Annotated in this window: 240 protein-coding genes and 3 tRNA genes (2 of these 243 only partly in view); 113 read left to right on the forward strand and 130 right to left on the reverse strand. The window is 61.0% G+C overall.

Features of this window, described 5'->3' with window-relative positions:
* Positions 1–321, forward strand: partial view of a citrate synthase gene (gene gltA, locus V8J81_RS08975; protein WP_368475410.1) — the 3' end only. The gene continues 978 nt to the left of window position 1, outside the view; 321 of the gene's 1,299 nt are visible here — the last part of the coding sequence; its start codon lies off the left edge, out of view; the stop codon is at positions 319–321.
* Between the two features lie 155 nt (positions 322–476).
* On the opposite strand, the gene V8J81_RS08980 is transcribed toward gltA, so the two are convergent.
* Positions 477–887, reverse strand: a complete 411-nt coding sequence (locus tag V8J81_RS08980; RefSeq protein WP_368475411.1) for a SufE family protein — start codon at positions 885–887, stop codon at positions 477–479.
* 142 nt (positions 888–1,029) lie between these two features.
* Here V8J81_RS08980 and V8J81_RS08985 point away from each other — a divergent pair, with 142 nt between their 5' ends.
* A complete protein-coding gene (locus V8J81_RS08985) occupies positions 1,030–1,479 on the forward strand; it encodes a hypothetical protein (protein ID WP_368475412.1) in 450 nt (149 codons plus the stop codon).
* A gap of 39 nt (positions 1,480–1,518) precedes the next feature.
* Here the strand turns inward: V8J81_RS08985 and rnd are convergent, their stop codons facing one another.
* The 3 genes from rnd to purM all read right to left on the reverse strand — a co-directional run bounded on the left by rnd (position 1,519) and on the right by purM (position 4,475).
* Positions 1,519–2,679, reverse strand: a complete 1,161-nt coding sequence (gene rnd, locus V8J81_RS08990; RefSeq protein ID WP_368475413.1) for a ribonuclease D — start codon at positions 2,677–2,679, stop codon at positions 1,519–1,521.
* 156 nt (positions 2,680–2,835) lie between these two features.
* Positions 2,836–3,429: a phosphoribosylglycinamide formyltransferase gene (gene purN / locus V8J81_RS08995; RefSeq protein WP_368475414.1), complete on the reverse strand. Its 594-nt coding sequence runs from the start codon at positions 3,427–3,429 to the stop codon at positions 2,836–2,838.
* Positions 3,426–4,475, reverse strand: coding sequence for a phosphoribosylformylglycinamidine cyclo-ligase (gene purM, locus V8J81_RS09000; protein ID WP_368475415.1), 1,050 nt, complete (start codon positions 4,473–4,475; stop codon positions 3,426–3,428). The genes purN and purM overlap by 4 nt, the downstream gene beginning before the upstream one ends.
* Positions 4,476–4,634: 159 nt before the next feature.
* On the opposite strand from purM, the gene V8J81_RS09005 reads away from it, so the two are divergent.
* From V8J81_RS09005 to V8J81_RS09015, 3 genes are all read left to right on the forward strand, one after another.
* Complete coding sequence (locus V8J81_RS09005; protein WP_368475416.1) at positions 4,635–5,600, forward strand: GT-B fold glycosyltransferase domain-containing protein; 966 nt, start codon at positions 4,635–4,637, stop codon at positions 5,598–5,600.
* Positions 5,601–5,678: 78 nt separating this feature from the next.
* Positions 5,679–5,755: transfer RNA gene (locus tag V8J81_RS09010), tRNA-Ile, on the forward strand.
* A gap of 129 nt (positions 5,756–5,884) precedes the next feature.
* The gene (locus V8J81_RS09015; RefSeq protein ID WP_368475417.1) at positions 5,885–6,055 is read left to right on the forward strand and encodes a hypothetical protein; all 171 of its coding nucleotides are present in this window, start codon (positions 5,885–5,887) and stop codon (positions 6,053–6,055) included.
* Between the two features lie 27 nt (positions 6,056–6,082).
* Here V8J81_RS09015 and V8J81_RS09020 read toward each other — a convergent pair whose 3' ends face one another.
* Positions 6,083–6,556: a hypothetical protein gene (locus V8J81_RS09020; protein WP_368475418.1), complete on the reverse strand. Its 474-nt coding sequence runs from the start codon at positions 6,554–6,556 to the stop codon at positions 6,083–6,085.
* 141 nt (positions 6,557–6,697) lie between these two features.
* Positions 6,698–8,005 carry an ATP-binding protein gene (locus V8J81_RS09025; protein WP_439649882.1) on the reverse strand — a complete coding sequence of 436 codons (1,308 nt, stop codon included), beginning with the start codon at positions 8,003–8,005 and terminating at the stop codon, positions 6,698–6,700.
* A 176-nt stretch (positions 8,006–8,181) separates the two neighbouring features.
* On the opposite strand from V8J81_RS09025, the gene V8J81_RS09030 reads away from it, so the two are divergent.
* A complete protein-coding gene (locus tag V8J81_RS09030; protein ID WP_368477621.1) occupies positions 8,182–9,006 on the forward strand; it encodes an MBL fold metallo-hydrolase in 825 nt (274 codons plus the stop codon).
* Between the two features lie 57 nt (positions 9,007–9,063).
* A tRNA-Asn gene (locus V8J81_RS09035) sits at positions 9,064–9,138 on the forward strand.
* Positions 9,139–9,537: 399 nt separating this feature from the next.
* Here the strand turns inward: V8J81_RS09035 and V8J81_RS09040 are convergent.
* Positions 9,538–9,852: a hypothetical protein gene (locus V8J81_RS09040; RefSeq protein WP_368475419.1), complete on the reverse strand. Its 315-nt coding sequence runs from the start codon at positions 9,850–9,852 to the stop codon at positions 9,538–9,540.
* A gap of 187 nt (positions 9,853–10,039) precedes the next feature.
* Between V8J81_RS09040 and V8J81_RS09045 the strand changes: the two genes are divergently transcribed.
* The gene (locus tag V8J81_RS09045) at positions 10,040–13,990 is read left to right on the forward strand and encodes a tetratricopeptide repeat protein (protein WP_368475420.1); all 3,951 of its coding nucleotides are present in this window, start codon (positions 10,040–10,042) and stop codon (positions 13,988–13,990) included.
* 74 nt (positions 13,991–14,064) lie between these two features.
* On the opposite strand, the gene V8J81_RS09050 is transcribed toward V8J81_RS09045, so the two are convergent.
* The 11 genes from V8J81_RS09050 to V8J81_RS09100 form a co-directional block, all read right to left on the reverse strand.
* Complete coding sequence (locus V8J81_RS09050) at positions 14,065–15,219, reverse strand: hypothetical protein (RefSeq protein WP_368475421.1); 1,155 nt, start codon at positions 15,217–15,219, stop codon at positions 14,065–14,067.
* Between the two features lie 150 nt (positions 15,220–15,369).
* On the reverse strand, positions 15,370–15,603 hold the full coding sequence (locus V8J81_RS09055; RefSeq protein WP_368475422.1) for a helix-turn-helix transcriptional regulator: 234 nt from the start codon (positions 15,601–15,603) through the stop codon (positions 15,370–15,372).
* An 84-nt stretch (positions 15,604–15,687) separates the two neighbouring features.
* Positions 15,688–16,443, reverse strand: a complete 756-nt coding sequence (locus tag V8J81_RS09060; RefSeq protein WP_368475423.1) for a hypothetical protein — start codon at positions 16,441–16,443, stop codon at positions 15,688–15,690.
* Complete coding sequence (locus V8J81_RS09065) at positions 16,440–17,624, reverse strand: site-specific integrase (RefSeq protein WP_368475424.1); 1,185 nt, start codon at positions 17,622–17,624, stop codon at positions 16,440–16,442. Before V8J81_RS09065 ends, V8J81_RS09060 begins: the two co-directional genes overlap by 4 nt.
* Before the next feature lie 331 nt (positions 17,625–17,955).
* Complete coding sequence (gene argE, locus V8J81_RS09070) at positions 17,956–19,083, reverse strand: acetylornithine deacetylase (RefSeq protein ID WP_368475425.1); 1,128 nt, start codon at positions 19,081–19,083, stop codon at positions 17,956–17,958.
* Positions 19,080–19,982: a LysR family transcriptional regulator gene (locus V8J81_RS09075; RefSeq protein WP_368475426.1), complete on the reverse strand. Its 903-nt coding sequence runs from the start codon at positions 19,980–19,982 to the stop codon at positions 19,080–19,082. The genes argE and V8J81_RS09075 overlap by 4 nt, the downstream gene beginning before the upstream one ends.
* 31 nt (positions 19,983–20,013) lie before the next feature.
* Positions 20,014–20,688, reverse strand: coding sequence for a DUF1028 domain-containing protein (locus tag V8J81_RS09080; protein WP_368475427.1), 675 nt, complete (start codon positions 20,686–20,688; stop codon positions 20,014–20,016).
* On the reverse strand, positions 20,685–21,104 hold the full coding sequence (locus V8J81_RS09085) for a RidA family protein (protein ID WP_368475428.1): 420 nt from the start codon (positions 21,102–21,104) through the stop codon (positions 20,685–20,687). The genes V8J81_RS09080 and V8J81_RS09085 overlap by 4 nt, the downstream gene beginning before the upstream one ends.
* Before the next feature lie 8 nt (positions 21,105–21,112).
* The gene (locus V8J81_RS09090) at positions 21,113–22,210 is read right to left on the reverse strand and encodes an aromatic ring-hydroxylating oxygenase subunit alpha (RefSeq protein ID WP_368475429.1); all 1,098 of its coding nucleotides are present in this window, start codon (positions 22,208–22,210) and stop codon (positions 21,113–21,115) included.
* A 2-nt stretch (positions 22,211–22,212) separates the two neighbouring features.
* Complete coding sequence (locus V8J81_RS09095) at positions 22,213–23,379, reverse strand: aromatic ring-hydroxylating oxygenase subunit alpha (protein WP_368475430.1); 1,167 nt, start codon at positions 23,377–23,379, stop codon at positions 22,213–22,215.
* Positions 23,380–23,395: 16 nt separating this feature from the next.
* Positions 23,396–24,652: a flavin-containing monooxygenase gene (locus V8J81_RS09100; RefSeq protein ID WP_368475431.1), complete on the reverse strand. Its 1,257-nt coding sequence runs from the start codon at positions 24,650–24,652 to the stop codon at positions 23,396–23,398.
* Between the two features lie 331 nt (positions 24,653–24,983).
* Here V8J81_RS09100 and V8J81_RS09105 point away from each other — a divergent pair, with 331 nt between their 5' ends.
* From V8J81_RS09105 to V8J81_RS09135, 7 genes are all read left to right on the forward strand, one after another.
* Positions 24,984–26,342, forward strand: a complete 1,359-nt coding sequence (locus V8J81_RS09105; RefSeq protein WP_368475432.1) for a substrate-binding protein — start codon at positions 24,984–24,986, stop codon at positions 26,340–26,342.
* A gap of 107 nt (positions 26,343–26,449) precedes the next feature.
* Complete coding sequence (locus V8J81_RS09110; protein WP_368475433.1) at positions 26,450–27,481, forward strand: branched-chain amino acid ABC transporter permease; 1,032 nt, start codon at positions 26,450–26,452, stop codon at positions 27,479–27,481.
* A gap of 3 nt (positions 27,482–27,484) precedes the next feature.
* Positions 27,485–28,699 carry a branched-chain amino acid ABC transporter permease gene (locus V8J81_RS09115; protein ID WP_368475434.1) on the forward strand — a complete coding sequence of 405 codons (1,215 nt, stop codon included), beginning with the start codon at positions 27,485–27,487 and terminating at the stop codon, positions 28,697–28,699.
* 11 nt (positions 28,700–28,710) lie between these two features.
* Positions 28,711–29,469, forward strand: a complete 759-nt coding sequence (locus V8J81_RS09120) for an ABC transporter ATP-binding protein (RefSeq protein WP_368475435.1) — start codon at positions 28,711–28,713, stop codon at positions 29,467–29,469.
* Positions 29,470–29,484: 15 nt separating this feature from the next.
* A complete protein-coding gene (locus tag V8J81_RS09125; RefSeq protein ID WP_368475436.1) occupies positions 29,485–30,240 on the forward strand; it encodes an ABC transporter ATP-binding protein in 756 nt (251 codons plus the stop codon).
* Between the two features lie 130 nt (positions 30,241–30,370).
* A complete protein-coding gene (locus V8J81_RS09130) occupies positions 30,371–31,255 on the forward strand; it encodes a LysR family transcriptional regulator (RefSeq protein WP_368475437.1) in 885 nt (294 codons plus the stop codon).
* Positions 31,245–31,985 carry a sulfite exporter TauE/SafE family protein gene (locus V8J81_RS09135; RefSeq protein ID WP_368475438.1) on the forward strand — a complete coding sequence of 247 codons (741 nt, stop codon included), beginning with the start codon at positions 31,245–31,247 and terminating at the stop codon, positions 31,983–31,985. The genes V8J81_RS09130 and V8J81_RS09135 overlap by 11 nt, the downstream gene beginning before the upstream one ends.
* Here V8J81_RS09135 and V8J81_RS09140 read toward each other — a convergent pair.
* Genes V8J81_RS09140 through V8J81_RS09165 form a run of 6 tightly spaced genes read right to left on the reverse strand, consistent with a single transcriptional unit; the run spans position 31,982 to position 36,742 of the window.
* A complete protein-coding gene (locus V8J81_RS09140) occupies positions 31,982–32,647 on the reverse strand; it encodes a fumarate hydratase C-terminal domain-containing protein (protein ID WP_368475439.1) in 666 nt (221 codons plus the stop codon). The two genes, V8J81_RS09135 and V8J81_RS09140, sit on opposite strands and share 4 nt — an antisense overlap.
* Entirely contained in the window at positions 32,644–33,600 is a 957-nt protein-coding gene (locus tag V8J81_RS09145; protein WP_368475440.1) for a fumarate hydratase, read from the reverse strand. The genes V8J81_RS09140 and V8J81_RS09145 overlap by 4 nt, the downstream gene beginning before the upstream one ends.
* Positions 33,597–35,348: an L-aspartate oxidase gene (locus V8J81_RS09150; protein ID WP_368475441.1), complete on the reverse strand. Its 1,752-nt coding sequence runs from the start codon at positions 35,346–35,348 to the stop codon at positions 33,597–33,599. Before V8J81_RS09150 ends, V8J81_RS09145 begins: the two co-directional genes overlap by 4 nt.
* 1 nt (position 35,349) lies before the next feature.
* Positions 35,350–35,691 carry a succinate dehydrogenase, cytochrome b556 subunit gene (locus tag V8J81_RS09155; RefSeq protein WP_368475442.1) on the reverse strand — a complete coding sequence of 114 codons (342 nt, stop codon included), beginning with the start codon at positions 35,689–35,691 and terminating at the stop codon, positions 35,350–35,352.
* Positions 35,688–36,032, reverse strand: coding sequence for a succinate dehydrogenase (locus tag V8J81_RS09160; RefSeq protein WP_368475443.1), 345 nt, complete (start codon positions 36,030–36,032; stop codon positions 35,688–35,690). Before V8J81_RS09160 ends, V8J81_RS09155 begins: the two co-directional genes overlap by 4 nt.
* A complete protein-coding gene (locus V8J81_RS09165; protein WP_368475444.1) occupies positions 36,032–36,742 on the reverse strand; it encodes a succinate dehydrogenase/fumarate reductase iron-sulfur subunit in 711 nt (236 codons plus the stop codon). The genes V8J81_RS09160 and V8J81_RS09165 overlap by 1 nt, the downstream gene beginning before the upstream one ends.
* A 72-nt stretch (positions 36,743–36,814) precedes the next feature.
* Between V8J81_RS09165 and V8J81_RS09170 the strand changes: the two genes are divergently transcribed.
* A complete protein-coding gene (locus V8J81_RS09170) occupies positions 36,815–37,657 on the forward strand; it encodes a nitroreductase family protein (protein WP_368475445.1) in 843 nt (280 codons plus the stop codon).
* On the opposite strand, the gene V8J81_RS09175 is transcribed toward V8J81_RS09170, so the two are convergent.
* The 4 genes from V8J81_RS09175 to V8J81_RS09190 are packed head-to-tail and all read right to left on the reverse strand — an operon-like array spanning position 37,654 to position 41,680.
* A complete protein-coding gene (locus V8J81_RS09175) occupies positions 37,654–38,688 on the reverse strand; it encodes a zinc-binding dehydrogenase (protein ID WP_368475446.1) in 1,035 nt (344 codons plus the stop codon). The two genes, V8J81_RS09170 and V8J81_RS09175, sit on opposite strands and share 4 nt — an antisense overlap.
* A 27-nt stretch (positions 38,689–38,715) precedes the next feature.
* A complete protein-coding gene (locus V8J81_RS09180; RefSeq protein ID WP_368475447.1) occupies positions 38,716–39,501 on the reverse strand; it encodes a maleate cis-trans isomerase family protein in 786 nt (261 codons plus the stop codon).
* Complete coding sequence (locus V8J81_RS09185) at positions 39,498–40,655, reverse strand: M24 family metallopeptidase (protein ID WP_368475448.1); 1,158 nt, start codon at positions 40,653–40,655, stop codon at positions 39,498–39,500. Before V8J81_RS09185 ends, V8J81_RS09180 begins: the two co-directional genes overlap by 4 nt.
* The gene (locus V8J81_RS09190) at positions 40,652–41,680 is read right to left on the reverse strand and encodes a pyridoxal-phosphate dependent enzyme (protein ID WP_368475449.1); all 1,029 of its coding nucleotides are present in this window, start codon (positions 41,678–41,680) and stop codon (positions 40,652–40,654) included. Before V8J81_RS09190 ends, V8J81_RS09185 begins: the two co-directional genes overlap by 4 nt.
* 630 nt (positions 41,681–42,310) lie before the next feature.
* Here V8J81_RS09190 and V8J81_RS09195 point away from each other — a divergent pair.
* Together V8J81_RS09195 and V8J81_RS09200 are read left to right on the forward strand one after the other, a co-directional pair.
* Complete coding sequence (locus V8J81_RS09195) at positions 42,311–42,658, forward strand: TfoX/Sxy family protein (RefSeq protein ID WP_368475450.1); 348 nt, start codon at positions 42,311–42,313, stop codon at positions 42,656–42,658.
* A gap of 311 nt (positions 42,659–42,969) precedes the next feature.
* Complete coding sequence (locus tag V8J81_RS09200; RefSeq protein WP_368475451.1) at positions 42,970–43,290, forward strand: hypothetical protein; 321 nt, start codon at positions 42,970–42,972, stop codon at positions 43,288–43,290.
* Between the two features lie 118 nt (positions 43,291–43,408).
* Here the strand turns inward: V8J81_RS09200 and ndk are convergent, their stop codons facing one another.
* Positions 43,409–43,831 (reverse strand): nucleoside-diphosphate kinase, encoded by a 423-nt coding sequence (gene ndk / locus V8J81_RS09205; RefSeq protein ID WP_368475452.1) that lies wholly within the window; start codon positions 43,829–43,831, stop codon positions 43,409–43,411.
* Between the two features lie 84 nt (positions 43,832–43,915).
* On the reverse strand, positions 43,916–45,094 hold the full coding sequence (locus V8J81_RS09210) for an MFS transporter (RefSeq protein ID WP_368475453.1): 1,179 nt from the start codon (positions 45,092–45,094) through the stop codon (positions 43,916–43,918).
* Positions 45,095–45,175: 81 nt separating this feature from the next.
* Here V8J81_RS09210 and V8J81_RS09215 point away from each other — a divergent pair, with 81 nt between their 5' ends.
* Genes V8J81_RS09215 through V8J81_RS09225 form a run of 3 tightly spaced genes read left to right on the forward strand, consistent with a single transcriptional unit; the run spans position 45,176 to position 48,286 of the window.
* Complete coding sequence (locus V8J81_RS09215; protein ID WP_368475454.1) at positions 45,176–47,014, forward strand: ABC-F family ATP-binding cassette domain-containing protein; 1,839 nt, start codon at positions 45,176–45,178, stop codon at positions 47,012–47,014.
* A 33-nt stretch (positions 47,015–47,047) separates the two neighbouring features.
* Entirely contained in the window at positions 47,048–47,674 is a 627-nt protein-coding gene (locus V8J81_RS09220) for a MarC family protein (protein WP_368475455.1), read from the forward strand.
* A gap of 36 nt (positions 47,675–47,710) precedes the next feature.
* Positions 47,711–48,286, forward strand: a complete 576-nt coding sequence (locus V8J81_RS09225) for a retropepsin-like aspartic protease family protein (RefSeq protein WP_368475456.1) — start codon at positions 47,711–47,713, stop codon at positions 48,284–48,286.
* Positions 48,287–48,338: 52 nt separating this feature from the next.
* Here the strand turns inward: V8J81_RS09225 and V8J81_RS09230 are convergent, their stop codons facing one another.
* Positions 48,339–48,803, reverse strand: a complete 465-nt coding sequence (locus V8J81_RS09230) for a DNA polymerase III subunit chi (protein WP_368475457.1) — start codon at positions 48,801–48,803, stop codon at positions 48,339–48,341.
* 26 nt (positions 48,804–48,829) lie between these two features.
* Positions 48,830–50,299 carry a leucyl aminopeptidase gene (locus V8J81_RS09235; protein WP_368475458.1) on the reverse strand — a complete coding sequence of 490 codons (1,470 nt, stop codon included), beginning with the start codon at positions 50,297–50,299 and terminating at the stop codon, positions 48,830–48,832.
* A 164-nt stretch (positions 50,300–50,463) separates the two neighbouring features.
* Here V8J81_RS09235 and lptF point away from each other — a divergent pair, with 164 nt between their 5' ends.
* From lptF to rsmA, 6 genes are all read left to right on the forward strand, one after another.
* Positions 50,464–51,582: an LPS export ABC transporter permease LptF gene (gene lptF / locus V8J81_RS09240; RefSeq protein WP_368475459.1), complete on the forward strand. Its 1,119-nt coding sequence runs from the start codon at positions 50,464–50,466 to the stop codon at positions 51,580–51,582.
* On the forward strand, positions 51,579–52,673 hold the full coding sequence (lptG, locus tag V8J81_RS09245; RefSeq protein WP_368475460.1) for an LPS export ABC transporter permease LptG: 1,095 nt from the start codon (positions 51,579–51,581) through the stop codon (positions 52,671–52,673). Before lptF ends, lptG begins: the two co-directional genes overlap by 4 nt.
* Before the next feature lie 8 nt (positions 52,674–52,681).
* Entirely contained in the window at positions 52,682–54,826 is a 2,145-nt protein-coding gene (locus V8J81_RS09250; RefSeq protein WP_368475461.1) for an LPS-assembly protein LptD, read from the forward strand.
* Between the two features lie 67 nt (positions 54,827–54,893).
* On the forward strand, positions 54,894–56,144 hold the full coding sequence (locus V8J81_RS09255; protein WP_368475462.1) for a peptidylprolyl isomerase: 1,251 nt from the start codon (positions 54,894–54,896) through the stop codon (positions 56,142–56,144).
* An 11-nt stretch (positions 56,145–56,155) separates the two neighbouring features.
* Positions 56,156–57,142 carry a 4-hydroxythreonine-4-phosphate dehydrogenase PdxA gene (pdxA, locus tag V8J81_RS09260; protein WP_368475463.1) on the forward strand — a complete coding sequence of 329 codons (987 nt, stop codon included), beginning with the start codon at positions 56,156–56,158 and terminating at the stop codon, positions 57,140–57,142.
* A 12-nt stretch (positions 57,143–57,154) separates the two neighbouring features.
* A complete protein-coding gene (gene rsmA / locus V8J81_RS09265) occupies positions 57,155–57,997 on the forward strand; it encodes a 16S rRNA (adenine(1518)-N(6)/adenine(1519)-N(6))-dimethyltransferase RsmA (RefSeq protein ID WP_368475464.1) in 843 nt (280 codons plus the stop codon).
* Positions 57,998–58,024: 27 nt separating this feature from the next.
* Here the strand turns inward: rsmA and V8J81_RS09270 are convergent, their stop codons facing one another.
* From V8J81_RS09270 to V8J81_RS09285, 4 genes are all read right to left on the reverse strand, one after another.
* On the reverse strand, positions 58,025–58,645 hold the full coding sequence (locus tag V8J81_RS09270; RefSeq protein WP_368475465.1) for a DUF4167 domain-containing protein: 621 nt from the start codon (positions 58,643–58,645) through the stop codon (positions 58,025–58,027).
* Between the two features lie 258 nt (positions 58,646–58,903).
* A complete protein-coding gene (prmC, locus tag V8J81_RS09275; RefSeq protein WP_368475466.1) occupies positions 58,904–59,743 on the reverse strand; it encodes a peptide chain release factor N(5)-glutamine methyltransferase in 840 nt (279 codons plus the stop codon).
* Positions 59,740–60,795, reverse strand: a complete 1,056-nt coding sequence (gene prfA / locus V8J81_RS09280; RefSeq protein ID WP_368475467.1) for a peptide chain release factor 1 — start codon at positions 60,793–60,795, stop codon at positions 59,740–59,742. The genes prmC and prfA overlap by 4 nt, the downstream gene beginning before the upstream one ends.
* Positions 60,796–60,842: 47 nt before the next feature.
* A complete protein-coding gene (locus V8J81_RS09285; protein WP_368475468.1) occupies positions 60,843–61,310 on the reverse strand; it encodes a DUF1499 domain-containing protein in 468 nt (155 codons plus the stop codon).
* 105 nt (positions 61,311–61,415) lie between these two features.
* On the opposite strand from V8J81_RS09285, the gene V8J81_RS09290 reads away from it, so the two are divergent.
* From V8J81_RS09290 to V8J81_RS09305, 4 genes are all read left to right on the forward strand, one after another.
* Positions 61,416–62,351 (forward strand): nucleoside hydrolase, encoded by a 936-nt coding sequence (locus V8J81_RS09290; protein WP_368475469.1) that lies wholly within the window; start codon positions 61,416–61,418, stop codon positions 62,349–62,351.
* Positions 62,352–62,377: 26 nt separating this feature from the next.
* The gene (locus V8J81_RS09295; RefSeq protein WP_368475470.1) at positions 62,378–62,686 is read left to right on the forward strand and encodes a hypothetical protein; all 309 of its coding nucleotides are present in this window, start codon (positions 62,378–62,380) and stop codon (positions 62,684–62,686) included.
* Between the two features lie 177 nt (positions 62,687–62,863).
* Positions 62,864–63,115: a hypothetical protein gene (locus V8J81_RS09300; RefSeq protein WP_368475471.1), complete on the forward strand. Its 252-nt coding sequence runs from the start codon at positions 62,864–62,866 to the stop codon at positions 63,113–63,115.
* A 60-nt stretch (positions 63,116–63,175) separates the two neighbouring features.
* Positions 63,176–64,618: a protein adenylyltransferase SelO gene (locus V8J81_RS09305; protein WP_368475472.1), complete on the forward strand. Its 1,443-nt coding sequence runs from the start codon at positions 63,176–63,178 to the stop codon at positions 64,616–64,618.
* A gap of 4 nt (positions 64,619–64,622) precedes the next feature.
* Here V8J81_RS09305 and V8J81_RS09310 read toward each other — a convergent pair whose 3' ends face one another.
* The gene (locus V8J81_RS09310; RefSeq protein ID WP_439649884.1) at positions 64,623–65,549 is read right to left on the reverse strand and encodes a DMT family transporter; all 927 of its coding nucleotides are present in this window, start codon (positions 65,547–65,549) and stop codon (positions 64,623–64,625) included.
* A gap of 79 nt (positions 65,550–65,628) precedes the next feature.
* Between V8J81_RS09310 and V8J81_RS09315 the strand changes: the two genes are divergently transcribed.
* The 6 genes from V8J81_RS09315 (at position 65,629) to V8J81_RS09340 (ending at position 71,693) form a co-directional block, all read left to right on the forward strand.
* On the forward strand, positions 65,629–66,042 hold the full coding sequence (locus V8J81_RS09315) for a Fur family transcriptional regulator (RefSeq protein WP_368475473.1): 414 nt from the start codon (positions 65,629–65,631) through the stop codon (positions 66,040–66,042).
* 256 nt (positions 66,043–66,298) lie between these two features.
* The gene (locus V8J81_RS09320) at positions 66,299–67,159 is read left to right on the forward strand and encodes a DMT family transporter (protein ID WP_368475474.1); all 861 of its coding nucleotides are present in this window, start codon (positions 66,299–66,301) and stop codon (positions 67,157–67,159) included.
* A gap of 90 nt (positions 67,160–67,249) precedes the next feature.
* Positions 67,250–68,527 carry a phosphopyruvate hydratase gene (gene eno, locus V8J81_RS09325; protein ID WP_368475475.1) on the forward strand — a complete coding sequence of 426 codons (1,278 nt, stop codon included), beginning with the start codon at positions 67,250–67,252 and terminating at the stop codon, positions 68,525–68,527.
* 232 nt (positions 68,528–68,759) lie between these two features.
* A complete protein-coding gene (locus V8J81_RS09330; protein WP_368475476.1) occupies positions 68,760–69,491 on the forward strand; it encodes an OB-fold-containig protein in 732 nt (243 codons plus the stop codon).
* A 64-nt stretch (positions 69,492–69,555) separates the two neighbouring features.
* On the forward strand, positions 69,556–71,277 hold the full coding sequence (locus V8J81_RS09335; RefSeq protein ID WP_368475477.1) for a flotillin family protein: 1,722 nt from the start codon (positions 69,556–69,558) through the stop codon (positions 71,275–71,277).
* Positions 71,274–71,693, forward strand: a complete 420-nt coding sequence (locus V8J81_RS09340; RefSeq protein WP_368475478.1) for a cupin domain-containing protein — start codon at positions 71,274–71,276, stop codon at positions 71,691–71,693. Before V8J81_RS09335 ends, V8J81_RS09340 begins: the two co-directional genes overlap by 4 nt.
* A gap of 381 nt (positions 71,694–72,074) precedes the next feature.
* Here V8J81_RS09340 and V8J81_RS09345 read toward each other — a convergent pair whose 3' ends face one another.
* Positions 72,075–73,193 carry an anhydro-N-acetylmuramic acid kinase gene (locus V8J81_RS09345; RefSeq protein WP_368475479.1) on the reverse strand — a complete coding sequence of 373 codons (1,119 nt, stop codon included), beginning with the start codon at positions 73,191–73,193 and terminating at the stop codon, positions 72,075–72,077.
* Positions 73,194–73,247: 54 nt separating this feature from the next.
* Here V8J81_RS09345 and tyrS point away from each other — a divergent pair, with 54 nt between their 5' ends.
* Entirely contained in the window at positions 73,248–74,501 is a 1,254-nt protein-coding gene (gene tyrS, locus V8J81_RS09350) for a tyrosine--tRNA ligase (protein ID WP_368475480.1), read from the forward strand.
* Between the two features lie 49 nt (positions 74,502–74,550).
* Positions 74,551–75,522, forward strand: a complete 972-nt coding sequence (locus V8J81_RS09355; RefSeq protein WP_368475481.1) for a GNAT family N-acetyltransferase — start codon at positions 74,551–74,553, stop codon at positions 75,520–75,522.
* 9 nt (positions 75,523–75,531) lie between these two features.
* On the opposite strand, the gene V8J81_RS09360 is transcribed toward V8J81_RS09355, so the two are convergent.
* On the reverse strand, positions 75,532–76,263 hold the full coding sequence (locus tag V8J81_RS09360; RefSeq protein WP_368475482.1) for a GNAT family N-acetyltransferase: 732 nt from the start codon (positions 76,261–76,263) through the stop codon (positions 75,532–75,534).
* A gap of 101 nt (positions 76,264–76,364) precedes the next feature.
* Positions 76,365–76,826 carry an outer membrane protein assembly factor BamE gene (locus tag V8J81_RS09365; RefSeq protein WP_368475483.1) on the reverse strand — a complete coding sequence of 154 codons (462 nt, stop codon included), beginning with the start codon at positions 76,824–76,826 and terminating at the stop codon, positions 76,365–76,367.
* Between the two features lie 167 nt (positions 76,827–76,993).
* Between V8J81_RS09365 and V8J81_RS09370 the strand changes: the two genes are divergently transcribed.
* The 8 genes from V8J81_RS09370 to V8J81_RS09405 all read left to right on the forward strand — a co-directional run bounded on the left by V8J81_RS09370 (position 76,994) and on the right by V8J81_RS09405 (position 82,584).
* Positions 76,994–77,548, forward strand: coding sequence for a YceD family protein (locus tag V8J81_RS09370; protein WP_368475484.1), 555 nt, complete (start codon positions 76,994–76,996; stop codon positions 77,546–77,548).
* A gap of 205 nt (positions 77,549–77,753) precedes the next feature.
* Positions 77,754–77,960, forward strand: coding sequence for a 50S ribosomal protein L32 (gene rpmF / locus V8J81_RS09375; protein WP_368475485.1), 207 nt, complete (start codon positions 77,754–77,756; stop codon positions 77,958–77,960).
* Between the two features lie 32 nt (positions 77,961–77,992).
* Positions 77,993–79,090, forward strand: coding sequence for a phosphate acyltransferase PlsX (gene plsX / locus V8J81_RS09380; RefSeq protein WP_368475486.1), 1,098 nt, complete (start codon positions 77,993–77,995; stop codon positions 79,088–79,090).
* Positions 79,087–80,067, forward strand: a complete 981-nt coding sequence (locus tag V8J81_RS09385) for a beta-ketoacyl-ACP synthase III (protein ID WP_368475487.1) — start codon at positions 79,087–79,089, stop codon at positions 80,065–80,067. The genes plsX and V8J81_RS09385 overlap by 4 nt, the downstream gene beginning before the upstream one ends.
* A gap of 105 nt (positions 80,068–80,172) precedes the next feature.
* Positions 80,173–80,475, forward strand: coding sequence for an integration host factor subunit alpha (gene ihfA / locus V8J81_RS09390; RefSeq protein WP_368475488.1), 303 nt, complete (start codon positions 80,173–80,175; stop codon positions 80,473–80,475).
* Between the two features lie 79 nt (positions 80,476–80,554).
* On the forward strand, positions 80,555–81,268 hold the full coding sequence (locus V8J81_RS09395) for a MerR family transcriptional regulator (RefSeq protein ID WP_368475489.1): 714 nt from the start codon (positions 80,555–80,557) through the stop codon (positions 81,266–81,268).
* A gap of 60 nt (positions 81,269–81,328) precedes the next feature.
* A tRNA-Pro gene (locus tag V8J81_RS09400) sits at positions 81,329–81,405 on the forward strand.
* 102 nt (positions 81,406–81,507) lie between these two features.
* Positions 81,508–82,584 (forward strand): 2'-deoxycytidine 5'-triphosphate deaminase, encoded by a 1,077-nt coding sequence (locus V8J81_RS09405; protein ID WP_368475490.1) that lies wholly within the window; start codon positions 81,508–81,510, stop codon positions 82,582–82,584.
* Positions 82,585–82,695: 111 nt separating this feature from the next.
* On the opposite strand, the gene V8J81_RS09410 is transcribed toward V8J81_RS09405, so the two are convergent.
* A complete protein-coding gene (locus V8J81_RS09410; protein ID WP_368475491.1) occupies positions 82,696–83,490 on the reverse strand; it encodes a heme-dependent oxidative N-demethylase family protein in 795 nt (264 codons plus the stop codon).
* Between the two features lie 78 nt (positions 83,491–83,568).
* Between V8J81_RS09410 and dddP the strand changes: the two genes are divergently transcribed.
* Complete coding sequence (gene dddP / locus V8J81_RS09415) at positions 83,569–84,900, forward strand: dimethylsulfonioproprionate lyase DddP (protein ID WP_368475492.1); 1,332 nt, start codon at positions 83,569–83,571, stop codon at positions 84,898–84,900.
* Positions 84,901–84,973: 73 nt separating this feature from the next.
* On the opposite strand, the gene V8J81_RS09420 is transcribed toward dddP, so the two are convergent.
* Positions 84,974–85,795 carry an endonuclease/exonuclease/phosphatase family protein gene (locus V8J81_RS09420; protein ID WP_368475493.1) on the reverse strand — a complete coding sequence of 274 codons (822 nt, stop codon included), beginning with the start codon at positions 85,793–85,795 and terminating at the stop codon, positions 84,974–84,976.
* Between the two features lie 183 nt (positions 85,796–85,978).
* On the opposite strand from V8J81_RS09420, the gene V8J81_RS09425 reads away from it, so the two are divergent.
* A complete protein-coding gene (locus V8J81_RS09425; protein ID WP_368475494.1) occupies positions 85,979–87,211 on the forward strand; it encodes a bifunctional alpha/beta hydrolase/OsmC family protein in 1,233 nt (410 codons plus the stop codon).
* On the opposite strand, the gene V8J81_RS09430 is transcribed toward V8J81_RS09425, so the two are convergent.
* Positions 87,168–87,644, reverse strand: a complete 477-nt coding sequence (locus V8J81_RS09430; RefSeq protein ID WP_368475495.1) for an Lrp/AsnC family transcriptional regulator — start codon at positions 87,642–87,644, stop codon at positions 87,168–87,170. The genes V8J81_RS09425 and V8J81_RS09430 overlap by 44 nt on opposite strands.
* A 142-nt stretch (positions 87,645–87,786) precedes the next feature.
* On the opposite strand from V8J81_RS09430, the gene cysG reads away from it, so the two are divergent.
* From cysG to V8J81_RS09460, 6 genes are read left to right on the forward strand one after another with little or no spacing between them, the layout of a single operon-like run.
* Positions 87,787–89,181, forward strand: a complete 1,395-nt coding sequence (cysG, locus tag V8J81_RS09435) for a siroheme synthase CysG (RefSeq protein ID WP_368475496.1) — start codon at positions 87,787–87,789, stop codon at positions 89,179–89,181.
* Complete coding sequence (locus tag V8J81_RS09440; protein WP_368475497.1) at positions 89,181–89,492, forward strand: DUF2849 domain-containing protein; 312 nt, start codon at positions 89,181–89,183, stop codon at positions 89,490–89,492. The genes cysG and V8J81_RS09440 overlap by 1 nt, the downstream gene beginning before the upstream one ends.
* A 58-nt stretch (positions 89,493–89,550) precedes the next feature.
* A complete protein-coding gene (locus tag V8J81_RS09445) occupies positions 89,551–91,215 on the forward strand; it encodes a nitrite/sulfite reductase (protein WP_368475498.1) in 1,665 nt (554 codons plus the stop codon).
* On the forward strand, positions 91,205–91,918 hold the full coding sequence (locus V8J81_RS09450) for a phosphoadenylyl-sulfate reductase (protein ID WP_368475499.1): 714 nt from the start codon (positions 91,205–91,207) through the stop codon (positions 91,916–91,918). The genes V8J81_RS09445 and V8J81_RS09450 overlap by 11 nt, the downstream gene beginning before the upstream one ends.
* Before the next feature lie 15 nt (positions 91,919–91,933).
* Positions 91,934–92,413 carry a DUF934 domain-containing protein gene (locus V8J81_RS09455; protein ID WP_368475500.1) on the forward strand — a complete coding sequence of 160 codons (480 nt, stop codon included), beginning with the start codon at positions 91,934–91,936 and terminating at the stop codon, positions 92,411–92,413.
* Positions 92,414–92,421: 8 nt separating this feature from the next.
* On the forward strand, positions 92,422–93,279 hold the full coding sequence (locus V8J81_RS09460) for a ferredoxin--NADP reductase (RefSeq protein WP_368475501.1): 858 nt from the start codon (positions 92,422–92,424) through the stop codon (positions 93,277–93,279).
* A 97-nt stretch (positions 93,280–93,376) separates the two neighbouring features.
* Here V8J81_RS09460 and V8J81_RS09465 read toward each other — a convergent pair whose 3' ends face one another.
* The gene (locus tag V8J81_RS09465; protein ID WP_368475502.1) at positions 93,377–94,321 is read right to left on the reverse strand and encodes a hypothetical protein; all 945 of its coding nucleotides are present in this window, start codon (positions 94,319–94,321) and stop codon (positions 93,377–93,379) included.
* 190 nt (positions 94,322–94,511) lie between these two features.
* On the opposite strand from V8J81_RS09465, the gene infC reads away from it, so the two are divergent.
* Both infC and V8J81_RS09475 read left to right on the forward strand, forming a co-directional pair.
* Positions 94,512–95,054: a translation initiation factor IF-3 gene (infC, locus tag V8J81_RS09470; RefSeq protein ID WP_368477623.1), complete on the forward strand. Its 543-nt coding sequence runs from the start codon at positions 94,512–94,514 to the stop codon at positions 95,052–95,054.
* Between the two features lie 105 nt (positions 95,055–95,159).
* Entirely contained in the window at positions 95,160–95,426 is a 267-nt protein-coding gene (locus tag V8J81_RS09475) for a hypothetical protein (RefSeq protein WP_368475503.1), read from the forward strand.
* Here the strand turns inward: V8J81_RS09475 and V8J81_RS09480 are convergent.
* The 5 genes from V8J81_RS09480 to V8J81_RS09500 all read right to left on the reverse strand — a co-directional run bounded on the left by V8J81_RS09480 (position 95,423) and on the right by V8J81_RS09500 (position 99,947).
* Positions 95,423–95,968 (reverse strand): sugar O-acetyltransferase, encoded by a 546-nt coding sequence (locus V8J81_RS09480; RefSeq protein WP_368475504.1) that lies wholly within the window; start codon positions 95,966–95,968, stop codon positions 95,423–95,425. The genes V8J81_RS09475 and V8J81_RS09480 overlap by 4 nt on opposite strands.
* 65 nt (positions 95,969–96,033) lie before the next feature.
* Positions 96,034–96,825 (reverse strand): FAD binding domain-containing protein, encoded by a 792-nt coding sequence (locus tag V8J81_RS09485; RefSeq protein WP_368475505.1) that lies wholly within the window; start codon positions 96,823–96,825, stop codon positions 96,034–96,036.
* 12 nt (positions 96,826–96,837) lie between these two features.
* Positions 96,838–99,204, reverse strand: a complete 2,367-nt coding sequence (locus V8J81_RS09490; RefSeq protein ID WP_368475506.1) for a xanthine dehydrogenase family protein molybdopterin-binding subunit — start codon at positions 99,202–99,204, stop codon at positions 96,838–96,840.
* A 45-nt stretch (positions 99,205–99,249) separates the two neighbouring features.
* Positions 99,250–99,459, reverse strand: a complete 210-nt coding sequence (locus V8J81_RS09495; protein ID WP_368475507.1) for a hypothetical protein — start codon at positions 99,457–99,459, stop codon at positions 99,250–99,252.
* A 2-nt stretch (positions 99,460–99,461) separates the two neighbouring features.
* Complete coding sequence (locus tag V8J81_RS09500) at positions 99,462–99,947, reverse strand: (2Fe-2S)-binding protein (protein ID WP_368475508.1); 486 nt, start codon at positions 99,945–99,947, stop codon at positions 99,462–99,464.
* 166 nt (positions 99,948–100,113) lie between these two features.
* Between V8J81_RS09500 and V8J81_RS09505 the strand changes: the two genes are divergently transcribed.
* The 3 genes from V8J81_RS09505 to V8J81_RS09515 are packed head-to-tail and all read left to right on the forward strand — an operon-like array spanning position 100,114 to position 101,569.
* Positions 100,114–100,455: an ArsR/SmtB family transcription factor gene (locus tag V8J81_RS09505; RefSeq protein WP_368475509.1), complete on the forward strand. Its 342-nt coding sequence runs from the start codon at positions 100,114–100,116 to the stop codon at positions 100,453–100,455.
* Positions 100,452–100,889 (forward strand): SRPBCC family protein, encoded by a 438-nt coding sequence (locus V8J81_RS09510; RefSeq protein ID WP_368475510.1) that lies wholly within the window; start codon positions 100,452–100,454, stop codon positions 100,887–100,889. Before V8J81_RS09505 ends, V8J81_RS09510 begins: the two co-directional genes overlap by 4 nt.
* Complete coding sequence (locus tag V8J81_RS09515) at positions 100,886–101,569, forward strand: DUF899 domain-containing protein (RefSeq protein ID WP_368475511.1); 684 nt, start codon at positions 100,886–100,888, stop codon at positions 101,567–101,569. Before V8J81_RS09510 ends, V8J81_RS09515 begins: the two co-directional genes overlap by 4 nt.
* On the opposite strand, the gene V8J81_RS09520 is transcribed toward V8J81_RS09515, so the two are convergent.
* The 5 genes from V8J81_RS09520 to V8J81_RS09540 form a co-directional block, all read right to left on the reverse strand.
* Positions 101,563–102,570 carry a molybdopterin-binding protein gene (locus V8J81_RS09520; RefSeq protein WP_368475512.1) on the reverse strand — a complete coding sequence of 336 codons (1,008 nt, stop codon included), beginning with the start codon at positions 102,568–102,570 and terminating at the stop codon, positions 101,563–101,565. The genes V8J81_RS09515 and V8J81_RS09520 overlap by 7 nt on opposite strands.
* Positions 102,567–103,526: an XdhC family protein gene (locus tag V8J81_RS09525; protein WP_368475513.1), complete on the reverse strand. Its 960-nt coding sequence runs from the start codon at positions 103,524–103,526 to the stop codon at positions 102,567–102,569. The genes V8J81_RS09520 and V8J81_RS09525 overlap by 4 nt, the downstream gene beginning before the upstream one ends.
* A gap of 165 nt (positions 103,527–103,691) precedes the next feature.
* The gene (locus V8J81_RS09530; RefSeq protein ID WP_368475514.1) at positions 103,692–104,951 is read right to left on the reverse strand and encodes a vWA domain-containing protein; all 1,260 of its coding nucleotides are present in this window, start codon (positions 104,949–104,951) and stop codon (positions 103,692–103,694) included.
* Between the two features lie 69 nt (positions 104,952–105,020).
* Entirely contained in the window at positions 105,021–105,986 is a 966-nt protein-coding gene (locus tag V8J81_RS09535; RefSeq protein ID WP_368475515.1) for a hypothetical protein, read from the reverse strand.
* A gap of 91 nt (positions 105,987–106,077) precedes the next feature.
* Positions 106,078–106,983 carry an AAA family ATPase gene (locus tag V8J81_RS09540; protein ID WP_368475516.1) on the reverse strand — a complete coding sequence of 302 codons (906 nt, stop codon included), beginning with the start codon at positions 106,981–106,983 and terminating at the stop codon, positions 106,078–106,080.
* Positions 106,984–107,210: 227 nt separating this feature from the next.
* On the opposite strand from V8J81_RS09540, the gene V8J81_RS09545 reads away from it, so the two are divergent.
* Complete coding sequence (locus V8J81_RS09545; RefSeq protein WP_368475517.1) at positions 107,211–108,017, forward strand: hypothetical protein; 807 nt, start codon at positions 107,211–107,213, stop codon at positions 108,015–108,017.
* A 10-nt stretch (positions 108,018–108,027) separates the two neighbouring features.
* Here V8J81_RS09545 and V8J81_RS09550 read toward each other — a convergent pair whose 3' ends face one another.
* The 4 genes from V8J81_RS09550 to V8J81_RS09565 all read right to left on the reverse strand — a co-directional run bounded on the left by V8J81_RS09550 (position 108,028) and on the right by V8J81_RS09565 (position 110,573).
* Positions 108,028–108,642 (reverse strand): hypothetical protein, encoded by a 615-nt coding sequence (locus tag V8J81_RS09550; protein ID WP_368475518.1) that lies wholly within the window; start codon positions 108,640–108,642, stop codon positions 108,028–108,030.
* 300 nt (positions 108,643–108,942) lie between these two features.
* Positions 108,943–109,338, reverse strand: a complete 396-nt coding sequence (locus V8J81_RS09555; protein ID WP_368475519.1) for a carboxymuconolactone decarboxylase family protein — start codon at positions 109,336–109,338, stop codon at positions 108,943–108,945.
* Positions 109,339–110,157 carry a cyclase family protein gene (locus tag V8J81_RS09560; RefSeq protein ID WP_368475520.1) on the reverse strand — a complete coding sequence of 273 codons (819 nt, stop codon included), beginning with the start codon at positions 110,155–110,157 and terminating at the stop codon, positions 109,339–109,341.
* Between the two features lie 35 nt (positions 110,158–110,192).
* On the reverse strand, positions 110,193–110,573 hold the full coding sequence (locus V8J81_RS09565) for a lysozyme inhibitor LprI family protein (protein ID WP_368475521.1): 381 nt from the start codon (positions 110,571–110,573) through the stop codon (positions 110,193–110,195).
* A 107-nt stretch (positions 110,574–110,680) separates the two neighbouring features.
* Here V8J81_RS09565 and pyrC point away from each other — a divergent pair, with 107 nt between their 5' ends.
* From pyrC to V8J81_RS09580, 3 genes are all read left to right on the forward strand, one after another.
* A complete protein-coding gene (pyrC, locus tag V8J81_RS09570; RefSeq protein WP_368475522.1) occupies positions 110,681–111,724 on the forward strand; it encodes a dihydroorotase in 1,044 nt (347 codons plus the stop codon).
* Positions 111,725–111,769: 45 nt separating this feature from the next.
* A complete protein-coding gene (locus tag V8J81_RS09575; protein WP_368475523.1) occupies positions 111,770–112,450 on the forward strand; it encodes an orotate phosphoribosyltransferase in 681 nt (226 codons plus the stop codon).
* A 284-nt stretch (positions 112,451–112,734) separates the two neighbouring features.
* Entirely contained in the window at positions 112,735–114,246 is a 1,512-nt protein-coding gene (locus tag V8J81_RS09580; protein WP_368475524.1) for a replicative DNA helicase, read from the forward strand.
* 6 nt (positions 114,247–114,252) lie between these two features.
* Here the strand turns inward: V8J81_RS09580 and V8J81_RS09585 are convergent, their stop codons facing one another.
* From V8J81_RS09585 to V8J81_RS09600, 4 genes are all read right to left on the reverse strand, one after another.
* A complete protein-coding gene (locus V8J81_RS09585; protein WP_368475525.1) occupies positions 114,253–115,143 on the reverse strand; it encodes an alpha/beta fold hydrolase in 891 nt (296 codons plus the stop codon).
* On the reverse strand, positions 115,140–116,216 hold the full coding sequence (locus V8J81_RS09590) for a tartrate dehydrogenase (protein ID WP_368475526.1): 1,077 nt from the start codon (positions 116,214–116,216) through the stop codon (positions 115,140–115,142). Before V8J81_RS09590 ends, V8J81_RS09585 begins: the two co-directional genes overlap by 4 nt.
* A gap of 61 nt (positions 116,217–116,277) precedes the next feature.
* Positions 116,278–117,462 carry an MFS transporter gene (locus tag V8J81_RS09595; protein WP_368475527.1) on the reverse strand — a complete coding sequence of 395 codons (1,185 nt, stop codon included), beginning with the start codon at positions 117,460–117,462 and terminating at the stop codon, positions 116,278–116,280.
* Between the two features lie 68 nt (positions 117,463–117,530).
* Entirely contained in the window at positions 117,531–118,205 is a 675-nt protein-coding gene (locus V8J81_RS09600) for a hypothetical protein (protein WP_368475528.1), read from the reverse strand.
* A 104-nt stretch (positions 118,206–118,309) separates the two neighbouring features.
* Here V8J81_RS09600 and V8J81_RS09605 point away from each other — a divergent pair, with 104 nt between their 5' ends.
* The 7 genes from V8J81_RS09605 to V8J81_RS09635 all read left to right on the forward strand — a co-directional run bounded on the left by V8J81_RS09605 (position 118,310) and on the right by V8J81_RS09635 (position 122,875).
* Positions 118,310–118,714, forward strand: coding sequence for a VOC family protein (locus V8J81_RS09605; RefSeq protein WP_368475529.1), 405 nt, complete (start codon positions 118,310–118,312; stop codon positions 118,712–118,714).
* 140 nt (positions 118,715–118,854) lie between these two features.
* Positions 118,855–119,883 (forward strand): alanine racemase, encoded by a 1,029-nt coding sequence (gene alr / locus V8J81_RS09610; RefSeq protein WP_368475530.1) that lies wholly within the window; start codon positions 118,855–118,857, stop codon positions 119,881–119,883.
* Positions 119,880–120,662 (forward strand): MlaE family ABC transporter permease, encoded by a 783-nt coding sequence (locus V8J81_RS09615; RefSeq protein ID WP_368475531.1) that lies wholly within the window; start codon positions 119,880–119,882, stop codon positions 120,660–120,662. The genes alr and V8J81_RS09615 overlap by 4 nt, the downstream gene beginning before the upstream one ends.
* Positions 120,659–121,408 carry an ABC transporter ATP-binding protein gene (locus tag V8J81_RS09620; RefSeq protein ID WP_368475532.1) on the forward strand — a complete coding sequence of 250 codons (750 nt, stop codon included), beginning with the start codon at positions 120,659–120,661 and terminating at the stop codon, positions 121,406–121,408. The genes V8J81_RS09615 and V8J81_RS09620 overlap by 4 nt, the downstream gene beginning before the upstream one ends.
* Positions 121,409–121,412: 4 nt before the next feature.
* The gene (locus V8J81_RS09625) at positions 121,413–121,844 is read left to right on the forward strand and encodes a hypothetical protein (RefSeq protein ID WP_368475533.1); all 432 of its coding nucleotides are present in this window, start codon (positions 121,413–121,415) and stop codon (positions 121,842–121,844) included.
* Positions 121,841–122,212 carry a hypothetical protein gene (locus V8J81_RS09630; RefSeq protein WP_368475534.1) on the forward strand — a complete coding sequence of 124 codons (372 nt, stop codon included), beginning with the start codon at positions 121,841–121,843 and terminating at the stop codon, positions 122,210–122,212. Before V8J81_RS09625 ends, V8J81_RS09630 begins: the two co-directional genes overlap by 4 nt.
* Before the next feature lie 207 nt (positions 122,213–122,419).
* Positions 122,420–122,875: a paraquat-inducible protein A gene (locus tag V8J81_RS09635; protein WP_368475535.1), complete on the forward strand. Its 456-nt coding sequence runs from the start codon at positions 122,420–122,422 to the stop codon at positions 122,873–122,875.
* 18 nt (positions 122,876–122,893) lie between these two features.
* Here V8J81_RS09635 and V8J81_RS09640 read toward each other — a convergent pair whose 3' ends face one another.
* Complete coding sequence (locus tag V8J81_RS09640; RefSeq protein ID WP_368475536.1) at positions 122,894–123,940, reverse strand: autotransporter outer membrane beta-barrel domain-containing protein; 1,047 nt, start codon at positions 123,938–123,940, stop codon at positions 122,894–122,896.
* A 133-nt stretch (positions 123,941–124,073) separates the two neighbouring features.
* On the opposite strand from V8J81_RS09640, the gene radA reads away from it, so the two are divergent.
* Together radA and V8J81_RS09650 are read left to right on the forward strand one after the other, a co-directional pair.
* The gene (gene radA, locus V8J81_RS09645) at positions 124,074–125,441 is read left to right on the forward strand and encodes a DNA repair protein RadA (protein WP_368475537.1); all 1,368 of its coding nucleotides are present in this window, start codon (positions 124,074–124,076) and stop codon (positions 125,439–125,441) included.
* A 29-nt stretch (positions 125,442–125,470) separates the two neighbouring features.
* Positions 125,471–126,040 (forward strand): CvpA family protein, encoded by a 570-nt coding sequence (locus V8J81_RS09650; protein ID WP_368475538.1) that lies wholly within the window; start codon positions 125,471–125,473, stop codon positions 126,038–126,040.
* An 18-nt stretch (positions 126,041–126,058) separates the two neighbouring features.
* Here V8J81_RS09650 and V8J81_RS09655 read toward each other — a convergent pair whose 3' ends face one another.
* Positions 126,059–126,514, reverse strand: coding sequence for a hypothetical protein (locus tag V8J81_RS09655; protein WP_368475539.1), 456 nt, complete (start codon positions 126,512–126,514; stop codon positions 126,059–126,061).
* A gap of 171 nt (positions 126,515–126,685) precedes the next feature.
* On the opposite strand from V8J81_RS09655, the gene purF reads away from it, so the two are divergent.
* Positions 126,686–128,164: an amidophosphoribosyltransferase gene (purF, locus tag V8J81_RS09660; protein ID WP_368475540.1), complete on the forward strand. Its 1,479-nt coding sequence runs from the start codon at positions 126,686–126,688 to the stop codon at positions 128,162–128,164.
* Positions 128,161–128,775 (forward strand): DUF2199 domain-containing protein, encoded by a 615-nt coding sequence (locus tag V8J81_RS09665; RefSeq protein ID WP_368475541.1) that lies wholly within the window; start codon positions 128,161–128,163, stop codon positions 128,773–128,775. The genes purF and V8J81_RS09665 overlap by 4 nt, the downstream gene beginning before the upstream one ends.
* On the opposite strand, the gene V8J81_RS09670 is transcribed toward V8J81_RS09665, so the two are convergent.
* Together V8J81_RS09670 and V8J81_RS09675 are read right to left on the reverse strand one after the other, a co-directional pair.
* Complete coding sequence (locus V8J81_RS09670; protein ID WP_368475542.1) at positions 128,776–129,252, reverse strand: hypothetical protein; 477 nt, start codon at positions 129,250–129,252, stop codon at positions 128,776–128,778.
* A gap of 188 nt (positions 129,253–129,440) precedes the next feature.
* Positions 129,441–130,043 carry a biotin transporter BioY gene (locus tag V8J81_RS09675; protein WP_368475543.1) on the reverse strand — a complete coding sequence of 201 codons (603 nt, stop codon included), beginning with the start codon at positions 130,041–130,043 and terminating at the stop codon, positions 129,441–129,443.
* Positions 130,044–130,143: 100 nt separating this feature from the next.
* Between V8J81_RS09675 and V8J81_RS09680 the strand changes: the two genes are divergently transcribed.
* Positions 130,144–130,812, forward strand: a complete 669-nt coding sequence (locus tag V8J81_RS09680) for an SDR family NAD(P)-dependent oxidoreductase (RefSeq protein WP_368475544.1) — start codon at positions 130,144–130,146, stop codon at positions 130,810–130,812.
* Here V8J81_RS09680 and V8J81_RS09685 read toward each other — a convergent pair.
* Both V8J81_RS09685 and V8J81_RS09690 read right to left on the reverse strand, forming a co-directional pair.
* Positions 130,809–131,240, reverse strand: a complete 432-nt coding sequence (locus V8J81_RS09685) for a cell division protein ZapA (RefSeq protein WP_368475545.1) — start codon at positions 131,238–131,240, stop codon at positions 130,809–130,811. The two genes, V8J81_RS09680 and V8J81_RS09685, sit on opposite strands and share 4 nt — an antisense overlap.
* Positions 131,233–132,279, reverse strand: a complete 1,047-nt coding sequence (locus tag V8J81_RS09690) for a hypothetical protein (protein WP_368475546.1) — start codon at positions 132,277–132,279, stop codon at positions 131,233–131,235. The genes V8J81_RS09685 and V8J81_RS09690 overlap by 8 nt, the downstream gene beginning before the upstream one ends.
* Before the next feature lie 185 nt (positions 132,280–132,464).
* Here V8J81_RS09690 and tkt point away from each other — a divergent pair, with 185 nt between their 5' ends.
* Positions 132,465–134,480, forward strand: a complete 2,016-nt coding sequence (gene tkt / locus V8J81_RS09695) for a transketolase (protein ID WP_368475547.1) — start codon at positions 132,465–132,467, stop codon at positions 134,478–134,480.
* Here tkt and V8J81_RS09700 read toward each other — a convergent pair.
* Both V8J81_RS09700 and V8J81_RS09705 read right to left on the reverse strand, forming a co-directional pair.
* The gene (locus tag V8J81_RS09700; protein ID WP_368475548.1) at positions 134,477–135,421 is read right to left on the reverse strand and encodes a hypothetical protein; all 945 of its coding nucleotides are present in this window, start codon (positions 135,419–135,421) and stop codon (positions 134,477–134,479) included. The two genes, tkt and V8J81_RS09700, sit on opposite strands and share 4 nt — an antisense overlap.
* Before the next feature lie 76 nt (positions 135,422–135,497).
* On the reverse strand, positions 135,498–136,472 hold the full coding sequence (locus V8J81_RS09705) for a DUF808 domain-containing protein (protein WP_368475549.1): 975 nt from the start codon (positions 136,470–136,472) through the stop codon (positions 135,498–135,500).
* A 207-nt stretch (positions 136,473–136,679) separates the two neighbouring features.
* On the opposite strand from V8J81_RS09705, the gene gap (V8J81_RS09710) reads away from it, so the two are divergent.
* The gene (gene gap, locus V8J81_RS09710; protein WP_368475550.1) at positions 136,680–137,684 is read left to right on the forward strand and encodes a type I glyceraldehyde-3-phosphate dehydrogenase; all 1,005 of its coding nucleotides are present in this window, start codon (positions 136,680–136,682) and stop codon (positions 137,682–137,684) included.
* Here the strand turns inward: gap (V8J81_RS09710) and V8J81_RS09715 are convergent.
* Both V8J81_RS09715 and V8J81_RS09720 read right to left on the reverse strand, forming a co-directional pair.
* Positions 137,681–138,136: a hypothetical protein gene (locus V8J81_RS09715; RefSeq protein ID WP_368475551.1), complete on the reverse strand. Its 456-nt coding sequence runs from the start codon at positions 138,134–138,136 to the stop codon at positions 137,681–137,683. The two genes, gap (V8J81_RS09710) and V8J81_RS09715, sit on opposite strands and share 4 nt — an antisense overlap.
* 33 nt (positions 138,137–138,169) lie before the next feature.
* Positions 138,170–138,949, reverse strand: a complete 780-nt coding sequence (locus V8J81_RS09720) for a HalD/BesD family halogenase (RefSeq protein WP_368475552.1) — start codon at positions 138,947–138,949, stop codon at positions 138,170–138,172.
* Between the two features lie 68 nt (positions 138,950–139,017).
* On the opposite strand from V8J81_RS09720, the gene V8J81_RS09725 reads away from it, so the two are divergent.
* From V8J81_RS09725 to V8J81_RS09750, 6 genes are all read left to right on the forward strand, one after another.
* Complete coding sequence (locus tag V8J81_RS09725) at positions 139,018–139,503, forward strand: cupin domain-containing protein (protein WP_368475553.1); 486 nt, start codon at positions 139,018–139,020, stop codon at positions 139,501–139,503.
* Between the two features lie 39 nt (positions 139,504–139,542).
* Entirely contained in the window at positions 139,543–139,686 is a 144-nt protein-coding gene (locus tag V8J81_RS09730; RefSeq protein WP_368475554.1) for a hypothetical protein, read from the forward strand.
* A 17-nt stretch (positions 139,687–139,703) separates the two neighbouring features.
* Positions 139,704–140,309, forward strand: a complete 606-nt coding sequence (locus V8J81_RS09735) for a hypothetical protein (RefSeq protein WP_368475555.1) — start codon at positions 139,704–139,706, stop codon at positions 140,307–140,309.
* Positions 140,310–140,429: 120 nt separating this feature from the next.
* Positions 140,430–141,431 (forward strand): type I glyceraldehyde-3-phosphate dehydrogenase, encoded by a 1,002-nt coding sequence (gene gap / locus V8J81_RS09740; protein WP_368475556.1) that lies wholly within the window; start codon positions 140,430–140,432, stop codon positions 141,429–141,431.
* A gap of 174 nt (positions 141,432–141,605) precedes the next feature.
* The gene (locus V8J81_RS09745) at positions 141,606–142,784 is read left to right on the forward strand and encodes a phosphoglycerate kinase (RefSeq protein WP_368475557.1); all 1,179 of its coding nucleotides are present in this window, start codon (positions 141,606–141,608) and stop codon (positions 142,782–142,784) included.
* Positions 142,785–142,856: 72 nt separating this feature from the next.
* Complete coding sequence (locus V8J81_RS09750; protein ID WP_368475558.1) at positions 142,857–143,747, forward strand: fructose bisphosphate aldolase; 891 nt, start codon at positions 142,857–142,859, stop codon at positions 143,745–143,747.
* A gap of 4 nt (positions 143,748–143,751) precedes the next feature.
* Here the strand turns inward: V8J81_RS09750 and V8J81_RS09755 are convergent, their stop codons facing one another.
* Entirely contained in the window at positions 143,752–145,350 is a 1,599-nt protein-coding gene (locus tag V8J81_RS09755) for an acyl-CoA dehydrogenase family protein (protein WP_368475559.1), read from the reverse strand.
* Positions 145,351–145,513: 163 nt separating this feature from the next.
* On the opposite strand from V8J81_RS09755, the gene V8J81_RS09760 reads away from it, so the two are divergent.
* From V8J81_RS09760 to V8J81_RS09780, 5 genes are all read left to right on the forward strand, one after another.
* Positions 145,514–145,807, forward strand: coding sequence for an FtsB family cell division protein (locus V8J81_RS09760; protein ID WP_368475560.1), 294 nt, complete (start codon positions 145,514–145,516; stop codon positions 145,805–145,807).
* A 147-nt stretch (positions 145,808–145,954) separates the two neighbouring features.
* Positions 145,955–146,983: a pyruvate dehydrogenase (acetyl-transferring) E1 component subunit alpha gene (gene pdhA / locus V8J81_RS09765; RefSeq protein ID WP_368475561.1), complete on the forward strand. Its 1,029-nt coding sequence runs from the start codon at positions 145,955–145,957 to the stop codon at positions 146,981–146,983.
* Complete coding sequence (locus V8J81_RS09770) at positions 146,984–148,366, forward strand: pyruvate dehydrogenase complex E1 component subunit beta (protein ID WP_368475562.1); 1,383 nt, start codon at positions 146,984–146,986, stop codon at positions 148,364–148,366. It abuts the gene before it with no gap.
* Positions 148,366–148,614, forward strand: coding sequence for a hypothetical protein (locus V8J81_RS09775; protein WP_368475563.1), 249 nt, complete (start codon positions 148,366–148,368; stop codon positions 148,612–148,614). Before V8J81_RS09770 ends, V8J81_RS09775 begins: the two co-directional genes overlap by 1 nt.
* 26 nt (positions 148,615–148,640) lie before the next feature.
* Positions 148,641–149,981 carry a pyruvate dehydrogenase complex dihydrolipoamide acetyltransferase gene (locus V8J81_RS09780; protein ID WP_368475564.1) on the forward strand — a complete coding sequence of 447 codons (1,341 nt, stop codon included), beginning with the start codon at positions 148,641–148,643 and terminating at the stop codon, positions 149,979–149,981.
* 48 nt (positions 149,982–150,029) lie between these two features.
* On the opposite strand, the gene V8J81_RS09785 is transcribed toward V8J81_RS09780, so the two are convergent.
* The 6 genes from V8J81_RS09785 to polA are packed head-to-tail and all read right to left on the reverse strand — an operon-like array spanning position 150,030 to position 155,216.
* Positions 150,030–150,599, reverse strand: coding sequence for a YdeI/OmpD-associated family protein (locus V8J81_RS09785; protein WP_368475565.1), 570 nt, complete (start codon positions 150,597–150,599; stop codon positions 150,030–150,032).
* Positions 150,592–151,131 carry a pseudouridine synthase gene (locus V8J81_RS09790; protein WP_368475566.1) on the reverse strand — a complete coding sequence of 180 codons (540 nt, stop codon included), beginning with the start codon at positions 151,129–151,131 and terminating at the stop codon, positions 150,592–150,594. Before V8J81_RS09790 ends, V8J81_RS09785 begins: the two co-directional genes overlap by 8 nt.
* Positions 151,125–151,553 (reverse strand): hypothetical protein, encoded by a 429-nt coding sequence (locus tag V8J81_RS09795; protein ID WP_368475567.1) that lies wholly within the window; start codon positions 151,551–151,553, stop codon positions 151,125–151,127. The genes V8J81_RS09790 and V8J81_RS09795 overlap by 7 nt, the downstream gene beginning before the upstream one ends.
* A complete protein-coding gene (locus tag V8J81_RS09800; protein ID WP_368475568.1) occupies positions 151,553–151,918 on the reverse strand; it encodes an MmcQ/YjbR family DNA-binding protein in 366 nt (121 codons plus the stop codon). Before V8J81_RS09800 ends, V8J81_RS09795 begins: the two co-directional genes overlap by 1 nt.
* Entirely contained in the window at positions 151,915–152,433 is a 519-nt protein-coding gene (locus tag V8J81_RS09805) for a DUF6985 domain-containing protein (protein WP_368475569.1), read from the reverse strand. The genes V8J81_RS09800 and V8J81_RS09805 overlap by 4 nt, the downstream gene beginning before the upstream one ends.
* Positions 152,433–155,216, reverse strand: coding sequence for a DNA polymerase I (gene polA, locus V8J81_RS09810; protein WP_368475570.1), 2,784 nt, complete (start codon positions 155,214–155,216; stop codon positions 152,433–152,435). The genes V8J81_RS09805 and polA overlap by 1 nt, the downstream gene beginning before the upstream one ends.
* On the opposite strand from polA, the gene V8J81_RS09815 reads away from it, so the two are divergent.
* Positions 155,196–155,696, forward strand: coding sequence for a hypothetical protein (locus V8J81_RS09815; RefSeq protein WP_368475571.1), 501 nt, complete (start codon positions 155,196–155,198; stop codon positions 155,694–155,696). The two genes, polA and V8J81_RS09815, sit on opposite strands and share 21 nt — an antisense overlap.
* Here the strand turns inward: V8J81_RS09815 and V8J81_RS09820 are convergent.
* The 4 genes from V8J81_RS09820 to V8J81_RS09835 all read right to left on the reverse strand — a co-directional run bounded on the left by V8J81_RS09820 (position 155,689) and on the right by V8J81_RS09835 (position 158,609).
* Positions 155,689–156,357 carry a DUF2459 domain-containing protein gene (locus tag V8J81_RS09820; protein ID WP_368475572.1) on the reverse strand — a complete coding sequence of 223 codons (669 nt, stop codon included), beginning with the start codon at positions 156,355–156,357 and terminating at the stop codon, positions 155,689–155,691. The two genes, V8J81_RS09815 and V8J81_RS09820, sit on opposite strands and share 8 nt — an antisense overlap.
* Positions 156,357–156,539, reverse strand: coding sequence for a zinc-finger domain-containing protein (locus tag V8J81_RS09825; RefSeq protein ID WP_368475573.1), 183 nt, complete (start codon positions 156,537–156,539; stop codon positions 156,357–156,359). The genes V8J81_RS09820 and V8J81_RS09825 overlap by 1 nt, the downstream gene beginning before the upstream one ends.
* A gap of 96 nt (positions 156,540–156,635) precedes the next feature.
* Complete coding sequence (locus V8J81_RS09830; RefSeq protein ID WP_368475574.1) at positions 156,636–157,019, reverse strand: histidine triad nucleotide-binding protein; 384 nt, start codon at positions 157,017–157,019, stop codon at positions 156,636–156,638.
* Between the two features lie 12 nt (positions 157,020–157,031).
* Positions 157,032–158,609, reverse strand: a complete 1,578-nt coding sequence (locus V8J81_RS09835) for a DUF5928 domain-containing protein (RefSeq protein ID WP_368475575.1) — start codon at positions 158,607–158,609, stop codon at positions 157,032–157,034.
* A gap of 140 nt (positions 158,610–158,749) precedes the next feature.
* Between V8J81_RS09835 and V8J81_RS09840 the strand changes: the two genes are divergently transcribed.
* The 3 genes from V8J81_RS09840 to V8J81_RS09850 all read left to right on the forward strand — a co-directional run bounded on the left by V8J81_RS09840 (position 158,750) and on the right by V8J81_RS09850 (position 161,771).
* On the forward strand, positions 158,750–159,568 hold the full coding sequence (locus tag V8J81_RS09840; RefSeq protein WP_368475576.1) for a sulfotransferase family protein: 819 nt from the start codon (positions 158,750–158,752) through the stop codon (positions 159,566–159,568).
* Positions 159,569–159,719: 151 nt separating this feature from the next.
* Positions 159,720–160,949: a tetratricopeptide repeat protein gene (locus V8J81_RS09845; protein WP_368475577.1), complete on the forward strand. Its 1,230-nt coding sequence runs from the start codon at positions 159,720–159,722 to the stop codon at positions 160,947–160,949.
* 3 nt (positions 160,950–160,952) lie between these two features.
* Positions 160,953–161,771 carry a FecR family protein gene (locus tag V8J81_RS09850; protein WP_368475578.1) on the forward strand — a complete coding sequence of 273 codons (819 nt, stop codon included), beginning with the start codon at positions 160,953–160,955 and terminating at the stop codon, positions 161,769–161,771.
* Positions 161,772–161,780: 9 nt separating this feature from the next.
* On the opposite strand, the gene V8J81_RS09855 is transcribed toward V8J81_RS09850, so the two are convergent.
* On the reverse strand, positions 161,781–163,976 hold the full coding sequence (locus V8J81_RS09855; RefSeq protein ID WP_368475579.1) for a CHASE2 domain-containing protein: 2,196 nt from the start codon (positions 163,974–163,976) through the stop codon (positions 161,781–161,783).
* Between the two features lie 206 nt (positions 163,977–164,182).
* Between V8J81_RS09855 and V8J81_RS09860 the strand changes: the two genes are divergently transcribed.
* Entirely contained in the window at positions 164,183–164,893 is a 711-nt protein-coding gene (locus V8J81_RS09860) for a cyclic nucleotide-binding domain-containing protein (RefSeq protein WP_368475580.1), read from the forward strand.
* Here V8J81_RS09860 and V8J81_RS09865 read toward each other — a convergent pair.
* From V8J81_RS09865 to nth, 3 genes are all read right to left on the reverse strand, one after another.
* Positions 164,860–165,549 (reverse strand): cyclic nucleotide-binding domain-containing protein, encoded by a 690-nt coding sequence (locus V8J81_RS09865; protein ID WP_368475581.1) that lies wholly within the window; start codon positions 165,547–165,549, stop codon positions 164,860–164,862. The genes V8J81_RS09860 and V8J81_RS09865 overlap by 34 nt on opposite strands.
* Positions 165,550–165,583: 34 nt before the next feature.
* A complete protein-coding gene (locus V8J81_RS09870) occupies positions 165,584–166,576 on the reverse strand; it encodes an adenosine kinase (RefSeq protein WP_368475582.1) in 993 nt (330 codons plus the stop codon).
* A 94-nt stretch (positions 166,577–166,670) separates the two neighbouring features.
* The gene (gene nth, locus V8J81_RS09875; protein ID WP_368475583.1) at positions 166,671–167,333 is read right to left on the reverse strand and encodes an endonuclease III; all 663 of its coding nucleotides are present in this window, start codon (positions 167,331–167,333) and stop codon (positions 166,671–166,673) included.
* Between the two features lie 136 nt (positions 167,334–167,469).
* Between nth and V8J81_RS09880 the strand changes: the two genes are divergently transcribed.
* From V8J81_RS09880 to V8J81_RS09895, 4 genes are all read left to right on the forward strand, one after another.
* Positions 167,470–168,558: a Hint domain-containing protein gene (locus V8J81_RS09880; protein ID WP_368475584.1), complete on the forward strand. Its 1,089-nt coding sequence runs from the start codon at positions 167,470–167,472 to the stop codon at positions 168,556–168,558.
* A 180-nt stretch (positions 168,559–168,738) separates the two neighbouring features.
* Positions 168,739–169,602, forward strand: a complete 864-nt coding sequence (locus V8J81_RS09885; protein WP_368475585.1) for a methylated-DNA--[protein]-cysteine S-methyltransferase — start codon at positions 168,739–168,741, stop codon at positions 169,600–169,602.
* A 123-nt stretch (positions 169,603–169,725) separates the two neighbouring features.
* Complete coding sequence (locus tag V8J81_RS09890; protein WP_368475586.1) at positions 169,726–170,394, forward strand: YiaD family glycine zipper/OmpA-like lipoprotein; 669 nt, start codon at positions 169,726–169,728, stop codon at positions 170,392–170,394.
* A 133-nt stretch (positions 170,395–170,527) separates the two neighbouring features.
* The gene (locus V8J81_RS09895) at positions 170,528–171,295 is read left to right on the forward strand and encodes a FadR/GntR family transcriptional regulator (RefSeq protein ID WP_368475587.1); all 768 of its coding nucleotides are present in this window, start codon (positions 170,528–170,530) and stop codon (positions 171,293–171,295) included.
* Here the strand turns inward: V8J81_RS09895 and V8J81_RS09900 are convergent.
* The gene (locus V8J81_RS09900; protein ID WP_368475588.1) at positions 171,292–172,512 is read right to left on the reverse strand and encodes a mandelate racemase/muconate lactonizing enzyme family protein; all 1,221 of its coding nucleotides are present in this window, start codon (positions 172,510–172,512) and stop codon (positions 171,292–171,294) included. The genes V8J81_RS09895 and V8J81_RS09900 overlap by 4 nt on opposite strands.
* 25 nt (positions 172,513–172,537) lie before the next feature.
* Entirely contained in the window at positions 172,538–173,623 is a 1,086-nt protein-coding gene (locus tag V8J81_RS09905) for a Zn-dependent alcohol dehydrogenase (RefSeq protein WP_368475589.1), read from the reverse strand.
* Positions 173,624–173,770: 147 nt separating this feature from the next.
* Here V8J81_RS09905 and pcaD point away from each other — a divergent pair, with 147 nt between their 5' ends.
* Genes pcaD through V8J81_RS09920 form a run of 3 tightly spaced genes read left to right on the forward strand, consistent with a single transcriptional unit; the run spans position 173,771 to position 177,124 of the window.
* On the forward strand, positions 173,771–174,562 hold the full coding sequence (pcaD, locus tag V8J81_RS09910; RefSeq protein WP_368475590.1) for a 3-oxoadipate enol-lactonase: 792 nt from the start codon (positions 173,771–173,773) through the stop codon (positions 174,560–174,562).
* Positions 174,559–175,869: a lyase family protein gene (locus V8J81_RS09915; RefSeq protein ID WP_368475591.1), complete on the forward strand. Its 1,311-nt coding sequence runs from the start codon at positions 174,559–174,561 to the stop codon at positions 175,867–175,869. Before pcaD ends, V8J81_RS09915 begins: the two co-directional genes overlap by 4 nt.
* A 43-nt stretch (positions 175,870–175,912) precedes the next feature.
* Positions 175,913–177,124 (forward strand): TCR/Tet family MFS transporter, encoded by a 1,212-nt coding sequence (locus V8J81_RS09920; protein ID WP_368475592.1) that lies wholly within the window; start codon positions 175,913–175,915, stop codon positions 177,122–177,124.
* On the opposite strand, the gene V8J81_RS09925 is transcribed toward V8J81_RS09920, so the two are convergent.
* From V8J81_RS09925 to fabA, 7 genes are all read right to left on the reverse strand, one after another.
* On the reverse strand, positions 177,121–178,095 hold the full coding sequence (locus V8J81_RS09925) for a threonine ammonia-lyase (RefSeq protein WP_368475593.1): 975 nt from the start codon (positions 178,093–178,095) through the stop codon (positions 177,121–177,123). The two genes, V8J81_RS09920 and V8J81_RS09925, sit on opposite strands and share 4 nt — an antisense overlap.
* A complete protein-coding gene (locus V8J81_RS09930; protein WP_368475594.1) occupies positions 178,092–178,931 on the reverse strand; it encodes an alpha/beta fold hydrolase in 840 nt (279 codons plus the stop codon). Before V8J81_RS09930 ends, V8J81_RS09925 begins: the two co-directional genes overlap by 4 nt.
* Positions 178,928–179,617, reverse strand: a complete 690-nt coding sequence (locus tag V8J81_RS09935) for a haloacid dehalogenase type II (RefSeq protein ID WP_368475595.1) — start codon at positions 179,615–179,617, stop codon at positions 178,928–178,930. The genes V8J81_RS09930 and V8J81_RS09935 overlap by 4 nt, the downstream gene beginning before the upstream one ends.
* 156 nt (positions 179,618–179,773) lie before the next feature.
* Positions 179,774–180,562, reverse strand: a complete 789-nt coding sequence (locus V8J81_RS09940; protein ID WP_368475596.1) for an enoyl-ACP reductase FabI — start codon at positions 180,560–180,562, stop codon at positions 179,774–179,776.
* A 9-nt stretch (positions 180,563–180,571) separates the two neighbouring features.
* The gene (locus V8J81_RS09945; protein WP_368475597.1) at positions 180,572–181,801 is read right to left on the reverse strand and encodes a beta-ketoacyl-ACP synthase II; all 1,230 of its coding nucleotides are present in this window, start codon (positions 181,799–181,801) and stop codon (positions 180,572–180,574) included.
* 63 nt (positions 181,802–181,864) lie between these two features.
* Positions 181,865–182,542 (reverse strand): M50 family metallopeptidase, encoded by a 678-nt coding sequence (locus tag V8J81_RS09950; protein WP_368475598.1) that lies wholly within the window; start codon positions 182,540–182,542, stop codon positions 181,865–181,867.
* Complete coding sequence (gene fabA, locus V8J81_RS09955; protein WP_368475599.1) at positions 182,542–183,051, reverse strand: bifunctional 3-hydroxydecanoyl-ACP dehydratase/trans-2-decenoyl-ACP isomerase; 510 nt, start codon at positions 183,049–183,051, stop codon at positions 182,542–182,544. Before fabA ends, V8J81_RS09950 begins: the two co-directional genes overlap by 1 nt.
* Positions 183,052–183,238: 187 nt before the next feature.
* Between fabA and irrA the strand changes: the two genes are divergently transcribed.
* From irrA to typA, 4 genes are all read left to right on the forward strand, one after another.
* Positions 183,239–183,661: an iron response transcriptional regulator IrrA gene (gene irrA, locus V8J81_RS09960; protein ID WP_368475600.1), complete on the forward strand. Its 423-nt coding sequence runs from the start codon at positions 183,239–183,241 to the stop codon at positions 183,659–183,661.
* Positions 183,658–183,903 carry a hypothetical protein gene (locus tag V8J81_RS09965; protein WP_368475601.1) on the forward strand — a complete coding sequence of 82 codons (246 nt, stop codon included), beginning with the start codon at positions 183,658–183,660 and terminating at the stop codon, positions 183,901–183,903. The genes irrA and V8J81_RS09965 overlap by 4 nt, the downstream gene beginning before the upstream one ends.
* Positions 183,900–184,139, forward strand: a complete 240-nt coding sequence (locus V8J81_RS09970) for a hypothetical protein (protein WP_368475602.1) — start codon at positions 183,900–183,902, stop codon at positions 184,137–184,139. The genes V8J81_RS09965 and V8J81_RS09970 overlap by 4 nt, the downstream gene beginning before the upstream one ends.
* Positions 184,140–184,253: 114 nt before the next feature.
* Complete coding sequence (typA, locus tag V8J81_RS09975) at positions 184,254–186,071, forward strand: translational GTPase TypA (RefSeq protein WP_368475603.1); 1,818 nt, start codon at positions 184,254–184,256, stop codon at positions 186,069–186,071.
* Positions 186,072–186,142: 71 nt separating this feature from the next.
* Here typA and cysE read toward each other — a convergent pair whose 3' ends face one another.
* From cysE to fabF, 21 genes are all read right to left on the reverse strand, one after another.
* Positions 186,143–186,961: a serine O-acetyltransferase gene (gene cysE, locus V8J81_RS09980; RefSeq protein ID WP_368475604.1), complete on the reverse strand. Its 819-nt coding sequence runs from the start codon at positions 186,959–186,961 to the stop codon at positions 186,143–186,145.
* Positions 186,962–187,059: 98 nt separating this feature from the next.
* A complete protein-coding gene (locus tag V8J81_RS09985; RefSeq protein ID WP_368475605.1) occupies positions 187,060–187,767 on the reverse strand; it encodes a DUF2793 domain-containing protein in 708 nt (235 codons plus the stop codon).
* Positions 187,760–192,109, reverse strand: coding sequence for a baseplate multidomain protein megatron (locus V8J81_RS09990; RefSeq protein ID WP_368475606.1), 4,350 nt, complete (start codon positions 192,107–192,109; stop codon positions 187,760–187,762). The genes V8J81_RS09985 and V8J81_RS09990 overlap by 8 nt, the downstream gene beginning before the upstream one ends.
* 14 nt (positions 192,110–192,123) lie before the next feature.
* Positions 192,124–192,561, reverse strand: coding sequence for a C40 family peptidase (locus V8J81_RS09995; RefSeq protein ID WP_368475607.1), 438 nt, complete (start codon positions 192,559–192,561; stop codon positions 192,124–192,126).
* Positions 192,558–193,436: a phage/gene transfer agent baseplate hub protein gene (locus V8J81_RS10000; RefSeq protein WP_368475608.1), complete on the reverse strand. Its 879-nt coding sequence runs from the start codon at positions 193,434–193,436 to the stop codon at positions 192,558–192,560. Before V8J81_RS10000 ends, V8J81_RS09995 begins: the two co-directional genes overlap by 4 nt.
* A complete protein-coding gene (locus tag V8J81_RS10005; protein ID WP_368475609.1) occupies positions 193,433–194,065 on the reverse strand; it encodes a phage distal tail protein, Rcc01695 family in 633 nt (210 codons plus the stop codon). The genes V8J81_RS10000 and V8J81_RS10005 overlap by 4 nt, the downstream gene beginning before the upstream one ends.
* A gap of 12 nt (positions 194,066–194,077) precedes the next feature.
* Positions 194,078–194,743, reverse strand: a complete 666-nt coding sequence (locus V8J81_RS10010; protein WP_368475610.1) for an RcGTA-type gene transfer agent tail tape measure protein — start codon at positions 194,741–194,743, stop codon at positions 194,078–194,080.
* Positions 194,727–194,948, reverse strand: coding sequence for a rcc01693 family protein (locus V8J81_RS10015; RefSeq protein WP_368475611.1), 222 nt, complete (start codon positions 194,946–194,948; stop codon positions 194,727–194,729). The genes V8J81_RS10010 and V8J81_RS10015 overlap by 17 nt, the downstream gene beginning before the upstream one ends.
* Positions 194,945–195,262 (reverse strand): gene transfer agent family protein, encoded by a 318-nt coding sequence (locus V8J81_RS10020; RefSeq protein ID WP_368475612.1) that lies wholly within the window; start codon positions 195,260–195,262, stop codon positions 194,945–194,947. Before V8J81_RS10020 ends, V8J81_RS10015 begins: the two co-directional genes overlap by 4 nt.
* A 3-nt stretch (positions 195,263–195,265) precedes the next feature.
* Complete coding sequence (locus V8J81_RS10025; RefSeq protein ID WP_368475613.1) at positions 195,266–195,679, reverse strand: phage major tail protein, TP901-1 family; 414 nt, start codon at positions 195,677–195,679, stop codon at positions 195,266–195,268.
* Positions 195,680–195,718: 39 nt separating this feature from the next.
* Positions 195,719–196,129: a DUF3168 domain-containing protein gene (locus tag V8J81_RS10030; protein ID WP_368475614.1), complete on the reverse strand. Its 411-nt coding sequence runs from the start codon at positions 196,127–196,129 to the stop codon at positions 195,719–195,721.
* Positions 196,126–196,452: a phage head closure protein gene (locus V8J81_RS10035; RefSeq protein WP_368475615.1), complete on the reverse strand. Its 327-nt coding sequence runs from the start codon at positions 196,450–196,452 to the stop codon at positions 196,126–196,128. Before V8J81_RS10035 ends, V8J81_RS10030 begins: the two co-directional genes overlap by 4 nt.
* A complete protein-coding gene (locus V8J81_RS10040) occupies positions 196,449–197,099 on the reverse strand; it encodes a head-tail connector protein (protein WP_368475616.1) in 651 nt (216 codons plus the stop codon). Before V8J81_RS10040 ends, V8J81_RS10035 begins: the two co-directional genes overlap by 4 nt.
* 91 nt (positions 197,100–197,190) lie before the next feature.
* Positions 197,191–198,372: a phage major capsid protein gene (locus V8J81_RS10045; protein ID WP_368475617.1), complete on the reverse strand. Its 1,182-nt coding sequence runs from the start codon at positions 198,370–198,372 to the stop codon at positions 197,191–197,193.
* A 45-nt stretch (positions 198,373–198,417) separates the two neighbouring features.
* The gene (locus tag V8J81_RS10050) at positions 198,418–198,969 is read right to left on the reverse strand and encodes an HK97 family phage prohead protease (protein WP_368475618.1); all 552 of its coding nucleotides are present in this window, start codon (positions 198,967–198,969) and stop codon (positions 198,418–198,420) included.
* Between the two features lie 9 nt (positions 198,970–198,978).
* Entirely contained in the window at positions 198,979–199,227 is a 249-nt protein-coding gene (locus tag V8J81_RS10055) for a GTA head formation protein, RCAP_rcc01685 family (protein ID WP_368475619.1), read from the reverse strand.
* Entirely contained in the window at positions 199,224–200,384 is a 1,161-nt protein-coding gene (locus V8J81_RS10060) for a phage portal protein (protein WP_368475620.1), read from the reverse strand. The genes V8J81_RS10055 and V8J81_RS10060 overlap by 4 nt, the downstream gene beginning before the upstream one ends.
* A 66-nt stretch (positions 200,385–200,450) precedes the next feature.
* On the reverse strand, positions 200,451–201,794 hold the full coding sequence (locus V8J81_RS10065) for a DNA-packaging protein (RefSeq protein WP_368477624.1): 1,344 nt from the start codon (positions 201,792–201,794) through the stop codon (positions 200,451–200,453).
* Positions 201,721–202,083, reverse strand: a complete 363-nt coding sequence (locus V8J81_RS10070) for a hypothetical protein (RefSeq protein ID WP_368475621.1) — start codon at positions 202,081–202,083, stop codon at positions 201,721–201,723. The genes V8J81_RS10065 and V8J81_RS10070 overlap by 74 nt, the downstream gene beginning before the upstream one ends.
* 450 nt (positions 202,084–202,533) lie before the next feature.
* Entirely contained in the window at positions 202,534–203,694 is a 1,161-nt protein-coding gene (gene mltG, locus V8J81_RS10075; protein WP_368475622.1) for an endolytic transglycosylase MltG, read from the reverse strand.
* A 7-nt stretch (positions 203,695–203,701) separates the two neighbouring features.
* Positions 203,702–204,961, reverse strand: coding sequence for a beta-ketoacyl-ACP synthase II (gene fabF / locus V8J81_RS10080; RefSeq protein ID WP_368475623.1), 1,260 nt, complete (start codon positions 204,959–204,961; stop codon positions 203,702–203,704).
* Between the two features lie 96 nt (positions 204,962–205,057).
* On the opposite strand from fabF, the gene V8J81_RS10085 reads away from it, so the two are divergent.
* Positions 205,058–206,158, forward strand: coding sequence for a hypothetical protein (locus V8J81_RS10085; RefSeq protein ID WP_368475624.1), 1,101 nt, complete (start codon positions 205,058–205,060; stop codon positions 206,156–206,158).
* Positions 206,159–206,250: 92 nt separating this feature from the next.
* On the opposite strand, the gene V8J81_RS10090 is transcribed toward V8J81_RS10085, so the two are convergent.
* The 4 genes from V8J81_RS10090 to V8J81_RS10105 all read right to left on the reverse strand — a co-directional run bounded on the left by V8J81_RS10090 (position 206,251) and on the right by V8J81_RS10105 (position 209,509).
* Positions 206,251–206,484 (reverse strand): acyl carrier protein, encoded by a 234-nt coding sequence (locus V8J81_RS10090; protein ID WP_368475625.1) that lies wholly within the window; start codon positions 206,482–206,484, stop codon positions 206,251–206,253.
* A gap of 216 nt (positions 206,485–206,700) precedes the next feature.
* Positions 206,701–207,438 carry a 3-oxoacyl-ACP reductase FabG gene (fabG, locus tag V8J81_RS10095; RefSeq protein ID WP_368475626.1) on the reverse strand — a complete coding sequence of 246 codons (738 nt, stop codon included), beginning with the start codon at positions 207,436–207,438 and terminating at the stop codon, positions 206,701–206,703.
* Positions 207,439–207,458: 20 nt separating this feature from the next.
* A complete protein-coding gene (fabD, locus tag V8J81_RS10100) occupies positions 207,459–208,400 on the reverse strand; it encodes an ACP S-malonyltransferase (RefSeq protein WP_368475627.1) in 942 nt (313 codons plus the stop codon).
* 128 nt (positions 208,401–208,528) lie between these two features.
* Positions 208,529–209,509 carry a hypothetical protein gene (locus tag V8J81_RS10105; protein ID WP_368475628.1) on the reverse strand — a complete coding sequence of 327 codons (981 nt, stop codon included), beginning with the start codon at positions 209,507–209,509 and terminating at the stop codon, positions 208,529–208,531.
* A gap of 325 nt (positions 209,510–209,834) precedes the next feature.
* Between V8J81_RS10105 and rpsF the strand changes: the two genes are divergently transcribed.
* The 4 genes from rpsF to V8J81_RS10125 all read left to right on the forward strand — a co-directional run bounded on the left by rpsF (position 209,835) and on the right by V8J81_RS10125 (position 212,444).
* On the forward strand, positions 209,835–210,188 hold the full coding sequence (rpsF, locus tag V8J81_RS10110; protein ID WP_368475629.1) for a 30S ribosomal protein S6: 354 nt from the start codon (positions 209,835–209,837) through the stop codon (positions 210,186–210,188).
* 20 nt (positions 210,189–210,208) lie between these two features.
* Positions 210,209–210,436 (forward strand): 30S ribosomal protein S18, encoded by a 228-nt coding sequence (gene rpsR / locus V8J81_RS10115; protein ID WP_224814358.1) that lies wholly within the window; start codon positions 210,209–210,211, stop codon positions 210,434–210,436.
* 12 nt (positions 210,437–210,448) lie between these two features.
* Positions 210,449–211,093: a 50S ribosomal protein L9 gene (rplI, locus tag V8J81_RS10120; RefSeq protein WP_368475630.1), complete on the forward strand. Its 645-nt coding sequence runs from the start codon at positions 210,449–210,451 to the stop codon at positions 211,091–211,093.
* A gap of 157 nt (positions 211,094–211,250) precedes the next feature.
* Positions 211,251–212,444 (forward strand): PQQ-dependent sugar dehydrogenase, encoded by a 1,194-nt coding sequence (locus tag V8J81_RS10125; RefSeq protein ID WP_368475631.1) that lies wholly within the window; start codon positions 211,251–211,253, stop codon positions 212,442–212,444.
* Between the two features lie 95 nt (positions 212,445–212,539).
* On the opposite strand, the gene V8J81_RS10130 is transcribed toward V8J81_RS10125, so the two are convergent.
* The 3 genes from V8J81_RS10130 to V8J81_RS10140 form a co-directional block, all read right to left on the reverse strand.
* Positions 212,540–213,172, reverse strand: a complete 633-nt coding sequence (locus tag V8J81_RS10130) for a LysE family translocator (protein ID WP_368475632.1) — start codon at positions 213,170–213,172, stop codon at positions 212,540–212,542.
* A 112-nt stretch (positions 213,173–213,284) separates the two neighbouring features.
* A complete protein-coding gene (locus V8J81_RS10135) occupies positions 213,285–213,680 on the reverse strand; it encodes a CopD family protein (protein ID WP_368475633.1) in 396 nt (131 codons plus the stop codon).
* Positions 213,680–213,964 (reverse strand): DUF3817 domain-containing protein, encoded by a 285-nt coding sequence (locus tag V8J81_RS10140; protein WP_368475634.1) that lies wholly within the window; start codon positions 213,962–213,964, stop codon positions 213,680–213,682. The genes V8J81_RS10135 and V8J81_RS10140 overlap by 1 nt, the downstream gene beginning before the upstream one ends.
* Positions 213,965–214,036: 72 nt before the next feature.
* Here V8J81_RS10140 and V8J81_RS10145 point away from each other — a divergent pair, with 72 nt between their 5' ends.
* The gene (locus V8J81_RS10145; RefSeq protein ID WP_368475635.1) at positions 214,037–214,654 is read left to right on the forward strand and encodes a TetR/AcrR family transcriptional regulator; all 618 of its coding nucleotides are present in this window, start codon (positions 214,037–214,039) and stop codon (positions 214,652–214,654) included.
* 65 nt (positions 214,655–214,719) lie between these two features.
* Here the strand turns inward: V8J81_RS10145 and V8J81_RS10150 are convergent, their stop codons facing one another.
* The 6 genes from V8J81_RS10150 to tig form a co-directional block, all read right to left on the reverse strand.
* On the reverse strand, positions 214,720–215,175 hold the full coding sequence (locus tag V8J81_RS10150) for a hypothetical protein (protein ID WP_368475636.1): 456 nt from the start codon (positions 215,173–215,175) through the stop codon (positions 214,720–214,722).
* Positions 215,176–215,340: 165 nt separating this feature from the next.
* Positions 215,341–216,843 carry a hypothetical protein gene (locus V8J81_RS10155; RefSeq protein WP_368475637.1) on the reverse strand — a complete coding sequence of 501 codons (1,503 nt, stop codon included), beginning with the start codon at positions 216,841–216,843 and terminating at the stop codon, positions 215,341–215,343.
* A gap of 231 nt (positions 216,844–217,074) precedes the next feature.
* A complete protein-coding gene (locus V8J81_RS10160) occupies positions 217,075–217,575 on the reverse strand; it encodes a hypothetical protein (protein WP_368475638.1) in 501 nt (166 codons plus the stop codon).
* 78 nt (positions 217,576–217,653) lie between these two features.
* Positions 217,654–218,244 (reverse strand): hypothetical protein, encoded by a 591-nt coding sequence (locus V8J81_RS10165; protein ID WP_368475639.1) that lies wholly within the window; start codon positions 218,242–218,244, stop codon positions 217,654–217,656.
* A gap of 164 nt (positions 218,245–218,408) precedes the next feature.
* Positions 218,409–218,963: a GNAT family N-acetyltransferase gene (locus V8J81_RS10170; protein ID WP_368475640.1), complete on the reverse strand. Its 555-nt coding sequence runs from the start codon at positions 218,961–218,963 to the stop codon at positions 218,409–218,411.
* Positions 218,964–219,062: 99 nt separating this feature from the next.
* The gene (gene tig / locus V8J81_RS10175) at positions 219,063–220,388 is read right to left on the reverse strand and encodes a trigger factor (protein ID WP_368475641.1); all 1,326 of its coding nucleotides are present in this window, start codon (positions 220,386–220,388) and stop codon (positions 219,063–219,065) included.
* 180 nt (positions 220,389–220,568) lie between these two features.
* Here tig and V8J81_RS10180 point away from each other — a divergent pair, with 180 nt between their 5' ends.
* Both V8J81_RS10180 and V8J81_RS10185 read left to right on the forward strand, forming a co-directional pair.
* Entirely contained in the window at positions 220,569–220,778 is a 210-nt protein-coding gene (locus tag V8J81_RS10180) for a hypothetical protein (protein WP_368475642.1), read from the forward strand.
* A 156-nt stretch (positions 220,779–220,934) separates the two neighbouring features.
* A protein-coding gene (locus V8J81_RS10185) for a serine/threonine-protein kinase (RefSeq protein WP_368475643.1) crosses the window boundary here: on the forward strand, positions 220,935–221,265 show its 5' end (the start). Its footprint extends 1,967 nt past the window's final position; the window shows 331 of its 2,298 coding nt (coding positions 1–331); its start codon is at positions 220,935–220,937; the stop codon falls past the right edge of the window.

The raw sequence follows: 221,265 nt of genomic DNA on the forward strand, positions 1-221,265 counted from the left end.
GACGAAGTGCTGGAGCTTCTGGGTGTTCAGAACAACCCGAAGCTGCAAGTGGCCAAAGAGCTTGAGAAGCAGGCGCTGAACGACCCGTATTTCAGCGACAAGAAGCTGTTCCCGAATGTCGACTTCTATTCCGGCATCATCCTCGAGGCGATGGGCTTCCCCACCTCGATGTTCACTCCGATCTTCGCTCTTTCGCGCACCGTTGGCTGGATCTCACAGTGGAAGGAACAACTCGCCGATCCAGCACTCAAGATCGGCCGCCCGCGGCAGCTCTATATGGGTGAGACGATGCGCGACTATGTCCACATCGACAAACGCTAAACACGGGTCAATCGTGATTTTTTGCGGCCGTCCCATGGGGCGGCCGTTTCCTTTATAAGAACAGCCCCAAAGTCTTCCCGTTCGGGAACAGTCTTGGGGCCCGTTGACCAGAAACTCTTCCCGTTCGGGAACAACTCCTCCCAAACGGGAGGGGTTCAGGCCGCCTCGGAGGCCAGCAAACGAATGCGTTCCACCATCGCGCGCACGCCGTTGGAGCGTTGCGACGACAGGTGCTCATCCAGCCCCAACCGCCCTAATTCCTCCGGTGCATCGACGGCGAGCACATCCTTGTGCGACAGACCGCCGTAAAGTGCATGCAGCACGGCAATCAGACCACGTACGATAATGGCGTCACTGTCGCCTTGAAAATCAAAGCGATCCCCATCGATCCGGGGCAGAATCCACACCTGGCTGGCGCACCCATCGACCTTGGTCGCGGGGACTTTCACAGCGTCGTCCAGCGGATCCATGGCTTTGCCAAGCTCGATCACATGGCGGTAGCGCTCTTCCCAATCATCAAGGAATTCAAAGGTTTCCGCGATCTCTTCAAAGGCTTCGCTGGCCATGTTGATGCTCCTGCGGGTTGTTTCATCCGTGACCTAGGGGCTGCACCCATCAAGGTAAAGGCCTCAAGGGTCGTGCGGCGCTTTCCAAGCCGTTCACGATCCGCTAGGCAGAGGCAAGATCGACTGCCCAAAGGGTTCTTTCATGCTATTGCGCGCCGTACTTCTTCTGTCCCTGACCTTGTCCGTTGCGGCTTGCGGCGACAATCGGTTGAACCCGTTCAATTGGTTCGGAAATGACCGCGAGCAACGTGTGCGCGTTGACCCGGACGCAGCCGCCGGAACGCCGTCTGATCCGCGCAGCTTAGTCTCTGAAATTACACAGCTTTCTGTCGAACAAACGACTTCCGGCGCAATCCTGCGCGCCACGGGCGTGACCCCCGTCCAGGGATATTTCGATGCGGAACTGGTACTGGCAGAGATCAACAATGGCGCGATCGTATTCGAGTTCCGCGCCGCGCCTCCGGTCGGTCAACCCACCCCTGGGCTACAGACCATCGTTGCAGGCGTGGACTTGACGAATGGAGAGCTTGCCGGCATCCGCTCCATCACCGTCATTGGTGCAAATAATCGTCGCAGCGTTTCACGTCGCTGACATGAACTTCGCCGCATAAGCAACTGAGATCATTCATCTTCAGACGGCGACGATTTTGACCTTTTGACCTTTGGCGGAGAGCGCAACTTCACCGTTCAGCAGGCGTTCAGCATCTGCCCCGAATACCTCGCGCCGCCATCCCGACGACCAGACGCCATCCGTGTGACCCGAGGCGATATCGTCCAAATCGCTTGAAGATGCGATCAACTTGGGCGCAACGCCAGCCTCTTCGGCCTTCGCCTTCAGCAAGACCCGTAACAGATCCGCAAGCGCCGGGTTCAGGTTCGACCTGTCCTTGCCTTGCACAGGCTTCGGCACATCCGAGTTCGGCACCGCAAGGCCACGCGCAACGGCCTCGATCAGTCCTTCAGCAATCGCGCCTTTGCGGGCGTCCCGCAGGAGCAATCGAGATTTTCCAAGATCTTTCAGGGACTTCGGCTTCGTCCCCGCAATCTCCATCAGGGCGTCGTCCTTTAGAACCCGGTTGCGCGGGATGTTGCGCTCCTGCGCGTAGGTCTCCCGGAACGCCGCCAATTCGCGTGCGATGGCAACCATCCGGCCCGAATTCGAACGCAGCTTTAATCGCCGCCACGCCTCCTCCGGCTTAACCACGTAATTCCCTGCATCGGTCAACTGCGCGAGCTCTTCCTCAAGCCAATGCGTGCGACCAGTCTTTGCCAATTCTGCGGAAAGATGTTCGTAGATTTGCCGAAGATGCGTGACATCCGCGATAGCATAGGTCTTTTGAGCATCGCTCAACGGGCGACGTGACCAGTCGGTAAACCGGCTTGATTTATCGAGAGACGCCTTCGCGATCTTGCGCACAAGTGTCTCGTACCCAACCTGATCCCCAAAGCCGCAAACCATCGCAGCAACCTGAGTGTCAAAAAGGGGCGTTGGCACCACATTGCCTTCTACGTGAAAGATCTCAAGATCCTGCCGCGCGGCGTGGAAGACTTTGACAACATTGGTGTTTTTGAACAGCTCATAAAGTGGTTCAAGCGACATGCCATCGGCCAGCGGATCGATAAGAACCGCGTCGCTTTCATCCTCTCCGGGCAGGGCAACCTGCACCAGACACAGTTGTGCAAAATAGGTGCGTTCCCGCAGGAATTCCGTGTCTACGGTGACGTACGGCACCTCGGCTGCGCGATTGCAAAAGGCTGCAAGTTCATCGGTTGTGGTCAGTGTTGTGGGCACGGGCGTTTTATTTGTTTCTTTGCAAAGGGGAGCCGTTTCGCGGTGATAGAGGAGGATCACAGGGAAGGGAAGAGAGGGGACGCGAAGGCAAGTGAGAGTGTGGCGGTGCGTCCATGACCTTTGCCCGGTTTCGCGAGGCTTTTGCTTGGCTGGTCGTCAGGACAGCAGCATAGGCGTGCGGTCTCCGCTGGCGAACCGGTGCAACACCTCCGGATAAAGCTGGTGTTCCAACGGCAGAATGCGCGCGGCCAAGGTCTCCGGCGTATCACCCGGAATAATCGGCACGCGCGCCTGCCCTAGGATTGGGCCATCGTCGAGTTCTGGCGTGACCTCATGCACCGTACACCCCGCCTCAGCATCGCCCGCCTCGATCGCGCGGGCATGGGTGTTCAGGCCTTTGTAATTCGGCAGCAGTGAGGGGTGGATGTTCAGCATTCGACCCGCCCATTTGCCAACGAAAGCGCCCGTGAGGATGCGCATGAACCCGGCTAGGCAAATGATGTCAGGGGCGTAACCCTCAACTGTTTCGTGCAGTGCCCTTTCAAAGGCCGCGCGATCCGCGCCAAACGGGCGGTGGTCCACGCAAACTGCTGGAATCCCAAGGACTTCCGCCCGCTCCAGACCCTTAACATGTGGGACGTTCGACACCACGACACAGGGCCGTGCCGGGTGATCGCCGGTCATTGATTTGGCCAGCGCCACCATGTTGGAGCCGCCCCCTGAGATCAGGATTGCGACGCGCTTGGTCACGCAAGCTGCCCGGAATAGCGAACGCCATCACCGCCTGTAACGGTTCCAATGCGGTGCACTTGTTCGCCCGCGTCGGCTAATTCCGCAGCTAGTGCATCTGCGCGCGCCGCATCGACGACCAGGACCATTCCGATCCCTGCGTTGAAGGTCTTGAGCAGTTCCGCCTGGTCCAATGCGCCCTCTTGCGCCAGCCAACCGAAGACGGGCGGCAAGGGCCATGCACCCAGATCAATGTCTGCCCCCAGCCCGTCCGGAAGGACGCGCGGCAAGTTTTCCGTCAGACCGCCGCCGGTGATGTGTGCCAAGCCATGCACGCCCCCGCTGCGGATCGCCGCCAGCGCAGGTTTCACATAGAGCCGCGTCGGCGCAAGCAGCGCAGCCCCCAAAGAGGTTTGTGCGAAAGGTGCAGGCGCGTCCCAGCCAAGTCCAGTGCGTTCCACCACGCGGCGGACAAGCGAATAACCGTTGGAATGCACGCCGTCCGACCCAAGCCCCAGCAGAACATCGCCTTCAACCACGCCCGCGGGCAGGTCGGCACCGCGGTTCATGGCCCCCACGGCGAACCCCGCGAGATCGAAATCGCCCGGCGCGTACATGCCCGGCATTTCTGCCGTCTCGCCACCAATCAGTGCGCAACCACTATCCGCGCAGCCCTTGGCAATGCCCTCCACTATCGTGGCCGCTGCTTCGACCTCTAGCTTGCCAGTGGCGAAATAGTCGAGGAAAAACAGAGGCTCCGCCCCTTGGCACACCAGGTCGTTCACGCACATCGCAACCAGATCGACACCGATTGTGTCGAAATGGCCTGTATCAATCGCGATTTTCAGCTTTGTCCCGACACCATCTGTTGCAGCAACGAGAACCGGGTCGTCATACCCCGCTGCCTTGAGGTCAAACAGCGCCCCGAAACCGCCTAAGCCAGCCATCACACCGGGGCGTTTAGTGGCCGCCGCAGCCGGCTTGATCCGGTCGACCAACGCGTTGCCCGCGTCGATATCAACGCCTGCTTGCGCATAGGTCAGCGCGGATTTGCTGTTGTCGGTCATTGCAGTGCACCCCCCGGTAGCGGCTTTCGTGGGTGCGTTAGCAGCACCTCGCGGCAAGGTCCATGCGCCACCCTGACCGGTTTCGCAAAGCGCATCGTAATTTGTACGAAAAAGGTGCATATCAGTGCGGAAACAGAAAAACACGTCCCGAGGCACGAGATGGCGAGCAAGTGCAAAACCGAGGTCTTCTTTATCGTTGATGGTTTGCGACTTGAGGCGCAAGCCTGCCTACTGGCGCCAAGCATGAAGGAGAACCTGACACCGGATCAGACAGGTGTAGCCTATGTGCGCGAGGACTATTGCTCTGAGCTCAACGATATGACCTCGGAGATTCTCGATGAATGTGAGATTGAAGTTCGATGCATCCCTAATACAGATGGTGGTCACGAACCTTGGGGCGCGCCCTACCCCCATGGTAACAAAATACTCGCCGCAGCTGCGCCACGCGATTGCGACGTCTCGGTTTTCATCGATACGGATACGATCCTTGCCGCTCCGGTCGATTTTGAAGGCGAATTGGGGGATGCCCTCATCGCGGCCTGTGTCTCAGACTACGCGGCATCGGCTGGAAGTGATGAGGATTGGGCGGCCTACTACGCAGCTTTCGGTATGGAACCCACGACGGACCGCGTGCAGTACAATGCGGGCCGCAGGATCACTTCTTTCCCGTACTACAATGCCGGTGTGATCCTGTTCCGGGAACGCGACGAAGATGGCAAGCCGACTGGCATAGGCGAGAGCTGGTTAGAAGCGGCCCTACAATTCGAGCGAGAGGTGAAGCGGGATTATTCCAGGCCCAATATCGACCAATTCACCCTGCCTATACTCGGGTATCTGCGCGGTGCCCCGGTCAAGAGCCTGCCACAGCATATGAATTTCAATATCCAAAGCTTTGGCCAGGGCGAGGGCCAGCGACAAAGCATCGTGCACTACCACCGTCTTGGCATTCTATGGGCGCATCAGAGGCACGGGCGACAGGCGCTGGAGCGTTTGATTTCCGTCCGAGGTCCGAACGCACCAGACGAGTTTCTTGAGGTTTTCGGTGCCATCGCAAAGCGGAAGCGGATGAAGCACCATCTTTGGGCGATCCAGGAAGAGGCGGCTTTGAGCGGAGAATCCGCCTGACCGATTTGATGCCCCGTGCAGCGCACACAGCGGCTTCCAACCCGAGAAATGCTCTGCTACCAGTTTCGCCATCTAAGGGGGCCTGTAGCTCAATTGGTTAGAGCAGAGCGCTCATAACGCTTTGGTTGCGGGTTCAAGTCCTGCCGGGCCTACCAAATTCCCCACAATTGTCTGGCTGGAGACTGCTCAGAGTTCTAGCTGTGCGAAAAAACCCTGGACCGGTTGGCACGATTCACTGAAAATTAAGCGCAATGAACGACCCTCATGCGATCAAGAGGGTGACGATGGACCGCCTAAAAATCATTTTGTTCATGCTGAACCATGCATCCGCGCGGGCAATTGACCGCGCCGGTGCGGACTGGATTGGCGGCGAAATCCGCCGGGCGCGGGCCGATGCGCATGAAAGTCTTGCCAATGAAGCGACCCGCGCATTGCTGCGATCGCGCCGGAATTGATACCCTCCAGCGCGACCCTAAGCAGGCTTAGCGATAGCGAATGCGCAGTGTCGTAAGGCAATAGCTGTTGCGGTAGGAGCCGACCCAGATGTTGTACGTGCCATCCCCCATTGCAGGCAGCGGAATGGCTGGGTCGAGGCCACGGCCAATCGTTGAATTGTCATCGTCAAAGGCAATCTGACCCGTCGGAAGCTCAATCAATAAGGTCGGATCACAATCGCTTTCGGCAACAACCTCCAGCCCGCGCGCCGAAGCATTGGTCAGGCGCATGGTGAGCGTCGGGGCCACGTTGACGTAGCCAACCATGTAGAAGGCCTCGCAATCCCACGCGTCGATTTGTGTACCTGCAATTACCTCGGTGCGGATACCGCGGTTCAGCGACGAACCGTCAACCTCAACGACACTGCCTGTCGACCCAAGTGCCGGGCATTGCTGAGCTGAGGCGGCGAGCGTTCCGGCAAGTGTAAGCGCGGAGGCAATAGCAATGGTCTTTAAGTGCATGGAGGTGTCCTTTTTGCAAAGCGTGTGGGCAGGTAACATATTGAAGGATCGAGAATTTTTCGAGCGTTCGTCAAGGGGCCCGACGGATTTAGTTGACGGGAGCCTTGGTTGCTGCACACAAAGCATAGCGAAAAAGACAGGTTAGCGTGGAAGGGTCAATTCAACCCTCAAGCCACCCATTTCCATGCTTTGTCCCAAGGATAGGCTGCCACCATGGCGGCGCGCGATGTCATCGGCAATCGCCAACCCCAAACCGACCCCTGACCCCATGTTCTGATTGCGCGCTTCATCAAGTCGAATGAATGGTCTCAAAGCTTCTGCACGGCGATCCTCTGGAATGCCGGGGCCATCATCTTCGACGGTAAACCGAAGGGCCCGTTCGATCAGGGTCACACTTACCTTGGCTCGGTTTCCGTAACGCAGCGCGTTCGAGACCAAGTTCATCAATGCACGTTGGACCGCCATTGGGCGCATCAGAACAGTCTGCGCGTCACCCGGCACCGTAAGGTCCACCGACTGGCCGCCGCGCCGCGCATTCTCAACCACGCCCGTGGCCAGGGCGACGGGGTCATACGGCTCAGGATCATCCAACGCCTCGCCGCGGACAAAATCGAGAAATGTGTTGAGAAGTGCCTCCATCTCTTCGACGTCGCGGGCCAAATCGTCGCGATCAGGACCATCCTCCATCATACCCAATGCAAGGCGCATACGGGTCAAAGGTGTGCGGAGGTCATGGCTGACACCCGACAGCATCAAGGTGCGTTGTTCCATATGCCCTTCGATACGGGCGCGCATATCAAGGAAGGCACGGCCTGCCGATCGCACCTCGGTCGCACCAGACGGATGATAATCCACCGACCGCCCCTTGCCGAACGCCTCCGCTGCGCCCGAAAGCCGCCGGATCGGGCGCAACTGATTTCGCAAGAAGAGATACGCCACAAGCGTCATGAGGATACCGGTGGCGACCATGATGACCAGAAGTTGGTGCGGCGCGGGTGACGAGGCGCGGCGCCTTGCCGTGGTAAATGCAACCGGTGCCCCTTGCCCGCGGTCAACGACGATTTGCACTTCGCTTTGATTGCTGCGCAAATCGATGCCAGCCAACCCCGGAACTGCCGCGTCGATCACATCGATCACCGTGATCCCCGAAATGTCATAGAAAAACCGTTGGTTGCCGCCCTCGATACGCGGTTGGCCAATCTCTATCTCCAGAACCTCGGCCATCTCGGCTGCAGCTTCGGCCCCTTGCTCGTCCCAAGTCTGCAATATGAGGTTCAGGTCCAAGCTCAGCGCGCGCGACAATTGCTCGGCCACATCTTCGAAATGACGCTGCAAAAAGACGGAACTGACCACGAGCTGAATAGTCACAACCGGAACGATCAGGATCAGAGCGGCGCGACCGTAAAGGCCGCGGGGCAAAAACTGTTTGATCCAACGCTCCACTCGCATGTCGTTTCTATATCTGGTTGGATTGGCGGGAGACAGGTTTGTTCGCCATGTCACGTTTAAAATAGTGTGCCGACGCCAGCGTCCGGTCGATGTGCAAGAGAAAGGGCGCCCTCACCGTGCCACATGACATTCTTCGACCCGGCCTTCGCCGTGTGACGGCCCCTAACCCATCCCCAATGACCTTCAACGGAACGCAAACCTATTTGCTGGGGGAAGGCGATGTGGTGGTCATCGACCCGGGCCCTGCCCTTCCCGGCCATCACGACGCCCTTCTGGAGGCCCTCGCCCCCGGGGAACGCGTGGTGCAGATCCTCGTGACACACTCCCATCTCGACCATTCGCCCTTGGCCGCCCCACTGGCGCAAACCACCGGGGCGCCCGTTCTGGCCGCCGGTCCGTCAGAGTGGGGGCGTCGTCCGGTCATGCAAAGGCTTGCGGAGAGCGGGATGCTTGGAGGGGGCGAAGGCGTGGATACGACGTTCGCGCCGGACGAGCGAATAGCGCAAGGCGAACAGATCACCGGCGCGTGGGGTAGCATCGAGGTTTTGGAAACCCCCGGCCACATGGCAAATCACCTGAGCTTTGCATGGGAGGACGCTCTGTTTTCAGGGGATCTTGTCATGGGTTGGTCAACATCGCTCGTGTCACCACCCGATGGCGATATGACCGCGTTTTTTGCCTCAGTTGAGCACCTGGCGTCCCGCACGGCCGATCGGGTCTACTATCCTGGCCATGGCGACCCAGTCGTGGATCCGGTCGTTCGGTGCCGGGAATTGCTTGAGCATCGGCGTGGACGTGAAGCGCAGATCTTGGACGCGCTTAAGAAAAACGGAGAGGCAGATGCAGCGACCTTGGCAGCACGCATCTATACTGACATCGCGCCAGCCCTTCTACCGGCGGCTGCGCGCAACGTTCTCGCGCATCTTATAGATTTGTCCGACCGGGGAGTGATTGAAGCAGATGGTCCGATCACATCAACCACCCACTTTTTGCTCGAGTGAATTTTTCCGATTCCCCCACTGGACGACCCAAAATCGCCTTGCTATATGCGCCTCAGTTCCGGCGTAGCTCAGCGGTAGAGCAGTTGACTGTTAATCAATTGGTCGTAGGTTCGATCCCTACCGCCGGAGCCAAATTTCCCTAATATAATAAACTCTTAGCCTAAATGTCGGTCCGTGCTTCTTCCGTCTTCGGATACTTCGGAAGCACTGCGGAAGCACTAGCACGAAGATTTTGACCGTGGTTCCTATGCCACAGAGATCGATTTCCTGAAGTCGAGCGTGGCACGCATGCCGGCCGCACCTACCCTCGCTTCGCTCGGCGCGTCTCACGCGCGGGGTGTCGGTCGGCTGGCAATTGGACCGCTAGCTTGGAGCCCGAGGGGACCATTCGCCATGGCCCCCTTCTCGATCCCCCTAGGCACTGCCCGATAGGAGGAAGGGAAGCTAGCGGCCCTAAGCCGACATCGAGCCCTAGTTTAAACTACCGCGTTCGCAGCCCGCATTGCAGACCTTCTTCTGATAGCACTTCAATCATGAAATTGTGGGGTTGCTGGCCCCATACCATGCCCTGATGGTTCTCGTCAGCGTTGACAGCGCAAAACCTCGGCTCATACGCATATCAAGCGAGGCGAAGTGTTCGGCGAACTTCACAGCGTCTTCCCCCAAAGCTGTGAATTCAAAACGACCGCCTAAATACTCATCATCTGGGTCATAGCCAACAACGCGCCAATTGCCGATGATCTCCCCGTCGCGAGTTATGACATCGCCTTGCGACAACTTGGGGTCGTACCCGCTGTTCATCCACTCATCGTGGCCAACAGAATTTATGGGGTAAGTGTATTCCATGGCAGGCAGAATAAGCTGTCCACTTGTTTGCGCAAGCCAATCAAACGCGCGATGGATATGCAGACCCGATGGATGCACTAATCTCGAACCACTGCGCCGTTGCCCGGCGCGCCTTGGCACCATATGTTGTGGCATGTCCCACAGCCGTCGCAGCATGGGGCCCGGCACCCTCTAAGCGAGTACAGTAATGTCCCTATCCAATCGCTCACTGCCGAAGCCCGAAAATTGGCAGGATTTCGAGCACCATGCCTGGTTGTTGTTTAGGTCTGAGCTTAACGATCCAGCCACTGAAAAGAATGGCAGGCAAGGCCAAGCTCAACACGGCGTTGACGTCTACGGCAGAAGAGATTGCAAGCATTGGGTCGGTGTTCAGTGTAAGCAAAAAATGGATGAAGCTGTAACTGAAACTGAACTTCGTGACGAAGTTGAGAAAGCGAAATCGTTCTCACCGAAAATCAAAGAGTACATTCTCGTTACTACAGCTCGTCGCGATGCTGCCATCCAAAAAGCGGCTAGGGAAATCACGGAGGAACTTGCAGGTACAGACCATGGCTTCTCTGTTTCTGTTTGGGGATGGGATCAATTCCAAGAGCACGCTTCTCTACATTCCGATGTTTGGGAGCAGATCGACCCTACATACGATCCGTTTTCAAAGAGGGGCCTTGAACAGGTCGCCGTGAAGATTGATGAGGTGAAAGACCTCGTTACATCTGCTTTGCCGGATGCCCAGAATGATCTTCGTCCGCCTCGCTTCGACGCTCAGGCGGAAAATGAAAGCTCTCCTCGACATACGAAGATCACGATCTTCGTGGAGATGATAGAAAATGGCAATTTAGAAATAGGCCGCACCGGTCTGGCTGATTTGAAAGAAACGGATTGGGAATCTGCTACTTCATCAGAGAAGTATCGAGTTCTGATTGGCCTTGCTTCAGCCGCATTGAAGATGGGGGCCGACAACGAGGCGCACTCACTAATAGAGCGCGCCTACGACATTTGCCCAGAACACAAGTCTGCAAAGAGGAATCTTGCGACGTCAAAGTTGTTGCGGGGCGAGTACGATCAAGCGAGGAAGTTGGCAGGAGAGGCAGTACATGCGCGACCTGATGACCACATCGCTGCAGCCGTGCTCGTTCAAGCTCGAAGCTTCTTTCCAGCCGATGATCTGTTGGAGGGGCTTTCGAAGAATGTGCAAGGCAAGTCGGCTGTAAAGGCGGCTTTGTGTCAGGCCTATCGAAATCGCGATGACGCAGATTGGCTTACGTTGGCAGTCGATGCGTACCAGTCCGACCAATCCGATGACCAGATTCGTTTGAACTGGGCGGAGGCTGTTCTGGAGCTTGAAATCCAGAACAATGCGAAAAGCGCGCTAGGTGGCATCAGTGTATTTCCTAGCTTTCAGGACCTGAATTCCGCTGCCGAAGAACTATACCAGGCGTGTGTTTCGAGACGATCACGATTTTCCTTGGCTACAATCCACAATGCAGGATTGGCCCTGCGCCTTGTTGATCGTAACGACGAGGCCAAACAGGTATTGGAAATGGGGCTCTCCCTTTGCGCTGGGGAGCCTTCGATATCGCTTCAGCTAGCCATAATCGCCCATGAGGATCGAGACTTCGGCAGAATCCTTGAGCTTCTCGACGAGGACAGTGAGCACCCTGAGGTCATTTCGCTAAGAACTGAGGCGATGGCTCACATACTGAGCCCGTCAGACGCGTTAGAAGCAATTGATCGCATTGATACGACGCACTGGTCCGAAGAACACCGTCTGATGCTGCTTTCGTCTGAGCTGACCTCCCTTTCGGAAGTGGGAGATTGGCCCACGGCAATCAAGAGATGTGGGCAGGGCATTGCGGAAAACCCGGACTCACTTCGTTTCAATATAGTATTGGCTAGGGTGCTTCGCATAAGCGGGGACGGTGAAGCGGCGGTTTCTCATCTTGATGAGATTGTAGCCGATCTTTCGCCGGATGCCACGATGGCGGAACGGGTCGAAATCTCCACAGAATACAGACAGCTTGGTAGCCATGACCCAATCGTGTCCTTGCTAGAGGATCAGGTTTCAACACAACACGACAGTGAAGCGCTTCGGTTACTGCTTAGCGCCCTGATTTCCGGTCAAAAGCATCGTGGGGCGTTAAATCTTTTTAATGCCTTCCCGCCAGAACTATCAAATGATGAGTGGTACCTTCGCGCAAGATCAATCCTAGCGATCAATTCTGGCGCTGCGGATATTGAGAACCACCTTAACGCCTACCTTCGGGTCGAACCCAACGACTTAGAAATGCAAATCTCGAGGCTGGGGTTGTGGCAACTGCAAGGTCGCGAAAATGAAATCCGACAGAAACTGCGAACTTTTGAGAAGAAAATTCCTGACGGTAACTCGCTGGAACGTATGCGCCTCTGTCACCTTGCCGTCCAGTACGGCAACAGAAAGTGGGGAGTAGATACAGCCTATCAGGAGTTGATTTCAAACTGGGATGATCCGGCCATACATCTTGCTTATCAAGGCCTTATCCTGATGTATGATCACTTGGAGGACGCAATCCCTAAGTCCACGACGATACAAGAGAATTGCGTTTTCGAGGCAATGTCCAGTGATGGTGTTCGACGCGCTCGTATTGAAGGAACAAACGCTCACAATTTTGAGGCTGAAAGACACGCGCCGACCAGCGAATTCGCGAAGGCCTGCATTGGCAAAACAGTAGGCGAGAAGTTCGTTATCGCCACTCAGTATGAAAGCATCGAGTTCGAGGTCTTGTGGATCAAGCCGCGAGCCCTCGACCTTCTGCACAAGTCACTAGAGGAATTCAACAAGAGGTTCCCGACGAACTCAGGTATGCAGCGAATGACCTTTGACTTCCAAGCCGACAATCCTCTCGCCGACATGGACCGTATCACGAAGGCAGCACATGATCGCGACCAATCCGTTTTGGACAATTACGCTGCAAACGCACTCCCATTCTGTTTTGTTGCTGAAGCGCTTGGGAAGGACGTAATTGACGGTTGGGCGGGCCTTCCTGGAGTAGGTATCCAGCCGCGTGTCTGTATTGGCAGTCGCGATGAGCGCAACAATGCAATCAAGGAAATCCAGTCCAAAGCCGAAAGTGGGTGCGTACTTGACCCGATCACCGCCGCTCTGGCTTCGGACTTTCATCTTTGGGAAATCATTTCGAAAGTCTGCGGCCCAATTCACGTAACTCAATCAACGCTGGAGTTCTTTGCAAAACGGGAAATTGAGTCAAAGAACAACATCGACCGGCGATCCGGAATAACATCTTGGCAAGACGGTCGTTTCACGATGATTGAGGTTACGCCTGAGCACAACCAAATCGACTTCGAAGTCAAGAAACGTCAACGCGAAGACGTTCTAGCTCACTGCAAAATCGCTAGTTCAGTTCCGCAGGCCGATCTAGAAGGCCAAAACCTTGAGATATCTGAGGTTTTAGGCTCGTCGGCGAGAGACAGTGTCTTGGCGGCTGAAGGGAATGGTTTGCTGCTGCTATCAGAGGATCAAGGATTGCGACAATGGGCGGCAGCCGCGCTTGGGGTCGGCTCGAGTTGGCTACAGCCAGTTCTGCTGCTTGCCAAAGATCGAGGCTTAGTTTCGATTGAGGATTACACCAAATTCATCGTTGACTGCCTGGACCGCGACTTCACTTACGTGTCAATGGACTCGCAAACTTTGCTCACCCAAGCCAAAGCGGATGGGTTCAGCGCGCAAAACACCGTGAAGCGGATGTTGGAAGTGGTTGGCGGGAAGAACGCAGACTTGGAAACCAACATTGATGTCGCTGCTCTTTTCCTTGACTTAGTTTTTCATGAAACAAAGCAAGAGCACCTGCGAGACCGGTACGCAAGTCTAGTTCTGGAAGCATTCTGTGCACCACGTAGGGATAATGCGGTCGAGGTCGTAAAGTTGCTGACCGCGCAGGTTTCCATTCGCGTGTTCAATTTGATTGAGCACGCCTTTTGGTGGCTTGTTGGTCGAGAGCTTGGAACGCCGGATTTCCATCAACAAGTTAAAGAAGCTAAGAAATCTCAGCTACAGCGGCCAGTTTCACTTCCTCCTACCATTCGGTTTCTTGTGACGGGGAAGACTAGGCTCCTCGGTTCATGCTTCCCAAACCAAACCTTCTAATGGTGGCGTGAACGTCCGCTTTTCAACCTGCCAATTCGCAGTGCGCGCGTGCAGCGAACTGCCGCTTCGCGCCCCTACGTACTCAGCAACGCGCCATACTTCTTTTTTGCATCCCTAAGGCGATCCGCAATCGACCGCGGGCTTTGTTCGACACAAGCTTGTAGACGCCACGGTAAGTCTTCCAGAAAAGCATCGATGTCCGAAGCTGTAACGCCTTCAAGTGCTGCAAAAGTGATCGCATGCCCAGCAGTTAGTTTCAAAAACTCGTTCTGCTTATACCGTAAATCTTCCGCCGTAAGAGCGACCTCATCAATTTCGACCTCATGCTCGAATAACTCGTTTGACAATACATCGCGTAGAACTTCCCAGTTTGCGTGAACGGTCCAATCCGTGCGGTCGGCTGTTTCTGATGGCACACGCAACTCAATGTCTTGGGTGAGCTTCTGCAACTCACCAGCTAGACTGGAGTAGAGACTAGCCCAACCTTTGATCCTTGCCCGGTCACGCAGGGCGCGTTTAGCCAACCGAAACTCAGTTCTCCAAACCCGGCTTCCTGCAGGATCGGAGTAATCGAACGCCGGTTGTCCCAAGCGTTCCATGGCCTCGTCCCAAATGAAGAACCAATCCAACTTGTTCTTCGCCAACGCTTCCTCGCGCTTATCGTAGACGATGACCTGTCTTCCCGGCATCTTTCCGAAGGTTGCGGACGAGACACGTCCGGATCGACCGTTTACACGCGCATCCGATAATTCGAGGTATGTACTACTCTTAGTTTGCGAGTGCGTTACGAAGTCGTATGGGTCAAGAACGAAGCTAGGGTCATGGAAATCGATGGCATAGTCGACGCGTCGGATACTCACCCCATCGTTTGGAACCGCGCAGCCGAGGGCGTCTAGCATCATGTCGATATCCTCGCGGACGTAGTCGATTCCCTTCATTGCAAGCGGACGCGCACGACTTGAATACGCGAGACCCCAAGGATCCTTCGCGTTTGGTTTCTTTATGGTCCAGATACCTCGGCACCGACCTGCATCGAGCACGAAAGCGTAGCCACCAATACCACCAGAGGGACCAACCTCGAAGCGTGCACCGTTTAGATCAATGCCTACACTTTGCTTGACGGCCTCGGCCTCATTTTTGGCGGACTCAAGTCGCGCAACCAGCTCCGGCGAGATCGCTGATCTGAACGATATATCTAGCCCATCAAAGCCTGAATGAAGAATGATCATTGGGTGATTGTCCTTGCTAGGTTTCTGAGAGGGGGTGTTACATAAACCCCCTTTGGGGCCTTGAGCGCCGCGCTTGGCCGCACACCGCACGCCCCGCCTGACGGCGGCAGCGCGCGGTCGCGCGTCCAATCTGAGCGGGTGTGAGGCAGATCATTGGGAGGTACTGCCCTTCCGACGGGAATCGACCCAAGCAAGGACGTCAGATCGGCGGTACCGCACTGAACGTCCAAGCTTGAAAAACTCCGGTCCCTGTCCAGTTACGCGCCATTTCTGGATTGTGCGAACTGAATGGCAGATAAGATCAGCCACAGCGTGCTCGTCGAGTAGGCCTTGCGGATCAGATCCAGAGGGTGACGCGATGCTTCCATCCATTTGACGCTCCATTGCGATTGCGATGGGGCGAACCTAGTAAGCGCGGTTTTGAAAATCGCTTGAAACCGTACGCGAAATTACTTGGTGCGGAGGAGACTAATTCTGTAAGTTCTTGGCTTTGCGATGGAATTCCAAAAAGCTCCTAAGCTTGTTTATGGTTTCGCGTTCGGTTTGATCGGGATCCAACGGCCTGAACGCGGCCACGCAAAACCGCGCGGCATCAGAAATGGCGCCACCTGCTTTGGCATCGTAGGTGAAATCGCGTCGCAGAGTAGAACACCACATGGATGCGATTGACCGCACCCATTCGTTGAACGCCAGGTCGCGCTTAGGGCCCGGTTTTCCACGAAACTGACCCTCCAGTAGCTCGACGATGTAAGCGCGCTCCGCCAGCGCATCAAGAATCGCAACTATCTCGGAGATAGAAGCTGAGTGAGGCTGGAAACTCGGCCCGGTCTCCACTGAGAGCCTGATCTCATACAGGCTCCAATCGTCGAGTAGCTCTCCGCGTACCTCATATTTGTTTGGGCCTTCGTCAAACCATTGCGGTGCCTCGCCCAGGCTTCTCCACACTTCTTCCGGCAAGGATTTGAGCTTTTCGCTCGTAGCGCTGAGATCCGCGCCGATCCTTGCGAGAGCTTGTCTGATCGATGAGACTTGGCTTTGGTCGCGGGCGCGCCACTCGTGCCATCTTTGACCTGCGATCTGCAACTCGCGCGCGAACTGCTCAGTCAATTCGACCGGAACGTCAAATTCTGTCGTGATGTCTTGAAGCTGCGCCTCCGAGTAGAAGTCTATCAACCTCGCCTCGTCCGCTGCTTCGTATTCGCGATCCCGATACTGCCCAATCATGAAACGACCCTCAGCTGGGGGCCGTTAGATCGACGGCCCATTGCGTTAGCCAGCCTGCCTGCAACCGAACCCGCCGCCCTTTGCACCGCCTCGTCCGCAAAATGGGCATAGCGTAGCGTGGTCTGCAGATTCCGGTGGCCCATGATCTCTTTCAACAAGAACGGATCAATCCCACTCATCACTGCAACGCTGGCGTAGGTATGGCGCAAATCGTGCATCCTTACGTCATCGAGGCCCGCTGCGTGTTTCACTCTTATCCAAGTCTTCTGCAGGTTCACGAGATGTCCGTCGGGCTTTTCACCGAGGATCACGTATGGGTTCCCTTCCATGCGCGGTAAAGATATCAGGATGTCATACGCTTCACGCGGCAGCGGTATGCGCCGCCGCCCAGTCTTGCTGTCCGGCAACTCGAGGTGATGCGGCGTCACGTAATCCCATTGCAGCGTTAGGATTTCACTGAGGCGGCAACCCGTCAGGATCAATAGCGAAATCGCGGCGACCGCGTATTGGGTTTCCTCACCGCTTTCCAAAACGTCGGCCAATACTTGTCCCAGGCGGGCTTGTTCGTCTTCGGACAGATACCGCTTTTTTTCTTCTTCGCGGAACTTGCGGATGCGGCGCGCTGGATTGGAACCATCTCGGCGCAGCCCCCAATCCTCGGCCAGGTTAAACATCTTCGAAAGCATCGCCACACACCGGTTCGCTGTATAGGGACGGTCCCGGAGGTCGTGATGAAACGCCACCACATCGGCCCGCGTAACATCTCCGATCTTGCGGCTGCCGAAGTGCGGTCTGACGCAGTTGTTGACGTAGGCTTTGTAGGCTTTCTGCGTCGTCGGCTTACAGTGATGCGCCACATATTCGGTCAGGAACCGATCACACAGCGACGCCACGGTCGGTTCACGATGTTTCCGCCGCCGATCCTCCGCCGGGTTTTCACCTCGAGCAACGTCTCCCAATAGCTTTCTTGCCTCAGCACGGGCTTGGTCCGCCGTTAGGACGCCGTGGGGGCCAATGGTACGCCGCCGAGACCGCCCGCCTGCCCGGTATTGCACGAGGTAGGATTTTCGGCCCGATGGCATCACGCGAAGACCGAAACCGGACAAGTCTTTGTCCCAGACAAAGTACTCGTTTGCGGTGACTTCCAACTGTTCGACGGATCGCTTTGTGAGCCTCTTCATCGCATCTACCCTCGCTTCTCTACCGTTCATTTCGGAAGCACTACGGAAGCACCAGAACCGAAAAACTAGGGTATTGGGTGGGACAGGATCGCACTGACCGTCAACAGAAAAACGTTTCCTTACATGTATTTACCGCAAAACAGCGCAACCGGGCGAAAGCCGTCGAAATCGACTTCTGGCCTCTGTTAATCAATTGGTCGTAGGTTCGATCCCTACCGCCGGAGCCAATATCCCAACGATCCCAATCGCGATGGCAGTGCCTCTTTCCGATGTAAATGGGCTGTGTTTTCGGTGAAGGAACACCGGAAACTGACGATGCTTTGAGCATTTTTCAGAGCTCTTCCACCAAACGCTCCAGCAGATCATCGCAAGCTGACAGCTGACTTTCCAGAATGAACTCGTCAGCTTTGTGACCCTGCCCCTCCATCAAACCCGGCCCGCACACCAACGTGGGCACGCCCATCCCGCTCAGCAGCCCGGCTTCGGTTCCAAAAGCAACTTTGATAGGAGCACTTTGCGTTTTGAGAACAACATCCTGTACCCAGCTTTGGTTACGGGCAACCTCAAGTCCTGGGTAGGAGTTGGTGATCTCAACCGTCGCGCGCGCAGCATGTGCGCCCTCGTTGAAGCGTTCAGCGAACGCGGCAACCTGTTTATTCAACAGCGTCATATCCTGATCGGCAAGGTTGCGGATTTCGAACCGCATTTCGGCTTCGGCAGGCACAACGTTCAAGGCCATTCCGCCAGACAATTTCCCCACATGCACTGTGCTGTAGGGAATATCATATGCAGCGTCGAACGGCCCGACCTTTGAAAACTCGTCCTGCAACACCCTGAGATCAGACATGAAATCGGCCGCGAGGTGCAAGGCGTTCCGGAATTTGGGGGCCAATGCCGAATGTCCAGCCTCGCCCGTGAAGGTGGCCTTGTACGCGGTCTTGCCCTTATGGCCGGTTGCAACCTGCATTTGCGTCGGTTCCCCCACGATACACAGCGCGGGTGGGCGCAATAGTGGCGCGAGGTCCGGTTGCATTTGCTGCAAACCGACACAGCCAATTTCTTCATCATAGGACAACAGGATCGCTAGCGGGCGGTGAAGCCTTTCAGCATCCACTCGCGCCGCCAAAGCCAAGGCAGAGGCGACAAAACCTTTCATGTCGGTTGTGCCGCGACCAAACAATTTGTCTTTCTCAGTGGTCAGTCGAAATGGGGGCCGTGTCCAGGTTTGGCCTTCCACCGGAACGACATCCGTGTGAGCGGAAAGAAGCAGGCCGCCTTCTCCCTCCGGCCCAATCTCTGCGTATAGGCCCGCTTTCAGCCCGCATGGAGATGGGATCCGTGAAACCCGGAAACCGTTGGATTTCAGAAATGCTTCCACAAATGAAATCAAGGGAAGGTTGCTTTGAGCACTTACGGTCTCAAAAGAGATCAGCCGGTCGAGTAGTTCAAGCGTCTTCACGGCGTCATCACCTCAATGCAGTGCTTCAGGAACTCGGCACAGGTTCGTCGATCCATCACGCCTTTGGCTGACAGCATACCCACCGCGATCGGCGGCACATCACTGTCTAAGGGGACGAAAATCAGTGGCTTTCCGTCTGGCGCGGCTGATCCGATGGGTCGGAAATTGACGATGGAATAGCCGAAGCCGTTTGCCACGAGACTGCGCGCAACAGCCATGTCACGGGTCCGCTCCGCAACGACAGGAGCGACGTTTTCAACATCAAAGAATGTCCGGAAATAGTCCGAACTCAACGGCAGATCGAGCAGCACCATCTCGTGCGGGGCAAGGTCGCGCACCGTCAGGCGCTCACGTCGCGCCAAAGCGTGATCCGGCGCAAGCATGACATAGGGCGGCAGTGTTTTGATCGGATGAAACTGCAGATCATCCGGAACATCGATGGCGTAGCTCAACCCAAGGTCGATATCTCCACGGCGCAGCCCCGCAAAGATGTCGGGCTGGGTAAGTTCCGTTTGGCTGATCGTGACCGACGGAAAGCGATCCTCAAAACTGCGTCGCAGATCTGGCACAACGATTTGCGCAAATGTAACCAGACAACCCAGGCGAAGCGGGCCTTGAACCGCGTCGGAAACTGTGCCGGCAAGCCGCGTAAGTTCAATAGCCTCGGAAAGAACCACTCGAGCCTGCGCGGCCAGCCTGCGTCCTGCTTCCGTCAAGGCCAGCCCTTGAGATGGCTGGCGAATAAACAGCGCGGTTCCTAGTTCATTTTCGAGTTGTGACAGCGCGGTCGAGATAGACGGAGAAGAGACGTTCAAAGCACGGCTTGCAGCGGCGATGCTGCCTGTCTCGGCAGCCGAGGCGAAGTATTCAAGCTGCCGAAGTGTGAACCGTGTTTGCATAGGCAGATCGTGGCTGAGGTGATGATGGCCGTCAATTGTCGCCGGGCACGCCGTAAGATGGCGCTCCGCGGGGATCGATGGCGCGTTGAATGTACGCATCCAACTGGGGTTTGTAGACCTCCCACGCTGTGGCGATTGCCTCTATCGGGCAATCCTCGGTCCAGTCGCAGCGCAAGTCAGCGATGGGCCACGTCACCTTGTCCACAATCTTCATGCCTGCGGAATGGACTGGCCCGGCTTCCCCACCGGCGGCAAGCCCGGCCCTCATGGCAGCGATCAAGCGGTCGCCGAGATGGCCCTGGCTTGCGACGAAGCCTTCGACAATCGCCGATGGCACGTTCTCGTTCGCCAACAGGTTCCCGCCGGACGCGACATCAGGGCCGTCTGCCTGGGTCCAGATGCCGAGCGAATTGGGGCCGGAATGGATCGCGGTTTGCCCATTGGTGTCGATGCACAACACTTGTCGGTATTCGATGAAGCTGCCGCGCGATTGGATCTCAGCAATGGCCTCAGTCGCCGAAAGCCCACGTTCCATTAGGTCCAGTGCCATTGGTCCAAGTCGGGGATCGGTCACGTTCTGGGTCGCCACCGCCCCGACCCCTGCCCTCGCAAAGGAACAGCGCGCAGCAACAGCTGGCGACGACGAAGAGATTGCCAAGCCGAACATCCCTGTATCGGCACAGCGGGCGACCAGCGAGAATGTCATGCGGGGATCACCGCTGTGCCATCAATCTCAACCAGCCATTCCGGCCGCGCGAGGGCCTGAACAACCAACCCTGTCGACACGGGGTGAACGCCTTTGATGTATTCCCCCATTGTCCGGTAAACCGCCTCTCGGTGGCGCACGTCGGTTATGTAGACGACAACTTTCACCAGGTGGCTCATATCGCCGCCAGCTTCTTCGATCAGTTGCTTGATGTTTTGCATGACCTTGTGGGTCTGTTCGACCGGATCATGGCTATCGATATTCACAGCATCGTCCAGGTTTTGCGGGCATTGACCGCGCAGCCAAACGATCTTGCCAGAGGCCTCCGTTACGACTGCCTGACACAGATCGTTGTCCAGGTTTTGTTCCGGATAAGTATCGGATGTGTTGAACTTGCGAATGCGCGTATGGGCCATGCTTTCCCTCAGATACGGTCTTGGGCGGCGAGCCAGAGTTGAAAATCGCGGATAGTGCCTTCGTAATCGTCTTCCGCAAGCGGGCCGGACACGGCGTGTTGTGACCCCAACGCGATCTGCATGCGCTCAAGCTTTTCGCGATCTTCCTGGTTCACCTTTTCCCAAAGCGCGATGCGGGCAACGATCGTGTCGTCGTCCAGATCATCGCCATAAGTCGATAGGGTCCACTTCACTCGAATTTGGCCCGCGCTCAACGGGAAAATACTCAGCGAAACCAGAAGGCTTGCAGCTTGACTGGCGACTTGCGTCGGAAACAGCGCGAAAAGCGTGGAGCGTAGGCGTTCATCGTCTGTCAGATTTGGAGCGCCGAGGCCACGCGGCGGAATGTTCTTGGGATAATTCGCTGCGTAGGACGTAAAGCCATCACCCACCGCAAGCTTTCGCGCCAGGCCCGTTGGCGTGTAATCGTGCAGGGTTTGCGGGTGCACGACGGACAGGTGATAGCCCTCCATGAAATTCTCAACGAGGCATTTCCAATTCGTGTTCCACACCTCTTCGGCAACATGTGCCAGGCGGAAGCTCTCCGTCTCATAATTGGTCAGCAAACCATTGAGTGCCGGCAAATCGAACGGGGCAGCCGCGCTATCCAGATTTACATAGATAAATCCGTTCCAGAGCACCCGATTATGACGGTGCAGGCCGCAGGATTTCGCGTCAAAAGCCGCATTCTTCATGCGCGCGGCCCGCATCAAGCCGCCGTCGAGGTCGTAGGCCCAGGCGTGGTAGGAGCACACAAAACGTTTCGTGTTCCCGCGCCCCTCCGCAAGGGGCATTCCACGGTGACGGCACACATTCGCAAGGACCACGATGTCCCCATCGACCTGTCGTACCACAATCAAGGGCTCATTCAGCAACTGGACCGCGAAGAAATCGCCCGGTGCGGGGATTTCGTCGATGCGGCCAAGGCAATGCCATCCCCGGCGCAGAACGGTGTCAGCCTCGTGGCGAAAGCGGTCTTTCGATGTGTAAAACGCGCCCGGCATCGTCATGGGGCGATCCGGTGGAAGTGCTGCAATGGCCTGCAACTCGGATGAAAGCCACGACATGATTAGGCACCCCCATTCAACGCTGGCCTAAACGACGGGTCCATGCGGCTCATGAGGTACTGGGCGAAATCGAAGTTGGGCCGTTCAAGGTGCGACAGGTGCCCTGGCTCAGCCCCATCCGCTGATAAACCGCGAAAAACCTTCTCGGTGCATCCGCGATCTTCAACATTCACGTCATCCAGCAACGCTTTGAGATCAATAAGATTCTGTTGCGCTTCGGCGTCGTCCTTATAGTCGTCGGACATGCCCCCACCGAACCGGATTTGAACCTGACCCGGGCCATTGGGATGTAGGCTGAGATACCAAAAATAGCCGGGGGTAAGCGTGATCAAAAGGCTCGGGTATATTGCCAGCAGAAACGTCGTCCGCCGCTCATCGCCGTGAAGCCGGTCATTGCTGGGATGCGCCATTGCGATGCGCAACGACTCATCTTTGAGGATGGTATGGTAGTTGAACGCGTTGCGTCCGGGCGGGCAGATCATCTCATCCAGTTTTGAAAGCCCGCCAATCGTACCCGCATGGCAGACGGGCAAATGGTAACTCTCCATGAAATTCTCAGCGAGGACCTTCCAGTTCGTATCCCACAGGTGCTCTTCAAAGAAGGTCTCGGTGTAGTTGGTCATGTCGTAGCCTTTGACCAAATCCTCAACCTCTTGCAGCTCCTCCCGAACCGGGTGCGCACTTGGGTTGAGAGAGATGAAGACCCAACCAAGCCAATCCTCGCAGGCAATGTCAGGCAGGCTATAATCGTCTTTGCAAAACGCCTTATTGCCGTTCATTGCCGGCGCACCACGCAAGCTGCCGTCAAGATTGTAGGTCCAAGCATGATAGGGGCAAACGATGGTCTTGGCGTTGCCCCGACCGTGCAGAAGCGTCGACATGCGGTGTCGGCAAACGTTCGAATAGGCCTTCAGGGCCCCTTCCCTATCGCGCAGCACGATGACGGGCTGCCCCGCCAATTCGCAGGTCACGTAATCGCCCGGGTTCGCCAACGCGCTTGCCCGCCCAACGCAATACCATGAGGTCTTGAAGATGTTTTCCAGCTCCGCGTCCAGAAAGGCATCCGACGTGTAGACCGATGGCGGCATCGCTCGGGCTTGCTCAAACGGGACGGAAACACTGGCCCGCAAAGCGTCGATGGGGTTTGGAACTGGCTTTGCAATGGTCATGGCGACGGCTCCATTCTCAGGCGGATGCAGGACGGTATTCGCGGTAATTGCGTTGGATTTCTATCTGATCTGCGACATAGGCCGCGTCGTGCCAGACACCCCAGATAAAGGTCGATCCGCGGCGCGATTGCCAGGGAAGACCAAGATAATAGAGGCCAGGTTCAGGCGAAACGCCACGCTGGTGCAGCGGCGCGCCAGTGGCATCAAACGCATCAGGAAGATTAATCCAGGAAAAGTCCTGTCGGTAGCCCGTTGCCCAAAGGACCGTTGAAATGCCCGCCTCGGCCAAATCCAGCTCTCGAATGGGATCGGTCACGCAGACAGGATCATCGGGCAAAAGATGCGCCTCGGGCTCTTCCGGCAGGTCGAGGCCAAACTTCGCGATATACGCGTCGGCTTGCGCCAACATATCAAGATAGTTCGCATCACCGGCTGCTAGGTTGTCTCTTAGGTCATCATCCAGCAGCAATCGGCCATCCTGATAACCGGACGCCCGGCCGAGCAAGGTCATGCCTCGATGGGCCAGCCACCGGAAATCCACAGTTTCGCCGCCGCGGGCGCCGCTGACCGATATCGTAACGTGCTCCGTGCCCGGCGCTTTGGCCGGGATGTCCCACAGGCCCAACACGCCGAGCCACCAGCAATAATCCCTGCCCCGATAGGCGCGTGGCGGGCGGTCGTGCGGACCAACACAAAGGTAAACCTTGCGCCCTGCCCGTTGCAGTTCATCGGCGATCTGTCCGCCAGATGACCCCGCACCAACGACAAGCACGGCGCCGTCGGCAAGCTGATCCGGATTGCGGTATGAGGCGGAATGCATCTGCACTACCCCGGCACTCTCAGGGATCAGCGATGGGAAAACAGGATGTTGGAACGCGCCGGTCGCGGAAATGACGTTCTCCGCCTGGAACACGCCCTGCGAGGTTTCAACGACAAAGCCCGAACGCCCTGTCGCACGTTTTAGCAACTTCACATCAACGCCGGTTCTGATTGGCGCACTATGGGTCTGTGCAAAGGTCTCCAACGCTGTGGCAACCTCTTCTTTGTCGGGGAACGCATCGGGACCAGAGGTTGGAAAGCGCATGCCGGGGAAACAATCATGCCAGGCCGGTCCATTTGCGACGAGCGAATCCCAGCGACGCGTGCGCCAGCTTTCCGCCACCCGGTCTTTTTCCAGGACCAAATGCGGGATAGCGTGGCGCGAAAGATGGGCGCTGGCCGCGATCCCGGCCTGGCCTGCGCCAACTACGAGGGTGTCGATGGATTCGCTCATAGGCGCTGCCTCCAAATTTCGGGAGGATTTTGCAGGATCAACATGACTGAGAAAGATGTTTTTATCTGGGGTGCCCTTAGGCCTCACCTAACAACAAGAGAAGGCGGCTTGCCCTGCTCATCCTTGGGGCATCGGCACACCTTTACGCGCACTGGTGAGCGGGGATGCCTGTGGTGCGAATTTACAGCTTTTAGGCTTGCGCTGTAAATTTCCTTACAAAACGATCTTCCGCGGACGCAGTGTCGTGGATTATGAAAGTTTCGTCCGCCATGGTTTGCGGGAGCTTTTTGTGCGGGAGGATGCGCAATAGCTCGAACCATGGGAGGAATACATGAGTTTTTCGAAAGTCTCGCGTCGCGGGGTCATGAAGGCTGGCGCGGCAACTGGTGTTGCTTTGGCCACGCCAACGCTGTTCACCGGTGCAGTTTGGGCCGATGGCCATACCGGTTTCACCAACGCTCCAGGCGAAGGATCGGTCACACTCGGGTTCAACGTGCCCCAGACCGGCGCCTATGCAGATGAGGGTGCGGACGAGCTGCGCGCCTACCAGCTGGCGGTTCAGCATCTGAACGGCGAAGGCGACGGTGGCATGCTGAACACCTTCTCCGAGCGCAACCTCGACGGCACCGGCATTCTTGGCCGCCGCGTTGAGTTCGTGACCGGTGATACCCAAACCAACTCTGACGCCGCACGTGCATCTGCACGTTCGATGATCGAACGCGATGGCGCCATCATGATCACCGGCGGTTCGTCGTCCGGTGTGGCTGTGGCCGTTCAGGGCCTCTGCCAGGATGCGGGCGTGATCTTCATGGCGGGTCTGACCCACGCCAATGACACGACCGGTAAGGACCGCCGCGCAAACGGCTTCCGTCACTTCTTCAACACGGAGATGACGGGTCGCGCCCTCGCGCCGATTCTGGAAGGCCTCTATGGTGCTGACCGTAAAGCCTACCACCTGACCGCCGACTATAACTGGGGCTGGAGCCAGGAGCGGTCGATCCGCGCCTACACCGAAGGCCTCGGCTGGGAGACCGTAAACTCGGTCCTGACGCCTGTGGGCGCGGGCGACTTCTCGTCCTACCTGACACCGGTTGCAAACTCCGGCGCGGACGTGCTGATCCTGAACCACTACGGTGGCGACATGGTGAACTCGCTCACGCAAGCCGTGCAGTTTGGTCTGCGCGACATGCAGGCAAACGGTGTGGACTTTGCCGTTGTGGTTCCGCTGTTCTCGCGCCTGATGGCGCAGGGTGCAGGCTCCGCAATTGCCAACATCCACGGTTCCACCAACTGGCACTGGTCGCTCAGCGACGAAGGCTCGCAGGCTTTCACCCGCTCCTTCGGCACCGAGTACGGCTTCCCGCCGTCGCAGGCCGCACACACGTGCTACGTGCAAACCCTGCTTTATGCAGACGCCGTACAGCGTGCAGGCAGCTTCAACCCCTGTGCGGTTGTCGAAGCCCTCGAAGGGTTCGAGTTCGACGGTCTGGGCAACGGCCCGACCCTCTACCGTGCCGACGACCACCAGTGCTTCAAAGACGTGCTGGTCGTGCGTGGTAAAGAGAACCCCGAGAACGAGTATGACCTTCTGGAAGTTGTGGAAGTCACGCCGCGTGACGCAGTCACCTACGCGGTTGACCACCCTGACTTCGTCGAAGGCCAGCTCGGCTCCTGCAACCCGGGCGCGTAAGCCCAGGGCTATTCACACCATTCGATCCGGGCGCCATGCTGCGCCCGGATCTACCGTGACACTGCGCGCCCCTCGTGCTGCGCAGCTTTTTTGGGGATCCAGGGACAATGGAATCGATCATCCTTCAGTTGCTGAACGGATTGGACAAGGGTTCAGCCTATGCGCTGATCGCACTTGGCCTGACGCTCATCTTCGGCACGCTCGGTGTTGTGAACTTCGCCCACGGCGCGCTGTTCATGATGGGCGCCTTCATCGCAGTGACGCTGAACATGCTGTTTGGCGTCTCGTTTGAAGTCGAAGATCCAACCCGAACGGACTTCCTCGGTAATGTCATGATGGTCGACACGCCATACGTCGTCTATTGGTTCGGAGAGGATTTCGGCAATTGGCTGATTGACTGGTCCGTCCCGATCTCAGTCCTCGTCGCCATCCCTGTCATGGCGTTGATTGGCGTCGCGATGGAACGCGGCCTGATCCGGTTCTTCTATAAACGCCCCCACGCCGACCAGATCCTTGTGACCTTTGGGCTTGCCATCGTTCTGCAGGAGATCATCAAGGCCTTCTACGGCGCCAACCCGATCCCGACCCCTGCCCCCGAAGCCTTCGTTGGTTCGTTCGATGTGGGCCAGCTTCTGGGCTTTGACCCGTTCGCGGTCATGTATCCGTACTGGCGCCTCGTCTACTTCTTCTTTGCCGCGCTGATCATCGGCCTTGTCTTTGCCTTCCTTCAGTTCACGACCTTCGGAATGGTCGTGCGCGCCGGTATGGCAGACCGTGAAACCGTAGGCCTTTTGGGCATCGACATCGACAAACGCTTTGTCACCATGTTCGCCATTGCTGCGATCGTCGCAGGCCTTGCAGGCGTGATGTACACGCCGATCTTGTCGCCCAACTACCATATCGGGATGGACTTCCTTGTCCTCAGCTTCGTGGTGGTCGTGGTCGGCGGCATGGGATCCCTGCCCGGCGCGGTCGCCGCAGGCTTCCTTCTGGGCATCCTTCAAAGCTTTGCCTCCATGTCGTGGATCATCGAGTTGATCCCGGGCATCAACCAGGTGGTCATCTACCTTGTCGCAATCGTCATTTTGCTGACCCGTCCGCGTGGCCTGATGGGCCGCAAGGGCGTGATGGAGGAATAAGAAATGCTGGGTCTCAACGCAAAAGACGCGCGTCTCTACATCATTGTTCTGGTGATGCTGGTCTTCGCCCCGTTCTTCCTCAACCCCTTCCCCGAAGGCTCGGGTCTGGCGCAGTTCAATGCGGGCTATCCCGACATGATGCAACGCCTTGTGATCTTCGGCCTCTTCGCGGTGGGCTTTAACATCCTTTTCGGGCTGACGGGCTACCTGTCGTTCGGCCACGCTGCCTTCTTGGGTGTGGGTTCCTATGCAGGGGTCTGGATGTTCAAACTCCTGACGATGAACGTCATCCCGGCATTGATCGTATCGACCATTGCGGCGGGTCTGTTCTCTTTGCTGATCGGGTACATCTCCCTACGGCGTTCGGGCATCTACTTCTCGATCCTGACGCTCGCTTTCGCGCAAATGTGCTACAGCCTCGCCTATTCGGTTCTGACGCCCATCACGGGCGGTGAGACCGGCTTGCAATTGGCTTTGGATGATCCGCGCATCATCGGCGTGCAGCAAACGGCGGAGGGCAATATCCCGGTGCCACACCTGTTCGGCCTGCAGATGAACGCCAACACCACGTTGGAGCTTGGCGCTTGGTCGTTCACCTTCTCTGTCGGTTACTATTTCGCTGCCGTCATCTTCGCACTGGCCTTCTACTTCACCATCCGCCTCTTCCGGTCGCCCTTTGGCCTGATGCTTCGCGCGGTGAAATCGAACCAGAGCCGGATGAGCTATACCGGTCTCAATGCGCGGCCCTATACGCTGGCGGCTTTCGTGATCTCCGGCATGTTCGCAGGTCTCGCAGGCGGTCTGATGGTCTCCATGGACCCGCTGGCCGGGGCCGAGCGGATGCTTTGGACAGCCTCGGGTGAAGTGGTCCTTATGACGATCCTCGGCGGTGTCGGGACGTTGATCGGCCCCATTCTGGGCGCTGGCGTGATCACCTATCTTGAGGCGATCGTTTCCACAATTAACTCGACCATCCTGCACGAATGGTTCGGCGGTTTGCCGGATGGGTTGGAAAACTTCATGGTGAACATCCTTTACCCCTTCGTAGGCAAAGGCTGGCACCTGACCCTCGGCCTTGTCTTCATGGTCGTGGTGATCTTCCTGCCCGGCGGCATTGTTGAGGGGGGCCGCAAGATCTTCGGCCTGTTCTCCCGCAAACAGAAAGAACCGGGTGACGTGCCCCCCAACGCAGCAGCCCAACCGGGCCCCGGTGAGTAAGGAGAGGACGGATGGGAATTCTTGAAGTCCAGAACATCAACAAACGCTTCGGCGGCCTTCAGGCCCTGGGAGATGTGAACCTGAGCGTGCAGGAAGGAAGCTGCCACGCGATCATCGGGCCGAACGGTGCGGGGAAGTCGACGCTGCTCAACGTGCTGGTCGGCAAACTGATCCCAGATACAGGATCGGTGACGTTTGAGGAGAAGAACGTCCTCGGCCGCAAACCGCACGAGATCAACCAGATGGGCATCAGCCGTGTGTTCCAGACGCCTGAGATCTTTGGGGATCTGACGGTGATGGAGAATATGCTGATCCCATGCCTCGCGCGGCGTGACGGATCCTACAGCCTGAAAGCCTTTATCAGCATACCGTCCGAGAAGGCGCTGAATACCGAAGCCGAAGAGATGTTGGACGAAGTCAATATGCTCGAAAAGCGAGACATGCAGGCCAGCTCACTGTCTCGCGGCGATAAGCGGCGCCTGGAAATGGCCATGTGCTTGGTTCAGCAACCGCGCCTGTTGCTGTTGGATGAGCCGACCGCGGGCATGGCGCGGGCCGATACCAACAACACCATCGAGCTCCTCAAGGAGATCAAGGACAAGCGCAACATCACCATGGCGATCATCGAGCATGACATGCACGTGGTCTTCTCGCTTGCCGACCGGATCACAGTGCTTGCGCAAGGCACACCGCTGGTTGAGGACACGCCCGAAAACATCAAAGGCCATCCCAAGGTACGTGAAGCCTATCTTGGCGAAGCACAGGTCTGAGGAAGGGATACAGACATGAACGAGAAGCCGAAGTTCGACAAGTCGACCAACTTTTCCTCTCACGCCCCGGCCTTTCTTTCGGTCTGGGAAATCGACGCCTATTACGACGAAAGCTACATCGTCCAGCACGTGTCGTTTAACGTGCATGAAGGCGAAATCCTTGCCCTTCTGGGCCGGAATGGCGCCGGCAAAACCTCGACCTTGCGCACCATTGCACGGGTGGATGACCCTGAGTTGAGGCACGGTGAGATCTGGCTGGATCACCAGCCCCTGCACAACATGAAAAGCCATCAGGCCGCAGGCGCAGGCATCGGATTGGTGCCCGAAGACCGCCGCATCATCCCCGGCCTGACGGTCGAGGAAAACTTGAAGCTCGCCCAAATCGCCCCGCCCATCGGCTGGTCGTTTGAGCGCCTGTATGAGCTGTTCCCCCGCCTCGGCGAACGTCGCAAGCAAGAAGGCGTGACGCTGTCGGGAGGTGAGCAACAGATGCTGGCGATTGCGCGCGCTTTGGCCCGGGACGTGAAGGTCCTGCTTCTGGATGAGCCTTATGAGGGCCTCGCCCCCGTCATCGTCCAGGAAATCGCCAAGACGCTGGACGTGATCCGCGAACAGGGCATCACCACGATCATCGTGGAGCAGAATGCCGTGGCGGCCCTGAACCTCGCCGACCGCGCCGTCATCCTCGATACCGGTAGTGTCGTCTTTGACGGATCAGCCAAGGAAGTGCTCGACAACAAGGAATTGCGCGAGGAATACCTCGCGATCTGACCTGCTTCACATCGCGATATCAAACGGCCCGCACTCTCACCTGCGGGTCGTTTTTTGTTGAAGTCCCGCTTACAACCTGCGCGTAGTTTGCCGGCAATTTGTAAGCCCAACTTTCACACGACGCGCAGACATGACCATTCGCCTTCTCAAGACCTTGGTGGCTGTCGCCGATACCAAAACGTTCAGCGCGGCGGCGGAGGCCGTGCATGTCACCCATGCCGCCGTCAGTCAGCAAATGCGGACGCTGGAAGACGATTTGGGCCTGACCTTGTTCGACCGCTCAAAGCGCACCCCGACCCTGACGGCCGCTGGCCAACAGGTGGTCGAACGCGCCCGCCGCCTGATTGCAGATTATGACGGGTTGGTAGACGCGGTGCTGTCAGAGGATGGGCTAAGCGGAACCTTCAAACTTGGCGTTCTGCGCACAACCCTGACCGGTCTGACCCCGAAAGCCATGGCGATCCTGAAAACGCGTTTCCCGGAGGTCGGCCTGCATCTTCGGACCGGCCTGACCAGCGCGCTGCTTGCAGATCTGCAGCGCGGTGATCTGGACGCTGCTATCACCTCAAAACCGCACCTGCTTCCCAAGGGTCTCGCCTTCCATGACCTCGCCCATGAACCGTTGGAGCTTATTGCCTCCCCCGATGAACAACATGACGATCCCCTCACCCTGCTCGCAAATCGCCCCTATATCCGGTTCAACCGGAACGCGGTCGTGGGCACGCTGATCGACAATTGGATCGTGTCGCAAGGCGTGGACGTCCATGAAACAATGGAACTCGACAGTCCGGAGGCCATTACCAGTATGGTGCACGCGAACCTTGGCGTTTCGATCCTGCCACGGCTTGCCGTGCCACCGGCTGAAGCCGCGCCCGTCAAACGGCTCAGGCTTGGTCCGGATGCCCCGGAACGCGTCGTGGGCCTCGCGCACGCGGTCCCGCCGCTCAAAGCGAAGGCCATCCAAGAGGTGTTGAGCGCCCTCACCCATGTTATCGGCACCGCCCATGACGCCTGAAACCATCCTGTTCCTCATCGCTGGCGCATGTGCGGGCGGGTTCATCAACGGGCTGTCAGGTACAGGCACAGCCTTGTTTGCATTGGGCTTCTACCTTGTCGTGCTGGACCCAGTCACTGCCGTGGCCATTGTCGCGCTGATGTCGGTGGTCGCTGGCATCCAGGGCCTTTGGGTCGTGCGCCACGCCATCCTGGATCATCCCAATCGGCTGCTTCGGTTCGCCTTGCCCGGTCTGGTCGGCGTGCCCATTGGCGTTTGGCTACTCAGCGGTCTGGACACCAGCGTTTTGCGCCTCGGGGTGGCTGCGTTCCTGATCCTCTACGGCAGCTATTTCGCCTTTCGTAAAGCCTTGCCCGCCTTCTCGCGCCCTACCCCTGTGCTGGACAGTCTGATCGGTGGCATCGGCGGTCTGCTTGGCGGGGCCGCCGGCATGTCGGGTGCCCTGCCGTCGATGTGGATGTCGCTGCGCCCATGGACGAAGTTCGAAACCCGCGCCGTTTTGCAACCGTTCAACATGGTAATGCTCGTGACAACAGTGGTCTTGCTGTACCTGCGAGGCGGCTATGACAGCGCGCTACCGGCACTGGCAATCACAATCCCAGGCGGGTTGCTTGCGGCGCAAGTTGGCATCTTCGTTTTCAAACGGCTCAGCGACACCGGCTTTCGGCGCATCCTGATCCTGCTTTGCCTTGCCATGGGGATCGGCGTGTTGTTGAGCGAAATCCTCTAGATCACTTCGTCCGTACGATCATCGCTTTCGCCATAGCGCTTCAACACAGCCGGCTTCGTGCCTTCATACACACGCGCGACATTCTCGGCGATCTTCGCGTTTTCACGCTCGAACAGGCAGTTCCCGTTCAGGTCTGACGCCACAATAAACGGCCCCATCCTGTTGCACTTGATCACCCACATCGCCTGCGCGAGGCCCAGTTCCTCATTCCAATGCACCGCTTCGACATTCTCCACCCCGCGCCCCAAAAGCGCGCCGGTGCCGTAGCCCACGGTGCTCAGATAAACCGCCCCATTGGGCACGAAGTATTCCTTGTAATCCTTCGACGACATCCCGCCCTTGCCCACGATCAGCTTCGCGCCGGTCTTCGCCATCCATTCGGGCAGCCATTTGGCAAAGCGGAAGCTGGCCGTTGCGGTCACGGCCCCCATATCGAACGATCCATCCGGATTGATGCGAGCGGCCGGAGAACAGTGGAAGTTCGCCGCCGATTGCGACGGCAATTCCATCGGAATATTCGCCTGCTCCTCCAGCGCGCGCATGTAGACGCCTTCCCGCGCGGTGTACATCAGGCCAGAGAGGTAAACGACGTCGCCAAGGCGAAGCTGTGCGATGTCTTCATCGGTGGGGGTGGTCGAAAGGACAATCTCGCGCGGGCTCATTCTGCAGCCTCCCGCACAGGTTCCCATTCCACGGTTTCGCGGCGCTGGTAGTCAGTGAACCAATCCGGGTCTGTCCGGTGTTCGACTCGCCCATCCGCATGAATGCGTGCAACGGCGCGGCGGGACGATAGGCAGAAGGCATGAACGCTCATCGGCATCCCGCCTGTATGGCAGTAACCCACTTCAATATTGCAGTCTATCACCATGTTTTTGCCTACAAATCCCATGGCGCCCATGCCGATGGAATTTCCGAGTTCCTTGAACTCATCCTCCATCTCGGCAATGCGCGGATCGGAGTTTCGGCTGCCCACGGTGCGCAGGATCGAGGCCCGTTTTCCAAGCACCATGCAGGTATCCTTGGACCCACCCAGACCGATCCCAATGATAGCAGGCTGGCACGCAAGGCCACGCTTACCGAACGCCATAAGGCTGTCGAGGTAGAACCGTTTGATCCCTTGAATGCCATCGGAGGGAAACAGCATCCGGTAGTCGGTGCCAAAAAGCCCACCTTTATGCACGGTGATCAGATCAACCCACTCCCCTTCGGGCTCGAACCCATATTCGATCTCGGGCGCGCCGATGCCGACATTGTTGTCATGGTCCGTGCGCCACAGCGGATGCACACGATTGGGCCGCAGCGGAACACCATTCGTGGCGCTCGCCGTTGCCCGCCGCAACGCCGCCTCAAGTGCCACCATGCCGCCTTCAACGCGCGCCTCATTTCCCATCTTCACAAACCAACGCGGCACGCCGGTATCCCCACACATCGCGCGTCGGTCTTCCTTGGCGGCTTCGTAATTGTCGAGCATCGCTTTCAACACGAACGACGACAGGTCGCCATCTTCGGTCTGAGCCGCCTTCTTCAAGCCGTCGAGGTAATCCTGAGGGATCTCGATTGCCGCCTTGTCCATAAGGGTTTCAGCCGTCTCTTGTATCAGCTTGATCGGTATCATTGTGCTGCCACCAATGTTTCGGGTTCGCCATCGGGCAAGATCGTCTCACCCGGGCGAACGATGGTGAATTGAACGGGCTCACGGGTGACATCGACCGTGCCGCCCTTCATCTGAGCCACCGTGAAATCGCTGTTTTCCAACCCGCCGTCATCCGGGAAATCCTCGCGGAAATGCGCGCCGCGTGAGTTTTCACGAGCAATCCCGGCCTTGGTGATGACCTCGGAGATATCGCAGAGCGAGCGGAGGTTCAGCCAATCGTGCCAGGTCAGGTTGAACGCAAGGTTGCTGTCATCAACGCCGACATCCATCAACGCGTCCGAGACTTTTGCGATCCCGTCGAGGCCACGTTTCATCCCCGCTTCGGTGCGCATCACGCCGACCTCGTCCCACATGACCTCCTGCAACTCCTTTCGCAGGGGCAGGATCAGATCAGGGGTCTTGGACATGGGGTAAACCGCCCGCGCAACCTCGGCCTGAAGCACCTCTTCATCCGGATCACGCAAGGACATGCCGCGAACGTCAGCGCCCATCGTATCACCCGCAATGCCGCCATAAACCGTTGAATTTGCAACACCATTCCCGCCGAGCCTGTTCGAGCCGTGGGCACCGCCAGCATCCTCCCCGGCAACATAAAGCCCCTCCATCTCGGTCCGCGTGTCCACGTCAACGACAACGCCGCCCATGAAGTAATGGGCCGTTGGCACGACCTCCACCTTTCCGCCTGCCAGGTCGAAACCGCTATCCGCACAGCGCTTGACCATACCCTTGAACTTCTTGGCCACCCAATCTGGGCCAAGGTGGGACATCGAAATGAAGACGCCCTCCTGCTCCGGATTGTTGTTCTTGCGCATCTCGGCGTAGATCCCGCGGCTCACCACGTCGCGGGTCGCGCGCTCTCCCTTGCCGTCATAGTCGAACATGAACCGCTGACCCGAGTGGTTGATCAGTTGCCCACCTGCCCCGCGCAGCCCTTCCTCCAAAACGGTGCCAGTCATCCGCGTGTGGTCGCCCGCCAGAAGGCCCGTGGGGTGGAACTGCACCATCTCCATATCGCGCAAGCGCAGGCCCGCGCGCAAAGCCATGGCGAGGCCGTCCATCGTCTTGTCACCTGACGGCGTATGATACTTGTACATCGTCGGGCCACCACCTGTGGCCATCAGCACCGTCTTCGCGCGCACAAAGCGGAAGCCACCCGTCCTCATGTCGATCATCAAGACGCCCGCCAGCGCCGATCCGTCTTTCGTTGGGATCAGTCCAATCGCGCGGTGCTCCTGCAGCTTCTCAACACCACTCGCCAGCACCTTCTCCATCAAGCGGTTGATGATCTCGATGCCAGTCAGGTCGCCCTTATGCACCGTGCGATCCGCCGTTTGCCCCGCAAAGGCCTTTTGATGCAGCGAGCCGTCCGGGTTTCGGTCAAAGAAACAGCCAACCTCGTTCTCCAACTCACGAATGCGCACCACGGCTTGTTCGCACAGCCGCCAAGCCATGTCCTGATTGGGCAGCCACTTGCCGCCGTTGATGGTATCCATGAAGTGCCGCTCGACGGTATCGCCACCACCCAGCGCCACGTTATATCCGCCCTGCACCATCCGTGTGCAGCCGCATTTGCCGATCAACCCTTTGACGGCAATTGTGATTTTCGTGCCCTCAGGCGCGGTCTGTTGTGCGTGGAGCGCCGCGAAAAGACCCGCACCTCCGGTGCCGAGGATCAGGATATCCGTGTCATGCCGTTCAATCGCAACCATCTCACACCGCCTGTAGGAAAAACGCGCCCGCAATCAGGAACGACACAGCCGCCGCCCCAGCTGCCAGCGACTTCTGCGCAGGGCGCCAAGGCAGCCATTCCAGCGCCAGCAAACGCAGCCCGCCGAACATGTGGACCGCTAGAAGGAAGACGAGGCCGAATTCCGCGACCTTTACCGTGGTCGCCTCTGTCATCGCAAGAAATCCGTCAAGGCGCCCCGGCTCAGACACGGCCATGGCCAGCACCCAGAAATGCAGTGGCAAGAATGCCGCCAAAGCCACGCCCGACAGGCGATGCACGATGTAAGCAATCCAAAGCGGATGGGCACGCGCCGGGGCCTTCATGCGCCTACTCCCGCAAATGTCACGGCCCATACTGCCCGTGCGCCAAGCGCAAAGAAGGCAAGGCCCATGCCCCACATCAACACATCCAGCGCCCGGCCCGAAACCTTGCCCCATTCATGGGCAATCACCCGCAAGCCAATCGCGCCGTGGATGGAGACCGCCACCACGAAAAGACCGTAGAATAGGAACCACAGGATCGAGCCTTGGGTGCGCCCGAGGATTTCTGCCGCCGAAAGCCCGCCTTGGATCGCGTAGATCATCACCGCAATATGACCCAACACGAACGGCCCCATAAAAAGCGCCGTGATGCGCTGCGCCATGTATAGCCTCAGCCCTAACATCAGCGCCGCCTCCGAAAGAAATCCTTCGCAGTTTCCCGCTTGAGGCCGGCTATAGCGGACATCGGATCAAGCTCGTTCGGGCAATAGGCCGTGCAGGACCCCATCGAATGGCAGTTATGGCACCCGCCTGTGCCACTGACCGCATCCAGAATGTTCTGCCGTGCCTCATCTTTTGCGTCATTCAGCAAGGTCCAGGCCCGCTGCAACGCCGCAGGCCCCAAATAATCCGCATTCCCGGCAACCGTATCGCACGCCGCATAGCAGACCGAGCAGTTGATGCACTCGATCCCTGCATTCGCCTCAACCCGTGCGGCGCTGTCCGCATCAACAGGGGCAATCGGATCATCCCGCGTCAGCGCGCCATGGTGCACCCCTTCCGCTGCCACCCATTTATCGAAGAACGGGTCCATATCGACCGCTAGATCCTTGATAACAGGCAGATTTCGCAGGGGCGCGATATGGATGCTATCGCCGTCCGTCACCTTTGACACATGCGTACGGCAAGTCCAGCGCGGCACGTCGTTGACCATCATCGCGCAGCTTCCGCACATCCCTACGCGGCAGGCAAAGCGATAACTCAGCGTCGGATCGGTGTTTTGCTGCAACCAACTAACCACATCCAGAACCGTCTGATTGTCGTAAGCCGGAACCTCAAACCGCTCCGCTCCCCCGTCACGGTCAATGGTCACGTTCAAAACGCCCTCAGACATCTTTGCTCCGCTACTTGGCTTGGCTTACCGTGGCTCTACACTGAAAGCGCGTCTTAATGAATGAGAATTATTGTGACAGATAGCGTAAGTAATACTAACGAAAATCCACTTCAGGCCTCGCTGGATGCGCGATTTGAGGACGCACCGCCAACGCAGATGCGGCCAGAATTGGAAACCATGGCGCGTCGCGGCTCCTGCCGTCATTTCACCGATAAGGCCGTTGACCCCGCATTGCTACGCACGCTCAGCGCCATCGCCCTGTCTTCGCCAACCAAAAGCGACCTGCAGCAGCGCGACATCATCCTGCTTGAAGACCCCGACCGGCGCGCACGCCTTGCCGCGCTTGTGGGCGGGCAGGATTGGGTCGCGCAGGCCCCCATGCTCGCGGTGTTCTGCGGCAACAACCGACGTCAGCGCCTGTTGCACGAACAGGCCAACATCCCCTTCGCGAACGATCATTTCGATGCAGTCTTCAACGCTGCCTGTGACGCGGCCATTGCGTTGGGGGCGTTCACGTCTGCCGCAGACGCCATCGGCTTGGGCACCTGCCCGATCAGCGCAGTTCGGAACGAGGCGCGCGCTGTCGCCGACCTTCTCGATTTACCCGACCACGTCTTCCCATTTGCAGGGCTGGCGATCGGTTGGCCGAAGCACCCGCCCCGCATTGCCAAACGCCTGCCCCTATCCGTCACCGTTCACACGGACCGATACCAGGAAACCGACCTTCCAGAGGCCATCGCTCGCTACGACGCCGACCGCGCCGCGGCCCAACCCTACCGGAGCCAACGTTTCGTTGAGACCTTCGGCGAAGCGGACCCTTACACATGGTCCGAAGACAAGATGCGCCAATACAGCCAGCCAGAGCGGGCCGATTTCGGGGCCTATATCCGCTCCATCGGGTTCAAACTCGACTAGGCTGCGAAGTCGGTGATCACGGCCGTACCGGGCGAAGTAGGCCCCCTCATGGCGTGCAATTCCGCACTCGCCCCCGAAAGCGGCACCTCCCGTGCCACCATGGGGGAGATATCGACGGCCCGGCGTTGAATCATCTCAAGCAGGCTGGGATATTTCCACGACGGCATCCCGCGTGTACCAAAGAAAGACAGCTGCTTAGCGTAGATGGCGCGCATGTTCACCTCCATCATGCCGCTGCCCGCCGGCATTCCAACCTGCACGTGTCGGCCCAAAATCCGCAAACACTCCAAAGACGCATTGGTCGTCGGCCCAATCCCCAGTGCCTCGATAGAGACGTGAGCACCACCGCTCGTAATATCGCGGATCGCTTCAGCGGCGTTTCCATTGGCGGCGTTTACCACAGCCTCCGCCCCATGGGCGGTCGCATGTTCCAGCTTTTCGTCCACGACATCGACGGCCACCACGCGTGCGCCCAATGCCCGCGCCAAAAGCAGTGTCGCCAGACCAATCCCTCCGGTTCCGTGGACGGCCACCCACTCCCCCGCCCGCACCTGCGCGCGGTCGGTCAAGGCATGCCAGGCCGTTGTCACGCGGCACCCCAGCCCCGCCGCCAGGGCAGGTGAAATGCTGTCAGGCAACGCCACAAGGTTATGATCGAACGGGACCGACACGAATTGCGCGTAAGCCCCGGGCGTGCCGAACCCAGGCGTAATCTGATTGGCGCACGCGTTTGAAACGCCCGTCGCGCAGGATGGGCAGGTGCCGCAGGCAAGGATAAACGGCGCGATCAGCCGGTCGCCGATCCGATGGCGCGCTTGCGGGCCAGCTTCTACGACCGTTCCGCAGTACTCGTGGCCAAGAATGGAGCCTTTGCCCACCTTAGGATGCTCCCCCACCCAGCCATGGAAATCGGAACGGCAAACGCCACAAGCAGCAACTTCCAGAACGACGCCGTTGTCCGGGCACGCGGGATCGTCGACCGTTTCAATCGACAGGTCCTCACTAAAGTCACGAATGACGGCTGCACGCATAGGACCACTCCCCCTTTTGGCCTTGTCTTAAACCGCAGAACTTAGATCTGAGCTTTGCCCGTTTGTGCGCAAAACGTCGGCATTAAACAACCGACCCGGCGCCTCCGCCCGCGCCGAAAGGCCCGTATGGCGCAGCATGTCCCACGCCAGCACAAGATTGCTCGACAAGACAGGAAGGCCGGTCGCGTCTTCGATGTCTTCAATCAAATCCAGCGTCCGAAGGTTGGTGCAGGACAGAAAGATCGCGTCACACTTCGCTTTCCTTGCGACCGCCATGGCCCCGTCACTCACTGAGTCCGGCGCGATGCGCACCACCTGCGCCTCCAGCTGTTCGTCGAAACTTCCAAAGGCCGGAATGTCCAAACCCCTGCTTTCCAATTCATTCATCAATCGCTCAGACACCGACGCGACATAGGGGCTTACAAACGCCAGCTTGCGCACCTGCAAAGCCTCGCACGCGGCCAAGAGGGCCGAGACGGGCTGCGTCACGACGCGGCTGTTGCACTTCGAACGGACAAGATCAGTGATCCGATCCACACCGATCTGGGCCGTGCCAGACGTGCAGCCATAGCCCACCACCGAAAACGAAGCGGCCCGCGGGAACAGAGATACAGCGCGCGACAGCTCTGGCTCCATCGCTGCGAGCGTTTCCGGCGTGACATCCTCGGCCGACGGGATACGCGTGACCAGCAGTTCCACGCTGTCGGGCAGAAGCTGGCGCATATCCCGTTCGATGGTTTCATCGGATTGCAGCGCCACAAGACCAAGTTGCGGCGGCATCTGGTCGACCAAAGTGTAGGGAAGCGCGCTCATATCACTCTCATCTCGCGGGTCTCACGCTGGCTCAGGCAAACGGGCCCGTTCTCACGGATCACGATGTCTTCTTCGTGGACAAGTATTTTCCCGCCCCCCACCGCCACACTTGGCTCCAGGGTAAGGACCATACCGGGCTCCAGCACCGTCTGGTCCGCCGGTATGATCGACGGACCCTCGGTCAACTGCATCCCCAGTCCATGTCCCAGGCGACCGGCATCTGAAGGCGCTCCACCATCGCTGACAACCGTGTTCATGGCGTGGAAGATATCACAGAAGCGAGCACCGGGCTTCGCCGCATCCAGCCCCGCGTCTATTGCTTCAATCAGCCGCGAATGCCCCATTTTCACCGCCTCCGCTGGCGCGCCGACACTGAAATTTCGGTCGAAATCGCTGAAATACCCGTCGCGGATCACGCCGGTATCCAGCATCAAGACATCGCCCACCCGCAAAGGCGCGTTCGTCGCCGGAGAGATCACATCATTATATCCGCCCTGCCCGGCGGCCCCCGCCAGGTAAGGCACCCAATCCGCCCCCTCGTCCAGACAAAGCATCTGAAAGCGGCGGAACACCTCGGACAGGGCCACGCCTACGCGCGCGATTTCACCCACCCGATTGAACGCCCGATCAGCAACACCGACAGCCGCCGTGATCTTGGCAATCTCGGCTTCCGATTTCACCATACGCAGCCGCCACGTAATTTCGTCATCCGGCACAAGCCGACGCGACCCAAGTGCGGCTTCCAGCGCCTCCATTCCGGCGCGCGGCATACGCACATGGCTTTCCAGATGCGCCGCCAGCCCAATCCGGCCACCTTCCGGAACAAGCTCTCGCAGCGTCTCAACCAGCAACCCAATCCCATCATCGTCATAGTCCGGCGACGCCCAGGTTCGGATGTCATCGACCCAAGTCTGTTGCATCAGATGCGTACCGATGGAGGGGATCACGGCAATTGGCGCACCTGTCGCTGGCAGAACCACAAACCAAGGCCGTGTGGGGCTTTCCCAAAACCGCGTCAGAAAACCAGTATAGTATCGAACCTCAACCTCGGTTGTCAGCAGGAGCGCATCCAGCCCCGTCTCCGCCATCAGCGACTGGGCTTTGGTACAACGGGATCGGAACTCCTCATCCGGAAACCCACGCGGAACTGTCATTCTGGCCCCTCGCTTAGGATCAAAAGGACACGAGACGCAGGTCCAACGCCTGCATCTGCAACCAAAAGCCCTGCCAAACCGGCAGCCCCAGACGGCGTGGAGGGCAAACCAAGCTGCGCCGCCTTGTTCGCGCCCGCCTCACCGTCTGCTTCGCTAATTGTCAGAAAGTCATCGGCATCCCGCGCCAGCCCTTTCAGCGCGATCAGCGACGGCTCCTTACAATCGAGCCGCCCCATGGCGGATGGCGGGCCTTCGGACACGACCGCCTGCCCTGCCTGCATCGAAGCCTGCAACGCCGGGGCGGCCTCCGGCTCTACGACGATGATCCGCGGGGCATCCCCCCAAACCTTGCGCGCATAAGCGGCACAGGCACAGGCCAGCCCACCAACGCCCGCCTGCAAGAAGATATGCGTGGGTGGCTCAGCGAGCTGTTCCGTCACCTCATGCATCAAGACAAGATAGCCCTCCATCAATCGATGCGGGCGCTCCAGATAACCTGGCCAAGACGAGTCCGACAGTAATATGGCGCCGTCCGCTACAGACTCACGCGCTGCGGCCTCCATGCTGTCTTCGTAGATCGCACCCCGCCACCGCACCTCCGCGCCCATGGCTTCCAAACGCTCCGCAAAAGCCACTGGCACAGTTTCCGCAAGGAAAATTACCGCCTGTGCTCCGAACGCTTTCGCCCCAGCAGCAACCGATAGGCCGTGATTTCCCGCACTGGCGGTGTAATACGCTGCGCCCTCTGCGCGACCCTCTTCCGCGTCACAGGCGATCACGTAAGCCGCGCCCAACGCTTTGAAACTGCCCAGATCCATCCGGGCCCTTTCATCCTTGATATGCACAGCAGCCGCGCCAACCTCCCCGGCAAGCTCGGATGCGGGCACCAAAGGCGTGGCTTTCGCGGCGGGGCAACGAAGAAGCAAGTCTGCGGGGCGTTCGGCTGATGTGGACGGAAATGGGATATCGTCCAGACTTGCAAGGACGGTGTCGCGGAGCGCGGGCGTGTTCTGGAGCATTTTCATGAACCACCAATACGGCGAACAGGCAGCGCCTATCCCGCAGAAAACCGACGCCCGGTGCGAAAAGGACGCCGCATCGCGCGCAAGAAGCGACTCATTCGATTAGACAACGTCGTGAGAGCCCTTCTGTCCCAGAGCGACCCACAACAGATTGCTCGTTCGCAATCCAAAACCCACTGCAACGTGCTTCATTATTGGGCGACCGAAAAAACCAAGGGCATCCATCGCGGCTTGCGCTTCCTGCGCAGCCTAATCTGTCGCTAGCTGATGTTGCGCATATGTGTGAGGTCGTCTCCTCCCTTCCTTGACGTCACGCATCCGCACACCTTGGTGCTGGCGGCCTACTCTCTCGTCTCTCTTCCACTTGAGTTGGCCGTCAGCGCACTTCTTTCCCTAATCATTGAGCTTTGGGCAGGTGCGCCACAGTTTCGCCACATTAATGCCCCGGGAAATGACAGATTTGCGGCGGAGGCTTTTGGAATAACCAAAAAAAATTGGAGCAGTTCCATGCCAACGCAAAAGCCAGCGCCGACACCGGCCAAGGGGCAGGCCCCTGCAAAAGAGCGTCCTGTACCGATCCGCTTCTCGGATTGGGCCAGCATCTGATACATGCTGAGGCTGAGGAGGCCTCAGATGACACAGGACAAAGTGGAGGATGATCTCACATCTATCCGCAATATTGGGCCCGCCTTGGCGGAGACCCTCACAAAGGCGGGCATCAAAGACGCCAAGGCCTTGCGCAGCCTCGGCGCACATGAAGCCTACCGCCTCATCCTGCGCACCGGCATCAGAGCGCACTTCATCACTTATTATGTGTTGGAGATGTCGTTGCAGGGTCGCGCTTGGAATGATTGCAAGGGTGCTGAGAAGGATGCCCTGCGCGCAAAGTTCGACCAATTAAAGCAGGAAGAGGCTGGACCGGGCGCGGATACCGAGGTTGAACGCGTTCTGAACCTGATTGGCACTGGCAGGAGCCGATAGGCCGGCGGACTGAACCTACGACTCGGCCTAAGACCCCCGAATCCTCCAAATATTTCAATCACCCCTCCCCCGTCTCACGCCACCGCGAGCCGTGATCACGCGGGCGTGGGGTTCGTGCAGCGCATGGGGAAGTCTGTGCACATGCGCACCTATATCCGCCAATTCTCGCGCTTCCGTGTATGGAATGTCAGGCCCTCACCCCGCATATTCATCTCATCGGACGGCCACAGAGGCTCTCCACCGAAACCAAACCAAACCCGGGCCACCTCCCAAATCAGGCCCACACACCAAAACTGAATAGGACCAGTAAAATGAAAAAGATCGCTCTCATCGCCGCCGTTGCCGCCACCGTTGCCGCCCCGGCTTTCGCCCAATCCGCAGCCTCCGTCGCCGCGATCCAGCACTTCAACATGTTCGAGGACAACGCGCTGGAGCGCACCAATGTGAACGGTGTTGGCCAGTCGGTATCGCCCAGCGGCGCGCTTGGCCAGACCTTCGAGATCCTCAACAGCGACCAGGACGTCGCCTCCGACCTGCGCGGCGTGAACGGCGCGACGCTCGTCAACGGCCAGCCCGCCTACGGCGCCGACATCTTCGACCGCCTGCGCGCAGCGTCGCTCGAAGACGAATAAGACTTCTCCGGTTTCTCTCCCCCGGACGCGCCCTTCACCCGAAACGGTGGGGGGCGTTTTCATATGAAAAAAGGGCGCCCGATTGGGCGCCCTTTGCATGTTCTCGTAAGGGGCTGGATTAACCGACGAGCTCAAGCCCCGAGAAGAAGAATGCGATCTCTTCCGCAGCTGTTTCAGGCGCGTCGGAGCCGTGGACCGAGTTCTCACCGATCGACAGCGCGAATTCCTTGCGGATCGTACCCTCTGCGGCTTCGGCCGGGTTGGTCGCGCCCATGACTTCGCGGTTCTTCGCGATCGCGTCTTCACCTTCCAGAACCTGCACAACAATCGGCTCGGAAATCATGAATTCGCACAGCTCGTCAAAGAAGGGGCGTTCCTTGTGCACACCGTAGAAGGTCTGGGCTTGTGCCAGCGTCAGCTGGATACGCTTGGACGCAACAATGCGCAGGCCCGCCTCTTCGAACTTGGCGGCGATCTGGCCGGTCAGGTTCCGCTTGGTGGCGTCGGGCTTGATGATGGAGAAAGTGCGCTGGATAGCCATGGGATGTGCTCCGTTCGGGCGTTTGAATTTGCGCGCGGGCTAACATGCCAATCCAGTCTTGAAAAGGCCCCTACACGCCCGAGATTACCCTCTGGCGGGCACGTCTTTGTCGAGCATTCTGGCAGCACCGGCCGAGGCCAGCGCACCCAAAGCGACCAGCCCCATGACTGCCAGCAATGTAGCCGGTGTCGTTTGCGCTCCGACCACAGCCGTGGCCATCGCCGTTAATCCGGCGCCCATGGCTAGCACCGCCGCACCACTCAACCCAGATGCGCTACCGGCAAGCTCGGGCTGGACCGACAAGGCCCCCGCTGCTGAGCTGGGAATGGACAACCCATTTCCAAATCCCACGCACAAAGTGGCACAAAGCAGGGGCCAAAGGGCCACCCCGCCACCGGCGAAATAGACCCACGCCGCACAGATGCCGATCACGGGAAGCATTCGACCGAATAAGATCAGCCGCATTCCGCCCAAGCGCTCTACAATCCGCGCACTAACACCAGCCCCCACAAGAAAACCCGCCGTGGTAGAGCCCAAGACCAAGCCCGTCTGCGCCGATCCCAACCCGAAAAACTCAACCATCACAAACGGCGCGCCCGTCAGGAAGATGTAGAACACCCCTACACCGAGCGCCTGCACACCGACATACGACCAGAAAAGCGCCGAACCCAGCAATTGGGACACGCCCCTTGCTGCGATCCCACCCGACGCCTTGGTTTCCCCAAGATCGCGCCAGCACCAAAGCAACAACGCCGCGCCCAACCCGGCATAGGCCATGAAGATGGAGTTCCAGCCAAAGGCTGCCTCCATGGCGCCACCAACCATGGGCGCGAGCATCGGGGCCACGGCCATGGCAGAAGCGATCAGCGACAGCTTCGCCGCCGCACCCCGACCCTCATAAAGGTCCCGCACTATCGCCGAAGACAGGATGCCGCCACCAACAGCAACTGCCTGCGCTGTGCGCGCGATCAGGAAAACCGTGATGTCCGTCGCCAACAGGCACAGAATGGACGCAACCACGTAGATCACCAACATGCCGAGGATCACCGGACGCCGCCCGATTCGATCCGACAACGGCCCAAGGATCAGCTGCAAAACCGCAGCCGCCGCCATGTAGAGTGAAATCGACTGCCCGATCACCTGCTCGGACACGCCAAAGGCTTCCTGCATCGCGGGAAGCGCGGGCAGGAACATGTTCAGCGTCAAAACCGTCAACGCCGTCAGCAGAACAAGGGTAGCAAGATGGGGTGCAGTGCGGGTCATGCCATCCGCCTATCAGCGCCCTTCCCGCCCCGCCAGCCAAGACCGATTGACGCCGCCGCGCCCATTCGTCATGTCCCCCCCATGCTGCGCATTGATGACATAAGTTATTCCGTCGCCGGACGCCCTTTGTTGGAGGGGGCCTCTGCCTCCATCCCCACGGGCCACAAGGTGGGCATCGTTGGTCGCAACGGCACGGGCAAAACCACGCTTTTCCGGCTGATGCGCGGTGAATTGAGCCTTGATACGGGCTCGATCACCCTGCCGTCGGGCGCGAAGATCGGCGGTGTCGCGCAGGAAGTCCCATCGTCCGAGACATCGCTGATCGACACCGTGCTGGAGGCGGATACCGAACGCGCGGCCCTTCTGGCGGAAGACCCGACTGACCCAGCCCGCATCGCCGAGGTACAGGAGCGTCTCACCGCGATTGACGCCTGGGGCGCGGAAGCCCGCGCGGCCTCCATCCTGAAAGGCTTGGGCTTCACCCATGCCGAGCAGCAAATGCCCTGTTCGGCCTTTTCTGGCGGCTGGCGGATGCGCGTGGCGCTTGCAGGCGTGTTGTTTGCACAGCCTGACCTGCTGCTTTTGGACGAACCGACCAACTACCTCGACTTGGAAGGCGCGCTCTGGCTCGAAGCCTACCTCGCCAAATACCCGCATACAGTGCTGGTTATCTCCCACGATCGCGGCCTTCTGAACCGCGCCGTCGGGCATATCCTGCACCTCAATGACCGGCAGCTGACGCTTTATACCGGCGGCTATGACACCTTCGCCAAAACGCGGGCCGAGCGTCGCGCCGTGCAGGCCGCCGCCGCCAAGAAACAGGAAGCGCAGCGCGCGCACCTGCAAAGCTTCGTGGACCGTTTCAAGGCCAAAGCCTCAAAGGCGAAGCAAGCCCAATCCCGCGTGAAGATGCTTGAGCGGATGGAGACAATCCGCGCGCCGGAGGATGCTGCACGCACCGTATTCACTTTTCCTGAACCCGAAGAACTCAGCCCACCCATCGTGAACATGGACGGCACGGCCGTCGGCTATACCGACACGCCTGTTTTGAAGCGTCTCAACCTGCGCCTCGATCAAGATGACCGCATTGCCCTTCTAGGCCGAAACGGCGAAGGAAAGTCTACGCTTTCCAAGCTGTTGGCGGGCAAACTGAAGGCCATGGACGGGCGCATCACAAGCTCCTCCAAACTGCGCATCGGGTATTTCGCACAGCATCAGGTGGATGAGCTTCACCTCGATGAAACGCCGCTGGACCATATCCGCCGGGAACGCCCCGATGAAGCGCCGCCACGTCTGCGCGCGCGCCTTGCCTCCTTCGGGCTTGGTGCGGATCAGGCGGAAACGCTGGTGGCCAAGCTTTCCGGTGGGCAAAAAGCGCGACTGTCGCTGCTGCTGGCCACCCTAGATGCGCCCCATTTGCTGATCCTTGATGAACCCACAAACCACTTGGATATTGAAAGCCGGGAGGCTCTGGTCGAAGCACTGACAGCCTATTCAGGTGCGGTCGTGCTCGTGTCGCATGACATGCGTCTGCTCAGCCTCGTGGCAGACCGCCTTTGGCTTGTGAAAGATGGCCATGTCGCCCCGTATGAGCATGATCTTGAAACCTACCGAGCCTCGCTTCTGAATACCGCGCCGCCCAAGGAAAAGGCCCCCAAGCCCAAGAAAAAGGTCAGCCAAGCGGACATCAAGGACCTCAAGTCTGAGGTTAAACGTGCGGAGGCGCGTGTCGCCAAGATTGAAGAAATGCGCGATAAACTGGCCACCAAACTCGCCGATCCTGCGCTCTACGAAGAAGAAAACGCGGATAGCCTTCAGGTTTGGCAGGCGAAATATGCCGAAGTGATGGAAGGGCTCGACCGGGCGGAAGCGCTTTGGGTGAAGGCCGAAGAAAAGCTTGAAAAGGCGTCGGCCACCTGACGCCGCACCGCGCGACAACAGCCAAGAGACCCGATGGACCTCAGCCTCTATATCCCCGCTTTCGTCACGTTGTTCGTGGTAATCGACCCGATTGGTCTGACGCCTCTGTTCGTGGCGCTCACTCAAGGCATGACAGCGAAGCAAAGGCGGATCATCGCGATCCGCTCGGTCGGCGTGGCGTTCGGCATCCTGTTGCTTTTCGGACTGGCGGGTGAGGCGGTGCTGAACTTTCTCGGCATCTCCATGCCCGCTTTCCGCATGGCAGGCGGTATCCTTCTGTTTCTGACCGCCCTCGACATGCTGTTTGAGCGGCGCACCCAGCGCCGTCAGGATCAGGCGGACAACGCGCAGGCTGAAGAAACCCATGATGACCCATCCGTTTTCCCCCTCGCCATCCCGCTGATCGGTGGCCCCGGCGCCATCGCCTCCATGATCCTGCTCACCGGACAGGAAGTCGGAGCGCTTCATGTCGCAGCCGTTCACGGCGTGATGCTGCTTGTGCTGCTGATCGTGCTGGCCCTGTTCCTGCTCGCCGCCCCTCTGGAACGGCTGCTTGGCCCCACGGGCATCACCGTCGTCACGCGCCTTCTCGGGATGCTATTGGCAGCCCTTTCAGTGCAATTCGTCATCGACGGATTGAAAGACCTGCAAGTCATCTGATCTGCCCCTATATCAAGCCGATCGGAGGATGCGCCAATGGACATGGTCACTGGAAATCTCATTTACCTCGTAGTGCTGCTGGTGGGTCTGGTCGGATTCACCCTGATCAATCGACGTCCGAATTTCAGCCAGATGGGCAAAGCCCTTGCGCTGTGGGGCGTGATTTTCATGACTATCCTCGTGGGCGTTCTGCTGTGGAACGACCTGCGCGGCCAGATCCAGCCGCAGCAAGTGGTCCTGACAGAAGGCGTTGTGACCGTGCCCCGCGCGTCAGACGGCCATTTCTATCTGACGCTGGAGGTCAACGGCACCCCAACCCGGTTCGTTGTCGACACCGGTGCGACCGCCATCGTCTTGACCCGTGCTGACGCCGAGGCCGCCGGCGTTGATACTGCAAACCTCGTGTTTTCGGGGCGCGCGAACACGGCCAACGGCACGGTCGAGACTGCGCCAGTCCGCCTCGACACGCTGGCCTTGGGCGGGAGCCTTGATACCGGCGTGCGCGCAGTTGTGAACAATGGCGAGATGGACGAAAGCCTGTTGGGGATGAGTTACCTCAGCCGGTTCTCGCGGCTGGAAATCGCGAACGGTCAGTTGGTTTTGGAACGCTAGCGGCTATCCGCTCCTGACATACCTGAAGCCTCAGGTATCCATATTGAGGATATCAGGCGCCACCGCTTTCCGCTTTCATCTCCCACCGCCCGGACTCCTCGGACCAGTATTTTGCGGCCACGCCCGCGCCCGTCAGCGCTTTCCACTGCTCACGCGCCGTTTGCACAGCCGCATCATCATGGCCATCGAACAACACCATAACACGCGCCATCTGGCTGACCTCATCTGCCGTTACGCCCGCCCCTTCGACGGAGACCAGACAAGTCGGATCATTGACCGCCTGATCTTTGGTCAACAGAACCGGCTGCGCGGCATCATGCGGGCCACCTGCACGGCCATGGGGCAGAAACCCATCCTCAGGACGTAGCCAAAGCTGCTCGTCCAACCGCTCCAACATGGCATCGGTGCGCCCCCGGACGGCGATTTGCCATCCGGCCTGCAGCGACTTTCCAAGCAAGGTTGCAAGGGTCACCTCAAGCGGCGCCCGCGTCAGGTGATAGAAATACGCCTCACCCATGGTTTAGCCGACGGTCTTCATGTGGATCACGCGACTTCATATCCATCCCGAACCAAGCGATCCAAGGCCATCACGCCCCAGCCTGTTGCCCCTTTCGGGGCCAGCATCGTGTCGGATTTCACGCTGGCCGTGCCCGCAATATCAAGGTGAATCCAGGGAGTTTCCTCTTTCACGAAACGCTGCAGGAACTGTGCCGCGGTGATCGAACCCGCTGCACGCCCGCCGACATTCTTCATATCCGCGATCCGGCTTTTCAGCATGTCGTCATAGGCCTTCCCAAGCGGCATCCGCCATGCACCCTCACTCTCAGCCTCCGCCGCTTTAAGGAACGCACCGCAAATCGCGTCATTGTTCGAGAAGACGCCCGCGTTTTCATGGCCAAGGCCAATGATGATCGCCCCGGTCAACGTGGCCAGATCAATCATGCCAGTCGGCTTGAACCGCTCCTGCGCATACCACATCACGTCACACAGAACGAGGCGGCCTTCGGCGTCGGTGTTAATAACCTCGATCGTGTCGCCCTTCATGGATTTCACAACATCGCCAGGACGTTGCGCGCGACCATCGGGCATGTTCTCCACCAATCCGACAAGGCCCACGACGTTGGCTTTCGCGCCGCGCAGCGCCAACGTTTTCATCACGCCCGAGACCACGCCCGCTCCACCCATATCCATGGTCATGTCTTCCATGCCGCCCGCAGGCTTCAGGCTGATGCCGCCGGTGTCGAACACGACTCCCTTACCGACCAGCGCAAGCGGCGCCTCATCGCCGCCGCCGTTCCACTCCATCACAACGACCTTCGACGGGCTTTCCGAGCCAACGCCCACACCCAGTAGTGAATGCATCCCGAGCTTTTCCAGCGCCGGTTCATCCAGAACCTCGACCTTGAGGCCGATCTTTTTCATCGCCTCCAACCGGTCTGCAAACTCTTGTGTTGTCAGAACGTTAGCAGGTTCGTTGACAAGATCGCGGGTGAAAAACACGCCTTCGGCCACAGCCATTGCAGTCTTGCCAGCCTCTGCGGCTTCCTCCGGCTTGGAACACAGGATCGTCGCGCCATCCGAGGCTTCTTTATCGCCAGTCTTGTGATCGGTGAATTCATATCCGCGCAGTGCAAGCCCCAGTGTAAGGTCGCCCACCTTGTTCAGCGCACCCACGCAAACCGTCAGCGCGCCTTTGCCTTTGAACTTCGCCAGCGATGCACCGGCCCGCCGCGCATCTTCCACGCTCGGCCGACGATCCAGCTTCACGACCAACAGCGCCTTGGCGGCGAGCCCTGCCGGGAAGCCCATGGTAAACCCCTCACCCGCCTTCACTTTTTCCCAGCGCTCGCTTTCAACCAGCCGCGCCACCGCTTGCTTGGTCAAACGGTTCACTCGCCGCCCCGCAGGATCAAGCTTGCCGTCGGGCGTTACCAGAATCGCCAGCATCCCCTCCGCGCCTGCCAGCGCATCAAGATCGGTTTCAACGAAATCTATGGCGATCGGGTTGGTCATCTGGCGGCTCCTGCGCATGAAAAGCGTGACATTCAGGTCGCGACATTAGGCCGGTGTATGTGGGTTGACCAGATCACCCCTACGCTTCCCGAAAAAACTGATTTAGAACATAGATGACGCGGTCGGTCTGCCAACCACACACCGCATATGGGGGTTTGCGCATCTTGGGTCAGTACGACCGATATGTCCTTCGACAGCTTGTGATGTTGTTTGGGTTTTTCAGCCTTGTGCTGGTGTCGGTCTATTGGGTCAATCAGGCCGCGCGCCTCTTCGACAGCTTGATCGCAGATGGCCAAAACGTAAGCGTGTTTCTGGAGTTTTCAGCGCTGACCCTGCCGTGGATCGTGCAACTGATCCTGCCTGTCGCGGCAATAGTCGCGACGCTTTACATTTTTAACCGGATGATTGGGGAAAGCGAACTTGTGGTTCTACAAACCGCCGGTTTGTCTGCTTTGCGACTGTTGCGACCCGTCTTGGTCTTTGGCCTGTTGATGGCCGTGCTGATTGGCATACTTGGCCACTTTCTTGCCCCGACAGCTCGCGCGCAATTCATCGACAGACAGGATGAGGTCCGCGATGATCTGACGGGTCGATTCCTACGCGCGGGCGAGTTCATTCATCCGACGGGCAGTCTGACCGTTTACATCCGAGAGATCACGGAACTGGGTGAGTTTCGGGACCTTTTCTTGCAGGACTCATCCAATCGTGGTGTCGAGGTCACCTACTCGGCCACCAATGCCCTGTTGGTACGATCCTCCACTGGCCCACGCCTTGTTATGTTTGACGGGATTGCGCAGACCTTGGATCTGGACACCGGGCGCTTGGCGACGGTCTCGTTCAGCGATTTCACCTACGATGTGGGCGCCCTGATCGATGGGGGCGACTTGCGGCAGGTCGATGTACGAGAGCTTCCGACACCGCTTCTTCTTAGCGCGGACGATGTGATGGCCGAGGCCCTGAATATCCCAATCGCGCACATGGTATTCGAAGGCCATGACCGGATCGCTCAATCGCTTTTCGTCATCTTCGTGCCTTTGATTGGCGCTGCATCTTTGATGTTGGGTTCATTCAGTCGATTTGGTGTCTGGCGGCAGATACTTGTTGCCGTTTTGCTTGTGCTGCCCATGCAGATTGTCCGCAATGCAGGCGAAGCTGCAGTGCGAGCGGATGAAGACGCCTGGCTGATGGCCTATGCGCAGCCAGCAGTCGCAGCCTTTGTTGCCACGATCATGGTCGCGCTGGCCATGCGCCGCCGAAAAGGGTGGAGGGCCATACCAGCATGATCCTTCACTTCTACATCGCGGGTCGCTTTCTACGCGCGTTCGGCATTGTTCTGGCGGTGTTCATCGCCATCCTCCTGCCTATCGACATGGCCGACCAGCTGCGCCGCATTGGTGGCGACCAAGGGTTTAGCGCGGTTCTGGAGCTTGCCTTGTTGAACCTGCCACGCAGCCTGAACGGACTAATGCCTCTATTCGTGATGCTGGCGACTCTGGTGCTTTTCCTTGGTTTGTCCCGCACGTCAGAGCTTGTGGTTGTCCGCGCAGCAGGGCGCTCGGCCCTGCGGTCCGCGGCGGCGCCGGTCGTGACCGCGCTTCTGATTGGTGTGTTGTCGTTGCTGGTCCTCAACCCGTTGGTCGCGGCAACGGCCCGGCAATATGACCTTACGCTTGCGCAGCTTCTTGGTCAGGAAAGCAGAACCGTGTCCGTCACCGGCCAGGGGCTGTGGCTGCGTCAGGGTGTTGGAAGCGAGCAGACAGTTATCCGAGCCGCTGTCACCAACGGGGACGGCACGCATCTGTTCGACACGTCGTTCTTCACATTCGACGCAGACGGCCAATTGTTGGAGCGGATGGACGCGCGTGAAGCCTTGTTGGACGCAGGCGCCTGGACGCTTTCTGACGTGCGGCGATGGCCTTTGGTCGGGTCCAGCAATCCTGAGGCTGACGCGACAACGCATGACGTGCTCACCCTGCCCTCAACCCTGACCGCCGAACAAATCCGCGACAGCTTCGGCAAGCCTGAGACGGTCCCGATCTTTGAGCTGCCTGGGTTCATCCGACAGCTGAACGAGGCCGGCTTTGCCGCGCTTCAGCACCGGACATGGTTCCAGATGCAGCTCTCCTCCCCGCTTCTTCTGGCGGCAATGGTTCTGATTGGGGCGGGCTTCACGATGCGCCACACACGGTTCGGGAAAACGGGCGTCATGGTCCTGAGCGCGATCTTGTTGGGCTTTGGCGTCGTGTTCATTCGACGGTTCGCCGAAGTGCTTGGCGAGACAGGACAGCTTTCGGCAACACTTGTGGCTTGGACGCCCCCGATTGCCGCAATTCTCTTGGCCACCGGCCTCTTATTGCATACGGAGGATGGGTGACGCGCCGCATGCGCCATATGTTTGCGGCCCTTATGGCCGTGTTCCTCTGCTGGGGTGCCCCCCTCGCAGCGCAGGGTGCCCCTTCGCTGCCGCCAGCCACGTTGATCGCCGACAATATCCGCTTTGACGGAACCTCTTCCGTCGCAGCCAATGGCTCGGTTGAGGTGTTCTACAATGGCGCGCGGTTGCGGGCGCAATCCATCAGTTTCGACGGCGCGACCGAGCAGTTGCGGGTTCAGGGTCCGCTGACGCTGACCGATGCTGCGGGAAATACACATTTTTTCGCCGAGTTCGCCGAGCTGTCGGGCGACCTCCAAAACGGTGTGCTTCAATCTGCAAGGCTGGTTCTGGATCGGCAGTTGCAAATCGCAGCAACCCAGATTGACCGAACCGATGGGCGTTATACCCAACTCTATCAGGCCGTCGCTTCGACATGTGAGGTCTGCTTCGAGAACCCGACGCCGATCTGGGAAATCAGGGCGCGTCGGATCGTTCACGATCAGGTTGAGCAGCAGCTTTATTTCGACAACGCCACGTTCCGGGTCATGGGGGTTCCGGTCTTCTACTTACCCCGCATGCGTCTGCCCGACCCGACGCTCGAACGAGCGACCGGGTTCCTGGCCCCGTCCATTCGCGCCGATGACAGAACCGGCACGCAAATCCGCGTACCCTATTTCATCATGTTGGGGGACCACGCCGATGTGACGGTGACGCCATGGATCGGCCTTGGCACGCAAACCGTTGAATTGCGCTACCGCCAGGCCTTCAGAAACGGAAACTTGGAAGCGCAAGGCGCGGTCAGCTGGGACGACCTTACGGATGACCCCACCCGCGCGTACCTGTTTGCAGATGCACAATTTGACGTCGGCGGCGGGTTCATTCTCGACCTTCAGGCACAAGCCGTTAGCGATCGCGGCTACCTGACGACATACGGCTTCCCGGACCCAGACATTCTGGAAACGTATGCGCGGATCAGTCGGGTACGCCGTGACGAATACATCGAGGCGCATGGCACCCTTTTCGAATACTTGCGCGAAGGCGTCGACAACGACGTGCTTCCCACACGGGTCGGACATGCCGAGATCATTCGGCGGTACGCCCCGTCGTTGATCGGCGGCACATTGACGGCCGAGTTGGAAGGCACCGGATTCTATCGGTTCTCAACCGCTGAAAGTGTTGGCGACGACGCAAATGGGCGTGACGTGTTCCGTGTCACGGGCGAGCTGGATTGGCGACGGACCGAGATTTTCGGCGGACTGGAGCTGACTTTTGAAGGCGCGCTGCACGGCGGCGTCTATTCAACCCAGCAAGGCGGTGTGTTGAATGGCACAGAAACCCGGATCACGCCCTACGGCGCAGTGGAACTTCGTTATCCGCTGCAAGCCGTCAGCGCGAGCGGGGTCAGCCATATCATCGAACCCGTGGTCCAACTTGTGTGGTCCGAGACATATGGCAACGAAGTGCCTAACGAGGACAGCTTCATCGTGGAATTCGACGAGGCAAACCTGTTCTCGCTGGACCGGTTCCCAGGCTCCGATGAACGCGAGGTTGGTCCACGCGCGAACCTTGGCCTCACCTACACTCGCACCGCGCCGTCCGGATTCAGCTATTCGCTGGCAGGCGGTGTTGTGTTGCGGACCGACGAACAGGGGCAATTAACCGATGGCTCCGGCCTGAACGGTGTACAATCCGACTTCCTCGTCGCGGCCCATGTGCGGTTCAACGACCATCTCAGCCTCGTGAACAGGGCACTTTTCGATACGGACTTCGACTTCACTTCGTCCGAGATGTCGCTTTACTGGATGGGCGAACGGCATCAGGTTGTTTCATCCTACACCTTCCTCGAAGCTGATAGCGGCGAACAGCGCCCGAACGACATCTCGGAATGGGCGTTTGAGGCGGAATATGGCCTCGCGAACGGATGGGAAGCCGGTGTCGACTGGCGTTACGACTTCATTGAAAACGCACCAAGTCGCGCGCGCCTTTCACTTGGCTACAGCAATGAGTGTGTCGATATGGAATTCTTCGTGTCGCGCAGATATACGGACAGCACTAGTCTCGATCCATCGAGCCGGGTTGGGCTAACCGTATCCCTGGCCGGCTTTGGTGCCGGACGTGAGGGACGGTCCGTGTCGCGGAGTTGTCGCGGGTAATACAAAGACGAACGGCACCTTTAACGGGCCGCAAAAGCGAATGATTGATGTGAGCTGGGAGACGGGCATGATTGGAACATTGAAGCGATTGCTCGAAGGAGCACGCACTGTGTTCGTCGCTGGATTGGCAGCAGGCGCCTTGGCGTTAACCGCAACTCCCGCATTGGCTCAGAACCCATTCTCTGTTGCTGTGCGCGTCGATGACGCAGTTGTCACGAATTATGAGATCCAGCAGCGGGCGCTTTTCCTTCAGATCCTCAATGCCCAAGGTGATTTGCGCCAGCAGGCGACCGAGGCCCTTATCAACGAACGCTTACAGGTTGCCGCAGCGCTTGCTGTTGGGGCGGAGGCTTCGCCTGATGATATCGAAACCGGGCTGACCGAATTCGCGGCCCGCGCAAATCTGGGGCCTGAGCAATTCCTGCGCCAGATGGCATCGCAAGGCGTCGCACCGGAAACCGTGCGCGACTTCGTGGCCAATGGCATCACCTGGCGCAATGTCGTCCGGTCGCGCTTCGCCTCCCGCGCGGAGGTCACCGATGAAGAGGTCGACCGCGCGATGGAGTTGGGCACCATTCTTGGCGGCGGTATTCAGATCGCGCTGGCAGAAATCATCATTCCCGTGACGCCGGAAAACCAGGCGAACCTCGTGTCGGAACTGTTGCGCCTGCGCACCCAGATCGCGGGCAGCACCGAGACATTCTCGGAAGCCGCGCGGCGCTTTTCTGCGGCCCCAACGCGGGAAAATGGTGGCCTGACTGGCTGGCGCGGTCTGAACGAATTGCCCGAAGGTCTACGGGATCTGTTCATGTCCATGCGCGTGGGCCAGGTCACGGAGCCTGTCCCGCTCGGTGGCGGTCAGGCCTATGCCCTATTCCAATTCCGCGGCCAGCGTGAGGTAGAGGCGCCCGACCTGCCCGTCACTGCAATTGACTATGTCTCCATTGCCATTCCCGGCGGTCGTACTCCCGAGGCTTTGGCCGAGGCCGAGCGTCTGCGCAACGCCGTCGATACTTGCAACGATTTCAACGGCGTAATCCCCGGCGGGTTCCAGCGCCAATCGGTTGCTCCGCGTGATTTGCCAGAGGACGTAGCGCTGGCGCTGCGTGCCCTGGACGAGCGTGAGATGTCCATGTCCGTCACCCGCTCGAACGGCACGGTTCTGTTGGCTCTGATGCTTTGTGATCGGGAACGGTCCGAGCCTGAACAGGGCCGCGACGCCGTACGCCAGCAGCTTATCGGGCAGCGGCTGGAAGCCTACGCCACCGGCTATCTTGAGGAATTGCGGGCTGAGGCGCGCATCACGTTCGAGAATTGAGCGGGCGGCCCATGGGCCTTACCAAACCCGTTGCGCTCAGCATCGGGGAACCGGCGGGCGTCGGCCCCGAAATCGCTGCCAAGGCGTGGCACCGGCTTCGCTCGGACCTGCCCTTCTTCGTGATTGGCGATCCACGGCATTTGGCCAATCTGGATACCCCGTTGTCCGAAATCTCTGCCCCCGCAGACGCGATGGAGGCGTCGGCCAGCGGCCTGCCCGTCTTGCCCATGGCCTTCGGCGGGACCGTCTCGCCGGGCGACCCTGATCCAGAGAACGCCGGTTCCGTTATCGAAGCGATCACGCTTGGCGTTGATCTGGTCATGCGGGGTGAAGCCGCCGCGCTCACCACTGGCCCTATCCACAAAAAAGCGCTCATCGACGGCGCGGACTTTGCCTTTCCTGGCCATACCGAATTTCTTGCTCACCTTGCTGGCGTGAACCGCGTTGTGATGATGCTGGCGTGTTCTGAGCTTAAGGTCGTACCGGCCACGATCCACATCGCGCTCGCGCAAGTGCCAGAGGTTCTGACAGAGGCGCTGCTGACGGAGACGCTGGAAATCACCCGCGCCGCTTTGATCAAAGATTTCGGCATGACAGATCCCCGGATCGCTGTGGCCGGACTGAACCCCCATGCGGGCGAAGGCGGTGCCATGGGGCAGGAAGAGATCGACCTGATTATCCCAACCCTGGATAGGCTGCGCGCAAAGGGCATGACGCTGTTGGGGCCGATGTCCGCCGACACCATGTTTCATGCTGGCGCGCGGGCGGGATATGACGCGGCTGTTGCGATGTATCACGATCAGGCGCTGATCCCGATCAAGACCATCGATTTCGCGGGCGGCGTGAACGTGACGCTTGGCCTACCGTTCATTCGGACCTCACCCGATCATGGCACCGCGCTGGACATCGCCGGGAAAGGTTTGGCGGATCCGACCAGCTTGATTGCCGCGCTGGAAATGGCGCGCGACATGGCCATCGCGCGGGCAGGCGCAAAGTGACGGGGTCGGCACATGAGCACGATTGACGAACTGCCCCCCCTGCGGGAGGTCATTGCCACCCATGGCCTGTCGGCCCGCAAGGCGCTTGGGCAGAACTTCCTTCTGGACTTGAACCTGACGGCCAAGATTGCACGCGTGGCCGGGGATCTTACGGAAGCTGATGTTCTGGAAGTTGGCCCCGGCCCCGGAGGGCTTACGCGCGGGCTATTGGCCGAAGGCGCACGCCGGGTTGTGGCGATTGAGAAAGATGCTCGCTGCCTGCCCGCCCTTGCGGACATCGCAGCCGCCTATCCGGGCCGCCTCGATGTGTTGAATGAGGACGCGTTGCAGGTGGATTGGGCGGCGGAACTCAAGGCGCCGCGCAAGATCGTCGCCAACCTGCCCTACAATGTGGGGACGGAGCTTTTGGTGCGCTGGCTAACCCCTGCCACCTGGCCCCCGCCTTGGGAAAGCCTGACACTGATGTTCCAGCGCGAAGTGGCCGAACGGATCGTGGCGCAACCGGGGGGCAAAGCCTACGGACGGCTTGCAGTCCTCGCGCAATGGCGGGCCTCGGCACGCATCGCCATGACGTTGCCGCCCGAAGCCTTCACACCACCGCCCAAGGTCCGCTCGGCCGTTGTACACCTAGAGGCCTTGCCGGAGCCGCGCTTTGAGGCGGATGCAGATACCCTTAGTCGCGTGGTCAAAGCCGCGTTCGCACAACGCCGCAAGATGTTGCGCGCGGCCTTGAAAGGCCTGTCTCCTGATATCGAAGATCGCTTACAGGCTGCTGGCCTCAAACCCACGGACCGGGCAGAACAAGTGCCCATCGAAGGGTTCTGCGCACTGGCACGGGAAATCACGCGCCCATGAAAAAGGGCCCCTCGGGGCCCTCGATCCTTACTCGGCGGCTTCCTGCGGCGGCTGATCGCCACCACCATCGCCCCCTTCACCCTCGGGCTTGCGACGCCTGCGTTGCCGCTTGGGCTTCGGCGCGCTTTCGGGGGTTTCTACCAAACCGCTTTCACCACCGGCTGCGTTGTCGATCACCGCATCGAAGGAGCCTTGCTCAGGCGCGGCGGCAGGCTGCTCAGCGGGCTGCTGTGCTGCAACCTCGGGCTGCGGCTGATCTCCGGCACCGGGTTGGCCTTGCTGATCGCGGTCGCGGTCCCGGTTGCGGCGGTTGTTCTTGCCGCCACCGCCTCCGCCATCACCACCACCTTGCTGGTTGTTCTGCTGCTGTTGCTGCTGCTGCGCCTCGCGCTTCGCGTCCATCTCGCGCTGTGCTTCGGCCAACATGCGCAGATAATGCTCGGCATGTTGCTGGAAGTTCTCGGCAGCGACGCGGTCATTGGCCAGCTGCGCATCGCGCGTAAGCTGGTTGTACTTGTCGATGATCTGCTGCGGAGTGCCACGCACCTTGCCCTCAGGCCCCGAGCTGTCAAACACGCGGTTGACGATGTTTCCGACAGAGCGGTTGCGGTTCCCTTTGGACCGCGAGCGGTTCTTCGATGATCTCATGTGTGTCTTGGTCCAGTTGTCCTGGTTGATCGGCCACTCGCACTTTGGCGGGCCTGAATTAATCTCAGTTTGCGCGTGCCTGCATCCCCGCTGGCCTCTCCGCTGTCTGGTAAGGAAGGCGCGGTTGGGCCGAACAAGCCCGGTAGTGCGCACCTGAGCTTGAGTAAACATGGGCAGGCACGCCTGTCCAGCGCAAACTCGGAAAAACGTCGAAAAACGCGGAGTTTCGCGGTTTTTCGGGCGAGAACCGCGCAGAACCTAGGGCAAGCGCCCCTCTACCACACGGTCCTTTCCACTCATGTCGGTATGCAGAAGCACCTGATCAAGACCGGCCTCCTCAAACAGCTGATACACTGCAGGTCCTTGGCTGTACCCGATCTCAACCATCAACCGCCCTCTCGGCGACAGATGCATGGCCGCGCCAGTAGTAAGAGTCCGATAAGCCGCAAGTCCGTCGTCGCCCGGTGACAGGGCCATGTGCGGCTCCCAATCGCGGACTTCCGGCGCAAGATCCGGCATCTCAACTTCCGCGATATAGGGCGGGTTCGAGACGATTAGGTCGAATTGCCCCTCCACCTCAGCAAACCAATCCGACCGCTGAAGCGTGGCCCGGTCCGCCATCCCATGCCGGTCGACATTGCGCGCGGCCACATCGAGGGCTGCCGTCGAAAGATCGGTCCCCATCCCCTTCGCCGTCGTCCGCTCCGCCAACAGCGTCGCCAGAATACAGCCGGAGCCCGTTGCAAGGTCGAGCACATAGGCAAACGGCTCAGACAGGGCAATATCGACCAGCGTTTCCGTGTCCGCGCGCGGGGTCAGGACGTCCGGCGTCACATGAAACGGGCGGCCATAGAATTCGACTTCCCCCAGGATCTGGCTCAGCGGTTGGCGATCCAGCCGCGCGGAGAGGATGCGATTGAGGGTCTCATGCGCATCGGATTCAAGCGCGCTGTCGGGGTCAGCGATAAGGCTTGCCTGACTGCGCCCGGTGATGCGGGCAAGGATCAGCCGCGCCTCACGATCGGCGTCGCGTTCATCCAGAATCTCTGCCAAGGCGGAGCGTGTTGCTTTCAACGCAGCACCAATGGTGAGGCTCACCCCTCCATCTCCGCAAGTTTCATGGCCTGATCCTCGGCCGTCAGAGCATCCACAATCTCATCCAGATCACCCGCCATCACCTGATCCAGTTTATAAAGCGTCAGATTGATCCGGTGGTCCGTCATGCGCCCTTGCGGGAAATTGTAAGTGCGGATGCGTTCAGACCGATCGCCAGACCCGACCTGCGATTTGCGGTCTGCCGCGCGTTCATCATCGATCTTCTGCCGTTCCAGATCGTAAAGACGTGCCCGCAGGACCGACATGGCAATCTCACGGTTGCGGTGTTGGGATTTCTCGGAGGATGTCACCACGATACCAGACGGCAAGTGCGTGATCCGCACAGCCGAGTCCGTCGTGTTGACGTGCTGCCCCCCTGCCCCGGATGACCGCATCGTGTCGATCCGGATGTCACCGGCGGGAATGTCGATATCCACTTCCTCCGCCTCAGGCAACACCGCGACTGTCGCCGCCGACGTGTGAATGCGGCCACCGGACTCAGTTTCAGGCACACGCTGGACGCGGTGCACGCCAGATTCGAATTTCAGGCGCGCAAAGACATTTTCACCCTCGATGCGCGCGGTGACTTCCTTGATGCCGCCAAGCTCTGTCTCAGCGAGATCAATGATCTCCAGCCGCCAGCCCCGCGCTTCTGCATATCGCGTATACATGCGCAGTAGATCGCCCGCGAAAAGCGCCGCCTCATCACCACCAGTCCCCGGACGGATTTCGATCATCGCGGGCTTCGCATCCGCCGCGTCCTTGGGCAGCAATGCAATTTGAAGGCTTTGTTCCGCTAGCGGGATGGCTTCGCGCAGACGCGGCAGCTCCTCCTCCGCCAACGGCTTCATGTCCGGATCGTCCAGCATGGCCTCGGCCTCGGCCATGTCCGCAAGCAGCTGTTCGTAAGCAGCAATCTCGCTCACAACGGGCTTCAGCTCCGCATATTCGCGGCTGATCTGCGCAATTTCGCTGGCATCCGGCCCGCCATTGAGCTGCGCTTCGAGGTATTCGAACCGGTCAGTGATCTGGCGAAGGCGGTCACGGGGTAACATGGGGCGGGCTTTCTGGCAGGGAACGGGTGGGGCGCAAGAAGCCTGCGCTAATCCCCGTCGCTGAACACCGTCGCACCGCGTGCCGCCTGCGACCAGCGATGCGCCCGCCGCGTGTTCACGCCCATATCGGAGTAACCGTAGACAGACCGCGCAAAAATCTCGAGCTGCGTGCCATTATCCTGCGACTGCCAGCGCAGGCTCATGATGTCCGGGAAACCCATCATGCGAGAGCGCACGACGTAAGTGACGTGGCCGTCCTCTGGCGACCCGGAAAGCAACGTTGCGCCATCGGCTTCAGCAACCGCAGCGATCCGCGTGGCGATCTCCTCAGGCGTGGCCTGAATGAAATGCCCGGACGTGCCCACCATCAATGCGAAGTTTGGGTTGGTGGGTGGCGTCACTTCAGCCGGATCAACATGAAGCGCCTCCGCGTCCAGCGGAGCAAAGCGGAAATAGACCGCTGCGGCCACAGCCAGCACAACGATCGCGATCAGGATATAGAGCAAAATGCGCATGACCCTGAGATGCGCCGTGCGTGTGTTGGCGTCAAGCCCGTCTGCCCTAGCTTGCATCCCCTGACCAAACGGTCAAACATCCCGATCACCAAGTGGAGGTGGCCTATGCCGCGCAAGATCATCATCGACACCGATCCGGGCCAGGACGACGCGGTTGCCATCCTGCTGGCGCTTGCATCACCCGAGGTGGAGGTTCTGGGCGTCGTGGCGGTTGCGGGCAATGTGCCGCTGGAGTTGACCACGAAAAACGCATGCATCGTGTGCGAATTGGCCGGCCGGCCCGATGTGAAAATCTATGCGGGGTGTGACCGCCCTTTGCGGCACAAGCTGGTCACAGCGGAACATGTGCACGGGAAAACCGGCCTCGATGGCCCTGTGATGCCGGAGCCCACCATGCCCGTGCAGGATCAACACGGTGTCGATTTCATCATCGAAACCCTGCGGTCTGAGCCTGCTGGCAGCGTCACGCTTTGCCCGCTTGGTCCGTTGACCAACATCGCCACCGCGTTCGAGAAAGCCCCAGATATCGTCGACCGCGTGCAGGAAATCGTCCTGATGGGTGGCGCCTATTTTCAGGTCGGCAACATCACACCAGCCGCTGAATTCAACATTTACGTCGACCCGGAAGCCGCTGATATTGTTTTTAAATCTAACTGCCAAATCACAGTCATGCCGCTGGATGTGACGCACAAAGCGCTCACCACGGCGCCGCGCGTTGAAGCCTTCCGCGCGCTTGGCACCGAAGCCGGTCGTATGGTCGCCGAATGGACCGACTTTTTTGAACGCTTCGATAAGGAAAAGTATGGAAGCGCCGGTGCGCCGCTCCACGACCCTTGCGTGATCGCCTATCTGATCCAGCCCGAGCTATTCGAAGGCCGCCATGTGAACGTAGAGATCGAAACCCAGTCCGAGCTGACCCGAGGCATGACGGTTGCCGATTGGTGGCGCGTGACCGACCGTCCCCCGAATGCCATGTTTATGGGCGATGTGAATGCCGAAGGGTTCTTTGACCTGCTGACCGAGCGCATCGGAACGCTCTGAAACTCCAAGAAAAGCGGGAGGCCCCCATGAAAATCTACTGGTCCGCGAACGCCGTCCCCGAATTGCAGGGGCTAGACCGCAAGGAACAGATGAAACGGTTCAAGGAAATGAACAAACAGGGCCGCAAGCAGATTGGGGCCATGCCTTGGGTCTATCTGGTAATCGTCGGAATCATCGTGGCGATTGCGGCGGTTCTTCTAGGCCTGACCGGCGCTGTCATGGGGGCAGTTGTGGGCGGTATCATCGGGTTCGCTGTTGTCATCCTGATCCAATCCCCCTCCATCGAACATGGACGGGTCTGGTACCGTGAGCATTATGGCGCGTCCGACGAGTGAGCATTGGTGATCCGTTGGCTGGCCCTCCTCGGAAGTCTTTTGGCCGCTCCTTCCTATGCTGACGGTCCCGCCCTAGCGCACCTGACCGTTGATTGGCAGACCATAACGCTCACCGCGCGAACGTCAGCGACCTCGTATCCAGACAGTGCAGACGCCCTCCACCTTCACTTCGCGCAAATGCACCTCGGATTTCCCCTTCCCCCGTTCCTTTCCATTTCCTTGGAGCCAAACGACACGGGATCCGGCTGGACCATCACGAATCTCAGCCTTGAGCGGACAAGCACCTCAGCCCCCATCGTCTTCGCCCTCGACGCGTTGCGCCTGTCAGGCCGCCCGGAAGACATGGTGTTCACCATTGAGGGCGAGGCCATGGTACCAAACGCTGTCCCCATCCCGATCCATATCGAAACCCATCTCCGCTCCCCCTGACGCCACTGGTGATCGCACAGCGCGCACCCTACATATGGCCCATCCAAGCCGGAGCGCCCGATGACCGCCCATTTCCCCTTTGATAACAGCTACGCCACCTTGCCTGAGCGCTTCTTCACACGGCAGGCACCTGTCCCAGTTGCGGACCCCAGGCTGATCGCGGTGAACACGGCCCTTGCAAATCGGCTCGGCCTGACTCTGCCCAAGCATGAGGAAGCGATGTCGCGTCTGTTTGCAGGCAATGAGGTGCCAGACGGCGCCACCCCGTTAGCGCAGGTCTACGCGGGCCATCAATTCGGTGGCTGGTCCCCACAACTCGGTGATGGCCGCGCCGTGATGTTGGGTGAAGTGGTCGCCCCCGACGGCGCGCGCTTTGACATACAGCTGAAAGGCGCAGGCCAGACCCCATATTCCCGTATGGGCGACGGACGCGCCTGGCTTGGCCCGGTTCTGCGCGAATACATCATCTCCGAGGCGATGGCGGCGCTTGGCATCCCGACAACCCGCGCGCTGGCAGCCGTCGAGACCGGCGAGGTTGTCCTGCGCGAAGGCAGAATGCCGGGCGCGATCTTCACCCGCGTCGCGTCCAGCCATATCCGCGTGGGCACCTTCCAGTTCTTCGCCGCCCGGCAGGACATAGACGCACTGCAGGCATTGCTCGACCACACAATCGCCCGCCATTACCCTGAGGCGGATAGCCCGTTTGGCCTGCTCGACGCCGTCATCGGGGCGCAAGCCAAGCTCATCGCCGAATGGATGGGCGTGGGCTTCATCCACGGCGTGATGAACACCGATAATATGACGCTGTCGGGCGAGACCATCGACTACGGCCCTTGTGCGTTCATGGATGTCTACCACCCGGAAATGGTGTTCAGCTCCATCGACCAGTTCGGGCGATATGCCTATGCCAACCAGCCCCAGATCGGCGCTTGGAACCTTGCACAACTGGCCACCGCCTTGCTGCCGCTGATGCCAGACAGGGAGGCCGCGATTGAAAGCTTCACCGAAGCGGTCAACGGGTTTGCAGGACGGTTCGATACCGAATGGCACCGGGTCTTGCGCGGGAAGCTGGGCCTGGCCACGGAAGAAGATGGCGATGCCGCGCTCGCCTTCGACTTGCTCAACCGGATGGCGCAAGGCGGAGCCGATTTTACGCAAACGTTCCGGGCGCTGAGTTCAGACACGCCGGGAGATGCCGGTAAGGTTTTCGCGGCCCCGGCTGCGTTTGATCCTTGGATGGAGGACTATCGCGCCCGCCTGGCACGGGAGCCTCGCCCTGCGGATGAACGCGTTGCGGCCATGCAGGCCACAAACCCCGCCCTAGTCCCGCGCAATCACCGCGTTGAAGAGGCCATTCAGGCGGCTGTTGCAGGTGACTACGCGCCGTTCCACCGTTTGAACGCAGCCCTCGCGGACCCGTTCACGGACCGGTCGGAGATCGAAGACCTCCAGCGCGCACCAACCGAAGGCGAGCGCGTAAAGCAGACTTTTTGCGGCACCTGAGACCTTACCCAGACGCGCGTTTGGGTTTGTTGATCAGGATCAGTCCTGAGCAGACCAGTGCCAGCGCAATAAGGATCCCGAGACCAACCTCGTCACCCAGCATCAGCCACCCCAGTAGAACGCCGAAAACCGGCGTGAGGAACGAGAATGCGGCGACTGAGCTTGGCGGGTAGATCGACAGAAGCCACGGCCAGAACAGGAACCCTGCCGAGACAATGATCACGGTTTGAAAGCCCAATCCGGCCCAATGGATAAACTCAGGGTCTCTCAGAAGCGGACCGAAAAACAGTGCAGCGAGCAGCAAAAGCGGTGCGGAGATCGTCAACTGCCATAGCAACTGCACTTCGGGGCGCACGTCCCTGAGCGCGGTGCCCCGGGCCATGAGGGCCAGGCCCGCCCATCCCATCGCTCCGGCCAAGGCCAACAGATCCCCCAGAAGGGACGCCTCGCCCCCCTCCCCGCGCAATGTCAGCGCTATGACAACACCTGCGAAGGCGAGCGCAAGGCCTGCGCTTTTGGCTGTCGTCAGGCGATCCCCGGGTATGAAGAAATGCGCACCAAGCGCCATCCACATGGGCATGGTGTAAAAGATCACCGAGGTGCGCGTGACCGTGGTCAGGTCGAGCGCCCAGAAAAGGCAGACAAACTCCAAAGCGAAAAGCCCGCCCATCAAAATACCGGGCACCAACGTGTTACGCGGCAGGGTCAACGCGATCCCGCGCAGGCGCATCCAGCCGAAAATCAAGATCGCACCGCCAAGCGATCGCAGGCCCGCGAAGAAAACGGGCTGCAAACCTTCGTTCACGACCTTGATGACGACCTGATTGAACGCGAGCAGGACCGCGAAGCCGGTCAACGAGATCGCTCCGAACGCATCAATACGCGGCTTTGGGGGCATGTATCCTCCGGGGTTCACTTTCGCAGAAGTCATGGGCAGAGGGGGGTGTCAAGGCGGGCGCAAATCTCATATGACCGCCCTCGCAGGCCTATCCGCGCCCGGAGAGACACGTATGAGCGACACAATCGAGGCCCGCTGCGCCCAAAAGGGGCTGCGCATGACCGAGCAGCGCCGCGTCATCGCGCGGGTTCTGGAAGGCTCCGATGATCATCCGGATGTCGAAGAGCTATATGCGCGGGCCAGTGCGGTGGATCCCAAAATCTCAATCGCGACGGTCTACCGGACTGTGAAGCTGTTCGAGGAAGCGGGTATTCTGGAGAAGCTGGAATTCGGCGATGGGCGCGCCCGTTACGAGGACGCCGAACGCGACCACCACGACCATCTGATCGATATGAATTCAGGCGAAGTTATCGAATTTGTGGACCCCGAGATCGAAGCCCTGCAAGAGAAGATCGCGGAGAAGCTGGGATACCGGCTGAAAGGGCATCGGCTGGAGCTTTATGGCGTACCGCTGAAAAAGAAGTGAGGGCGCGGATCGCTGGCCTGCTCACGCGTGAGCAGAGGGGTCAAGCCTCTGAAATCGTTTCACTCTCGTGACTTCGTTAACCTTTCGCTCACCATTGTCGGGCCTCTCGGCCCCTCTCCCCCGGTTGGGGGCCAGCGCCCAAACCCCCGGAGCTCTTAGGGCAAGATGAAGGGCGCCCCCGTTCTGGGCGTCCAACGGGTCTTTTGCACCGGTGGATTTGCGCGTAGGTGCGCAGCACCGCAGCATCGGAGCGCAGATGGACAATCTCAAAGGTATGGGCTGGATGACGCTGGCGATGCTAGGCTTTGCGCTGGCCGACACGTTCATCAAGCTGACGCTCGACGCGCTGCCGGTGGGCCAGGTCATCGCCTTTTTCGGATTTGGCGGCGCCTTGATCTTTGGCCTTTGGGCGAAACTCAATGGCGATCAGCTGTTTGAGCGGCGCCTGTTCACGCCAGCCTTCTGGTTTCGATTGGCCGCAGAAGTCGTGGGAACGCTGTGTTTCGTGGTCGCGCTCAGCAAGATCGACCTCTCGCTCCTGTCCGCGATCATTCAGGCCAACCCGCTGCTGGTGACGCTCGGCGCAGCCCTCTTTTTGGGCGCGAGCGTGGGCTGGCGGCGCTGGCTGGCCATCGGGGTCGGGCTGATCGGAGTGCTGATCATCGTGCGCCCCGGCTTGGAGGGGTTCGATATCAACAGCCTTTGGGCCATCGGCGCGACCTTTGGCCTTGTGGGGCGCGATCTGGCCACGCGGGCTATTCCAAAAGAGGCCTCGAACCTGTTGCTGGCGGCCTGGGGTTTTGTCGCGGCAGGCTTGGCGGGGCTGGTGATTTTGGCTTTCAGCGGCGGGGCGGCGATGCCGGAGGGGGCCATGTGGGGGCCTTTGATGGGCGCGCTGTTGTTCGCGTTGGTCGCCTATTACGCCGTGACCGCCGCGATGCGGGTCGGTGAAATCGCGGTTGTGACGCCCTTCCGCTATACGCGTCTGATCTTCGCGCTGATCTTGGCGCTCGTTGTTTTCAACGAACGTCCCGACGCTTGGACCTTAATCGGGGCCGGCATCGTGATTGCCACGGGCCTTTACACCTTGTGGCGCGAACGGGTGTCTGCCGCCTAACGCTGCGGCATGTTACCGCTAACATCTTGCTTTCGGTTCAGCGCTTAACGGTGTTATAGCCCGCGCAAGCCAGACATGGAGTGCGCCCAAATGAGCCTGATCATCGACATCCACGCCCGCGAAATCCTCGACAGCCGGGGAAACCCGACGGTCGAAGTCGACGTCCTTCTCGAAGACGGCACCATGGGCCGCGCCGCTGTTCCTTCGGGCGCGTCGACCGGTGCGTACGAGGCGGTGGAAAAGCGCGACGGCGACAAGGGGCGTTACAAGGGCAAGGGCGTTCTGGAAGCGATTGAAGGCGTCAACGGCGAGATCGCCGATGCGTTGGTTGGTTTTGATGCGACCGAGCAGGTCGCCATCGACACGGCCATGTGTGAGTTGGACGGGACCGACAACAAGGGCCGTCTGGGTGCGAATGCCATCCTTGGCGTAAGCCTCGCCACAGCAAAAGCCGCTGCCGATTTCACCGCGCAGCCGCTCTACCGCTATGTCGGCGGCACGCAGGCTCATGTTCTGCCGGTGCCGATGATGAACATCATCAACGGCGGCGAGCATGCCGATAACCCGATCGACATTCAGGAATTCATGATCATGCCGGTTTCGGCGACGTCGATTGCCGAGGCCGTTCGCATGGGTGCGGAAGTGTTCCACACGTTGAAGGGCGAGCTTTCGGCGGCAGGCTTGAGCACGGGCATCGGCGATGAGGGCGGCTTTGCGCCGAACTTGTCCTCCACGCGCGATGCGTTGGATTTCGTTCTGAAGTCCATCGAAAAGGTGGGTTACACTCCGGGCGACGATATGATGCTGGCGCTGGATTGCGCCGCCACCGAATACTTCAAGGACGGCAAGTATGAGCTTGCAGGGGAAGGGAAATCCCTAACCTCGGATGAGAACGTCTCCTACCTGGAGGCGCTGGTGAACGATTACCCGATCCTCAGCATCGAAGACGGCATGGGAGAGGATGATTGGGACGGTTGGATCGCCCTGACCGAAGCGCTGGGGCACAAGGTTCAGCTTGTGGGCGACGATCTGTTCGTGACCAACCCGACGCGCCTGGCCGATGGCATCGAACGCGGGGCGGGCAACTCGCTTCTGGTAAAGGTGAACCAGATCGGCACGTTGACCGAGACGCTTTCCGCAGTGTCCATGGCACAGCGCGCGCGCATGACCTGCGTGATGTCGCATCGCTCAGGCGAGACCGAGGATGCCACGATTGCGGATCTCGCCGTGGCCACCAATTGCGGGCAGATCAAGACCGGGTCGCTTGCGCGCTCGGATCGGTTAGCGAAATACAACCAGCTGATCCGCATCGAAGAGCAGTTGGACGAGACGGCAGTTTACGCCGGCAAGTCGATCCTGCGCGGCTGAGCAGACGTTCCAAGCAGTGTTGAAGGCTCGCCCCCCTGTGGCGGGCCTTTTTCTTTGCGCGCCCACGCCAAAATCCTGCCCAGAAATGGAGGTTTCCATGCCGTTGCAATGCGCGGGGAACCCCGTAATTGTTGCACAACTGCACGCCCCCTTCCTGCGCGCACCCCTTGTAACGGGTCCGTGATCACCTATGTTTGGTATACACCTGTATACAATTAGAGATACCTAACGAATGCTCGACACCCTTCTGTCCGGGCCCTTTGCGCCCTTTACCGTTTCGCTTGCCCTTCTGTTCGGCCTTCTGGCCCTGGAGGTTGCGTTGCTGTTGGTCGGCGCGTCGCTGATCGGCGAAAGCGAGGCAGAGGTCGATCTGGATGTGGCGGACGGGCCGGATATGGACCTGGACCTTGATCTGGAGGTCGAACTGGACGCGTTTGACGTGGATGCAGGTGAATTTGAGCTGGCGGTTGAGGAATTCGAGGTTGAAGCCCCGGTTCCCACCGAGGCCGCGACTTCGCCTTTGTCGTGGCTCGGACTGGGCAAGATGCCCACACTGATCTGGTTGGCGAGCCTGTTTCTGTCGTTCGGCGTAACGGGCATTGCGCTGCAAGGAACGGCTTTGTCGCTGATCGGAACGCCGTTGAACGTGGTGCTGACCTCTATCGCGGCGGCGGCGGCGGCGATCTGGTTCACGGGCCGGTTCGGTGCGCTGTTTGCGCGGCTTTTGCCAAAGACAGAAAGCCAGTCGGTGTCGACCCGTACGCTCGGTCGTAGACGCGGGATCGTAACGCAAGGTACGGCGCGGCGGGGTGATCCCGCTGAGGTGCGCGTGACGGACCGCTATGGCAATACTCACTACCTCCGCGCGGAACCGATGCAGGACGCCGGGGAAATCGAACAGGGGACCGAGGTGCTTGTGCTGCGCCATCGCCCCACCGGCGGGTTCAGACTGATCCCGATGTAACCCAGCCCTTCCCATTCAATGCGCCCTGCCCCTTCGGGCGCCACTTTTCGAAAGGACCCCTCATATGGAACTTAGATTTCTTGGAATTATCGTCATCGCCGTCATTGCGGCGCTTGTATTCGTCGGGCTTGTCATCGGACGTCTCTACAAGCGCACGACGCGTGAGGTTGCGCTGGTGAAAACCGGTGCGGGCGGAAAGAAGGTCATCATGGATGGCGGCACGGTTGTGGTGCCTTTGCTTCATGAAATCAGCCCGGTGAACATGAAGACCCTGCGTCTGGAAGTGCGCCGGACGGGCGAAGGCGCTCTCATTACGCAAGACCGGATGCGGGTTGATGTGGGCGTGGAATTCTACGTCTCGGTCATGGCCAACGAGGAAGGCATTGCGCGCGCTGCGCAGACGCTCGGTGACCGGACGTTCTATGTGGATCAGCTGCGCGAGATGATCGAAGGTAAGCTGATCGACGGCCTGCGCGCCGTGGCGGCGAAGATGACGATGGATGGCCTGCATGAGAACCGGTCCGACTTCGTGCAACAGGTCCAGAACGCGATCTCCGAAGACCTGCTGAAGAACGGTCTGTCGCTTGAATCCGTCTCGCTGACCGCGCTGGACCAGACGCCGTTTGAGGCACTGGATGAAAACAACGCCTTTAACGCCGTTGGTATGCGCAAGCTGGCCGAGGTGATCGCGAAATCCAAGAAAGAACGCGCCGAGATCGACGCCGACGCCGACGTCGCCGTGCGCCGCGCCGCGATGGAGGCTGAACGTCAGAAGCTCTCCATCCAGGAAGAGGAAGAGCGCGCCGCGATTGCGCAGGTCCAGGAAGTGGAGACGATGAAGGCCGCGCAAGAGATGGAAATCTCGCTGCGCCGCGAAGACTCCATGCGCGAATCTGAGCGTGCACGTATTGCCCGCGAAGAGCAGGTGCGCGCCGCCGAGATTGCACGCGAGCGCAACATCCGCGACGCAGAAATCGCCAAAGAGCGCGAGCTGGAAGTGGCCGAACAGGAACGCCAGATCATCATTCAACAGAAGTCCGAGGAAGAAAGCCGTGCGCGTGCGTCCGCTGACCTAGCACGGGCGGAGGCCACAAAGGCGACCGAAGCCGTTGCAACAGCCCGAGAAGTGGCCGAGGCCGAGCGTGTGAAGCAGATCGCCCTGATCGAAGCCACGCGAGAGGCCGAGCGTGAAGCGACCCGCATTCGCGTGGCCGCCGAAGCCGAAAAGGCCGCTGCCGCAGACCGCGCAGAAGCGCGTCGCGAGGAAGCGCAGGCCGAGGCCGATGCGATCTCCATCCGCGCCGACGCCAAGAAGAAGGACATGCTGGCCGAAGCCGAAGGCACGCGTGCGATTACCGAGGCCGAGAACGCGCTCAGCACCGAGATTGTCGGTATGAAGGTCGACATGGCTCGCATCGAAGCGATCCCGAGCATCATGGAGCAGATGGTCAAGCCGGTCGAAAAGATCGACTCCATCAAGATCCACCAGGTCGGCGGCCTTGGCGGTGCCAATGGCGGCGGCGGCAATGGCGCATCCGCAGGCGACAAGCCTGTGGTGAACCAGGCGCTCGACTCGATCATGGGCATGGCCGTTCAGATGCCCGCCCTGCGCAAGCTCGGCGATGAACTGGGCTTGAGCCTGGAGAACGGCGTTGAGGGTTTGGCCGACAGCGCGCTGAACGACCGCCCTGTTGCCAAGGAGGCTGCCCCAGAGGCACTTGCGGCGCCAGCGGCTGAGGCACCGGACGCCCCGGCCAACGGTGCGGCCCCACGGCCTGCCGAATGACGGCAGACGAAATCATCGCAAAACTGGATTTGGCCCCCCATCCCGAGGGGGGCCATTATCGTCAAACATGGGTCGCCGAAAACGAGGGCCGCCCAAGCGGGACATGTATCTACTTTCTGCTGAAAGACGGCGAAGCCAGCCATTGGCACAAGGTCGATGCAACGGAAATCTGGCTTTACCATGCAGGCGCGCCATTGGTCCTGTCGCTGGCCGATAGCGACGAAGGCCCGGCACAAGATCTGCTGCTGACCCCGGATCTGAATGTCGGTGCACCGCAGTTGATCGTGCCCGAAGGCCATTGGCAGGCGGCCCGCACGACGGGTTCGTTCACACTTGTGTCGTGCACCGTATCGCCCGGATTCACTTTTGACGGCTTCACGTTAGCCGAGCCGGGCTTCGACATTCCCCGAAGCTGAGGGCAGGCACGATCCGCCGATATCGGCGCAGGCCAAGCCTGCACAGCCATCTGGCAGATCAGGCGCGCCCTCTTGCGTGGGCGCGGGGCATGACGGAACGGCCATCGCCAAAGCGCAACCGGCTGCGCGTGCTGAGATATTAAGTGCCTCCGGCAGGCATTTTCAGAGAAAAAAGATGGGCGGGATCGCACCTCAAACAGAGAGGGAACGCCATCGCACCTTCTTCGTTCCGAAAATATGCAAAAGCACCATTAACGCACAGAGCTCCAGCCGCTATGGGGCGCCTTGCCGTGCACGCAATGCCGGGCCGAGCGCACCGCAGGCGCGCGAGGCCACCGGCGACGGCGAAGCCGGCGCAACGCCCGGAAGGGCGCAATCGGGCTAGCTGAGAAGCGTGCCTTTCGGCCGCGCACGCTTGCCGCCGCCGACCGGAGCCGCAACGCCCGTTGTTCCCGGCGCGGATGTGGGCAGCCCGCGATCCACGCGCACCGCCAGATAGGCGAAGGCCTGCGCTTCCAGCGCATCGCCATCGAGGCCCGCATCCTCAACAGGCTGGACCCGCGTCGCGGTCGCATCTGCGAGCATGGCCATGAGTGTCGCGTTCCGCCGCCCGCCGCCCGTGGCAAGGATAGTGGCAGGCTTTTCAGGCAGATGGAGCAAGGCGCGCCCCACCGCACCCGCTGAACAGGCGGTCAGTGTTGCTGCCGCGTCGGCATCCGAGAGGTCAGAGACCTCCTCTGCCAAGGCCGCGAACGCATCCCGGTCCAGAGATTTGGGGGGAGTTGTATCGAACCATGGGTCGGCCAGCATCCGCTCAAGAATGTCCATGTTGATGGTCCCTACGGCCGCAAGCGCCCCGTCTTCGTCGAACCGCCCCAGACCGCGCACCGCCATCAGGTCGTCGACAGGAGCATTTGCTGGCCCCGTATCAAAGGCCAGACAGGCCCCTGGGGCTTCGGGTGCCTCCATCCGCGGATCGACCCACGAGATATTGGCCACACCGCCCAGATTGAGGAACACGACTGGCGCGTCCGTCCCCATCCACCGCGCACAGGCCCAATGATAGAAGGGTGCCAGCGGCGCGCCTTGCCCGCCCAGCCCCATATCGGCGGAGCGGAAATCCCAGATCACCTCCATCCCCAGCGCGTCGGCCAGCACCTGCCCGTCGCCCACCTGGTGCGTGCGGCCGGCCTCCGGATCATGGGCAAGGGTTTGTCCGTGGAACCCCAACATCGAGACGTCGTGCAGCCCCGCCAAGGCCGAGATGTGGGCCGTCTCGACCACCTTCGCAGCCTCTTCCGCCCGCTCCTCCCCCGGCCAGGCGCCCATCGCAGCGCGCAGAGCGGCACGGTCTTCATCGGAGTAGGACGTTCCGCGCACCTCGCCGAAGTCGAAAATCTCGATGCCGTCGGTCTCGATCAGGGCCACGTCGACGCCATCAAAGGAAGTCCCCGACATTGCGCCTGCGACCCGAACGGGCCCCTTTTCCTTGCCTGCCATAACCGCTAGACCCTCCCGGCACTTTATAGGCTCTCACATTGGCCCGGACACAGCATGACCTACCACCCCAAATCCGACTTTCTTCGTGTGATGATCGAACGCGGCTTTCTGGCCGATTGCACGGATTATCAGGGGCTGGACGACGCCCTGATCGCGGGTGTGGTGCCGGGCTATATCGGCTTTGACGCGACCGCGACCTCGCTACATGTGGGATCGCTGATGCAGATCATGACGCTGCGCTGGCTGCAAAAGACGGGCCACAAGCCGATCACGCTGATGGGCGGGGGGACCACGAAGGTGGGCGACCCGAGCTTTCGGGCAGATGAACGTCCACTGCTAACCCCTGAGAAAATCGACGAAAACATTGCTGGCATCAAGAAGGTATTCTCGACCTACATCACCTATGGGGATGGGCCGACGGACGCGTTGATGCTGAACAATGCCGAATGGCTGGACGATCTGAACTACCTCGACTTCCTGCGCGATATCGGACGGCATTTCAGCGTCAACCGGATGCTGTCGTTCGAGAGCGTGAAGTCGCGGCTGGATCGCGAGCAATCGCTCAGCTTCCTCGAATTCAACTACATGATCCTGCAGGCCTACGACTTCCTTGAGCTGAATCGCCGCTATGGTTGCCGGGTGCAGTTCGGCGGCTCGGACCAGTGGGGAAATATCGTCAACGGGATCGACTTGACCCGGCGTGTGTTGGATCACGAGATTTTCGGAATGACCACGCCGCTTCTAACCAAGTCGGACGGCACCAAGATGGGCAAGACGGCAAGCGGGGCCACATGGCTCGATGCCGATCTGCTGAGCCCCTACGAATTCTGGCAATTCTGGCGCAACATGCCGGATGCCGATGTGGGTCGGTTCCTGAAGCTTTACACCGAATTGCCGGTGGAGGAATGCGGCCGTCTGGGCGCGCTGGAAGGGGCGGAGATCAACGAAGGCAAGATCGTTCTGGCCCGCGAGGTCACGACGCTGCTGCATGGGGCGGAGGCCGCTGCGGGCGCAGAGGCCACGGCGCGGGAGGTGTTCGAGAAAGGCGGCGCGGGGGATGATTTGCCGACGCTGGCGTTGAGCGCCGCGGATGTGGGCGAAGGGATCTCCATCGTGCAGCTGATCACACGCTCCGGTCTTGCGAAATCGGGTAAGGAGGCCAAGCGCCTGATCGCGGAAGGCGGGGCGCGGCTGAATGATGAGGCAATCACGGATACGGGCTTGATGGTTGCGCCTAGCGATCTGGATGCCCCCATTAAGCTGAGCGCAGGCAAGAAACGCCACGCCCTGGTGACTTTGTCGAATTGATCCAGCGCCGTTAACTAAATTTTCGCGGTTTCAGCAAACTCTGGGGCGCATGTTCGATTGCGCCCCACTCTCCTCTGCCTCCCACACTCAGCCCCTTGTCCCGCTGCAGCAAAGCGAGGTCTGGCTGCGCGCCACATGCACGCTTGGGTCTGACGCGCGACGGGAGCGGGTGGGAGATGCGTGTGTTCTGACGCTTCGCAAATCCCTTCCCATCATCGGGGAGCTTGCCTTGCTGTCACGGGCGCAGTTGAACCTGACCGCTGAGGGCGCGGCCAACTTGCGCGAAACGCTCGGTGCCCGCCATCTGATCGTAAACAGCGACACGTTCGACGATGCTGTGGCCTTGGCTCAAGCTGGGTTCCACAACATCGGAGCGCCCCGCATGGTGGCGGAACTGCCGCTCGACGCGCCACCCGAGCAAATGGCGCACCGCCTAGCACCGAAATGGCGCAACCGGCTGCGCCATGGTCAATCACAGAGGCTGGAATTGCGTCGCCGCCTTATGCCCGCTGATCCAGATCATTGGCTGCTGCGGGCCGAAGCCACGCAATCCGCCCGCCTCTGGTATCAGCCATTACCGCCAGAGATGATCGCAGCTTTGGCCGCCAGCAAACCGGGATGTGCGCAGCTGTTCACGGCCTACCATCTGGGCCAGCGCATCTGCGCGATGCTGTTCCTGCGCCATGGTGGCACGGCGACTTACCAGATCGGATGGACAACTGAGGAAGGGCGCAAACGCTCCGCCGGGCCGGTACTGATGTGGCGCGCGATGGTTGAGTTACAGCAAATGGGCGTGTCGGCCATCGACCTTGGCGCGGCAGACCCTGAGCGTGCGCCCGGTTTGGTGCGGTTCAAACGGGGCACCGGGGCAGAACTTCGTGCGCTTGGCGGCACTTGGCTGGATACCTCATGGGCTCGGCGCAAACGGCAGAGCGCGCGTCATCGAGTGATTGAAGAATTACGCGGCACTCGGCACACGCACCTTCTATCGACGGCACGGGCCGTACAATCGACCCGGTAAGCGTGCGTCCTACCCCGCCACGCCCCGCAAAAGCCGTGCGCGCGTCGGCGGAACCGCGCGGATTTCAAGCCCGGTGAAGACGTGCAAGGTGCCAAGATCATCGTCAATCACCGCATGGTCGCTGACCCACCCGCCCATCAGAAGATAAGTCCTGAGTAGTGGCGGCATCTTGGCTTGCGCCGCCTTTAGGTCGGGCTTGCCCGTCAGACGCCGGGCGAACTGGAACACGCTCGGGGCCTTTACGCGCGGCAGCCAGCGTTTCGGTGCAAGGTGACGATCCCGCAGCAGGGCGAAGGCGTCGAAGTACTCATCTGCCTCCGTGCCATGGAAAGAGGAGCAGCCAAACAGCATCTCAACCCCTTCAGAATCGACATAGGCCGTCATCGCGCCCCAAGCGACGCGCAGGATATCGGCGTCTTTCCATTCGGGGTGGATGCAGAACCGACCCATCTCAACCATTGGGCCGTCGAAATCCTTGAGCGCGGAGAGCTCATAGAATTGCGCGGAATAGCTGCGCCCGATGTCAGCACCGGATGGCAGGTGCATCATCCGAAAACAGCAAACGACCGTGCTTGTGCGCTGATCTTCCACGAGCATATGGGCGCAGTCCGCATCAAACGGGTCGTGGTCGTCACCCGACGCGCCGCGAAAGACCAATGCACGCAGAGCTTGGACGGCGTCGAGATCATCCGCATCTTCGGCCAATCGGGCCCTGTATCGCCCTTTGCGCAAGTTGATCATCGGCCTGCTCCCGCAGCGGATATGCAACGCAGTCGCGCCCGCAAATGGCGTGACACATACAAGATGTGCGTCACAACCTCAGCGTGCAAGATGTCTTTGCGTCAACCGCCCAGCGCGTCAGCGATATTGATGCGGCCGAAGTTCGACAGGATCTGTGCGAAAAAGCCCCTATCTCGGACCGAGCTTTCGGTCACGCGGCGCGACAGCTGAACAATCTGGCCGTCTTCCAGCCCGAAGCGCTCAATATTCGTGACACGGCCCGCATCGCTGAACGAAATCGCAACAATGTCGCGTTCAATCACTTGCGGCGCGTTGTAGGTGAAGTTGCGCACCCGGTACTGGGTGTAGAACCAGGCCTCATCCCGCACGACGCCTGCCGATCCCGGTGCGCCGGCAATTTCGGCCACTTGGTCACGGGACGCACCAATGCCGATCTCCGACAAGACCTCAGGCGGTGGAACATAGCCGTGGTTGGTGTAGGTCGCGGAACACGCCGCCAATCCGGCAACCAATCCAATGGCCAATACGCCGACCCGCATCTTTGAAATCAGAAAATCAAACATCTCAAATAGTCCTGCCTGAACTGCGCGTCTTGGGCCCCCCGGTTTCATCTGGAGGCTTGTTTGGGCGGCGGCCTGCTTGCGACAGGCTGAAAACCGCAATATCGGCTTACCTCAGAGCCACGCATGGGGCAAGCGAGGACCCCACCTGCCCCACCAAAGGAGAGACGATGCCATCGACAACTCTGTCCCTGTCCCGTCTGGGCCGTGCAGCGCCCACCGCGTTTGAGGTTGAGCCGGATGCCGATGCGCGCAAGGCGCTGGCCGATGCGCTGGAGCTGCGCGGGCTGCGCAAGGTTCGGCTGGTTGGTGAGGTGACGCCTGAGGGGAAAGCCGATTGGCGGCTGGAGGCCAAACTGGGCGCCACGGTTGTGCAGGACTGCGTGGTGACGCTTGAACCGGTCACAACGCGCATTGATGCGCCTGTGCTGCGCAGCTACCGCGTCGATCTGCCGGAGCCCTCTGGCGAAGAGATGGAGATGCCCGAGGACGACACGATTGAGCCCCTGCCCGCATCGCTGGACCTGATGCAGCTTCTCACCGAGGCGCTGGCGCTGGCCGTGCCGGATTACCCCCGCGCCGAGGGTGTCGAACTGGGTGAGGCGGTTTTCGCGGCGCCGGGCGTGGCCCCCATGACCGATGAAGATGCCAAGCCGCTGGCCGGTTTGGCAGCCTTGCGCGACCAGTTGGCAAAGGGCAAAGACGACAGTGAAAACGAGGGCTAGGCCTACCCAGAAATGCCTTGTGGAAAAGGGCTTGCATGGGCGCGGAATCAGAGTATGTTCCCGGCCTCATTCGCCCCCGGTTTTTCAGACCTTTTTCGGGCTTGCGACGCAGGTGCGTTAGCAGCTTGAAATCGGCCCGGATGCGAGACGGAATTTTGACAAGCAGGGCGCGCAGATCTAGCGCCCGTTAACCCGAGGTTGTGACATGGCTGTCCCCCAGAATCGAGTGACGCGCTCCAAGCGCAACATGCGCCGCGCCCACGATGCGCTTGAGGGTGCAAACCCCAACGAATGCCCTTCCTGCGGTGAGCTGAAGCGCCCGCACCACGTCTGCCCGTCCTGCGGCACCTATAATGACCGCGAAGTCATTGCTCAGGCCGACGAGATCGACCTCGACGAAGACGCGGCATAATCGCCGCCTGACCTGAAGGCGGGCCCGATTACATGAGCGACAGTGCAGCGTTAACTGGCAATACGGGGAACGGTACCGTTTTGTCCGTTGACGCGATGGGGGGCGATCTTGGCCCCTCTGCCGTCATTGCGGGCCTTGCCAAATCCGCGTCGAAAAACCCGGATCTGCGGTTCATCGTGCACGGCCCAAAGGCCGAGCTGGAGCCGCTCATCGCGCGCAAACGCGGCCTTTCCGACATTTGCGAAGTGCGCCACGCTGAAGGTGTGGTGACGATGGATGCCAAGCCGTCCCACGTGATGCGCAATGGCAAGGACACATCGATGTGGTCCGCCATTGAGGCTGTCCGCTCGGGCGAGGCATCGGTAGCCGTGTCCTGCGGCAATACCGGCGCGCTGATGGCGATCTCAATGATCCGGTTGCGCAAGATCGAAGGCGTGAACCGGCCTGCCATTGCCTGCCTCTGGCCCTCCCGCAACCCGCAAGGCTTCAATGTGATGCTCGATGTCGGCGCCGATATTCGCGCAGACGCCGAGGATTTGCTGCAATACGCGCTTATGGGCGCAAGCTATGCGCGCAATGGCCTGGACCTGCCCCGCCCCCGCATCGGTCTGCTGAACGTCGGCACCGAAGAGCACAAGGGCCGGGCAGAGTTGAAAGTCGCCTCTGACCTGATCGCGCGCGCTGCCGACGCTGCGGACTTCGAGTTTGTGGGGTTTGTCGAAGGCTCTGACCTGCCATCTGACCGTGTGGACGTGATCGTCACAGACGGGTTCACCGGCAATGTCGCCCTCAAGACCGGGGAAGGCACGGCGCGCCTGATCCGCGAATTGCTGGAACAGGCATTCAAGAAAACGCCCTTCTCCCGCATCGCGGCGCTGTTGGCTTACACGTCGCTGCGCCGCCTGTCCAAACGCATCGACCCACGCCGCGTAAATGGTGGGGTATTCCTGGGCCTGAACGGCACAGTTGTGAAATCCCATGGGTCCGCCGACCCTACAGGTGTTGCAGCCGCCATCAAATTGGCCGAGCGTCTGTCGGCGAGCGGATTTCACAAACGCCTCGCCGCACGCATCGCGCAATCCGAGGCGGCCGTGTCGACCATCATCCAGCCGGAGGAACCGCTACCATGACTATCCGCGCGGTCCCCGTGGGCATCGGCCATTACCTGCCCGAACGCATCGTCCCGAATGCCGAATTTGAGGCGATGGATACCATCGAGACCTCCGATGAATGGATCCGCGCGCGTTCCGGCATCGAACGCCGCCATTTCGCGGCGGAGGGTGAGACGACCAGCCAAATGGCCATCGCCGCCGCTGAAAGGGCCCTCGCCCATGCCGGGCTGAGCGCCGATGATCTGGACGCTGTCGTTGTCGCCACATCGACCCCAGACCTGACCTTCCCTTCCGTGGCCACCATGGTGCAGGCGGGCCTTGGCATGACGAAGGGATTCGCCTTCGACGTGCAGGCGGTCTGCGCCGGGTTCGTCTACGCGCTGGCAAACGCCAATGCGCTGATCGTGTCCGGCCAGGCAAACCGCGTGGTGGTGATCGGCGCAGAAACATTCAGCCGAATCATGGATTGGACCGACCGCACCACATGCGTCCTGTTTGGCGATGGCGCGGGCGCACTGATCCTTGAAGCGCAGGAAAGCGCGGGCACGTCCGACGATAGCGGCATCCTGGCAACCGATCTGCATTCGGACGGCACGCACCGCGATCTGCTCTACGTCGATGGCGGCGTGTCTGCCACACAATCCACAGGCGTGTTGAAGATGCAAGGCAAGGAAGTCTTCCGGCATGCCGTTGAAAAGCTTACCAAAACCGCCGAAACGGCCCTGGACAAGGCCGGTGTTGGCGTCGCAGACGTGGATTGGGTCGTGCCGCATCAGGCCAATATCCGCATCATCACAGGCACGGTCAAAAAGTTTGGCCTGCCGATGGATAAAGTGATCGTCACCGTGCAGGACCATGGCAATACCTCTGCCGCGTCGATCCCGCTTGCGATGAGCGTTGGCGTCAGCGATGGGCGCATCCAGAAAGGTGATCTGCTTGTCACCGAGGCCATTGGCGGCGGGCTGGCCTGGGGCGCGGTTATCCTGCGCTGGTAGCCCAATCGGCATTCATGTGCCGTGCAAATACCCCCTTGCAACACACTGGATTGACTACGGAAACCGCCTCCGTCATCCTGTGCCAAACGAGGGGGACACGAACCAATGGCTGCAAAAACACTTACACGGATGGATCTGAGCGAAGCGGTGTTCCGCGAAGTGGGTCTGTCCCGCAATGAATCCTCGCAGTTGGTCGAACGTGTTCTTGAGATGATGTCCGATGCCCTTGTCGATGGCGAACAGGTCAAAATCTCATCCTTTGGCACCTTCTCGGTGCGCTCCAAGACCGCCCGCGTGGGCCGCAACCCCAAGACGGGTGAGGAAGTGCCCATCAGCCCCCGCCGGGTGATGACGTTCCGTCCCTCGCATCTGATGAAAGACCGTGTTGCGGCAGGCAATCGCGGCTGAAGACGCTTCGCATCACCCCGCAAGACGGGTGAGCGGAAAACAGGCAACCGAAGAGCCCTCCGAGCAGGAGTGACAAGCCATGGCCAAATCCGCGCAAGCGTTCCGCACCATTCGGGAGGTCGCCGATTGGCTTGGCGTCGCCGCCCATGTGCTGCGGTTCTGGGAATCCAAGTTCAGCCAGATCAAGCCGGTCAAACGGGCCGGTGGGCGGCGGTATTATCGCCCCTCCGATATGGAATTGGTGGGCGGTATCAAGGTGTTGCTGCATGACCGTGGTATGACGATCCGGGGCGTCAAAAAGATGATCTCCGACGAAGGGCTGGACGCGATCACAGCCCTGTCGCCGCCAATTGATAGCTTACTGGAAGATGCCGATGTGATCGACATCACGCCGGATCAGGAATGGGAAAAGGACGCCGCAGCGGACGCGTCGAGCGACGCTGAGGAGGCACCGGAAGAAGCCGCCTCTGATCCAGCTGAGTCTGAGACGAATGACATTGCGGCCCAGCGCGCATCTGTTGACGAGGAGCCCGCGCCAGAAGCCGCGCCTGCGCCGGAGCCAGCGAGCGCCCCATCCGAGCCAGAGGCTGAGGCAACGCCAACGCCCGAAGTCCTCGCCTCACCCCCACCCGCAGCGGCAAGCCTGCCACACAGCACAGGCACCGCGCCGCGCGCCGACAGCGCATTAACGCAACTTGCGCAATTCGCACGCGAACCAGAGGCGCTCACCCCCCATCTGCCAGCCCTAAAAGCCCTGCGCGACAAGATGGGCGAGGCCGCGCGCCAGCAATAGATCAGCGTATCCAAAGCCTCTCTTGCGCCGCCGTCAGAAATGGGTAGAAGGACGCTTAGTCGGGCTATGGCGCAGCCTGGTAGCGCGTCCGTCTGGGGGACGGAAGGTCGCAGGTTCGAGTCCTGCTAGCCCGACCAAATCATCGCACTACCACCCAAATTCGCTTTGAACCCTTGCGTGTTCGGCGCAATGCCGCTTTTCTCCGGCGCCAAGCCAGCCCTGACGGAGCGCATTACACTATGCCTGAGAACCAAGCCCAAGGGGTGCTCCCCGACAACGCGATCTCCGCGATGCTGGAGGCCGGGCAGATCACGGTCACGGAGCCGCTGCCCGAGGGCCAAATTCAGCCCGCGAGCCTGGATTTGCGCCTTGGTCAAACCGCCTATCGCGTCCGCGCCTCCTTTCTGGCGGGCAACGGCCAAAGCGTGGCCGACCGACTGTCTGAATTTACAATGCACGAAATGGATGTGAGCCAGGGCGCGGTGTTGGAAAAAGGCTGTGTCTACGTGATCCCCCTCATGGAAGGCCTCGCCCTGCCCTCCGACATCACCGCTGTGTGCAATGCAAAAAGCTCCACTGGCCGGGTGGATTGTCTGACCCGCGTGATCACCGATGGCGGGGTCGAATTTGACCGCATTCCAGCCGGCTACAAAGGCCCGCTTTACGCCGAAATCTGCCCTCGCTCCTTCTCCGTCAAGATCGCGCCCGGCCTGCGTCTGAACCAGATCCGCTTCCGCCGGGGTCACGCGACCTTGAGCGATGCCGACCTCAGCGACCGCCATACGGAAACGCCGCTAGTGGACCAGCCCCCGCTGATCGACGAAGGCCTCGGTTTCTCGGTTGATCTCGCCCCGGCCGAGGGCACGCTTGTGGGTTACCGCGCCAAACCCCATGCAGGCGTCATCGACCTCACGCAGATCGGCACGCACCCCACCGCCGACTTCTGGGAAGAACTGCACAGCACCAATGGCCAAATCATCCTCGACCCCGGCGCGTTCTACATCCTTGTGAGCCGCGAGGCCGTGACGATCCCCCCCGATTGCGCGGCGGAGATGGCCCCCTACCTCGCCATGGTTGGCGAATTCCGCGTCCACTACGCGGGCTTCTTCGACCCCGGCTTCGGCCACGGCGTCCCCGCGCGTGGCGTGCTGGAAGTGCGCTGCCACGAAAGCCCCTTCGTCCTTGAACATGGCCAAACCGTGGGCCGGCTCGTTTATGAACGCATGGCCGCCGCCCCCACCCAACTTTACGGGCAGGACATCGCTTCGAACTACCAGGGCCAGGGTCTGAAACTCTCCAAACACTTCAAACTCTAACGCGCCGCGCGCCTTTCATATTGCTGAAAAAACTCGGAGGCTTGGAGACAGCGCCTCCTATCGGGCCTAAGGCCCGACCACAGGAAAACGCTTGCTGCGCTCGCCGCGCCATCAGGTCACGTGACCCACACCATCCAATCCGGCGCGCTGGTCCGGCGTAAGGCTTTCCATCGGCACCACATAAGTGTGGATTGAGAACACAATCGCCCGCGTCTCGATCAGTCGCAGCAAAACCTGCCGCTCTGATCGCAGATACCCTGCCCCTGCTTTTCTCACACGCGGCGCAGCCATCCTGCGGGGCTGGAACAGCGCCGGATCATCATAAATCAGCGCATTCTGCCGCCAGACGGGCGTGTCATCGCGCAGATTGTCGAACACACGCTGCACGCGGCGGGCCATCACGCCGTCATACTCAAACACTGGCCCATGAATGTAGGACAAGGGGCGGCCAATCTTCTCCGCCAGCGTCCAACTGGCCGGAAAACACAAAGCAGCGGCCGTCAGAACATGTTCCTCCGCGCCCTCGGGCTTCTCCAGCACGCACAAATCCTGCTGCACCAGCCGCGCGAGCGTGCCCAGCTTGTCGCGTTCATTCAACCGCACATGCACCCCGTCGGGCCGGATGCAGCCCTCCGCATCCCAGTCATATCCGCGCCCACCGCCGAGGTAGTAGAGCACCTCTTCATAAAGCTCCGCCACTGCAGCCTCGCTGCCTGGCACCTGCGCGATCACCTCATCCCGCCGCTCGGCCAGTAGCCTCTCACGCACCGCCATTTGGCCCGCGAACGCCTCATCCGTAGGCAACCAATCGTGATAGCCTTCCAACGGTTTTAGCCCAGGCAATCGCCGTGTCGCTTCCGCCTTCCAGGGAGCGCTGGGAAGGTGATCTTGTAGAACTTTGTCCATTTCCGACGCTCAAAATGCCGCATTCCGGCGCGATTGCGCCCGTTTCCCTGCGCCACGCTTGACGTAAGGGAGACGCACATGAACCAAGCCTATCGCCGCCACACCCGCAAGATCGACCCGGCCCATGGCCTCAACCTGCCTGACGGCACGCTCAACGACAATGACCGGATCGAGATTGGGCCAACCCCGCTCGCCTATGCCGAATGGGCCGAAGCAGGCCTGACGCTGCCCAACCTACCGGCGCTGCGCCAGTTCCGCCTCGACCGCCTCGTCGCGCAGTTGCAGGCGAATGACTATGGCGGCGTCCTAATGTTCGACCCGCTCAACATCCGCTACGCCACCGACACCACCAACATGCAGCTGTGGAACACGCATAACCCATTCCGCGCCTGTCTGGTCTGCGCCGATGGCTACATGGTTTTGTGGGAATACAAGAACTCCCCCTTCCTGGCCGATCACAACCCGCTGGTGCGCGAGGTCCGCTCCGGCGCGTCGATGTTCTACTTCTCCGTTGGCGACCGGGGCGATGAGACGGCCGAAGAATTCAGCGGTCAGGTGGCCGAGGTCATGGCCGCCCATGCAGGCAGCAACAAGCGCCTCGCCGTCGACAAGATCCTGCTTCACGGCGCGCGTGCGCTGGAGGCACGCGGATTTGATCTGAAAGACGGTGAGTTCATCACCGAACATGCCCGTAAGGTAAAAGGCCCCGACGAGATTCTCGCGATGCGCTGCGCCGTGGATGCCTGCCAAAAGTCCCTCTATGCGATGGAACAGGCAATCCAGCCGGGCCGCACCGAGGATGAGGTCTGGGCCGTGCTTCATGCCGAGAACATCAAGCGCGGCGGTGAATGGATCGAGACGCGGCTCTTCTCGTCCGGCCCGCGCACGAACCCGTGGTTTCAGGAATGTGGACCCCGCACCCTACAAGCCAACGAGATCAGCGCCCTCGATACGGACCTGATCGGGTGTTACGGATTGTGCGTCGACATCTCCCGCACCTGGTGGACCGGCCCGGACAAGCCGCGCCCCGACATGATCGAGGCCATGAAGCACGGGGTAGAGCATATTCAGGTCAACATGGATCGCCTGAAACCCGGCATCACCATCAACGACCTTGTTCACAACGGCCACAAGCTCGATCCGAAATACGACAAGCGGAAGTATTCGTGCCAGATGCATGGCGTGGGCCTGTGCGATGAATGGCCCCATGTGGGCTATCCCGACCACCACCACGACAGCGCGTGGGAGTACGCGCTAGAGCCCGGTATGATGCTGTGTGTGGAGGCCTTGATCGGCGAGGACGACGGCGATTTCTGCATCAAGCTGGAGGATCAGGTGCTGATCACTGAGGATGGGTATGAGAACCTGACGACCTATCCCTTTGATGCGGCGCTAATGGGCGAGGCGTAGACCGAGCCTCGGCCCGGGGCGCGGATTTCTGCAGAAATCCACACGGAAAACTGCAGTTTTCCGTACTGAGCGCTCATTCCCACCCGATCTGCGCCACCAGACCGTAGTGGTCCGATCCCAGGCGCGGCCGACGCTCCACCATACCCGTACCATTCGTCAGCACATGGTCGATCTGAAGCGGCACGTCGCGCACCTCAATGGTGGTGAAAAGCGGCCCGATCCGCCCTGTTCCCGTGGCCTCTTCGATCTGGCGCACGGAATAGCCCCACGGCACCATGTTGAAATCACCGGCCACAATCACCCGGCCTTCCACGCTTTCCAGAAACGGCAACGCCTCCTCCAAATACCGCGCCTGCGCGTGTGGGTAAGGCCAGACCAGATGCGTGGACACTGCCCAGACCGGTCCACCCGGTGCATCCACCTGAGCCGCAGCGAAAGACCGATGCGGCGAGCAATAAGTCTCCAACACGGGCCAGCGCGAGAAGACAGCCATGCCCGACCAATCCGAGAACCGGCACACGTGCTGATGCGGGTGCGTGTCTTGAAGCGCGCCGCCGAAATCGCTGCGCGTCTGGCTGAGCTCCTGCAACAAAACGATATCCGCGCCGCTGTCGAGGATGTCTGCCGTGATGGCCGCATCATCGCCCCATCCGCCAAGGGTGTTCTTGGTGTAGATTGTAACCGCCCCTGCCGGGGCCTCTCCGCTAGGCGCATAGACCATGGCTGCGATCGGTCCACCGGCAACCGCGGCAAATACAATCGCCAGCCAGCCCGCGCGCTTGGCGGAGGCCAACAAGGCGATCAACCCGACAAGGGCAACGCCGCCCGCAATCCAAATGCGAAATACAGCGAGGGAATCGCCCACAGGGTGAACCGCACCCAAATAGCTGGCCATTAGGGTCAAAGCGCCCGCTATCACGCACAGGCGCACGAAACCTCTGAATAGACGCACGGAAATACCCTTCTTTCAATCACGCCCCATGCACGTAGGTGCACGCAAGCGTGAGGACAATGTCACATGGGTTGCGGCAAGCGGGCCTCCGCCCACATGGTCGGTCCAGGACAAGGGACAAAGATCATGCCAACCGAACGTTTCACCTTTCCCGGCCATTCCGGGGACCTCCTCGCCGCCCGTCTCGACCTACCGGACGGGCCCCATATCGCCACCGCCCTGCTCGCGCATTGCTTCACCTGCGGGAAGGACATCATGGCCGCCCGCCGCATCGCCGCACGCCTTGCGGCCCAAGGGATCGCCGTCTTGCGGTTCGATTTTACGGGGCTGGGGCATTCCGGCGGTGAGTTCGAGAATACCTCCTTCACCTCCAACGTCGCCGACCTGATCGCCGCCGCCGACACGCTGGATGAGCGTGGCATGGCCCCCTCGCTGATCATCGGCCATTCGCTGGGTGGCGCGGCCGTTCTGCGCGCCGCGGGTCAGATCCCGTCGATCAAAGCCGTCACTACCATCGGCGCGCCGTTCGACCCGGAACACGTAACCCACAATTTCCACGACGCGCTCGATGACATCGTCAACAAGGGCGCGGGCGAGGTTCTGCTTGGTGGCCGCCCGGTCAAGATCGGCGCGGGTTTTGTGGAGGACGTGAAAGCCTCGAAACTCGCCGAAGACATCGCCAACCTCGGCAAGGCCCTTCTGGTCATGCACGCCCCGCTCGATGATACGGTCGGTGTCGAAAACGCCACGCGCATCTTCCTCGCCGCCAAACACCCGAAATCCTTCGTCACGCTGGACGATGCCGACCACCTCGTCACCCGCCAAAGAGACGCCGATTACGCGGCTGACGTGATCGCCTCATGGGCGGGCAAATACCTCGACCTCAAGCACCCTGCCCCGCCCATCGGCGCGCCTGAAGGCGTGACCCGAGTGGATGAAGTCGATCCCGCAGGCTTCCGCCAAGACGTCCATGCCGGGCCGAAGCACCATGTGGTAGCCGATGAACCGGTGAGTTACGGGGGCACTGATCAGGGCCTCACGCCTTACCAGTTCCTCGCAGCCGGCCTTGGCGCCTGCACTTCCATGACCATCCGCATGTATGCCCGCCGCAAGAAATGGCCGCTGGATCACGTTTCCGTCGACGTTACCCACAATCGCGTGCACGCGCAGGATGCGGGAGTCGATACAGGGCCGCTCGACCAATTCACCCGCAAGATTACTCTGAAGGGCCGACTGGACGACGATCAGCGCCAGCGTCTGCTGGAGATTGCCGATAAATGCCCCGTGCACCGGTCACTCGAAGCCGGGGCGCATATCAAGACGGAACTGAAGCCAGTGGCAGAAGCGGCGTTGATTTGATCTCTTCCATGCTCAGGAGTGCGGTGACGTTGTAGATCCGCACTTCCGAGATCAGGGCCTGGTAGAATTCGTCATAGGCCCGCGCGTTGGCCACGCGCACTTTCAGGATGTAATCAATATCGCCCGCCAGCCGGTGGGCCTCCATCACCTCCGCACGTTCCCGCAGCGTGCGGAGGAACTTGTTCTGCCACTCCGCCTCATGCTCGGACGTGCGGATAAGCACGAAAAAACAAGCCTCTAACCCCAACGCCTCCGCATCTAGCAGCACGGTATGCTGTCCGATGATCCCACCTTCCCGCATCTTGCGAATCCGGGTCCAGACGGGTGTCTTGGAAGACCCCACAATCTTGGCGATTTCGTCCAAAGACCGGCTCGCATCCTCCTGCAGGGCGACGAGGATTTTCCGGTCGAGTGCATCAATCTGGACAGTCATTCGGGTGTTCCTTGCTTTGGCGAACGCAGGTTCCTGCCTCAGCGCAATACAGAACGCACGTCCCTATCAGCAAGCCTGATCTGCCAATTCTTGGGAAATAATTCTATCTTGATGGGGACCCACGCTTCAAAGGTTCTGAACCATGCGCCATTTTCCAATCTTCCTCGACCTCCGCGGCCGCCGGGTAGTTTTGGCCGGTGGCGGGGACGCAGCACTGGCCAAACTGCGCCTGATCCTTAAGACCGAGGCTAAGGTCACGGTTTTTGCCGACGACCCCGCGCCCGAGATCATCGCATGGGACGCTGACGGCAAGCTGCGCCTCGTCAAACGCGCCTTCGCGCCGGGCGATGCGCTGTGCGCCTCGCTGGCCTATGCCGCGACCGAGGATGACGCGGAAGACGCGCGCATCGCCGCGCTTGCGCGCGCCGATGGGGCGCTGGTCAATATCGTCGACAATCTCGACGGCAGCCAGTTCATCACTCCGGCCATCGTCGACCGCGACCCGGTCACCGTCGCGATCGGCACCGAAGGTGCGGCTCCGGTTCTGGCGCGCAAGATCAAGGCAGACCTCGAAGCAGCGCTTCCGCCCTCGCTCGGCATCCTCGCCCGCATCGGCAAAAGCTTCCGCGCCGCCGTCAATGTGCTGCCCATGGGCCGCAAGCGCCGCGATTTCTGGCAATCCTACTACTTCAAGGCCGGCCCCGAGGCGCTGGCCAAAGCCGGTGAACCCGGTGTCGAACAAGCGCTTGGCGATCTTCTGGTCGATCACATCACCGCAGAGGACCGCAAAGGCCATGTTGCTCTTGTCGGTGCCGGCCCCGGCGATCCCGAACTGCTCACCCTCAAGGCCCGCAAGCTGCTGGACGAGGCTGACGTCGTCATCCATGACCGCCTTGTTGCCCCCGAAATCCTCGAACTCGCCCGCCGCGAGGCGACACTTCTGGACGTCGGAAAGCAGGGCTTCGGCCCCTCCACCCGGCAAGAAGATATCGGCGCGCTGATGGTCGAACATGCCGCCACCGGCGCTCAGGTTGTCCGCCTGAAATCCGGCGATCCCGGTGTCTATGGGCGCTTGGACGAAGAACTCGACGTCCTCGACAAAAACAACATCGAATGGTCCATCGTCCCCGGCATCACCGCCGCCAATGCCGCCGCCGCTCAGCTTGGTCAAAGCCTCACAAAACGTGGCCGCAACTCCGCGATGCGGTTCCTGACCGGCCATGACGTGAAAGGCTTCGCCGAACACGATTGGCGCAATCTGACCAAGCCCGGCCAGGTCGCCGCGATCTACATGGGCGCAAAAGGCGCGCGCTTCATCCAAGGTAGGATGCTGATGCATGGTGCCGCCCCCGACACGCCCGTCACAGCGGTCGAGAATGCCTCGCGCGCCGACGCACGGATCATCGCCAGCCAGCTCTCTACGCTGCCCGCCGACATCAACGCGGCGGAAACCACCGGCCCCGTCATCCTGATGCTCGGCCTGACGCCCCGCGCGGCACAAGCCGCCCTGCCCCAACTGCAAGAGGAATTCGCCTGATGCCCCGCGCTTTCACACCCAAGGTCGTCACCGCCAATGCCCTGCTTGAAGGGGATGTCGTCTACCTCGACGCTCAGGGCCACTGGACCCGCGACCATGCCAAGGCCGACCTGATCGAGGACCAGGGGACCGCTGAGATCCGCTTGTTGGAGGCGCAAGCTCAGGCCCATGAGATCGTAGGAGCCTATCTTGCCGACGCGCAAGCCGGGCCCCACGGCCCCGAACCCATCCATTTCCGCGAAGCATTCCGCACCCGCGGCCCGTCCAACTACGCCCACGGCAAGCAGGCCGACGGTGTAACTACAGAATAACTACAGGATCACTACAGGGTCTTGCACCCGATTTCGCGCGCCAAGGAGGCCCGATCCCATGTACGCCTATACCGATTTCGACCGCGACTTTCTGGCCGAGCGCAACGCCCAGTTCCGCGCCCAGGTCGCGCGCCGCATCGACGGCTCACTGACCGAGGACGAGTTCAAACCGCTGCGCCTGATGAACGGCCTCTACCTGCAATTGCACGCCTACATGCTGCGCGTGGCGATCCCCTATGGCACTCTAAACGCTGCACAAATGCGGCAACTGGCGATGATCGCGGATCGGTGGGACAAGGGCTACGGCCACTTCACCACGCGCCAGAACATCCAATACAATTGGCCCGAGCTGCGCGATGTGCCCGACATGCTGGATGCTTTAGGTGAGGTCGGCATGCACGCCATCCAAACCTCTGGAAACACTATAAGAAATGTCACCGCCGACCATTTCGCCGGTGCCGCCGCTGAAGAAATCGCTGATCCAAGACCCATCGCCGAACTGATCCGCCAATGGTCCACGGACCACCCGGAATTCCAGTTCCTAGGCCGCAAGTTCAAGATCGCTGTGACCGGATCAGTTCAAGACCGCGCCGTGACCGCTGCGCACGACATCGGCCTGCGGCTGGTGGAGCGTGACGGGCAGCTTGGCGCGATGGTTCTGGTCGGCGGCGGGCTTGGCCGGACGCCGATGATCGGCAAAATCCTCAACGATTTCGTGGCTTTGGACGATCTGCTTCCGTACCTGGAGGCCATCGTCGCCGTTTACAACCTGCTGGGACGGCGCGACAACAAATACAAAGCCCGCATCAAGATCACGGTGCACGAGAACGGGATCGAAGAAATCCGGGCCCGCGTCGACGCCGAATTCCCTGCCCGGAAAGCCGCGTTCAACGGCGCGGATATGGACATCCTCAAGCGGATCGAAGCAGATTTTGCTGCACCGAAGTTCGAAGACGGCCAAGGCGCTTTTCCCACGCACTACCAGCACGATCCAGTGTTCCGCAGCTTCGTGGACACGAACACCACGGCCCACCGCCACCCGGATTACGCGATCCTGACCGTCTCCACCAAAGCCCATGGCGCGACGCCTGGGGATGCGACGAGCGACCAGATGCGCGTTTTGGCCGATTTGGCCGAGACATACGCCCACAACGAACTTCGTATCTCCCACGAGCAAAACGTGATCCTGCCGCATCTGCCCAAAAAGCACCTGCGCGCGGTTCATGCAGCGCTGGCTGAGGCGGGCCTAGCCACGGCAAATGTTGGCCTGATCAGCGATATCATCGCATGCCCCGGCATGGATTACTGCGCGCTGGCAACGGCGCGGTCTATTCCGGTCGCTCAGGAAATTGCCGAACGGTTTGAACAGCTTAAGCTGGAGCATGAGGTGGGGCCGCTGAAGATCAAGATCTCGGGCTGCATCAATGCCTGTGGGCACCACCATGTGGGCCATATCGGCATTCTCGGCCTCGACCGGGCGGGCGTAGAAAACTACCAGATCACCCTTGGCGGTGACGGCGGCCCCGACGCCGTGATCGGCGAACGCGCGGGGCCGGGCTTTGCCTATGACGAGGTGACGGACGCCATCGAACGGTTGGTGCGCGCTTACCTCGATGTGCGACAAGACCCGTCAGAGACATTCCTCGACACCTACCGTCGCCTTGGCGCTGCGCCCTTCAAAGCCGCGCTCTACCCGGAGGAGGCCAAAGCCAATGCCGCTTAAGGAACTCGCCGAACGCCGCTCGATCCTGCACCGCAAAAACGACGCGCCCACCCTGTTGCGCCACGCGTTGGATGACATGTCGATCGGGCCGGTTGCCATGGTGTCGAGCTTCGGGGCCGATAGCGTCGTCCTCCTGCATATGCTGAGCGAAATCGACAAAAGCACCCCGGTCATCTTCATCGACACCGAAATGCTGTTTGAGGCGACGCTGACCTACCAGCGTGAGGTGGCCGACACGCTAGGCCTGACCGATGTGCGCGTGATCAAACCCAATCGCGCAGCCTTGCTGGAGCGCGATGTGGACGGCATCCTGCACCATTTCGACCCCGACGCCTGCTGCGCCCTGCGCAAGACCGAGCCGCTCGAACGCGCGCTTGAAGGGTTTGGCGGCTGGATCACTGGGCGCAAGCGCGTCCATGGCGGGGCGCGCGCGGCCATGCCGTTGTTTGAAAAGAACGAACGCCGGATCAAGATCAACCCGCTGGCGAACTGGACGACCCAACAGGTCGCCGACTACATCACGCAGCACGATCTGCCCCGCCATCCACTGGTCGCCCAAGGCTTCCCCTCCATCGGCTGTCAGCCCTGCACGACGCCTGCTGAGGCCGACGAAGACCCGCGCGCGGGACGTTGGCGGGGCCAGACCAAAGACGAATGCGGCATCCATTTCGCCGACGGCAAAGCCATCCGCGGCGCGGCCTGAGAGAAAGCAGAAACCATGACAAATGCAGTTCTTGTGACCGATACGGGCTTTGGCAACGACGACTGGTCAGGCGAATTCTCCGCGCTTTCCGAAGGGGTTGCCGCGAATGCGCGCGCCGTGGATGTGGCCAGTTCCGATGATGCGTCGGCCCTGCGAAATCATCTCGACACCGTGCAATTGATCCGCATCGACTTCCCCAGCTTCGCGGATGGGCGCGGGTTTACCCTCGCCCGACAGCTGCGCCAGATGGGTTACACCGGGCGCCTGCGCGCGCGCGGCCACGTGTTGGCCGATCAGTACGCCATGGCGCGGCGGTCCGGTTTTGATGAGGTTGAAATCGACGAAACCCTTGCTGCCCGCCAGCCGGAAGATCAATGGCGTTTCCGCGCGGATTGGCGCGCCCATGACTATCAGGCCCGCCTGCGCGCGTTAGCCACTCTTCCCCTGACCCAGATCAAAGCGTATCAAGAGGAGGCCGGTGTAAACCGTGCCTGACAGTGAACATGACCGAGCAACGCCCCGTGAAAGATGCAGATGCCGCGCCCGTAAAGGCGACCCCAACCCTTCCCGACGCACAGACCGTGACCGAGGTGAAGCACTACACCGACCGCCTGTTCAGCTTCCGCTGCACGCGGCCCGCCTCGCTGCGCTTCCGCTCGGGTGAGTTCGTGATGATCGGCCTGATGGGAGACCCGCACCCCGAAACGGGAAAACAGAAGCCACTGCTGCGCGCCTATTCCATTGCTTCGCCAAGCTGGGATGAGGAGTTGGAGTTTTATTCGATCAAAGTGCCGGATGGCCCGCTGACGTCGAAGCTCCAGCACATTCAACCGGGCGAGCAGATCATCTTGCGCCCGAAACCTGTGGGCACACTGGTTCACGACGCGCTGTTGCCCGGCAAGCGCATGTGGTTCTTCGCCACCGGCACAGGTTTCGCGCCCTTCGCGAGCCTGTTGCGCGAGCCGCAGACCTACGAGGACTACGACGAGATCATCATCACACATACCTGCCGCGAAGTGGGAGAGCTGACCTATGGCCGCGATCTGATCGACGCATTGAAGGACGACGAACTTCTGAACGAGGTAATCGGTGAAGGCTTCTGGAAGAAGATCAAATACTACCCGACCACAACGCGCGAAGAGAGCCCCAAGATGGGCCGGATCACCGACCTATTGCGCTCGGGCGAGGCGTTCGAAGACCTCGGCGTGCCACCGCTTAGCCCAGAAACGGACCGCGCGATGATCTGCGGAAATCTGGCGTTTAACCTGGAACTCAAGGACATGCTTGAGGAATACGGCCTAGTCGAAGGGGCGAACTCGAACCCACAGCACTATGTGGTCGAAAAGGCGTTTCTGGATTGAAGCGTCGCTTTAACTTCTAGTCAGAAGCCATTCTGGAAAAAGAAAAACCCCCGTCGGTCTGACGGGGGTTTTCTTTGTTCAATCGCTTGGATTGGGCTTATTCGAGGCCCAGAGCCGCGCGGGCCTGCTCAAGTGCGGCACCCAGCAGATCAGGGTTGTCGCGCGCGCCTTCCAGCGCGGTGGTCACAGCCAGACGAACCGGAGCGGAGATGTCGGCCTCTTCCAGCGCCGCAGTGGCCTGGTCGAAGTCAAAGCCCTCTTCAGTGAAGAGGTTCGACAGGATCTCAGTTGCACCACCGGCGGCCGCGTCCGCCGCCTCAGCAGCAGCTTCCGTGCCCTCCGCAGCGGCGTCGGCAGCTTCATCTACGGCGCCTTCAACAGCAGCGGCTGCATCGTCAGCTGCACCTTCTGCGGCTTCAGTCACTTCCTCAGCAGCGGCTGCGGCTTCCTCTGCAGCTGCAGCAGCTTCTGCCTCTGCGGCAGCAGCAGCTTCGGCGGCCTCGGCCTCAGCGGCGGCGGCAGCTTCGGCAGCGGCTTCTTCCGCAGCGGCGGCTTCAGCTTCTGCAGCCGCGGCGGCTTCAGCGGCTTCCGCTTCGGCAGCGGCAGCAGCTTCGGCGGCTTCTGCTTCTGCGGCAGCAGCGGCTTCGGCAGCCTCGGCCTCAGCGGCGGCGGCGGCTTCGGCAGCTTCTTCCTCGGCAGCGGCAGCAGCTTCTTCAGCGGCTTCAGTTGCCTCATCGGCAGCGCCAGTCACCTCTTCAACTGCGCCTTCAACGGCCTCAGTTGCGCCTTCGACAACCTCTTCGGCAGCCTCAGCAGCTTCGCCGGCGGCCTCTTCAACGGCTTCAACGGCACCCTCAACAGCGTCGCCTGCAGCTTCGGCTGCATCGCCAGCGGCTTCGGTCACGGTCTCTGCCGCATCGCCTGCTGCGTCACCTACGGCCTCAACGGCCTCTTCAACCGACGGCGCCTCGCCTTGGGTCAGGAAATAGCCACCAACGCCAAGTGCGGCGAGAATGACAATGATAATAAGAGCTCTGCTCATCTTGGATCCCCCATGTGGGTCAGACATAAATCACGAAAATGCGATTAACCCGCGCCAACGGCACGTGCAATGGCGCAAATGTGCGATCATTCCCCCTTGCATGCAAATGCGCCGTTTCCCGCCTTGAAGATGCCGCGCGGTACAGATAGCTTAGCGACCCAAGGAAAAAGGCTACAGAAGGACAAACGCCATAGCCCGCAGACCCCATAACGCGCCGCCACAACGAGACACTGGCCCGCGCGTCAACGACCGCATCCGCTCTGACCAGGTACGACTGATCGGGGCCGAAGGTGAAAACCTGGGTGTCGTCACCCCCGCCCGCGCCATGGACCTGGCCGCCGAGGTGGACCTCGACCTTGTTGAAATCTCGCCAAACGCAGACCCGCCGGTTTGCAAGATCATGGATTTTGGCAAGTTCAAGTACGAGACGCAGAAGCGCGAAGCCGAAGCCCGTAAGAAACAGAAAACCATCGACATCAAAGAAGTGAAGATGCGTCCGGGTACGGACGACCACGACTTTGAGCGTAAGGTGAAGGACGCCGTGAAGTTTCTGGAAAAAGGCGACAAGGTGAAAGTCACCCTGCGTTTCCGGGGCCGCGAGATGGCGCACCAAAACCTGGGCCGCGAGATGCTTGAAAAGGTCGCGGACGAGGTCGAAGGGATCGGCAAGATCGAGTCTATGCCCAAGATGGAAGGTCGCCAGATGGTGATGATGATCAACCCGGTGAAGTGAGCGGTTGATACTCGAACGTAAAGGCGCGTCCGATCCGGGCGCGCTTTTTTCTTTGCTGGACTTCCCGAGGTTGCGAAATCAGCGCACTCGGCGCAAAATGAAACCATGAAAGCATTTCTTTTCACTCTGCCCTTGTTGGCCATCTCGAGCACGGCATCGGCTGAAGGACTCGATTTCAGTGGCCGCGTTTCCATGGGGCTGCAAGGCACGACGGTGAATGGTGAGACGGAGATCACTCCGGTCGCACGGCTTGAAGGCGTCGTCAGCTACACGCTGGAAACCGACAATGGGGTGACCTTCGTGCTGGCTTTGGAATTCGACAGGTCGCTGGTCGAAAGCTCCCACATGGAATTCCTTCCGGGCCACCGCTAAGCCAACGGACGCGCCGGGTTGCCCACAACGCGCGTGCCCGGCGCGACGTCTTTCGTCACAACGGCCCCTGCCCCGATAATCGCCTCATCCCCGACGGTAATGCCGGGCATGAGGATGGCTCCGCCACCGATCCAAACATCCGTGCCGATAGTTACTGGCAGTGCCCGCTCAATCCCCTGACGTCGCAATTTCACGTCCCGGTGATGGTCTGCACAATAGATTTGCACCGCAGGGCCGATCATTGTCCGGTCGCCAATGGTGACACGTCCGCTGTCCAAGATCACGCAATTGGCGTTGATGTAGACTGCACGGCCAAGAAACGTGTTGAAGCCGAACGAGCAGTGGAACGGTGCTTCGATCATCGCATTCTCTCCGACCTCGGCAAAGAGGGCGGCCAATTCGGGCGTGAGCTCGCCCAAGCCCCCCGGCGCCTGCGTCCGGTGTTGGTGGCACGCGGTCCGGGCGATGGTCTGAAGGTCCTGCAAAGCCGGATCAAGGCAGCAGTACCATTCCCCCGCTTCCATCTTTTCCCGCTCTGTCATCGAAACCCCCCATGAAAAAACCGCCGGGGATGTCCCCGACGGTTTGTAACGAAGCTAAGGCGCGTCTAGGACGCCGCAGCGACCGCCCTGCCTGTCATCACCTTCACAAGATGCGCGCGGTATTCACCGGTGCCGTGCAGGTCGCTTATCATATCGCCAGATGGCGCAGCAAGCCCATCGACCGCCCCTTTCGAGAAGTCCGACGACAGGGCCGCTTCGGCCTCCGCCCACCGGAACACACCGTCAGAGGATGCCCCCGTCACAGCCACACGCACGCCATCGGCGAACTTGCAGACGAACACGCCCACGAGCGCAAAGCGCGACGCGGGTTGGACGAACTTCTGGTAGTTCGACACTTCAGGCACCGGGAATTTCACCTCGGTGATGATTTCCCCTTCATCGAGGGCCGTGGTGAACATGCCGTCGAAGAAATCATCCGCTGCAATCTCACGTGCGTTGGTCAGGATCGTGGCCCCTGCCCCAAGCACCGCCGCAGGGTAGCATGCGGACGGGTCGTTGTTGGCGAGTGAGCCGCCGATGGTGCCGCGATTGCGCACTGCCGGATCACCGATCCGACCGGCAAGACCCGCGAGGCCCGGGAAGTGCGAAGCCGCCTCCCGCGCGACGGTTGCGTGCGTCGTGGCACCGCCGATGCAAACCTGGCCCGCGTCATTGACGCAAACGCCTTTCATCTCGGCAATCCCGTTCAGCGAGACCAGCGTTTCGGTCTGGGCAAGCCGTTGTTTCATGGTGGGGAGCAGGGTCTGCCCCCCACCGAGCGCCTGGGCCTCCTCCTGCCCGAGCGCTGCGACCGCATCTGCGATCGTTGTGGGTTTGGAGAATTCGAAATTATACATGTGAGGTTCTCCTTAATTCTGCATGGCCGCCCAAACGCGCGCAGGCGTCAGGGGCATGTCGATATGGGTGACGTTGGTGTGGCCCGCCCGCTGCAGGGCATCCACAACCGCGTTTACGACCGAGGGTGGTGAGCCGATCGCCCCCGCCTCGCCGCAGCCTTTCACGCCCAGTGGGTTGTGCGTGCAGGGCGTAGCGCTGGAATGATCCACCTGGAACATCGGCACGTCGTCAGCGCGCGGCATGGTGTAATCCATGTAGCTGGCCGACAGAAGCTGGCCGTTCTCGTCATAGGACACGTTTTCCAGCAAAGCCTGACCGATACCTTGCGCCAAACCGCCATGAACCTGGCCTTCCACGATCATCGGATTGACCACGTTGCCGAAATCATCGGCTGCGGCAAACGACATGATCTCAACCTTGCCGGTGTCGGGGTCCACTTCGACCTCGCAAGCATAGGCGCCAGCGGGATAGGTGAAGTTGTTTGGATCGTAGAATGCGGTTTCTTCCAGCCCCGGCTCGATCTCTTCGAGCGGGTAGTTGTGCGGCACGTAAGCCGCGAGGGTCACATCGCCCCAAGCCACCGATTTGTCCGTACCGGCAACGCTGAACTGACCGTCCTTCAGTTCAATATCGCCCTCGGCCGCTTCCATCAGGTGGGCCGCGATCTTCTTGGCCTTTGCGATGATCTTCTCGGTCGCACGGACCATAGCAGACCCACCCACGGCGAGGGAGCGAGAGCCATAGGTGCCCATGCCCATCGGCGTGTTGGCCGTGTCGCCATGGACGACTTCGACCATGTTTTCGTCGATGCCGATCATGTCAGCCACGACCTGGGCGAATGAGGTCTCATGCCCCTGCCCATGGCTGTGCGACCCGGTCATCACAACCAAACCGCCGGTGGCATTCACGCGCACAGTCGCCGATTCATAGAGGCCAGCGCGCGCGCCCAACTGCCCCACCAAAGCCGACGGCGCGATACCGCACGCCTCGATATAACAGTTCACGCCAAGCCCACGCAGCTTGCCGTTCTCAGCCGATTTCGCACGGCGGGCCTCGAACCCATCCCGGTCAATCATCTCCAACAGCTTCGACATCGTGCCTTCATAGTCACCGGTGTCGTATTCCACGGCCACAGGCGTGGCGTAGGGGAATTCGGTGATGAAGTTCTGGCGGCGCAATTCAATCGGGTCGACGCCCAATTCCCGCGCCGCCTTGTCGATCACACGCTCCAACTGGAACGTCGCCTCGGGGCGGCCCGCGCCACGGTAGGCGTCTACTGGCACGGTATTGGTAAACACCGCCTTCACGTTCACATAGATATTGGGCGTCTTGTAGTTGCCCGCCATCAGCGTGCCGTGCAGCCACGTTGGAATACTCGGCGCGAAGGTGGACAGGTAAGCCCCCATATTCGCATAGGTCTCGGTCCGAATGCCGGTGAAGTTGTTGTCCGCATCCAGCGCCAGTTCGATCTTGGTGACGTGGTCGCGGCCATGGGCGTCGGTGATGAACGCCTCGCTCCGCGACGAGGTCCATTTCACCGGACGGCGGCACTGCTTTGCCGCGAAGGTGACAAACGCTTCTTCGACATAGTGGAAGATCTTCGAACCAAAACCGCCCCCCACATCGGGCGCCACAACCCGCAGCTTGTGCTCAGGGATACCAAGTACGAACGCGCCCATCAGAAGGCGGATCACATGGGGGTTTTGAGATGTGGTGTAGAGCGTGGAATCGTCGGTTCCCACCGCATAGTCACCCACCGCAACACGTGGCTCCATCGGGTTCGGGCTAAGCCGGTTGTTGACCAACTCCAGCGTCGTCACATGGGCCGCAGCCTCGAACGCGGCATCCACGGCAGGCTTGTTTTCCTCAACAAAACCCCAGTCATAGCAAAGGTTCGACGTCAGATCGTCATGCACCTTGGTGCTGCCATCCGCGACTGCAGCCTTCATGTCCACAACCGCCGGAAGCTCTTCGATATCCAACTCGATCGCTTCTGCTGCATTGCGCGCCTGTGCAGGCGTCTCAGCCACCACTGCGGCAATCGCATCGCCCACATAGCGAACCTTGCCTTGCGCCAGGATCGGGTGCGCGGGTTCCTGCATCGGCTCGCCATGCTTGTCGGTCACCTGCCAACCGCAGGGAACACCACCCACGCCTTCGAAATCCGCGCCGGTGAAGATGCGCACCACGCCCGGCATCGCTGCCGCCGCACTGGTGTCCACGTTCTTCAACACCCCATGCGCCACGTCCGAGCGCAGGAAATGCACGTAAGCCTGACCCTGCAGGTTGATATCGTCTGTGTAGCGGCCCTGCCCGGTCAGAAACCGAACATCCTCCCGCCGCTTGGAACTTGCGCCAATACCTGAATCCTTCGGCATGGTCGTCCTCCCTATGAACTTGTTCAGGGCACCATAGCCCTCAATTCAATTTGCAATCCCATCACCGGCCGTGGGCAGGCACACCATCTGTTGCACAACCTGTTGCGACCGGGAGTTGTCGTTGAGCTGGAACGTCGCCGCCGCAACCGCGGCCTCGCATTCCTCAGCGCTGTCGTAGCGCAGGCCGGTATCGAAGGTTCCTCCCCCCTCCATAACCAGCACCATGGCCCAAACGAAAACGATATCCGGGACCATGTTTACTCCGCAGCGATCGCCGATACGTCCTGTCCGCTGGCCGCCATGATCGCCTTGACGATGTTATGATAGCCGGTGCAGCGGCAGATATTGCCTTCAAGGTATTCGCGCACCTCGGCCTCGGTGGGCTTTGGGTTGTCCTTCAGCAAGGCCGCCGCCGACATCACCATGCCCGGCGTGCAGAAGCCGCACTGAAGCCCGTGATGGTCCTGGAACGCTTGCTGGATCACACCAAGCGAGCCATCGGCGTTCGCCATGCCTTCGATGGTTTTGACCTCTGCCCCTTCCACATCCAGCGCCAGCGTCGTGCAGCTTTTCACTGCCTCGCCGTTCACATGCACCACGCAGGCCCCGCATTGGCTGGTGTCACAGCCCACATGGGTTCCGGTCAGCCGCTGACCGTCGCGCAAAAATTCACTGAGCAGTGTCCGCCCTTCAACATCCCCGGAAACGGCACGGCCGTTCACGGTCATCGACACCTGGGTCATTCAATCCTCCCTTGGTTATTGCCTCCATCCAAACATGGATGCGGGGATTCACAAACAGGTAATTCCGCCCTTTTTTCAGGCATTTGCGCGGAAAGATGCTTGTGCAGGCGCGGCATCATTCATCCATACGGTTGACTGATGCAGAATAGTTCACTAATTCACCCATATGGTTGAACGATCAGACGACACATCCCTCACCCGCATCCTGAAGGCCGCCAGCGACCCGACACGGCGCGCCATTCTGACGCTTCTGGCACAACAAGGTCCGCTGACGATCAGCGTGATCCAAAATCAATTCCCGATGAGCCTGAACGCCATCTCAAAACACATCAAAGTCCTTGAGGGGGCGGGCTTGGTCTCACGCCGCACCGAATGGCGTGAGCATTACATCGAGCTGAAGCCAGAGGTTCTCGCCGAAGTGGACCAATGGTTCACCCAGCTTCGGTCGATTTGGGATCAACGTCTGGATGCGCTCGACCAAATCATCACCAAAGGAGCCGCCAAATGACCACTGCATCCAAGGACCTCGAACTCACCTGCACCCGCACCATCGCCGCCCCGCCAGAAGCGCTTTATGACGCTTGGCTGGATGCAGAGAAATTGGCGCAATTCATGCGCCCCGGCGCATCCGTCACGATTGCACGGGCCGAAAACGACCCACGGCTCGGCGGACGCTTCGATATCGTGATGCAGACGCCAGAGACGGAGATCCCGCACTGGGGCATCTACCAAACACTCGACCGGCCCAACCGCATCGTTTTCACATGGAACAGCCCGTTCACAACAGGTGAGGATTCAACCGTGACGCTCGATTTCACCGCCGTAAAGGGCGGCACGGAAGTGCGTTTGCATCATATCCGGTTCCCCAGTGAAGAAAGTCGTAAAGATCATGAGGCCGGTTGGGGCGCAATTCTTGCAACGCTGTCGGAGGCAATCGCATGAGGGTTACTGAGAATACCAACTGGCTGTCCGCCCGCCACGATCTTCTTGCGGCGGAAAAAGCGCACAAACGGGCCAGCGATGATCTGGCCCGCAAGCGCCGTGCCCTGCCACGGGTGCCTGTGACCCGCGCCTACCGCTTCGCCGCCGAGGACCGATCTTACGTGCTGGCCGACCTTTTCGGCCCGCACAGCCAGCTTCTCGTCTACCATTTCATGTTCCCACCCGAATGGGAGGCCGGATGCCCGTCCTGCTCGTTCTGGGTCGACAATCTGGAGGGGCTGCGCCCGCATCTTGCGGCGCGCGACGCGCAGTTGGTTCTCACATCATCTGCCTCAACCGCGCAAATCTCGGCCTATCAGTCCCGCATGGGCTGGACCATTCCGTGGCTCTCAGAGGTGGACGGCGATTTTGGCTGTGATATGGGCGTCCGCTTCACCGATGCTGAGCGCACAGATGGGACCATCGCATACAATTTCGGATCCTCCGGCTTTCCGGTGAATGAGGCCCCGGGGCTGAGCGTATTCGCCAAGGAAGGAGAGGAGATTTTTCTGACCTACCAGACCTTTGCCCGCGGGCTGGAGCAATTCAATGCCGCCTATGGCTTGATGGATTTGCTGCCGAAGGGTCGCGATGAAGGGGGCAAGGGCATGGCGTGGCTCAGGCGCCGCGACGATTACTGAGCATCCCGTGGGCGCGGACGCGAGGGTATTTCCTTTAGCAACCCGCCCACGCCCATGCCGGCAATATCGATCTGCTCCAAAGGGACGCCACAAATCACTCGTTCCATCACCCAATCCGCCCCGTTCAGAGCGGGTGAGCGTGCACATCCAGGCAATCCGATCACGGGGCGCTCACCGATCCGCCCCAGAAAAAGCAGATTGCCCGGATCAACCGGCATTCCGTAGTGCAAAACCTCCCCACCTGCCGCCCGCACGGCAGCTGGTGCCACATCCTCGCCATCTGATGTGGCGGAGCCTGTCAGGATCAACAGCAACTCCCCCGGAGCATCCGTCAAAGCCTTCGCCAGCATCTCCGCTCGATGGCGCACAACAACGCGCTCACTCAACAGGACGGAGAACTGATCCAGCCGTCCCTTTACTGACCGCCTACCCTTATCGGAGGGTTCGGCCGCATCAACGCTGGTCTCGATCAGGCTGGCAGAGGCGATCTGCCCTTCCAGCAAGCGCACCGCTCCCGCACCACGCGTACAGGCCTCTTCTACGTCCTGCTCAGGTGCCGCGAAGGGAATAATCTTGACGGTCACGGCCAAACCGCGCGGGCCGAGGCGCGCCCATTCCGGCACTGTTGCAACCGTTATGGCTGGGTTGATCCGGTTGATCACGTCAATCGCTGCCGCATCCACCACAACGATCCCGCTCGACGTCGCGCGCAAATTCACCCGCCCCGTGGCCGCTTCCCCGGCCTCCAACCCCGGACCGCACAAAGCCGCAGCAATCCGCGCCGCCGCCTCATCCTCGTGCAAATCACCGGGCTCAAGTCGCGCGACGATTACGTCCGTCACATCGTTCTTCGTCAGATCATCCAGATGTTGCGCGGTCAGGCGCGTGCCCTTTGGGATTGTGTAGACAAGGCTTTCAGGATTCGCGGGGTCGGACGCAACGCGTCCATGGGCAAGATACGCCCCCTCCGCTTCGGCCACCGGAACCGGTCCGAACTTCATGGACGCCGCAGCCTTTGCGTCACCTCAGCCATGACGGAGACCGCAATCTCGCCCGGTCCCTGCGCCCCAATATCCAGGCCAACCGGCGCGTGAATGCGCGCAATTTGCTCTGCCTTAAACCCCGCCTCTTCCAAACGTGTCACGCGCTTGGCATGGGTCCTGGTCGACCCCAGACATCCAAGGTAGAACACCTCCGACCGCATCGCCTTCATAATTGCTGGATCGTCCAGTTTTGGGTCATGGGTCAACGTTACGACCGCCGTGCGCGCATCCAATCCAATCGCGTCCAATGCCTCATCGGGCCACTCCTCCACGATCCGCTCACCCGGAAAGCGCGCCGCTGCCCCGAAGGCCGGGCGCGGATCCACCAGAACCGGGTCATATCCCGCCATCCGTGCCATCGGCAAAAGCGCCTGCGCGATGTGAACGGCACCCACCACAATCATGCGCAGCGGCGGGTTGTGGATGTGCACAAACACATCGGCCTCCATGCCCGATTTGTCTGCGCGAAACCGATCCGGCCAGGCTTCGACCCCGGCCAAACGCCGCGCACCCGACGCCACATCTACTTCATAGGCCACTGCACGCCGCGCTGCGCGGGCCTCGACAAGATCCGCCAGCACGGCCTCCCCCATCGCCGCCACCGGCTCGACCCAGACCTTGATCCGCCCACCACAGGCCAGCCCCACGGCAAAGGCCTCGTCATCGGAGACGCCAAATTCCAGCATCTTTCCGGCAGCGCCGCCGACCATATCCATGGCTTCAACCACAACGGCCCCCTCGACGCAGCCACCCGAGACGGAGCCTTCCATTTCACCGTGGCCTGAGACCACAAGCTGCGAGCCAACTGCCCGCGGCGCCGAGCCCCAGGTTTCCACGACCGTCGCCAGCACCGCGCCGTTACCCGATCGATGCCAGTCCAACGCCAGCTCTGGCATCCGTTCCAGATCATCCATCACACAGGCCTCCCTGAACGAACCCTAGCGCCCGGCACTCGCAGCGCAACCTGCTCTTCCACTGGTCTGAAATACTTCCGGGGTTTGGGGTGGAACCCCAATCGCGCCAACGGCGCGAGCCACAAAACATCACGTGCGGCGCAAGCCGCTCCATTTGCGAACAGATCAACTCGCCCGCAACGCCGACGTCAGTCGCGCTTTTTCCCCCGGATCGTCGGGCCGCGCCACAGCCTCGGCCAACCCGGCCAAAGCCGCGATGTTGTGGCCTGCCCGAAAGCTCGACACATGGGGCAGCATCGCGCGAATGCCCGCTGCTTTCGGCGCAAAACCATCCCAGCGCAACAGCGGGTTCACCCAGATCACCCTGCGCGACGACAGCGCCAGTCGCTCCATCGCCGCCTCCAGCCGCTCCGGCTCATCCCGGTCCAAACCGTCGGTGATCAGCAAGACCACCGCACCGCGGCCCAGAACCCGGCGCGACCAATCGCGGTTGAACGCTTCAAGGCAGGCCCCGATGCGCGTCCCGCCTTCCCAATCCTGCGCCTCGGCCCCGGCGGCGGCCAAAGCCGCATCCACATCCCGCGCGCCCATGTGGCGGGTGATATTCGTCAGCCGCGTGCCGAAGGTGAAGGCATGCACCTCCGCCCACCCGGCCCCTTTCGCATTCGAGACCGCGTGCAGAAAGTGCAGAACCGCACGAGAATAGCTGCTCATCGAGCCGGAGATATCACACAACGCCACCAGCGAGGGCCACCGCTCCCGCCGATCCTTGCGCGCAAATTCGACCACGTCACCGCCCCGCGCCATGGCGCCGCGCATCGTGCGCCGCCAATCAGGCCGCGAACCGTGGGCCGCAGCTTCGGTTCTACGACTGACCAAAGGCGGCACAGACAGCGTCATCTGCGCGATGATCCGCTTGGCCTCGGCCATCTCGGCCACAGACATCTGCTCGAAATCCAGCGTTTTCAGCCGCTCTTCCCGGCTCATCGTCAGCGTCGTATCCACCTCGATCTCGGTGCCACCCGCCTCACCGTCGCCCATATCTGGCGCATCGCGGTCGACCCCATGCAGCAGCGCCTCCGCCGCGCGCTTCTCGGCCGATTTGACCGTCCGGTCCTCGGCTACACCACGCACGGCAGGTGTCAGCATCGACATCATGTGTTCCAGGTAGCGCGGGTCGCGCCAATACAGGCGAAAGACCTGGTCAAATACCGCCCGATGCTCAGGCCGCGCCGTGAAACAGGCGCGCAGCGTATAATAGAAATCCGCCCGTTCCCCGAACCCCGCCGCCGCCACCGCACGGATCGCATCGGCCACCCGCCCCGGCCCCGCCGGCAGGCCCGCCACCCGCAAAGCGCGCGCAAAATGGGTGATGTTGGTTGTAAGCTGCGGGTCGTCCGGCAGCTCCAGCGGCGCATGTTCCATGGCTCTGAACAGAGAACGCCCCCGGCCTCACGTCAAGGCCGGGGGCGCAGAAGGCTTAGGCAGATGCGCTTATTCGTAGACCCACAGCTCCGCCGGGTTGTTGGACGAGAGGTTATAGGCCCCGGCCCAGATATCGTACTGGCCCTGCAACACGGGCGAGAAGGTCAGGGTCGAGTTGAAGGTGCCATTGCTGTCATCGTTGAAGAACCACTGCCCATCCGGCGTGTTGATCAGCAGCACCGTGTCGACTGCATTGGAGGTCAGCTGGAAGGTAATCCGCCCCGTTTGCGAGACACCTTGATAGAAGAAGCGGAAATCCGGCCGTGTGATCGTGAAGCCACGCCAGCCTGTGCCGGGGAAACAGTTGGTCAGCGCAAAACGCCCGCCCGCCGTGATCCGCGGCACGCGGTAGCTGCCCTGCCCCGCATACATTGTGTGCTGTCCGAACGCCGTATTGGCGATAGCGTAATTTGGGCAGCCCGAGGTGCCGCCGCCGCCGCCGTGTACGAAGGCCCCACCGCTGATTGCCGTCATCGCGGGTTGTGTGGGTTGCGGCAAAGGCTGCGGCACCGGTTGAGGTGCGGGTTGCGGGTTATTTTGCGCGTAGATCCCGGCAAAATAACCGGGGCCAGAGCCGTGGTTGGAATTCGGGTTCGAGCAATCGACCGGGTCCGTCCCCCAGGCGCACAGGTTCAACCCGTTGGGCTCGTCACAATCGCCGTCATTGGTGAACGGGCATGAAGCCGGAACCGGAGCCGGTGCAGGGGTCGGCACTGGAATGGGGGTCGGCTGCGGTGTGGTATAGACGCCCGCGCTGTACCCCGCGCCCACGCCGTAATTCGCATTGGGGTTGGAACAATCAACCGGGTCTGTGCCCCAGGCGCACAGGTTCAAACCGTTAGGCTCATCGCAATCCCCGTCTCCGGCCCATTCCGCCGGGCAAGGGTCGCGCAACTGGGCCGAGGCCTCTCCGACCCAACCGCCAAGTGAAAGAACAACGGCCAGAACAACCGTGCTGAAAAAGTTTGAATTCATGTCCTTGGTCCTCGAAACGTCTTTTCCCTGACGAAATTAACGGCGCAAGCAGCCGTTCTGTCAAAGAAAACCGGCAAATAGGACCGACCGTTCAAGACAGGGCGTCCGCCCGCAGATCATCAAGAATGCGTTTCGCTTCAGAACCTTGCAGCTTCTGGATGTCGTCCTGATATTTCAGGATCGCGCCCAACGTATCTGCTATCACCTCGGGGCTCAGTTCGATCACATCCAGCGCCAGAAGGCATTTCGCCCAATCCAGCGTCTCCGCCACGCCGGGGCGTTTGAACAGATCTTCCGTGCGCAGCCGCTGCACAAAGGCCACCACTTCGCGGCTCAACTCGCCTGCCGCCTCGGGCACACGCGCGGCCAGGATCGCAAGCTCGCGTTCCAGATCGGGATAATCGACCCAATGGTAGAGGCACCGCCGTTTCAGCGCGTCATGCACCTCCCGCGTACGGTTTGAGGTCAGGATCACGATGGGCGGCTCGGGCGCTTTCACCGTTCCAAGTTCTGGGATCGTCACCTGAAAATCACTTAAAGCTTCCAGCAAAAAGGCCTCGAAAGGCTCATCGGTGCGGTCGATTTCGTCGATCAGCAGCACCGGCGCGCCCGCCGGATCAGGGCGCATCGCCTCCAGCAGCGGGCGCTCGATCAGGTAGTCCTCGCTGAACAACTCCCCCTGAAGCGCGCCGCGCTCGGCCCCGCCCGCCGCCTCGGCCGTGCGGATTGCTACCATCTGTGCGGCGAAGTTCCATTCATAGACCGCGCTGGACGCATCTAATCCTTCATAGCATTGCAAGCGGATCAACCGCCGCCCAAGGCTGGCTGCAATCGCTTTTGCGATCTCGGTCTTGCCGGTCCCGGCCTCCCCTTCCAGAAACAGAGGGCGCCCCAGTTTGAGGGACAGGAACACAACCGTGGCCAGCGCCCGTCCGCAGACATAACCCTGCTCTGCCAGCGTTTCCTGAACGCGATCAATCGTTTCAAACGCAGCCATGGCCCCTCCGGAATGCAACCTTGCCATCAAGGCCAGATGGCGTGCGATGGTCAAGCCATCGGGGAAGTCGCTTTCAAATGAATTGTTTACGGATCGTTTACCAAAACCCACCGAATTGTCGGACCGGTTTCGCATTCCCGCCACACTCTTCCGCAAAACCTTGCCGCGTGGCATGGTGGGCCACATTTGCTGTAGTAAGACCCCTTTTTTTCAGAGTGCCTCTGCCCATGCCTGATACAAGTGCCCCGATTGATCCACGCCGCGAATGGGTTCGACATTTGGGGCGCATTGGGTCCGATCATGGCCTCTTCTCTCGTCTGGATGCACGCCACTTCGCCCTAATGGTGGAGGAGGAATCCGACACGCTTCTGGTCAGCTTTGACCGCGCAGATGGCCTGTGGAGCAAAGGGGCCGAGGGGTTGCCATTGGGCTTTGATGCCGTGCCAGCGCATGACGTGTCGCTCTTGTCCCTGATGTCCGTCGGGCGCACCTGGTTCCGCAGCGACGAGGTTGAGGCGATGCTGACTGGCCTTGCCGCAGACGGCTTCTTTGCAAGCTTCAAGCACATCATCCTGCTGGCATCTGGCCCCGATTGCGGCCACGCCGCCGCCCGCGCCGCCGTTCATATGCCGGGCGCGCGCGTTCTGTTGTCCCGACCGGCAGCCGCCATAAGCGCCAGACATGCACCGTTTGAGACGCGCTTCCGTGCTGATCGCCGCGCTGATCCAGACACCCCCCAGCCTCTCGGCCCCGAGGCCCTGGAAAGCGCAGCGCAGGTTACGATCCTGTTCGACCCGCGCGATCCATCCGATGCCGCACAGGCCGCTCTGTTCCGGGGGCCGCAAACCACACGGATAGGCTTTTCACTGGCCGGGGACGCGCTTTCAGAGGCGTTCAAACAGCCCGAAGCACTTGTGCCACTGACCCGCCACCTGATGCGCGGCACACTGGATAGAAAGGCAGCGCGCGCCGCCTTGCGCCCGGTGTTGCACGCCCATCCGATCTACCGCGAAACCCTCTCCACGCGGCGCTAACCGGTCGCGCCTATCGCGCGGAGATGCCGGTTATGGGCCAGCTATTCCCGTACCCGTCGCTCTGAATGACCACCCCACCCAGTTCGGGAAAGTAGAAATACTCCGACACATTGCGGTCGCCTTCGGTGCTGATCGGGTCGCTCTGCAAGGTCATGGGAAGGTAGGTATAGCGACAAGCGCCGAACGAAAGCTCCTGCGCTGCACCGAAAGTATATGTCATGCCATCCACGCGGTTGATGCCAAGCCCGCTGGAAGACATCCGCGTTTCCCAGGTAAGCCCCGGCGACGGTGATGCGGACGGCAGCGGGGCAAATTCAGCACGCCACGGCTCGGCCATGTCTTCGCTCACAAGGCTTACGATGAAGATGTCTCGCGTCAAATCCATCCTCTGGGTCGGAAAATCTGGCGACCACTGGAAATACGCGACACGGTCGGCACCCTGACCGGACAAATCCCAAGAGGCCCCGCTTGGCATTTCAAACCGGATACCGCCCGCCAAATCGTCTGCGGAGGCGCAAGTTGCGCCCGCGGCCACGGGCCAGACACTGCCAAGCAATAGACCCAATGCAGCCATGGCGCGGTGCGGTCTTGCACCCCGGGCTTTCACGTCGCTCGAAATTTCCAAATCCCATCCCTTCCTTCCATATCACCAGAGCTCAACGCCCCGACGCACCGGTTCAATCATTCAGATACAGCGCATCTTGTCCGGGGCATTCAATGACGCTCGGAACACCACCGTCACGGGGTGGGATCGGCCCGTATCCCACGCAGTCCAACCCCTGTTCGTCGCGAAGGGTGACACGGCATCCTATGAAACATAACTGACCAGTAACTGAGAACCGGGTCACACCCGTCTGTGTCGGCACCTCAAGAACTTGTTGCCCGCACCCTGCAAGCCCAATCATCAGGATCGCACCAGTGAACCTCACGCCTCGAATGCCTCATCAACGGGCACCTGAAGCCCCGTCACGATCCCATTCGTCTGCATCGCCATGCCAATGACCGCGAGCAATTCGCCATACATCTCGGCGCTCATCCCTTTGGCCTTCGCCGCCGCCGTGTGGGAATGCACGCAATAGGAGCAGCCATTTGCCGTGCTGACCGCCACATAGATCATCTCCTTGACCAACGGATCCAAAGCTCCCGGCGCCATTACGTCCTTCAATCGCTCCCACGTCGCTTTCAGAAGCGCCGGATCATGGGCCAAGGCGCGCCAGAAATTGTTGACGTAATCCGTGCCCCGCACCGCACGGATCTCATTGAAGACGGCCAGCGCCTCGGCGCTGACCTCCTCATCCCTCAAAAGCGGAACGGTCCCCATTCAGACCATCGCAAAGATGCGCGCCTGCCCGCCGGTGCTGCCCGCGATCTTGGAGGCCCCCACAACCAGCGTGGCCCCTGCGGCAGGCACCTGATCCAGCCCCGCGATACACTCGATCCCGTAGCGCCCCGCAGGCAGCCACGCGTAATGCGTCGCGAAATCCTGGCTCGCCCCGTGATCCAGCGACAGCGTATCCACGGCGATGGAGGCCGCACCCGTCTCCAGCAACATCTGCGTCGCTTCGATATGGAAGCCCGGATAGTGACCAAGTCCATCCCCATCGGCATTCCGGAATTCTGCGCCCGAGGCCTTGCTAGCCCAACCAGAATGCATCGCCACGCAAGCCCCATCGGGAATGTCACCATGGGCATCGATCCACGCCAGCAAATCGTCCGGCGTGACCATCGTATCGGCATCCTCCGCCGCGCGCGCCGCGATATCGACAACACAAAGCGGGGCCACCAGATTGCTGACGGGGATCTCATCGACCGACATCCCGTCGGCAGAGAAATGCAGCGGCGCATCAATATGCGTGCCCGCATGTTCACTGGTCGTCATGTTGTAGAGGTTGAAACCTGCATCGGCGAAGTCGAACATCTTCTCCCGTGACATGCCCGGCTCTCCGCCCCAGGTCGGGAAATCCTCGCTGAACGTGTGGGTCATGTCGATGACTGAGCCATGGCCATCCGCCAAGGCCGGCGTCGCCTTCACCGCGCCCATTGCCGTGGCCCCAACGGCCGCCGCCGCCGATCCCTTGAAGAAATTCCGGCGCGAAAGCATCCGCTCCTTCACCGAGTTCATCACGCAAATATCGCACATTTCACTTACCTCCTTGTTGAATTCCTTTGCCCGCGTCAGGGCCGCATATACTCCTCCAGATCACGCGTCCGCCGCTCGGTCAGCCGCGTCAGACAGGTCAATTCGATCATCGGCGCGATGGAGCCACCCTCATACCGCGCCCGCTCCATCCCGCAGGTCAGATCACGGTAGGTGATCCACGCCCGCTGCGCCTGCCGCAGGTTCTCTTCCTGCGCTTCATCCAACGTACCGATCACCCGCTGATAGACCTCGTTCAGCAACCCATCCCAGGCGTCGAGGCGCTCTGCATTGCACAGCGTCAGCGCCGATTGCGGCTGGTTCGGATCGCAAGGGTCAAGTTGCGCGTGGGCGGTCTGGGTAAGTCCAACAGCCATCACAAAGAGCGCAAGCAGCGCCAGAATTCGGAAATACGTCATCCGCCGAAGCCTAGGCGCTGCCGGACATTTCGCGCAAGCCTCCTGATTGCAAGACGCCGCCCGCAGCCCCTTCCCGACTCTCTTCAAACGCTATAGCACCCGGTCCCATGAGCCAGAGCATCACGATCCGCCGCCCCGACGATTGGCACTTGCACCTGCGCGACGGCGCGATGATGCAGACTGTGCTGCCCGAAACCGCGCGCCATTTCGCCCGCGCGATCATCATGCCGAACCTCGTGCCGCCAGTGGTCACCGCGCAAGACGCACTCGCCTACCGTGATCGGATCGATGCCGCCTTGCCCGCAGGCGCGGATTTCACGCCGCTCATGACCCTCTACTTGACCGAGCAGACCGATCCAGACGATGTGCAGGCCGCCCATGCCGATGGCCTGATCACGGCTGTCAAACTCTACCCCGCTGGGGCCACGACCAATTCCCAATCCGGTGTGCGTGACTTCAAGAACGTGCGCCACGTCCTTGAACGCATGGCCGAAATCGGCCTGCCGCTCTGCATTCATGGTGAGGTTACGACCCACGAGGTCGACATCTTCGACCGCGAACAGGTGTTCCTCGAAACCGTGCTCGATCCGCTCCGACGTGACATCCCGGACCTTAAGGTCACGCTCGAACACATCACTACGTCCCACGGCATCGACTATGTGCGCGAAGCCTCAGGCGACATTGCCGGCACGATCACTACGCACCACCTGATGATCAACCGCAACCACATGCTTGTGGGCGGCATCCGCCCCCACTACTACTGCCTGCCCATCGTCAAACGCGCCGAACATCAGCAGGCGCTTCGCCGCGCCGCCACCTCCGGAAGCCCGCGTTTTTTTCTCGGCACCGACAGCGCCCCGCACCTCGATGGCGCAAAGGAAACCGCCTGCGGTTGTGCGGGCGTCTTCTCGGCACCCAACACGATGTCCTGCCTCGCCCATGTGTTCGAGGAAGAAGGCGCGCTCGACAAGCTTGAAGCCTTCGCTTCTCTCAACGGCCCCGCACGCTACGGCCTCGCCCCGAACGACGCTACCATCACCCTCGAAAAACGCGACACGCCCGCGACCTACCCCGCCAAATACACCACGCCAGACGGACCTTTGACCCTCTTCGACCCCGGCCACCCGCTCCACTGGCATGTTGTGGGCTGACCCTGTCTTCCACTGGTTTCAAATACTCAAAAAAGTAGGCCCGCCATGATCCCCTCCTCCTACCCCGATGACGCCACCATGGCCGCCATGGCCGCCCGGATGCTGCTCGACATCAAGGCGGTGCACTTCAACACGGAACAGCTTTTCACCCACACTTCAGGCAAACAGGCCCCCACCTATATCGACTGCCGCAAACCCATCGCTTTCCCGCGGGTCCGGTCCACGCTCATGGATTTCCTCACCTGCAAGGTCATGCGTGACGCAGGGCTGGAAGCATTCGACAATATCGCCGGCGGTGAGACGGCGGGCATCCCCTTCGCGGCCCTCGTGGCCGAGCGTATGGGCCTGCCCATGTCCTATGTTCGCAAGAAACCCAAGGGCCATGGGCGCGGCGCGCAGATCGAAGGCGCAATGAACGAAGGTGAACGGGTGCTTCTGGTCGAGGATATGACCACCGATGGCGGATCCAAAATCAATTTCGTCGAAGCCATTCGCCGGACAGGCGCAACCTGCGGCCATACTGCCGTGATCTTTTATTACGACATTTTCGACCATGCGATCCCGACCCTTCGAGAGAATGGGATTGAGTTGCATTGGCTGACCACCTGGGCCGACGTCATCGCCGAGGCGCGACGCGGCGGCGACTTCACCGAAGAGACGCTCGTCGATGTTGAGCGATTCCTTCGCGATCCCGAGGGCTGGCGCACCGATCGCGGCCTTTCCTGACCAATTCGCCCTAACAGAAATATATAACGGCGTGTTCTTTCGAACACGTCAGGCCACCCTGACAGCCACATCTTGACCCAGACACGCCCAGCACCCACTATATAAGCACCGCCTCCGCGAATTCTGCGTTAATCCAACTTACCCACAGGATATCCAGATTGACGCCGCCGCAGGACCATCCGCTATACCCGGCTCACCACCCGCGCTGAGGTCCTGCCAGACCCAAGAAAAACCCCGAACCGGGGGCACGGCGTGTGTGGGTGTACCAGTGCTTGGGGGAGCAGATGAACGAAGTCGCCGCATTCAATCCGAACGTGCCCGCCGATCCGTCGGCGGAGGACACGGGCCCAGTCCTGCCCCATAATATCGAGGCAGAACAACAACTTCTGGGCGCAATCCTGTCCTCAAATGACGTGCTCGACCGCGTCGATGACCTCGTGAAACCTGACCATTTCCACGATCCGGTGCACGGTGCCTTGTTTGAAATGGCTGCCGCCCGCATCGCCAAGGGTCTGCAAACCGACGCCACCACGCTGAAAAGCTTTGCCACTGACATCCCCGGCCTCGCGGAACTGGGCGGCGCGGAATATCTTGTGAAGCTTCAGCTTTCCGCCATCGCCACCTCTGCCGCCCGCGACTACGCGCAACTGATCCACGATCTCGCCGTCCGGCGGGAGCTGATTGACCTCGGCAACCGCGTCTCCGACCGCGCCCGCGCCATGCGCGACGCCACTTCGCCCGACGAACAGATCGTAGAGGCGGAATCCGAGCTGTTCGCGCTCGCCTCAACCGGCTCCACGAATAAGGGTTTCACTTCTTTTCTCGGCGCGCTCCATGACGCCGTGCAGATGGCCAACGCGGCCTACAATCGGCAGGGCCAGCTTGCGGGCATTTCCACCGGTCTCGACGATATGGACCGCAAACTGGGCGGCCTGCACAATTCCGACCTTCTGATCCTCGCCGGGCGCCCCTCGATGGGGAAAACCTCGCTTGCGACCAACATCGCCTTCAACGTCGCAAAGGCCTGGCGCGAAGGCACGAAAGAGGATGGGACCACCGGCACCGTCGAAGGCGGCGTCGTGGGTTTCTTCTCCCTCGAAATGTCGTCGGCTCAGCTCGCCCAACGTGTGCTCTCCGAGGCGGCAGAGGTCGAATCCGAAAAACTCCGCCGCGGTGATCTGACCGAGCAGGAATTCGCCCGCTACCTCAAGGCCGCCGGCGATCTCGAACGCTGCCCGCTCTATATCGACGACACGCCCGCGCTCCCCATCGCGCAGGTCGCCGCCCGCGCGCGTCGCCTGAAGCGCTCGCCCAAAGGGCTCGATCTGCTGATCATCGACTACCTTCAGCTTCTGCGCGGTTCCGCCAACAACCGCGACAACCGCGTGAACGAGATTTCCGAAATTACCCAAGGCCTTAAGGCCATCGCCAAGGAACTCAACATCCCCGTCATCGCGCTCTCGCAGCTCTCCCGTCAGGTCGAGAACCGCGAAGACAAGCGCCCGCAACTCTCCGACCTCCGCGAATCCGGATCAATCGAGCAGGACGCCGACGCCGTGATGTTCGTCTACCGTGGCGAGTACTACAAAGAGCGTGAGAAACCCGGCGAAGAGAACCTGGAGGCCATGACAAAATGGCAGCAGGATATGGAGCAGCTTCACGGCAAGGCCGAGGTGATCATCGGCAAGCAACGCCACGGCCCCATCGGCACGGTAGAGCTATCCTTCGAGGGCCGCTTCACCCGCTTCGGCAACCTCGCCAAGCCATGGCAAGGCGACGGGTCGCAGGGGTTCTAAGCCCCCTCAGCGCCCCAGAAACCGTCCGATCTCCGCCAACAGCGCTTCCGGCACCTCCTCCGGGATCGCATGACCGCAGTCCAGCGCCACGCCAGTCACATCCCGCGCCTTCTCGCGCCAAGTCGCAGCTACGTCATAGGTCCGCCCGACGACACCGCGCGACCCCCAGATGGCCCAAAGCGGGCACTCCATCCGCGCCTCAGCATCTGCCCGGTCATGCTCCAGATCAATGCTCGCTGCCGCCCGGTAATCCTCGCAAATCGCATGGATCGTGGCCGGGTCGCGGTAGGTCCGCAGGTACTCCGCTATCACATCTTCGTTGACCGCACCCGCAACCTTCACCTGCCCATCCACATGTCTGCGCAGAAAATATTCCGGGTCCGCCCCGATCATCCGTTCCGGCAAATCAAACGGCTGGATCAGGAAGAACCACCAGAAATAGTCCCGCGCGAAATTCATGTCCGTGCGCTCATACATCGTCAGCGTCGGCGCGATATCCAGCACCATCACCCGTTCGACCACCTGCGGATGATCCAGCGCCATCCGATGCGCCACACGGCCCCCGCGATCATGGCCGATCACCGAAAATCGCTCATGCCCCAGCGCCGCCATCAACGACACATTGTCCGCCGCTATCACCCGCTTCGAATAGCCCGCGTGATCCGTGCCCCCGTCCGGCTTGCCGCTATCCCCATAACCCCGCAAATCCGGCGCCACGACGGTGTAGCCCATCGCCACCAACGCAGGCGCCACCTTGCGCCAGACCACATGGGTCTGCGGGTGCCCGTGCAGCAGCAAAACCGCAGGCCCCTCGCCCGCCACCGCCACGCACAGCTCCACACCCGGCACCGCCACCCGGCGCAGCGCGAACCCCTCCAGAAAGGCTGAGGCGCTCACCCCTCCGCCACCGCATCGGCAATCGCAGCGCCGCACGTCACCGTGTCCGCCGGTCCGCCCAGATCGCCCGTCCGCAACGCCTCCTCCGCCAGCACACGCTCAATCGCCGTCACAATCGCGGCCCCAGCCTCCGGCGCGCCCAAATGCTCCAGCATCATCGCCGCCGCCCAGATCTGGCCCACCGGGTTCGCCACGCCCTTGCCCGCAATGTCAGGGGCGGAGCCATGGACCGGCTCGAACAGCGACGGAAACAGTCCCTCGGGGTTGATATTGCCCGACGGTGCAATCCCAATCGTGCCCGTGCAGGCAGGGCCAAGGTCCGACAGAATGTCGCCAAACAGGTTCGACGCCACGACCACATCAAACCAATCCGGGTGCAACACGAACTGAGCCGTCAGGATGTCGATATGGTATTTGTCGACGCGGATATCGGGGTATTCCCCGGCCATCTCCTCAACCCGCTCATCCCAATAGGGCATGGTAATCGAAATGCCGTTGGATTTCGTGGCCGAGGTCAGATGTCCACCGCGTTTCGCCGCCAATTCAAAGGCATAGCGCAGGATGCGATCCACGCCGGTGCGTGTCATCACCGTCTCTTGTATAACAACTTCCCGTTCCGTCCCGGGGAACATCCGCCCCCCGATCGACGAATACTCCCCTTCCGTATTCTCCCGCACGATCATCATGTCGATCTCTCCGGGCTCCCTGCCTGCCAGCGGCAAGGGCACCCCCGGCATCGCGCGGGCGGGCCGCAAGCTGACATATTGATCGAACTCCCGCCGGAACTGCAGCAACGAGCCCCAGAGTGAGACGTGATCCGGCACCGTTTCGGGCCAGCCTACCGCTCCGAAAAACAGCGCATCCGAGCCTGCCAGCCGCTCTTTCCAGTCCCCCGGCATCATTTCACCATGGGCCGCGTAGTAGTCACAGGACGCGAAATCGTGGTCCCTGAAATCAAACCCAAGATCAAAGCGTTTCGCCGCAGCTTCCAGCACGCGCACACCTTCCGGCACCACTTCCTTGCCGATCCCGTCGCCGGGGATCACATCGATTTTCCAAGCATTCTTCGCCATGCGCGCACCCTCCCGTAATCGCCTATTCCTACCCCGCCGACTGGCCAAAGCCCAGAACGGCTCAGGCCCTAACCGCCGCCTGCCGATCCAGCGCCAGCAGCACCAGGGCCAGGCAAACGACCGCTCCCGCCCCCAGCGCCAGGATCGTCCAGCCCAACCCCGCCACAACCGCCCCCGCCGCGAACGACGCAAGCGTCGAAGCCAGCGCGATACAGGTGTCGTTGATGCCCTGCACCGCCGCCTTTTCCTCGTCGGCTAACGCATCGGCCAAAAGCGCCGTCGCCCCGATGAAGCCGAAATTCCACCCCACGCCCAGCACCATCAACGCGCCGTAGAAATGCACGGCCTCGATCCCGCTTGCGGCAAACCCCGCCGCTGCCACGATGATCACAAGGCCACTCACCGCGATCCGCTGCGCCCCGAAGCGCTGGATCAGGAAGCCAGTGAAGAAACTCGGTGCGAACATCGCCACGATATGCCAGCGGATCACGTCACTCGCCGTGACATCGCTGAACCCGCAGGCGATCATCGCAATCGGTGTCGGCACCATCAAAAACGCCATGATCCCCTGCGACACAGCGCCAATCCCCACTGCGCGCCGCACCGGCCCACGCTGCAACGCGGCCAGCGCCGAAAACCGCCCCGCCGTCACCGGCGCGCGCTCCGGCAAGGGGATATTGACCGCCAGAAGCGGCACCAAACCCACCAGCGCCACCAGCCCGATCACGCCATACGCCCCCGCAAACGGCACCGGGGCCAGGGCATCGCGCGCCACGATGAACAATTGCGGCCCCACCAGCGCCGCCACCAGAAGTGAGGTCAGCATCAGAGAGATCGCCACCGGACGCAGCGGGGCGGCCACAACCTCTCCGGCGGCAAAGCGGAAGTATTGGAAGGCCGACCACCCCGCCCCCATCAGGAAATGCGCCGCACACAGCAGCGCGAAATTGTCGATATAAAGCGCCAGCACCGCGGCCACGGCTCCGACCAGCGTCAGCACACCGCCCAGCGCAAACCCCGCGCGCCGCCCGATCCGTCCCATCAGGATCGAGATCGGCGCCGCCGCCAACAGCCCGGCCAAAGTCTGGACCGAAGCCGGAAGCGTCGCCAGAACCGGCAACGGAGCCAACATCAACCCCGCCAACGCGCCGAGGATCATCTGGATCGGGAAGGCGGACCCGAGGATCGTATTGGCCGCAATCAGCCCCGCGAAGTTGCGGTTTTTCAGGATGGAAAGAACGGACACATGGCCCCCGTGACGCATCGGCCACTCAGATCATAGCTTGCGCGCGCCCCGCGTCACGGCCGTTTGTGTCAATCGCTGTCCGGTGGCGTGGCGTCTGCGGCCAGCGCGCGCGCCCAACTCAGAGCCAGGCCAACTGCACCAGACAGTGCGACCGACACCAGCATCGCCGGTCCGACCACGTTCAACCATGTGTAGTAATGCCCGCCCCGTGCCTCCGCGAAACTGGCGATGGCCGTCGGTGGCAACACGACAGACACGGCTGCGAAGATCACCATGACAGACGTCACGATCGCCAGAACGCTCCACCAAGGCCCCGATGCCAAGCGCAGTGGCGTTTCAGACACTACGACCGGCACACGCAGGTAACTCAATCCCGGCAACACCAGCGCCAGCACCACCATCAGGCCGACAAGCACCGGCGCAGCGCCCCCTCCCGGCGCACGGTTCACCCCGTTCAGCACAACCAGCCAGAGTGTGAACATGCCCCCAAGGATCACGAACGCGCCGAAAAGGCTCCGCGTCCACTGGGACGCGCGCGGCAAGGGCCGCGCCGTCGCCAATAGCGTCACAACCAGTGCCAGAAGACTTGGCGCGACCATCCACCCGATCACCGCCAACGCCAGCTCCGGCACCGAGCGTGCGTAGAAGAACTGATCCGTCACGTCGAAGGGCAGTCGCACCATCGCCACAAGGACGAGGACCGACAGGATCAGCCAAATCCCAAACGCAATCGCGTAGCGCATCCTCTGCCCTTTCTCCGAACCGTCACCCGTATCCAGCAGCCGCCACCGATCCGCAATCGCCTTATCGCCTTGACCACCCCCGCGCGCTCCCCTTCTCTGCAAGCATGGGTATCACCGGCCTCAATCACATCACCCTCGCCGTCTCCGACCTCGCCCGGTCGGTGGCCTTCTACACCGACGTCCTCGGCGCGGTTCAACGCACCGCCAGCGCCCGTTCCGCCTATCTTGAGCTCGGCCCGATCTGGCTTTGCCTCGAGGCAACCGACGCGCTCACCCCGCGCGCCGACGACACACATATCGCCTTTTCCTGTGCGCCCGCCGAGTTCGCGCGACTCACCGAACACATCTCAGCGCACGCTCCGCTCTGGAAGGAAAACCGATCTGAGGGCGCTTCGCTCTACTTCCTCGACCCCGATGGCCACAAGCTGGAGCTTCACCTGGGCGACCTCGCTTCGCGGCTAGCCCATTACCGCGACCACCCCGAAAAGGGTGTGCAAGTTCTGCCCTAAGAAACACGGGCGTCAAATCGCTAAAATTTCGTTAGCGAAAATCTCCTTTCTCATACTTTTCAGCACCTTAACCTACGGTTGCAACCTCGCAACCGCACCTCTCCCTTGACCCGCCGCGCCGAAAGCCCCATCCCCGCATCATGGCCTCAGGAACCCTGCATATTGACCTCACCGCCCTCACGGCGAACTACCGCGCGCTGGCTGCGAAATCGGCGCGCGAGACGGCGGCTGTCGTCAAAGCCGACGGCTACGGCCTCGGCAGCGCGCTTGTCGCCCAGACCCTTGCCAAAGCAGGCGCGCGCACCTTCTTCGTCGCCACGGCCGAGGAAGGCGTAACGATCCGCCAAGCCCTTGGCGCAGAGCCCACCGTCAACGTCTTCTCCGGCCATATGGACGGCGACACCGCCCTGATCCGCGACCACGCGCTGACCCCAATGCTCAACAGCCCCGAGCAGATCGCCCGACACCAGAAGGCCCTCCCGAACGCGCCCTTCGGTCTGCAACTCGACACGGGCATGAGCCGCCTCGGCCTGCAACCCGCCGACTGGGCTGAGGCCCGCGCCCACGCGGCAAACGCCACACTACTCATGTCCCACCTCGCCTGCGCCGATGAGCCCGCGCATGCGCAGAACGGCCAGCAACTCGGCACTTTCCGCGCGCTGACTGAGGGCCTCGGCACTCCCAAATCCCTCGCCGCGACCGGCGGCACTCTCATGGGACCTGATTACCATTTCGACATGACCCGCCCCGGCATCGGCCTCTATGGCGGCTTCCCCTTCACCGACGCCACACCCGTCGTCCGCCTCTCCCTGCCGGTGATCCAAATTCGCGATATCGCGCCGGGCACCGCCGTCGGCTATTCCGCCACCTACGTCGCAGACAGCCCCCGCAAGATCGCCACGCTATCCGCTGGATATGCCGACGGTCTTATCCGCGCCATGTCATCCAACGCGACGCTCTGGTATGGCGACACGCCCTGCCCCCTCGTCGGCCGCGTCTCCATGGACCTGCTCACCATCGACGTTACCGATTGCGCGGAGCCGCCAGAGGCGCTCGATATCCTCGGGCCCCATCAATCCGTCGACCAACTGGCCGAGGCCGCGGGCACCATCGGCTACGAAATCCTCACCGCCCTCGGATCGCGCTACGCCCGCAAGGTCACAGCGTGACCCTGCTCGCCCCCTTCGGTGCGCTTGGGCGGACAATCCTCTCCCTGCTGGCGAGCATCGGGCAGGTCACCCTCTTCGCCCTCTCCGCGCTCCGCCACCTCGTCACTCCGCCCCTCTATTTGCGAGAGATCGCGCAACAGTTCCTCACCATCGGCTGGCTGTCGCTCCCCGTGGTCGGCCTTACGGCACTTTTCACCGGCGGCGCCCTCGCACTGCAAATCTACGCCGGCGGCGCCCGCTTCAATGCCGAGGCCGTGGTCCCCCAGATCGTTGCCATCGGCATAACCCGCGAACTTGGCCCTGTCCTGGGTGGCCTCATGGTTGCAGGACGCGTCGCATCCGCCATCGCGGCTGAGATCGCCACGATGAAAGTGACCGAACAGATCGACGCCCTGCGCACACTCTCCACCAACCCGATGAAATACCTCACCGTCCCGCGCCTGATCGCGGCCACGCTCTCCCTGCCGCTTCTCGTGGCGGTGGGCGACAGCATCGGCATCTTCGGCGGCTACCTCGTCTCCACCACGCGCCTGGGGTTCAACGAGGCCGCGTACCTGTCCAACACCACCGGTTTCCTTGAGACATGGGACATCACCTCGGGCCTTCTGAAAGGCGCGGCCTTTGGGTTCATCGTCGCGCTGATGGGCTGCTTCCACGGCATGAATTCCGGCCGCGGCGCGCGCGGCGTGGGCCGCGCCACTACGCAGGCCGTCGTCTCCGCCTCCATCCTCATCCTCGCCGCCAACTACCTGCTGACGGAGGCGTTCTTCTCCGCATGACCGACGCCGCCAAGATCAGCCTCAAAGACCTGACCAAAAGCTTCGGCCAGAAGCATGTCCTAAAGGGCATCACCCTCGATGTGGCCAAAGGCGAAAGCCTCGTGGTTATCGGCGGCTCGGGCACCGGCAAATCGGTGCTTCTGAAATGTATCCTCGGTCTGATCAAACCCGATGCGGGTACCATCATGATCGACGGCAAACCGGCCTCCGACACGGCGCTCGAAAGCTTCGGGATGCTCTTCCAAGGCGCCGCCCTATTCGACTCCATGCCCGTCTGGCAAAACGTCGCCTTCCGCCTTCTGCGCGGCCCCGGCAAGCGCCCCCGCAAGGAGGCGCGTGAGATTGCCATCACCAAGCTGGGGCGCGTGGGCCTACCGTCAGAAACCGCCGACCTCTACCCGTCCGAGCTGTCGGGCGGCATGCAAAAACGCGCAGGGCTCGCCCGCGCCATCGCCGCCGACCCTGAGATCATCTTTTTTGATGAACCCACCACCGGCCTTGACCCGATCATGTCCGGCGTCATCAACGACCTGATCCGCGAAATCGTGTCCGAGATGGGGGCCACGACCATCACCATCACCCATGACATGTCATCTGTGCGCGCCATCGCCAGTACGGTTGCCATGCTCCACGCGGGCCATATCCAGTGGCACGGCCCCGCCACCGACCTCGATACGGCCCAAGACCCACATTTGCGCCAATTCATCTCCGGCTCTGCAACTGGCCCGATTGAGACCTTACGTTAAGCCAATGGATCAATTCGCCAACATCCCGCCCGAAGACATTCCCCTGAACTTCAGCGCCTTCACCTGGGCGATGATCTTCCTCGGCGCCGCCACCATGCGCGTCTTGCCCGCGCTCATGGCGCTCGGGGCGATCCTGAAACTGCGCGCCTTCCCAGAGCTTCGGTCGCTCCACGTTCTGCTACTGATCGAGCTTGCCTTCATCGCAGCGCTTGCCTTGGCCGAGACATTCTCACTCGTCCCCGGCAGCTTCCGCGTCACTGGCATCTGGTCATTCCTCTGGGTCTTCGCCATCGCCTGGGCCGTCGTCACATGGATCCGCTCGGCGATCAAAACCGGCCTGCGCCCCCGCTGGATCGACACCGCGACACTAGTTTGCGCAGCTCTTTTGGTCTTCTCGCTGAGCGCCGCCATCCTACCGGACATGCTCACCCGATGAGCCCAATCGCGCTGATCGAGGCCACGGCGACGGCGCTCTGGGTCTACGCCGCGCTCACCTTCGCCCATTGGGCCCTCCGCGCCGCCCGCCTTGACCGCCGCCAGCACATCGCCGCCGCGACCGACCTGCTCGGTCATTTGGTCCCAGCTATGATCCTTTTGGTTTTAACGGTGTTGGCAGGTGCCCTCATAGGCCTGCCCTCGGTGGTGGCTTTCATCGCCCTGCTCTTTCCCGCCGGTCTTGCGTACGGCGCGCACATGGCGCTCCACGATATGGAGCCACCGCCGAGCCGGCCGCATCTCATCAGCCGACTCTTTATGACCATCGTTCTTGCCGTGCTGATCATCTTCACCCGCCAAGTCCGCTGACCCACCCCTCTTCGTTCTCGAATTATGCTTGGGGGTCTGGGGGGCAACGCCCCCCGGACCTGAGCCAAAGCCGCCCCCGGCGGCGACGCGAGGCGAAAGGCGTGCGGGCAACGCCCGCTCCTTTTGACAAAAGGGACCAAACCTTCCCCCTTGCGCCAACCGGCCTGACGCCCAAGATCGAAATGGCAACACATTCGAAGGCCCGCCATGCACAAAGCCCTCATCGCAGCAAATCTTTGCCTGCTGGTGCTGTTCCCAGTGTCGTGGTTCGCGCCACTCATGCGCGCAGGCCTGCTGCCCCTCTTCGGCCTGTCGGAAATTTCGATCCTATCCGGCCTCGGATCGCTGGCAGAGGATGGCGAATGGGCGCTTGTTGCTATCGTCGCCCTTTTTGCGCTGGTCTCACCAATGGTCAAAACCATCTGCCTAACACTGATACAATTGTCGAAAGCGCCTGCCCGCCTGCTGCCCGCGCTTGAGATTGCTGGCAAACTGGCCATGGCCGACGTTTTCCTGATCGCCGTCTACATCACGCTGGCCAAAGGGCTTGCCGTGGGGCGGGTGGAAACAGCATGGGGTTTGTGGCTTTTCACGGCCTGTGTTCTCACCTCACTTGCCATCTCGATGCTAACCGCCCGCGCCGCAAAAGCCGCGCGGGGGTAGAGCATTAGAACCGCCCCCTCAAAAACGGAAGGACACGCCCAACGCGCCCTGGACCGTCTCCATGTCTGAGCCGATGCCGCCATAGCTGACACCGACCGAGATATCGGCCATCTCGCTCATACCCAGATCAAGGCCCAGCTCGACCCGGCCGGATTGCCCTTCACGGTCGCTGCCGATCAATACCGGCCCGGCATCCCCATCCAGGCTGAAATTATCCGAGAACAGCCCGAACGAGACAGATCCCATGCCGGAAATCTCGTGGCTGTAGACAGCGCCAATCGAGGTCTCCGAGAAGGTCACTTCGCGTGTGCCAGCACCGGCCAGACCACCGCCAGTGCCGGTGATCTCCTCTCGGCCTGTGAGGTACGCCAGAGTCGGCGTGATGGTGCCGCCAGTGCCAAGTTCAACGTCGTAGCCAAGGGACACACGCAGGACCGTCGCGTCGCTTTCCGCGCTGCCAGCCGTTCCCAGCAAGACCTGATCGTAATCGTACCGTCCAAAGCGCAAGGCTGCATCGGCATGCCAGCCCCCACGTTCGTAGAGCGCCGAAAGGGTCAAGACCTGTCCCGTCGCCTCTGCCGTGTCGTTTGAAAAATCGAGAACGGATTCAACATCGCTCTGCACGAATGCGACCGAGGCACCAAGGGTCAGCTCTGGCGTCATTTCGCCGTCTAGGCCCAGTTCAAGCACTGTTGCTGTGTAGCGGCGCAGACTATCTTCCGATTGCAAGCCCGACAGCTCAACCCACGGCACCAAAACCACGCTGCCCGACCCCTGGCTGGAGAAACTGACCTGCGTGTCATTCATACTGGGCAACAGTCCGCCAAACCCGAGCGTCGGCGCACGCGAGGCGACATCAACCGCCCCCGCTCCACCGCGCTGCGGCTCGCCCCGCAAGAGCGTCGAATTGAGCGCCCCCATCGTGTTGGCAGCATTGCCCAGTTGCACATCCTGCGATGGACCGGATGGAAGAAGCGCACGCTGCAGATTTTGCGCCGCCGCCTGCCCCGCAGGCAGGCACAGTCCCACCACGGCCAAGGCCGCCAGTGTCTTTGTCGATGTCATGATATTCCCCAAGGTATTTTGTGATCGCCCCGATCGCCGACAGAAAACCCTATTGCCCGCCAAGGTGCGAGGTCAGGAAATCCACCATTCTGCCCATTTCCCTTGCCCGCAGACCCGGCTAAGACCCGTTCCCATGGCCAAACCCGTCACCACCTTCACCTGCTCAAACTGCGGCGCGACCCACAAGAAATGGTCCGGTCGCTGCGATGAATGCGGCGAATGGAACACGATCCGTGAGGAAGCGCCGCTTGGTGCAGGCCCCGGAAAGGCCGCGCTTGGCTCGGCCAAGGGCCGCAAGCTCGCCCTGAAAGACTTGCGCACCAAGGAAGCGCCGCCGCCCCGGCAGTCGGCTGGCGTGGCTGAGCTTGACCGCGTCCTCGGCGGCGGGCTTGTCCCGGCCTCCGCAACGCTAGTGGGCGGTGATCCGGGCATCGGCAAATCCACCCTTCTGCTCCAGGCCGCCGCTGCATTTGCGCGCCAAGGGCTGAAAGTCATCTACGTTTCTGGCGAAGAAGCCACCGCGCAGGTCCGTATGCGGGCCGAGCGCCTTGGTCTTTCCGACAGCGCGGTGATGCTCGCGGCTGAAACTAACCTACGCGATATTTTGACCACGCTTGAGGCCGAGCAACCCGACCTCGCCATCATCGACTCGATCCAGACCATGTGGCTCGACACTGTTGATAGCGCACCCGGCTCCGTCAGTCAGGTCCGCGCGTCAGCCCATGAACTCACGACCTTCGCAAAACGCCGCGGCACCGCAGTGATGCTCGTCGGTCACGTCACCAAGGAAGGCCAGATCGCAGGCCCTCGCGTGGTCGAGCATATGGTGGACACCGTCCTCTACTTTGAAGGCGAACGCGGGCACCAATTCCGCATCCTGCGCTCGGTGAAGAACCGGTTCGGCCCGGCGGACGAAATTGGCGTATTCGAGATGACGGGTCGTGGTCTTGCCGAAGTGCCAAACCCCTCTGCCCTGTTCCTGAGCGACCGCGAACAACCCGCCCCCGGATCAGTTGTCTTCGCCGGTATCGAAGGCACGCGGCCCGTTCTGGTTGAGTTTCAGGCTCTCGTCGCGCCGTCCTCGCTTTCCCAACCCCGTCGCGCCGTGGTCGGCTGGGATGGCTCGCGCCTGTCCATGATCCTCGCTGTGCTCGAAGCACGCGCGGGCATCTCGTTCCAAGGCCTCGACGTCTACCTCAACATTGCGGGCGGGATGCGAATATCGGAACCCGCCGCCGATCTCGCCGTCGCCGCCGCTCTTCTTTCCGCCCGCGAAGACAGCGCCCTGCCCCGCGAAACCGTGGTTTTTGGGGAACTTTCGCTGTCAGGCGCGCTCCGTCCGGTGTCTCAGGCCGAAAATCGGTTGAAAGAAGCCGTGAAACTTGGTTTTTCCTCCGCAATCGCACCGGCAGGCTGCCGGATCGCGGATAATGCGGGTGTTGCCGTCCAGTCCATGGCGGACCTCCCCACTTTTGTGGGCGATGTGTTCGGGGCAGGATGAAGCGACTTACGAAGAGGTAGAGGGCAGCTATGGACGGCTTCACCATTTTCGACGGCGTCGTGGGCGGCGTCATCGTGATCTCGGCCATTCTGGCCTATGCGCGCGGCTTCGTGCGGGAGGTCATGTCGATTGCCGGCTGGATCGCAGCGGCCTTCGTGGCGTTCATCTTCGCGCCGAACGCTCTGCCCCTTATCTCGGAAATCCCCTACCTAGGCGATTTCATCGGCGAAAGCCGTGAGTTGGGTATCCTTGCCAGTTTTGCCATCGTCTTCGTTGTGGCCCTTGTGGTCGTGTCACTTTTCACGCCCCTCTTTTCGTCTGTCGTGCAACGATCCGCGATTGGCGGCATTGATGCAGCGCTTGGATTCCTGTTCGGCGTAGCGCGTGGAGTGCTGCTCGTTGTGGTTGCATTGATCGCCTATGACCGCATTGTCGGTGATGAGCCTATCCCGGCCATTTCCGACAGCCGCTCCGCCGCAGTCTTTTCGACGCTTCAAGAAGATATCGAGGCGCAGATCCCAACCGATATGCCAAGCTGGATTCAAGACCGCTACGAGGCGCTGGTGGGTGGCGAGGAAGAAGCTGCTCCCGCCGAGTAACCCTCTCCGCAAGTGCGGTCAGCGCCGCCCCAGCGTCATTGCGAGCCCTGCTAGCAACAACACAGCCGCGCCGCCCAGATACATCCACAGCCCGGCCCGGATGAAGTCGCTCAGCAGTTCATAAGCCTGCTCCGCGTTCTGGAAATCAATCTCGAACGGCAAACCCAGATTGGCCCGGAATTCGTCGGCCCGGCTGTAGAAATGAATGCCGAGAACAACCGGCGAAAGACCAGCCAACAGGCAGAAAAGGCCCGAGCCACGCCCAAGCAACCCTGTCAGCGCCGCAAGGCCAGCGGCCGCAAATCCCCCCAGAAACACCCAAGCCTGCCACGGGCCATCGACGATCATGTCTTGCAGACCATCCCCGATCAGCGCGTTGGGCGAAAGCTCCTGCCCGGCAAAGGGCGGCTCAATCCATGTTACGAAATAACTGCACGCCATAGCCGCCCCGGCCAGGAAAATGAACAATCGCATGGGCCTGTTCCAATCTGCATTTTTCCGCTCAATTGTGCGTCAGACTACCGCAGATTGTGGCGACGGTCCATTGTTCTACCAAATCGGCGGCGATGCGTTTGTGATCCTTTCGTGACACTGCCGCCCCATCCCACTATGCAGGGGCAAGCCCCGGCACCGGAGATTCGCCCGATGGACGAGACAGCTTTTCCCCGCCATCCGTTCGAGCCTGACGATGATGATAAACTGCGCGAAGAATGCGGGGTTTTCGGCGTCATTGGCGTGACGGATGCCGCGAATTTCGTGGCCCTTGGCCTGCACGCCTTGCAGCATCGCGGACAGGAAGCGGGTGGTATCGTCACCTGCGATGCTGACAAGCAGTTCCACTCCGCTCATCGCTTCGGCCTCGTCCGCGACACGTTCACCAGCCAAAAGGTCATGGAAACGCTGCCCGGCTCCCTCGGGATCGGCCATGTTCGCTACTCTACCGCCGGGTCCAAGGGCGCGACGCAGATCCGCGATGTGCAGCCCTTCTTTGGCGAGTTTTCCATGGGTGGCGCGGCGATTGCCCATAACGGCAATATCGTCAACGCGGACGAATTGCGGCGCGAGCTGATTGAACGCGGCTCGATTTTCCAAAGCTCGTCCGACAGTGAATGCATAATTCACCTGATGGCGCGCAGCCTGCAAAAAACGATCCCCGAGCGAATGAAAGACGCGCTGCGCCGCGTGGAAGGTGCGTTCTCGGTCGTCGCCATGACGCGCACCAAGCTGATCGGTTGCCGCGACGCGCTCGGCGTGCGCCCGCTGGTGATCGGTAAGATCGGCGATGGCTATGCGCTTTCGTCCGAGACCTGCGGCCTCGACATCATTGGCGCCGAATACTTGCGGGATGTTGAACCCGGCGAGATGGTGGTGATCACCGATAAAGGGATCGAGAGCTTCCGGCCGTTCGAAAAGCGCCCGTCGCGGTTCTGCATCTTTGAGCATGTTTATTTCAGCCGCCCTGACAGCATCATCGGCGGGCAGTCGGTCTATACCACGCGCCGCCAGATCGGCGTGGAATTGGCCAAGGAGACACCAGTTGAAGCCGACCTCGTCTGCCCCGTGCCTGACAGCGGCACGCCAGCGGCGATTGGATACAGCCAGGAAAGCGGCATTCCCTACGCCATGGGAATTATCCGCAACCAGTATATGGGCCGCACGTTCATCGAGCCGACCGAACAGATCCGCAATATGGGTGTGCGCCTGAAGTTGAACGTCAACCGCGCACTTATTCGCGGCAAGCGTGTGATCCTTGTGGACGACTCGGTGGTGCGCGGGACGACATCGCGCAAGATCAAGGAAATGATCCTGGATGCGGGCGCGGCTGAGGTTCATTTCCGCATCGCTTCTCCGCCGACGGCTTGGCCTTGCTTCTACGGGGTCGACACGCCCCAGCGCGAAAAGCTGCTGGCCGCAACCATGTCCGAGGATGAAATGCGCGATCATCTGGGCGTGGACAGCCTGAAATTCATCTCGCTCGATGGCCTGTACCGCGCTGTGGGCGAAGCAAATGGCCGCGACCCGGCGAAACCCGCCTATTGCGACGCCTGCTTCTCGGGCGCGTATCCGGTGCGGCCGACCGACCAGCTTGCGAAAGGATTCCAGCTTCTGGAGGCCGCGGAATGATCCGCAAACTCTTCCGCCGTGACCGCCCTGCCCCGGAATTGCCCGAGGCGGAGTTGGCGCGAAGGCTGGTGGACCGCGCCTATCGCTGCGCCTGCTGTGACAAGGAATGGCGCGCCGCAGACGGGGCATTCTGGCCCGCCGCACCCTTCGGCTGGAAGAACCCACCCGAACCGAAGGAGGACGAGACGTTCGAGCTGGGTTACATGGAAATGCTCACCGATAGTTATGCGCGCCGGGACGGCAATTTCCTGCTTCGCGCATTCCTGCCCATTCCGGTCAAGGACACCGACAGCGAAGTTTTCTTAGGCGTCTGGTGCAGCCTGTCATCGGGCAACCATGCGCGCTTCCGCTCCGCCCAACAGCGCGGCGATGCGCAGAATATGGGCGATCAGTTTTCGTGGCTCTACACGCAGCTTCCCCCGATCAGCGGCCCGTTGCTGACAAAAGGCGTGCTTGTGCCCTATTCCGAGGGCCGTACACCGCTTTACTGGATCACAGACGAAAAGCACCCGCTTTATCAAGGGCAGCAAGAAGGAATGCGCGCTGGCGAAATCCTTGAGCTATACGAGACCCTTGGATGCGGTGAGGTCGTTCAGCACCTCAAGGCCTGATCAGCCGCTGACGAACCGCAGGATCAGCCGCTCCATCACATCATCGACACGTACCACGACATAGATCGGGGCAATGACGCCGATCAGGTTGGTTTCCATCGGCAATCTGTCCGGGTCATTGCACCGGCGCGAGGCGGCATCGACATGGATCGCGGCCACCGGATAGGCATTTCCTGTCCGCCGCTCCGGATCGAGGTAGTTGTGACCCGGCCCAAGGCCCTCGGTCGCGCAAATCGGGTCGGTCATGAAATGGGCGGCCAAAAGCCCCTCCTCTCGCGCATAGCCGCTTCCGGGGCCAAATAGCCCGGCTTCCGCAGGCAAATCCAGCAGACCAAACAAATCCTCTCGCCCGAAAGTCACGCCGAACACATCCGGCAGCGGGTCCGGCAGCACGAAGGCAAAAGGGGCTGCGTTGAGCGTGGCGATATAGGCCCCGTCCTCAAACGAGAAGGCCACGGGCGCGCCATCTTGTTCCAATCTCAGCCCAAGCCCTGCCGTCCCCCCGCCGGGCCGTGTTTGCGCTTGGGCAGAAGTCGCGAGCAAAAGCGAAAGGCAGAACAAAGCACAGCGCATTGATGGGGCGATCCAAAAGAAAAACGACCGGTCCCATCTTGAGGACCGGTCGCTTTATTTCAACGGCGGGAAACCCGCGTTTGTTCGCTCGATCAGCGGCGCTTCAGCACAGCCCAACCGCCGGCAACAGCCAGCGTTGCCAAAACTGCCTTGATCACGTCACCAGTCAGGAACGGCGCCATCCAGCCGGACCACAGAGCGGACCAATCCGTGCCGAGCATGGCCGCAGGCCAAAGCAGACCGGGGATGTAAAGGACAACAGCCGCGATCAGGGCCAGCGGCAGGGTCTTGGCGATGTTGGACGTCCAGCCACGATCTGCTGCCAGACCTGCGATCCACGCGGTGGCAACGAAGCCGATCAGGAAGCCGCCGGTCGGCCCCATCATGTAGCCGATGCCCGCGCCGCCGTTGGAGAAGACAGGCAGGCCAGCTGCACCTTCGGCAAGGTAGGCGAGAAGCGTGATCGCACCGAGGCGCGAGCCATAGGTCAACCCGATGGTAAGGATCGCGAGGGTTTGCAGCGACAGCGGCACCGGGCCAATCGGCACGCTGAATTGTGCGGCAACGGCGATCAGAAGGGAGCCCGCCAAAACGGCGAAAACCTTGCGCCACAGGCTTTCTTGCCCAAGCGTTGCGGAAAGAAGTGTCGTGTCACGGCCCATTTCAGTGCCTCCTTGTCCCAGTGGATCAGGCATGTCTGCCCCTTGCTCAAAGGTATTCCTCTGCGGCGCGGCGAAGTCAACACAGGTAGCGTTACCCTTGCGCTTGGTCGCACACGCGGGCTATGGGCGCGCTATGACAGATAAGCCGCTTGAAAACCGCATCGCCCTTGTCACTGGCGCCTCCCGGGGGCTTGGTGCCGCCTCTGCCGAATGGCTGGCCGCACAAGGGGCCCATGTTGTCGCCGTCGCCCGCACAATCGGCGGGCTGGAAGAGCTCGACGACCGCATCAAGGCCGCAGGTGGGCAGGCAACGCTTGCGCCGATGGATCTGACCGATGACGGTGCGATTGCACATCTGTGCCGGTCCATCCACGACCGTTGGGGTCGCGCGGACATCTGGGTGAACGCGATGATCCACGTCACGGCGCTGACCCCTGCTCCGCATATCCAGCCCAAGGACCTCGACAAGGTCATTGGTGCCAACATCCGCGCATTCTCGCGGCTGGTCAGCAACGTTGAGCCGCTGATCCTACCGTCAGATGCGCCGCATGCGGTGTTCTTCGATGACCAGTGGGATGAGAAGTTCGCAGGCGGCTATGCCATGTCGAAAGCCGCGCAACGGGCTTTGATCCAGTGCTGGCAGGCCGAGACGGTCAAAGCGCCACTGAACGTGCATCTTTTGCGCCCGAACCCAATGCCCACGGCGACACGCGCCCGCTTCTATCCGGGTGAGGATCGTTCAAAACTGGCTGATCCGAAGGAAGAGGCCGCGCGTCTGCTGGCCCCCGCCCTACTCGGTTAGGCCGCGCTGTTGGGGTCGCTCGCGGCGGCATCCATGGCGTCTGCCATCGCTTCGGCCCGCGCCGTCAGTTCCACAAGACCGTCTGTCAGAGCATCCGGCAATTCTGTGCGCGGCCCGGCTTCTTGCAGTTCCGAAATTCGGCGCGCGCGGTCGGCCAGCCGTTCCTCGGCAGACCGTAACGCCTTGTCCTGATTGGCGATCTTGTCGTTCAAACCACGCAATTCATCCTCGAGCGCTGCCGTTTTGTCCGCCAGCATCAGACCCGCCATCAACAGCATCCGCTCGGGCGGAATACGCCCGATCTGGCCGAGAACCACAGCGGCTTCCGTGTCCAGCATCTTGGCGGCAGAGCGCAGATAACTTTCTTCGCCATCCTGACAGGCCACGCTGAAGGCACGACCACCTATTTCGATTTCAACCTCAGGCATGGGCCCCTCCTGCTCCGGCGGCGGCCTGTCCAGCCTCAACATCCGCGATGATGCGATCCAGTTCTGCCGCATCGGCGGCACGCAACTGGCGCAACGCTTCCAATTCGGTGACAAGGCCCTGCTCGGCCTCGCTGGCATCTGCCCCGCTGTTCACAATGGCAAGCTGAGCGGCCAGATCTTCGGCCCGCGTTTTCATCAGGCGAAGCTGGTGGCGAAGCTCCAGAACACGCTCTTCCGGCGTCTCACCCATCGCTTCACGTAGTTCCTCGGCCATATCGACGGCCCGGTCACAGGCCTTGCGCGCCTCGTCCCGTTCGGCGCGCGCGCGTTCCACACGGCGCGTCATCACAGCCAGCGCCTTTTCCATATCCTCGACGTCGGGATCATCCTCAGAAGGCGGGCTTTCGGGCGTAGCCTCCGCAGTCGGTTCGGATGTCGCGATCAAGGCGGCTTGCGCCTCAGCCAGCGCGGCGTCCTTTTCTTCAAGCTCTGCCGCGCGGGCGGTCAGTTCCGTTTCTTTGTCCGCCAGTTCGGCCTGCGCCGCATCGCGCGCGGCCTCGGCCTCCGCCAGACGCGCCTCAATGTCAGATGAGTCCTCCGGCATCTCGGCGGGCGTTGTGGCCATAGCCATCGCCTCATCCCGCTCCGCTTTCGCGCGGGTCAGGTCTTCGGTGGTCTCGCTGAGGGCATCCTGCGTCTCGGCCAGTTGCGCCTCCAGCATATTGACCCGCTCAGACAATTCGCTTGCGCGGGCCTCAGCCTCTTCGCGAGCGGCATCTGCCGCGCCAGTGTCGAACGGCGTCGCCGCCACGCCGCCGGCCATCGCGGCCTGCCCCGCCGCTATCCGGTCAAGCGCCGTTGCAAGACGCGCTTCCAATTCCGTGAGTTTTTCGAACTCGGCACTATCGCCCATGGCTGCCTTTGCCCCCTCGTCGCCGCGCGCGTCATTGGTCGCGCCGGTCCTGGTATGGTTTGCCCCGATGCATGCCGGGCCTGTCCCGATCTGATGCGCACCGATTGCGTGTCCTGCCTCTGACACATCTACATTTGGGGGTCAAACCGCGCCGATTTGCAAGGTTTTCCAAGCGTGGATGGCGAAAATACGCAGAATTCGGCCCCAGATCGGCCTTCCAGCGCCTTGCACTCAGGCCGCGCGATGCTATCACCGCTGCGAGTTCGCGGAGGGGGTCCTCCGCCCGTTGCTGCCAAAAGGATTCCCAGATCATGGATATCGCCGCCCTCGCCGCCCGCAATCCCGACCATTGGGCGCGCGCCGCCTGCATCCGCACACTGACGCTGGATGCCGTGGCCGCCGCGAATTCTGGGCATTCCGGAATGCCGATGGGTATGGCTGATGTAGCGACGGTTCTGTTCGACAAGCACCTCAGCTTCGACGCCTCCGCGCCGGATTGGCCCAACCGCGACCGGTTCATCCTGTCGGCGGGCCATGGCTCGATGCTGATCTATTCCCTGCTCTATCTCACCGGCTATTCCGACATGACGCTGGAGCAGATCAAGAACTTCCGCCAGTTGGGCGCGATCACCGCGGGCCACCCGGAATATGGTCATGTGAAGGGCGTTGAGACGACGACCGGCCCGCTGGGGCAAGGTATCGCCAATGCGGTCGGTTTCGCGATGGCCGAGGAGAGCCTGCGCGCCCGCTGGGGCAAGAAGGTGATCGACCACTACACCTACTGCATCGCGGGCGATGGCTGCCTGATGGAAGGTGTTAGCCAAGAGGCGATTGCGCTAGCCGGTCGTCAGGAACTCAGCCGCTTGATCGTGATGTGGGACGACAATGGCATCACCATTGACGGCAACGTTTCCATGTCCGACGTGACAGATCAGAAGGCGCGCTTTGCTGCGTCTGGCTGGGATGTGTTCGATTGCGATGGCCACGATCCTGAGGATATCGACCGCGCGCTGACCGAGGCGAAGGCCTCCAAACGGCCTGCGATGATCGCCTGCAAGACGCATATCGCCATCGGGTCCTCCGCGCAGGACACGGCCAAAGGCCACGGCGCGCTGACCGATCCGCAATTGGTCGCCGATACGAAGGCCGCCTACGGCTGGAGCCATGGCGCGTTCGAGATCCCGTCTGAGCTGAAAAGCTGGTGGGAAAGCGTGGGCCAGCGCGGCGTGGGAGCCCGTAAGGATTGGGAAGACCGCTTCGCCGCCCTCTCGGCTGGCAAACAGGCCGATTTCACGCGCGCCTTTGCAGGTGAAATGCCCAAGAAGCTGAGCGCGGCGATCAAGGCGCACAAGAAGAAACTTTCGGAAGAACAGCCCAAGGTCGCCACTCGCAAGGCCAGCCAGATGGCGCTTGAGGTCATCAATGGCGTCATTCCTGAGACGCTCGGCGGCTCGGCTGACCTGACCGGCTCAAACCTGACGAACACGCCCGATCTTGGCGTGTTTGGCCCGGACGATCGCAAAGGCCGCCACATCCACTATGGCATCCGCGAACACGCCATGGCCGCTGCGATGAACGGCATGTACCTGCACGGTGGCGTGAAGCCTTATGGCGGTACCTTCTTCACCTTCACCGATTATGCGCGCCCGTCGATGCGGCTGTCGGCCCTGATGAAAATCGCGCCGGTCTACGTGATGACCCACGACTCGATTGGTGTGGGCGAAGATGGCCCGACGCACCAGCCGGTGGAACACCTTGCCATGCTGCGCGCGACGCCGAACATGAACGTGTTCCGCCCCGCCGACGCGGTGGAAACGGCAGAGGCTTGGGAAATCGCGATTTCCAGCCGTGAGACGCCGTCGACGCTGGCGCTGAGCCGTCAGGGCCTGCCGACGGTGCGGACCGAGCACAAGACCAAGAACCTGACCGAGCAAGGCGCATATGTGCTGGCCGATGCAGAGGGGAAACGGCAGGCGATCCTGATGGCGACGGGCTCGGAAGTGGCGATTGCAATGGCCGCGCGGGACCTGCTGCAGGCCGAAGGGATCGGAACGCGCGTTGTCTCCATGCCCTGCTGGGAACTGTTTGAGGAGCAGGACGAGCGCTATCGCAAGCGCGTGCTGCCCGGCGGGCCGGTGCGTGTGGCTGTTGAGGCCGCGATCCGGTTCGGCTGGGACCGCTGGCTGTTCGGTGAGCGCGGCAAGCGCGAGAAGTCGGGCTTTGTGGGGATGCATGATTTCGGCGCGTCCGCCCCGGCCGGAGAGCTCTACGAACACTTCGGCATCACGGCAGAAGCTGTGGCGAACAAGGTAAAATCGCTGCTCTAATCTGACGTCGTCAAGCCAGACGGATGCACCTGGGCCATCTCGAACATCGTATCGAGAAGGCCTAGCATCCGAGGAAGCTCGTCAAATATCGCTACGGCGGGATCACACCCGTCGCCCAGTGCCTCTGGCGCACACCGAAACAGGCTCCACTCGTAATCTGGCCTTAGCCGGGCGGCTGAGCCCAATCCCTGACGGGGATTGATATCCATAACGACATGCGGGCGCGTATTTTCAGCGTCCGCTTCGAACGCCACCGTCTCGATATCACAATAAGTCGTGCAATGCGCGAGGACGCGGTAGCCGTTGAGCAGCGGAGTTTTTGACAGAACCGTGAAGCTACGCACCTGCCGGGGGCCAGTGAGATCGCCGATCTCGATCAGCCAGAAATCGTCGTTATAGGAACGCTGATCTGCGGAAATGAAGTCTGAAAGCAGCCCGCCGGAGTGATCTGAAACCGCGAACCAGCTTTGAGCGTACAGGCGCATCCATCCGGATACACCCGGACCCACGGAATTCTCGCTGAGCGCATCGGCATCGATCAGGCCGTAATGGGCCAGCATCGCGTTGCAGCACGCGCGGATCCTCAGGCGGCTGCTGTGCGAAAACGAGCGCCGGATGCTGCCGTCTGCCCGTCGATCGACAAAATCACGCGGAACGGCAAAGCCAAGCGTGATCTGAGGAAACTGTTCCGACAGCACCTCGTTACTGGGGAAGTAATACGTGTGGGGTGCCAGCACATAGGTCGTGTAACCCTCTGGGATTTGGCTACAATCTGTTGTTTCGCAGAATTCTGCCCAATCCGCAGCTTCTAGATCAACAGGCTCAGCTACGGCTGCGCGCTGCATCAACGGTTGATCTGCGGGTTGGGTCACAAACCCACAAAGCGAAGCCACGCCAATAAGGCAGGCAGTGATCACAAAACCAAAACGCGATACCCTCATGGGAGGTGGCTATCGCAATTCTATGGCTGGAGTGTGGCGCACCAACAGCCTTCTACGGGTTCTGCTGCCTTTGCGCTCAGTGGGCCTCTTCGGCCTTTCCGCCAAGGCCCACGGCTCGCATCAGCGGACCGATGACTTTCGTGACCACAGGGATCAACAGCAGGCCAAGGATCAGGCCGCCGATGCCGTCGATCACGGCCTTGACCAGCCAGTTGCCAAAGCCCTGCTCACCGGCAAGGTTTTCGGCCACATCCTTCACCCAATCCTCTGGCGCGTGCCAGCCGATCTCCGCCACGGCATGAAGAATGATCGAGCCACCGACCCACAGCATCGCCAAGGTGCCCACGAAGGTCAGCACCTTCAGGAAGGTCGGCATACCGCGCACAATCGCCTCGCCGATTTTTTGTGTGGCGCCAAGCCGCCCGTTAGACGCCATGTGCAGGCCGACGTCATCGGCCTTCACGATCAGCGCCACTGCACCGTAAACCAGAACGGTAATCCCCACGGCCACAACGGCCAGTGCTGCGCCGCGGAACCACAACGAGTCCGTCTCAAGCGCCGCGAGCGCAATCGTCATGATCTCGGCCGACAAGATGAAGTCGGTCTTGATCGCACCTTTTACCTTTTGCTCTTCCAGATGCGCGCTGTCTTCGGCCGACATCTTCTTGGCCACGAGTTCTTCTACATCGTGGTGCTTGGGCGAGAGCCAATGGTGAACCTTCTCGGCCCCCTCAAAACACAAATAGGCCCCGCCAAAGATTAGAAAGACGGGGATCAACCACGGCGCGAACACCGACAGGACCAGTGCGGCGGGCAGCAGGATCACCAGTTTGTTGAAGATGGACGCCCGCGCGATTTTCCACACGATGGGCAATTCGCGCTTGGCCTCGAACCCATGCACGTATTTCGGCGTTACGGCCGCATCGTCGATCACTGCGCCCGCGGCCTTGGCCCCGGCCTTGCCCGCCTGTGCGATCACATCGTCGACGGAGGCTGCTGCCACTTTCGCAATGGCTGCCACATCGTCCAAAAGGGCCAGAAGTCCGCTCATCTGCCTGTCTCCACGCGCTTGCTTTGTGTCGCCATATACAATGATGGCCAACGACGTCCACCCGTGGCGGGTTCCGCATGCTGTTAGCGCAACCACGAAATGTTTGCGCAACCGTTTACGCTAACATGCGGAAATTACCGGGCTTTTGGGTTTCCAGACTCGGCTCCAGCCCCTATCGAAATGGCATCGATTAGAGGAGGCCACGACATGACCATCACCCTCGGCATCAACGGTTTCGGCCGGATCGGGCGCGCCACTTTGGCCCATATCGCTGAAAGCGCGCGCAATGATGTGCAGGTGGTCAAGATCAACGCCACTGGCCCGATTGAGACCAACGCCCACCTGCTGCGCTACGACAGTGTGCATGGCCGCTTCCCCGGCGAGGTTCGGGTTGAAGACGACACGATGGATCTGGGACGCGGGCCGATGAAGGTGTTCTCGACCTATGAGCCGGAGGAGCTGGATTGGGAGGGCTGCGATGTCGTTCTGGAATGCACCGGCAAATTCAATGACGGCCACAAAAGCGCTGTGCACCTGGAGCGTGGCGCACAGAAGGTCCTGATTTCGGCCCCGGCCACGAACGTGGATCGAACCGTGGTCTATGGTGTGAACCACCGCGATCTGCGGGCCGAGGAGCGGATGATTTCGAACGGGTCCTGCACCACCAACTGCCTCGCGCCTTTGGCCAAGGTGCTGAACGAGGCGATTGGCATTGAACGCGGGATCATGACGACGATCCATAGCTACACTGGCGATCAGCCGACGCTGGACCGCCGCCACAAGGATCTGTACCGCGCGCGGGCTGCTGCGATGGCGATGATCCCCACTTCGACTGGCGCGGCCAAGGCGCTGTCCGAAGTGATGCCCGAGATGGAAGGCAAACTGGATGGCACCGCCCTGCGCGTGCCCACGCCCAACGTCTCCGCGGTCGATCTGACCTTTGAGGCTGCGCGCGACGTGACCGTCGCAGACGTGAACGAGGTCGTGGCCGAAGCGGCGGCAGGTCATATGGGGGCGGTTCTGGCCTATGATCCGGAGCCGAAGGTGTCCATCGATTTCAACCACACGCCGCATTCCAGCATCTTCGCCCCTGACCAGACCAAGGTTGTGGGCGGGCGCACGGTGCGGGTGCTGGCGTGGTACGACAATGAATGGGGCTTCTCGGTGCGCATGGCCGATGTGGCGGGCGCCATGGGTCGGTTGATGCACTAAGCCAACGCAATCCCAGCCAGAAACCGTTCTTTCACCGGTGGTATACTTTCCGCTTCGCAGATCACCCAGCCATTTCCATTGGTCTGACGGCATATGAATGTCGCGTCGAAACTGCTGATCTCACCGCCCTTGTCATTTACATTGCGGTATCGGACGAACGCTTGAACCTTTCCGTCGACCGCGGCAGTTTCATGGAATTCCGTGATCTCGGTACGCACGTAGCTTTCAACCAATAGGTTGTTTCGGTAGATCTCGAGCGCAAGGATCACATCGTCCAGACGGTTTGCCGCAAAGGTGGACCCGGCCACATGGGCCACCATCGGAACTTGAACGTTGCGGACAGACCCGGCCACATTGCCAGCCGAGTAAAGGCGCGCTTTCTCACGGAAAAAGTCTTCAAGGGTCACGGTGTTGACCGGTTTGTTGGTGTTACCGGTTAGCGTTCCACACACTTATCGGTCGGTCAACGTTTGCAAACGGAACGGTCAAGAAAGCCGCCCGTAAAACGTCATCCGGGCGCTTTCGGAAAGTTCCACCCCCGGCTCCGCATTATAAGCCAGAACAGCCAACATCCGCGTCTTGTCGCTTTCATTCGGGCTGACGCGGTGGATGGAATTGCGTCCCCGAAACAGAACCAGCGCGCCCGGGGCCATCTCCAGCACATCAGGCGCAATCTCATCATCCAACAAAGCGCGCACGCCCTCGTAGTTCATCTCGCCCGCATCGGCGTCGCGCAAATCCTTGATGTATTCGAAGCAACTGCCTGCCTCCGGCTTTTCGATCAGAAGCGTTATCGCGAAAGACGAATTGTCGAAATGCCAGCCCAGTTCCTGCCCGCGTCGGGCATAGTGGATGTTGATGGATGACAGGGGGTCCGCATAGGGGTGCAGGGCTGCCTCGCCCGTGACAGACATGATGAATTCCCGAAATTCCGGCGCATCGTAAAGGGTACGCAGGTGGGAGTTCGCGGACACGATGTCGTCGCAGATGCATCCCTTGGATGAGACGACCTGCCGGTTCGCTGGATGATCTTCCGGTAAGGCGGCATCTTGCGGCGTCAGATAGACCGAATGGGTTTGCACACAAAAATGCGCCTGCGCTTCGCCGGCTTCAGCCTCCGCTTGCATCGAAGCGAGGGCGTCCGGCCGGATAAAGTCCCGAAGTACCAAGACGCCATCCCGCTCCAGCGTATCGCGGCAGAGCGCCCGGAAGGCTCCCTCACCCAGAGGATGCGTGTCCATGTCGATGATCGTGTCAGGTGACATTGCGCCTTCCCTTTACCTTTCTGTCCCTACCGCGCAACTTGATCGCTCAGACCAGAGGATACCAGCCCATGACCGACACCTACCTGATTAAGGCCGCCGAGATCGAAGCGATGGAAGGGTTGGAGAAGGTCCATTTCCGCAATCCGAACGCAAAACGGATCAACAAATCGCTTGGCGATGCCACAGGGCTAACGGGTCTAGGCATTCACTTGATAGAGGTCGCTCCGGGCGATGAGACAACCGAATACCACGTCCATTACCATGAGGATGAGGCGGTCTACATCCTCTCAGGCACTGGAACAGCGACCATCGGTGAAGAAGATCAGGCCATCGGGCCGGGTGACTTCATCGGCTACCGTGCGGGCGGGTTGGGGCATACGATCGTCAACACGGGCGATGAAGTGCTGCGTATTCTGGTGATGGGACAGCGGCTGGATCACGATGTGGGCGACTATTTGCGGCAGGGCAAACGTATCTTCCGCAACAAGGGGCTGGACTATGGGCTGGTCGATATTGATGCGATTTCCAATCCTGTTCTGGGCGCGAAGAAATAGCCTTCCGCCCGCCTGCGCCGCGTGGCAGGGTCCGCCGCGATGACGAACGCACTTGCCATATGGATCGGGATTGTACTCGCCGCCTGCCTCGCGGTTGATGCAGTCCTGTTCGACTGGTCGAATTCCCTGTTCCTCGCCCGAAAATTCGCGGAGCTTCTGCGCTGGATGGCCTTTTGGCGCTGAGGCTTGGATTTAGCCTGTTGGCAGGCCTTGTGCTGTGGGCTGCACTTTGGTTCGGCGGGAGCTTTGTTTTCAACACATCCCGGTCAATCAGTTACGACACGGGCGCACCCCGAAATTGGCCGGTCCTCTACGATCTGCACCTCAACGGCGCAGACATGATCCCTTGGGGTTTCGAGATCGCCGATTGGACTGGGGACACGAGCTATGCGAGCGGCGGCACGATTTCGGGGAGCATCCCACGTCGGAGCCTGTTCAACCGGTCCGAGATCGAGGTCGACGTACGCTGGATGGAGTGGGCCACGGGCCAAGCCTGGACCGCGCAAATGGTCATTGATCACCCCGAGGATCTGCGTGCCGGGATCACGTTTCATTTTGCGGCAGATGGTCAGTTGTCGGTCTATCGCCCGAATGCCGCCTTGCGTGCAGGTGGACTTGGACGCCAAGCAACCCACGACGATTACGAGCGTCTTGCCCGCGTCTGCGGCACGGCTTTGCCTGAAAACAGCGCGCTCTTTGCTGAACTTGCAGATGCGCGTGCCAACAATGTCGGCATCGACACCGCGCGCATCCCGGCTTCGCCGCCGCCCCCGCCGCCGTCGGATTGCACCGAACCCTCGCAATGATCGGCCCTTCCAAACCTGTGCAAGGCGCGGTAAGGAGCCTCTGTTACCGCTAACACAAGCGTAGGGATAGCCGCGAGGCACGCGGCCCCGCGCAGACATGGGAAGTCAGGAGGCTCAGACATGGCCGTCAAAGTCGCAATCAACGGATTTGGTCGCATTGGGCGCAATGTGCTGCGCGCCATTATCGAGTCCGGCCGCACCGATATCGAAGTTGTGGCCATCAACGATCTGGGTCCGGTGGAAACCAACGCCCATCTGTTGCGCTACGACTCGGTCCATGGCCGCTTCCCTGCGACCGTCACGACGACCGAGACGACCATCGACGTGGGCCGTGGCCCGATGGAGGTCACCGCAATCCGCAACCCCGCCGACCTGCCCTGGGGCCACGTTGATATCGTCCTGGAATGCACCGGTATCTTCACCTCAAAAGAGGCCTGCCAGGCACACCTCGAAAACGGCTCGTCCCGTGTGCTGATCTCCGCACCGGGCAAGGATGCCGACAAGACCATCGTCTACGGCGTCAACCACGACAGCCTGACCTCGGACGACATCGTCGTCTCGAACGCATCCTGCACGACGAACTGCTTGTCGCCGGTGGCCAAGGTCCTGAACGACGCCGTGGGCATCACCAAGGGCTTCATGACGACGATCCACAGCTACACCGGCGACCAGCCGACGCTGGATACGATGCACAAGGATCTCTACCGCGCCCGCGCCGCCGCGATGTCGATGATCCCGACTTCTACAGGGGCCGCCAAGGCCGTCGGTCTTGTCTTGCCAGAACTGAACGGAAAGCTTGACGGTGTCGCGATCCGCGTGCCGACGCCGAACGTGTCCGTGGTCGACCTGACTTTTGAAGCCTCCAAAGCAACCAATGTTGAAGAGGTCAACAACGCCATCATCGCCGCCGCCGATGGTCCGCTGAAGGGCGTGCTTGGCTACACCGATGAGCCTCTGGTGAGCAGCGACTTCAATCACGATCCCCACTCCTCGGTCTTCCATCTAGACCAGACCAAGGTGCTGGACGGAAATATGGTCCGCATCCTGAGCTGGTACGACAACGAATGGGGCTTCTCCAACCGGATGTCCGATACCGCTGTTGCGATGGGCAAGCTGATCTGATCAGGAGGGCGCGCCCCTCCTCCGCCCCCTGCAGGGACGTGCTCGCAGCGGATCCGTGAACCGCATGCCCTGTCTTCCATGTGCCATAAATATACCCGAAGGAGGCATTGCGTCTCTTTCGGCGGGCGGTCAAACCTTGCCACAGCATTGCCATCACAGCCCGGAGACACAGCCATGACCTGGAACACCCTCGACGACATGGACCTTGCGGGCAAGATCGTCTTGACCCGTGTGGATATCAACGTTCCGGTTGAGGACGGCAAAGTCACGGACACGACGCGTATCGACCGGATCGTTCCCACGATCAAGGACATCCTCGCCGCCGGTGGCACGTCGGTCATGCTGGCCCATTTCGGGCGGCCCAAGGGGCAGTATGTGCCGGAGATGTCGCTGCGCATCACTCTGCCCGCCCTGGAGGCAGCCCTTGGTCAAAGCGTGACTTTCATCGAACGCCCGGACCGCGCGGCGCTGGAGGCCGCTAAAGGTCCGGTTTTGATCGAGAACACGCGCTTTTCAGCCATGGAAGAGGCGAACGACCCCAAGATGGCGCAATTCCTTGCGTCGCTTGGCGACATCTTTTGCAACGATGCGTTCTCGGCAGCCCATCGGGCGCACGCATCGACGGAAGGCGTGGCGAAACTCTTGCCGAACTGCGCCGGGCGATTGATGGCCGAAGAATTGGGTGCGCTGGAAAAGGCGCTTGGCACGCCAGAGCGGCCTGTGATGGCGCTGGTCGGAGGCGCGAAGGTCTCCACCAAGCTCGACCTGCTGCGCAACCTTGTGGAAAAGGTCGATGTGCTGGTGATCGGCGGCGGGATGGCGAACACGTTTCTTGCGGCGCAGGGCGTGGATGTGGGCAAATCGCTGTGCGAACACGACCTGGCCGAAACCGCCCGTGAGATCGCCGAGAAGGCCGCTGCGCAAGGCTGCGAGATCCTTCTGCCGCGTGACGTCGTGATCGCGCGGGAGTTCAAGGCGGGCGCAGCGTCTGAGGTTGTGATGACCGAGAACGTGCCCTCTGACGCGATGATCCTCGATGCAGGGCCCGACAGCGTGGCGCATATCATCCAAGTGCTGGATCGCGTGAAAACGCTGGTCTGGAACGGCCCGCTTGGCGCATTCGAGATTGCCCCGTTCGATGCCGCCACGGTTGCTGCTGCGCGAGCTGCAGCCGAGGCCACGCAGGCTGGTCAATTGATCTCCGTTGCCGGTGGCGGTGACACGGTCGCGGCCCTCAACCATGCGGGTGTGGCCGACGATTTCACTTATATCTCCACGGCAGGCGGCGCGTTTCTGGAGTGGATGGAGGGCAAGACCCTGCCCGGCGTCGCCGCGTTGAAGCGGAACGACTGATAGCGCAACCATGATTGTGGCCCCTGCCCCCACGGCCTAAACCGCCTTCAACCCAAGCGGAAGGAGGCCCCGATGCCGAATGCAGAGCAGATTGCACAGATGCAGAAGGGTGCGGGTTTCATCGCCGCGCTGGACCAATCGGGGGGCTCCACACCCAAGGCGCTGAAGCTTTATGGCGTTGCGGAGGATGCATACCGGTCGGACGACGAGATGTTCGACCTGATCCACCAGATGCGCACACGGATCGCCTCGGCCCCGGCCTTTACCGGCAAGAAGGTGATCGGCGCCATCCTGTTTGAGAAGACCATGGATCGTGAGATCGCAGGTCAACCGTCGACGCAGTATTTGTGGGAAGAGCGCCGGGTGGTGCCGTTCCTGAAGATCGACGATGGATTGGCTGACGCGCAGGACGGGGTGCAGCTTTTGAAGCCGATCAAGACGCTGGCCGACAAGCTGGCGCGCGCGCAGGCGGCAGGTATCTTCGGCTCCAAGGCGCGCTCGGTGATTGGGGAGGCGAATGCAACCGGCATCAAGGCCAATGTCGCGCAGCAATTCCGCATCGGGGATGAGGTGCTTGGTGCCGACATGGTGCCGATCATTGAGCCCGAGGTTTCGATTACCGCGCCAGACAAGGCAAAGGCGGAAGCGATGCTGCTGGATGCGATCCTCGCTGAGTTGGAAAACGTACCCGCCGACCGCCAGATCATGTTGAAACTGACCCTGCCGGAGGCAGAGGACCACTACGCGCCCCTGGTGAGCCACCCGCGCGTAATGCGGGTTGTGGCACTTTCAGGTGGCTATTCACGGGAAGAGGCCAATGGTCGGCTCGCAAAGAACCACGGCGTCATAGCAAGTTTCAGCCGGGCCCTGACGGAGGGCTTGTCGGCGCAGCAGGACGACACTGCGTTCAACGACGCGATCGGCCGCACGATCGACGAGATCCACGCGGCTTCGATAACCTGATCGCTCAGACTTCCGGCCCCAACCGCGCAAGGATCGGGGCTGGGGCGATGGCAGGCCCGCTTCCGGCAATTGAACTGCTGCCCGATAGCCGCGTCGCACAAAAGCTTTCGGCGATTTCGTGAGGGCCAGCCTGCATGAGGGTTGCCGCCGTTAGCAACTGCGCCGTCTGGGCAGCGAACCGGCGCGCTTCCGCCTCGGAGGGAGAGCCGGGCCAAGCCTCGCGGTATCGCGATAGGGCAAGATCGTAGCTTTTGATGCGCCCCCGCCCCTCCTCCAATGCCGCCTCAAGCGCCTCCGCGCAGGATGGATCACGCGCCAGACTGCGCCGGATATCGAGGCAGATCACATTGCCGGAGCCTTCCCAAATGCTGTTGAGCGGCGCTTCGCGGTAGAGCATTGGTAGCGGTGTGTCTTCGACGTAGCCCATGCCGCCCATTACCTCCATCGCCTCACTGATTACTCGCCCGGCAAGCTTGTTGTTGAGGAACTTGGCGAGGGCCACGCCGATGCGCGCAAAGCCCGCCTGCGTTGGATCATCAAAGGCCCCGGCCACGCGAAACGCCAGCGCCGTTGCCCCTTCCCAATCCAGAACCAGATCGGCGAGGACAGATCGCATTAAGGGCTGGTCGATCAAACGCTTCTGAAACGCCGTGCGGTGACTTACCCAATGGTGGGCATGACCTAGGGCGGCGCGCATCAACCCCGCTGGCGCCGTCGCTGTATCGAGGCGGGTGTGATGAACCATCTGCAAAATGGTGCGGATGCCGTCGCCTTCATCGCCATTGCTCTCGGCCAGCGCGCCGTGGTATTCGATCTCAGCCGAAGCATTGGACCGGTTCCCCAGCTTGTCCTTCAGCCGCAAAATGTGGATTGCGTTGCGCCCGCCTTCCAACCAACGCGGGACAAGGAAACAGGTCAGGCCGCCGGGGGCTTGCGCCAGTGTTAGAAAGCCATCGGACATAGGCGCGGAGCAGAACCATTTATGGCCCGTAAGCCGCCAACCGTCCGCCGTGCGCGCGGCACTTGTGGTGTTGGCCCGCACATCTGACCCGCCCTGTTTCTCGGTCATGGCCATGCCAAGCGTGACCCCGGCCTTTGCGTCTAACGGCGCGATTGACGGGTCGTAGAGGGGCTTGCTCAACTTAGATGCCCAAAGATCGCCCAGTACCCCCACGCCACGCAGTGCCGGCACAGCGGCGTAGGTCATCGTCATCGGACAACAGGTGCCTGGTTCAACTTGCGAATGCAGGTAGACCATTGCCGCGTGGGTGAGGTGGCTGCCGCCCGTCCACGGGCCAGACGCATAGCCACTACCTAACCCCAGATGGAGGAAGTCGTGATATGCTGGGTGAAAACGCACTTCGTCCAACCGCCGCCCGCCCGCGTCAAACAGCCGAAGCTCGGGCGACTGTCGGTTGGCCTGTCGCGCGGCCTCGGCCATCTGCGCCGTTCCCAGCGCCTGCGCCTGCCGTTGCAGCAGAGGCGTATCGCCACCGTGCGCATGGTCCTGAAGAACCGGGTCACAGGCCCACAAATCCCCGTCCCCGCGCCCAGGCGGCTGGTTGGTCACGTCATGCGTTGGCAGGTTTGAGCGCGGCTCCATGGGGCAAGTTTAGGCCCGCGAATCGCGTTTCGTCACGGGGGATTCCCAAAGCCGTCCGAATATGCGAATCTCCCCCCAATGCGCCCGTCAGAGGCGTTTCGAGCTATCCGCCCTGAGGGGTGACACGACTTGTGGGCCGTCCCGGCCCGTTTGAGGCAGAACCATGTGGCGTACCTTATCGCTGACCCGGGCCATTGTTCCGGGGATGCTGTTCCTGATCGGTTTCTATTTCACCTTCACCGCGGTGCAGGGGAACAATGGCTTGTTCCAGCGCATTCAGGTGGAAGCTGAGCGTGACCGGCTGGAGGACGAACTTGCGCGGCTGGAGGCACAGGTCGATCGAATGGAGATCCTGACCCGCCGCTTATCGGACGACTACCTCGACATTGACCTGCTGGACGAACGGGTGCGCAACGTTCTGGGCTATGCTCGGCCAGACGAGCTGATCCTCCCCTAACTCTCTGACCCCGCGTCAAGCCCTGCACCCGTTGCATAACGGGACTGTTCCCCTGCGTCAGGTTGACGGGAAGACTCTTTGGAACAATGCTGTTAAGGAATAGTTCAACGTTAAACTATTCCCGTTTTGGGGGAGGAGAAACGAAGAATGGCCGCACGCAAAGCCACGGCGAAGGCAGACGCCAAGCCGAACGTTTCAGCCGACGAGCTGAAGAAGTATTACCGCGAAATGCTGTTGATCCGCCGCTTTGAGGAGAAGGCCGGTCAGCTTTACGGCATGGGTCTGATCGGCGGCTTCTGCCACCTCTATATCGGGCAAGAGGCCGTTGTCGTGGGTCTCGAGGCTGCGGCTGAGGAAGGCGACAAGCGCATTACCTCCTACCGCGATCACGGCCACATGTTGGCGTGTGGGATGGACCCCAAGGGCGTCATGGCCGAGTTGACGGGCCGCGAGGGTGGCTACTCCAAGGGCAAGGGCGGCTCGATGCACATGTTCTCGAAAGAGAAGCATTTCTACGGCGGCCACGGCATCGTTGCGGCGCAAGTACCGCTCGGTGCGGGCCTTGCCTTCTCCGACAAGTACAAAGGCAATGACCGCGTGACCTTCACCTATTTCGGCGACGGCGCGGCGAACCAGGGCCAAGTATACGAGGCCTACAACATGGCCGAGCTATGGGACCTGCCCTGCATCTTCGTGATCGAGAACAACCAATACGCCATGGGCACATCGACCCAGCGGTCGACAAAGTCCCCTTCCTACTGGGAACGCGGCGCGGCCTACGGGATCGAGGGCGAGGAAGTGGACGGCATGGACGTGCTGGCCGTGAAAGCCGCCGGTGAAAAGGCCGTCGCCCACTGCCGCGCTGGCAAGGGCCCCTACATCCTTGAAATCAAAACCTACCGCTATCGCGGCCACTCCATGTCGGACCCGGCCAAGTACCGGACCCGCGAGGAAGTGCAGGAGATGCGTGAAAAACGCGATGCCATCGAACACGTCCGCCAGATGCTTTTGACCGGTGGCCATGCCTCCGAAGAGGATCTCAAGGCGATCGACAAGGAGATCAAGGAAATCGTCAACGAAAGCGCTGAATTCGCAAAGGAAAGCCCCGAGCCCGCGCTGGAGGAGCTTTGGACCGACATCTATGCGGACGAAGTCCCGCAAGGGGAGGCTGTGTAAATGGCTGTAGAAATTCTGATGCCCGCCCTCTCCCCCACGATGGAAGAAGGCACGCTGGCCAAGTGGCTGGTGAAAGAAGGTGACACCGTAAATTCCGGCGACATTCTGGCCGAGATTGAGACCGATAAGGCGACGATGGAATTCGAGGCCGTCGATGAAGGTGTGATCGGCAAGATCCTGATCGAGGAAGGCACCGAAGGCGTGAAGGTGAACACACCCATCGCGATCATTGGTGAGGACGGCGAGGATATGTCCGCCGCATCCGCCGAAAGCGCCCCTGCCCCGGCCGCGCTGGAAACCTCTGAGGGCAAGGCCGATCCGGCCCCGGCCACAGCGGCAACCCCAAGCGCGCCTGCGGCCCCTACGCCAGATCAGACACCGGATTGGCCCGAAGGCACCACGATGAAGACCCAAACGGTCCGCGAAGCCTTGCGCGACGCGATGGCAGAAGAGATGCGCGCCGACGACGGCGTTTTTGTCATGGGTGAGGAGGTTGCCGAATATAACGGTGCCTACAAAGTCACCCAAGGCATGCTGGACGAATTCGGCGCCAAGCGCGTGATCGACACGCCGATCACTGAGCACGGCTTTGCCGGGATCGGTGTGGGCGCGGCTTTCGGCGGGCTAAAGCCGATTGTGGAGTTCATGACCTTCAACTTCGCCATGCAGGCGATTGACCACATCATCAACTCCGCCGCCAAAACGCTTTACATGTCCGGCGGTCAGATGGGTGCGCCCATGGTGTTCCGTGGCCCCAACGGCGCCGCCGCCCGCGTGGGCGCACAGCACAGCCAGGATTACGCGGCGTGGTACAGCCAGATCCCAGGCCTGAAGGTTGTAATGCCGTACTCCGCCGCCGACGCGAAGGGCCTGTTGAAAACAGCCATCCGTGACCCCAACCCGGTGATCTTCCTGGAAAATGAGATCCTCTACGGCCGGTCCTTTGAAGTGCCGGATATGGATGATTTCACCATTCCGTTTGGCAAGGCACGGGTTTGGCGCGAGGGCACGGATGTGACCATCGTCAGCTTTGGGATCGGGATGCAATACGCCCTTGAGGCCGCGGATAAGCTGGCCGAAGACGGAGTGTCGGCCGAGGTGATCGACCTTCGTACGCTGCGCCCGCTCGACTATGACACGCTGCTGGCCTCGGTCATGAAGACCAACCGCTGCGTGACGGTTGAGGAAGGCTTCCCCGTCTCTTCCATCGGCAACCACCTGTCGGCCTACCTGATGCAGAACGCGTTCGACTACCTCGACGCGCCCGTCATCAATTGCACCGGCAAGGACGTGCCTATGCCCTATGCGGCCAACTTGGAACGTCACGCGCTGATCACCACTGACGAGGTGGTCGATGCCGTCAAACAGGTCACCTACCGCTGATGCGCATTCTTGGCAAAAACAGCTCTGCTGACGCCTACCGTGTCGCCATTGACCTTGGCGGCACGGAGATTGTGGCCCTCGTTTCTGACGCACTTCTGTCGCAGCAATACGGGACGGATGAGAAAGTGAGCCACGATCAGGCTTACGAGTGGATCGCCGCCCAACAGCACGACCTAAACGACGCCATCACAGCCTTGCACAAGGGCGCCGCACCGCGCGCGCCCTTCACACATATCACGCTCGAATAAGCGACTGCTTGCGGGAGACCGACCCAATGCCCATTGAACTTCTGATGCCCGCCCTTTCCCCCACGATGGAGGAAGGCACGCTGGCCAAATGGCTTGTGAAAGAAGGCGACACCGTCAATTCCGGCGACCTGTTGGCCGAGATCGAAACCGACAAGGCGACGATGGAATTCGAGGCCGTCGATGAAGGGGTGATCGGCAAGATCCTCGTGGCCGAGGGCACCGAGAACGTGAAGGTAAACACACCCATCGCGTTGATCGGCGAAGAGGGTGAGGATTTCTCGGCAGCGGCAAGCGAGGCTCCGAAAAAAGAGGCGTCGTCGAACGTGGCACCCGCTGAAGCATCGGACGCCACGGCACCGGCCAAAGGGCATGGTCGCGGTGAAACCGATGCGACCCCTGCCCCAGCTGCTGGCCAAAGCTCCGACGGCAAGCGCATCTTCGCCTCGCCGCTGGCGCGCCGGATCGCCAAGGACAAAGGCCTCGATCTCAGCCAGATCAAGGGCTCCGGCCCCCACGGCCGGATCGTGAAAGCGGATGTCGAAAGCGCGCAGCCCGGCGCTGCCAACGCCGACGCGCCTGCAGGATCAGCCGATGCGCCGAAAGCAGCGGCTTCGGGCGGTGGCGCTATGCCCACGGGACCGAGCGCCGAACAAGTCCTCAAAATGTACGAGGGACGCGAGTTCGAAGAGGTCAAACTCAACGGCATGCGCAAGACGGTCGCCGCCCGCTTGACCGAAGCCAAGCAGACCATCCCGCACTTCTACCTGCGCCGCGATATTCAGCTGGATGCGCTTCTGAAATTCCGCAGCCAGCTCAACAAGCAGCTTGAGCCGCGTGGCGTGAAGCTGTCGGTCAACGACTTCGTCATCAAGGCCTGCGCGCTGGCGCTGCAAGCTGTGCCAGACGCCAATGCCGTGTGGGCGGGGGACCGTATGATCAAGCTGAAGCCATCGGACGTGGCCGTGGCCGTGGCCGTAGAAGGCGGCCTCTTCACACCGGTCCTAAAAGACAGCGATTCCAAGAGCTTGTCTGCCCTCTCCGCTGAAATGAAAGACCTCGCGGGCCGTGCGCGGGACGGGAAATTGGCCCCCCATGAATATGTCGGCGGGTCCTTCGCAATCTCGAACCTGGGCATGTTCGGCATCGAGAATTTCGACGCCGTCATCAACCCGCCCCATGGCTCGATCCTTGCCGTTGGCGCCGGTGTGAAGAAGCCGGTCGTGGGCGAAGATGGCGAATTGACGGTTGCAACGGTGATGTCGACCACGTTGTCGGTCGACCACCGAGTGATCGACGGCGCGTTGGGTGCGCAATTCCTTGAAGCGATCAAGTCGAACCTTGAGAACCCGATGGTGATGCTGGCCTAACCCAAGCAGCTTAAGTGAAATGTTTTAGGGGCGCGTCAGCGCCCCATTTCATTTGCGGAAAATCGACGGGCGCAGACCTGCTGCGGCGCTTTGGGCGACATCGTCAATCCTGCGGGTGCGTGTGGGTGCGGTTTTGGCGGTTTTGATCCATTCCAGGGTACCACGCTTTACCGACCGAGGGTAATCATCCCAAGTCTTTCGTGAGGGGCCCAAAGCCGACGCAAGATCCTCCGGCACTTCGAGCCGTTCCACATCGTCGAGGAATTCCCACATGCCGTTGGCTTCGGCTGCCGCAATCTTTGCCTCCCCTGCCGGGGTCATCTGACCAGACGCGTGCATGCGTGTGACGATATCCTTGTTCACCGCGGACCAGGCGGAGGTTTCCTTGCGCGGTGCGATGCGATGCCGCATCCGGTCGGCATCAAGGCCAGCCACTTGCGCGTCGACCCAGCCCCAGCACAGCAGTTCTTCTACCGCTTCGATCCACGGGAGGTAATCTCGGTGGTGCTTCTTGTATGTGGCCAGCCAGACGTTGCCCGTTTTCACATTGTGGTTTTCTTCCAACCACTTACGCAATTGCGCACGCGTGCGCACGGTGACGATTTCATCCTCAGACACCCACGACCTCTCGCCATTTGCCGGGGGCGAGGTCCGTCAGATCATGCGGGCCAACGGACCACCGCACAAGCCGGACCACAGGAAACCCGACGGAGGCACACATGCGGCGGACCTGACGGTTTTTCCCTTCGCTCAGCGACAATCTCACCCAAGTATCAGTGATAGATTTGCGGACGCGAACCGGCGGATCACGGTCCCAAATCCATTCGGGCACGTCCACCGCCTCAGCCTTACATGGCGCCGTCTGCCCATCTTTCAGGCGCACACCGTTTTGCAGCGCATCCAATGCCGTCTGATCTGGCACACCTTCGACCAGCGCGTAGTAGACCTTGGGTTTCTTGAACTTCGGGGACGATATTCGCGCCTGCAATCCGCCGTCATCCGTCAGTAGCAAGAGCCCCTCACTGTCACGATCCAACCGCCCCGCTGCGTAGACGCCCTTTGGCAGGCCAAAACCGTCCAAAGCGGGCCAGCCACCCTCGGATGTAAACTGTGAAAGCACGTTCATCGGCTTATTGAACGCGATCAGCATCGGTCCCACCACTCCATGGGCATCTCACGACCCATGGGCATCTCACGCGCACATCCGAAAGCCCCGAACCAGAATGCCAGCCCAAGCCCCGCCCCCAAAAGCGGGGCCACGACAAGTGAAATCCAAATGACCATGGTCTCGCCATCAGCAATGGCGAGGGCCAGACCGGCGAAGAAGAACACGCCTGCGCAGATCATGGCGGTCTTTCTTGGTGTAGCTGTGACACCGCGCCAAGCCAGAACGCCCCAAATCAGCAGCGCCGCCAGCGCAAAGGGCAGTGCGGCGACGAGACCGAACATATAAGCAAGGAAGATCGCACCGGAGGGGTCAACAGGCCCGTCAATGGCCGCGAGAATTCCAAACAGTGTGGCAGCCACGAAGTAAGCGAAAAAGCAGCCGCGCAGAATGTAGAGGATTTGCATCAGTCACCCTGCCCTGCGTCGTAGCTCGCCAACCAGCGTTTCGGGGCAAGGTCCCGCCATGTGCGCCGCAGGCGCGCTTCGGCCCAATCGCGGTCGATCCGGCCTGCCGCGACGAGGATCAGACCGTGTTTGGCATAATGGTCGTGGAGCAGGAAGGTGTCGGGGTCGGCGGCGCGGAGCATATCGCGTTCTTCGATGGAGCCTTTGAAGATCGCGGCGTCGACGTAAGGCGACCACCAGCACCAGAGTTTGCCATGGGCCTTGAGGGTGGGATTGCCCCAGGAGACGGCGTCCTCGACCTGCGGCAGGTCAAGGGAGAGGGCGAAGGCGCGGAGATCTGGCCAGGTTTGGATGGGGTCAGTCATGCTGTATCGCGGTACGTCGTGAATTCCTTGCCCTCAATGCCAGCGAAAACAACATGCTCCAAGGATGGGTCCGCATAGGTGGCAACATTGGTGAGATGCCCAAGGACTTGGCCTACATAGGCAATGCGGTCGCCATCTTCCCAAGTCATCCACAGGCCATGCTCGACCTCCCATGGAACGTTTGCCTCTATCCCAACGAACCATGGCCCGGACTTCGGTGTGGCGCGTTCGATAGACAGCGCTTCGGGCGTGACGTGTTCCCAGACGTCTTCAGCCCTGTCGATCTTGGGAAGCGGCACGCCGGGCCACCCCGTCCCGTCCAGATGGCGCATCATGTCTTGGTAGTAGGCGAAGACATGTCGACTGACCGGACCTAACGCCGCCGGTGTCAGGGCCATGAAGCGGTCGAACGCGGCCTGCCCGTCGGGTGGCAAAGGCTCAGGGTCCCAGCGCGTGAGGTCGCGGCCGCTAAAAAGTGGGACGGAGTATGTTTCAGGTGGGGGGTAATTCACCATCAGTGCGCCTCCGCCCAATTTGCCCCCTGCCCCGCATCGACGACCAGCGGAATGTCGAGGCGCACCGCCGGGTCGGCGGCGCCTTGCATGATGTCGCGGGCGCGTTCGATTAGGCGGTCGGTGGCGTCTTCGTCGACCTCGAAGATAAGTTCGTCGTGGACCTGCAACAGCATTGTCGCGGGCAGATCGGCGATCGCGTCGTCCATGCGGATCATGGCGCGGCGGATGACGTCAGCCGCCGTCCCCTGGATGGGCGCGTTGATCGCCGCACGGCCTGCGAAGCCTGCGCCGGGGCCTTTGGCGTTGATCTCAGGCGTGTGGATTTTGCGGCCAAATAGAGTTTGGACGTAGAGGTGATCCTTGGCGAATTTCTTCGTGTCATCCATATAGGTGCGGATGCCGGGGAAGCGCTCAAAGTAGCGGTCGATGAAGCCCTGCGCCTCGGCCCGGGGGATGCGGAGATTGCGCGCGAGGCCGAAGCCCGAGATGCCGTAGATGACGCCGAAATTGATCGCCTTGGCCTGGCGGCGGACGTCAGGTGTCATGTCCTCCAACGGCACGTTGAACATCTCGGACGCAGTGGCGGCGTGGATGTCTTGACCATCGCGGAAGGCCTCTTTCAGGGCGTCGATGCCCGCGATATGGGCGAGGATACGTAGCTCGATCTGCGAATAGTCGAGCGAGACCAGAACCTTACCGGGTTCAGCGACGAAGGCCTCGCGGATGCGGCGGCCTTCCTCCGTGCGGACGGGGATGTTTTGAAGGTTCGGATCGGTGGAGGCGAGACGCCCGGTGTTCGCGCCTGCGATGGAATAGCTTGTGTGGACGCGGCCCGTATCGGGGTTGATGTGTTCTTGCAGCGCATCGGTGTAGGTGGATTTGAGTTTCGACAGCTGCCGCCAGTCGAGTACACGCGCGGGCAATTCGTGTTCGGTGGCGAGATCTTCGAGGATGTCAGCGCCGGTGGAATATTTGCCGGTCTTGCCCTTTTTGCCGCCCTCGAGGCCCATCTTGTCGAACAGGATTTCGCCAAGCTGCGCGGGGGAGCCAACGTTGAAGCTTTCGCCCGCAAGCTCATGAATTTCGGCCTCAAGCCCGGCCATTTTCTGGGCGAAGGCGTTGGACATGCGGCTGAGGACGTCGCGGTCGACCTTGATCCCGGAGCGTTCCATGCGCGCGAGTACCGGAACCATGGGGCGCTCAAGCCGTTCGTAGACCGTCGTGACCTGTTCCTGATGAAGGCGCGGTTTGAAGAGCTTGTGGAAGCGGAGGGTGATGTCGGCATCTTCGGCGGCATAGGGCGCGGCCTTGTCGATATCGACCTGATCGAAGGTGATTGCGGATTTGCCGGAGCCGATCAACTCCTTGATCGGAATGGGAGAATGGCCGAGGTAGCGTTCGGATAGCGCATCCATGCCGTGGCCGTGCAGGCCGCCGTGGAGCGCGTAGCTGAGCAGCATGGTGTCGTCGATTGGGCTGACGTCCACGTCGTAACGGGCCAGCACTTTGACGTCGTATTTGGCGTTCTGCGCGATCTTGAGGACGTTTGGATTTTCAAGGAGCGGTTTGAGGACGGCGAGCGCATCGTCGAGGGGGATTTGGCCGTCGGCGAGGGAATTGTCAGCGAACAAATCATCACCACCACCACGATGTTGTAGCGGGATGTAGCAGGCATGGCCGGGCTCGATGCACAGCGACACGCCGACAAGTTCGGCGGCCATTTCGTTCAGCGAAGTGGTTTCCGTATCGAACGCCACTTCTCCGCGTGCGATGGCCCGGTCGACCCATTGCAGTAGGGTCGGCAAGTCGCGCACTGTATCGTAGGTCGCGTCTTTGAGGTCGGGCATTTCAGGGGCGTCAGGTGCGGCTTCCGGCTCAGGTTCGGCGATGACCGGGGCCTCAGCGCCGAGGTGTTCCGCGATGCGTTTCGTCAGCGTCCGGAATTCCATTTCAGCTAAGAATTCCAACAGTTTGTCCGCCTCGGGCTCGCGCACGTCGAGATCGTCGAGCGTTTCATCAAGACTCACCTGATCGTCGAGAAGCACCAATTGCCGCGAAAGACGGATCTGGTCTGCGTGATCAATTAAGGTCTGGCGGCGCTTGGGCTGCTTGATCTCTTCGGCACGCTCAAGAAGCGTGTCCAGATCGCCGTATTCGTTGATCAAAAGCGCTGCCGTCTTCACACCGATTCCCGGCGCTCCGGGAACGTTATCGACGCTGTCGCCCGCCAAAGCCTGCACATCGACCACACGGTCGGGGCCAACGCCAAACTTGGCCTCCACCCCTTCCACGTCGATCACGGTGTTCTTCATCGGGTCGAGCATTTCGACCCCGCCGCCGACCAATTGCATAAGGTCCTTGTCAGAGGAGATGATGGTGCAACGGCCCCCGGCCTCGCGGGCCTGTCGGGCGTACGTGGCGATGATGTCATCCGCCTCGAACCCCTCCAACTCGATGCAGGCAAGGTTGAACGCTCGGGTGGCGTCACGCGTCAGCGGGATCTGCGGGCGCAGATCTTCGGGCATCGCCTCGCGGTTGGCCTTGTATTGATCGTAAAGGTCGTTGCGGAACGTGTGGGAGCCTTTGTCGAAGACCACCGCCACATGGGTCGGCGCATCGCGGGTGTCGTTGATCATCTTCCACAGCAGGTTACAAAATCCGCTCACCGCACCGATTGGGAGGCCATCGGATTTACGGGTGAGCGGCGGAAGCGCATGGTAGGCGCGGAAGATGAACGCCGATCCATCCACGAGGTGAAGATGATGACCTTTTCCGAATGCCATTTGCGCGCCCTCCCTGTTTGCGCTCCGTTCTACCCTGCCCTGCTTGCGGCTGCGACCGTGATTTTTGCCGATGGCGCCGCGGCCCAGATGCAACTCGATGAAACCTGTGTCGAGGTCGAGGGGTCAGAGACTTCTTGCGCTCACGCTGTGGCCTGTATCGGCGACGATTTGTTGCTGGTGGGGCAAGCAATTGGTTGGGATCAGGGCCTGCTGCAGGGCGAGATGTCGTCGGGCACGACTTGCACCGGAGTCTGGAGCAATATTGAGAATGTCGCGAATTTCACCTGCGAGGATGGCATGACGGGGATCGTGACCTACTCCTTCAAGGACCCGGACACCAATGTCGCGGTCGGCGCAGGGCAGACGATTGTTGGCCTGCCGATCAACGCATGGTCGGGCGCGGATTTGGCGGCCTACATCGCGCAGACCACAGGCGCGCGCGAACTGACCTGTGGCGCACACAGCGTCACGCTCAACTAAGGCCCGCGCGCCAAAGTGACAGGCGCAGGCTGTAGGGGGTGGGCGTCCACGCGCCAACCGGCACGCCTGAGGCGCGCAATACGCGCCCCACCCAGGTGTTGCAGGTGCGCAAAATGTGAAACCGCCCTTCCGCTTCGACAAACCCATCGGTCGTTGTGAACCCCGCGCCCGGGATCGACGGTCCGCCGACCGTCGCCGTGATCTCCGCCAGCAATGCGTCGTATTGCGCCTGACTGAGGGCGAGGCGCGGATATTCTGCCCCCTCGAGAATTGGGCCTGTTACATCGACCCGCAGAACAGACTCATCGCCAGTGACGGCCCGAAAGGTGGCGGACACGGTTATATCGGCATACGTGCCTGCGGTGGTGTAGAAATCCCGCGCGCCCCAGCCGACGATAAAATGGGCCACGCCCGTGTTTTCCACTGGCACACCCGCGGGCGAGGCGAAGGCCAAAGCCGTGCGGGTCTCTTCATCGGCGGGAAGTAGGAAATCCACGTGGATCGGCCCGAAGAGTAGACCGATTTCCACATCATCGCCGGGCGGCAATTCCGTTGTCCGGCCCGGCAGAACCCCTCCAACCGTCGCCGCCACAAGATAAACAGTCAGAATGACGAGAGCCGCCCCGGTGAGGCGGCCCACTAAACGCACGGCTGCACGCATCACTTCGACGCGTCAGCGAAATCCCGGTGCACGTATTTCTTGTCGCAATAGCCGCATTCGACCTCGCCCGTCACACGGCTCAGCGATAGCCAAACACGCGGATGCCCAAGTGCACCTTCGCCGCCGTCACAGGCCACGCGCCACTGGTCGACAATTTCAGTTTCGGGGGCGTCGATGCTCATTGTCCGGTCGTCCTTACATCAAATCCGATGGCTCTATCGCACCTTGCCGAAATCCGGGCAAGTGGATGCTATGACGCGCCTTTCGCACGCAGCACGTCAAGATGCGGGCTGCAACATACGGCCAAGGGGCCGCCCGCCGAGAATATGCATATGGTAATGCGGTACTTCTTGAACCCCGGCCTCCCCAGCGTTGGAGATCGTGCGATACCCATCACCGCCCCCGCCAGGCGAAACGTTCAGGTCGGCGCAGATCTTCGCCGCCACGCGGTGGAAATCCGCGATCTCTGCATCTGAGGCTTCGGCTGCGAAATGATCGAAGCAGACGTAAGGCCCTTTGGGGATCACCAGCACATGGACAGGGGCCTGCGGGTAAATATCGGCGAAGGCCAGCGTATGTTCGGTTTCTTCCACGGTTTGATTGGGGCTCTCGCCGCGCAGGATTTTCGCGAATATGTTCTGATCGTCGTAGCTATAGGCCATTGTCATCCCCGTTTAGTCCGCGAACAGATGCTGGGTCTCTGCCAGCTCCCGCCCCATGTCGTGGTCGATCCCAAAGAATTCCGCAAGCACGGTGCCATTCTCATCCGTACTCTTACCCTCTTTCAGGCGCCAATGCTGTTTGAACTCGGCCTCGCGGATCGCAGTCTGTTCATCGAGGAATTCGTGGCGGAGCGTTGGCAGCATGCGCCCGATCACTTCGCCCGGCGTATCCTCCGTCGCGAGACCGACGCGATGGGCATGACCCACAAGATACTGGTCGTCAAAATGGCACTGAAGCTCAAGGATACGAGCGTTCGCACGATCTGACATGAAATCGCGCATCAAGTCGAGGTTCGCGGGATCGAGGCAGATGATCAACTGTTCGGTCCTGTAATAGTCGAACAGCATCCGCATCAGCGCGCGCCGATGGCGGTTGCGCTTTTCAAGCGTGCGCTCGATCCCACCCAGATGAGGCACGCGGCAGCCCGCTTCATCAAACAGGTATTCTATACCCTTCACATCCAGCTTCTCAGCCGAGGCCTTTAGAAGCCGCTTGGCCACGTGCCATTTCTTGCAGACCAGCATGTAAAGGTCGCGGTCAGCTCCCAACGTGCTTTCGCGTTCCCAGAAGCGCGTGCCGAACCGTTTGCCGACACGGCCCCGCCCGGTCAGGAAGGCGTGCAGCTTCGGCCCCTCTTGTGAGGTCGCGAAATCCTTGCGCTCAGAATTCCACAAAGCGCCAAGCCTTTCCTTCAGAAGCGTCGCTTCGGGTGAGATTTTGCGCGCGAACAGGTAATCCTGGCTGATCAGGAGGTCGTACTGGTCATTATAGAACGTCACCGGCATGCCATAGTCGCTGAACATCTTGAAGGTCAGCGTCCGGCTTTCGATTTCCCGGCTAGGCACAAGGTGACGCACGAGTGTCTGGAAGAATGTCTCATCCGGGATCCACGTGGTTTTGAAGAACCGGATCACATCGGGCCGCTGCTTGCAGAAGTCGAGGATCGCCTCAATCGTCTTGCGGCGCAGGCACCACCATTGGCTGCCGATCATGACTTGGATATCGTCGGGGATCTTGCGCTCGAGCCGAAGCTTTTGCTGCAGGTTGAACGAGGCGTAGAACAATTTCTTGTTCTGCCGTTCGTTGAACCAGTGGCGGTAGAACAGACGCTCGCCCTTGAAGCCGGTTTTGATCCAGTCGGAATTGAAGAAGTCGAAGCTTTCGACATAGTCGACGTCGCGATCATCGAGGAATTTGTGCGCGTAGGCCGCCGATTTGACCGAGGCACAATCGCCCGACAGCATGTAGAAATGAGAGGCCTTCGGAAACGCCTCAACTGCCGCTTCAACCGCGTGAAGCGTGGCCTGGCACAGGGACCACTCGCCCCAGCCGCACTTGATGCGCTTGGTCGCGAAGGTGACGCCCGCATTGTCTTTGAGTGCCTCGGTAATCGCAGCAAAGTCCGACGCCTTCGCGCGGGCATCGAAATGGATCGACACATAGTCACCTGTCGCCGTCAGACGCTCAGCCTGCTGAATGATGCTCGGGGCATCCTTGTGACACAGGAGAATGAAGGCGATTTTTGCCATGCTCGAAACATTTGCCCTTTGTGGAGGCTTATTATCCCACTCTTAATAAATAATGTGCGTTGATGCGACACCAATTCTTTGTAAATTACGCATGTTAAGACCCGGTGGTTGAACCGGGCACAGGTAAAGGTGACGAGCAGATGGGTTTCCCAGGCACCTGGATGACGACGAGCGAAAGCATGGTGTACCGCGTGGTACCCAAATGCGCCTGCTCGACGATCGGACAGATCATGTACTACACTGATAACGGTGAATTTTTCGACGGTGACATCCACGATGCCAAAGGCGGGATGCACAAATGGGCCTTTGATAACAGCCAGCCGTTGATCAGCGAAAACGTAAAAGCGAACAAGAGCTTTGCGTTCACTTGCGTGCGCAATCCCTACACGCGCATCCTGTCATCGTTTTTCGACAAAATCTGCGGGATCCAACGCAACGGCCGTCGGTATCGCGGAAATCTGGTCCCGCTTCTGATCCAGAAATACGGAATCGAAGTGGGCGGCGATGATGGCAAGGGCGAGTTCGACCAGATCGCCAGCTTCCGTCGGTTCCTGCTGTTTGCCCGCGACACCATCCGCTGGCGCCGCCCGATGGACCCCGACATTCACTGGTCGGCCATGTCAGGCCACGTCTCGACGTTCATTGTGAATGGCGGTCGGTATGACCGGATATTCTGGACAGAGAGCTTTAACGACGGCATGCAAGGCGTTCTGGACGCTACAGAAAATGCCAACCCCATCAAGCTCAAGGATGTGCCACGTTTCAACGAAAGTGAAGGCCACGGCCCAAAGCGTGCGCACCCGGTCGAGGATTATTTCGACGATCTGTCGATGCATCTGGTTTATGAGATCTACAAGCGCGATTTTGAGTTGTTCAAATACGATTTCGAAAATCCGGGCAACAAGATGCCCATAGGTGAAATCGATCTGGATGAAGTGCACGCAAAACTGGGCGACTGAACCCGCCCGTTGCCGGACGCCTGAACCGTTGCTACAAAGACGCATTATTTTTTGAGTGCGGTGCCTGCTGGTGCCGCTTTTATTGAACGGACGCCCACCGCAGTTTAGCCTGACGGCGTTCATAAACCTGATTTTAGCCGAGGCTTTACAAATGTTTCGCGCCCCCCTTCTGGCCTCTGTGGCCGCGCTTGCCCTCTTCTCTTTGCCGCTTGCCGCGCAAAACGCCGAACTGGGCGCGCAACGCGACGCTGTATTCCAGCAGATGCTGGCCGACCCGTCGAACCGAAGCCTGATGCAGCAATATGCACAGCTTTCTGTGCAGATGCGCGATTTCGAAGGGGCCGCCGCCACGCTAGAGCGGTTGATCGACCTTGAACCCAACAACACGGCGGCTCGCGTCGAACTTGCCATCGCGTATTTCGCGCTCGGCTCCTACGCGGTCGCAGACTATCATCTGGCCGCTGCACAGGCCTCCGGTGCGCTTAGCCCCGACCAAGCCGCTCGAGTGGCCCGCTATCAGGAAGAAAGCACCGAGCGCGGCGATGGGACCGAGCTGGATGGCCGTATCGAGGCCGGCCTCGCCTTCCCTCAGGAAAGCGGTGACAATGGCGCATTCTTCAATGCTAATCTCGACTACCGGTTCGATCTGGGTGATGCGAACGTGACGATGTGGGTCACCGAATTCGCTTACACCAACTACCAGCCCGATGATGGTAGCCTGAATGCCCGTCAAAGCGCCCGGCTTCGTACGGGCCCGGAATTCCGCATCTCGGGCGACGCCTACGGCCCACGCCTTCAGCCTTACATCGAATTGGAATGGCTGGACCGCGACCCTACGCTGACGATCAGCTATACGTCTGTGGCGGTCGGTGCGGCCTATCAGAACCCGATCAACGAACGCTTCACAGCCTATGGTGATCTGCAATTCGGCCGCGCAAACGCAACGGATGCAACGGGCGTGGATTTCGAGTTTCACGAAGCCTCCCTCGGCCTGACCTATCGCCCGTCCCGCGACACGCGCTTCCGCCTGTCCGCCTGGGTGGAAGAACAGCGCGATGTCGATGTGGCAACGCCGCTGGCGACAAACATCTCAGGCGCACGGTTGAGCGCCCAACACGCGTTCAACCCGAATTTCAACATCCTGCCCAACCGCTGGGTCGCTGGTGGCTTTGTGCAACTTCAGAACACCGATCGCAGCGGCTCCGGCACGATGAGCAGCTTTGAAGATCAATCCCACGGCGCATTCGTCCGGGCCTTTGTCTATGAAGATATTTACGTCGAAACCGCTTGGACGCAGGTGATGCAGGACAATGTCATTTCAGGCGTTGCCGGCAGCAGCGAAGAAAGCATCCTGTCCGTCCAACTGGGTTGGGAGTTTTAATCCATGTCTTTGAAACCGCTTCTTATCTCTGCTGTGACAACCTTGGCGCTGGCCTTTCCGGCAATGGCCCAAAGCATCGGCACCGTCGCCAGCTCTGAGCCGACCCTGCGCGGCACACCGCCCGGTGGCGGCACCCGCGCGCTGAGCCTTGGCACAGGCGTTGTGCAAGATGAACGCATCGCGTCGTCAGCCTCGGGTCGCGGACAAATCCTGTTCATCGACCAGACCACGCTGTCGCTGGCGCCGAACACCACGATCGTTTTGGATCAGTTCGTCTTCAACCCGAACGGCTCCGGCCAGATGGGGTTGCAAATGACCGAAGGCGCGTTGCGCTTCATCGGTGGCAGCTTAAGCCGTGAGCAGGAGGCAACCGTTGCCACGCCAACGGCCACCATCGGTATCCGAGGCTCTTCCGCGCTGATCATCCGCGCGCGGGGCGAAACGATCACGATCTTCCTCGCAGGGGAACGTCTGTGCCTGACCAATCAAGGCGGGCAGCAATTCTGCACCAGCCGTCGTGGCGGCGTGCTGACCGAAGATGGCTATGTCGGCCGCATCAATCCGACCTTCCTCGCGCGCGTTTTGGAATTGATTGACGGTGTCCCGCGCGGTGGCGGTGGCACGGGCCTTGGTTCAGGTGTCGACAACCCGAACCCGTCGGATCGTGGGCCGGTTTCCACAACCGGTGAGGAATTCGACCCCGATATCTTCGACGACGATTTCACATTCGATGATCTGATTGAGTGGTTGCCAGAAACACCGCAAACGCCTGTCGATCCAACACTATGTCTGCCGCCGTTCACGAGCTCAGCTTGCTTCTGAGGGCGTAGGTCACCGCTTAGAAGTTGCGATAAACGCCCCTGTCCAGTCTCCTGGCGGGGGCGTTTTTCTGTATTCGCTGATCCGATCCAGATAAAGCTGCGCCAACAGGGCCGTGTTGCAGAACGGCGCGTTCAGCTTAGCAACCCGTCCGAACGCCGCCTCAGCCCCTGCCCAGTCCCGTGCCACATAAGCCGCGCGTGCCGCATCCATGGCTGCGGCAAATTCCTGCGCGCCATCACTCATTCGGGGCAGCACGGTCGACACTTCGACCGCATTGGCAAAGCCCTTCACCGCGATCAGGTCCAGCCCGACAGCAATCATATGATCCGGACAGGCTGCCACGGTCGCAGGCCCTACGCAGTTGCGTGTGCCGTAGATGCGCGTGAGCCCCTCCAGCCGTGCAGCCAAAGTCACGCTATCACCAATGCAAGTGTAAGACAGCCGGTCACGCGACCCCATCAACCCGACGGAGGCCGGTCCCGTATTCACCCCGATCCCCAGATTGATCCGCGGCAGATTTTGTGAGGTCAGGTAGAAATTCGCCTGCTCTGCCGCCTCGTTCACCGCGTTCAAAGCGCCAAGCGCGGCAGCGGCATGGTCATCGCGCATGATCGGCGCATTCCAGAACGCCATCACGGCATCGCCCATGAACTTGTCGATGGTTGCCCCATGGTCGACCAGCGCCTCAGCCACGGAACTCAGGAATGTGTTGACCAAGGTTACGACCCGATCCGGCGGCATACCCTCCGTCACTGTCGAAAACCCGCGCATATCCACGAAGATGACAGTCAGGTCGCGCTCAGCCCCTTCAGGCGTCAGCGCAGCAGCAGGGTTCTTCTCAATCTCCGCGATCAAGGGCGGGGGAAGGAAGCGGGCGAACCGTTCGCGGATCGACCGGCGGGCACGCTCCTTGGCCAGATAACCCAAAGTTGTGCCGGGAAGGTACACAAGCACCGTGGTCAGCACCGCCATGACCGGGCTGAACAGCAGGCCCCATTGCATAAACGCAAGTAACCCGCCCGCGACCGAACCACCGCCGAACGAAAGCGCCGCTGCAAGCCCGATTAAGGGCCGCTCCAACCGATTGAAAATCGTCAGGATCAATCCAGCCAGTGCGACGATCAGAATCTCGAGCCCACGCATCCAGTCGGGGCGGGTCAGAAACTCCTGCGCGATGACCTGTTCGATGATCTCGGCGTGCAGCGTGACGCCTGCAATTTGCCCGTCGAGCGGAGTGGTGCGAATGTCGAAAAGCCCCTGCGCGGAGGATCCAACAAGGATGATCCTGCCAGCCAAACGCGCCTGAAGGTCAGGGTCGATCCCATCGGCCTCCAAAAGGTCGGAAACCGGTGTAACCCGGTCGGGCTGGAAGCCTGAGAAGTAAATGCGGAAGCGCCCGTCTGCTTCCAAGGGGAAACTCAGAACGCCAGTCTGCATCGCCGTTGCGGCCACTGTGCCGCCCGAGACTTCGCCCGAGGCCTGAGAGGTTTTCAATACATGCCCCCCTGCCCCTTGCGCCACGCGCAACAGCTCTGCCGACAGCGAGGGCACAAGAACGCCGCCGAAGTCAGAGACCATCGGAACGGTGCGCGTGATCCCGTCGGCATTGCGACCCAGGCTGATTGTCCCAAGACCTGAGGCGGCAGCAGTCAGCTCTGGCAGGTTACCAATGGCGGCGGGGTAACGCGTAAGCGTGTTGGGCACCTCACCGGTTACGGCGAAGCCCGCCAGCGGTTCTGCAGGTTCGCCCTCCAACCCGCCCGCCATGGCCAGCACCACGGCGCGGCCCTGCATGGCGGTGGCAAAGCGAGCGTCGTGCGGCTCCAGCCCAAGGTCGGGCAAGGCTGGGGGCACCTGGTCGGAAAAGCGCACCCAGGATTCAGTAATCAAATCCGGTGAGGTCCGGTCCGGTTCCGGGAACAGCACATCAAAGCCCACGGCGGCCGCGCCATGTTCAAACAGCCGGTCGGTAAGTTCCGCCAAATAGGATCGCGGCCAGGGCCATTGGCCATAGGCGTCCAACGCAGCTTCGTCGATGTCGATGATATGCACCGGCGCTTCGGGATCGTAGGCGCGCGGCTCTGTTCGTTGGTAACCGTCAAAGACAGCATCGCGCGCCCGGTCCAGGATCGGCGGCGGAAATGCGGTCAGCAAAACCATGATGACAGTCACGATCAAACCAAGCGCAAAGGTCAGGCGGTGCATGGCGCGATCCTGGCATGGCTTGGCAGATCAATGATCACGGGTCCCGGTCTCCGGTTCCTGGCGGGGCTATCGCGGGACATTGGCCGAATTTTTGTGTCGTAGCAAACCCTTCGCCTGTCGTTTCCCCATTTGACTCGGGGCGGGTTTGCGCGCCACAGTTCCGGCTGGCACGGGCGCCCCTTCTACCGTTGCAAAGGATTTACGGTATGGATTTCTCGATCTGGACGGCTGCGGGCCTTCTGGGCGTCGCCCTGTACCTTGCGGCCTATGCAGCCCTGCAATTCGGCCTGCTGCGCGGCTCTTCCGTGACCTACACGGCCCTGAACATGGCCGGCGCAGTGTGCGTACTGCTCAGCCTGGTTGACGCTTTCAACCTGTCGCAGATGCTGATCAGCCTGTCTTGGATCATCCTGTCGATCATCGGCCTGACCCGCATGGCGTGGGAGCGCAGCAATATGCGTTTCTCGGAGGAGGAGCGTGTGTTTCTCAGCGCCCATTTCGCCAGCCTTCCGCCGCATCTGGCACGGAAATTCCTGAAACTGGGCCGCTGGCAAACCATCAGCCCCGGCACGGTTCTGACCCGCCAGGGACAGGCGGTGCACGAATTGGTTTACGTCGCCACCGGTCAGGCGCGGGTCAGCGCCCATGGCGGCGACGTTGCCACGCTCGGCCCTGGCGCTTTGATTGGGGAACTCACGATTATGCACGGCGCAGATGCCACGGCAGATGTCGAAGTGATGGAAGAAGCGCGCGTTTTCACCCTGCCCCGCGCTGCCTTAATCCGCGAATTGGAAGCTGACCACGACTTTTCGTTGGCAGTCTCAGGCGCGTTGCAGGTAGAGGCGCAGCGCAAGATCGACCTTGCCAATCGCATCGCTGCAGGTCACGGCGCGGCACGGCCCATCGGGGCAGAATAGGCTACCTTTCGCGCCAGCTCGTGCCCGAACAGGGCAACCATCGCATTGTTGAATGCGGGCGAGCGTGCCATGCGCTTCTTCAATGCCGCGCTTTCCACGCGCAGAACCGTGCCACCATGGGGCAGCGTAACGGTAGCGCTTGAGACCTCGCCCGTCAGAAAGGCAATCTCGCCCACAAAGGCAGGGCCGGCGATCGGAAAACTCTGCCCGCCCTTCTCAATGGTGATCTCCGAAGTGAAGACAAGCATAAGCTCGTCCACGCCCTTCCCTTCCTGCGTCAACACGGAACCCGGGCCCACCTGCTCGGTTTGCATCATCTTTCGCAAGCGCCGGAACTGGCCGGGCGTCAGCGTGGGAAACAGCACGAAAACTTCACGATCATCAGGCGTCATCCGCCATGTCGTGCGTTCCAACAGGATTGCTGCGATCAGGACCACATTCACGCTGAGAAGCGCGATGTTCGACAGGACGGACGGCACAATCGGATCGGGTCGGAAAAAGTAGTAGCCCGCATCACAAATGAAGCCGCAAACCACTAACAATCGCAGAAGCAATTCGTCGCGAACGGCGAAACCGGTCAGTTTGAACACCAACCCGATGGCGAGTATCCAAAGCGATCCCCCGCCCACGGTCAGGCTATCCATCAGGTCGGGCATGGTCCCGCCCCTCGCCGATGCCGGACCCAATGGATCAAATCAGACCAGCCTCTGCAAACACCGTGCGCAAGGACCGTTTCGGGCGCGGGCCGACATGGGCGATCACCTCGGCGGCTGCCGCCACGCCCATGCGCGTCGAAGTCTCAAGCGTCTGCCCCGTGGCTTGACCGTAGAGGAACCCGGCCGCAAACTGATCGCCCGCGCCGGTCGCATCCACCGGCGTGACGCGCGTGACCGGCACCTCGACCCGCGTGCCTTTGTGGATGGCCACAACAGGATTGCCGGAACGGGTGCAAACGACCGTCTCACACACCTCGGCCGCTTGCCCCAGAGCTGCGTCCAGATCATCGGTCTGGTAAAGCGAAAGCCACTCTTCCTCGTTGCCCAGTGTGATCTCCATTTCCTCCGCGATCAGGCGGCGGAAATCGTCGCGGTGGCGATCCACACAAAACGGATCAGACAACGAAATGCCCGCCTTGCCGCCGCCCTTGTGACAGGCTTGCGCGGCAGCGGTGAAGGCGCGTTTGCCTTCGTCCTTGTCGTAGAGATAGCCCTCAAGGAACAGGAACCGCGTGTCGCCAGCAACGTTGCTATCCACATCGCCTTCGTCAAAATCTGCGCCCGCGCCCAGATAGGTGTTCATCGACCGCTCCCCATCGGGCGAGACAAATATCATCGACCGCGACGTTGGCGGCACATCGCCATCGGTCGGCGGGTTTGGGAACGCGATCCCTTCATCCACCATCTCTTTGGCATAGAAGCGGCCCAACGCGTCGTCTTTCACCTTGCCGAGAAACGCGGTCTTGAGCCCCAACGTGCCCGCTCCCGCGACCGTATTGGCAACCGAGCCTCCCGGGGTCTGAATCCGATCCTGCATCGCACCGTAGAGGATTTCGGCCCGCTCCCGTTCGATCAGCTGCATGATGCCTTTTTCGATCCCCATATTGTCGAGGAAGCTGTCATCGCCATGGCTGATCACATCGACGATTGCATTGCCGATGCCAACAAGGTCGTAGGTTTGGGTCATGTCTGAGGGTCCTGAAATGCAAGAGTTCCAAGGTCTTTAGAGGCTCGCAACTCGCGCCTCAAGCACCCAAAGCGACCCTAAACCGGCGGACGCCTTACTGCGTGTCCGTCTTTTCCTCGAACACGCACAGGTCGCGGATCAGGCACGCGCCGCATTTCGGCTTTCGCGCCACACAGATATAGCGGCCATGCAGGATCAACCAGTGATGGGCGTGAAGCTGGAACTCAGCCGGGATATTGTCCTCGATCTGGCGCTCCACAGCATCGACATCTTTGCCCGGTGCGATCCGCGTGCGGTTCCCCACCCGGAAGATATGCGTATCGACTGCCTGCGCGGGGTGCTGCCACCACATGTTCAGCACCACGTTCGCGGTCTTGCGCCCCACGCCAGGCAGTGATTGCAACGCCGCGCGGCTAGACGGCACCACGCCCCCATATTCCTCCACCAGAATACGGCTCAGCTTCATGACGTTCTTGGCTTTGTTGCGGAACAAACCGATCGTCTTGATATGCTCGATCAGCTTTTCCTCACCCAGATCAAGCATCTTCTGCGGCGTATCCGCGATCTTGAACAGCTCCGCCGTGGCCTTGTTCACACCCGCATCCGTGGCTTGCGCCGAAAGGGCTACGGCGACCACAAGCGTGTAGGCGTTGACGTGGTGAAGCTCGCCCTTCGGGAGATCTTCGGCATCCCGGAACCGCGTGAAGATCTCGTGGATCGTGGCATAGGGAAGCGGTTTTGCAGAAATCTTGGCCATGCCCCCTTTTGGCGGCAGCCCCGCGGCGCGGCAAGGGCGCAATTCTCATCGAATTGTCGGAATTTATCCGAACCCGCTTAACCGCCAACTCATAGGCTTTGGCTCAAATGTGCCGGTTCACATGCAAGGACCGCCCATGCCCACTTACGATTTCTATATCTATTCCGGCGATGCGCTGCCCTACGATCCAAATACGGGCAGCTTCACCTTCGACCAAAACTACGATGCCTCCGAAGATAGGGTGAAACTCTCCATCACCGATGACGACGTCTACCTGGACGGCGATGAAAAGGCTGACGAGGTTGGAGAGGACGCAAATCAGACTGGCGTGGCGACCACGGCAGACGGCACTCCGATTTCATCTGGCCAGATCTATGCAGAGCAATACGGGATCCTTCAGGCCCCCGATGGATCCTACATCTACATTGATCGGATCGAGATCGACGGAGAGTTGATTGGTTACTCCCCCTCTCAGGAGCTGACACCGGGAGTGTCCTACACCTATGTGGGCGGATCCGATATCGACAATGCGCCGGGCGGAGATTCAAGCGCCGACAACCGGATGACCTACAGCCAGTATCAGGCGCAATCGGTGCCCTGCTTCGTGTCCGGCACGCTGCTTTTGACCCGCGACGGCATGACGCCAGTTGATTGGATCAGTGTTGGGGATGAAGTCTGGACACTGGATCACGGATGGCAGCCCGTCCGCTGGCACGGATTGCGCCCCTTCGATGACGGCCCGGACCTGCCGCGTCCTGTTGAAATTCAGCCCGGCGCCCTCGGCTCTGGTACACCGGCAGAGGTTGTGCGTCTGTCGCCGCAGCATCGCGTGCTGCTATGCAATGCTGCTTGTGAGCTTTTCTTTGGTGCCAATGAAGTGCTCGTGGCCGCAAAGCATCTGTTGCACTGGCCGGGTGTGACTGAAGTCGCGCTCGATGCGGACTATGCCTATCACCATCTGCTCTTCGATCGACACGAGGTTGTGGCCGCAAGGAATTTTGCTCTCGAGAGTCTGTATCTGGGGGATCAAATCCGCATCTTGCGCCCTGCCCCGCCCTGGTGGATGTCGCGTGCCTTGGCGGAAGGTCACGCGCGAACCGCACGTCGCTGCCTTACTGCACGAGAGGCACGCACCCTTCGACCTGGGTATTATCCAGCACGCTTTGCCATGCCCGAGCAGATGGAGAATAATGGCACTGATGATGCTTGGGCGGCGATTGCGTAGGACAGCCGCCAACGTAAGCAATACATCCAAACATGGTAAACGTAGGAAACCTTTCCATTTAATATCATCATCTTAACCCTGCGCATCACGCGTGATACCAGCCCTGACCCTTAACCGCATCTTCCGGGTCGCGCGTCTGTGACGCCTCGCCTAAATTGACCGGCAAGGAGATGTCAGCCCATGAACGATCACGCCCAACTCGACCCGTCCGGCAGCTACCATTTTCAGGTCATGCGCCGCGCTCTCGATCTGATCGACGCGGACCCGCATCAATCGCTCGATGATCTGGCAGCAGCGCTGAACATGAGCCCCGCGCATTTCCAGAGGACCTTCTCGGGTTGGGTGGGCGTCAGCCCGAAGCGGTATCAGCAATACCTAACCTTGGATCATGCCCGCCACCTTCTGACCGAGCGCTTCACGGTGCTCGACACGGTAAACGAGACCGGCCTTACGTCGGGCGGACGGTTGCACGATCTCTTCATCCGGTGGGAGGCGATGAGCCCCGGCGCCTATGCCTCCGGCGGCGAAGGTTTGACCATCCGCTGGGGTTGGTTCGAAAGCCCCTTTGGCCCTGCGCTGGTCATGGCCACGGACAAGGGTATTTGCGGTATTGGCTTCGCAGCCGAAACCGGCCCAGAACCAACGATGGCGGACCTGCGTAGCCGTTGGCCGAACGCAACCTTTGTTGAAGATCCTCAGGCAATCCGCCCTCTCGCAGATGCCGCATTCGGCGCGGGCGGGGACGTACGCCTTGCTATGATCGGAGCGCCGTTCCAGATCAAGGTCTGGGAGGCGTTGCTGAACATCCCAACAGGTCACGTCACGACCTACAGCGAAATCGCGGGCGCCATAGGAAAGCCGCGCGCCGTGCGGGCTGTTGGAACAGCAGTGGGGCGCAATCCGATCAGCTGGCTGATCCCGTGCCATCGCGCCCTGCGCAAGTCCGGCGGGCTTGGCGGCTATCACTGGGGCCTTCCCGTCAAACGTGCGATGTTGGCATGGGAAGCGGCCACAACCGAAGACAGCACGGAAGGCGCAGCCTAGGCGCGCCTCCGCCTCTGCTACACAGGGCACGCGTTTCCCCCTATCCCACAACACGGCCTTCGCTATACTGGCGCGCAATGACCCCTCCGGAAACGGGGCACAGGCGACAACAAAGGCAAGGCAATGGCATATCTTTTCAAACCCCTCCTTCTAGCAGGCGCGGGCGCGCTGGCGCTTTCGGGCTGCGTGGGCAACACGCTCAGCCCCGGCGTTCCGGCTGATCCCAACGCCAATCGCACCCGTGACGGGGCCGTGATCGGCGGCATTTTGGGCGGCTTCCTCGGCGCAACCGCTGACGACGACAACCAGGGCCGCAACGCGGTTCTTGGCGCGGCCATCGGGGCAGCGGCGGGCGGTGCCATCGGCAATGCGCTCGACCGCCAAGCGCAAGATTTGCGCGGCTCGCTCAACAACCAGAACATCCTGATCGAGAACACTGGGTCCGAGCTGATCGTGACCATGCCCGAAGGCATTCTGTTCGACATCGACTCGGCTGCGATCCGCGCCGGTCTGCAAAGCGATCTGCGTGCACTGGCCTCAAACCTGAACCAGTATCCCGACACGGATGTGATCGTCGAAGGCCATACCGACAATACCGGCTCGGCCGGTTATAACCAGGACCTGTCCACGCGCCGCGCGCAAGCCGTGGCAGGTGTTCTGCTAGAGGCCGGCGTTGCACCGTTCCGCGTTCGGTCCGTCGGACGCGGCGAAGATGACCCGGTCGCAACCAACCTGACCCCTGAAGGGCGTCAGCAAAACCGCCGGGTCGAGGTTATCATCCGCCCGCGGTAAACTGCTGAGACCATGAGAATATCGGGGCCCTCTGACGTCAGGGGGCCCCTTTTTTGTTGCCATCGGCTGAGGCACCTCCCTAGACAGGCATGGTAAAGTGGTCATACCATTTGACCAATTTCCGAGGGGTCCCATGCCGTTCCAACGCATTGAAGCCGAAAAGCTCTCCCAATCTGTAGTCAAACAGATCGAGCAGCTTGTCCTGCGCGGCATCCTGCGGCCGGGGGATCGCTTGCCGTCCGAGCGCGAGTTGAGCGAGCGGCTTGGTGTTTCACGCCCATCACTGCGCGAAGCGGTTGCAGAATTGCAGAGCCGGGGATTGCTGGCAACGCGCGCGGGCGCAGGCATATACGTGGCCGATGTCTTGGGTTCGGCTTTTTCCCCTGCCCTCATCGAATTGCTCAGCGCCCATGATGACGCGATTTTTGACTACATCGACTTTCGCAAGGACCTAGAGGGGATCGCGGCCGAACGCGCCGCCATCCATGGCTCGGACACGGATCTGAAAGTGATCGACACCATCTTTCGCAAAATGGAAGTGGCGCATCGCAAACGAAACCCGTCTGACGAGGCCGAGTTGGACGCCGAATTCCACCTTGCCATTATCGAGGCCAGCCACAACGTGATCCTGCTGCACATGATGCGCGCCAGCTTCGATTTGCTGCGGCAAGGCGTGTTCTACAACCGCCAGCAAATGTTCAAGAACCGCACGACACGCGACATGCTGCTGGACCAGCACCGGGCGATCAACGAGGGCATTCAGGCGCGCGAGCCCACGCAGGCCAAGGCCGCTGTCACTGCGCATCTTGATTACGTGACGGAAGAGCTTTCGTCGCTGAAAGCTTCGGAAAAGAACGAGAAAGTCGCGCGGCTTCGCTACGCGCAGGAGCGCGAGCGCTAATCGGCAGAGCCACCCGCAAAGGCATTCCCGTTTTGCCAGTCACAGGGCGCATCCTGCATTTCGAGATGCAGGCGATCCCCCGCGTAGCGGTGCGCCCGCGCCAGATCCTCATTAAATTCGATCCCAAGGCCCGGCGAGTCTGGCGCCGCTACAAACCCGTCTTCGACCGTTGGGCGGCCCGTCACGAGCGCGTCGTGGAAGGGTGTCTCGATCGCTTCGACCATCAGAAGGTTCGCGCAGCTGACGCCCAGATGCACATTGGCCGCCCATTCCACGGGACCAGCATAAAGATGCGGGGCCAGCTGTGCGCCCGCCGCCTCGGCGAGGATGGCGATTTTCTTACCCTCCCAAATACCGCCCGCGCGCCCCAAAGCCGGTTGCAGGATACGCGCGCCGTAGCGCAGCGCGAGGGCGAATTCGCCTTTGGTGGTCAGGCGTTCGCCTGTGGCAACAGGAATGGATGTGTGTGCCGCAACCTCAGCGAGGCCGGGCAGATTGTCTGGCGGGATCGGCTCCTCAAACCATAGCGGATCATGGGGCTCGATGGCTTTGGCCAACCGGATCGCGCCACCGGGAATGAATTGCCCGTGGGTACCGAAGAGCAGGTCGGCGCGGGTACCAACAGCCGCGCGGATCGCGGCGCAAAAGCGCGCCGACAGATCAATATCGGACATCGCAGGCATATGGCCGCCGCGCATCGTATAGGGCCCGGCAGGATCAAACTTGACAGCCGTCCATCCCTCCGACACGCGGGCCGCCGCCGCCTCCGCCGCCGCATCGGGATCAACCCAGAAGCCCGCCGGGTCGTGGTGCGGTTCGGGATAGAGATAGGTATAAGCCCGCAGCCGGTCATTTATGCGCCCGCCGAGCATAGCCCAGACCGGCCGTTCCCGCGCTTTGCCGAGAATGTCCCAACAAGCCATCTCAAGCCCTGAAAATGCGCCGAAGACTGTCGGGTCAGGCCGTTGCGTAAAGCCCGACGAATGCGCCCTTCGTGACATCAACTCGATATCTTCCGGGCTTTCGCCGTGCATGTGCCTGGCGAAGACGTCGGTGATGACGGCCTCCATCGCATCCGGCCCGACGCCGGCGGCATAGACCTCGCCCAATCCGGTAATGCCGCAGGCCGTGGTGACGCGCACAATTAGCCAATAGCGCCCGCCCCAGCCGGGTGGCGGTGGGGCAACGGGAAAGATTTCAAGCGTGTCGAGCTTCATGGGCGGCGTGACCTTTGAGGGCGGATCAGAAGACGATCACGTTGCGGCGGGCCTGACCGGAATTGGTATCCGCAATGGCCTCATTGATCTGATCGAAGGACCAGGTGCGCGAGACCAATTCATCGAGTTTCAGGCGGCCTTGGCTGTGCAAATCGACCATCCACGGGATATCGCGCTTGAGGACGATCTCACCGAGGTAGGAGCCGCGGATTCCCTGCCCGGTGGCTGCAAAGATGACGGGCTCATATGGGGTGGTGTCACCGGTATGGGGCATACCCACGGCATAGGCAGTCCCGCGTGGGGCCAGAAGGCGCAGGGCTTGCTCATAGGCGGGAATGGCCCCGACGGAGACGAAGACGTGATCGGCGAGGTGACCGCCAAGGATTTTGGTGAGCGCTTTGTGTGGTTTGGGCTCGGAGGCAAGAAGCGTATCGGTGGCGCCGAATTCGAGCGCGTCGGCGAGCTTCTTTTCCTCAAGATCCATGGCCACGATGCGCGCCGCCCCTGCGATGCGCGCGCCTTGGATGGCGTTCAGGCCCACGCCGCCCGCGCCAATCACGACGACGCGGTCGCCCGGGCGCACTTGTGCGGTATTGATTGCTGCACCGACGCCAGTGGGTACGCCACAGGCCAGCAGGCAAGCAACTTCCGATCCGATATTGTCGCCAATTGGTGCGGTTTGACTGGGGTCGACCACGACCTTCTCAGCGAACGCGCCGCAGTTCATCGCCTTGGTCACGGCGCCGCCATCGGCGGTGGTCAGCACGGGGGCTTCGGGCGTGTTGCCCGAGCAATACATCGGTTGTGCTGACGCGCAGGAGGCGCAGCCACCGCAGGATTTCGCCAGCGTCACGATCACCCGGTCGCCAAGCGCCACACTCGTCACGCCATCGCCAAGCGCCGTCACCCGGCCTGCCGCTTCATGCCCGTAAACTGCGGGCAACGCGCCGCCCCAGGCCCCTTCCATATAGGAAATGTCGGAATGACAGATCGCGACGGCATCGAGGCTGACCTCAATCTCACCAGGACCGGGATCGCGCAGATGCAGCGTCTCAATTTTCAGCGGCTCGCCAAAGGCATGGCACACGGCGGCGCGGATCTGTTTGGGCATCTGGCCCCTCCCCCTTTTCTTTGCACCTAAGCATCGCGCGGGGGCGGTGCGCAAGCGGGCCGGAACGCGTCATGGCACAGTAGGTTTGCGACCTTGCCGTTGCGAGAGGGGCTTGCACAGGGGTGCTGCTTTGGCGGAGATGGGGCCATGGATGTGTTGACCTTCGATGATGTGGCCCTGCATGTGCAGGTCGATGGCCCGGTAGATGGCCCGCCTGTTGTGTTTGCCAATTCCCTCGGCACGGACCTGCGGTTGTGGGACGGCGTCGTGGACGCGCTGCCCGAAGGCCTGCGCTTGATCCGCTACGACAAACGCGGCCATGGGCTGAGCACTTGTCCGCCCGCGCCCTACGGCATGGGCGCGCTCGTGCGCGATGCGGAGCGAGTGATGGATGCGCTCGAGGTTCGTGATGCGGTGTTTGTGGGCCTGTCGATTGGGGGCATGATCGCGCAGGGGCTGGCGGCGAAGCGGCTGGACCTGATCCGTGCGGTGGTTCTGTCGAACACGGGTGCCAAGATCGGCACGCGGGAGATGTGGGAAGAGCGCATTGCAACGCTGCGCGCGGGCGGAATGGCTGCGATGTCAGATGCAATCATGGAGCGCTGGTTCGCTCCAGCCTTCCGCAGCTCAGACGCCGTCTCGCCCTGGCGGCGGATGGTCGAGACCTGCCCAGTAGAGGGCTATGCCGGCTGCAGCGCCGCAATCGCAGGAAGTGATTTTTACACCACAACAGCCGCCCTGCGCTTGCCCGCCATGGTTATCGCGGGTGACAGGGATGGCGCGACGCCGCCTGATCTGGTGCGCGAACTGGCCGAGCTGATCCCGGGCGCGCGGTTCGAATTGATGCGCAATGTCGGGCATTTGCCTTGCGTGGAGAAACCGGATGAATACGCCAAGCTTTTGACCGGGTTTCTTAATGATATTGGGCATTTGCCATGAGTGTATCTCCATTCGACAGCCCTATGCACCGGCATCTGTTCGGCGATGCTGAGGTCGGGCGGCTTTTTACCGACACGGCTGAGGTTCGCGCAATGATGCTGGTGCTCGGCACGCTCGCGAAGGTGCAGGGTGAAGCGGGCGTGATCCCGCAAATCTCCGGCGCATTTCTGCACCGGTCCGCCATGGAGCTTCAGGTCGACCCGGACGGGCTTGGGGGCGCAAATGGCGTCGTCGTTCCCGCCCTCGTCGCGGCCTTCCGCAAGGCCCTCGACGCGCCGGAGCATGGGCAATACCTGCATTGGGGCGCGACAAGCCAGGATATCCAGGACACAGCTCTAATGCTGCGGATGCGGCAGGTGCTGACCTTGATCGAAGCCCGCTTGAAAGGCGCCCTAGCACGCCTTGCCGACCTGGCGGAGAGCGAGGCCGAGACGCCGATGGCCGCGCGGACTTATGGGCAGGCGGCAGTGCCTTCGAGTTTCGGGGCGCAAGTTGCCTCTTGGGGATGGCCAGTGTTGCGGGTGTTAGAGCGATTGGAGCCCCTGCGCGCGCACGCTCTGGCGGTGTCGCTCAGTGGTGCGGCGGGCACGGCCAGCCAATTGGGCGAAGATCCGGCGGCGTTGCGCGCTGCGTTGGCCGAGGCATTGGGCCTGACCGATCCGGGTGCAAGTTGGCACGCCGACCGGAGCCGCGTTATCGAGCTTTCGCAATGGCTTGAGAGCCTTTGCTCATGCGGCGGCAAGATCGGGACCGACATTATGATCGGTGCGCGATCTGACATCGGGGAATTGCGATTGGACGGGGCCGGAGGCTCCTCCACCATGCCGCAAAAGCAAAACCCGGTTGGCCCCTCGGTGCTGGTGGCGCTGTCACGTTTTGCACCCGCACAAGCCGTAGCACTAACCCACCCCCATACAGAGGCACGCGACGGCGCGGGCTGGTTCACCGAATGGCTGATCCTGCCCCAACTTGCCATGGCCGCCGCCCGCTCAGCGGCCCTGATGTCCGGGGTTTTGGAAGCGCTTACTCCAGATCGGGACGCAATGGCCGCCAAGCTGGAAGCAGCAAACGGAACTCTTCACGCCGAAGCGCTCTCCTTTGCATTGGCAAAAGGTATGGGCCGCCCCGCAGCGCAAGCCGCTCTGAAAGAGCTGGCGAACGAGGCTGCGGCGACTGGCACGTTCCTGCCTGATCTGGTCGCAAAGGCGCACCCAGATGTGCAGATGCCGGATCTGGCCAACCTCGGCCAAGCCCCCATAGACGCCCGCACCTTCGCTAAAGCCGCGCGCGCTGCCCTCTTGCCGTAAAGCGTGTGTCAATCTAGGTTGACACAACCAACGCGAGAGCCGCATGCGCCTTCCCACCCTTTTCATCCTGATCACCGTGACGATCGACGCCATGGGCATTGGCCTGATCCTGCCGGTGATGCCCGACCTGATCGCCGATGTGCGCGGCGGAAACCTCGCGCAAGCGGCGGCGTGGGGCGGTGCGCTTTCCTTTGCCTATGCGGTAATGCAGTTCGCATGTGCGCCGGCCCTCGGCAATCTGTCAGACCGCTTTGGGCGCAGACCCGTCCTGTTGATTTCAATGGCTGTTCTCGCCCTCGACTACGTGGTGATGAGCGTCGCATCGACCATCTGGCTTTTGCTGATCGGGCGCATCATCGCAGGTATTGCCGCAGGCACCCACGCCACGGGCCTTGCCTATATGGCCGACATCTCCCCGCCTGAAAAACGCTCACAAAACTTCGGCCTGATCTCCGCCGGGTTCGGCGTGGGCTTTATCCTGGGGCCATTGATCGGCGGTCTATTGGGGGATCTCGACCCACGCGCGCCCTTCATTGCCGCCGCCTGCCTCGCCGCCGCGAACTTCGCCTTCGGCTATTTCGTCCTGCCGGAAAGCCTGCCGAAAGACCGCCGTCGCCCCTTCAGACTATTGCGCGCGAACCCGATCGGCGGGCTGATCTTCATCGGCAAACTACCCGGTATTTTCGCCCTGCTCTGCGTCATGCTGGCCTACCAGACGGCGAACTTCGTCTACCCAGCGATCTGGGCCTATTTCACGCAAGCCGCCTTTGGGTGGAGCACCGGCGTCGTGGGCTTTTCCCTGGCCGTCTACGGCGTTTCGATTGCGCTGGTCCAAGGCGGATTGATCCGGCCCGTTCTGGCCCGATTGGGGGAGGCGCGGGCGGTCTATTTTGGCTTGATCCTGAACACCGTCTGCCTCCTCGCCTATGGCCTTGCAGGCCAGCCCTGGATGATCTGGGTGCTGATCCCGATCTCGGCCTGCGGGGCGTTGGTCGCACCGGCGATGCAAGGCGTGATGAGCCGGGCGGCCGGCGCGGACCAACAGGGCGAATTGCAGGGCGTGCTGGCCTCCATCTCATCGCTGTCGATGATCCTGAGCCCGGTGATGATGACGCAAGCGTTCTTCTGGTTCACCCGCGACGGCGCAGACCCTTACCTGCCCGGCGCCCCGTTCCTGTTGGCCGCAATCCTGATGGCGGGGGCATTCGCGATTTTCGCCGCCACCCGGCGCAGTGGATCACCCGCGCGCGCTTAACCCTCGGCCATGATTTGCGCGTAGAGCGCCGGGTCGACATTTCCGCCCGAAAGAGTTGCGATCACTGGGCCATCGGCGAGCTTGTCCCCGTGGAACAGAGCCGCCGCAAGCGCCACCGCCCCGCCGGGCTCTACGACCAGTTTCAAACGGCTGGCGGCATGGCGCATGGCGGATTTCGCCTCTTCATCGGTGACCACAATCCCCGGACCGCACAGCGATGCCATAATCGGAAAGGTGATCTGCCCCGGCGCGCGCGTCAGAACCGCATCACACAAGCCGACCTCCGGCCCGTTATTGGCCTCGATCCCGCCCGAGGCGAGTGAACGGGCCACATCGTCGAACCCCTCCGGCTCAATGGGCCGCACCACCATATCCGGCGCGCGCGCGGCCAAGGCGGTCGCGATCCCAGCGGTCAGCCCGCCCCCGCCGCAGCACGTCAACACGGTCGCCTCGGTCACGCCCTGCTCCGCCGCTTGTTCCGCAATCTCCAGCCCGCACGTGCCCTGCCCCGCGATCACCATCGGCTCGTCATAGGGCTTCACCAGCGTCAGCCCGCGATCCGCACGTAACGCCTCTCCAATCTCTTCTCGGCTTTCACCACCGGCACGGTCGTAAAGCACAACCTCCGCCCCCAACGCGCGCGTATTCTCGATCTTCAAGGTGGGCGCATCAGCAGGCATCAGGATCACCGCAGGCACGCCGTGCATCTTCGCCGCAAGCGCCACACCCTGCGCATGATTGCCCGAGGAAAAGGCCACGACGCCCTTTGCGCGCACCCCGTCTTCCATCGCCGACAAGGCAGACCAGCCGCCACGGAACTTGAATGACCCCGTGTGCTGCAAAACCTCTGGTTTCAGGAAAACCCGCCGCCCCGCGATCTCATCCAGAAAGGGAGACGACAACAGAGGCGTGCGGCGCACAACGCCCTCAGCCCGCTTCGCCGCCGCCTCGATATCCGCAATCCCGATCATGTCGCCACCTTCTCCAAAACCGCATCAATCACCGCGCGCGCGCCCGTCTCGTCAAGGAAAGGCACATGGCCCCGGTCACCAAGCTCTACAAACGCCATATCCGGCCTGCGCCGCCGCATCTCGGCGGCGGTCTCAACCGACAGGATATTCGACTGCGCGCCTCGGATCAGGCCGAGCGGCAGGCCCGCCAAAGCATCGAACAGTGGCCACAAATCCGGCGCCTCGAAATCAGGCGCGAAGGCAGGCGCCACCGCATCGCGCAACTTCGGATCGTAACGCAGGTGCAACGCACCGCCCTCCTCCCGCCAGATGCGGCGCACAAAGGCCGCCCACGTAGCGGAGGGCACGTTGCGGAAGATGCCGTCATAGAGCGCAGGCATGGCCGCCGCCGCCTCCTCCAGCGAGGCAAAGGCCGGAGGCTTGCCGATATACTCCATGATCGCGCCAAGACCTTCGGCCATGATGTCCGGACCGATATCGTTGAAAACCACGCCCGACAGCCGATCCCGCGCCATCACGGCCAGCATCAGCGCAACTAGCCCGCCTCGCGACGTGCCCAGAATGCAGGCCTTCTCAATCCCGAGATGGTCTAGCAGCGCAACAACATCTTGCGCCTCTTGCGGCGGCGAATAGGTGGAAAAATCGGCATAATCCGATGCCCCCCGTCCTCGAAAATCCATCCGGATCACCCGCGCGCGATCCCGATAGTGCTCAAGCACCGGCTCGAAATCATCCATGTTCCGCGTCAAGCCTGGCAGGCACAGCAACGCCCCCCCGTCCCCCTGATCGTCATAGGCCAGCCGAACGCCATCTGCCGCCGTCACATAATCCATCATGAAAGCCCCACGATTTGCGGCACGCCCGTCAGATCATGGGCCACCCGCCCGGGCACGCTGCCCAACCGGTCCACCGGCTCGCCCGCCCGGTTCACCCACAACGTGTCAAACCCATAGGCCGCGCCGAACGCGGCGTCCCAGCCGTTGGACGACACAAACAAAGCCTCATCCGATGTGCAGCCAAACCGCGCGCCCACCATGTCATAGACGCGCGTGTCAGGTTTGAAGATGCCAACATCCTCAACACTCAGAACAGCATCCAGATCAGCGCCAATTCCTGCGCTCTCCACGGCCCCTTCCAGCATGGCAGGCGATCCGTTCGACAAGATCGCGGTCTGCAATCCCCCGCGTTTCAGCGCGGCCAACATCGCGGGCACCTCAGGATAAGCCGCCAACTGCCAGTAAAGCCCCAAAAGCGCCTCGCGCAATTCGGGGTCCGCGAGGCCCGCCCGTTCCAAAGCCCAGTCGAGCCCGTCTTGCGTCACCTGCCAAAAGTCCACGTAGTCCCGTGCCACGGCGCGCAGCCACGAGTAGCTTAGTTGCTTGGCCCGCCAATCGGCGGCAACCTGTTGCCAAACCTTGGAAAACGCCGCCCGCCCCGGCTCTTCCGACAGCGCGCGCGCGGCCGCTGACACATCAAACAACGTACCATAGGCATCAAACACACAGACCTTGATTTCCGACATCTCATCCCCCTGTCAGACGACACTGCCACGGCCCCAAAGGCCCTGCAACGCCACCCTTACTGGTTTTCACAATACCTCGGGGGAGTCGCGGTACGCGACGGGGGCAGCGCCCCCACACTCTAAAAAACCGAATGCCGCGCCAACGGCGCAATTTGATCAGAGGTTCTCGGGCTGCGGCATACTCAGCACGTGGAAGCCGCCATCCACCACGACGATCTCGCCTGTCGTGCAGGCCCCATAATCCGACGCCAGATAGACCGCCGTGCCACCCACAGCCTCCAGCGTCGCGTTGGACCGCAGCGGTGCATTGGCTTCCGTCGCCTTGAACGTCTTGCGTGCACCGCCGATCGCGGCCCCGGCCAATGTCTTCATTGGACCCGGAGAGATTGCGTTGACCCGTACACCTTGCGGACCCAGATCATTCGCCAGGTAACGAACTGAAGATTCCAGCGCCGCCTTGGCCACGCCCATCACATTGTAGAACGGCGTCACGCGGTTCGATCCCTGGTAGGTCAGCGTCAGCAACGCGCCGCCGTCGGGCATCAGCTCCGCCGCACGGCGGGCCACGTCGATAAACGAGAAGCACGAGATCGTCATCGAGTTCTGAAAGTTCGCCCGCGTGGTGTTCGTGAAACGACCGGTCAACTCATTCTTGTCTGAGTAAGCAATCGCGTGGACCACGAAATCGAGGCTACCCCACCGGTCTTTCAGGGCCGCGAAACAGGCGTCCATACTGTCATCGTCGTTCACGTCCACGTCGACCATGAAGTCACTGCCAAGCGAGGCGGCCAATGGCTCAACCCGCTTGCCGAAAGCTTCGCCCTGATAGGAAAAGGCCAGTTCCGCGCCCTCGGCGTGCAGCGCCTTGGCAATGCCCCAGGCAATGGACCGATCATTGGCGACGCCCATCACGAGGCCCCGCTTGCCCTTCATCAAATCAGCCATCTTGCAATCTCACTTCTCAAATCGGCTCAGGATCATGGAGCCGTTCGTGCCCCCGAACCCGAAAGAATTCGTCATAACGCTGTCGAGGCCCGCGTTTTCCACATAGGCCGTCGCGATCTCTTCGGCCTTCAGCGCCGGGTCGAGGGTTTCGACGTTGATCGACGGCGTGATGAAATCGCCGTCCAGCATCAGCAGGCAGAACGCGGCCTCCAATGCGCCAGCAGCACCCTGCGCGTGGCCGGTCATGGATTTCGTGGATGAAATCGGCGGTGTGGAGCCGTCTCCAAAGACCCGCCGCACGGCCTCTACCTCGCCCACATCGCCCACGGGCGTGGAGGTGCCGTGCGCATTGATATAGCTGACCGAACGCCCCTCAGGCAGGGTCTGCAGGGCCAGCCGCATCGCCCGTTCACCACCCTCGCCTGAAGGGGCCACCATATCGTGGCCGTCAGACGTCGCTGCAAAACCAGTCACTTCCGCATAGATCTTCGCACCACGCGCCACGGCGCGCTCCATCTCTTCCAGCACCAGAATGGCCCCGCCGCCGCCAATCACGAACCCGTCGCGGTCCGCGTCAAACGCGCGGGACGCGCGCTCGGGCGTGTCGTTGTACTTGGAACTCATCGCGCCCATCGCATCGAACAGGCACGAGAGCGTCCAGTCCAACTCCTCCGCGCCGCCCGCGAACATCACGTCCTGCTTGCCCATCATGATCTGCTCAGCGGCGTTTCCAATGCAGTGCAGGCTAGTCGAGCAAGCCGAGGTGATCGAATAATTGATGCCCTTGATCTTGTAGGCCGTCGCAAGGTTGGCGGAGATCGTAGACGACATGCATTTTGGAACAGCAAACGGCCCGATGCGCTTGGTCGCGCCCGTCTTCAGAACCGTCTGATGTGCTGCAAACATCGCAGACGTCGACGGCCCGCCGGACCCAGCCACAAGGCCCGTCCGCTCGTTGACCACGTCACCATCTTCAAGGCCCGCATCGGCAATCGCTTGACCCATCGCGATATGCGCATAAGCCGCGCCCGGTCCCATGAACCGCAGCGCACGTTTATCCACATGCTCGGATGTGTCGATCTTCAAGGTGCCCGCAATCTGGCTGCGGAACCCGTGTTCGACCATCTCAGGGCTCGCCTCAATGCCCGAGCGCCCGGCCCGCAGGCTGGCCTCAACTTCTTCGGCATTATTCCCGATGGGTGAGACAATTCCCAACCCAGTCACAACGACACGACGCATGCGCGGTCCCCCTTGAGCCTATGGTTGGGTATCTAGGCCCTCGCCCCCCATCCGCGCAACCAGTTAACGCTTTGCGAAGTACAGGTTGCTGTCGCGCCCCAGCCCATGGCGCAGGCACCAGTAGATCACGGCTAGGCTGACAATGAACCACAATCCGCCCCACATCATCGTGGTCCCGCCGATCTCTTCGGCCAGCATCCGCGCGTCAGATCGCAATTCCGACCGGCGGATCGTATCGTCGAAAATGTCGTAAGGGACGTAGATCAGGCTGGCGAGCCCAATGACGCGCAGGATCAGGTCGCAGAATTCCTCACGCAGGTAGCGTGATGCAGCGATCAGCGCGGCCCCGGTCAGCCCGCAGATCAGGATGGCCGGGATATCGCGGACGTAGAGGAGCAGGACGATCAACATAAGCACGCCAAGTCCGCTTAGAATGGCCCGGTCCATCCGGCTGCGCAGCGCGATCAGAAGCAGGCCCGCGCCAATCAGCAGCGACCCGAGATACCCCGCCGTCAACGTCAAAAACCGCGAGCCGCCCCGCGTCCAGACTTCACCGCCCTGCTGGAAGTTGACCGAAAAACTCTCAACCGAGCCGCCAGTCAGAATGGCGACAATGGCGTGGGAGAGTTCGTGGAAGAAGACGACCAGCAGCTTCAGCGGCAAGACAATGGGCGTGTTCCACAGCAAGAACAGAGCGACCGTGATCGCGAAAAGCTGCCAATGGCCGCGGAGGTAGGTCATCAACTCTCGCTCAAAGCCACCTTCATGTCCTTGACCTCGTAGATCACCTCGCCATCGGCCTCCACAATGCCGTCGGCTACACCCATGGTCAGCCGCCGCGTCTGGATCGCCTTGGTGAAATCTATCTTATAGGTCAGCATCTTACGGTCCGGCCGCACCATGCCTTTGAGCTTCACTTCGCCCACACCCAAAGCATAGCCACGCCCTGTCCAGCCGCGCCAGCCGAGGTTGAAGCCAGTCAGCTGCCACAGCCCATCAAGGCCAAGGCAGCCGGGCATGATCGGGTTGCCGGGGAAGTGGCAGTCGAAAAACCAAAGCTCGGGCGTGATGTCGAATTCGGCCAACACATGGCCCTTGCCATGGGCCCCGCCATCGCCGGAAATGTCGGTGATCCGGTCCATCATCAGCATCGGCGGCTCAGGCAGTTGCGCGTTCCCGGGGCCAAACAACTCCCCCCGCGCGCAGCGCAGCAGATCGTCCTTGTCGAAGCTCGTTGGAAAGTCGGCCATATGCCCCCCGGTCGTTTGTCCCTGCCATTTCAGGCGTTCACCCCGTCTAGCACCCGTGCCATTTCAGGTGCAAGGGTGGCCCAGGACACAGGATCGTGCATCATATCGCATGAACGTTCACGGGATTTGCAAAGCAGTCTCAAAAGGCCATATATAAGGCCAGACCAAAGTAGAAAGCCCCGGGAAGATGACCCCCGAAGCCCTCGAACGCTCAAAGACGTGGCTGTGCCAATCTGACCTACGCCCAACGCGGCAGCGCCTTGCGCTGGCCTCACTTCTGGTGGGCGACGGGCAGGATCGGCATGTGACGGCGGAAGGCTTGCACGAGGCTGTGCTGGGAACGGGCGATCGTGTTTCGCTGGCAACGGTCTACAACACGCTACGTGCCTTCTGCGACGCGGGCCTGATGCAGGAAGTCACCGTCGATGGCTCCCGCAGCTATTTCGATACCCGCGTCGATGACCACCCGCACTTCTACATGGAAGAAAGCAACGCCCTGACCGATGCACCGGCGGCGGAGCTTGAGATCAAGTCGCTGCCATCCGTCCCGCCCGGCTATGAAATCGCCAAGGTGGACGTCGTCATACGGCTGCGCAAAACCGACACGTGAACCGGGGGGCTCTGGCCTACCTTGCGACGGCCCTGGGCCTCGGCTCCGTGCTGTGCGCGGGCTTTTTCATTGATCGTTACTGGCTGCGCCGGGACTGTTTTGACGAAACGGGCGTGTGCTACGATCCAGTGGCAGGTGCCACCTTCACCTCGGGCTCTTTCGGATATGGACCCGCCGCCGTTCTGACGGGGCTGGCTTGCCTGTACGTCCTGCACCGAATGCGCGTGTTGAAAAACGCATGAAGGCCCGCATCGGAGCCGGGGTGGCGGCTGCAATCAGCTTTTGTTTCGCAGCGCTGTTCACCTTCGCCTTCCATGATCGCTACTGGAGGCACCGCGATTGCTTCAATGATCGGGGAAACTGCTGGGTCAGTGAGGACGGCATCAACTACACAACGAGCGGGTTCGTCTGGGGCCCCATGGCAATCATCTTTGCCACGCTGTTTGTCATCGCATTGGTAAACACAATCCGCCGCTGACTGCGCAATTCCTGGCAAGAGTTTTGCCCAAGCCCCCCTTTCACCCTAGCCATCCCGGCCAAAACCGCCTAAGCGCGCGGCAACTCCTGTTTCCTGACCTAAAGGCCATCTCCCATGGACCTCCGCAATATCGCGATCATCGCGCACGTTGACCACGGCAAGACCACGCTTGTGGACGAGCTTCTCAAGCAATCCGGCGCGTTCCGCGAAAATCAGGCTGTCGCCGAACGTGCGATGGATTCCAACGATCTTGAGCGTGAACGCGGTATCACGATTTTCGCCAAGCCCACCTCCGTCGAGTGGAAGGGCACGCGGATCAACATCGTGGATACGCCCGGCCACGCCGATTTCGGCGGTGAGGTTGAGCGGATCTTGAGCATGGTCGATGGCGTTGTGCTGCTGGTCGATGCCGCTGAAGGCCCAATGCCCCAGACCAAATTCGTGACCTCGAAGGCGCTTGCTCTAGGCCTGCGCCCCATCGTGGTGCTGAACAAGGTCGACAAACCAGATGCCGAGCCTGACCGCGCGCTGGACGAAGTCTTTGATCTGTTTGCAAATCTCGACGCCAACGAAGATCAGCTCGACTTCCCGCATATGTACGCGTCGGGCCGCTCCGGTTGGGCCGACCATGAGCTCGACGGGCCGCGCAAGGACCTCCACGCGCTGTTCAACCTGATCGTGAACCACGTCGCCCCGCCGAAGCAGATCGCTAAGCAGGACGATGACTTCCGGATGCTCGCCACAACCCTCGGCGCGGATGCCTTTGTGGGGCGCTTGCTGACGGGCCGTGTGGAGTCGGGCCGCCTTAAGGTCGGCCAAACCGTGCAAACGCTCTCTCGCCTCGGCGAAAAGGTTGAGCAATTCCGCGTCACGCGCATTCAGGCCTTCCGTGGCCTTGCGCAGCAGGACATCGATGAGGCCCTTGCCGGTGACATCGTCTCCATCGCGGGCATGACGAAATCCACCGTCGCCGACACGATCTGCGCGCTCGCCGTGGATGAGCCGCTGGAAGCGCAACCCATTGACCCGCCCACCATCACTGTGACCTTCGGCATCAACGACAGCCCGCTGGCGGGCCGCGACGGCAAGAAGGTACAAAGCCGTGTGATCCGCGAACGCCTGATGAAAGAGGCGGAGAGCAACGTCGCCATTAAAATCAGCGACACGCCGGGTGGGGAGGCCTTTGAGGTTGCCGGGCGCGGCGAATTGCAGATGGGCGTTTTGATCGAGAATATGCGGCGCGAGGGCTTTGAACTCAGCATCTCTCGTCCGCAGGTCTTGTTCCGCGAGATCGACGGGGTTCGCCATGAGCCAGTCGAAGAAGTCACCATCGACGTCGACGACGACTACTCCGGCGCGGTGATCGAAAAACTGACCGGTGCGCGCAAGGGTGAGCTGGTGGAGATGAAACCGGCGGGCGCAGGTAAGACGCGGATCATCGCGCATGTCCCCTCTCGCGGACTGATCGGATACCACGGCGAATTCCTGACAGACACGCGCGGCACCGGCGTTTTGAACCGCGTGTTCCACGAATGGGCCCCGCACAAGGGTGCCATTCCGGGCCGTCGTCAGGGTGTGCTGATCTCCATGGAAAACGGCTCCTCCGTTGCGTTCGCGCTGTGGAACCTGGAAGATCGCGGCAAGATGTTCATTGGCGCGCAGGCCCCGGTTTATACCGGCATGATCATCGGTGAGCATTCCCGCGACAACGATCTGGAAGTGAACCCGCTGAAAGGCAAAAAGCTGACCAACGTGCGGGCGAGCGGAACGGATGAAGCGGTGAAGCTGACCACACCCGTTACGATGTCGCTCGAGCAGGCGATTGCCTATATCGACGATGATGAACTGGTTGAGGTCACGCCAAACGCAGTGCGGCTGCGCAAACGCTACCTCGATCCCCATGAACGGAAGCGTCAGGCGCGGGCGGGGTAATTTCCGCTACCTCTAAAGAAAAAAAGCCGCGGCGATCACCGCGGCTTTTTTTATCCTCAGGCATTTGCGCGTCAAAGCTCAGTCGCGCTACCACCAAACAGGTGATCCATCGTAAGCGACGGCTGCGCGCAGCCGGCCTCGCCTACGATCTTGGCGGGCACACCGGCGACCGTTTTCATCGGCGGTACGGCTTCCAACACGACCGACCCGGCGGCAATGCGCGAGCAATGGCCGACCTCGATATTCCCAAGCACCTTCGCGCCCGCACCGATAAGAACGCCATTGCCGATTTTCGGGTGGCGGTCTTCCTCTTCCTTGCCAGTACCGCCAAGCGTCACGGAATGCAGCATAGATACGTTGTCACCCACCACCGCAGTCTCACCGATGACGATGGAATGGGCATGGTCGATCATGATCCCCTGCCCCACACGGGCACCGGGGTGGATGTCGACACCAAAGACCTCGGAGACGCGCATCTGGATGAAGTAGGAAAGGTCCTTACGGCCTGTCCGCCAAAGCCAATGGCCGACGCGGTAGGCCGTGATCGCCTGGAAGCCCTTGAAATACATCAAGGGTTGCAGGAAGCGGTGGCAGGCCGGGTCGCGGTCGTAAACGGCCACGATGTCGGCACGGGCCTGCGCACCAAGGGCCGGGTCCGTCGCAAAGGCCTCATCCGCGATCTCGCGCAAAAGCTGTTCGGACATCTCGGACGATGCCAGCTTTTGCGCCACGCGATAGGCGAGTGCATTCTCTAATGTGGGATGGTGCAGCACGCAGGCATGGACCAGACCGCCGAGCAGTGGCTCGTCGGAAATGGCAGAGGATGCCTCATCGGTGATCCGACGCCAAACCGGATCGACTTCGGTTACATGGGATTGCGTGCGGGCCATGGCTGGCCTCCTTTGCCTACCGTCATCGCCAAGATAAGGCAGCGGCAGGCAAAGGTCCATGCAACGATAATGTGAGAGTTGTCAGTTCAGCTTACAGATCACACTGGATCCGGCAGCGACAGCTCCGCGTAATGAGCCACGAGGCGGATCGTACCGCCCGCAAAATCGCCGCCCTGCGCCGTGATTTCCAGCGCCGTTGGCGACCAGAAGACCTGCGGCGCACCAGGGCCGTTGACCCAGGAGTTGAGCGGCAGCCCGAGGCCAGAGCCAAAGCGCTGCAAATCGCCGGTAACGCCCAGATCCCATGAGGAAACCGCACCGGTGATCGCCGTGATCACGCGGCCCGTCACGCCATAAGCAATTGAACGTGCTGGGAAAAGAACGGGCGTCGTGACGCTCGCGCCTGCGGTGAGGGTCACATCGACTTCAACCGATCTCATCGCAACCGACGCACCATTTGGCGTCATCGTCACGGCGCCAACGCGCCACGCCGCCCCATCAAAAATGGCCAGCGCCCCGGCATCCATCACCAGCGCCTGCCAGCCGCGCGACGGCGTCACGAAGACCCAACCGCCGCCCGAGGCGACGGCGACATTCCCCTCCTGCCCTGACCATGCATTCACGGCACCGGTGGGCACGGCATAGGCCAGCCCGTCAATGGCTGCGGGCGGTGTCGTTTCTGTCACCGAGGTCAGGCGCAACTGCGTTACGCCATCCAGACGCACCAGCGCCTCGTTCACCGTCACGTGCTTTTGCGCTTGCGCCGGGGCCAGCAGCGGGAGGGCCAGATTTGCGGTCTCAGTCATTGATTTCGGTCCTTGCAAATGGCCCCGCCCCGAAGCGTTCGGAGACTTGGGCGACCCCGATGGAATAGGTGCTTTGCGTCCCATCAGTGGTGCGCATAGCATCGGTGTACGTGAAGGCGGGCGTGGTCAGGATTTCCTCGCGCCGGATCGCACCGGCATCCACGACCCGCAGGATGTATTGCTCAGACGCTTCGCCTAGCGGCACATCCGTGCCGCCCCAACTGTCGGCATCAATGCGGGATCGGCGGATCCAGCTGACCTGCCGCGCGCTACCGTCACGAGGCGCGCGCAGATGGACCGGGCTGTAGGGACGCAAGCCAATACCTTGAAATGCGATGCTTTTTTCCGTGTAGCTCGCATCATCAACGGCACGGCGCGACGGTCCGACGCGCCATGTGCGCACCAACCCGCGAGCGGAACTTGGCAGGTCCACCTGGGTCACAGCCGCATCCAGGAGCACAAAGATCGAGCCTTCCGGCCAAACCTCCGGCATGACGCCATCGGTGCCCAACTGTCCACGCAAGCGCATCCCGATGTCCCACGTTCCGGGGCCGACCAGTGTTGCTTCAGCAAACTGGATCACCTCCCACACATCGTCTTCACCCGACCCGATGGCTGCCGCGTTGGCGCCAGCCAGAACCGACGCCATCTCAGCCGAGGACAAGGCCCCTGTTTCAAGCTCAACCCGCAGCAAACCAGATCGGTCCCAAAGCCCGGATTTCTGTTTGAACAGAGGCGTTTGCAAGGTGCCGATGATGGCGGGTTGCTCCACGATCTTGTTCAGCGCAAAGCCGTCCGTTCCAGGCGCTGAATAGACGGCGGCGCTGCCCGGCCACGGGCTGGCGGCCACGGCCAGATGGGGAGCGTGTTCGACCTCGTCCCCGGTCAAAAGCGGAAGATCCATGAAAACGGGCGTGACGGGAAGCGGCGGCACGAACGGCTCGACCCGCACCGCCTCTTCCACCTCGTCGGAGGGGATGACCGTCGATGGTTCTACGCGGGAGGCTTCGATTTGCCTGTACCCGCGATCTTCGACCCGGTCGACGCGCCATGTATGGCCATCTTCCGTGGCCACCAAAGCGCCCGCGCCCAACGCACGGTCCGATGGCGGCAGCGCAAAGCGCAGCGTGTCTTGCGCCACGCGCCCCTCCGCCAACCAACGTTCGGCCATCCCCTGGCCTTCTGCGCTGGTCAATGCCAGCGGCAGATCCACGTCATTCACCTGATCCGCACCGTCGCCTGGGAAAACGGCCTCAGCGACCTTGTCGCCGTAGCTGCCCTCCGCCTCTGCAAACCCGATGCGCAAACGACCCACGGTTTCAGCCTCCGGCGCGCGGGTGCGCGTGAAACCGCCTTCTCCATCATCATCTCGCGCTGTTTCGGGCGCGTCGATGACCTTGGCCGGTGCATCCGGTAGCGGCAGAAAAACAAGCTTGCCGTCCCGCTCAACCGCCTGGAATCCATAGGCCATCATCAGCGATTGCAGACGTGCCCGCGCTGTTTCCGTTTGTGCTGAGACATGGCCTCGTACCAAGCCATACAATGCGGAGACGTCGTAGTGCGTCAGCCCAGCCCGTTCACAGATTTCGGCCACCACGAGATCAAGGGGCTGTGCATCCAGCCGCCCGGTCAGCCAGTGGCCCCGCTTCCAGTTCGCTCCGTCCGTCCAACGGTCGAGATCATTGGGAAAGGCCGGCCAAGGGCGCGCGTCCCACGCCCAGGCATGAGCGCGCGACATATCAAGCATCGCGCCATCATATTGGTCCGATCGAGGATTTCGCCCATCCTCGGCCCAGTAGTCCATAACCGCGCGCAAGTATTGCGCTTGGATCACATCATCGCGACGCCCGTTCGAGAAGTACGGAATATCGCTTTCCGAGCTTTTCGGGTCCAGGAACTTGTTCGGCTGGTTCGTCGCCTTATCGATGGCAGCGCACCCAAATTCCGTAAACCAGATTGGCTTGGATTTTGGGACCCAGGGCGTGGCCTCAAGCGGTTGCGGCTTGTCGCCAGTTTCAAAGTAAGGCGAGGCTGGCGCATATCCGGCTTCGACTTGCGCGCCCCATACCAGGATCGAGCGGATTGCCCCGTCAATTGCATTGCCAATGTGGAAATTGGTATCGACCGTCACGGCAAAGCTATGCTCGAAGCGTTGCCACGTGTCGGTGGCAATGAATTCCGGGCTATACTGGATGTGGTCCGCGACACTGTAGGTGAACATGCGGAACGGCTCGGCCCCATTTTCGGCCTTTACCCAGATCGACATGGTATAGGTGCCCGCTTCGCATTCAACAGTTTGCCGCGCTGCCGAAAGCGGGTGTACGCCGATGTTCAGACGGTCCGCAAAGGAGTCGAACGGTCCCGGCGCAACATCCGCATCTACGTTTGCGCCAACCTGGTACCGCCAAGGAAGTATCGAGAACGAATTGCTGTGTGGCAAAAGGTTATGCGGACGGATACCGCCGACGCGATTGTAATGCTCGTTCGTCCACCAATTGCGCAAATCCTTATGGCGAAATAGCCAGTCTTCCCCCTGAGAATCCTCGATCTTCGTGCGGCGTTGAGAGAGCCGTGCTTCTGACCCGGAATAGTACCAGTCGTAACCTTCTCCGCCCTCGATGTTGGACTTAAGCTGACCCAGTGCATGAAGGGGCCCATTCCCATAGTCGAGGTGGTCCACACCTTCGCGCCAATCGCTCAACGGCATGTAATTGTCGATCGCGATCACATCGATATTGTTGTCCGCCCAAAGGGCATCAAGATGGAAAAAGGCGTCGTCCGACCCGTCTTGTGGCCTGTACCCAAAGTATTCGGACCAATCCGCCGCATAAGTGATTTTGGCATTGGGCAACAGCACGCGCACTTCGGCAGCCAATGCGATGAGCTTCTCAACGGCAGGAAAGCCCTCATCGTCGCGCATTTGCGTAAGGCTGCGCATCTCTGACCCGATGCAAAAGGCCTCCACCCCGCCGGCAGCTGCGCACAGAGCGGCCCCGTGCAAAATGAACCGCGAATAGCTCCATTCGTTTGGCCCGCTGTAAGTGACACCGCCCGAGAATACGCCGAAATGCGAGGCTTTTGCGGTGCCAAAGAACGCTTCAACCGCCGTGCGGTTCGCCGCTGTGCCATCAGGCGAGCCGGCTTGACCGGGCGCAAGATCCCCCGTCATCCTCCCACGCCACGGCAAGGCCGCCTGCTCCGATCCGCCCCAAGGGTCCGGCAGACCGTTGCCCTCAAGGATTTCCATCAACAAGAACGGATAAAAGGTGACCTGCTGCCCGCCCTCCGCAATCGCCTGAATGGCCTGAATGACAGAGGTATCGGCCGGCGTACCCCCATAAACCGGGCGGTCATCGACACGCGCAATAGCCTCCGCCGACGACCGCGTGATTCCGCCCGCACGCCATGGCATGCCTTGGCCGTCAAAGCTGGTCTGTTCGACCTTGGGCTTTACGAGGCACTGGCACACACGCAGATCATCCCCGAACCAGGAATAGATCAGCGACAGCGATTTCAGGTTGGGCAGAGTTTCTCGGGCCTGTTCCAACGATTGCACAAAGTCGGTGGACCCGCCCTCCGCACTCACGTTCACGGCTTCGCCGCGGGTTAGCCCGTAGCGCATCGAAACGGGCGTCGTGGCCAGCGCGTATTCGCCAGTGCCGGGCATCAGAGCCAACGCCTGCACAGCTTCCGCAGCGGCGGGCACATGCGGTGCCATTGGCTTGGCGGCACGCACAACCTCAAAAGCGAATTGCGGTACGCGGTTGCCGTACGGCGTCAGGTCCAGATCTTCGAACACGACATAGGCGGTGCCGCGATAGGCCGGGACATTTCCCGCCCCTTCAACCGCCTCCAACAGCGGGTCTGGCATCTGATCCTGGGTGCCCTTGTAAAGCCGCCAAGTGACGCTTTCGCGGTCAATCTCCACGCCATCGGCCCAGATACGGCCGACGCGCGCAATCTCACCCTCGCACAAGGCAACGGCGAGGCTGATCGAATAGGAGTAGGTGGTTGTCTTTGGCTGTTGCGGCGCACCCTTGCCGCCGCCCGTGGTTCGCGACCGCTCAAGAAATTGCGTGGACCAAACCACATGGCCGCCCAGGCGCATACGCCCATAAAGCTGCGCAATCGGCGCGCCCTCACCAGCCCCGGTGATCCGAAGACGGTCGGTGCGGCCCGTTTCAATCGGTTGGCTTCCGGTTCCCAGAAGCCGTTGGTCAATAACACGGCCGAGGGTTGCGCCCGCAGCACGGCCCAGAACGGCCCCTGTCATGCCAAGGATCGGCGCCTGCACAAGGCCGCCCACCGCAGCACCGGCGGCAGATAGAAGAATGGTTGCCATGGGTTAGGGTCCTTTTAGGAGGTGCCGGGGGCCGGAAAGGCGAACCGCGCCGCCACGCGCCGCGCCCAAGGGGCCGTCAACGCATTCTCAGTGACACCGCGCCCGGAATAAGCGTGGATAAAACAGGGCGTGGGCGCGACAAGGCTTTGCAGCCCAACATGTTTCGCCACCGCATCGGAGCGCATGCGAAAGATCAAAACATCGCCTGGCGCAGCATCGTCGATGGCCTTTTGGGGCAAATGCGCGCGCGCGGCCTCAAGCAGGCGCTCCTCACCTGACACTTCCGACCAATCATTGGTGTAGGCAGGCACCGGGGCGGGCAAATCGCCGTGCACCTCACGCCAGATCCCCAGCAAAAGGCCCAGGCAATCGCAGCCTGCGCCCTTGCATGACGCCTGGTGGATATAGGGAGTGCCCAACCAAGCCCGCGCAGTTGAGACAACAAAGCTCACCGCCGTGATCCGCCGTCACGGGCGGACATGCGGGTCGGATGGGCCATTTGCCAATCCTCATCCGGGATATCAGGAAAACCACGAAAATTCAGCAGGTTGTTGAATTTAAGGCGGCATGTCTCCATCCGCTTGTCGCATCCTGCCGTCAGGCGCACTGAGTCCCCGGCCACCACATCAGCGCGGATCGTGTCCCACAGCTCGACCGTGCGCACATCATCTGAAATCCGGTCCAACTTCACCGCGCCACTCAGGCCCGCAGCCTCGCCCGTCAACACGCGCATTTGCCCACGCTCAAACCAGCGCGGCTCAAACTCAGTCTGGCCGTCAAAGGTGAAAACCCGGCCATCGGTCGACGTCACAGTGAATTCGCCCACATAGCCCGTCTGGTTGAGGTCAAACCCACAATCACCATCGCCCAGAACCGCCGGACATGACCGTTGAAACACACGCCCGGTGGGCACGTTCAATTTTTCGGCCAAACCACGCAATTCGGCGGAAAACGCCCCGTTCGCGCGTGTTATCTCACCCAGCGAGCCACGGAATTGCAGCACCCGGTTCTGCGGCGCGCCCCACTGAACAAGCCAGGCTTCAACCTCCGCGCCGTCAAACCGACCGGCGAAGATGTCGTCCTCGGAGATCGTGGCATCAGTCAACGCGCCAACGGCCTCCGTATTGTCGACCGAAAGCCCGGTGGTCTGACTCAATGCAGCCGCGCTCAGTCCGGTGCCCGCACGAAAGGTGGTGCCATCAAAATCCAGGTCGCAATCATGGTCGGTGAAGCCGTAGCTTTCGCCATCACTGCGGGTTACGCGCCAGCAGCGCGACACGCCCGTGGTGCCAGATTTCAGATGTTCATCAAGCGCTTGAACACTCATATCCGGATCTCCACGATCGGAACATTGGGCACTTCCCCGGCTTGAAACGACGCAACCGAGGTCTGGATGCTGTCGGTGTCAAAGCGCACCGGGACGTCAAATTCGAACCCTGCCGTGACCTCCACACCATTCGGCGGAGCATCGACAAAGGTGATCTCGCCCGTGGTGTAGTTCACGTCGAAATGCACGCCTGCGACCTGCTCATCCACCGACACCCCGGCCAGAACTGTCCCCTCCACCGGCTTGGAGATCGGCCGTGCGTAAGAGTTGATGCCAGACTGATAGGTTTTGGTGAGTTGAAAGGTCCTCGTCTCTCCGTCGCCCGCCGCAATCACCTGATCGCGGAAACCGGGTGTGCCTGAGGGTTTGGTCGTTTTGAAATCAGACCAGTCCTTCCAACGGAATCCGTACAGCTGGCCACGTCGTGCCTCGAAGAAGTCGATCAATACCGAAATATCGTCGAGCGAGCGCATCGCCACACCCGCGTCATAACGCCTGCGCGAATGCGCCCAGGGCGTGTTGCGTTCCTCGAACCCGTTGGTCAGCGCCACCACATCCGTGCGCCGTTCCGGCCCACCAACCGAGCCAAAGCTCAGGTTGGCGGGGAAGCGAACCTCATGAAATCCCATGATCTTTCTCCCTTACCGGTTCCGCTGACCACGCGCCAAAGCGCGCTGCATCTCGGCAGCCACCTGGCTGGATGAGCGACGGAAGCCCTGCACGTCGGGCGTTGTGATGTTCATCGTAACGCTGACATTCCCGCCGCCCCCGGCAGACGCGACGCCGAGCTTGCCATCCGGCCCACGGCGTAGGGGCATGATCGCCTCAGGCCCTGCCTCGCCCATCAGGCCCGTGCCACCGCGCATGGGGAAGGTTGTGGGGCCGTTCACAATGCCACCCCGCGCAAAAGGCATCACACGCCCCTGGCTGATCGCGCCGCCCTTCTCAAACGGCATGATGCCGGACAGCAGCCCGTTCATCCCATTGGAAATCGCCGACCCCAAGGCGTTTTGCACAGGCCGCATCGCCGTGTTGTAGGCTGCATCCACCATGCTCGTCGCAACGCTGCGCAAGGCATCGGACAGGCGCATCCCATCAAAAACCACTCCATCGAAGGCCCGCCGCAAACCACCGCCAATCGCGCGGCTCATCGAGTTCACCTCGCGGCCCGTGTAAAGCATCGCCCCCTGCATCTCGCGCAGCTCTCCCTGGAACGCCGCCGCCATGGTGGTTGCGCCGCTCAGGCTCTGCTCCAGCTCCGCAATTTCGGCATCGAACCGACCGAGCGTGTCATCCATCTCTGTCATCTGGGTCCTCATCTTTCGTGTCAGGGAAGCGCGCCAGAAGCGCCTCGAACGCATCACGTCTGAGTGGCGCGGCCCCGCTTTCGGGGCCGAGCAGGATCAGGAATTCGGTTGGGGTCAGCGCCCAGAATTCAGCAGGGCTTAGGCCAAGCCCTTGAAAAGCCGCGCGCATCAACGCGGGCCAGTCAAAGCCGTTGGCCTCGCTCATTCCGGCGCGGGCTGGAAGGCCAGCACCAGAAGCCGCGCCGCGATGGCCGCCGCTTCGATCAAACCGCCCTCAATCTCAGCATGGAGCAGGTCGATCATGTCGCCACGCCACCCGCCGCCTCGCAGACCGGCACAGATCAGCGCCAGCACATCGGACGATTTCAAGCCATCGCCTTCAAATCGAGACACCATTTCAGTTAGTGACCCCGCCCCCATGCGATCTTCCAACTCGGCCAACGCGCCCAGCGTCAGCTTCGCCTCATGCCGCTCGCCGTTCAGGACAAGCGCCACCTCCCCGGTCCAAGGGTTGGCCATGGCTCAAACCGCCGTAAAGGTCAGGGCGCCAGCAGAGGCCATCGAAATCTCATAGGTCGCCTCACCATCATGGGTGCCCGCATATTCGATCGAGGTGATCTGAAACGCGCCTTCCACGACGCCAAAATCGGGGATCACAACCTGGAAATCGGGCATCTCGCCCTCAAAGAAGATATCTCGCGCACGCTCATCGGTGGACGTGTCGCGAAAAATGCCGGACCCACTGATCGCCGCCGATTTCACACCACCGCCGCGCAGCAATTCGCGCCAGCCGCCGGTCGATTCCAGGCTGGTGACGTCCACGCTTTCTGAGTTGAACGACAGGCGGCTGGCCCGCAGGCCCGCCATCGTCTCGAACACGCCATTGCCGTCCATGTCGACCTTGACCAAAAGGTCCTTACCACTTTGTGCCGTCATTGGGCTTCTCCAGTATTGTCAATAAGTTGCGATGGGCGCTCAGGCGTCCGTCGTATCGATCCGGGCGCGAAACCAAACCTCGATTTCGCGTGTATTCTCGATCCGCCGGGCACGCGCCCGAAGGAAGTTAAGAGCAATCAGCGAACCGCGCGTCAGGGTCAGGTTCGCGTCCACCAGCGCATCCGAAATCGCCGCTGCGATCTGTTTGGCGACGTGATAGCCAGCGGCATCCGTGACCACAGTGACCGGAAAATCGTGCACCGCGCCCGAGCCGGTTTTGTCCGACGCATCGCGCGCACGTTCCGCGCCAAGGCGGACGTAGATGGACGGCACCGCACCTGCGGGCAATGCATCGTAAATTGCCCCGTCGGTCAGGCCCGAGACATTCACATCTGCCGTCAGCGCACCGAAAACGGCGGATTGCAAAGCGGCTGTAGCAGCGTAGCTCATGCGCCCACCTCCTCTTTGACGAAGCAGATCAGATAACGGCCCTCGGCCTCGGCTTCCGTCACGGCTTCAATGCGGTAGATCCGGTCGCCATCCCGAAACCGCATCGCTGCGGTTGGACGGCTCGGCGCGCCTTGCGGCGCAGCACGGACGGTGACTTTCAGCTTCAGTTCCGAGGCTTCGACCTCACGGCCCGCACCCCGGGGCAGAACCTCGCCCCAGATGATGCCAAGCGGTGCCCAGGTTTCCGCAAACCCGCCCGCCCCATCACTGACCCGGCTCGGAGCCTCAAGGATGAGCTTTCGGTTGAACTGCGGCGGTCTCATACCACACCTCGCAGCCGCAGCTGGCGGTAAGGCTCGATCAGGCCCATCACATGGGGCGACATGCGCCGCGGCTCTCCGTCGCGTAGGTTGTAGAATTCCGCCGCCAGCGCCAGAAGCCCGTGCTTCAAATCCGCCGGAATACCTTCCCAATCCGCGCTGAACCCGGCGGTGAACGTCACCTCAATGGAGCCGCCCGCCTCAGGCGCAGGCAAACGCGCGCCGGTCGCCACAAGACGTGGGCGGTGAGCGTCGGGTTGCACGGTGTAAGAACCTGTGTCCGCGACAATCGTGTCACCGACGCGCGAAATCAGCGTAATGGCTTCAATGTCGACAATTGGTGCCAGCGGCATGGGATGGGACTCGATGTCCGTCCAAAGCATCAGGGTCATTACAAACTGGCGCTGAAACAGAGCTTTGTTGATCCGCGCCTCGATCGCCGCCATGGCCGAGCGCAAACAGGTTTCCAACTGCGCGTCCTGGCTGCCGTCATCGGCAAACCCGGAGGACAGGCGCAGGTGGTCCGACAATGCACCAATCGGCAATACCGCCGCCGGGACGGAGGTCAGTTCGACCATCATCATGTTGAATTCTCCGGGAAAAATCTGGTTGGGATGTTGGGGCGTGGCGCCGACCTCCGCGCTGCTCATGCGGAGAGACGCGCAGCTGGACCCGCGAAGGCCCGCATTCCACGCCCCTTCCAGCCCGGGCTCTGCCGGACTGGATCGGGTCAAGCGTCGCTTAGGCGGTGCCGAACTTCATCAGCTTGATCGCGGCAAAGTCCGTCACGTCGCCGCCCACGCGCTTGGTGGCATAGAACAGGACGTGCGGCTTGGCCGAGAACGGATCACGAAGAACACGCAGATCGGGGCGTTCGGCAATAGTGTAGCCAGCGCCGAAGTCGCCGAATGCAATCGCCATGGCGTCCGTTGCGATGTCGGGCATGTCTTCCGCGATCAGAACCGGGTAGCCCATCAGGCGTGCAGGCTCACCCGCTGCCAGACCATCCGACCAGAGGAAGCGGCCGTCAGCGTCCTTCATCTTGCGCACGGCACCAGCCGTTTTGGAGTTCATCACGAACGTCGCATTGGCGCGGTACTGGGCACCGAGCGAGTAGACGAGGTCCACAATCGCATCGGCCGGATTGGTGCCGTCGAAATCACCGTCTGTGCCGGTCGCCACGTAACCCACATTGCCCCAGGTCCACGACGCGTTGTCGACGGTCGGATGGTTCAGCAGACCCGTCGGCTTGCCAGAGCCGTCGCCATTGATGAAGCTATCAGCTTCAGCACGGGCGAACTTGTCGGCGATACGACCGGCCAGCCAGCCTTCGATGTCAAATGCGCTGTCATCCAGCAGACGCTGCGACGCTTTGGGCAGGGCCGAAAGCTCGTGCAGGGCAATCGAAATGCGCTCGATCTGCGGCGTGTCGGTCTCGGCGGTGGACGTAACTTCATCGGCCCAACCGGCACCGGTGTCGGTGGAGTCGATCAGCACATCGAACGATGTTGCCTCGACCTGCACAACACTGGCCACGGACCGCAGCGAGGAGGAGGAACGCAGAACGGACTGGATCATCTCAGATGTCTGAGGATCGACCAGATAGCCACCTTCGGCATTGACGGCGGTGTTCATCGCCTTGCCTTCTAGCTCAAGGCCGCGCAGACCTTCATCATCGCCGCACTGAAGATAAGTCTTGAGGGCCAGCTTGTGAGGCGCCTGGCTGTCGATCTCGGTCGACAGGGCCGGACGGGCGAAGGTATTCGTCTTGGTATTCAGCATGGTGATACGCTCTTCCTGCTTTTGAAGCTTTGCATTCATGTCGTCTTGGAATTGGTTGAATTCGCTCAAGAACCCGCCGATCGCGGTCTTGACTTCAGCCATGGGGGTGCTGTCCGCGCCCCCGTCATGGGTCTCGGTCATGAGATTTCCCTTCTGGTGGAAACGGGGGCCCGAAGGCCCCCTCGATCAGCGGGCCTTGCGCGCCGCCAGAGTGCGGCGGGCGTCCTCGAACACCTGCGCCAGGTCTTGGAGCGCGTCGGATTTACCCTCATGGGATCCAACCCGCGCCTCGGGTAGCATTGGAAAGGTTACAAGCGAGACCTCCCAAAGCTCCACCTCGTTCAGGAGCCTGCGGCCCCTGTCATCTTTGCTCGCCTTTACAGTGCGATAGCCGATGGACAGCCCATCGATGGCGCCCGCCTTGGTCAGCGCCGCCGCCTCTCGGGCACGGGCAACATCTTCCAGCAGACGGCCTTTGACATAGAGGCCCTTGTCGTCTTCGCGGACCTCATCCCAGATGCCAATCGGCTCACGCGGATCGTGCTGCCACAGCATCTTGACCTGACGACCAGCTGCCAACGACGCCTTGTAAGCCCCCGGCTGCACCACGTCGCCGCCCTGATCGACGGAGCCAAACAGCGAGGCATAACCCTCGATCACATGGTCTTCGCCCAAGGTCAGTTCGTCATTAAAGCGGTGGAATTTCACTTCCAACCCGCTTTCGGAAAATCCCTGCATATCAGGCTCCTATCCGCCGATGTTGAGGTTTAGTAGGTGGTTCACACCCTGCGCGAGGATCACCGAGACGACGCCAAATACCGCCAGCCACAGGCGCTTTTCCAAGCGCATCAGCGCCGTCTCGATCCCCTGCAGGCGAAAGGTCAGCGCCGCCCACCGCTCTTCCATCACGCGCTCATTGGCTTCGATCCGGGCATTGGCCGCATCAAAAGGCGCGTAAAGGTAGCGGGAGCCGCCGATTTCCTTCCCCTCGCTCATTCCGGTTGCTCGGGCAGGCCCAACATCCGGCGCTTTTCGCCATCCGTCAGAAAGCTGGCCTCAGACACGCGCCGCCATGCAGCCTCGCGTTCAGCGGCAAGGGCAGGCACTCCATCAAGGTCCGGCGCGATTTCAATCACGTCCCCCGCAAGGCCCGAGATCCAGTGCGACAGCGACGCCCAGACACGGCTCGCCAGCGGCAGCACAGTCAGACGATAGAAAGCCCGGTTCGCCTCGGCATAGTTTGCATAGGTCGCATCCCCTGGAATGCCCAACAGCATGGGCGGCACGCCGAAGGCCAGCGCGATATCCCGCGCCGCCGCCTCTTTCGTCTTCTGGAACTCCATGTCCGAGGGCGAGAAGCCCATCGGCTTCCAATCGAGGCCCCCTTCCAGCAACATCGGCCGGCCCGCATTCCGCGCGCCCTGATGGTGGCTTTCCAGCTCCATCTGCAACCGATCGAACTGGTCTTGGCTCATCGTGCCAGCCCCGTCCAAACCACTGTACACAATCGCACCAGAAGGCCGCGCGGCGTTATCCAGCAAGCCCTTCGACCAGCGCGCCGCCGAATTGTGCACATCAATCGCCGTCGCTGCCGCCTGAATGGGCGCAAGGCCGTGATGATCATCCTGCGGGTGGAAATTGCGGATATGGCAGATCAACTCTGCCGGAAAGCGGTGCTTCCGGCTGCCCACGGTATAGTCATACGCCGAGGGCCAGCCATCGGCGCCAGGCACCAGGCTCATCCGGTCCGACCGCAGCACATGCAACTCCGCCGGATACCCTTCCTCCGGCTGCACGGCCTCCACATAGGCGTTCCCAGACAGCATCAACTGCGCAAAGGCCGCCTCCAGCAAATCCGCCCGCGTCTGCCCCGCATTGGGCCGCGACAGAAGCATAAGCGCGGGATGGGTGTCATAGCGGCGCTCGGCATCCTTGCAGATGACCGGCAACGCGGCCGCCGCCTCCGCGATCACTTTCACCGCGCGGTAGCCCACCGGATTGCCCAGAAAGCCATTCTTCGTGAGTGAGCCGACATCGCGCGGGCTCCACACCACCCGGCCCGAGGCAGCACCCCATACCGCCACCTTCGCACTGGCCGAGGCTTTGGCCTCGGGCGCGTCCACCGGTGATTTCTTCAAGAAATCCAGAACCATATGGCCTCTCCTCAGGTCATGACTAGAGATCCGGCAGGCCGGACCACGGGGCGAATTGCCCATGTTTCAAAGGTTGCGAATACCGGGGTTCAGTCGCGCCTTAGCCGGCACGATCATCCCCTCATGCAGCGCCCAAACCAGCGCATCCACACGGTCGGGGGAGCCTTTTCCCTCAAAGCCCGATAGGGCCATCTTGCACATCTCATCTTCCAGCTGGGGCAGCACGCCCAGATGCCGCACACGGCCCTGTTCGTACAAAGCTGCGACCGGTTCGGCCCGCGCCACCTTGCCCACACTGGCCCGCACTTCGCGGAAGTTGATCAGCGGATCGACCAGCCGGACCGTTTCCGTCACTAACTGCCCGCCCTGGTTCACCTCACCCACCATCCGGCTCGCGCCATGGCGGTGATAGGCGGCCACGGCCACTTCGGCCCACTGTTGCGGCGAGACGCCCTGGACCGAGCAATCCTCGATCACCACGGCTTCCCACTGGTTCGGATCACCGCTCTCGATGATCCCCACAACCACGATCCCGCACGCATCGGAGCCTTTGTGCCCTGTCACCGGCGGATCAACGGCCACGATCACCCGGGCCCCTTCCGGCACCTCCGACATGCGCTGCGCGTCGATACCGGCGCGCGTCCACAGCGCGTTCTCAACATCGTCGAGCAACACGCCATCCAGTTCCTGCCGCCCCAACCGCTGATCTCCGTAACGCGCCCGAACTTCTGTCAGGAACGAATCCGCCAGATAGGCCCGGTTCGCCTCGGTCGGCGCATGGGTATGCGCCACATCCTGGCGCGCCAGCAATTCCTTCAACACGTCCACATTCCGCGGTGTCGTCGTCACGATCTGCTGCGGGTGTTTCCCCAACCGCAGACCGAATTGTAGCATGTCCCATGTCTCCTGCGCCTTGGGCCATTTGGCCAGTTCATCGGACCAGGCCAGATCAAATTGCGGCCCCCTCAGCGCCTCCGGGTCGTGGGACGAGTATAGCCGTGCCTCCGCCCCATTTGGCCAAACCAGCATCCGCTCACCCGCCACCCAACGCGGAACCCGGTCGGGCGGAGAGCAGGCAATCAACCCGCTCTCCCCTTTCACCATAACCGCCAGCGCTTGGTCATAGGTCTCGCCCACCAGTGCCACGCGGCGGGCCCCGCCGGGGGCGTCAGGCGTATCGCCTTCTACCATCGACCGGACCCATTCTGCACCGGCGCGCGTCTTACCCGCGCCCCGGCCACCCAGCACGACCCAGGTGCGCCAATCCCCCGATGGCGGCAGTTGATGCGGCAGCGCCCAGAATTCGAAAATCCAGGGCAAGGCTGCCAGCGCATTGTCATCCAGGCTCTCCAGAAACGCCTGCTCCTGCGACGGCGTCGCGGAGGCAAGCAAGCCGGAGGCCGATCTCAGATCGGGCTGCTCCGAGGTCGAGTTGCCCTGCGCCACTTGCGCCGAACCGTTTGCTTCCTGCGTCATGGGCTTTCTCCCGCATCGTCATGGCCAGCATGTACGCACCGTTCATCTGGCGAACGGCTTTGCTGACCTCATCTTCGCCCACAGCAGGCTCAGCCCTCAGTTTCTTGCAGCTGTCACGCAGTGCTTCGACGGCAACATCGAATGCCTCCTGTGCCTGCTCCACAAGCATATCGGCCCGCTCCGGTTCCGGCGTGGTCGTTTCAATCACATCTTCCATGGTCATTACCCCGTGTCCGTAGATCACTCTCGGGCACGAGCAGAATGCGGGCGGACTTCCTGCAACCGACAGCGTCTTGCGACACCGGCTCACACGGCACAAAAAAACGGCCGTCGGAGGCAGCTACCCCCGGGCCGTTGACCCACATCTTCCAGCGTGCCTAAAGAGGTGCCATGGACCGTTCGATCGGTCAAGAAGTTTTGTCTTTTCAGTTGGTTAACGGGCGCACCGCACGCTAACCAATCATTAACCAGACCGCATTTTCCGCAGCAAATTCAACACTCCGCAGGGGCCTGAAGCCGGGCGCGCCCTTCATTGTTCCACAAATATGCAATTACAACGGCACGCCTTAATGCAGCGCGGGCGCTCAAAACACCCTGCGGGACGGTGGGAGGGGCGAGGTTCGCGCGTTTTGCGCCTGCAAAACACGCGGACCAGCGTCTCCCCCGGCGCTCGTCAGTTCCCGTCGTTGCGTTCCGCCTCAATCTCTCGCCAGCGCGCGACATTGCGGTTGTGCTCTTCCAAAGTCACCGCAAAGGCATGGCCGCCCGTGCCGTCGGCCACGAAGAAGATGAAGTCCGTCTCATCCGGGTTCAGCGCCGCTATGATCGCGTCCGCACCCGGGTTGGCAATCGGCGTCGGCGGCAGGCCGTCGATCACGTAAGTATTCCAAGGCGTCTCACCGCGCAGTTCAGACTGCCGCAAGCCGCGCCCCAAAATACCACGCCCGTTCGTCACCCCGTAGATCACTGTTGGGTCCGTCTGCAGCCGCATCCCCGTATTCAAACGGTTGATAAAGACAGAGGCCACGCGCCCACGCTCTTCCGGCACGCTCGTCTCTTTCTCGATAATGGAGGCAAGGATCAGCGCCTCCTCCGGCGTGGAAATCGGCAGGCCCGGCGCGCGGTTCTCCCACGCATCTGCCAAAATCCGCTCCTGCGCCGCCTGCATCTCCGCAATCAGCTCCATCCGGTCTTCGCCCCGGTTCACCTCGATCGTGGCGGGGGCAAGCGAGCCTTCAACCGGAATGTCAGGAATCTCCCCATCCAGGAAGTCCGCCGCCAAAAGCCCCTGCACCACCTGCCAAGAGGTCAGCCCTTCCGGGATCACCAGCCGGTAGATCATCGGCACCTCTTGCTCCAGTAGGGCGGCATATTCCTCGGGAATACCGTCTTCATATGCGAACCGCGCGATCTCCTCGACCTCACCGGTGCCTGGTACCCGTTCACTCAACCGCAACTGGCCAGAACCGGAATTTCGCAGCACGTATGTCGCGCGATACCGGAACGAAGACGGCCCGCCAGCCGTCACGATATCGAGGACTTGTTCCATCGTGGCACCCGCCGGGATCTCGTAGTTCCCGAACCGCAAATCGCCAGATCTGTCTGCCGCCCGCACCCCAACCCGGAAAATCGCGGCCGAGCGGATCACCCCCGCCGCTTCCAGCCGTTCCGAAACTTCGCCCAGCGTATCGCCTTGCTCCACCTCGAAGAACGCGGCGGTCTCCAACGGCCCCGCCGCGTCCCACTGGTTTTTGCCCCAGCCAAGCGCCGCCGCCGCTGCAATCAATGCAACGATCAGAAAGGACATGCCGTTTGCGGCGATGTGTTTCCACATATGCGGGTTACTCCACCTGGCCCATGATCAGGCAGGCATTGGTGCCGCCGAACCCAAACGAATTCGACTGCGCAATCCGGATCTCACCTTCCTGCTTGGCATTGGCACACAGGTTGATCTCGGTCTCAGCCGCAGGGTTGTCGAGGTTGATCGTGGGCGGAGCCACATTGTCCCGGATCGCGAGGATCGAGAAGATCGCCTCAATCGCGCCAGCAGCCCCCAGCAAATGCCCGGTCATGGACTTGGTCGAAGACATGCGCACGTTCTTGGCGTGATCGCCCATCAAACGCTCCACGGCGCCAAGCTCGATCGTATCCGCCATGGTCGAGGTGCCATGGGCATTCACATAGTCAATGTCGCTCGGCTGCAATCCAGCTCGCTTCAAGGCCGCGCGCATCGCACGCTCCGCGCCTTCATGGTCTGGCGGTGGGGCCGTGATGTGATGTGCATCACCCGACAAACCGTAACCAAGGATTTCTGCGTAAATCTTCGCGCCACGGGCCTTCGCGTGCTCGTATTCTTCCAGCACGACCATACCGGCACCTTCGCCCATCACGAAGCCATCGCTGTCCGCGTCCCATGGGCGCGATGCCTTCTCCGGCTCATCCGCGCGTTTCGTACTCAACGCCTTGCATGCATTGAAGCCTGCAATCCCGATGGCACAGATCGGGCTTTCCGCCCCACCCGCGATCATAACATCGGCATCGTCCAGCGCGATCAGACGCGCCGCATCGCCGATGGCATGCGCCCCCGTGGAACAGGCCGTCACAACCGAATGGTTCGGCCCCTTGTAGCCATAGCGGATCGAAACCTGACCCGAGATCAGGTTGATCAACGCACCGGGCACAAAAAACGGTGACACACGCCGCGGCCCGCGTTCGTTCAGAACAATGGACGTATCCGCAATGGATGACAGACCGCCAATACCGGCACCAATCAAACAGCCCGTGCGCTCAAGGCTTTCCGTATCTTCCGGCGTCCAGCCCGCGTCGGCAATCGCCTGATCCGCAGCCGCCATGCCGTAAAGAATAAAGTCATCGACCTTGCGCTGTTCCTTGGGCTCCATCCAATCGTCAGCGTTGAATGTACCGTCCGACCCGTCGCCATGCGGAATTTCGCACGCATAAGTGGTGCCGAACCCTTCGGCGTCGAACCGCGTGATCGGCCCCGCCCCGGATTGCCCGGCCAAAAGCCGCTCCCAGGTCTTCTCAACACCACATGCCAGGGGTGTCACCAACCCCAGACCTGTCACAACCACTCGACGCATTATTCGGCCCCCGCGATTTCCAGTGCGGTCAGTTACCGGAAAGCGCGTGTTGGGTGCAATGCCTTCCAACACGGCAGATATTTATAAGGCGGGCATATGCCAACCACCGGGTTTAACCGAAAAAACACAACTCAAGCGGTACTACAGGTCGAAGTGCTGCGCAGATTTCCGATGAACACCCTTTTTCAACACCCTCCGTCTTTCGCCCGATGGGCCTTCACCGCCGTTGTTGCGATGCTGTGTCTCTCACCCACGAACGCACTTGCGTGCCAATCCTTTGCACCAATTGCCCGGTTGGCTGCCCACGGTCAGACCTTGGCCCGCTCGAACGATCAGCGCGAATTACAGCGCGTCGCTGCATTGATCCGAAGTGACCTTGCTCAAGTCGATGAAAACCGTGTCGCAACTGTTTTGCGAGAGGACTTTCCATTCGCGGAACGTGATTGGATACCTCGCGCCCTTTCGGCGTTAGAGACAATGGCCGTAGCTGCTGAAGATGGTCGGATCGAAGACATCCAATCGGTCGCAGAACGGCGCTTCATGATCGTCGCGTTGGGGCGTTTTGCTTTGGCGGCACCGCGACACCAATGCGCCACAGGATTAACGACACCAGCATTTCCCACCGCCCAAGTGCAACAAATTGGCGGAGAAGCCACTTCAATTGTCGAAGAAATGCCTGCGCGCGAGACCCAAAATTACAGCGCCTCGTCAGGTCGGATTTCGCAAACAGCAGCAATTGGTGGCACGTTTTTGCTTTTGATTGTTCTGGCTCTGGGAAGTTTCTGGATGTGGCGGCGCTTCGTGCGGGGGAAACGATCAGAAACGCGCAAATTATGCGAATATCCTACCGAAATATCGACCGCAGGTGCGACAGGCCTGGTCGGGTGGGCGAACGAGGTTTTGGGGCGAGACGAAGATGCAGACAGGTCTGAATGCCAGGCCACCCGCCTTATCGACTTTTCGTTAAATGGGGCCTGCTTGACGCAACCAGAAAAAGAAATCGAAAAGGACCGGGTTCAGTTTCGCGTTGGCGACAACTGGTTGAGCGGGACTATCAAATGGTCCAACCAAACCTGTTTTGGCGTCGTTCTTGATGAACCTATGACGCCTGAACAGATCGGGCACATCCGAGAAACGACCAAAAAGAAGAACGCACGCTCCAATTTTCGCTTCCGGCGGAAAGAGCAGCTTGCCTAGCGCTATCGGCTTCGCTCGGCACCCGTTTGTGCCAAAGAAAAGCGGCGGCCGGATCGCTCCGCACCGCCGCCAATTCTAAATCAAGGAAGACCTTACTGGGCTTCGTTGATGAACTTCACCGCGTCACCAAACGTCTGGATCGTTTCAGCTGCGTCATCGGGGATCTCGATGCCGAACTCTTCTTCAAAAGCCATGACCAGCTCAACCGTATCCAGCGAGTCTGCGCCCAGGTCGTCGATGAACGAGGCGGACTCGGTCACTTTCTCTTCGTCAACGCTCAGGTGCTCAACAACGATCTTCTTCACGCGATCTGCGATGTCGCTCATTTTAAGGTCCTCATGGTCTTTCAGGGTTCCGCCCGTGTCGGCTGCCCTTGTTTCAGTACTGCCGTTCCGGCCGCTCAATGTGCCATCGCACCTTTTATCAGGTGGTCAGGCCCGACCGGTGGAACAAGCCCCCCGGCAATTCTCGCGCCGCCTATAGCATATGTTTCGCCCATGTCCATGCCCCGTGCGCGGGTTTCTGACGTAGGGGAAAGCGCGTCACAGCATCGCCATGCCACCATTCACATGCAGGGTCGTGCCGGTCAAATAGCCCGCCTCGGGGCTCGCCAGGAAAAGGGTCGCAGCTGCGATTTCTGCAGGCGTGCCCATGCGTCCTGCCGGAATCTGCGTAAGGATCTTGGATTTCTGGTCATCCGTCAGCTTGTCAGTCATCGCAGTCTCGATAAAGCCCGGCGCCACACAGTTTACGGTGATCCCGCGGCTTGCCACCTCATAAGCAAGGCTTTTCGACATGCCGACCATCCCAGCCTTGGAGGCTGCGTAATTGCCCTGCCCCGGATTGCCGGTGGCCCCAACAACGCTTGAGATATTCACGATCCGCCCCCAACGCGCCTTCATCATGCCGCGCAACGCACCCCGGCAAAGCCGCATGGTCGAGGTCAGATTCACATCCAAAACGCTCTGCCATTCTTCATCTGACATCCGCATGAACAGATTATCGCGGGTGATGCCCGCATTGTTGACGAGAATGTCGAGCGAGCCCATGGCGGCAGCGGCCTCTTTCGGCAAAGCGTCGACGGCTTCGGAATCACTCAGGTTGCACGGCAGCACGTGCGCCCGCTCACCCAATTCAGCGGCCAGTGCTTCCAGCGGCTCCACCCGTGTGCCCGATAGGCCCACAGTCGCACCTGCCCCATGCAAAGCCCGCGCAATATCTGCGCCAATCCCACCAGACGCGCCCGTAACCAGCGCCGCTTTTCCCGTTAGATCCGTCATTCTGTCTCCCCTCTTCCCAATCAGCCGTTGATCGCAGCCGCAGCGGCCCGCACATCGTCTGCCGTTCCCACGGCCGCGGTCGTGGCAGCGCGCTCAATCCGTTTTATCATGCCAGACAAAGCCTTTCCCGCTCCGATTTCGTAGAACTCGGTCACACCCTCGGCCACGATCCACTCCATGCTTTCGCGCCAGCGGACCCGGCCCGTGACCTGATCAACCAGATGATTGCGGATCACCATGGCCGAGCTTTCGGCGCGCGCGATCACATTGCCAACCAGCGGGACAATCGGGGCTTGCAGGTCCACATGGCTGAGCGCCTCAGCCATCGCGTCGGCGGCGGGCTGCATCAGAGCGCAGTGGAACGGGGCCGAGACCGGCAAAAGCAGCGCACGTTTAGCGCCCTTCTCCTTGGCGATCACCGTGGCGCGCTCAACCGCTGCCTTATGGCCCGAGATCACGACCTGCGCCGGATCATTGTCGTTTGCCGCCTCGCAAACCTCACCTTGCGCGGCTTCCGCAGCAACCGCCGTGACCGTATCGAAATCGAGGCCAAGAATGGCCGCCATGGCCCCTTCCCCGGCAGGTACCGCCGCCTGCATCGCCTCACCACGTAAGCGCAGAAGGCGCGCGGTGTCGGCAAGGCTCAACGCACCCGCCGCGCACAGAGCCGAATATTCACCCAAGGAATGGCCTGCTACAAAATCAGCCGCCGTCACCTCGACCCCTTCGGCCTTCAGGGCTGCCATTGCAGCCATGGAGGTTGCCATCAAAGCGGGCTGCGCATTGCGGGTCAGCGTCAGCGTCTCTATCTCACCATCCCAGATCAGCGCTGAAAGCTTTTCGCCCAAGGCCGCGTCGACCTCTTCAAACACAGCGCGCGCCGCTGGATAGGCATCCGCCAGATCACGGCCCATTCCGATGGTTTGCGCCCCTTGTCCGGGGAATACGAATGCGCGGGTCATTTTGGCGCTCCTGCTGAACCTCAATTGTTGCAGGATTGGCTACAGCACAGGCGCGATTGGCGCAACGGCAGACGGCGCCCCGTTTCCGAGACGCCGTCCAACACTTCAAGTCCGGGAATTGAGCGGTCTTACCAGCCGCGCACTTCCAAACGGGTGGAGCAGGTGCTGGGATAGTACCCACCGATCCAGATATCGACACGACCGTTGAGGTCCGCCGTATCCGTCAGACGCAAGCGCGACCGCGTGTGCGACGGATAGTTGTAGTCGTCGTTGAAGTGGAACGTTCCCGACGCGTCGCGGATCAACAGCGTCGTGTCACAGCTTGTGGCTTCCACGAGGAACTGCACCGTATCGAACTGGGTCATGTCGCTCAGGTACATGGTGAAGGTCGGGTTTGCGTCAAAGAAACCACGTGCATACGGCATGCCGCCACCACAGGTCCGCAAATCGGTGAATCCGCTATGCGTGATCGTGTGGTCATACGAATTGCCGAAGTCCGAGCCATCCGACACCAGCGGCGAGCCGTCGTAGAAATTGTTCGGGCACCCCGCCACAGCCGGGCTGGCCGTCGGTGGGAACGGATCGTTATTACCGCCCGCATTCGGGTCATTCGGGTCGTTGGGATCAGGATCGGGATCCGGGTTTGGATCGGGATCGGGATCAGGATCGGGGTTTGGATCGGGATCAGGGTCCGGGTCGGGATTGGTGCCACCGCCGGTTGTCCCGCCGCCGGTCGTCCCACCACCGGTCGTGCCACCGCCGGTCGTGCCGCCGCCCGTGGTGCCGCCACCGGTCGTCCCACCGCCAGTGGTGCCACCACCGGTCGTTCCGCCGCCGGTGCTGCCGCCACCCGTGTTTCCAGTGCCGCACGTATCGGCGCCGTTGCACTGATCGCCAGCTTCCGTGTCGGGCAGAACGGCCAGGTCCGCATCCCAGGCGGTCTCAAACATGCCACCCTGCATCTCACCGCGGATCACCGCGGAATGCTCTGACAAATCTGCATTTGTCGTATCGGCCATCCAAACGCCGACCCCCACAAGTGCGGCCATCACGACGACATAGTCGATCGTGACGACACCTTTGTCTTTTGTCCAAAACGGGTGGAACACCTGTGGCCTCCAATCCAATCTACCAAAGCCGCAACACGCGGCCAAAATACGCTCTTCCGCCCGCATGGACGGAATTCTCCGACGCTTTTGTCTCAAGACATCGTGGTCGAAATGGGGCGAAAGGCGGCAATCATGTAGACAGTTCGTTGCCGGACCGGCATCAATCGCGACGCCAGGTCGAGGGGTGGACACGGGCCACGCACGCGCCTATACGCGCGCATCGCTTCGTCGTGCATTTTTGAACGGCGTGATCCCTCGTGGCCGGGGGCGAAGCGAAAATCGCCCGGCCTTTGAAATGCGCCCTGAAAACTGAACTGGAGTTCCCATGCCTCTCTACGAGCATGTGATGATTGCGCGTCAGGACCTGTCCAACGCGCAGGCCGAAGCCCTCAACGAGCATTTCGGCACTGTCCTCAAAGACAATGGCGGCAACGTGGTCGACACCGAATATTGGGGTGTGAAGACCATGGCCTACAAGATCAACAAGAACCGCAAGGGTCACTATTCCTACATCCGCACCGACGCACCGTCGGAAGCGGTACAGGAAATGGAACGCCTGATGCGCCTGCATGACGACGTGATGCGCGTCCTGACCGTCAAGGTCGACGCCCACGAAGAGGGCCCCTCGGTCCAGATGCAGAAACGTGACGAACGCGACGGCCGTCGCGAGCGCCGCTGATTCTTTGAAAGGATAAAGACATGGCCGCAAAACCATTCTTCCGCCGCCGCAAGACCGACCCGTTCGAGGGCGAGAATGCGCCGAAGATCGACTACAAGGACACGCGCCTGCTTCAGCGTTACATCTCTGAGCGTGGCAAGATCGTCCCTTCCCGTATCACCGCAGTCGGTGCCAAGAACCAGCGCAAGCTCGCCAAGGCGATCAAGCGTGCCCGGTTCCTCGCCCTCCTGCCCTATGCCGTTAAGTAAGGAGACGAACTGATGGACGTTATCCTGCTGGAACGTGTGGCCAAGCTGGGTCAGATGGGCGAAGTGGTCTCCGTCAAGGAAGGCTACGCGCGCAACTACCTCTTGCCGCAGAAAAAGGCGCTCCGCGCCAACGAGGCGAACCTTGCCACGTTCGAAAACCAGAAGGCGCAGCTTGAGGCGCGCAACCTGGAAACCAAGAAAGAAGCCGACGCGCTTGGTGAAAAGCTCGATGGACAGCAGTTCATCGTGATCCGCTCGGCGTCTGACGCCGGCTCGCTCTATGGCTCCGTCACCACCCGTGACGCGGCCGATGCAGCGACCGAGGAAGGCTTCTCCGTTGATCGCAAGCAGGTCGTTCTGACCGCACCGATCAAGGATCTGGGCCTGCACGACGTCGTCGTTAAGCTGCACCCCGAAGTTGAGGTGACCATCCAACTCAACGTCGCCCGCTCGCCAGAAGAGGCCGAGCTTCAGGCATCGGGCAAGTCGATCCAGGAACTGGCGGCCGAGGAAGAGGCACAAGCCGAATTCGAGATCGCGGAACTGTTCGACGATATCGGCGCGGCACAACTCGACGAGTTGGAAGGTGGCGACGACGCCCCTGCGGCCGAAGAGACCTCCGAAGAGGCACCAGCCGAGGACAGCGAAGAGGACTAAGCCCCTCTCCCAAAGAATTGATCAAGGCCGCTCCACGCCGGGGCGGCCTTTTTCGTTGGCGGATTACAGCTGCGAGGACGACCGCAGGTCGGAGGAGGGGCTGAACCGCCGCGGCACGCGCCTATATCACGAATAGCCCATAACTCAAGAGGCCCCCATGCTCCGCGCCCTGCCCTTTCTTCTGCTCGCCACGCCCCTCGCCGCCCAGACGCCCGTGGATGACGGCACCCCCAACTTGCCCGACACGGTGCCCGCCTTCCCCGAGCAAACCAATGCGCCCGAAGTCCTGTCGGGTGTCACCTTCGCGGAAGAGGTCATCGTCGGCGCACTCGCGCGTCCATGGGCCGTGGCCGTGCTGCCAGAGGGCGCGGGTTACATCGTGACCGAACGCGGCGGCACGCTGCGCCACATCTCCCGCGACGGGACCATGGGGCCGGAGATCAGCGGGGTTCCGTCTGTCAGAGCGATGCAGCAGGGCGGGTTGCTGGATGTGGCTCTATCTCCGAACTTCGCAGAGAACCGTGAACTCTACCTCACCTATTCTGCCCGCGATGGGCTTGCAGGGTCAGCCACCGCCGTGGCGCGCGCCCAGTTTTCAGAGGACCACACCGAGCTTGAGGACGTCACGGAGCTTTGGCGCCAGACGCCGGCATCCGTGGTCCCTGCCCATTTCGGCAGCCGCGTGATCGTCGCGCCGTTCGGCTCTCTGTTTGTGACGACCGGGGATCGCTTCACGCCCGAAAATCGGCAGCTTGCACAAGATCCGGTCGATGCGAGCTATGGTGTCACGATCCTCATTGATACCGAAGGCGAATCCTCTCCGGTTCCAATCATCGAAGGCGCGCGGCCAGAGATTCTCACCTACGGCCATCGCAACATCCAAGGTGCGGCCGTGCAACCAGAGACCAATATCATCTGGACCCTGGAACACGGGCCAGCCGGTGGGGATGAGTTGAACATCATCCGGCCCGGCGCAAATTACGGCTGGCCGCAGGTGAGCTATGGCGTGAATTACAACGGCTCGGATGTGGGCACGGGCGAGCAGACCCATGCGCCCGATTATGAGGAGCCGCGCTACTACTGGGACCCGTCCATCGCGCCGTCGGACCTGATCTTCTACGAGGGCGAGATGTTCCCTGATTGGCAGGGCGATATTTTGCTGGGTGCCTTGGCAGGTCGTGCGCTGGTGCGGCTGGATATGGAGGGTGATACGGTCATCGGCGAGGAGCGTGTCTGGACGGGTGAGCGGGTGCGAGATGTGGCCATAGATGCGGACGGGGCCATCCTGATCGTGATCGACGATGATCCGGGCAGCCTGATCCGGCTGACCCCGTCGCAAGACCCGGAATAGGGGACGGTTGCACGCGCGCAACCCGTACCTAAAACATTGCTTTGAAAAGAGTCCTGGGGATTTTTAACCCAATTTTAAGGAATTGAGCGCGCATTTCAGCCCGACGCAGACCGCCCCGCCCGCAAGGCGACCAACCCCGCGACGCCGAGACATGCCGCGCCGATCCGGTTGATCAGGCGCAGCACAAACGGTCCGCGCAGATACTCCCGCAGGCTGCTGGCCAGCACCAGCCAACCTAACCCGTTGAGCGCCGCAACCACCGTAAAAGTCGCCGTTAGCACGGCGAATTGCACCAACACATCGCCGCTTGGGTCCACAAATTGCGGCACGAAGGCCATGTAGAAGACCGGCCCCTTTGGGTTCAGTGCCGAGATCAGCGTCGATTGCCGGAAGAGCGCGCCAAGCGGGCGTTTAGGTGCGTCATCATCGGTGCGGATCGCCTCAACCGGGGCTGTCCAAAGCCGATACGCGAGCCACAGAAGGTAGAGCGCGCCGACAACCTTCATCGCCGTGAAGAGCCCCACAGAGGCCGCCAGAATGGCCCCTGCCCCGGCAAGTGACACAGACATCGCCAGAAGTGCACCGAGCGCCTGCCCCGGCACAGTCGCAAGGCCCGAGCGGAGGCCGTCACGAATGCCGTAGGTGACGGTCAGCACAATATTCGGACCGGGGATGACAACGACGATGGCGCTTGCCACGACGAAGGCCAGCCAGGTTTCTGTGGTCATGGATGTATCCCCTCTTTCGACAAAGAGGATCACCAACCATCGAAAAAGGAAAGAGACGAACTGGATAGCTTGCAGTCGCGTCCCCTTAATCCGCGATAAGTCACCGGCCCCGCTAGGGTTTCAGGACCACTAGAAGAATAATGAGGCCCAACAAAACAAAGCCAACGGGCAGGAACACATCGCGGCTCGATGCCCCCTCCTCCCAGCCGTCCCAGATGGTACGGCGCAGCTTTCCAACCAAAGCGCCATGCAGGCCGGACAGGGCAAGGACCAACAGTATCTTCAAGCCCAACCAGATCGACGTGAACCAGCCGCCTTGAATGCCAAGGAGGATGCCGAAGAGAAGCGCGAGGATCATCGCCGGGGTCGTCACGGCGCGGTCATAGGCCTTAAGCGGTTTCAGGTGCAGCAAAGTCGGATGGCGAAGTGCGAAGGCGACGGCCACCATGCCGCCGATCCAAACAAACAGCGAAATCAGATGGGCGGCTTTTGTCAGGTCGTAGAGCATCAGATCTCTCCCATCTGCTGGCGCAACCAGCGCTCATTCACGAAGCCGCCGAAGGGGATGAATGCGCCCACAAGTAGACGCAACGCCCCCAGCCAATTGATCAGTCCCTCGGCCCATGAGCGGATCACGAACCACAGGAACACCATGAAGGCGAGGCCATGGATCGGCCCCATGACCGAAACGGCCTGTGGAATTTCCGCAGTGTATTTCAAAGGCATGGCGACGCAAAACAACGCAAGAAGGGTCAATGCCTCGAAGATCGCGGCGCGCATCAGGCCAACCATTTAATCTCTCCGACAAAAGTAAACACTCGTTTTCTTTACGTCGTACTTTTGGCGGTGTAAACACTTGTCCACATGACAGTCGCAGAAAAACCCAGACGCAATGTGAAAGACCGCGCCGCGACCGAGGCGCGCATTCTTTCAGCTGCGCGCGCAGTCTTTTCAGAACGCGGCTATGACGCTGCGGGTCTGCGAGAAATTGCGGAAGTGGCGGAGGCCAATTTGTCGCTGATCAGCCGCTATTTTGGCGGCAAGGAAGGCCTACTGACCGCGCTGACTGATGCGTTCGTGACAGCACGCCGCGAAGGAGATCTTGGCTATCCTCCGCAGGACAGCTTGGAAAACGAAATCTATCGCTACTTGCATGCAAAGCTGCAGGACGACCTGAAGGATGAGGACATCATCCGCCTAATCATCAGCCGCGCGGCGATTGACTCCACTTTTCGAGCGGGCGGCGCGGTGCACATGGATGGCAAGGCCGACCAGAATTTCAGGGATCGGGTGCGGCACCTTCAGGACAGTGGCCACGTATCAAGTGGTGTGGACATAGACCTGCTTTTCGCCGCCGTGATGAACATGTCATTCTCGGTGAACTTCTTTGGAACGATGATCGCAAACCGGCCGCCGGACGAGACGGACCGACTGTTCAAAAGTGTAGCGCGGGCCCTGTCACAGGGTCCGTCCTTCGAGTAACCGCAAACGCAAAACGGCCCACCAATTGGCGGGCCGTTGCGTTCAGACTGTAAGGTCTTGAAAACTTACCAGGTTTCCATCTGCAGCGTCGCGCCGCAGGTGCTGGTGCCGTAGGTGCCGACCCAGATGTCATAGACGCCGGACTGCGGGCTGTAGAGGTTGATGGCAGGGTTCAGGTTGCCGTAGCTGTCATCGTCGAAGTACCAGTTGCCGGTTGCGTCGTTGACCAGCAGAACCGTGTCGCACGAGCCGATGGCGCGGATCTCAAGACGGTTATAGGCGTGCAGGCCGTCGATCTGGAATTCGAAGTCCGGGCGCGAAATGACGTAGCCCGAGTGGTTCCAGCCACAGTTGCGCAGAGACTGCGAACCGCCAGCAACAACCGAATAGCTGTTCGGGGTCCAGAGGTCCTGGCCGGTGGTGTAGCCGGTCTGGACGCCCTGGTTCTGCCATGCGGGGCAGGCTGCGGCGATACCAGCGGTGGCGAGAAGGACTGCAGTGGCGGCAAGAAGCTTTTTCATCGTGTGTTACTCCGGGTGTTCTTTTTCTTCGTAGAAGGGGAAAAGTGTTTTGGTCCAAGTATTTGAGGGCGATGGTGCCCCCGGTGAAGGGTAGGGACACTATCCATTTTTGGCGGAGAGGGCGAAAGTCGGGAAACCCTTACCCTCTCCGGGTGAGACGCTGGATCAGAAGTTCCAGGTCTCCATCTCGATCTCGGCTTCGCAGGCGATTTCCGCGCCAAATGTGCCGACCCAGACATCCACGCGACCGTTGAGGGCGGCGGTGTCGGTGAGGTTCAGTTCCGGCTGCAGGTTGCCACCGGAATCGTCGTCGAAGTGCCAGTTGCCCTGGGCGTCGTTGACGAGAAGCGTGGTGTCGCAATCGCTGCTGACTTCGATCTCAAGACGGCCATAGGTCTCCATTCCCGCCAGCTGGAAGCTGTAATGGGGCTGCGCGTTGATCACGCCGGCACCGGGCAGGCCCGAGCAGGAGGTCAGCGCGGTCACACCACCCGCTTGCACGGTGTAGCGGTCGGGGCTGTAGAGCTCCTGACCATCAGAGACGACCGGGATGCCTTCCAGCGAAGTCGTCGGGCAACCGCCGGTCTGCGTGGGCGCAGGGGCCGGTGCGGGTGCTGGAGCGGGCGCCGGGGCCGGAGCCGGTGCTGGAGCAGGTGCTGGCGCAGGGGCCGGAGCAGGCGTCGGCACAGGCGTTGGGGCCGGGGTTGGCACAGGCTGCGGGACGGGCTGCGGGATCGGCTGCGGCGCAGGTTGCACAACCGGGATCGCCTGAAGTGTGAACGTACCCGGGCAGGACTGGCCGCTGAAGGTGCCGACCCAGACGTCGATACGACCGTTAAGCGCCGATTGCTCGGTGATCGTCAGTTCCGGCTGCAGGTTCCCCTGCCCGTCATCGTTGTAATACCATGTGGTGTCCGCACCGTTCACCAGCAGCGTGGAATCGCATTCCGCATTGGCGCGAAGGGTCAGGTTGTGGCCCTGCATCTCGGACAATGTGATCGAGAATTGCGGCACCTGGCTGGCCGTACCGCCGCCATCGACACCGGCGCAGGAGCCGACGCTAACGCCACCAGTGGCCTGTGCGATATAGCTGAGCGGCTGCAACAGCTGGTTAGCGCTGAATGCCAGCGCGGGGCCAGGAACTTCCCAAGTCGGGCAGGCATTGGCTGGTTGCGGCACGGGCTGAGGCACGGGTTGCGGAGCAACGGTACCACCGGTGGCTTGAACCGTCAGCGTGGCGGGGCAGCCGCCGCCGGAGAATGTGCCGATCCAGACATCGACCCGGCCATCGGCAGAGGCGGAGGGCAGACGCAGACCGGGCTGAAGACCATTGCTGTCATCGTTGAAGAACCACTGACCCGATGCATCATTCACGAGCATCGCGGGGTCACAGCTGGAGTTCACGAAAAGATCGAGCTCACGTCCGGCCATATTGGTCAATTGCAGCGTGATGTCCGGGGCAGACCGGAACTGGCCATAGCCAAGGTTGCTCAACCCACACTGCGCAAGCGTAAATTCACCGCCCGCGTTGACGTTGAAATTCAAACCATTCGCGATCTGCGAGCTATCGTAATTATAGCTGCTCGTGGCCAATTGGTAGTTTGGGCAGGCCATAGCGGCACCCCCCATGGCAATCATAGCAATCGCGCTTGCTGTCATAAGACGCATGTTGGAATTATCCTTCCTGTAGTTGGGGGCCGTTGAAGGGCAATCGACCCGCCGAAAATAGACGTGTGCCGGGTCAGGTTATGGGATGAAATTCCTCCGCCAAACTGCGGAAACCCTGACCTTCGCTTTGCAACCCAAAGGTTAGCGGGCCTCTGGGCGTTCACCAAAAGCTTTTTTTCCAAATGATAAAAAACCTGCCAAGCCCGTGGCTTAGGGCCCGGCAGGAATGGGTCAGTTGCCGAAAATACGCTGCCACAGGCTGAGACGCGGGGCCGGGCCGTCACTTTGGATAACAGCCGTATTTGTGCCGTTCACGGCCACGGCATCGCCGCCAGAGACGACAAGCGTGTTCGCACCAGCTGGTGCATCGGCGGCGGCCACTTCCATTGCACCAATCATTGCCCGCACGTCAGAGGCAACAGGTGCAGCGACCGCAGCGTCGGCGGAGGGAACCCGCACAGCATCAGCGATGTCCAGCGTCGAGGGGCGCAGCAAAGGACGGGGTGAACGCAGGACGGTCGTGTCCAACTGGAGGGCGGCAATCTCGGCCGGAGCAACCTCTACCACGCGCGGTGCAGCGATTTGGTTGCCATGGTTGCCCTGCATGATCTGGCTAAGGCCAAGCTCGGCAATCATAGCACGTGGGTTCAGCATATCGTTGATGTCCTGGGCAAGGACCGGAGTTGCTAGGGTCGCGGCAAGGGCTGCGATCAGGGGGAGTTTATAGGTCATGGAATTCTCTACTCGATTGTTTTGAAATGAATTTTGAAAGGACCCTGCCCTGCCGAAGCAGGACAAGGGAAGCATAGTTCAGCGAGATGGCAGGATGATCACCGAATTGCCGGGCCGGTGGGGCAAGGCATAAGGGTTGATGATCGTCGGCCCGCGATGGCCGAACGAATTCGCGCCAGGCAGGTTTCCAAACGGATGCTGCCACGAAAAGCGAGGGCGCGGCACAACGTGCGCGATGGAAGGGCGATGATCCAACCGTTCCTGCACGCTTTCCAGAAGCGCGTCGATGTCGGACAGGCGGTTCTCCGTCCATCCATAAAGGCGCGGTGAGGGCGGGTGATAGGGCGTGTAGTGATCGTAAAGCTCGGCCACTTCGGCCCAATCTTCGGCGTAAAGCGCCCAGCGCTTGGCGGCATCGGCCTGAGCGCGGGGGATGAGGTCAAACAGGTCTGTCGCATCAAGTTCGGCATACCGGTCAGCGCCGGGCACGCTGCAGGCGACGCCGAAACGCTCGCACAACTCGACCATGCGGCCAAAAGCGGGGCTTTCGAACGGGGCCAAGCCGTCGGAGAGGTCCGGGCGGGGAAGCAGAGGGGCGATCGTGTCAGCCGAGGCTGCAGGAACAACCGCAGCAAGGCCAACAAGGGCAAGGAGGGTGGGTTTCAACATGGGTCAGGGCTTTCAAAAAAATCAGGGTGCAAGAAAAGACGTGCATAAAAATCGTGAGCCGTTGGTCGGCGTTTGACCAAAGCTGCCCCTGCCCGCCCTTGTTATACAACCGCCGGGCCGCGTTATCGGATAACAGACATCGCTAGCTTTTTGATTTTGATTGCTTATTCCAGACCGACGCGCACGGAGGAAAACCGTGGCCGCGTGATCTCCATCAGCAGGTCATCGTGCCATGTTTCGCCGATTTTTAGCGATCTGGGCAGGCGCGCGACGGTTTCGAATCCACAGGCCGTGTAGCAGCGTATGGCGCGTTCGTTGAATTCGAGGACCCTGAGGTCGATCATCTCAAGCGCCATGGCGTCAAAACCGTGGCAAAGGGTCTGCACGATGGCCTGATGCCCATAACCGCGGCCCAAATCCTCTTCGGCAAAAAGGCCCACGGCAAGGCGCGCTGTGCGGTCGGCCTCGTCATGGCTGTGCAGGCGAATTTCACCGACGGCGCGCCCCTCAACCTCGATGATCCGGGCAAAGGGATGGTCGCAGAGCCATTCATACCAACCCTCGGAACGTGCGAGGTTGGCAGTGGGCGGTATCTCCGGATCGCCGCCATACATGATGTGAATCTCACGGGAGTGCGGCAGGGCTAGGTGCATCTCGATGTCAGGCGGCACAGGCGCGCGCAGCACAACGAGAGGCTTAGAATTATGATCTTTTGGCATGGGCCTCCCTCCCTTGCGCGCGGTTTATCTCGTCTGCCAACAAAAAAACGCGCCGCCAAGGGGCAGCGCGTTCTCGTTCCGTAACGTCAGCGTGACCGCTTATTCTTCGTCAAGCGCGTCGACGGCCTTTTTGAGGTCATCCTTGGAGACCTCTTTCTCGGTCACTTTTGCCAGCTCACCGATGAAGTCGACAACTTTGTCTTCAAAGAGCGGTGCGCGAACCTGCTGCTGTGCGGCCTGGTTCTGCTGGATGAATTCGAAGAAGGCACGTTCCTGACCGGGGTACTGACGCGCTTGGTTCATGATGGCTTGCGTCATTTCGGCGTCGGACACCTGCACGTCGTTCTTCTGGCCCAGCTCGGCCAGCAGAAGACCCAGCTTCACGCGGCGCTCGGCCAGTTTGGTGTGCTCGTCCGTTGGCTCGATCTCAGGGTGATCATGGCCTTCAACGTCCGGGTTTTCCTCGTGCCACAGCTGATGCGCGATCTGGTCGGCCTCGGCCTTCACAAGCGAGGGAGGCAGTTCGAACGACACGACATCGTCAAGCTGGTCCAGCAGACCACGCTTCATGACGGCGCGCGCGGCACCGGCATATTCGGCCTGCAGACGTTCGGTGATCTGGCCTTTCAGTGCGTCGAGGTCTTCGGCACCGAATTTCTTGGCCAGTTCATCATCGACCTCGGCCGGCACGGGCTTTTTCACTTCCTTGACCGTGCAGGCGAAGACAGCGGCCTTACCGGCCAGATGCTCGGCCTGATAGTCCTCTGGGAAGGTCACTTCGACGTCCTTTTCGTCTTTCGCCTTCACGCCAACCAGCTGCTCTTCAAAGCCAGGAATGAACTGGCCAGAGCCCAGAACCAGCGGGAAGTCTTCGGCGGAGCCGCCGTCGAACGCTTCACCGTCCACAGTGCCCAAAAAGTCGAAAACAACCTGATCGCCATCAGCGGCCTTGCCCTTCTTGGTGGCAAAGTTCTGGGCGTTTTCGGCCAAGTTGCCGAGCGCTTCGTCGATTTCATCGTCGCCGGGCTTTACGACCAGCTTTTCGAGCTTGAGCTTCTTGTAGTCGACCTCAGGGATCTCGGGCAGCTTTTCGTAGATCATGGAGACCACGATATCGTCGCCCTCTTTCCAGTCCTCGTTGGTCATCTTCACGTCAGGCTGCATCGCCGGGCGATCACCCGTTTCTTCAAGATGGCCCTGCATGGCCTCATCGACGCTTTCCTGCATCGCTTCGCCCATCACGCGGGGGCCGAATTGCTTCTTGAGCAGCGCCATCGGCACCTTGCCCTTGCGGAAGCCCTTCATCTCAACCTCGGGCTGCGCCTCTTCCAGCTTGGAATTCACGCGCGCCTCAAGGTCGCTCGCCGTGACGGTGATCTGGTATTCGCGCTTCAGGCCCTCGGAAAGGGTTTCGGTGATCTGCATGTCTGTCCTCGTGACGGCTAGGCGGCGGTCAGGCAATACGAGCTTGCCCGCGCCATTCAGGTCGGGTGAAAATTTGCGCCGTTCTATGGGGCTGCGGCCCGGTCCGCAAGGGGGTCGGAGGCTTGGCAAAGGGCCTTCGGCTTGCTTTGATGCCCGAACCGGGGGAGGAGCGATCAATCCGTGCCGAAAATGACCTGTATCACCAACAGACAAAGGGAAGAGGCCGCCCATCGCGGCTTTGCGGTGCTGATCGTCGAATCGCTTCCGCCCAAGCGTCCGGTTGGCGGGTTTCGAGACCAGCGCAGGCGGGCGAGCCACGATATGCGGTGGGTCGAATTCACGCTGCTCGGGGCCATTGCATTGCCTGCCCTTCTTGGCCTGGCCTTGTAACGGTGGATTTACCGCCTTGCGCCGCGCGCGTAAGGGAATCCCGACATTTACTTTCCCCCCTCTCCTTTACCATATTTAAAGGAACCACGACCTGAGCCCCTTCGCGTCAGCTGCCCTTCAAAAATGGCGCCCCTTCAAAGGCCGGACCCGGACAAGATGAGCGACGATCCCAGCAAAACACGCGTGCTGCCGGATGGCCCGGCCGGGGAATTGCCCGTGGGCGCGGAGCTTTCATCGGGAATGTATCGGGTGACAGGCCGGATCGCGGCGGGCGGCTTTGGCATCACGTACGAGGCGCGCGACAACCTCGACCGCAAAGTTGCAATCAAGGAATGCTTTCCGGCAGGCCTCGCCCTGAGGGCGGGCGATTTCACAGTTTCCGCCGCCAGTGCGTCGACAGCCGAACCATTCGAGACGGCACGCAATCTGTTCCTGCGCGAAGCGCGCACATTGGCCGCCCTGCGCCATCCCAATATCGTGCACGTCC

This window comes from Gymnodinialimonas sp. 202GB13-11, from assembly GCF_040932485.1.
GTDB lineage: Bacteria > Pseudomonadota > Alphaproteobacteria > Rhodobacterales > Rhodobacteraceae > Gymnodinialimonas > Gymnodinialimonas hymeniacidonis.

Coding starts and splice junctions, on each gene's coding strand:
- V8J81_RS08980 (WP_368475411.1), bottom strand. CDS start 887: ATGGCCAGCGAAGCCTTTGAAGAGATCGCGGAAACCTTTGAATTCCTT.
- V8J81_RS08985 (WP_368475412.1), top strand. CDS start 1,030: ATGCTATTGCGCGCCGTACTTCTTCTGTCCCTGACCTTGTCCGTTGCG.
- purM (WP_368475415.1), bottom strand. CDS start 4,475: ATGACCGACAACAGCAAATCCGCGCTGACCTATGCGCAAGCAGGCGTT.
- V8J81_RS09005 (WP_368475416.1), top strand. CDS start 4,635: ATGGCGAGCAAGTGCAAAACCGAGGTCTTCTTTATCGTTGATGGTTTG.
- V8J81_RS09015 (WP_368475417.1), top strand. CDS start 5,885: ATGGACCGCCTAAAAATCATTTTGTTCATGCTGAACCATGCATCCGCG.
- V8J81_RS09020 (WP_368475418.1), bottom strand. CDS start 6,556: ATGCACTTAAAGACCATTGCTATTGCCTCCGCGCTTACACTTGCCGGA.
- V8J81_RS09025 (WP_439649882.1), bottom strand. CDS start 8,005: ATGCGAGTGGAGCGTTGGATCAAACAGTTTTTGCCCCGCGGCCTTTAC.
- V8J81_RS09030 (WP_368477621.1), top strand. CDS start 8,182: ATGACCTTCAACGGAACGCAAACCTATTTGCTGGGGGAAGGCGATGTG.
- V8J81_RS09040 (WP_368475419.1), bottom strand. CDS start 9,852: ATGGAATACACTTACCCCATAAATTCTGTTGGCCACGATGAGTGGATG.
- V8J81_RS09045 (WP_368475420.1), top strand. CDS start 10,040: ATGTCCCTATCCAATCGCTCACTGCCGAAGCCCGAAAATTGGCAGGAT.
- V8J81_RS09050 (WP_368475421.1), bottom strand. CDS start 15,219: ATGATCATTCTTCATTCAGGCTTTGATGGGCTAGATATATCGTTCAGA.
- V8J81_RS09055 (WP_368475422.1), bottom strand. CDS start 15,603: ATGGAGCGTCAAATGGATGGAAGCATCGCGTCACCCTCTGGATCTGAT.
- V8J81_RS09060 (WP_368475423.1), bottom strand. CDS start 16,443: ATGATTGGGCAGTATCGGGATCGCGAATACGAAGCAGCGGACGAGGCG.
- V8J81_RS09065 (WP_368475424.1), bottom strand. CDS start 17,624: ATGAAGAGGCTCACAAAGCGATCCGTCGAACAGTTGGAAGTCACCGCA.
- V8J81_RS09075 (WP_368475426.1), bottom strand. CDS start 19,982: ATGCAAACACGGTTCACACTTCGGCAGCTTGAATACTTCGCCTCGGCT.
- V8J81_RS09080 (WP_368475427.1), bottom strand. CDS start 20,688: ATGACATTCTCGCTGGTCGCCCGCTGTGCCGATACAGGGATGTTCGGC.
- V8J81_RS09085 (WP_368475428.1), bottom strand. CDS start 21,104: ATGGCCCATACGCGCATTCGCAAGTTCAACACATCCGATACTTATCCG.
- V8J81_RS09090 (WP_368475429.1), bottom strand. CDS start 22,210: ATGTCGTGGCTTTCATCCGAGTTGCAGGCCATTGCAGCACTTCCACCG.
- V8J81_RS09095 (WP_368475430.1), bottom strand. CDS start 23,379: ATGACCATTGCAAAGCCAGTTCCAAACCCCATCGACGCTTTGCGGGCC.
- V8J81_RS09100 (WP_368475431.1), bottom strand. CDS start 24,652: ATGAGCGAATCCATCGACACCCTCGTAGTTGGCGCAGGCCAGGCCGGG.
- V8J81_RS09105 (WP_368475432.1), top strand. CDS start 24,984: ATGAGTTTTTCGAAAGTCTCGCGTCGCGGGGTCATGAAGGCTGGCGCG.
- V8J81_RS09110 (WP_368475433.1), top strand. CDS start 26,450: ATGGAATCGATCATCCTTCAGTTGCTGAACGGATTGGACAAGGGTTCA.
- V8J81_RS09115 (WP_368475434.1), top strand. CDS start 27,485: ATGCTGGGTCTCAACGCAAAAGACGCGCGTCTCTACATCATTGTTCTG.
- V8J81_RS09120 (WP_368475435.1), top strand. CDS start 28,711: ATGGGAATTCTTGAAGTCCAGAACATCAACAAACGCTTCGGCGGCCTT.
- V8J81_RS09125 (WP_368475436.1), top strand. CDS start 29,485: ATGAACGAGAAGCCGAAGTTCGACAAGTCGACCAACTTTTCCTCTCAC.
- V8J81_RS09130 (WP_368475437.1), top strand. CDS start 30,371: ATGACCATTCGCCTTCTCAAGACCTTGGTGGCTGTCGCCGATACCAAA.
- V8J81_RS09135 (WP_368475438.1), top strand. CDS start 31,245: ATGACGCCTGAAACCATCCTGTTCCTCATCGCTGGCGCATGTGCGGGC.
- V8J81_RS09140 (WP_368475439.1), bottom strand. CDS start 32,647: ATGAGCCCGCGCGAGATTGTCCTTTCGACCACCCCCACCGATGAAGAC.
- V8J81_RS09145 (WP_368475440.1), bottom strand. CDS start 33,600: ATGATACCGATCAAGCTGATACAAGAGACGGCTGAAACCCTTATGGAC.
- V8J81_RS09150 (WP_368475441.1), bottom strand. CDS start 35,348: ATGGTTGCGATTGAACGGCATGACACGGATATCCTGATCCTCGGCACC.
- V8J81_RS09155 (WP_368475442.1), bottom strand. CDS start 35,691: ATGAAGGCCCCGGCGCGTGCCCATCCGCTTTGGATTGCTTACATCGTG.
- V8J81_RS09160 (WP_368475443.1), bottom strand. CDS start 36,032: ATGTTAGGGCTGAGGCTATACATGGCGCAGCGCATCACGGCGCTTTTT.
- V8J81_RS09165 (WP_368475444.1), bottom strand. CDS start 36,742: ATGTCTGAGGGCGTTTTGAACGTGACCATTGACCGTGACGGGGGAGCG.
- V8J81_RS09175 (WP_368475446.1), bottom strand. CDS start 38,688: ATGCGTGCAGCCGTCATTCGTGACTTTAGTGAGGACCTGTCGATTGAA.
- V8J81_RS09180 (WP_368475447.1), bottom strand. CDS start 39,501: ATGAGCGCGCTTCCCTACACTTTGGTCGACCAGATGCCGCCGCAACTT.
- V8J81_RS09185 (WP_368475448.1), bottom strand. CDS start 40,655: ATGACAGTTCCGCGTGGGTTTCCGGATGAGGAGTTCCGATCCCGTTGT.
- V8J81_RS09190 (WP_368475449.1), bottom strand. CDS start 41,680: ATGAAAATGCTCCAGAACACGCCCGCGCTCCGCGACACCGTCCTTGCA.
- V8J81_RS09195 (WP_368475450.1), top strand. CDS start 42,311: ATGACACAGGACAAAGTGGAGGATGATCTCACATCTATCCGCAATATT.
- V8J81_RS09200 (WP_368475451.1), top strand. CDS start 42,970: ATGAAAAAGATCGCTCTCATCGCCGCCGTTGCCGCCACCGTTGCCGCC.
- ndk (WP_368475452.1), bottom strand. CDS start 43,831: ATGGCTATCCAGCGCACTTTCTCCATCATCAAGCCCGACGCCACCAAG.
- V8J81_RS09210 (WP_368475453.1), bottom strand. CDS start 45,094: ATGACCCGCACTGCACCCCATCTTGCTACCCTTGTTCTGCTGACGGCG.
- V8J81_RS09215 (WP_368475454.1), top strand. CDS start 45,176: ATGCTGCGCATTGATGACATAAGTTATTCCGTCGCCGGACGCCCTTTG.
- V8J81_RS09220 (WP_368475455.1), top strand. CDS start 47,048: ATGGACCTCAGCCTCTATATCCCCGCTTTCGTCACGTTGTTCGTGGTA.
- V8J81_RS09225 (WP_368475456.1), top strand. CDS start 47,711: ATGGACATGGTCACTGGAAATCTCATTTACCTCGTAGTGCTGCTGGTG.
- V8J81_RS09230 (WP_368475457.1), bottom strand. CDS start 48,803: ATGGGTGAGGCGTATTTCTATCACCTGACGCGGGCGCCGCTTGAGGTG.
- V8J81_RS09235 (WP_368475458.1), bottom strand. CDS start 50,299: ATGACCAACCCGATCGCCATAGATTTCGTTGAAACCGATCTTGATGCG.
- lptG (WP_368475460.1), top strand. CDS start 51,579: ATGATCCTTCACTTCTACATCGCGGGTCGCTTTCTACGCGCGTTCGGC.
- V8J81_RS09250 (WP_368475461.1), top strand. CDS start 52,682: ATGCGCCATATGTTTGCGGCCCTTATGGCCGTGTTCCTCTGCTGGGGT.
- V8J81_RS09255 (WP_368475462.1), top strand. CDS start 54,894: ATGATTGGAACATTGAAGCGATTGCTCGAAGGAGCACGCACTGTGTTC.
- pdxA (WP_368475463.1), top strand. CDS start 56,156: ATGGGCCTTACCAAACCCGTTGCGCTCAGCATCGGGGAACCGGCGGGC.
- rsmA (WP_368475464.1), top strand. CDS start 57,155: ATGAGCACGATTGACGAACTGCCCCCCCTGCGGGAGGTCATTGCCACC.
- V8J81_RS09270 (WP_368475465.1), bottom strand. CDS start 58,645: ATGAGATCATCGAAGAACCGCTCGCGGTCCAAAGGGAACCGCAACCGC.
- prfA (WP_368475467.1), bottom strand. CDS start 60,795: ATGTTACCCCGTGACCGCCTTCGCCAGATCACTGACCGGTTCGAATAC.
- V8J81_RS09285 (WP_368475468.1), bottom strand. CDS start 61,310: ATGCGCATTTTGCTCTATATCCTGATCGCGATCGTTGTGCTGGCTGTG.
- V8J81_RS09290 (WP_368475469.1), top strand. CDS start 61,416: ATGCCGCGCAAGATCATCATCGACACCGATCCGGGCCAGGACGACGCG.
- V8J81_RS09295 (WP_368475470.1), top strand. CDS start 62,378: ATGAAAATCTACTGGTCCGCGAACGCCGTCCCCGAATTGCAGGGGCTA.
- V8J81_RS09300 (WP_368475471.1), top strand. CDS start 62,864: ATGCACCTCGGATTTCCCCTTCCCCCGTTCCTTTCCATTTCCTTGGAG.
- V8J81_RS09305 (WP_368475472.1), top strand. CDS start 63,176: ATGACCGCCCATTTCCCCTTTGATAACAGCTACGCCACCTTGCCTGAG.
- V8J81_RS09310 (WP_439649884.1), bottom strand. CDS start 65,549: ATGACTTCTGCGAAAGTGAACCCCGGAGGATACATGCCCCCAAAGCCG.
- V8J81_RS09315 (WP_368475473.1), top strand. CDS start 65,629: ATGAGCGACACAATCGAGGCCCGCTGCGCCCAAAAGGGGCTGCGCATG.
- V8J81_RS09320 (WP_368475474.1), top strand. CDS start 66,299: ATGGACAATCTCAAAGGTATGGGCTGGATGACGCTGGCGATGCTAGGC.
- eno (WP_368475475.1), top strand. CDS start 67,250: ATGAGCCTGATCATCGACATCCACGCCCGCGAAATCCTCGACAGCCGG.
- V8J81_RS09330 (WP_368475476.1), top strand. CDS start 68,760: ATGCTCGACACCCTTCTGTCCGGGCCCTTTGCGCCCTTTACCGTTTCG.
- V8J81_RS09335 (WP_368475477.1), top strand. CDS start 69,556: ATGGAACTTAGATTTCTTGGAATTATCGTCATCGCCGTCATTGCGGCG.
- V8J81_RS09340 (WP_368475478.1), top strand. CDS start 71,274: ATGACGGCAGACGAAATCATCGCAAAACTGGATTTGGCCCCCCATCCC.
- V8J81_RS09345 (WP_368475479.1), bottom strand. CDS start 73,193: ATGGCAGGCAAGGAAAAGGGGCCCGTTCGGGTCGCAGGCGCAATGTCG.
- tyrS (WP_368475480.1), top strand. CDS start 73,248: ATGACCTACCACCCCAAATCCGACTTTCTTCGTGTGATGATCGAACGC.
- V8J81_RS09355 (WP_368475481.1), top strand. CDS start 74,551: ATGTTCGATTGCGCCCCACTCTCCTCTGCCTCCCACACTCAGCCCCTT.
- V8J81_RS09360 (WP_368475482.1), bottom strand. CDS start 76,263: ATGATCAACTTGCGCAAAGGGCGATACAGGGCCCGATTGGCCGAAGAT.
- V8J81_RS09365 (WP_368475483.1), bottom strand. CDS start 76,826: ATGTTTGATTTTCTGATTTCAAAGATGCGGGTCGGCGTATTGGCCATT.
- V8J81_RS09370 (WP_368475484.1), top strand. CDS start 76,994: ATGCCATCGACAACTCTGTCCCTGTCCCGTCTGGGCCGTGCAGCGCCC.
- rpmF (WP_368475485.1), top strand. CDS start 77,754: ATGGCTGTCCCCCAGAATCGAGTGACGCGCTCCAAGCGCAACATGCGC.
- plsX (WP_368475486.1), top strand. CDS start 77,993: ATGAGCGACAGTGCAGCGTTAACTGGCAATACGGGGAACGGTACCGTT.
- V8J81_RS09385 (WP_368475487.1), top strand. CDS start 79,087: ATGACTATCCGCGCGGTCCCCGTGGGCATCGGCCATTACCTGCCCGAA.
- ihfA (WP_368475488.1), top strand. CDS start 80,173: ATGGCTGCAAAAACACTTACACGGATGGATCTGAGCGAAGCGGTGTTC.
- V8J81_RS09395 (WP_368475489.1), top strand. CDS start 80,555: ATGGCCAAATCCGCGCAAGCGTTCCGCACCATTCGGGAGGTCGCCGAT.
- V8J81_RS09405 (WP_368475490.1), top strand. CDS start 81,508: ATGCCTGAGAACCAAGCCCAAGGGGTGCTCCCCGACAACGCGATCTCC.
- V8J81_RS09410 (WP_368475491.1), bottom strand. CDS start 83,490: ATGGACAAAGTTCTACAAGATCACCTTCCCAGCGCTCCCTGGAAGGCG.
- dddP (WP_368475492.1), top strand. CDS start 83,569: ATGAACCAAGCCTATCGCCGCCACACCCGCAAGATCGACCCGGCCCAT.
- V8J81_RS09420 (WP_368475493.1), bottom strand. CDS start 85,795: ATGGCCAGCTATTTGGGTGCGGTTCACCCTGTGGGCGATTCCCTCGCT.
- V8J81_RS09425 (WP_368475494.1), top strand. CDS start 85,979: ATGCCAACCGAACGTTTCACCTTTCCCGGCCATTCCGGGGACCTCCTC.
- V8J81_RS09430 (WP_368475495.1), bottom strand. CDS start 87,644: ATGACTGTCCAGATTGATGCACTCGACCGGAAAATCCTCGTCGCCCTG.
- cysG (WP_368475496.1), top strand. CDS start 87,787: ATGCGCCATTTTCCAATCTTCCTCGACCTCCGCGGCCGCCGGGTAGTT.
- V8J81_RS09440 (WP_368475497.1), top strand. CDS start 89,181: ATGCCCCGCGCTTTCACACCCAAGGTCGTCACCGCCAATGCCCTGCTT.
- V8J81_RS09445 (WP_368475498.1), top strand. CDS start 89,551: ATGTACGCCTATACCGATTTCGACCGCGACTTTCTGGCCGAGCGCAAC.
- V8J81_RS09450 (WP_368475499.1), top strand. CDS start 91,205: ATGCCGCTTAAGGAACTCGCCGAACGCCGCTCGATCCTGCACCGCAAA.
- V8J81_RS09455 (WP_368475500.1), top strand. CDS start 91,934: ATGACAAATGCAGTTCTTGTGACCGATACGGGCTTTGGCAACGACGAC.
- V8J81_RS09460 (WP_368475501.1), top strand. CDS start 92,422: ATGACCGAGCAACGCCCCGTGAAAGATGCAGATGCCGCGCCCGTAAAG.
- V8J81_RS09465 (WP_368475502.1), bottom strand. CDS start 94,321: ATGAGCAGAGCTCTTATTATCATTGTCATTCTCGCCGCACTTGGCGTT.
- V8J81_RS09475 (WP_368475503.1), top strand. CDS start 95,160: ATGAAAGCATTTCTTTTCACTCTGCCCTTGTTGGCCATCTCGAGCACG.
- V8J81_RS09480 (WP_368475504.1), bottom strand. CDS start 95,968: ATGACAGAGCGGGAAAAGATGGAAGCGGGGGAATGGTACTGCTGCCTT.
- V8J81_RS09485 (WP_368475505.1), bottom strand. CDS start 96,825: ATGTATAATTTCGAATTCTCCAAACCCACAACGATCGCAGATGCGGTC.
- V8J81_RS09490 (WP_368475506.1), bottom strand. CDS start 99,204: ATGCCGAAGGATTCAGGTATTGGCGCAAGTTCCAAGCGGCGGGAGGAT.
- V8J81_RS09495 (WP_368475507.1), bottom strand. CDS start 99,459: ATGGTCCCGGATATCGTTTTCGTTTGGGCCATGGTGCTGGTTATGGAG.
- V8J81_RS09500 (WP_368475508.1), bottom strand. CDS start 99,947: ATGACCCAGGTGTCGATGACCGTGAACGGCCGTGCCGTTTCCGGGGAT.
- V8J81_RS09505 (WP_368475509.1), top strand. CDS start 100,114: ATGGTTGAACGATCAGACGACACATCCCTCACCCGCATCCTGAAGGCC.
- V8J81_RS09510 (WP_368475510.1), top strand. CDS start 100,452: ATGACCACTGCATCCAAGGACCTCGAACTCACCTGCACCCGCACCATC.
- V8J81_RS09515 (WP_368475511.1), top strand. CDS start 100,886: ATGAGGGTTACTGAGAATACCAACTGGCTGTCCGCCCGCCACGATCTT.
- V8J81_RS09520 (WP_368475512.1), bottom strand. CDS start 102,570: ATGAAGTTCGGACCGGTTCCGGTGGCCGAAGCGGAGGGGGCGTATCTT.
- V8J81_RS09525 (WP_368475513.1), bottom strand. CDS start 103,526: ATGGATGATCTGGAACGGATGCCAGAGCTGGCGTTGGACTGGCATCGA.
- V8J81_RS09530 (WP_368475514.1), bottom strand. CDS start 104,951: ATGGAACATGCGCCGCTGGAGCTGCCGGACGACCCGCAGCTTACAACC.
- V8J81_RS09535 (WP_368475515.1), bottom strand. CDS start 105,986: ATGAATTCAAACTTTTTCAGCACGGTTGTTCTGGCCGTTGTTCTTTCA.
- V8J81_RS09540 (WP_368475516.1), bottom strand. CDS start 106,983: ATGGCTGCGTTTGAAACGATTGATCGCGTTCAGGAAACGCTGGCAGAG.
- V8J81_RS09545 (WP_368475517.1), top strand. CDS start 107,211: ATGCCTGATACAAGTGCCCCGATTGATCCACGCCGCGAATGGGTTCGA.
- V8J81_RS09555 (WP_368475519.1), bottom strand. CDS start 109,338: ATGGGGACCGTTCCGCTTTTGAGGGATGAGGAGGTCAGCGCCGAGGCG.
- V8J81_RS09560 (WP_368475520.1), bottom strand. CDS start 110,157: ATGTGCGATATTTGCGTGATGAACTCGGTGAAGGAGCGGATGCTTTCG.
- V8J81_RS09565 (WP_368475521.1), bottom strand. CDS start 110,573: ATGACGTATTTCCGAATTCTGGCGCTGCTTGCGCTCTTTGTGATGGCT.
- pyrC (WP_368475522.1), top strand. CDS start 110,681: ATGAGCCAGAGCATCACGATCCGCCGCCCCGACGATTGGCACTTGCAC.
- V8J81_RS09575 (WP_368475523.1), top strand. CDS start 111,770: ATGATCCCCTCCTCCTACCCCGATGACGCCACCATGGCCGCCATGGCC.
- V8J81_RS09580 (WP_368475524.1), top strand. CDS start 112,735: ATGAACGAAGTCGCCGCATTCAATCCGAACGTGCCCGCCGATCCGTCG.
- V8J81_RS09590 (WP_368475526.1), bottom strand. CDS start 116,216: ATGGCGAAGAATGCTTGGAAAATCGATGTGATCCCCGGCGACGGGATC.
- V8J81_RS09600 (WP_368475528.1), bottom strand. CDS start 118,205: ATGCGCTACGCGATTGCGTTTGGGATTTGGCTGATCCTGTCGGTCCTC.
- V8J81_RS09605 (WP_368475529.1), top strand. CDS start 118,310: ATGGGTATCACCGGCCTCAATCACATCACCCTCGCCGTCTCCGACCTC.
- alr (WP_368475530.1), top strand. CDS start 118,855: ATGGCCTCAGGAACCCTGCATATTGACCTCACCGCCCTCACGGCGAAC.
- V8J81_RS09620 (WP_368475532.1), top strand. CDS start 120,659: ATGACCGACGCCGCCAAGATCAGCCTCAAAGACCTGACCAAAAGCTTC.
- V8J81_RS09625 (WP_368475533.1), top strand. CDS start 121,413: ATGGATCAATTCGCCAACATCCCGCCCGAAGACATTCCCCTGAACTTC.
- V8J81_RS09630 (WP_368475534.1), top strand. CDS start 121,841: ATGAGCCCAATCGCGCTGATCGAGGCCACGGCGACGGCGCTCTGGGTC.
- V8J81_RS09635 (WP_368475535.1), top strand. CDS start 122,420: ATGCACAAAGCCCTCATCGCAGCAAATCTTTGCCTGCTGGTGCTGTTC.
- V8J81_RS09640 (WP_368475536.1), bottom strand. CDS start 123,940: ATGACATCGACAAAGACACTGGCGGCCTTGGCCGTGGTGGGACTGTGC.
- radA (WP_368475537.1), top strand. CDS start 124,074: ATGGCCAAACCCGTCACCACCTTCACCTGCTCAAACTGCGGCGCGACC.
- V8J81_RS09650 (WP_368475538.1), top strand. CDS start 125,471: ATGGACGGCTTCACCATTTTCGACGGCGTCGTGGGCGGCGTCATCGTG.
- V8J81_RS09655 (WP_368475539.1), bottom strand. CDS start 126,514: ATGCGATTGTTCATTTTCCTGGCCGGGGCGGCTATGGCGTGCAGTTAT.
- purF (WP_368475540.1), top strand. CDS start 126,686: ATGGACGAGACAGCTTTTCCCCGCCATCCGTTCGAGCCTGACGATGAT.
- V8J81_RS09665 (WP_368475541.1), top strand. CDS start 128,161: ATGATCCGCAAACTCTTCCGCCGTGACCGCCCTGCCCCGGAATTGCCC.
- V8J81_RS09675 (WP_368475543.1), bottom strand. CDS start 130,043: ATGCCTGATCCACTGGGACAAGGAGGCACTGAAATGGGCCGTGACACG.
- V8J81_RS09680 (WP_368475544.1), top strand. CDS start 130,144: ATGACAGATAAGCCGCTTGAAAACCGCATCGCCCTTGTCACTGGCGCC.
- V8J81_RS09685 (WP_368475545.1), bottom strand. CDS start 131,240: ATGCCTGAGGTTGAAATCGAAATAGGTGGTCGTGCCTTCAGCGTGGCC.
- tkt (WP_368475547.1), top strand. CDS start 132,465: ATGGATATCGCCGCCCTCGCCGCCCGCAATCCCGACCATTGGGCGCGC.
- V8J81_RS09700 (WP_368475548.1), bottom strand. CDS start 135,421: ATGAGGGTATCGCGTTTTGGTTTTGTGATCACTGCCTGCCTTATTGGC.
- V8J81_RS09705 (WP_368475549.1), bottom strand. CDS start 136,472: ATGAGCGGACTTCTGGCCCTTTTGGACGATGTGGCAGCCATTGCGAAA.
- gap (WP_368475550.1), top strand. CDS start 136,680: ATGACCATCACCCTCGGCATCAACGGTTTCGGCCGGATCGGGCGCGCC.
- V8J81_RS09720 (WP_368475552.1), bottom strand. CDS start 138,949: ATGTCACCTGACACGATCATCGACATGGACACGCATCCTCTGGGTGAG.
- V8J81_RS09725 (WP_368475553.1), top strand. CDS start 139,018: ATGACCGACACCTACCTGATTAAGGCCGCCGAGATCGAAGCGATGGAA.
- V8J81_RS09730 (WP_368475554.1), top strand. CDS start 139,543: ATGACGAACGCACTTGCCATATGGATCGGGATTGTACTCGCCGCCTGC.
- gap (WP_368475556.1), top strand. CDS start 140,430: ATGGCCGTCAAAGTCGCAATCAACGGATTTGGTCGCATTGGGCGCAAT.
- V8J81_RS09745 (WP_368475557.1), top strand. CDS start 141,606: ATGACCTGGAACACCCTCGACGACATGGACCTTGCGGGCAAGATCGTC.
- V8J81_RS09750 (WP_368475558.1), top strand. CDS start 142,857: ATGCCGAATGCAGAGCAGATTGCACAGATGCAGAAGGGTGCGGGTTTC.
- V8J81_RS09755 (WP_368475559.1), bottom strand. CDS start 145,350: ATGGAGCCGCGCTCAAACCTGCCAACGCATGACGTGACCAACCAGCCG.
- V8J81_RS09760 (WP_368475560.1), top strand. CDS start 145,514: ATGTGGCGTACCTTATCGCTGACCCGGGCCATTGTTCCGGGGATGCTG.
- pdhA (WP_368475561.1), top strand. CDS start 145,955: ATGGCCGCACGCAAAGCCACGGCGAAGGCAGACGCCAAGCCGAACGTT.
- V8J81_RS09770 (WP_368475562.1), top strand. CDS start 146,984: ATGGCTGTAGAAATTCTGATGCCCGCCCTCTCCCCCACGATGGAAGAA.
- V8J81_RS09775 (WP_368475563.1), top strand. CDS start 148,366: ATGCGCATTCTTGGCAAAAACAGCTCTGCTGACGCCTACCGTGTCGCC.
- V8J81_RS09780 (WP_368475564.1), top strand. CDS start 148,641: ATGCCCATTGAACTTCTGATGCCCGCCCTTTCCCCCACGATGGAGGAA.
- V8J81_RS09790 (WP_368475566.1), bottom strand. CDS start 151,131: ATGCTGATCGCGTTCAATAAGCCGATGAACGTGCTTTCACAGTTTACA.
- V8J81_RS09795 (WP_368475567.1), bottom strand. CDS start 151,553: ATGCAAATCCTCTACATTCTGCGCGGCTGCTTTTTCGCTTACTTCGTG.
- V8J81_RS09800 (WP_368475568.1), bottom strand. CDS start 151,918: ATGACTGACCCCATCCAAACCTGGCCAGATCTCCGCGCCTTCGCCCTC.
- V8J81_RS09805 (WP_368475569.1), bottom strand. CDS start 152,433: ATGGTGAATTACCCCCCACCTGAAACATACTCCGTCCCACTTTTTAGC.
- V8J81_RS09815 (WP_368475571.1), top strand. CDS start 155,196: ATGACCTTTTCCGAATGCCATTTGCGCGCCCTCCCTGTTTGCGCTCCG.
- polA (WP_368475570.1), bottom strand. CDS start 155,216: ATGGCATTCGGAAAAGGTCATCATCTTCACCTCGTGGATGGATCGGCG.
- V8J81_RS09820 (WP_368475572.1), bottom strand. CDS start 156,357: ATGCGTGCAGCCGTGCGTTTAGTGGGCCGCCTCACCGGGGCGGCTCTC.
- V8J81_RS09825 (WP_368475573.1), bottom strand. CDS start 156,539: ATGAGCATCGACGCCCCCGAAACTGAAATTGTCGACCAGTGGCGCGTG.
- V8J81_RS09830 (WP_368475574.1), bottom strand. CDS start 157,019: ATGGCCTATAGCTACGACGATCAGAACATATTCGCGAAAATCCTGCGC.
- V8J81_RS09835 (WP_368475575.1), bottom strand. CDS start 158,609: ATGGCAAAAATCGCCTTCATTCTCCTGTGTCACAAGGATGCCCCGAGC.
- V8J81_RS09840 (WP_368475576.1), top strand. CDS start 158,750: ATGGGTTTCCCAGGCACCTGGATGACGACGAGCGAAAGCATGGTGTAC.
- V8J81_RS09845 (WP_368475577.1), top strand. CDS start 159,720: ATGTTTCGCGCCCCCCTTCTGGCCTCTGTGGCCGCGCTTGCCCTCTTC.
- V8J81_RS09850 (WP_368475578.1), top strand. CDS start 160,953: ATGTCTTTGAAACCGCTTCTTATCTCTGCTGTGACAACCTTGGCGCTG.
- V8J81_RS09855 (WP_368475579.1), bottom strand. CDS start 163,976: ATGCACCGCCTGACCTTTGCGCTTGGTTTGATCGTGACTGTCATCATG.
- V8J81_RS09860 (WP_368475580.1), top strand. CDS start 164,183: ATGGATTTCTCGATCTGGACGGCTGCGGGCCTTCTGGGCGTCGCCCTG.
- V8J81_RS09865 (WP_368475581.1), bottom strand. CDS start 165,549: ATGCCCGACCTGATGGATAGCCTGACCGTGGGCGGGGGATCGCTTTGG.
- V8J81_RS09870 (WP_368475582.1), bottom strand. CDS start 166,576: ATGACCCAAACCTACGACCTTGTTGGCATCGGCAATGCAATCGTCGAT.
- nth (WP_368475583.1), bottom strand. CDS start 167,333: ATGGCCAAGATTTCTGCAAAACCGCTTCCCTATGCCACGATCCACGAG.
- V8J81_RS09880 (WP_368475584.1), top strand. CDS start 167,470: ATGCCCACTTACGATTTCTATATCTATTCCGGCGATGCGCTGCCCTAC.
- V8J81_RS09885 (WP_368475585.1), top strand. CDS start 168,739: ATGAACGATCACGCCCAACTCGACCCGTCCGGCAGCTACCATTTTCAG.
- V8J81_RS09890 (WP_368475586.1), top strand. CDS start 169,726: ATGGCATATCTTTTCAAACCCCTCCTTCTAGCAGGCGCGGGCGCGCTG.
- V8J81_RS09895 (WP_368475587.1), top strand. CDS start 170,528: ATGCCGTTCCAACGCATTGAAGCCGAAAAGCTCTCCCAATCTGTAGTC.
- V8J81_RS09900 (WP_368475588.1), bottom strand. CDS start 172,512: ATGAAGCTCGACACGCTTGAAATCTTTCCCGTTGCCCCACCGCCACCC.
- V8J81_RS09905 (WP_368475589.1), bottom strand. CDS start 173,623: ATGCCCAAACAGATCCGCGCCGCCGTGTGCCATGCCTTTGGCGAGCCG.
- pcaD (WP_368475590.1), top strand. CDS start 173,771: ATGGATGTGTTGACCTTCGATGATGTGGCCCTGCATGTGCAGGTCGAT.
- V8J81_RS09915 (WP_368475591.1), top strand. CDS start 174,559: ATGAGTGTATCTCCATTCGACAGCCCTATGCACCGGCATCTGTTCGGC.
- V8J81_RS09920 (WP_368475592.1), top strand. CDS start 175,913: ATGCGCCTTCCCACCCTTTTCATCCTGATCACCGTGACGATCGACGCC.
- V8J81_RS09925 (WP_368475593.1), bottom strand. CDS start 178,095: ATGATCGGGATTGCGGATATCGAGGCGGCGGCGAAGCGGGCTGAGGGC.
- V8J81_RS09930 (WP_368475594.1), bottom strand. CDS start 178,931: ATGATGGATTATGTGACGGCGGCAGATGGCGTTCGGCTGGCCTATGAC.
- V8J81_RS09935 (WP_368475595.1), bottom strand. CDS start 179,617: ATGTCGGAAATCAAGGTCTGTGTGTTTGATGCCTATGGTACGTTGTTT.
- V8J81_RS09940 (WP_368475596.1), bottom strand. CDS start 180,562: ATGGCTGATTTGATGAAGGGCAAGCGGGGCCTCGTGATGGGCGTCGCC.
- V8J81_RS09945 (WP_368475597.1), bottom strand. CDS start 181,801: ATGCGTCGTGTCGTTGTGACTGGGTTGGGAATTGTCTCACCCATCGGG.
- V8J81_RS09950 (WP_368475598.1), bottom strand. CDS start 182,542: ATGACCTACCTCCGCGGCCATTGGCAGCTTTTCGCGATCACGGTCGCT.
- fabA (WP_368475599.1), bottom strand. CDS start 183,051: ATGGCCGACTTTCCAACGAGCTTCGACAAGGACGATCTGCTGCGCTGC.
- irrA (WP_368475600.1), top strand. CDS start 183,239: ATGACCCCCGAAGCCCTCGAACGCTCAAAGACGTGGCTGTGCCAATCT.
- V8J81_RS09970 (WP_368475602.1), top strand. CDS start 183,900: ATGAAGGCCCGCATCGGAGCCGGGGTGGCGGCTGCAATCAGCTTTTGT.
- typA (WP_368475603.1), top strand. CDS start 184,254: ATGGACCTCCGCAATATCGCGATCATCGCGCACGTTGACCACGGCAAG.
- cysE (WP_368475604.1), bottom strand. CDS start 186,961: ATGGCCCGCACGCAATCCCATGTAACCGAAGTCGATCCGGTTTGGCGT.
- V8J81_RS09985 (WP_368475605.1), bottom strand. CDS start 187,767: ATGACTGAGACCGCAAATCTGGCCCTCCCGCTGCTGGCCCCGGCGCAA.
- V8J81_RS09990 (WP_368475606.1), bottom strand. CDS start 192,109: ATGGCAACCATTCTTCTATCTGCCGCCGGTGCTGCGGTGGGCGGCCTT.
- V8J81_RS10000 (WP_368475608.1), bottom strand. CDS start 193,436: ATGAGTGTTCAAGCGCTTGATGAACATCTGAAATCTGGCACCACGGGC.
- V8J81_RS10005 (WP_368475609.1), bottom strand. CDS start 194,065: ATGGGATTTCATGAGGTTCGCTTCCCCGCCAACCTGAGCTTTGGCTCG.
- V8J81_RS10010 (WP_368475610.1), bottom strand. CDS start 194,743: ATGACAGAGATGGATGACACGCTCGGTCGGTTCGATGCCGAAATTGCG.
- V8J81_RS10015 (WP_368475611.1), bottom strand. CDS start 194,948: ATGAGCGAGGCCAACGGCTTTGACTGGCCCGCGTTGATGCGCGCGGCT.
- V8J81_RS10020 (WP_368475612.1), bottom strand. CDS start 195,262: ATGGCCAACCCTTGGACCGGGGAGGTGGCGCTTGTCCTGAACGGCGAG.
- V8J81_RS10025 (WP_368475613.1), bottom strand. CDS start 195,679: ATGACGGCACAAAGTGGTAAGGACCTTTTGGTCAAGGTCGACATGGAC.
- V8J81_RS10030 (WP_368475614.1), bottom strand. CDS start 196,129: ATGAGCTACGCTGCTACAGCCGCTTTGCAATCCGCCGTTTTCGGTGCG.
- V8J81_RS10035 (WP_368475615.1), bottom strand. CDS start 196,452: ATGAGACCGCCGCAGTTCAACCGAAAGCTCATCCTTGAGGCTCCGAGC.
- V8J81_RS10040 (WP_368475616.1), bottom strand. CDS start 197,099: ATGAGCAGCGCGGAGGTCGGCGCCACGCCCCAACATCCCAACCAGATT.
- V8J81_RS10045 (WP_368475617.1), bottom strand. CDS start 198,372: ATGACCGAGACCCATGACGGGGGCGCGGACAGCACCCCCATGGCTGAA.
- V8J81_RS10050 (WP_368475618.1), bottom strand. CDS start 198,969: ATGCAGGGATTTTCCGAAAGCGGGTTGGAAGTGAAATTCCACCGCTTT.
- V8J81_RS10055 (WP_368475619.1), bottom strand. CDS start 199,227: ATGAGCGAGGGGAAGGAAATCGGCGGCTCCCGCTACCTTTACGCGCCT.
- V8J81_RS10060 (WP_368475620.1), bottom strand. CDS start 200,384: ATGGTTCTGGATTTCTTGAAGAAATCACCGGTGGACGCGCCCGAGGCC.
- V8J81_RS10070 (WP_368475621.1), bottom strand. CDS start 202,083: ATGACCATGGAAGATGTGATTGAAACGACCACGCCGGAACCGGAGCGG.
- mltG (WP_368475622.1), bottom strand. CDS start 203,694: ATGTGGAAACACATCGCCGCAAACGGCATGTCCTTTCTGATCGTTGCA.
- fabF (WP_368475623.1), bottom strand. CDS start 204,961: ATGCGTCGAGTGGTTGTGACAGGTCTGGGGTTGGTGACACCCCTGGCA.
- V8J81_RS10085 (WP_368475624.1), top strand. CDS start 205,058: ATGCCAACCACCGGGTTTAACCGAAAAAACACAACTCAAGCGGTACTA.
- V8J81_RS10090 (WP_368475625.1), bottom strand. CDS start 206,484: ATGAGCGACATCGCAGATCGCGTGAAGAAGATCGTTGTTGAGCACCTG.
- fabG (WP_368475626.1), bottom strand. CDS start 207,438: ATGACGGATCTAACGGGAAAAGCGGCGCTGGTTACGGGCGCGTCTGGT.
- fabD (WP_368475627.1), bottom strand. CDS start 208,400: ATGACCCGCGCATTCGTATTCCCCGGACAAGGGGCGCAAACCATCGGA.
- rpsF (WP_368475629.1), top strand. CDS start 209,835: ATGCCTCTCTACGAGCATGTGATGATTGCGCGTCAGGACCTGTCCAAC.
- rpsR (WP_224814358.1), top strand. CDS start 210,209: ATGGCCGCAAAACCATTCTTCCGCCGCCGCAAGACCGACCCGTTCGAG.
- rplI (WP_368475630.1), top strand. CDS start 210,449: ATGGACGTTATCCTGCTGGAACGTGTGGCCAAGCTGGGTCAGATGGGC.
- V8J81_RS10125 (WP_368475631.1), top strand. CDS start 211,251: ATGCTCCGCGCCCTGCCCTTTCTTCTGCTCGCCACGCCCCTCGCCGCC.
- V8J81_RS10130 (WP_368475632.1), bottom strand. CDS start 213,172: ATGACCACAGAAACCTGGCTGGCCTTCGTCGTGGCAAGCGCCATCGTC.
- V8J81_RS10135 (WP_368475633.1), bottom strand. CDS start 213,680: ATGCTCTACGACCTGACAAAAGCCGCCCATCTGATTTCGCTGTTTGTT.
- V8J81_RS10140 (WP_368475634.1), bottom strand. CDS start 213,964: ATGGTTGGCCTGATGCGCGCCGCGATCTTCGAGGCATTGACCCTTCTT.
- V8J81_RS10145 (WP_368475635.1), top strand. CDS start 214,037: ATGACAGTCGCAGAAAAACCCAGACGCAATGTGAAAGACCGCGCCGCG.
- V8J81_RS10150 (WP_368475636.1), bottom strand. CDS start 215,175: ATGAAAAAGCTTCTTGCCGCCACTGCAGTCCTTCTCGCCACCGCTGGT.
- V8J81_RS10155 (WP_368475637.1), bottom strand. CDS start 216,843: ATGCGTCTTATGACAGCAAGCGCGATTGCTATGATTGCCATGGGGGGT.
- V8J81_RS10160 (WP_368475638.1), bottom strand. CDS start 217,575: ATGACCTATAAACTCCCCCTGATCGCAGCCCTTGCCGCGACCCTAGCA.
- V8J81_RS10165 (WP_368475639.1), bottom strand. CDS start 218,244: ATGTTGAAACCCACCCTCCTTGCCCTTGTTGGCCTTGCTGCGGTTGTT.
- V8J81_RS10170 (WP_368475640.1), bottom strand. CDS start 218,963: ATGCCAAAAGATCATAATTCTAAGCCTCTCGTTGTGCTGCGCGCGCCT.
- tig (WP_368475641.1), bottom strand. CDS start 220,388: ATGCAGATCACCGAAACCCTTTCCGAGGGCCTGAAGCGCGAATACCAG.